Origin of the sequence: Mesoflavibacter zeaxanthinifaciens subsp. sabulilitoris, from assembly GCF_014191595.1 — a bacterium.
GTDB lineage: Bacteria > Bacteroidota > Bacteroidia > Flavobacteriales > Flavobacteriaceae > Mesoflavibacter > Mesoflavibacter zeaxanthinifaciens.
On sequence record NZ_JACHWV010000001.1, the window covers coordinates 1 to 230,686 of the forward strand.

Annotated in this window: 215 protein-coding genes, 2 tRNA genes and 1 riboswitch (1 of these 218 cut by a window edge); of the genes, 94 read left to right on the forward strand and 123 right to left on the reverse strand. The window is 31.1% G+C overall.

The window, feature by feature from the left end:
• Positions 1-351: 351 nt before the first annotated feature.
• Positions 352-1,125 (reverse strand): hypothetical protein, encoded by a 774-nt coding sequence (locus tag FHS04_RS00005; RefSeq protein WP_028284042.1) that lies wholly within the window; start codon positions 1,123-1,125, stop codon positions 352-354.
• A 395-nt stretch (positions 1,126-1,520) separates the two neighbouring features.
• Entirely contained in the window at positions 1,521-1,901 is a 381-nt protein-coding gene (locus FHS04_RS00010) for a hypothetical protein (protein ID WP_106677027.1), read from the reverse strand.
• Positions 1,902-2,100: 199 nt separating this feature from the next.
• Here FHS04_RS00010 and FHS04_RS00015 point away from each other — a divergent pair, with 199 nt between their 5' ends.
• Positions 2,101-3,168 carry a tyrosine-type recombinase/integrase gene (locus tag FHS04_RS00015; RefSeq protein WP_106677025.1) on the forward strand — a complete coding sequence of 356 codons (1,068 nt, stop codon included), beginning with the start codon at positions 2,101-2,103 and terminating at the stop codon, positions 3,166-3,168.
• 388 nt (positions 3,169-3,556) lie between these two features.
• Here the strand turns inward: FHS04_RS00015 and FHS04_RS00020 are convergent, their stop codons facing one another.
• Both FHS04_RS00020 and FHS04_RS00025 read right to left on the reverse strand, forming a co-directional pair.
• Positions 3,557-4,240 carry a DUF2490 domain-containing protein gene (locus FHS04_RS00020; protein WP_106677023.1) on the reverse strand — a complete coding sequence of 228 codons (684 nt, stop codon included), beginning with the start codon at positions 4,238-4,240 and terminating at the stop codon, positions 3,557-3,559.
• Positions 4,240-4,809: a hypothetical protein gene (locus tag FHS04_RS00025; protein WP_106677021.1), complete on the reverse strand. Its 570-nt coding sequence runs from the start codon at positions 4,807-4,809 to the stop codon at positions 4,240-4,242. The genes FHS04_RS00020 and FHS04_RS00025 overlap by 1 nt, the downstream gene beginning before the upstream one ends.
• A 45-nt stretch (positions 4,810-4,854) precedes the next feature.
• Between FHS04_RS00025 and FHS04_RS00030 the strand changes: the two genes are divergently transcribed.
• Entirely contained in the window at positions 4,855-5,190 is a 336-nt protein-coding gene (locus FHS04_RS00030) for a tRNA-binding protein (protein WP_106677020.1), read from the forward strand.
• A gap of 401 nt (positions 5,191-5,591) precedes the next feature.
• Positions 5,592-5,900: a GIY-YIG nuclease family protein gene (locus tag FHS04_RS00035; protein WP_181256105.1), complete on the forward strand. Its 309-nt coding sequence runs from the start codon at positions 5,592-5,594 to the stop codon at positions 5,898-5,900.
• A 505-nt stretch (positions 5,901-6,405) separates the two neighbouring features.
• Here FHS04_RS00035 and FHS04_RS00040 read toward each other — a convergent pair.
• Positions 6,406-6,777: a PUR family DNA/RNA-binding protein gene (locus tag FHS04_RS00040; protein ID WP_036226860.1), complete on the reverse strand. Its 372-nt coding sequence runs from the start codon at positions 6,775-6,777 to the stop codon at positions 6,406-6,408.
• Between the two features lie 83 nt (positions 6,778-6,860).
• Positions 6,861-8,603, reverse strand: coding sequence for an ABC transporter ATP-binding protein (locus tag FHS04_RS00045; RefSeq protein ID WP_106677016.1), 1,743 nt, complete (start codon positions 8,601-8,603; stop codon positions 6,861-6,863).
• 149 nt (positions 8,604-8,752) lie between these two features.
• On the opposite strand from FHS04_RS00045, the gene FHS04_RS00050 reads away from it, so the two are divergent.
• From FHS04_RS00050 to yajC, 4 genes are all read left to right on the forward strand, one after another.
• Positions 8,753-9,856 carry a Glu/Leu/Phe/Val family dehydrogenase gene (locus FHS04_RS00050; protein ID WP_027878574.1) on the forward strand — a complete coding sequence of 368 codons (1,104 nt, stop codon included), beginning with the start codon at positions 8,753-8,755 and terminating at the stop codon, positions 9,854-9,856.
• A gap of 122 nt (positions 9,857-9,978) precedes the next feature.
• A complete protein-coding gene (gene nusB, locus FHS04_RS00055) occupies positions 9,979-10,923 on the forward strand; it encodes a transcription antitermination factor NusB (protein ID WP_244906265.1) in 945 nt (314 codons plus the stop codon).
• Between the two features lie 83 nt (positions 10,924-11,006).
• Positions 11,007-11,492 (forward strand): DUF1573 domain-containing protein, encoded by a 486-nt coding sequence (locus FHS04_RS00060; protein ID WP_106677014.1) that lies wholly within the window; start codon positions 11,007-11,009, stop codon positions 11,490-11,492.
• Between the two features lie 2 nt (positions 11,493-11,494).
• The gene (yajC, locus tag FHS04_RS00065) at positions 11,495-11,788 is read left to right on the forward strand and encodes a preprotein translocase subunit YajC (protein WP_027878577.1); all 294 of its coding nucleotides are present in this window, start codon (positions 11,495-11,497) and stop codon (positions 11,786-11,788) included.
• 105 nt (positions 11,789-11,893) lie between these two features.
• Here yajC and FHS04_RS00070 read toward each other — a convergent pair whose 3' ends face one another.
• A complete protein-coding gene (locus FHS04_RS00070; RefSeq protein ID WP_106677012.1) occupies positions 11,894-12,496 on the reverse strand; it encodes a YdeI/OmpD-associated family protein in 603 nt (200 codons plus the stop codon).
• A 174-nt stretch (positions 12,497-12,670) separates the two neighbouring features.
• On the opposite strand from FHS04_RS00070, the gene FHS04_RS00075 reads away from it, so the two are divergent.
• Both FHS04_RS00075 and FHS04_RS00080 read left to right on the forward strand, forming a co-directional pair.
• Complete coding sequence (locus FHS04_RS00075) at positions 12,671-15,049, forward strand: TonB-dependent siderophore receptor (RefSeq protein WP_106677010.1); 2,379 nt, start codon at positions 12,671-12,673, stop codon at positions 15,047-15,049.
• Between the two features lie 151 nt (positions 15,050-15,200).
• Positions 15,201-15,282 (forward strand) — tRNA-Tyr (locus FHS04_RS00080).
• Between the two features lie 68 nt (positions 15,283-15,350).
• Here the strand turns inward: FHS04_RS00080 and FHS04_RS00085 are convergent.
• The 8 genes from FHS04_RS00085 to FHS04_RS00120 all read right to left on the reverse strand — a co-directional run bounded on the left by FHS04_RS00085 (position 15,351) and on the right by FHS04_RS00120 (position 23,600).
• A complete protein-coding gene (locus FHS04_RS00085; RefSeq protein ID WP_027878580.1) occupies positions 15,351-15,782 on the reverse strand; it encodes a DUF2141 domain-containing protein in 432 nt (143 codons plus the stop codon).
• A gap of 102 nt (positions 15,783-15,884) precedes the next feature.
• Positions 15,885-17,129 carry an OmpA family protein gene (locus FHS04_RS00090; protein ID WP_106677008.1) on the reverse strand — a complete coding sequence of 415 codons (1,245 nt, stop codon included), beginning with the start codon at positions 17,127-17,129 and terminating at the stop codon, positions 15,885-15,887.
• A 94-nt stretch (positions 17,130-17,223) separates the two neighbouring features.
• Positions 17,224-18,555 carry a DUF58 domain-containing protein gene (locus FHS04_RS00095; protein ID WP_027878582.1) on the reverse strand — a complete coding sequence of 444 codons (1,332 nt, stop codon included), beginning with the start codon at positions 18,553-18,555 and terminating at the stop codon, positions 17,224-17,226.
• 85 nt (positions 18,556-18,640) lie between these two features.
• Positions 18,641-19,735, reverse strand: a complete 1,095-nt coding sequence (locus FHS04_RS00100; RefSeq protein ID WP_106677003.1) for an AAA family ATPase — start codon at positions 19,733-19,735, stop codon at positions 18,641-18,643.
• Between the two features lie 3 nt (positions 19,736-19,738).
• Positions 19,739-20,935 (reverse strand): DUF4350 domain-containing protein, encoded by a 1,197-nt coding sequence (locus FHS04_RS00105; protein ID WP_106677001.1) that lies wholly within the window; start codon positions 20,933-20,935, stop codon positions 19,739-19,741.
• Positions 20,932-21,702 carry a DUF4129 domain-containing protein gene (locus tag FHS04_RS00110; protein WP_106676999.1) on the reverse strand — a complete coding sequence of 257 codons (771 nt, stop codon included), beginning with the start codon at positions 21,700-21,702 and terminating at the stop codon, positions 20,932-20,934. Before FHS04_RS00110 ends, FHS04_RS00105 begins: the two co-directional genes overlap by 4 nt.
• A complete protein-coding gene (locus tag FHS04_RS00115) occupies positions 21,695-22,636 on the reverse strand; it encodes a hypothetical protein (protein WP_106676997.1) in 942 nt (313 codons plus the stop codon). The genes FHS04_RS00110 and FHS04_RS00115 overlap by 8 nt, the downstream gene beginning before the upstream one ends.
• Positions 22,617-23,600, reverse strand: a complete 984-nt coding sequence (locus FHS04_RS00120) for a stage II sporulation protein M (protein WP_106676995.1) — start codon at positions 23,598-23,600, stop codon at positions 22,617-22,619. Before FHS04_RS00120 ends, FHS04_RS00115 begins: the two co-directional genes overlap by 20 nt.
• Positions 23,601-23,679: 79 nt before the next feature.
• Between FHS04_RS00120 and FHS04_RS00125 the strand changes: the two genes are divergently transcribed.
• On the forward strand, positions 23,680-24,426 hold the full coding sequence (locus FHS04_RS00125; RefSeq protein WP_106676993.1) for an RDD family protein: 747 nt from the start codon (positions 23,680-23,682) through the stop codon (positions 24,424-24,426).
• Between the two features lie 183 nt (positions 24,427-24,609).
• On the forward strand, positions 24,610-25,212 hold the full coding sequence (locus FHS04_RS00130; protein WP_027878589.1) for a trimeric intracellular cation channel family protein: 603 nt from the start codon (positions 24,610-24,612) through the stop codon (positions 25,210-25,212).
• A gap of 9 nt (positions 25,213-25,221) precedes the next feature.
• On the opposite strand, the gene FHS04_RS00135 is transcribed toward FHS04_RS00130, so the two are convergent.
• Positions 25,222-25,929, reverse strand: coding sequence for a peptidylprolyl isomerase (locus FHS04_RS00135; RefSeq protein ID WP_106677041.1), 708 nt, complete (start codon positions 25,927-25,929; stop codon positions 25,222-25,224).
• 7 nt (positions 25,930-25,936) lie between these two features.
• On the opposite strand from FHS04_RS00135, the gene FHS04_RS00140 reads away from it, so the two are divergent.
• Positions 25,937-26,578, forward strand: coding sequence for an NUDIX hydrolase (locus FHS04_RS00140; RefSeq protein ID WP_106676990.1), 642 nt, complete (start codon positions 25,937-25,939; stop codon positions 26,576-26,578).
• Positions 26,579-26,625: 47 nt separating this feature from the next.
• Positions 26,626-27,429 carry a lysophospholipid acyltransferase family protein gene (locus FHS04_RS00145; protein ID WP_106676988.1) on the forward strand — a complete coding sequence of 268 codons (804 nt, stop codon included), beginning with the start codon at positions 26,626-26,628 and terminating at the stop codon, positions 27,427-27,429.
• Positions 27,430-27,472: 43 nt separating this feature from the next.
• On the opposite strand, the gene FHS04_RS00150 is transcribed toward FHS04_RS00145, so the two are convergent.
• Both FHS04_RS00150 and FHS04_RS00155 read right to left on the reverse strand, forming a co-directional pair.
• Positions 27,473-28,105, reverse strand: a complete 633-nt coding sequence (locus FHS04_RS00150; protein ID WP_106676986.1) for a hypothetical protein — start codon at positions 28,103-28,105, stop codon at positions 27,473-27,475.
• 3 nt (positions 28,106-28,108) lie between these two features.
• Positions 28,109-28,603 carry an RNA polymerase sigma factor gene (locus tag FHS04_RS00155; RefSeq protein WP_027878594.1) on the reverse strand — a complete coding sequence of 165 codons (495 nt, stop codon included), beginning with the start codon at positions 28,601-28,603 and terminating at the stop codon, positions 28,109-28,111.
• A 173-nt stretch (positions 28,604-28,776) separates the two neighbouring features.
• Between FHS04_RS00155 and FHS04_RS00160 the strand changes: the two genes are divergently transcribed.
• The 4 genes from FHS04_RS00160 to FHS04_RS00175 all read left to right on the forward strand — a co-directional run bounded on the left by FHS04_RS00160 (position 28,777) and on the right by FHS04_RS00175 (position 31,516).
• Complete coding sequence (locus FHS04_RS00160; RefSeq protein WP_106676980.1) at positions 28,777-28,956, forward strand: hypothetical protein; 180 nt, start codon at positions 28,777-28,779, stop codon at positions 28,954-28,956.
• A 1-nt stretch (position 28,957) separates the two neighbouring features.
• Positions 28,958-30,316 carry a histidine kinase gene (locus tag FHS04_RS00165; RefSeq protein ID WP_106676978.1) on the forward strand — a complete coding sequence of 453 codons (1,359 nt, stop codon included), beginning with the start codon at positions 28,958-28,960 and terminating at the stop codon, positions 30,314-30,316.
• 22 nt (positions 30,317-30,338) lie between these two features.
• Positions 30,339-30,680 (forward strand): 2TM domain-containing protein, encoded by a 342-nt coding sequence (locus tag FHS04_RS00170; RefSeq protein ID WP_027878597.1) that lies wholly within the window; start codon positions 30,339-30,341, stop codon positions 30,678-30,680.
• A gap of 80 nt (positions 30,681-30,760) precedes the next feature.
• Positions 30,761-31,516, forward strand: a complete 756-nt coding sequence (locus FHS04_RS00175; protein WP_106676976.1) for a LytR/AlgR family response regulator transcription factor — start codon at positions 30,761-30,763, stop codon at positions 31,514-31,516.
• Here the strand turns inward: FHS04_RS00175 and FHS04_RS00180 are convergent, their stop codons facing one another.
• A complete protein-coding gene (locus FHS04_RS00180) occupies positions 31,517-32,701 on the reverse strand; it encodes an LETM1-related biofilm-associated protein (RefSeq protein WP_106676974.1) in 1,185 nt (394 codons plus the stop codon).
• A gap of 152 nt (positions 32,702-32,853) precedes the next feature.
• Here FHS04_RS00180 and FHS04_RS00185 point away from each other — a divergent pair, with 152 nt between their 5' ends.
• From FHS04_RS00185 to FHS04_RS00200, 4 genes are all read left to right on the forward strand, one after another.
• Complete coding sequence (locus FHS04_RS00185; protein ID WP_106676972.1) at positions 32,854-33,504, forward strand: DUF4331 family protein; 651 nt, start codon at positions 32,854-32,856, stop codon at positions 33,502-33,504.
• A 22-nt stretch (positions 33,505-33,526) separates the two neighbouring features.
• Complete coding sequence (locus tag FHS04_RS00190) at positions 33,527-34,087, forward strand: DUF4331 family protein (protein WP_027878601.1); 561 nt, start codon at positions 33,527-33,529, stop codon at positions 34,085-34,087.
• Between the two features lie 85 nt (positions 34,088-34,172).
• Positions 34,173-35,456, forward strand: a complete 1,284-nt coding sequence (locus FHS04_RS00195; RefSeq protein WP_106676971.1) for a tetratricopeptide repeat protein — start codon at positions 34,173-34,175, stop codon at positions 35,454-35,456.
• Positions 35,457-35,475: 19 nt separating this feature from the next.
• On the forward strand, positions 35,476-37,698 hold the full coding sequence (locus FHS04_RS00200) for a TonB-dependent receptor (protein ID WP_106676969.1): 2,223 nt from the start codon (positions 35,476-35,478) through the stop codon (positions 37,696-37,698).
• A gap of 377 nt (positions 37,699-38,075) precedes the next feature.
• Here FHS04_RS00200 and FHS04_RS00205 read toward each other — a convergent pair whose 3' ends face one another.
• The 5 genes from FHS04_RS00205 to FHS04_RS00225 form a co-directional block, all read right to left on the reverse strand.
• On the reverse strand, positions 38,076-38,873 hold the full coding sequence (locus FHS04_RS00205; RefSeq protein WP_106676967.1) for an anti-sigma factor: 798 nt from the start codon (positions 38,871-38,873) through the stop codon (positions 38,076-38,078).
• Between the two features lies 1 nt (position 38,874).
• Positions 38,875-39,402, reverse strand: coding sequence for an RNA polymerase sigma factor (locus FHS04_RS00210; protein WP_027878605.1), 528 nt, complete (start codon positions 39,400-39,402; stop codon positions 38,875-38,877).
• 101 nt (positions 39,403-39,503) lie between these two features.
• A complete protein-coding gene (locus FHS04_RS00215) occupies positions 39,504-40,130 on the reverse strand; it encodes a YceI family protein (RefSeq protein WP_027878606.1) in 627 nt (208 codons plus the stop codon).
• Positions 40,131-40,151: 21 nt separating this feature from the next.
• Positions 40,152-40,709 carry a superoxide dismutase family protein gene (locus FHS04_RS00220; protein ID WP_106676965.1) on the reverse strand — a complete coding sequence of 186 codons (558 nt, stop codon included), beginning with the start codon at positions 40,707-40,709 and terminating at the stop codon, positions 40,152-40,154.
• 90 nt (positions 40,710-40,799) lie between these two features.
• Positions 40,800-44,018, reverse strand: a complete 3,219-nt coding sequence (locus FHS04_RS00225) for a VPS10 domain-containing protein (protein ID WP_106676963.1) — start codon at positions 44,016-44,018, stop codon at positions 40,800-40,802.
• Between the two features lie 98 nt (positions 44,019-44,116).
• Here FHS04_RS00225 and FHS04_RS00230 point away from each other — a divergent pair, with 98 nt between their 5' ends.
• Together FHS04_RS00230 and FHS04_RS00235 are read left to right on the forward strand one after the other, a co-directional pair.
• Positions 44,117-45,244, forward strand: a complete 1,128-nt coding sequence (locus FHS04_RS00230; protein ID WP_106676961.1) for a vWA domain-containing protein — start codon at positions 44,117-44,119, stop codon at positions 45,242-45,244.
• A gap of 8 nt (positions 45,245-45,252) precedes the next feature.
• Positions 45,253-46,719 (forward strand): MoxR family ATPase, encoded by a 1,467-nt coding sequence (locus FHS04_RS00235; protein WP_106676959.1) that lies wholly within the window; start codon positions 45,253-45,255, stop codon positions 46,717-46,719.
• 36 nt (positions 46,720-46,755) lie between these two features.
• Here the strand turns inward: FHS04_RS00235 and FHS04_RS00240 are convergent, their stop codons facing one another.
• On the reverse strand, positions 46,756-48,402 hold the full coding sequence (locus tag FHS04_RS00240; protein ID WP_106676957.1) for a M1 family metallopeptidase: 1,647 nt from the start codon (positions 48,400-48,402) through the stop codon (positions 46,756-46,758).
• An 8-nt stretch (positions 48,403-48,410) separates the two neighbouring features.
• Positions 48,411-50,621: a bifunctional alpha,alpha-trehalose-phosphate synthase (UDP-forming)/trehalose-phosphatase gene (locus FHS04_RS00245; protein ID WP_106676954.1), complete on the reverse strand. Its 2,211-nt coding sequence runs from the start codon at positions 50,619-50,621 to the stop codon at positions 48,411-48,413.
• 79 nt (positions 50,622-50,700) lie between these two features.
• Here FHS04_RS00245 and FHS04_RS00250 point away from each other — a divergent pair, with 79 nt between their 5' ends.
• Complete coding sequence (locus FHS04_RS00250) at positions 50,701-52,506, forward strand: glycoside hydrolase family 15 protein (protein WP_106676952.1); 1,806 nt, start codon at positions 50,701-50,703, stop codon at positions 52,504-52,506.
• 39 nt (positions 52,507-52,545) lie between these two features.
• Here the strand turns inward: FHS04_RS00250 and FHS04_RS00255 are convergent, their stop codons facing one another.
• The 10 genes from FHS04_RS00255 to FHS04_RS00300 form a co-directional block, all read right to left on the reverse strand.
• Entirely contained in the window at positions 52,546-53,877 is a 1,332-nt protein-coding gene (locus tag FHS04_RS00255) for a M28 family peptidase (RefSeq protein WP_106677039.1), read from the reverse strand.
• Between the two features lie 94 nt (positions 53,878-53,971).
• The gene (locus FHS04_RS00260) at positions 53,972-55,780 is read right to left on the reverse strand and encodes an acyl-CoA dehydrogenase family protein (RefSeq protein WP_106676950.1); all 1,809 of its coding nucleotides are present in this window, start codon (positions 55,778-55,780) and stop codon (positions 53,972-53,974) included.
• An 82-nt stretch (positions 55,781-55,862) separates the two neighbouring features.
• Positions 55,863-57,053, reverse strand: coding sequence for an acetyl-CoA C-acyltransferase (locus FHS04_RS00265; RefSeq protein WP_106676948.1), 1,191 nt, complete (start codon positions 57,051-57,053; stop codon positions 55,863-55,865).
• Between the two features lie 72 nt (positions 57,054-57,125).
• Positions 57,126-59,534, reverse strand: coding sequence for a 3-hydroxyacyl-CoA dehydrogenase/enoyl-CoA hydratase family protein (locus FHS04_RS00270; protein WP_106676946.1), 2,409 nt, complete (start codon positions 59,532-59,534; stop codon positions 57,126-57,128).
• 5 nt (positions 59,535-59,539) lie between these two features.
• On the reverse strand, positions 59,540-59,995 hold the full coding sequence (locus tag FHS04_RS00275; RefSeq protein WP_027878619.1) for a MarR family winged helix-turn-helix transcriptional regulator: 456 nt from the start codon (positions 59,993-59,995) through the stop codon (positions 59,540-59,542).
• A gap of 135 nt (positions 59,996-60,130) precedes the next feature.
• Positions 60,131-61,900: an AMP-dependent synthetase/ligase gene (locus FHS04_RS00280; RefSeq protein WP_106676944.1), complete on the reverse strand. Its 1,770-nt coding sequence runs from the start codon at positions 61,898-61,900 to the stop codon at positions 60,131-60,133.
• A 290-nt stretch (positions 61,901-62,190) separates the two neighbouring features.
• Positions 62,191-62,997 carry a helix-turn-helix domain-containing protein gene (locus tag FHS04_RS00285; protein ID WP_106676942.1) on the reverse strand — a complete coding sequence of 269 codons (807 nt, stop codon included), beginning with the start codon at positions 62,995-62,997 and terminating at the stop codon, positions 62,191-62,193.
• A 67-nt stretch (positions 62,998-63,064) separates the two neighbouring features.
• The gene (gene purL, locus FHS04_RS00290) at positions 63,065-66,739 is read right to left on the reverse strand and encodes a phosphoribosylformylglycinamidine synthase (RefSeq protein WP_106676940.1); all 3,675 of its coding nucleotides are present in this window, start codon (positions 66,737-66,739) and stop codon (positions 63,065-63,067) included.
• 162 nt (positions 66,740-66,901) lie between these two features.
• Complete coding sequence (locus FHS04_RS00295; protein WP_106676938.1) at positions 66,902-68,725, reverse strand: endonuclease; 1,824 nt, start codon at positions 68,723-68,725, stop codon at positions 66,902-66,904.
• Between the two features lie 25 nt (positions 68,726-68,750).
• The gene (locus tag FHS04_RS00300) at positions 68,751-69,962 is read right to left on the reverse strand and encodes an RsmB/NOP family class I SAM-dependent RNA methyltransferase (RefSeq protein WP_106676936.1); all 1,212 of its coding nucleotides are present in this window, start codon (positions 69,960-69,962) and stop codon (positions 68,751-68,753) included.
• A gap of 106 nt (positions 69,963-70,068) precedes the next feature.
• Here FHS04_RS00300 and FHS04_RS00305 point away from each other — a divergent pair, with 106 nt between their 5' ends.
• The gene (locus tag FHS04_RS00305; protein ID WP_106676934.1) at positions 70,069-71,172 is read left to right on the forward strand and encodes a WD40/YVTN/BNR-like repeat-containing protein; all 1,104 of its coding nucleotides are present in this window, start codon (positions 70,069-70,071) and stop codon (positions 71,170-71,172) included.
• Positions 71,173-71,204: 32 nt separating this feature from the next.
• Here FHS04_RS00305 and FHS04_RS00310 read toward each other — a convergent pair whose 3' ends face one another.
• The 7 genes from FHS04_RS00310 to FHS04_RS00340 all read right to left on the reverse strand — a co-directional run bounded on the left by FHS04_RS00310 (position 71,205) and on the right by FHS04_RS00340 (position 78,097).
• Positions 71,205-71,669 (reverse strand): HSP90 family protein, encoded by a 465-nt coding sequence (locus FHS04_RS00310; RefSeq protein ID WP_106676932.1) that lies wholly within the window; start codon positions 71,667-71,669, stop codon positions 71,205-71,207.
• Positions 71,670-71,680: 11 nt separating this feature from the next.
• A complete protein-coding gene (locus FHS04_RS00315; RefSeq protein WP_106676930.1) occupies positions 71,681-72,157 on the reverse strand; it encodes a hypothetical protein in 477 nt (158 codons plus the stop codon).
• A gap of 33 nt (positions 72,158-72,190) precedes the next feature.
• Positions 72,191-72,736, reverse strand: a complete 546-nt coding sequence (locus FHS04_RS00320; RefSeq protein WP_221184940.1) for an RNA polymerase sigma factor — start codon at positions 72,734-72,736, stop codon at positions 72,191-72,193.
• 208 nt (positions 72,737-72,944) lie between these two features.
• Positions 72,945-74,795, reverse strand: coding sequence for an ABC transporter ATP-binding protein (locus FHS04_RS00325; RefSeq protein WP_106676928.1), 1,851 nt, complete (start codon positions 74,793-74,795; stop codon positions 72,945-72,947).
• The gene (locus tag FHS04_RS00330) at positions 74,796-76,526 is read right to left on the reverse strand and encodes a phospho-sugar mutase (protein ID WP_106676926.1); all 1,731 of its coding nucleotides are present in this window, start codon (positions 76,524-76,526) and stop codon (positions 74,796-74,798) included.
• Between the two features lie 51 nt (positions 76,527-76,577).
• Positions 76,578-77,531, reverse strand: coding sequence for a glycosyltransferase family 2 protein (locus FHS04_RS00335; protein ID WP_106676924.1), 954 nt, complete (start codon positions 77,529-77,531; stop codon positions 76,578-76,580).
• 35 nt (positions 77,532-77,566) lie between these two features.
• Positions 77,567-78,097, reverse strand: a complete 531-nt coding sequence (locus FHS04_RS00340) for a DUF4199 domain-containing protein (RefSeq protein ID WP_106676922.1) — start codon at positions 78,095-78,097, stop codon at positions 77,567-77,569.
• Between the two features lie 159 nt (positions 78,098-78,256).
• Between FHS04_RS00340 and FHS04_RS00345 the strand changes: the two genes are divergently transcribed.
• The 5 genes from FHS04_RS00345 (at position 78,257) to FHS04_RS00365 (ending at position 81,694) form a co-directional block, all read left to right on the forward strand.
• Complete coding sequence (locus tag FHS04_RS00345; protein WP_027878633.1) at positions 78,257-78,508, forward strand: type B 50S ribosomal protein L31; 252 nt, start codon at positions 78,257-78,259, stop codon at positions 78,506-78,508.
• A 101-nt stretch (positions 78,509-78,609) separates the two neighbouring features.
• A complete protein-coding gene (locus FHS04_RS00350) occupies positions 78,610-79,785 on the forward strand; it encodes a GlmU family protein (RefSeq protein WP_106676920.1) in 1,176 nt (391 codons plus the stop codon).
• Between the two features lie 72 nt (positions 79,786-79,857).
• Complete coding sequence (locus FHS04_RS00355) at positions 79,858-80,553, forward strand: lysoplasmalogenase (protein WP_106676918.1); 696 nt, start codon at positions 79,858-79,860, stop codon at positions 80,551-80,553.
• Positions 80,554-80,632: 79 nt separating this feature from the next.
• Entirely contained in the window at positions 80,633-81,322 is a 690-nt protein-coding gene (locus FHS04_RS00360) for a lysoplasmalogenase family protein (protein WP_106676916.1), read from the forward strand.
• Between the two features lie 9 nt (positions 81,323-81,331).
• Positions 81,332-81,694 (forward strand): hypothetical protein, encoded by a 363-nt coding sequence (locus tag FHS04_RS00365; protein WP_106676914.1) that lies wholly within the window; start codon positions 81,332-81,334, stop codon positions 81,692-81,694.
• Here the strand turns inward: FHS04_RS00365 and FHS04_RS00370 are convergent.
• Genes FHS04_RS00370 through FHS04_RS00380 form a run of 3 tightly spaced genes read right to left on the reverse strand, consistent with a single transcriptional unit; the run spans position 81,691 to position 86,211 of the window.
• Positions 81,691-83,289 (reverse strand): ABC transporter substrate-binding protein, encoded by a 1,599-nt coding sequence (locus FHS04_RS00370; protein WP_106676912.1) that lies wholly within the window; start codon positions 83,287-83,289, stop codon positions 81,691-81,693. The genes FHS04_RS00365 and FHS04_RS00370 overlap by 4 nt on opposite strands.
• Before the next feature lie 3 nt (positions 83,290-83,292).
• Complete coding sequence (locus FHS04_RS00375) at positions 83,293-85,035, reverse strand: hypothetical protein (protein ID WP_106676911.1); 1,743 nt, start codon at positions 85,033-85,035, stop codon at positions 83,293-83,295.
• 15 nt (positions 85,036-85,050) lie between these two features.
• The gene (locus FHS04_RS00380) at positions 85,051-86,211 is read right to left on the reverse strand and encodes an ABC transporter ATP-binding protein (RefSeq protein WP_106676909.1); all 1,161 of its coding nucleotides are present in this window, start codon (positions 86,209-86,211) and stop codon (positions 85,051-85,053) included.
• A gap of 120 nt (positions 86,212-86,331) precedes the next feature.
• Here FHS04_RS00380 and mtaB point away from each other — a divergent pair, with 120 nt between their 5' ends.
• A complete protein-coding gene (gene mtaB / locus FHS04_RS00385) occupies positions 86,332-87,663 on the forward strand; it encodes a tRNA (N(6)-L-threonylcarbamoyladenosine(37)-C(2))-methylthiotransferase MtaB (protein WP_106676907.1) in 1,332 nt (443 codons plus the stop codon).
• Positions 87,664-87,723: 60 nt separating this feature from the next.
• On the opposite strand, the gene FHS04_RS00390 is transcribed toward mtaB, so the two are convergent.
• Positions 87,724-88,020 (reverse strand): GNAT family N-acetyltransferase, encoded by a 297-nt coding sequence (locus tag FHS04_RS00390; protein ID WP_181256104.1) that lies wholly within the window; start codon positions 88,018-88,020, stop codon positions 87,724-87,726.
• A gap of 123 nt (positions 88,021-88,143) precedes the next feature.
• Here FHS04_RS00390 and FHS04_RS00395 point away from each other — a divergent pair, with 123 nt between their 5' ends.
• The 4 genes from FHS04_RS00395 to FHS04_RS00410 all read left to right on the forward strand — a co-directional run bounded on the left by FHS04_RS00395 (position 88,144) and on the right by FHS04_RS00410 (position 94,588).
• Complete coding sequence (locus FHS04_RS00395) at positions 88,144-88,809, forward strand: alpha/beta hydrolase family protein (protein WP_106676905.1); 666 nt, start codon at positions 88,144-88,146, stop codon at positions 88,807-88,809.
• A 47-nt stretch (positions 88,810-88,856) separates the two neighbouring features.
• On the forward strand, positions 88,857-89,786 hold the full coding sequence (locus FHS04_RS00400) for a lytic transglycosylase domain-containing protein (protein ID WP_106676904.1): 930 nt from the start codon (positions 88,857-88,859) through the stop codon (positions 89,784-89,786).
• Entirely contained in the window at positions 89,787-91,244 is a 1,458-nt protein-coding gene (gene cls / locus FHS04_RS00405) for a cardiolipin synthase (protein ID WP_106676902.1), read from the forward strand.
• Positions 91,245-91,462: 218 nt separating this feature from the next.
• Positions 91,463-94,588, forward strand: a complete 3,126-nt coding sequence (locus FHS04_RS00410; RefSeq protein ID WP_106676900.1) for a T9SS type B sorting domain-containing protein — start codon at positions 91,463-91,465, stop codon at positions 94,586-94,588.
• A gap of 6 nt (positions 94,589-94,594) precedes the next feature.
• On the opposite strand, the gene FHS04_RS00415 is transcribed toward FHS04_RS00410, so the two are convergent.
• Entirely contained in the window at positions 94,595-95,173 is a 579-nt protein-coding gene (locus FHS04_RS00415) for a tetratricopeptide repeat protein (RefSeq protein ID WP_027878646.1), read from the reverse strand.
• A gap of 3 nt (positions 95,174-95,176) precedes the next feature.
• A complete protein-coding gene (locus tag FHS04_RS00420; RefSeq protein WP_106676898.1) occupies positions 95,177-96,061 on the reverse strand; it encodes a DUF6263 family protein in 885 nt (294 codons plus the stop codon).
• 171 nt (positions 96,062-96,232) lie between these two features.
• Between FHS04_RS00420 and rpmH the strand changes: the two genes are divergently transcribed.
• From rpmH to FHS04_RS00435, 3 genes are all read left to right on the forward strand, one after another.
• Positions 96,233-96,394 carry a 50S ribosomal protein L34 gene (rpmH, locus tag FHS04_RS00425; protein ID WP_027878648.1) on the forward strand — a complete coding sequence of 54 codons (162 nt, stop codon included), beginning with the start codon at positions 96,233-96,235 and terminating at the stop codon, positions 96,392-96,394.
• Positions 96,395-96,497: 103 nt separating this feature from the next.
• Positions 96,498-99,350, forward strand: coding sequence for a carbamoyl-phosphate synthase large subunit (gene carB / locus FHS04_RS00430; RefSeq protein ID WP_106676896.1), 2,853 nt, complete (start codon positions 96,498-96,500; stop codon positions 99,348-99,350).
• An 88-nt stretch (positions 99,351-99,438) separates the two neighbouring features.
• Entirely contained in the window at positions 99,439-100,071 is a 633-nt protein-coding gene (locus tag FHS04_RS00435; RefSeq protein ID WP_181256103.1) for a T9SS type A sorting domain-containing protein, read from the forward strand.
• 29 nt (positions 100,072-100,100) lie between these two features.
• Here FHS04_RS00435 and FHS04_RS00440 read toward each other — a convergent pair whose 3' ends face one another.
• From FHS04_RS00440 to FHS04_RS00470, 7 genes are all read right to left on the reverse strand, one after another.
• Positions 100,101-100,664 carry an acyl-CoA thioesterase gene (locus FHS04_RS00440; RefSeq protein WP_106676892.1) on the reverse strand — a complete coding sequence of 188 codons (564 nt, stop codon included), beginning with the start codon at positions 100,662-100,664 and terminating at the stop codon, positions 100,101-100,103.
• Positions 100,661-100,912 carry a hypothetical protein gene (locus tag FHS04_RS00445; RefSeq protein ID WP_106676890.1) on the reverse strand — a complete coding sequence of 84 codons (252 nt, stop codon included), beginning with the start codon at positions 100,910-100,912 and terminating at the stop codon, positions 100,661-100,663. The genes FHS04_RS00440 and FHS04_RS00445 overlap by 4 nt, the downstream gene beginning before the upstream one ends.
• A gap of 2 nt (positions 100,913-100,914) precedes the next feature.
• Positions 100,915-101,265 (reverse strand): 6-phosphogluconate dehydrogenase, encoded by a 351-nt coding sequence (locus FHS04_RS00450; protein WP_106676888.1) that lies wholly within the window; start codon positions 101,263-101,265, stop codon positions 100,915-100,917.
• An 11-nt stretch (positions 101,266-101,276) separates the two neighbouring features.
• Entirely contained in the window at positions 101,277-102,662 is a 1,386-nt protein-coding gene (gene rmuC / locus FHS04_RS00455; protein ID WP_106676886.1) for a DNA recombination protein RmuC, read from the reverse strand.
• 72 nt (positions 102,663-102,734) lie between these two features.
• Positions 102,735-103,529: an ABC transporter ATP-binding protein gene (locus FHS04_RS00460; protein WP_106676884.1), complete on the reverse strand. Its 795-nt coding sequence runs from the start codon at positions 103,527-103,529 to the stop codon at positions 102,735-102,737.
• A gap of 1 nt (position 103,530) precedes the next feature.
• The gene (locus FHS04_RS00465; protein WP_221184946.1) at positions 103,531-104,502 is read right to left on the reverse strand and encodes a FecCD family ABC transporter permease; all 972 of its coding nucleotides are present in this window, start codon (positions 104,500-104,502) and stop codon (positions 103,531-103,533) included.
• Positions 104,503-104,558: 56 nt separating this feature from the next.
• Positions 104,559-105,716, reverse strand: coding sequence for an ABC transporter substrate-binding protein (locus FHS04_RS00470; protein WP_106677034.1), 1,158 nt, complete (start codon positions 105,714-105,716; stop codon positions 104,559-104,561).
• Between the two features lie 181 nt (positions 105,717-105,897).
• Positions 105,898-106,093, forward strand: a riboswitch (cobalamin riboswitch).
• Positions 106,094-106,126: 33 nt separating this feature from the next.
• Here FHS04_RS00470 and FHS04_RS00475 point away from each other — a divergent pair.
• Both FHS04_RS00475 and FHS04_RS00480 read left to right on the forward strand, forming a co-directional pair.
• Complete coding sequence (locus FHS04_RS00475; protein WP_106676880.1) at positions 106,127-107,977, forward strand: TonB-dependent receptor plug domain-containing protein; 1,851 nt, start codon at positions 106,127-106,129, stop codon at positions 107,975-107,977.
• A 9-nt stretch (positions 107,978-107,986) separates the two neighbouring features.
• Complete coding sequence (locus FHS04_RS00480; protein ID WP_106676878.1) at positions 107,987-109,030, forward strand: YncE family protein; 1,044 nt, start codon at positions 107,987-107,989, stop codon at positions 109,028-109,030.
• Between the two features lie 61 nt (positions 109,031-109,091).
• On the opposite strand, the gene FHS04_RS00485 is transcribed toward FHS04_RS00480, so the two are convergent.
• Positions 109,092-110,540 carry a S41 family peptidase gene (locus tag FHS04_RS00485; protein WP_106676876.1) on the reverse strand — a complete coding sequence of 483 codons (1,449 nt, stop codon included), beginning with the start codon at positions 110,538-110,540 and terminating at the stop codon, positions 109,092-109,094.
• A gap of 110 nt (positions 110,541-110,650) precedes the next feature.
• Here FHS04_RS00485 and FHS04_RS00490 point away from each other — a divergent pair, with 110 nt between their 5' ends.
• The 4 genes from FHS04_RS00490 to FHS04_RS00505 are packed head-to-tail and all read left to right on the forward strand — an operon-like array spanning position 110,651 to position 112,748.
• Positions 110,651-111,160, forward strand: a complete 510-nt coding sequence (locus FHS04_RS00490; protein WP_106676874.1) for an RNA polymerase sigma factor — start codon at positions 110,651-110,653, stop codon at positions 111,158-111,160.
• Positions 111,147-111,602 (forward strand): hypothetical protein, encoded by a 456-nt coding sequence (locus tag FHS04_RS00495; protein WP_106676872.1) that lies wholly within the window; start codon positions 111,147-111,149, stop codon positions 111,600-111,602. The genes FHS04_RS00490 and FHS04_RS00495 overlap by 14 nt, the downstream gene beginning before the upstream one ends.
• Before the next feature lie 31 nt (positions 111,603-111,633).
• Positions 111,634-112,200, forward strand: coding sequence for a DUF4252 domain-containing protein (locus FHS04_RS00500; protein WP_106677031.1), 567 nt, complete (start codon positions 111,634-111,636; stop codon positions 112,198-112,200).
• 5 nt (positions 112,201-112,205) lie between these two features.
• On the forward strand, positions 112,206-112,748 hold the full coding sequence (locus FHS04_RS00505) for a DUF4252 domain-containing protein (RefSeq protein WP_106676870.1): 543 nt from the start codon (positions 112,206-112,208) through the stop codon (positions 112,746-112,748).
• Between the two features lie 248 nt (positions 112,749-112,996).
• On the opposite strand, the gene purB is transcribed toward FHS04_RS00505, so the two are convergent.
• Complete coding sequence (purB, locus tag FHS04_RS00510) at positions 112,997-114,340, reverse strand: adenylosuccinate lyase (protein WP_106676868.1); 1,344 nt, start codon at positions 114,338-114,340, stop codon at positions 112,997-112,999.
• 85 nt (positions 114,341-114,425) lie between these two features.
• Entirely contained in the window at positions 114,426-114,989 is a 564-nt protein-coding gene (locus FHS04_RS00515) for an adenylosuccinate lyase (RefSeq protein WP_106676866.1), read from the reverse strand.
• Between the two features lie 34 nt (positions 114,990-115,023).
• On the opposite strand from FHS04_RS00515, the gene FHS04_RS00520 reads away from it, so the two are divergent.
• The 3 genes from FHS04_RS00520 to FHS04_RS00530 all read left to right on the forward strand — a co-directional run bounded on the left by FHS04_RS00520 (position 115,024) and on the right by FHS04_RS00530 (position 118,439).
• Positions 115,024-115,500, forward strand: coding sequence for a heme-binding domain-containing protein (locus tag FHS04_RS00520; protein WP_106676864.1), 477 nt, complete (start codon positions 115,024-115,026; stop codon positions 115,498-115,500).
• A gap of 3 nt (positions 115,501-115,503) precedes the next feature.
• The gene (locus tag FHS04_RS00525; RefSeq protein WP_106676862.1) at positions 115,504-116,739 is read left to right on the forward strand and encodes a glycosyltransferase; all 1,236 of its coding nucleotides are present in this window, start codon (positions 115,504-115,506) and stop codon (positions 116,737-116,739) included.
• 62 nt (positions 116,740-116,801) lie between these two features.
• Positions 116,802-118,439, forward strand: a complete 1,638-nt coding sequence (locus tag FHS04_RS00530) for an ABC-F family ATP-binding cassette domain-containing protein (RefSeq protein ID WP_027878670.1) — start codon at positions 116,802-116,804, stop codon at positions 118,437-118,439.
• 141 nt (positions 118,440-118,580) lie between these two features.
• Here FHS04_RS00530 and FHS04_RS00535 read toward each other — a convergent pair whose 3' ends face one another.
• The gene (locus FHS04_RS00535; RefSeq protein ID WP_106676860.1) at positions 118,581-119,255 is read right to left on the reverse strand and encodes an SIR2 family NAD-dependent protein deacylase; all 675 of its coding nucleotides are present in this window, start codon (positions 119,253-119,255) and stop codon (positions 118,581-118,583) included.
• Between the two features lie 94 nt (positions 119,256-119,349).
• Here FHS04_RS00535 and FHS04_RS00540 point away from each other — a divergent pair, with 94 nt between their 5' ends.
• Both FHS04_RS00540 and FHS04_RS00545 read left to right on the forward strand, forming a co-directional pair.
• Positions 119,350-120,171, forward strand: a complete 822-nt coding sequence (locus tag FHS04_RS00540) for a hypothetical protein (protein ID WP_106676858.1) — start codon at positions 119,350-119,352, stop codon at positions 120,169-120,171.
• A 67-nt stretch (positions 120,172-120,238) separates the two neighbouring features.
• On the forward strand, positions 120,239-120,898 hold the full coding sequence (locus FHS04_RS00545) for a TrmH family RNA methyltransferase (protein WP_106676856.1): 660 nt from the start codon (positions 120,239-120,241) through the stop codon (positions 120,896-120,898).
• Here the strand turns inward: FHS04_RS00545 and FHS04_RS00550 are convergent.
• The 4 genes from FHS04_RS00550 to FHS04_RS00565 all read right to left on the reverse strand — a co-directional run bounded on the left by FHS04_RS00550 (position 120,895) and on the right by FHS04_RS00565 (position 125,462).
• A complete protein-coding gene (locus FHS04_RS00550) occupies positions 120,895-121,740 on the reverse strand; it encodes a carboxypeptidase-like regulatory domain-containing protein (protein WP_027878675.1) in 846 nt (281 codons plus the stop codon). The two genes, FHS04_RS00545 and FHS04_RS00550, sit on opposite strands and share 4 nt — an antisense overlap.
• Positions 121,741-121,827: 87 nt before the next feature.
• A complete protein-coding gene (locus FHS04_RS00555) occupies positions 121,828-123,627 on the reverse strand; it encodes a DEAD/DEAH box helicase (protein WP_106676855.1) in 1,800 nt (599 codons plus the stop codon).
• A gap of 184 nt (positions 123,628-123,811) precedes the next feature.
• Positions 123,812-124,885, reverse strand: a complete 1,074-nt coding sequence (locus FHS04_RS00560) for a glycoside hydrolase family 53 protein (RefSeq protein WP_244906264.1) — start codon at positions 124,883-124,885, stop codon at positions 123,812-123,814.
• Position 124,886: 1 nt separating this feature from the next.
• The gene (locus FHS04_RS00565) at positions 124,887-125,462 is read right to left on the reverse strand and encodes a non-canonical purine NTP diphosphatase (protein ID WP_106676851.1); all 576 of its coding nucleotides are present in this window, start codon (positions 125,460-125,462) and stop codon (positions 124,887-124,889) included.
• Between the two features lie 128 nt (positions 125,463-125,590).
• Between FHS04_RS00565 and hpf the strand changes: the two genes are divergently transcribed.
• A complete protein-coding gene (hpf, locus tag FHS04_RS00570) occupies positions 125,591-125,890 on the forward strand; it encodes a ribosome hibernation-promoting factor, HPF/YfiA family (protein WP_106676849.1) in 300 nt (99 codons plus the stop codon).
• Positions 125,891-125,992: 102 nt separating this feature from the next.
• On the forward strand, positions 125,993-126,175 hold the full coding sequence (locus tag FHS04_RS00575) for a hypothetical protein (RefSeq protein ID WP_106676847.1): 183 nt from the start codon (positions 125,993-125,995) through the stop codon (positions 126,173-126,175).
• Here FHS04_RS00575 and rlmH read toward each other — a convergent pair whose 3' ends face one another.
• A complete protein-coding gene (gene rlmH / locus FHS04_RS00580; protein ID WP_027878680.1) occupies positions 126,176-126,649 on the reverse strand; it encodes a 23S rRNA (pseudouridine(1915)-N(3))-methyltransferase RlmH in 474 nt (157 codons plus the stop codon). It lies immediately after the preceding gene.
• Between the two features lie 113 nt (positions 126,650-126,762).
• On the opposite strand from rlmH, the gene nadC reads away from it, so the two are divergent.
• The 4 genes from nadC to priA are packed head-to-tail and all read left to right on the forward strand — an operon-like array spanning position 126,763 to position 131,459.
• The gene (nadC, locus tag FHS04_RS00585; protein ID WP_106676845.1) at positions 126,763-127,623 is read left to right on the forward strand and encodes a carboxylating nicotinate-nucleotide diphosphorylase; all 861 of its coding nucleotides are present in this window, start codon (positions 126,763-126,765) and stop codon (positions 127,621-127,623) included.
• Between the two features lie 29 nt (positions 127,624-127,652).
• Entirely contained in the window at positions 127,653-128,576 is a 924-nt protein-coding gene (locus FHS04_RS00590) for a YihY/virulence factor BrkB family protein (RefSeq protein ID WP_106676843.1), read from the forward strand.
• Positions 128,573-128,986 (forward strand): DUF2147 domain-containing protein, encoded by a 414-nt coding sequence (locus FHS04_RS00595; protein ID WP_036226872.1) that lies wholly within the window; start codon positions 128,573-128,575, stop codon positions 128,984-128,986. Before FHS04_RS00590 ends, FHS04_RS00595 begins: the two co-directional genes overlap by 4 nt.
• Positions 128,987-129,005: 19 nt before the next feature.
• Positions 129,006-131,459, forward strand: coding sequence for a replication restart helicase PriA (gene priA, locus FHS04_RS00600; RefSeq protein WP_106676841.1), 2,454 nt, complete (start codon positions 129,006-129,008; stop codon positions 131,457-131,459).
• A gap of 68 nt (positions 131,460-131,527) precedes the next feature.
• Here priA and FHS04_RS00605 read toward each other — a convergent pair whose 3' ends face one another.
• Entirely contained in the window at positions 131,528-132,223 is a 696-nt protein-coding gene (locus tag FHS04_RS00605) for a LytR/AlgR family response regulator transcription factor (protein ID WP_027878685.1), read from the reverse strand.
• Positions 132,224-132,437: 214 nt separating this feature from the next.
• On the opposite strand from FHS04_RS00605, the gene rpsF reads away from it, so the two are divergent.
• The 7 genes from rpsF to FHS04_RS00640 all read left to right on the forward strand — a co-directional run bounded on the left by rpsF (position 132,438) and on the right by FHS04_RS00640 (position 138,926).
• Positions 132,438-132,776: a 30S ribosomal protein S6 gene (gene rpsF / locus FHS04_RS00610; protein ID WP_027878686.1), complete on the forward strand. Its 339-nt coding sequence runs from the start codon at positions 132,438-132,440 to the stop codon at positions 132,774-132,776.
• Between the two features lie 5 nt (positions 132,777-132,781).
• Positions 132,782-133,078, forward strand: a complete 297-nt coding sequence (rpsR, locus tag FHS04_RS00615) for a 30S ribosomal protein S18 (protein WP_027878687.1) — start codon at positions 132,782-132,784, stop codon at positions 133,076-133,078.
• A 15-nt stretch (positions 133,079-133,093) separates the two neighbouring features.
• Positions 133,094-133,555, forward strand: a complete 462-nt coding sequence (gene rplI, locus FHS04_RS00620) for a 50S ribosomal protein L9 (RefSeq protein WP_027878688.1) — start codon at positions 133,094-133,096, stop codon at positions 133,553-133,555.
• A gap of 122 nt (positions 133,556-133,677) precedes the next feature.
• Positions 133,678-134,589: a glycerophosphodiester phosphodiesterase family protein gene (locus tag FHS04_RS00625; RefSeq protein WP_106676839.1), complete on the forward strand. Its 912-nt coding sequence runs from the start codon at positions 133,678-133,680 to the stop codon at positions 134,587-134,589.
• A 6-nt stretch (positions 134,590-134,595) separates the two neighbouring features.
• Complete coding sequence (locus tag FHS04_RS00630; RefSeq protein ID WP_106676837.1) at positions 134,596-135,066, forward strand: DUF6495 family protein; 471 nt, start codon at positions 134,596-134,598, stop codon at positions 135,064-135,066.
• A 143-nt stretch (positions 135,067-135,209) separates the two neighbouring features.
• Positions 135,210-136,577, forward strand: coding sequence for a histidine--tRNA ligase (hisS, locus tag FHS04_RS00635; protein ID WP_106676834.1), 1,368 nt, complete (start codon positions 135,210-135,212; stop codon positions 136,575-136,577).
• 30 nt (positions 136,578-136,607) lie between these two features.
• A complete protein-coding gene (locus FHS04_RS00640) occupies positions 136,608-138,926 on the forward strand; it encodes a T9SS type B sorting domain-containing protein (RefSeq protein ID WP_106676832.1) in 2,319 nt (772 codons plus the stop codon).
• Between the two features lie 53 nt (positions 138,927-138,979).
• On the opposite strand, the gene FHS04_RS00645 is transcribed toward FHS04_RS00640, so the two are convergent.
• The 4 genes from FHS04_RS00645 to FHS04_RS00660 form a co-directional block, all read right to left on the reverse strand.
• A complete protein-coding gene (locus FHS04_RS00645) occupies positions 138,980-144,364 on the reverse strand; it encodes a LamG-like jellyroll fold domain-containing protein (protein WP_183408357.1) in 5,385 nt (1,794 codons plus the stop codon).
• 225 nt (positions 144,365-144,589) lie between these two features.
• Positions 144,590-150,028 carry a LamG-like jellyroll fold domain-containing protein gene (locus tag FHS04_RS00650; RefSeq protein ID WP_183408358.1) on the reverse strand — a complete coding sequence of 1,813 codons (5,439 nt, stop codon included), beginning with the start codon at positions 150,026-150,028 and terminating at the stop codon, positions 144,590-144,592.
• 81 nt (positions 150,029-150,109) lie between these two features.
• Positions 150,110-153,502: a M14 family zinc carboxypeptidase gene (locus FHS04_RS00655; protein ID WP_106678291.1), complete on the reverse strand. Its 3,393-nt coding sequence runs from the start codon at positions 153,500-153,502 to the stop codon at positions 150,110-150,112.
• A gap of 449 nt (positions 153,503-153,951) precedes the next feature.
• Positions 153,952-154,025: transfer RNA gene (locus tag FHS04_RS00660), tRNA-Met, on the reverse strand.
• A 137-nt stretch (positions 154,026-154,162) separates the two neighbouring features.
• Here FHS04_RS00660 and FHS04_RS00665 point away from each other — a divergent pair.
• Entirely contained in the window at positions 154,163-154,549 is a 387-nt protein-coding gene (locus FHS04_RS00665; protein WP_027878695.1) for an START-like domain-containing protein, read from the forward strand.
• A gap of 52 nt (positions 154,550-154,601) precedes the next feature.
• Entirely contained in the window at positions 154,602-155,444 is an 843-nt protein-coding gene (locus FHS04_RS00670) for an aminotransferase class IV (RefSeq protein WP_106678289.1), read from the forward strand.
• Here FHS04_RS00670 and FHS04_RS00675 read toward each other — a convergent pair.
• The 5 genes from FHS04_RS00675 to FHS04_RS00695 all read right to left on the reverse strand — a co-directional run bounded on the left by FHS04_RS00675 (position 155,441) and on the right by FHS04_RS00695 (position 159,987).
• Entirely contained in the window at positions 155,441-156,001 is a 561-nt protein-coding gene (locus tag FHS04_RS00675; RefSeq protein WP_106678287.1) for a YqgE/AlgH family protein, read from the reverse strand. The two genes, FHS04_RS00670 and FHS04_RS00675, sit on opposite strands and share 4 nt — an antisense overlap.
• 123 nt (positions 156,002-156,124) lie before the next feature.
• Positions 156,125-156,397: an HU family DNA-binding protein gene (locus tag FHS04_RS00680; protein ID WP_027878698.1), complete on the reverse strand. Its 273-nt coding sequence runs from the start codon at positions 156,395-156,397 to the stop codon at positions 156,125-156,127.
• A 194-nt stretch (positions 156,398-156,591) separates the two neighbouring features.
• Positions 156,592-157,539 carry a methionyl-tRNA formyltransferase gene (gene fmt / locus FHS04_RS00685; RefSeq protein WP_106678285.1) on the reverse strand — a complete coding sequence of 316 codons (948 nt, stop codon included), beginning with the start codon at positions 157,537-157,539 and terminating at the stop codon, positions 156,592-156,594.
• Between the two features lies 1 nt (position 157,540).
• A complete protein-coding gene (locus tag FHS04_RS00690; RefSeq protein WP_106678283.1) occupies positions 157,541-159,445 on the reverse strand; it encodes a RecQ family ATP-dependent DNA helicase in 1,905 nt (634 codons plus the stop codon).
• A complete protein-coding gene (locus tag FHS04_RS00695; RefSeq protein WP_106678282.1) occupies positions 159,445-159,987 on the reverse strand; it encodes an AAA family ATPase in 543 nt (180 codons plus the stop codon). The genes FHS04_RS00690 and FHS04_RS00695 overlap by 1 nt, the downstream gene beginning before the upstream one ends.
• Before the next feature lie 89 nt (positions 159,988-160,076).
• Between FHS04_RS00695 and FHS04_RS00700 the strand changes: the two genes are divergently transcribed.
• The 3 genes from FHS04_RS00700 (at position 160,077) to murA (ending at position 162,411) form a co-directional block, all read left to right on the forward strand.
• Positions 160,077-160,370, forward strand: coding sequence for a DUF493 family protein (locus FHS04_RS00700; protein ID WP_027878702.1), 294 nt, complete (start codon positions 160,077-160,079; stop codon positions 160,368-160,370).
• A gap of 74 nt (positions 160,371-160,444) precedes the next feature.
• Entirely contained in the window at positions 160,445-161,086 is a 642-nt protein-coding gene (locus tag FHS04_RS00705) for a DUF4290 domain-containing protein (protein ID WP_106678322.1), read from the forward strand.
• 8 nt (positions 161,087-161,094) lie between these two features.
• Entirely contained in the window at positions 161,095-162,411 is a 1,317-nt protein-coding gene (murA, locus tag FHS04_RS00710; RefSeq protein ID WP_106678279.1) for a UDP-N-acetylglucosamine 1-carboxyvinyltransferase, read from the forward strand.
• A gap of 71 nt (positions 162,412-162,482) precedes the next feature.
• Here the strand turns inward: murA and FHS04_RS00715 are convergent, their stop codons facing one another.
• From FHS04_RS00715 to FHS04_RS00820, 22 genes are all read right to left on the reverse strand, one after another.
• Positions 162,483-163,787: a cryptochrome/photolyase family protein gene (locus tag FHS04_RS00715; protein WP_106678277.1), complete on the reverse strand. Its 1,305-nt coding sequence runs from the start codon at positions 163,785-163,787 to the stop codon at positions 162,483-162,485.
• A 72-nt stretch (positions 163,788-163,859) separates the two neighbouring features.
• Entirely contained in the window at positions 163,860-164,321 is a 462-nt protein-coding gene (locus tag FHS04_RS00720; protein ID WP_027878706.1) for an SRPBCC family protein, read from the reverse strand.
• A 31-nt stretch (positions 164,322-164,352) separates the two neighbouring features.
• Positions 164,353-164,814 (reverse strand): TspO/MBR family protein, encoded by a 462-nt coding sequence (locus FHS04_RS00725; RefSeq protein WP_106678275.1) that lies wholly within the window; start codon positions 164,812-164,814, stop codon positions 164,353-164,355.
• Positions 164,807-164,977, reverse strand: a complete 171-nt coding sequence (locus FHS04_RS00730; protein ID WP_036226876.1) for a Lacal_2735 family protein — start codon at positions 164,975-164,977, stop codon at positions 164,807-164,809. The genes FHS04_RS00725 and FHS04_RS00730 overlap by 8 nt, the downstream gene beginning before the upstream one ends.
• Before the next feature lie 4 nt (positions 164,978-164,981).
• A complete protein-coding gene (locus FHS04_RS00735; RefSeq protein WP_106678273.1) occupies positions 164,982-165,521 on the reverse strand; it encodes a glutathione peroxidase in 540 nt (179 codons plus the stop codon).
• Between the two features lie 5 nt (positions 165,522-165,526).
• Positions 165,527-166,210, reverse strand: a complete 684-nt coding sequence (locus FHS04_RS00740) for an SDR family NAD(P)-dependent oxidoreductase (protein WP_106678271.1) — start codon at positions 166,208-166,210, stop codon at positions 165,527-165,529.
• A gap of 2 nt (positions 166,211-166,212) precedes the next feature.
• The gene (locus FHS04_RS00745) at positions 166,213-166,434 is read right to left on the reverse strand and encodes a hypothetical protein (protein ID WP_027878710.1); all 222 of its coding nucleotides are present in this window, start codon (positions 166,432-166,434) and stop codon (positions 166,213-166,215) included.
• Positions 166,435-166,437: 3 nt separating this feature from the next.
• Positions 166,438-167,133 (reverse strand): GTP cyclohydrolase I FolE, encoded by a 696-nt coding sequence (gene folE / locus FHS04_RS00750; RefSeq protein ID WP_106678320.1) that lies wholly within the window; start codon positions 167,131-167,133, stop codon positions 166,438-166,440.
• A 58-nt stretch (positions 167,134-167,191) separates the two neighbouring features.
• The gene (locus tag FHS04_RS00755; RefSeq protein ID WP_106678269.1) at positions 167,192-167,470 is read right to left on the reverse strand and encodes a TIGR03643 family protein; all 279 of its coding nucleotides are present in this window, start codon (positions 167,468-167,470) and stop codon (positions 167,192-167,194) included.
• Entirely contained in the window at positions 167,463-167,897 is a 435-nt protein-coding gene (locus FHS04_RS00760; protein WP_027878713.1) for a hypothetical protein, read from the reverse strand. Before FHS04_RS00760 ends, FHS04_RS00755 begins: the two co-directional genes overlap by 8 nt.
• 106 nt (positions 167,898-168,003) lie before the next feature.
• Positions 168,004-169,488, reverse strand: coding sequence for a cryptochrome/deoxyribodipyrimidine photo-lyase family protein (locus tag FHS04_RS00765; protein ID WP_106678267.1), 1,485 nt, complete (start codon positions 169,486-169,488; stop codon positions 168,004-168,006).
• On the reverse strand, positions 169,488-171,020 hold the full coding sequence (locus FHS04_RS00770) for a cryptochrome/photolyase family protein (RefSeq protein WP_106678265.1): 1,533 nt from the start codon (positions 171,018-171,020) through the stop codon (positions 169,488-169,490). Before FHS04_RS00770 ends, FHS04_RS00765 begins: the two co-directional genes overlap by 1 nt.
• A 3-nt stretch (positions 171,021-171,023) precedes the next feature.
• Positions 171,024-172,334, reverse strand: a complete 1,311-nt coding sequence (locus tag FHS04_RS00775) for a DASH family cryptochrome (protein ID WP_106678263.1) — start codon at positions 172,332-172,334, stop codon at positions 171,024-171,026.
• The gene (locus tag FHS04_RS00780) at positions 172,307-172,444 is read right to left on the reverse strand and encodes a DUF2256 domain-containing protein (RefSeq protein WP_205619335.1); all 138 of its coding nucleotides are present in this window, start codon (positions 172,442-172,444) and stop codon (positions 172,307-172,309) included. Before FHS04_RS00780 ends, FHS04_RS00775 begins: the two co-directional genes overlap by 28 nt.
• 4 nt (positions 172,445-172,448) lie before the next feature.
• Positions 172,449-173,873 carry an SDR family oxidoreductase gene (locus tag FHS04_RS00785; protein ID WP_106678259.1) on the reverse strand — a complete coding sequence of 475 codons (1,425 nt, stop codon included), beginning with the start codon at positions 173,871-173,873 and terminating at the stop codon, positions 172,449-172,451.
• Between the two features lie 34 nt (positions 173,874-173,907).
• Positions 173,908-174,543, reverse strand: a complete 636-nt coding sequence (locus tag FHS04_RS00790; protein ID WP_106678257.1) for a flavin reductase family protein — start codon at positions 174,541-174,543, stop codon at positions 173,908-173,910.
• A complete protein-coding gene (locus FHS04_RS00795) occupies positions 174,543-175,856 on the reverse strand; it encodes an ABC1 kinase family protein (RefSeq protein ID WP_106678255.1) in 1,314 nt (437 codons plus the stop codon). The genes FHS04_RS00790 and FHS04_RS00795 overlap by 1 nt, the downstream gene beginning before the upstream one ends.
• 11 nt (positions 175,857-175,867) lie before the next feature.
• Positions 175,868-176,527, reverse strand: a complete 660-nt coding sequence (locus FHS04_RS00800; protein ID WP_106678253.1) for a TetR family transcriptional regulator C-terminal domain-containing protein — start codon at positions 176,525-176,527, stop codon at positions 175,868-175,870.
• Positions 176,528-176,623: 96 nt separating this feature from the next.
• A complete protein-coding gene (gene arsB / locus FHS04_RS00805; RefSeq protein WP_106678251.1) occupies positions 176,624-177,670 on the reverse strand; it encodes an ACR3 family arsenite efflux transporter in 1,047 nt (348 codons plus the stop codon).
• A 6-nt stretch (positions 177,671-177,676) separates the two neighbouring features.
• The gene (locus FHS04_RS00810) at positions 177,677-178,285 is read right to left on the reverse strand and encodes an arsenate-mycothiol transferase ArsC (protein ID WP_106678249.1); all 609 of its coding nucleotides are present in this window, start codon (positions 178,283-178,285) and stop codon (positions 177,677-177,679) included.
• A gap of 18 nt (positions 178,286-178,303) precedes the next feature.
• Positions 178,304-178,783, reverse strand: coding sequence for a DUF6428 family protein (locus tag FHS04_RS00815; protein ID WP_106678318.1), 480 nt, complete (start codon positions 178,781-178,783; stop codon positions 178,304-178,306).
• An 11-nt stretch (positions 178,784-178,794) separates the two neighbouring features.
• Positions 178,795-179,124 (reverse strand): ArsR/SmtB family transcription factor, encoded by a 330-nt coding sequence (locus FHS04_RS00820; RefSeq protein ID WP_106678247.1) that lies wholly within the window; start codon positions 179,122-179,124, stop codon positions 178,795-178,797.
• Between the two features lie 145 nt (positions 179,125-179,269).
• On the opposite strand from FHS04_RS00820, the gene FHS04_RS00825 reads away from it, so the two are divergent.
• Positions 179,270-180,118: a DUF2911 domain-containing protein gene (locus FHS04_RS00825; protein ID WP_106678316.1), complete on the forward strand. Its 849-nt coding sequence runs from the start codon at positions 179,270-179,272 to the stop codon at positions 180,116-180,118.
• 80 nt (positions 180,119-180,198) lie between these two features.
• Here FHS04_RS00825 and FHS04_RS00830 read toward each other — a convergent pair whose 3' ends face one another.
• The 3 genes from FHS04_RS00830 to FHS04_RS00840 form a co-directional block, all read right to left on the reverse strand.
• Positions 180,199-180,825, reverse strand: coding sequence for a tRNA (guanine-N1)-methyltransferase (locus FHS04_RS00830; RefSeq protein ID WP_106678245.1), 627 nt, complete (start codon positions 180,823-180,825; stop codon positions 180,199-180,201).
• Between the two features lie 129 nt (positions 180,826-180,954).
• Positions 180,955-182,403: a glyceraldehyde-3-phosphate dehydrogenase gene (locus FHS04_RS00835; protein ID WP_027878727.1), complete on the reverse strand. Its 1,449-nt coding sequence runs from the start codon at positions 182,401-182,403 to the stop codon at positions 180,955-180,957.
• 182 nt (positions 182,404-182,585) lie between these two features.
• The gene (locus FHS04_RS00840; protein WP_106678243.1) at positions 182,586-183,998 is read right to left on the reverse strand and encodes a trypsin-like peptidase domain-containing protein; all 1,413 of its coding nucleotides are present in this window, start codon (positions 183,996-183,998) and stop codon (positions 182,586-182,588) included.
• Between the two features lie 125 nt (positions 183,999-184,123).
• On the opposite strand from FHS04_RS00840, the gene dapF reads away from it, so the two are divergent.
• The 5 genes from dapF to FHS04_RS00865 all read left to right on the forward strand — a co-directional run bounded on the left by dapF (position 184,124) and on the right by FHS04_RS00865 (position 188,125).
• The gene (dapF, locus tag FHS04_RS00845) at positions 184,124-184,903 is read left to right on the forward strand and encodes a diaminopimelate epimerase (RefSeq protein WP_027878729.1); all 780 of its coding nucleotides are present in this window, start codon (positions 184,124-184,126) and stop codon (positions 184,901-184,903) included.
• Positions 184,897-185,430 carry a GNAT family N-acetyltransferase gene (locus FHS04_RS00850; RefSeq protein WP_027878730.1) on the forward strand — a complete coding sequence of 178 codons (534 nt, stop codon included), beginning with the start codon at positions 184,897-184,899 and terminating at the stop codon, positions 185,428-185,430. The genes dapF and FHS04_RS00850 overlap by 7 nt, the downstream gene beginning before the upstream one ends.
• Positions 185,420-186,463 (forward strand): endolytic transglycosylase MltG, encoded by a 1,044-nt coding sequence (mltG, locus tag FHS04_RS00855; RefSeq protein ID WP_106678242.1) that lies wholly within the window; start codon positions 185,420-185,422, stop codon positions 186,461-186,463. The genes FHS04_RS00850 and mltG overlap by 11 nt, the downstream gene beginning before the upstream one ends.
• Positions 186,460-187,368, forward strand: coding sequence for a DUF2279 domain-containing protein (locus FHS04_RS00860; RefSeq protein WP_106678240.1), 909 nt, complete (start codon positions 186,460-186,462; stop codon positions 187,366-187,368). The genes mltG and FHS04_RS00860 overlap by 4 nt, the downstream gene beginning before the upstream one ends.
• A gap of 106 nt (positions 187,369-187,474) precedes the next feature.
• Positions 187,475-188,125, forward strand: coding sequence for a hypothetical protein (locus FHS04_RS00865; protein WP_027878733.1), 651 nt, complete (start codon positions 187,475-187,477; stop codon positions 188,123-188,125).
• A 5-nt stretch (positions 188,126-188,130) separates the two neighbouring features.
• Here FHS04_RS00865 and FHS04_RS00870 read toward each other — a convergent pair whose 3' ends face one another.
• From FHS04_RS00870 to dnaA, 3 genes are read right to left on the reverse strand one after another with little or no spacing between them, the layout of a single operon-like run.
• Positions 188,131-188,841: an SAM-dependent methyltransferase gene (locus tag FHS04_RS00870; protein WP_027878734.1), complete on the reverse strand. Its 711-nt coding sequence runs from the start codon at positions 188,839-188,841 to the stop codon at positions 188,131-188,133.
• Between the two features lie 18 nt (positions 188,842-188,859).
• Positions 188,860-189,318 carry a low molecular weight protein-tyrosine-phosphatase gene (locus FHS04_RS00875; RefSeq protein ID WP_027878735.1) on the reverse strand — a complete coding sequence of 153 codons (459 nt, stop codon included), beginning with the start codon at positions 189,316-189,318 and terminating at the stop codon, positions 188,860-188,862.
• A 12-nt stretch (positions 189,319-189,330) separates the two neighbouring features.
• Positions 189,331-190,758, reverse strand: a complete 1,428-nt coding sequence (dnaA, locus tag FHS04_RS00880) for a chromosomal replication initiator protein DnaA (protein WP_027878736.1) — start codon at positions 190,756-190,758, stop codon at positions 189,331-189,333.
• A gap of 186 nt (positions 190,759-190,944) precedes the next feature.
• Between dnaA and FHS04_RS00885 the strand changes: the two genes are divergently transcribed.
• Positions 190,945-191,349 carry an acyl-CoA thioesterase gene (locus FHS04_RS00885; protein ID WP_221184942.1) on the forward strand — a complete coding sequence of 135 codons (405 nt, stop codon included), beginning with the start codon at positions 190,945-190,947 and terminating at the stop codon, positions 191,347-191,349.
• On the opposite strand, the gene FHS04_RS00890 is transcribed toward FHS04_RS00885, so the two are convergent.
• From FHS04_RS00890 to FHS04_RS00910, 5 genes are read right to left on the reverse strand one after another with little or no spacing between them, the layout of a single operon-like run.
• Positions 191,346-191,963 carry an IMPACT family protein gene (locus FHS04_RS00890; RefSeq protein ID WP_106678238.1) on the reverse strand — a complete coding sequence of 206 codons (618 nt, stop codon included), beginning with the start codon at positions 191,961-191,963 and terminating at the stop codon, positions 191,346-191,348. The genes FHS04_RS00885 and FHS04_RS00890 overlap by 4 nt on opposite strands.
• Positions 191,964-191,966: 3 nt before the next feature.
• Positions 191,967-192,830, reverse strand: coding sequence for an EamA family transporter (locus FHS04_RS00895; RefSeq protein WP_106678236.1), 864 nt, complete (start codon positions 192,828-192,830; stop codon positions 191,967-191,969).
• Positions 192,830-193,441, reverse strand: coding sequence for an HAD family hydrolase (locus FHS04_RS00900; RefSeq protein WP_106678234.1), 612 nt, complete (start codon positions 193,439-193,441; stop codon positions 192,830-192,832). Before FHS04_RS00900 ends, FHS04_RS00895 begins: the two co-directional genes overlap by 1 nt.
• A gap of 3 nt (positions 193,442-193,444) precedes the next feature.
• The gene (gene ribD, locus FHS04_RS00905) at positions 193,445-194,431 is read right to left on the reverse strand and encodes a bifunctional diaminohydroxyphosphoribosylaminopyrimidine deaminase/5-amino-6-(5-phosphoribosylamino)uracil reductase RibD (RefSeq protein ID WP_221184943.1); all 987 of its coding nucleotides are present in this window, start codon (positions 194,429-194,431) and stop codon (positions 193,445-193,447) included.
• 1 nt (position 194,432) lies between these two features.
• The gene (locus FHS04_RS00910) at positions 194,433-194,888 is read right to left on the reverse strand and encodes an LEA type 2 family protein (RefSeq protein ID WP_106678232.1); all 456 of its coding nucleotides are present in this window, start codon (positions 194,886-194,888) and stop codon (positions 194,433-194,435) included.
• 65 nt (positions 194,889-194,953) lie between these two features.
• Between FHS04_RS00910 and FHS04_RS00915 the strand changes: the two genes are divergently transcribed.
• From FHS04_RS00915 to FHS04_RS00930, 4 genes are all read left to right on the forward strand, one after another.
• Entirely contained in the window at positions 194,954-195,445 is a 492-nt protein-coding gene (locus FHS04_RS00915; RefSeq protein WP_106678230.1) for a GNAT family N-acetyltransferase, read from the forward strand.
• Positions 195,446-195,452: 7 nt separating this feature from the next.
• Positions 195,453-196,340: a peptide chain release factor N(5)-glutamine methyltransferase gene (gene prmC / locus FHS04_RS00920; protein ID WP_106678228.1), complete on the forward strand. Its 888-nt coding sequence runs from the start codon at positions 195,453-195,455 to the stop codon at positions 196,338-196,340.
• An 18-nt stretch (positions 196,341-196,358) separates the two neighbouring features.
• The gene (ligA, locus tag FHS04_RS00925) at positions 196,359-198,353 is read left to right on the forward strand and encodes an NAD-dependent DNA ligase LigA (protein WP_106678226.1); all 1,995 of its coding nucleotides are present in this window, start codon (positions 196,359-196,361) and stop codon (positions 198,351-198,353) included.
• A 253-nt stretch (positions 198,354-198,606) separates the two neighbouring features.
• Entirely contained in the window at positions 198,607-199,323 is a 717-nt protein-coding gene (locus FHS04_RS00930) for a hypothetical protein (protein ID WP_027878746.1), read from the forward strand.
• Here FHS04_RS00930 and FHS04_RS00935 read toward each other — a convergent pair.
• Positions 199,313-200,230: a bifunctional metallophosphatase/5'-nucleotidase gene (locus FHS04_RS00935; RefSeq protein ID WP_106678224.1), complete on the reverse strand. Its 918-nt coding sequence runs from the start codon at positions 200,228-200,230 to the stop codon at positions 199,313-199,315. The genes FHS04_RS00930 and FHS04_RS00935 overlap by 11 nt on opposite strands.
• Before the next feature lie 2 nt (positions 200,231-200,232).
• Positions 200,233-200,988 (reverse strand): 5'-nucleotidase C-terminal domain-containing protein, encoded by a 756-nt coding sequence (locus FHS04_RS00940; protein ID WP_027878748.1) that lies wholly within the window; start codon positions 200,986-200,988, stop codon positions 200,233-200,235.
• 71 nt (positions 200,989-201,059) lie between these two features.
• Here FHS04_RS00940 and FHS04_RS00945 point away from each other — a divergent pair, with 71 nt between their 5' ends.
• From FHS04_RS00945 to FHS04_RS01010, 14 genes are all read left to right on the forward strand, one after another.
• Positions 201,060-201,575, forward strand: a complete 516-nt coding sequence (locus FHS04_RS00945; protein WP_106678222.1) for a DUF6913 domain-containing protein — start codon at positions 201,060-201,062, stop codon at positions 201,573-201,575.
• A gap of 2 nt (positions 201,576-201,577) precedes the next feature.
• Entirely contained in the window at positions 201,578-202,465 is an 888-nt protein-coding gene (gene dapA, locus FHS04_RS00950; protein WP_027878750.1) for a 4-hydroxy-tetrahydrodipicolinate synthase, read from the forward strand.
• A 108-nt stretch (positions 202,466-202,573) separates the two neighbouring features.
• Complete coding sequence (locus FHS04_RS00955) at positions 202,574-203,374, forward strand: outer membrane protein assembly factor BamD (RefSeq protein WP_106678220.1); 801 nt, start codon at positions 202,574-202,576, stop codon at positions 203,372-203,374.
• Positions 203,375-203,378: 4 nt separating this feature from the next.
• Complete coding sequence (locus tag FHS04_RS00960; protein ID WP_027878752.1) at positions 203,379-203,705, forward strand: DNA-directed RNA polymerase subunit omega; 327 nt, start codon at positions 203,379-203,381, stop codon at positions 203,703-203,705.
• A 7-nt stretch (positions 203,706-203,712) separates the two neighbouring features.
• Entirely contained in the window at positions 203,713-204,924 is a 1,212-nt protein-coding gene (gene coaBC / locus FHS04_RS00965; protein ID WP_106678218.1) for a bifunctional phosphopantothenoylcysteine decarboxylase/phosphopantothenate--cysteine ligase CoaBC, read from the forward strand.
• Positions 204,917-205,807 carry a type IX secretion system protein PorD gene (gene porD, locus FHS04_RS00970; protein ID WP_106678216.1) on the forward strand — a complete coding sequence of 297 codons (891 nt, stop codon included), beginning with the start codon at positions 204,917-204,919 and terminating at the stop codon, positions 205,805-205,807. Before coaBC ends, porD begins: the two co-directional genes overlap by 8 nt.
• Before the next feature lie 50 nt (positions 205,808-205,857).
• On the forward strand, positions 205,858-207,510 hold the full coding sequence (recN, locus tag FHS04_RS00975) for a DNA repair protein RecN (RefSeq protein WP_106678214.1): 1,653 nt from the start codon (positions 205,858-205,860) through the stop codon (positions 207,508-207,510).
• Between the two features lie 81 nt (positions 207,511-207,591).
• Positions 207,592-208,413, forward strand: a complete 822-nt coding sequence (locus FHS04_RS00980; protein WP_027878756.1) for an enoyl-ACP reductase FabI — start codon at positions 207,592-207,594, stop codon at positions 208,411-208,413.
• A gap of 203 nt (positions 208,414-208,616) precedes the next feature.
• Positions 208,617-211,199: a T9SS type A sorting domain-containing protein gene (locus FHS04_RS00985; protein WP_106678211.1), complete on the forward strand. Its 2,583-nt coding sequence runs from the start codon at positions 208,617-208,619 to the stop codon at positions 211,197-211,199.
• A gap of 72 nt (positions 211,200-211,271) precedes the next feature.
• Positions 211,272-212,276 (forward strand): glycosyltransferase, encoded by a 1,005-nt coding sequence (locus FHS04_RS00990; protein WP_106678209.1) that lies wholly within the window; start codon positions 211,272-211,274, stop codon positions 212,274-212,276.
• Positions 212,277-213,239 (forward strand): CdaR family protein, encoded by a 963-nt coding sequence (locus FHS04_RS00995; RefSeq protein ID WP_051169802.1) that lies wholly within the window; start codon positions 212,277-212,279, stop codon positions 213,237-213,239.
• On the forward strand, positions 213,236-213,832 hold the full coding sequence (gene coaE / locus FHS04_RS01000; protein ID WP_106678207.1) for a dephospho-CoA kinase: 597 nt from the start codon (positions 213,236-213,238) through the stop codon (positions 213,830-213,832). Before FHS04_RS00995 ends, coaE begins: the two co-directional genes overlap by 4 nt.
• Positions 213,833-213,902: 70 nt before the next feature.
• Entirely contained in the window at positions 213,903-215,468 is a 1,566-nt protein-coding gene (locus FHS04_RS01005) for a sensor histidine kinase (protein WP_027878761.1), read from the forward strand.
• A gap of 5 nt (positions 215,469-215,473) precedes the next feature.
• The gene (locus FHS04_RS01010; protein WP_027878762.1) at positions 215,474-216,181 is read left to right on the forward strand and encodes a response regulator transcription factor; all 708 of its coding nucleotides are present in this window, start codon (positions 215,474-215,476) and stop codon (positions 216,179-216,181) included.
• Positions 216,182-216,242: 61 nt separating this feature from the next.
• Here the strand turns inward: FHS04_RS01010 and miaA are convergent, their stop codons facing one another.
• The 7 genes from miaA to FHS04_RS01045 form a co-directional block, all read right to left on the reverse strand.
• Positions 216,243-217,151: a tRNA (adenosine(37)-N6)-dimethylallyltransferase MiaA gene (gene miaA / locus FHS04_RS01015; protein ID WP_221184944.1), complete on the reverse strand. Its 909-nt coding sequence runs from the start codon at positions 217,149-217,151 to the stop codon at positions 216,243-216,245.
• Between the two features lie 2 nt (positions 217,152-217,153).
• Positions 217,154-218,014 carry an ion transporter gene (locus FHS04_RS01020; RefSeq protein WP_106678203.1) on the reverse strand — a complete coding sequence of 287 codons (861 nt, stop codon included), beginning with the start codon at positions 218,012-218,014 and terminating at the stop codon, positions 217,154-217,156.
• A gap of 22 nt (positions 218,015-218,036) precedes the next feature.
• Positions 218,037-219,398, reverse strand: coding sequence for an exonuclease domain-containing protein (locus FHS04_RS01025; RefSeq protein WP_106678202.1), 1,362 nt, complete (start codon positions 219,396-219,398; stop codon positions 218,037-218,039).
• A 14-nt stretch (positions 219,399-219,412) separates the two neighbouring features.
• Entirely contained in the window at positions 219,413-220,084 is a 672-nt protein-coding gene (locus FHS04_RS01030; RefSeq protein ID WP_106678200.1) for a YggS family pyridoxal phosphate-dependent enzyme, read from the reverse strand.
• A gap of 13 nt (positions 220,085-220,097) precedes the next feature.
• A complete protein-coding gene (locus tag FHS04_RS01035) occupies positions 220,098-221,336 on the reverse strand; it encodes a DUF1015 domain-containing protein (protein ID WP_106678198.1) in 1,239 nt (412 codons plus the stop codon).
• A gap of 68 nt (positions 221,337-221,404) precedes the next feature.
• Complete coding sequence (locus FHS04_RS01040; RefSeq protein ID WP_106678195.1) at positions 221,405-222,292, reverse strand: 3-hydroxybutyryl-CoA dehydrogenase; 888 nt, start codon at positions 222,290-222,292, stop codon at positions 221,405-221,407.
• Positions 222,293-222,348: 56 nt separating this feature from the next.
• Positions 222,349-223,308, reverse strand: coding sequence for a Gfo/Idh/MocA family protein (locus tag FHS04_RS01045; RefSeq protein ID WP_106678192.1), 960 nt, complete (start codon positions 223,306-223,308; stop codon positions 222,349-222,351).
• Positions 223,309-223,466: 158 nt separating this feature from the next.
• Here FHS04_RS01045 and FHS04_RS01050 point away from each other — a divergent pair, with 158 nt between their 5' ends.
• A complete protein-coding gene (locus FHS04_RS01050; protein WP_106678189.1) occupies positions 223,467-224,108 on the forward strand; it encodes a protein-L-isoaspartate(D-aspartate) O-methyltransferase in 642 nt (213 codons plus the stop codon).
• A 134-nt stretch (positions 224,109-224,242) separates the two neighbouring features.
• On the opposite strand, the gene FHS04_RS01055 is transcribed toward FHS04_RS01050, so the two are convergent.
• From FHS04_RS01055 to deoC, 5 genes are all read right to left on the reverse strand, one after another.
• Positions 224,243-226,708 (reverse strand): DUF5686 and carboxypeptidase regulatory-like domain-containing protein, encoded by a 2,466-nt coding sequence (locus FHS04_RS01055; protein WP_106678186.1) that lies wholly within the window; start codon positions 226,706-226,708, stop codon positions 224,243-224,245.
• 105 nt (positions 226,709-226,813) lie between these two features.
• The gene (gene smpB, locus FHS04_RS01060) at positions 226,814-227,272 is read right to left on the reverse strand and encodes an SsrA-binding protein SmpB (RefSeq protein WP_027878774.1); all 459 of its coding nucleotides are present in this window, start codon (positions 227,270-227,272) and stop codon (positions 226,814-226,816) included.
• Between the two features lie 22 nt (positions 227,273-227,294).
• Complete coding sequence (locus FHS04_RS01065) at positions 227,295-227,813, reverse strand: SixA phosphatase family protein (protein WP_106678182.1); 519 nt, start codon at positions 227,811-227,813, stop codon at positions 227,295-227,297.
• Between the two features lie 7 nt (positions 227,814-227,820).
• Complete coding sequence (gene deoD / locus FHS04_RS01070) at positions 227,821-228,519, reverse strand: purine-nucleoside phosphorylase (protein ID WP_106678180.1); 699 nt, start codon at positions 228,517-228,519, stop codon at positions 227,821-227,823.
• Positions 228,520-228,584: 65 nt separating this feature from the next.
• Entirely contained in the window at positions 228,585-229,256 is a 672-nt protein-coding gene (deoC, locus tag FHS04_RS01075; RefSeq protein ID WP_027878777.1) for a deoxyribose-phosphate aldolase, read from the reverse strand.
• A gap of 170 nt (positions 229,257-229,426) precedes the next feature.
• Between deoC and FHS04_RS01080 the strand changes: the two genes are divergently transcribed.
• Positions 229,427-229,966, forward strand: coding sequence for a hypothetical protein (locus FHS04_RS01080; RefSeq protein ID WP_051169803.1), 540 nt, complete (start codon positions 229,427-229,429; stop codon positions 229,964-229,966).
• A 207-nt stretch (positions 229,967-230,173) separates the two neighbouring features.
• Here FHS04_RS01080 and clpB read toward each other — a convergent pair whose 3' ends face one another.
• Positions 230,174-230,686, reverse strand: the 3' portion of a protein-coding gene (gene clpB / locus FHS04_RS01085) for an ATP-dependent chaperone ClpB (protein WP_106678178.1). 2,094 nt of this gene lie beyond the right edge of the window; the window shows 513 of its 2,607 coding nt (coding positions 2,095-2,607); its start codon lies off the right edge, out of view; it ends in the stop codon at positions 230,174-230,176.

Genomic DNA, 230,686 nt, shown 5'->3' on the forward strand with positions numbered 1-230,686 from the left:
TAAAACTTTTTTACGCAAAGTTCTGCTGTTTTCAAAGTTCGGAATTCGCACGATTTTTACGTTTAGTTTTTAATTCCGCTATTGCAACCAACGGTTTTGTGTATGGTTAGTTGCGTGTTTCAGCAACTAATTTAGTAAACAAAAACGAACGCGAGAAAATTCCGAAGGAATTTTCCAAATAATCAACGACCAAAGCAATTAATTATACACGGTGTTACAAGCTGGCTTTTCTTTCACGTTGATAGTATTCTTTTTTTGACTTCTTCTGCTTGTAGTAGGCAACAAAAATTAATGATAACGGAAAAAATAATATTATCAAAATCCATTTAAAAATGCTGAAAATTATATTCATTATCCGATAATTGCGTAAATTAAAATTAAGGTTATAACTGTTGTTAGTACGATTGTTAGAAACATTGTCTGTTTAGATATTTTATAAATGTGTCGTAAATCTTCTTTACAAATTAGCCAAAGTGTTCCGCCAAAAAACAATAAATTCATTAAATAAACAATTGGCGAAACTGATGGGAATAATGATTCGAGAGCAGGAATACCTGATGGTTGTCTACCTAAATTCTTAAAAAAAAATATGAGTGAATTTACTGCTGAATAACTCAAAAAGATTGATAATAAAATCCAACCAATTTTTTTTCGTTTCCAAAATAGAATAATGGATAATGGCAAAAGGATTAAAGGAAAGAAATATTCTAACATACCTAAATCCCATTTGTCAAGACCATCAGTAAACATATATTTAAGCATACTAAATTGTTTAAATATACTGAAGATTGCTAATCCTCCGATAATAAGAGTAGTTAACCTTATTATTTTTTCGGGCGTTTGAATTTCGTTTTGAATTGGATTTATCGTGTCGAAAAACTTGAAAGCTGTCTCTTTTACTTTAACTTCAGTTTGCCTTCTTTTTTCAATTATATTTAGTTTTTCTTCCTGCTTCGATTTTATTTCTGATTTAGCCTTATTTATTTCTATTTTAGATAAATTCCTGTTTTCGAATTCTTTTTCCGCCGTTTCAACTGCAATTGGTTGGTAATTTTTTGAGTTTGCTAAAATTTCTAATAATTCTGCGTTCGACAATTTTTTATATCGTTCGGTAAATTCTGTCATATTTTAGTGTTTAGCTTGCTTGTAACGGTTTTGTGTAAGCGTCAGTAACGGGAAAGTGCGCGAGTACTTTCCGCTGACGCACCTAATTTAGCAAAACGAGTTGAATTTCCGATTAGGAAATTCAGCCGTTATTGCGCTTACACGTTGTTAGGTGCAGTTTTTATTATTTCAGTCGTGTTGCAATTCGAACACCACCAATATTCTTTTTTGTTATCCATTAGTTTTGATTCCGTTTTCTTTCCGCATTTTGAGCAATTCCGTTCGTCAGATTCATTCTCGAAAGCTCGATAATTGCAATTCCCACAATCCCAAATAGTCAGATGAGATTCATCTTCGTCTATTTTCCAACTGAAATTATCAGTTTTACAATTCGGACAGATTTGTGTTGCCATAATTCAGTCGACTAATGTTCCTTTTAATGTTTTGAGCAACTTCGTTAATCTATTGTCATTTAAATCACTTATTCGGTATTTTCTATATTTTTTAAATCCGTCTTTGAATATTATTTCATAATCGTTTTTGTCCAGCGTGTCGATAATCAATTGTTTTTGGTCGTCACGCAATCCGTATTCTACGGAACGAGAAAAAATCAGTGGATAAAGCGAGGTTCCAATTCTAAAATGTTGATTTTCTCCTTTTTTCTTTAATTCCGAAATAAATTCACGAACTGGAATTAATCTCTCAAATCCATTTTCCAAAAACATATCGAAAATCTTTTCCGTGTCATTCCAAGATTTTTCAAATCGAGATGTTATTTCTATAGTTCGATTGTTCATTTTTGGTCAAATTGCACCTAACACTTATATATACGCAATAATACTAAATATAAAATAAATATTCAATCTATATATATAAATATTTTAAAAGCTTATTGTTTACAGTAGATGAGAAGATTTTGAATTAATTGCGCAATTTATATATCTAATTAAAATTATTTTTTATTTTTGGTAAATAGATATACAAATTACGCAGGTTTTGATTTTAAGTAATTATTCGTTTCAATTTGGTAAACACAATGACAAAGATGTTATTTGGATTAAGTTTCCATACTCCTCAACGCTCATAAATCAACTCAAAAAACGTTTTCCTTCTGCAAAATGGAGTAAGACTCAAAAATGCTGGTACATGATAGATGGTACTTCGGTTAGAGAAGCGTTACAGCTACCAAATAAAGACAAATCTGTTGGTTATCTGCAAAAAATTCATCCAAATAATCAAGAAGCATTTATAAATTTTCATCAGTTACTTAAACTTAAAGCATATAGCCCAAACACCATAAAAACCTATCTTTATGAGTTTGCACATTTACTTAAATTGATAAAAAATTATGATGTAAATATGCTTACTCCAGAAAAACTAAAATCCTACTTTTTATTTTGTTTAGAGCATGATAAAATGAAAGAACGAAAACTTAATGGAAAGATTAATGCTATTAAATTTTATTACGAGCAAGTATTACATAAACCAAAAATGTTTTTTGATATACCTAGACCTAAAAAGCCAATTACATTACCTAAACATTTATCTAAAAACGAAATAAAACGACTATTTAAACAAGTTAAAAATGAAAAACATCTGCTTATTTTAAAACTGGTTTATGGTATGGGTTTACGCCTAAGCGAAGTGACTAATCTTAAAATAACCGATATTGATAGCGAAAATATGATGGTTAGAGTAGAAGGAGCAAAAGGAAAAAAAGACCGCGTAGTAAATTTACCCGAAAGTATTTTGGAAGAAATGCGTGATTACTACCAAAAATACAAACCAGAATATTATTTATTTAACGGTCAATATGGTGGAAAATATTCGACCAGAAGCGTGCAAAGTATTTTTAAAACTGCAATGAAAAAAGCCAGAATTAACAAACGTATTGGTATACATGGTTTACGACACAGCTACGCTACACATCTTTTAGAAAGTGGCGCAGATATTAGGTTTATTCAAGAATTATTGGGGCATTATAGCATTAAAACTACTCAGGTTTACACCAATGTAACTAATCTTTCTAAGCATAAAATTAAAAGTCCTTTGGATTATTTGTAAATAAAATTTCTGCGAAAAGAGGAATCTAAATAACATGTTTTGTCCTTATTCAAACTGTTCACTAAGCGTAGTTGAAGTGATGCATGACTAAAAAATCTATTTTTAGAATATGTCAATTAAAGATTCTTCGCTTTGCTCTGAATGACATTCTTAATCTTAACAAAACTCACTTTTCATTCAGAAGCTTTTGCGCTAAGCATAGTCTAAGTGATGTATGACTGATGAATCTAAAATAAATTGATTTTTTAAGTAGAGATTATTTGCTTTCGGTCTTAATGACAGTCTCATTCTAAAAACATTACTTTGTCATTCAGAAGGAGGAACGACTGATGAATCTATTTCATTCAAAACGCTTATTATAGATTCTTCGCTTTGCTCTGAATGACAATTATAAACTTAAATACCAACCAATAGTTAGCCAATATCTGTTTCTGGTATTATTATTAACAAAGTCGTTAGTACGGTATTCTAAACCAAGTTCTAGTTTATTATTATCTGTAAAAACATAGCCAAGGGTAGGCGATAATCTTAATTCTAAATCGTAATCCTTACTTTCAAAAATATTTAAGTATTCATTACTTATTTTAAAATACCATTCTTGCGCATCTACGGTTTGACCGTTTAAAGGCAAGTCAAAAGTTAAACGATATCTAAGTCTTAATTGCATATCTTGATCACTTTCAAAAGTTTGATCGGATGCAAATCTATGTCCTAAACGGTAATTGCTTAAAGTATTTATAATAGTAAATTGTTGTATACTACGTTTAATAACGTCTTTATTGGTAAATCTAAGTAAAAATCCACCAGCCAATTTATTGTTTAATCCCACTTTTTTAGAGACTACAAAAGCTGCGTCTGTATGTACGTAATCGTAACCAGAATTTTGGGTGCTGTTGGTAATGCCTTCTTTAAATAATTGTCTAAATTCTGATTTAAAATTTAACTGCCAATTATTATTTAAAGATTTACTAATGTTTAATGTAGGTAACGTACCAACTTGGTATCTGTTTTGACCAAAACTAACCGAAATAGCAAGTAGACATATAACTAAAAAAGCGTAACGTTTTTTCATTAAAACTCGATATTATCAGTGTTTCTAAACACAATTTTAGACGTAGCTTCTAATTGTCCTTTGTGGTTAAATAAAAGCTCAAAAAGATGTTTGCCAGAATCAGATTTTCCTTTTACAACTATTTCATATTTAACCGTAATATTATTGTTAACATTATCCTTAAAATAGTTGATTAGGTCTTTTTCTTCAGCAGAAAACTGAATTTGTATCTTTCTAATCTTATGCTTTATAAAAGTGTTTTGTAAAGAGTTTATAATGTTTTGTTGAATGGTTTTTGGTAGATCATTCCATTTTTTTTCAATTTCAATATCTTCAATTGTTCCGTTAGTATCAAATTCGATACTGTATTTTTTACCTTTAAATTTAGATTTTGCTTCAAAGCTAATCCCGTTATTGCTTTGCTCTTTATACCATTTTACTTTTTTAGATTGAATGATTTTTGATACAAATAACCTGGCTTTTTCAGGTACGTTTGTAAACGAAATTTTAGACTCTTGCTCATATTTATTTTGAGCTGAAAGTTGAAGCACTGTGAAAAAAATTAGAGGAAGAAAAATTAATTTTTTCATGAGTAAACAATTATCTTGCAAAGATAAACATTGAAATAGATATTTATGAGTAATACTATTCAATTTGAAGATTTTACAAAAGTAGATTTAAGAATAGGAACCATTATAGAGGTTAAAGATTTTCCTGAAGCACGTAACCCTGCATTTCAATTAACAATTGATTTTGGAGGTTTAGGTGTTAAAAAAACGTCTGCTCAAATAACCACAATTTATAATAAAGAAGATTTACTTAATAAACAGATTGTAGCTGTTGTAAATTTTCCTAAAAAACAGATTGCTAATTTTATGAGCGAGTGTTTAGTTGTTGGTGCAGTAAAAGAAAAAGATGTGTTTTTACTTAATCCAGAACAGAAAGTACCAAATGGGACTAGTGTAAATTAAAAATACTTAAAGTAGTTTTAATAAGATATGCAACTGTCATTCAGAGCGAAAGCGAAGAATCTATTATAGTGATTGCTATATTTGCAGATTCATCAGTCATACTTCCTTCTGAATGACAAAGGAATCTTTTTTAGGAAGTGACTGTCATTCAAAGCGAAAGCGAAGAATCTATTATAGTGATTGCTTTATTTGCAGATTCATCAGTCATACTTCCTTCTGAATGACAAAGGAATCTTTTTCAGGAAGTGACTGTCATTCAGAGCGAAAGCGAAGAATCTATTATAGTGATTGCTTTATTTGTAGATTTATCAGTCGTTCCTCCTTCTGAATGACAAAGGTGTTTTTTAATAAAGTATCTTTAAATTAATAAAAGTAAATTCAGATTCAAAAAATCTTAAATATTGAAACCTTTAGGAACACATAATTATTATGTTTATATACTAACAAATAAGAATAGAACAGTATTGTATACAGGTGTTACTAGCAATTTAGTTGAAAGATTACATTACCATAATAACCCATTACCTTTTTCAAAGTCATTTACAGCTAAGTATAAGTGTTTCTTTTTAATTTATTTTGAACATTTTACTGAAATAGAAGCCGCAATTAAAAGAGAGAAAGAAATAAAAGGAAAGAGTAGAGTTAAGAAAGAAAATTTGATAAGCAGTTTTAATCCAAATTGGAATTTTTTAAATCAAAAAATACAATGAAAAGATATTAGTCGTGTTTCACTTCGACTAAGTTTAGCATACAGCCTTCTGGATAACAGATTTAAGTATTAAGATTAAGATTGTCATACAGAGCAAAGCGAAGAATCTATTATAGTGATTGCTATATTTGCAGATTCATCAGTCATACTTCCTTCTGAATGACAAAGGAATCTTTTTCAGGAAGTGACTGTCATTCAGAGCGAAAGTGAAGAATCTATAATAAGCGTTTTGACTTACAAAGATTCATCAGTCATACTTCCTTCTGAATGACAAAAGAATCTTTTTTAGAATGTGAATGTCATTCAGAGTGAAAGCGAAGAATCTATTATAGTGATTGCTTTATTTGCAGACTCATCAGTCATACTTCCTTCTGAATGACAAAAGAATCTTTTTTAGAATGTGATTGTCATTCAGAGCAAAGCGAAAAATCTTAAAAAGTAAGATATAAAAAAAGCGCTTTTTAAAATTAAAAAAGCGCCTTTTAAGTTAGAGTAGTTAAGTTATCTTAAATATCGTCAAAGTCTACGTCTGTAAATCTGCTTTCTGCACTTTCAGAAGTAACTTGTTCTGTATTGTATTCTTTTTTAAAGTCTTTTTGATGACGTTCGCTAATTACTTCTTCACCTTTTTCATTCACGATATAATCGGTCATTTCTTTTAAGATGGTGTTAAACTCGCTAAAATCTTCTTTGTATAAGTAGATTTTATGTTTTTTGTAATGAAATGATCCATCGTCGTTAGTAAACTTTTTACTTTCTGTAATGGTTAAATAATAATCGTCTGCTTTAGTAGCTCTTACATCAAAAAAATAAGTACGTCTTCCTGCTCTAAGTACTTTAGAAAAAATTTCCTCTTTCTCCATCATTTCGTTATTCATAATATGAGTTGTGTTTGTTAAAAATTTCTAAATCAAAAATCAAAAAAAAAGTTGAATGTCACAACAATTTCATGCAAATCTTTTTATTTGGTTGTCTTTAAGTATAGCTCTTTGTAGTAACCATCTGTGTTTATAAGCTGATCGTGTGTGCTAGATTGTACAATTTTACCGTTGTCTAATACTATAATTTTATGTGCATTTTTGGCTGCAGATATACGGTGACTAACAATAATAGAGGTTTTTCCTTCGGTTATTTTTTTAAGATTATTTAATATTTTTTCTTCTGTTTCTGTATCAACAGCAGATAAACAGTCATCAAATAACATTATTTGTGGCTGTTTTATTAATGCTCTGGCAATAGACACACGTTGTTTTTGTCCGCCAGATAATGTAATACCACGTTCGCCTAAAACAGTATTATATTGTTTATTAAACTTGATAATATTTTTATGGACTTGTGCTTGTTTTGCAGCTTCAATAACCTCTTCATTAGTAGCATTTTCTTTACCAAATTTGATGTTATTATTAATAGTGTCACTAAATAAAAAGGCATCTTGTGGTACGTAGCCAATTGCGTTTCTTAAACTGTTTAGATTAAGTTGCTCTATTGGGTTTTGGTCTATACTAATTTCTCCTTTTTCTACATCATACAACCTTCCAACCAGATCCAAAACTGTAGATTTACCAGATCCTGTTTTACCAATTATTGCTAGTGTTTCGCCAGAATTTACTTTAAAACTTACATCTTTTAAGGCTTGTATATTAGTGTCATCATAGGTAAAAGAAACATTTTTAAACTCGATATCACCTTTTATAGTAGAAGGTTTAGGATTGTTATTTTTAATTTCAGGTTCGGTCTTTAAAAACTCGTTTATTCTTTTTTGAGAGGCTTCTGCTTCTTGTACAATAGAAGTAACCCAACCAACAGTAGCAACTGGCCAAGTTAGCATATTGACGTACATAATAAATTCAGAAATGGTTCCTAAAGTAATCTCTCCAGCCATATATTGTTTACCGCCAAAGTAGATTACTACGATGTTGCTTAATCCAATTAGTAAAATCATCATCGGGAAGAAAAACGCTTGAATGCGTACCAAACTTAGTTGTTTTTGTTTACTAGTTTCGGCTAAATCTTCAAAATTGGTATAGGTTTGTGGCTCTATTCCGTAGGCTTTAATTACTGAAATTCCGCTAAAAGTTTCTTGAGAAAACGTTGATAGTTTTGATAAAAACTGTTGTACAACGGTACTTCTTTTATGTATTTCGGAACTTATTTTATAGATAATAACCGATAAAATTGGTAATGGTATTAAGGTGTACATTGTTAATGTTGGCGATTGTCGGTACATAAAAATAATAACGACCACAAAAAGCGTTAAGGTGTTAATACTGTACATTAAGGCAGGACCAACATACATACGTACTTTACCAACATCTTCGCTAATACGATTCATTAAATCTCCAGTTCTATTTTTCTTGTAAAAATTAAGCGATAGTCTTTGGTACTGTTGGTAGACTTCATTTTTTAAATCGGCTTCTATAAATCTAGAAACGTTAATTAAAGTTTGACGCATTAAAAAGGTCATAATACCCGAAAATGCAGCAGCACCAACAATAATTAAAATGTATTTAAGAAGTGTACTTTTAAAAAGTGCTTCATTTATATTTTCATTTTGAAGCTGTTGGTTAACCACATCGATTATAGATCCAATGTATTTTGGAACAAAAACCGAAAAGACTTTAGAAGCTATAGTTATAAAAACACCAATAATAATACGGCTTCTGTACTTGTAAAAATATTTATTAAGATGTTGTAGTTCTTTCATTAAGAAATTAATAATTGAAATAAATGATATTGTCAAATTCGTATTTTAACACTAAAAAAATTGTTCATATATTAATTATAGTCTAATTTTGCACCGTCATTTTATAAAATCTATATTTTGACTAGGTTTAAAATTAATATCAATAAAAAATGATTTCAGAATTAATCAATACAAATCAATTACAAAAAGCAGATCCTGTTTTTGGGCAATTATCTTTTGACAATCACGAACAAGTTGTTTTTTGCAACGACAAAGATACGGGATTAAAAGCAATAATCGGGATACATAATACAGTATTAGGACCTGCATTAGGAGGAACCAGAATGTGGCAGTATGCTAACGAGTGGGAAGCACTTAATGACGTACTACGTTTATCACGCGGTATGACTTTTAAATCTGCAATTACAGGATTAAACTTAGGTGGAGGAAAAGCAGTAATTATTGGTGATGCAAAAACGCAAAAAACACCAGAATTAATGAAACGTTTTGGAGAGTTTGTACATAGCCTAAGCGGAAAATATATTACAGCAGAAGATGTTGGTATGGAAACATCAGATATGGATTTAGTAAGAGAAGTAACACCATACGTAACAGGTATTTCTGAAGAAAAAGGAGGCGCAGGTAACCCATCACCAATTACCGCATACGGTGTGTTTATGGGGATGAAAGCTGCAGCTAAATTTAAATTTGGCACGGATGTATTAGAAGGTAAAAAAGTAATAGTACAAGGAATTGGTCATGTTGGCGAAACTTTAGTAGAACACTTAGTACAAGAAGGAGCAAAAGTAATTATAGACGATATTAACCAAGAGCGTCTTGAAGCTATTAGTAAAAAGTACGGTGCAACAATTTATAAAGGTGAAAATATTTATGCAGAAGAAGTAGATATTTACGCACCATGTGCATTAGGAGCAACAATTAACGATGCTACTATCCAAACATTAAAAGCAAAAGTTGTAGCAGGAGCAGCAAACAACCAATTAGCAGACGAGATTAAACACGGTCGTCTACTACAAGAAAAAGGTATTGTTTACGCACCAGACTTTTTAATTAACGCTGGAGGAATAATTAATGTTTACGCAGAATTAGAAAATTATGACAAAACAGAAATTATGCGCAAAACAGAAAACATATACAATACAACTATTGAGATTTTAAACAATGCAGATGTTAATAATATCACGACACATCAAGCTGCTTTAAATATTGCACAAAGTAGAATAGAAGCAAGAAAAAAAGAAAATCAACAATAGGTTATCCTATAAATTATATTATTTTTGTAAGGCGAAAGAAACTATTTCTTTCGCCTTTTTTAATTTAATAAGAAAAGCATTTTAAACTAAATAGTGCACAACCCAAAAAGTTCTTTGTAATGATGTTAACAAGAAGACATATTCGTGTAAAAGTAATGCAAACCCTATTTGCATTTGATGGTACAGAAAGTGATGATTTTACAAAAGATCAAAAGTTTTTATTGTACAGTATAGACAATATGTATAACCTGTATTTACTATTAATGTCTTTATTAATAGAGATCAATAAAAAAGCGACAAATCATCTAGAAACCGCACAAAAAAAACATCTAGCTACAGAAGAAGAAAAAAATCCAAACAAAAAGTTTATTAACAACCAATTACTACAATTAATCGTTAATAACGAAAGACTAAAAGTTCAATTAGAAGACAGAAAAATAACAAATTGGCAACTAGATAACGAGTACGTAGATTTACTTTACAAAGAAATTAAAAACAGTGACTTGTACAAAGATTACATGTCAACAAAGACCTCTACTTTTAAAGAAGATAAAAACTTTGTAATAGATATCTTTAAAGAAATTATAGCACCAAACGATAAACTTTACGATTATCTAGAAGATAAAAATCTAACATGGTTAGACGATTTACCAACAGTAAATACATTTATCCTTAAATTATTAAGAAAACTTAAAGAAACTAGTGATCCTGTAACTTTAACACCAAAGCTATACAAAGATATAGAAGATAAAGAGTACGCTATAAAACTATTTAAAAAGACATTACTAAATCAAAGTAAGTTAGGAGAAGAAATTTCTGGAAAAACAAGTAATTGGGACAGAGATCGTATTGCATCACTAGATATGGTATTACTAAAAATGGCAATATGCGAGTTATTGCACTTTTCTTCAATACCAACCAAAGTAACAATTAATGAGTACTTAGAAATATCTAAAGAATATTCTACACCAAAAAGTAGCATATTTATAAATGGTATTTTAGATAAACTATTAAAAGAATACCAAAACGAAGGAAAACTAAATAAAGTAGGTAGAGGATTGATGTAGTAAAAAAATATTCTTACTTTTACCATTCTAAAATTTTAACCCTTTAGCCAATTTGGCAATAAATAACTATTAAAAATTATATTATGAAAAAAGTACTAGTTGTATTAAGTGCAATTTGCTTAGTAGGATTTACATCATGTAAGGAAGATGCAACAAAAAAAATTGATGCAGAAAATGTTGCAGCTGCAGCAGAAAGAGATGCAAAAGCAAACGTTTTTCCTGTAATGGAATTTGATAAAACAGAGCATGACTTTGGCGAAATAGCTTCTGGTACACCTGTAGAAACTGTGTTTACTTACAAAAACGTAGGAGAAGCACCATTAGTAATTACAGATGTAAAAAGTTCTTGTGGATGTACAATTCCTAAAGATTGGTCAAGAGAGCCATTAGCACCAGGAGAATCAGGAAAGTTTACAGTTAAATTTAACGGTAAAGGAACAAACAAAGTAACTAAAGTAGTAACAGTTACTGCAAATACTAAAACAGGAAGAGAAACTGTAAAAATCTCTGCTTTTGTGAAGCCAGATCCAAATGCTGCTCAAAAAGCTAACTTACCTATGGCACAATAATTATGGGAGAAATAGGAAGTTTTTTACCAATAATTTTAATGTTTGCTGTAGTATACTTTTTTATGATAGCACCACAAATGAAACGTGCTAAACAAGAAAAAAAGTTTGCTGCAGAATTAAAACGCGGTGATAAAGTAATTACAAAAAGTGGTTTACATGGTAAAGTTGTAGATCTTAACGAAAAAGATAACAGCTGTATTATAGAAACTATGTCTGGTAAATTAAAGTTTGATCGTTCTGCTATTTCTATGGAAATGAGTAAAACATTAAACAATCCATCAGTAGAAAAAAAGTAATTATTACGACATATTTAAAAAAAGGCAACCAACTTGGTTGCCTTTTTTTATTATATATCATTTCTAAAGATTATGAGGTATCACATAACTAAAGCATGATGTAAGTTAACAATTTTTATATTTATCATGTAAGCCCTTTAACTCCATAATCATAGGCGTTATTTTTTCTAACCGACTCACTTTTGTTGATTCTCGTTTAGCTTCACCTATATAATTACAAAACTCCTTTTGTTTAGAAGGACTTAGTTTTTCAAAAGCATCTTTAAGATTATTATCTTCTTTAAAAGCAAGCTTTAATTCCGTAGGAATCGTAATATCTGCTTTTCTAGTTCTTGTAGCTTTAATCTCTTTACCTAATTTTTGATTTTGTATAGCCTCTTTTACATAAGATAAAACTATATTAGAGTTTACTGTATCATCCGCTTCAAACCGCATTTGTCTCAATGCTTTAGTTTTTCCTTCTTGTGCATTAACTAACACATTAGCTTCATCTTTTAAAAACACACCATTAAAAAACCATAAACAATAATGGTTTTTAAAAGCACCTAAACCAACTACATTCTTCCCGTTTATAGAGTAGGTTGGTGCATTCCATTTTATTTGTTCTTCTAATTCTGTTGAAATTAAAAGCTGTCTTAAAGCAATTAATTGATTAGAAAATTTTGGATAATTCTCAATATACTCATCAACTGAGCTTACTTTTTTCATGTTATTATTATTTAGGACCAAGTTACATAAATTATTGCTTAAACTTTAACATAAATTAGATTGTTGACTTTCAAATCATTATAAATATTATTTATATTTAGTCTAAATAAAGTTTGTTTTGTTTGTTTTCAGACATATATTTGCGGCATTATTTAAAATCAATCTAAATAAATTATGTTAAAAAAAATTAGTCTATTATTAATTTTGTTTACGCAATTTGCTATTGCTCAATCAAAAATTGAAGGTCAAGTTATTAGTCAAACTAATGAGATAATCCCTTTTGCAAATGTGATCATAGAAGCTACATCTAAAGGAACATCTGCAAATCAAGAAGGTTATTATTCATTAGAAAATCTACAAAAGGGAACGTACATTGTCAAAGTGTCTTATGTAGGTTTTTTATCACAAACAAAGACAGTAAACTTAGAAGCAAATCAAACTTTAACAGTTAATTTTCAACTAAAAGGAGATACAGACCTAGAAGAAGTTGAAGTTTTTGGAAGTCGTTTTAAACATCCAGATAAAATTGAAGCATTAACTAGATTACCATTAGCACCTTATGAGCAAATACAGAGTATTTCTATTATTTCTGATAAGTTAATAATGCAACAAGGTAATTTAACCATTTCTGAAGCGACTAAAAATGTACCAGGTGTATATACTTTTGCCACTTATGGTAATAAGAGAGAAAGTATGTCTTCACGTGGGTTTAGAGGTATTCCTATCTTAAAAAATGGGGTTAGAGTACATTCAGATTTTAGAGGTGTAGGAATATTAACAGATATGCAAGGAGTGGACAACATACAAGTATTAAAAGGTGCAGCATCAATCACTCAAGGTGTAGCAACAGATTTAGGAAGTCCTGGTGGAGTTATCAATTTAGTTACAAAAACACCTAAGTATACTTTTGGAGGTAATGCATCATTGCGTGCAGGTAGTTTTGGTCAAGCACGTACTACTTTTGATGTGTACGGTCCATTAACTAAATCTCAAAACACAGCATTTAGAATTAACGGTGCTTTAGAACGTGCAGATAGTTTTAGAGATAATGTATTTAGCGACCGTTTTTATATCAATCCTTCTTTTGAATGGAAAGCAGATGATAAAACAACATTCACTTTTGAAATGGATTATTTTGAAGATAGCCGTACGCCAGATGTAGGGACAGTTAATCTTGCTGAAAATGATGTAAATGCTATTTATGACCTTCCTGATAGTCAGTTTTTAGGATATGAAAATGATAAGTCATTAACAACAAATGCTACTTACGCCATTCGTTTAGACAGAAAATTAACCGATAAATTAAGCTTAAAAGGAGCTTTTTATAAATCTAGTTTAGATTTAGATGATAAAGGAACTAGTTTAGGAAATGTAGTAGAAGACACTAACGGAAATCCTATTTATAATCAAAGAGTAAGAGGTTATTCAGTGTCAACAAGAAGTGATGATAATAGCGTATTACAGTTTGATTTAATAGGTGATGAAATTGAAACAGGTAAATTAAAGCACAGTTTTCAAGTAGGATTTGATTATCGTACCTCTAATTTTAGCACAACATCTCAACGTGTTTCAGCAATTGATACCATAGATGTTTTTACAGCAAACACGCATACTTTACCAGATAATTTAAGTTTTTCGGCAGTAAATATTGGTGGTGCAAAATCAAAAGCAATCGGTTTTGTTGCACAAGACGTTATTACATTTAACAAATGGTTTAAAACCTTTTTAGGTGTTCGTTACAGTAAAACTCAAACAATTACAGAAACAGAAACTACTCAAAGTGATGCTTTTAATCCATTAGGAGGAATTATAGTGTCTCCATTTAAAAATATTAACCTATTTGCTTCGTACACAAACAGCTCGTACCCAAGAACAGCAACTCGTTTAGATGCTAACGGAAACGAACTTGGTAACGAAAGATTTGATCAATTTGAAACAGGTATTAAAACCAACTGGTTAAACAATAGACTACGTTTTAATTTAACATATTTCAAAATTAATAACAGAGATATTAACCTTCCTGTGTATGATGAAAACTGGGTTGCAACTGGTTACTATCAAAAAGGAGGAAACGACCAAAGACAAGGTATAGAGGTTGAATTAAGCGGACGTATTTTAGAAAATTTAGAAGTGATTACAGGTTACTCTTACATAGATGCGCAGTACAAAGAACATACGTCTTTTGTTTACGGTTCTTCACCGTTAAACACACCAAAGCACACATTTAATGCTTATGCTAACTACAGCTTTAAACAACAATTAGAAGGATTATCTGTTGGAGCAGGAGTATATTATACAGGAGAAAGACCAATTAACGATTGGAGTGCTGGTGCTGTAACGCATGAAGGTATTGTGCCAAATCAAGAACCGTTTAATGTAGATGCCTATACACTTGTAAACGCTCAAGTAGCATACAAGTTTGATCAACACTGGAACTTTAGAGTACTAATAAATAATATGTTCAATGAAATAGGTTATAACGCATATAGAACACGTTTTATTAACCAAACCGATCCAAGAAATTTTGCAGGTGTATTGACTTACTCATTTTAATTTTATGAAATCGTCATTATTTAAAAATAAATTCTTTAAAAGATTTTTGCCTTAAAATGTTAAAAATCAATTTATTCTAAAATAATTTGTAAAAAGGTTAAAATTTTACTTTGTTTAGAATAATAACTTAAATATATTTGCCGACGGTTTTGGGGAGATACTCAAGCGGCCAACGAGGGCAGACTGTAAATCTGCTGACTATGTCTTCGCAGGTTCGAATCCTGCTCTCCCCACAAAAAAAAGCGCTCTACTTAGAGCGCTTTTTTAGTTTTTTGATTGATTGAGTTGGTTGGTTTATTGATTAAAATCTAATATTAAAGCTTAAATCTTTATCGTTTACTTCAAATTTTGCATCTTGGTATTGAGGCGGACCATAAGACATTGGATTGTTAGACATACCGTAACTTTCTAATGGCATACCATTTTCAAAATCCATACGATTATTATCATTTTCGTCATGCATAACCATAATGGCGTATGTGCCAACTTCAACATTTTTAAAAGTAACGGTTATTTGTCCGTTTTCTATTTTAGACTTTAAGTTTTTTATACCAGGACCTTTCATAAAAGTGTCTTCGGTATGTAGACCCAAAATAACACTACCTTTATCATTTTTAATGTTTTGTATGGTAACAGTAATATTTTGACCATTAGAAGTTACTTTTGTTTCTGTTTGAGCATTTACATTTAAAGTAAATATTAAAGCTATTAAAAGTGTGTAAATAGTTTTCATAATTAATCGGTTTTGTTGTTTTTTGATAGTTCAAATGTCTAACAAAACATGAGGCTTTCACAAACTAAGTCACCGAACTGTAGATTTTTTATGATGAATTGTTTATTCTACAGGAATTACCTCTACACGTCTGTTTTTTACTCTACCTTCTTCTGTATTACTTGTGTCTACAGGATATTGTTCTCCAAAACCTTTAACTATTAAACTTTCTGCGTTAATACCTTTATTTAATAAGTAATTTTTTACTGTATTAGCTCTTTCAAAAGATAGTTTAAGATTGGTTTCTTCTGTTGCCGTATTATCTGTATGTCCAGAAATTAAATATTTTTTAAATTTTCCTTTTGATATAAGTTGAGCAATATTCTCAAGTTTTTTAATTTCTGAAGGTCTAATTTCTGCTTTACTTAATTCAAAATAAATTACAATAGGTTTTAGGTTTTTAAGTTCTTCTTTACTGTAAGCATTTTTTATCTCTTTTTTAGGACAACCGTTTTCTGTTCCTTGTAATTTAGGACATTTATCATATTTATCTGGTACACCATCTTTATCATAATCTGGTAATGGACAACCTTTGTTGCTAATATCTCCTGCTATTGTAGGACACCTATCATAAAGGTCTGCAACACCATCGTTATCTTGGTCAGGACAACCGTTATTGGTTCCTGGTGTTTCTGGACAGTTGTCTTCTTTATCAGGTATTCCATCTTTATCGGTGTCGGGACATCCATTAAATTTTGCTAATCCAAATGTGTCAGGACATTCGTCCTCTTGATTAAAAATACCATCATTATCATTGTCTGCACCTCCAAATTTGAAAATTATTCCTGCAGAATGTTGATAATGGCTTAAACCATAATCTTCAAAAGAATGCTTGTAGGCACTTTGTGCTGTAAAGCCAAAATTGTATGTCAACCAAAAATCTATACCTACAGCTCCGTTTACTGTTCCTGCGCCAATTTCGTCTAACCAAGTATATCCGCCACCAAGACTTACGTATGGATTAAAAGTAATATTATTGATTAGTTTGTATTTAAACATACCGTCAATAGAGATGTACGGAAATTTTTCGTCTCTGTTGGTATGTTCTTGTTTTATGCTATTAAGGGATACAAGTGCTTCAAAAGATATTTTATTCTTTAAATGTCTAGCTAAAGCTAATTTAAAACCTGCAGGATCCATATTCCATGTTTGAAATTTTCCTTCTTCGCCAGGTAATTTTCTTACAGGATTATTTACTGCGTTTGTACTTAAGCTTGCTGTCCAAGGAGAATAATGATCTTGAGCAAAAGTTGTTAATGTAAAGGATAGGGAAAGAATTACAGTTAGTAATAAAACTAAGTGTTTCATGTTTTTAGTAAATTGATTAATAGCAAAGCCAATATAAACTAAAAAAACAGAATATTAAAAATAAATAGATAACAGGTAAAGTTTGGCGATTAGCTTACAATAAACCACGTGCTTTAATTTCTAAGTATTTATTAATTGTATCTAATGTAAGGTTTTCTGGAGTAGTTAAAATAGAGTAAATACCATACTTTTTAAGTTCGTTAACGATTAGACGTTTTTCAAAAGCAAATTTTTCTGCAATTACCTTATCATAAGTTTGCTGTATCGTTTCGGCAGGTGCTTTGATAAATTTATCTAGCTCTGTATTTTCAAAGAAAATAACAACTAGTAAATGGTTTTTTGCAATACCTTTTAAATAGGGTAATTGTCTATGTAAACTGTCTAATGTTTCGAAGTTTGTGTAAAGTAGTATTAGACTTCTATGTGTAATGTTTCTTTTTATATCTGCATATAATCTGCCAAAGTCACTTTCAAAAAAATCGGTGTTAACATTGTATAAGCCTTCAAGAATTAAATTCATTTGAGATGTTCTTCTTTCAGCAACTACACGATTTTCAACACGTTTAGAAAAGGTGAAAATACCTGCTTTGTCTTGCTTTTTTAATGCTACATTGCTAATCACTAAAGATGCATTTATAGCATAATCCAAAAGGGTCAATTGGTTAAAAGGCATTTTCATAACACGACCTTTATCTATAACAGAATATACTGGTTGCGATTTTTCATCTTGAAATTGATTAACCATTAACGCATTTCGTTTTGCAGTAGCTTTCCAGTTAATGGTACGCAAATCGTCACCTAAAACGTAGTCTTTAATTTGTTCAAACTCCATTGTGTGACCAAGTCTACGCACTTTTTTGATACCGTATTGTAGCAAATTATTACTGAAAGCCATCAAGTCGTATTTTTTTAATTGAATAAAACTTGGGTAGTTAGGTACCATTGCATTATCGTTAAAAGTAAAACGTCTTGCGACTAAACCAAACACCGATTTTGCGTATATATTTAGTTTTCCAAAGTGATATTCGCCACGTTCTACGGGACGTAATTGATATTCTAATTTAGATGAAGATGTTGCGTTTAGCTTTCTTTCAATATTAAAATCTCTTACTTGAAATTGTTCAGGAATTTCGTCAATGATATTTGTATATATAGGAAATGTATAAAAGTTTTCAATCTCAAGTTGAATTGGATTTTGATCTCCGTTTGAAAGTTTTTCGGGTAAAATTCTTGAGGCTAAAATTCCTTTTTTAGCTGAAAATAATAGCAACGTATCTAATAATGTTAATGCGATTAAGCCTAAAAGCAAAAAAGAAACAATATTGAGTAATCTTGGAAACAAAAAGCTAACCACATACAATATCATTATGGCAATGCATGCATAGAAAAAACGGTTTTGTATGTAAAATGGTTTTATGAGTTTCACTTGATTAGTTCTAAGTTTAAAGTTCTAAGTTCTAAGTTTAAAGTTGAAAGACTGTTTACTGTTTACTGCTAACTGCAAACTGAAATTACCTCGGTATTTCTACAGCTTCTATAATCTGCTTTATAATTTGTTTGCTTGTTACACCTTCCATTTCGCGTTCTGGCGTCACAATAACACGATGTTGTAACACTGGTATTGCTGCTTGTTTAATGTCTTCTGGAGTTACAAAATCGCGTCCATTCATTGCTGCAAAAGCTTTACTAGATTTTAGAATAGCTATAGATGCTCTTGGTGATGCGCCTAAATATAAAAATGGATTGTTACGTGTGTTTACTATAATATCTGCGATGTATTTTATTAAATGACTTTCGATAATAATCTGATTGACTAAACCTTGAAATTCTTTAATTTTTTCTTGACTTAAATAAGTCGTGATTTGATTAATTTTTTTATTTCCTTTTAAGTCGTGTTCACGATTTAAGATTTCTATTTCTTCTTCTAAATTAGGGTAATCAATATCTATTTTGAAAAGAAAACGGTCTAATTGTGCTTCTGGTAAACGATACGTCCCTTCTTGCTCTACAGGGTTTTGAGTAGCTAAAACAATAAAAGGTAAACTCATTTGATATTTATTACCGTCTATAGTTATTTGGCGCTCTTCCATTACTTCAAACAACGCAGCTTGTGTTTTTGCTGGTGCACGGTTAATCTCGTCAATTAAAACCATGTTAGAAAAAATAGGACCTTTTTTAAACTCAAATTCAGATTTTTTCATGTCAAAAACCGAAGTTCCTAAAATATCACTCGGCATTAAATCTGGTGTAAATTGAATACGACTAAAATCTATTGCTAAAGATTTGGCTAATAAACGTGCCGATATTGTTTTTGCAACACCAGGAACACCTTCTATCAAGGCATGACCGTTGGCTAAAATAGCTGCAATTAGCATATCAATCATTCCTTTTTGACCAACAATTACTTTACTAATTTCTGACTTTATTTGTGCAACACCTTGTTGCAGTTCGGTTAAGTCAATACGGTTTGTAAAGTTTACATTATCGTCTGTTGTGTCTGTCTTAACATTATCTGAAATAACATCATTTGTTGGTGCCGAATTTTCTGTGTTTTCAGCATCTGACGGAATGTGATTTTTTTTGTCTTCGTTATTAAATTCTTCCATAATTTATGCGGTGTAAAAATCTTCTATTTGCTTATTTAAATGGATTAAATCTGCTTCTGTACATTGTGGTTTTGCTTTTAAATGTACTATAGATTTAACTAACTGTTGTATTTGTTCTTTGTCTTTTCCTGATTTCTGGATCAGTAGCTTAGTAAAACGTTCGTCTAAAACTTGAGTGTCTAAAAAGTAAACACGTCTTAAATATTCTAAAAAGTAAGTTATTTTCTTTTCAACTAAATTATTATGATCTTTAGTTTCGTAATATAAATTACCAATGGTTTTTGTAAATGCTACGGTAGTATTTTCGTGAGGTTTAATTTCTTTAACAATGCGTTGTCTTCGTTTTGCGTTAAAAATTAAGAACAAAAGCAAACTAATTAATCCTAAATACCAAGCATAACGTAGTGCATCTTGACTTAATATAAACCTAAGTTTAGAACCGCTTACGTTGGTGTTAGCCTTATTTAATGAGTTGTAATAAATATTGTCTTCTGGCAGATATCCTAAAACAGCTTCGGTATATTTTTTATTATTTTTCTTTAATAAACTATAATTTGTGAAGGCTATAGGTTGTAGATGAAGTAAAAACTGACCATCATAATGTTTTACTTTTATAAAGTTAGGAAACGCAATACTGTCAAACGTTTGATGTCCTAAAACAGTTGTAAGATCTTTATCAAGTTTTGAAAAATGAAAGTTGTTAATACCTCTATCTATAGTGATACTATCTGTTTTAAACCTTGGATTGGTTAATGTAAAATAGCTATTACCTTTTAAATCATATTCATTAGTTGTATTAAATCCTAAAGAGTCTTTTAATCGATTAGGAAAGTAATTGCTAGACATTAAAACTGTATTACCGTAGGATACAAAATCTAGAAGTTCTTGTGCAGAAATATCGTCCATTTCTGAATATTGAGCAACGTGTATAAAATTACCTGTTGTGGTGTATTCATCTTCTTCCCAATTGTAATACTCGTCAAAAAACTCGTAAGGTGTTTTTCTTACGTCTGTAAATTCTTTATCAGAAAAAACGTTTTCTAATTCTTCATGAAAAATATAAGTTCCAAAAGGTATTTTATGTCTTTCATTATAAGTTGGTTTCCAATTTATAGGTCTTTCTTTAGTAAGCTCAATAAAAGCAATTAAGCCTAAGAAAAGGATTAGTAATCCTACATAAATTTTTATTGTTCTGTTCATGCTTTTACTGAGTTTAAAAAGTTAGTAAAAGCACGTTTTGCTTTGTCAAACTGAGTTTGATCTACATTAAACTCGCCATACCAAATGTAATTATATAGGTAAGATGTATAGGCAAATTGTTCTGAGATTTCTGGTGTTTTTATTTCGTATTGATAGTCGCTGTTTGTTTTTTCCGGATCGTAGTCTATAATTTCTTTTTCTGATAAGCCTTTTAAAAGCCACAAATAGTAATATCTAATGGCAAGTCTGTAATTGTTATTACTTTCGGCTTCGCTTATTAAAGCTTTAAAATTTGTTTGATGAATGTTGTTTTCTAGATCTGTTACAGGAATAATTTTTTTGTCAGAAGATTTACCAAAAACCCATGTTCCTTCTTTGTTAACGATAGCTTTAAAGATAAAATAGATAACTAACAAGAAAATAATTACGCCTGCAATTTTTAAAGCTATGTCTGTTGCTCTAGAAGCTTGACCAGCGTTTTGAATGTTAAATAGACTTTTTAGAAAATCTGAAACCGCTTTTTTAAATCGTGTCCACCAACCAGAACTAGCTTTGCTGCGTTGGTAAATAAAATCGTCTCCGGTATATTTTTCTGATAAGTTATCAAATTGTTTTGGTAGGACGTTTGCATTATCTGTTGCAACAGAATCTATTGCTTCTAAATACTCATAGTCTTCATAGACTTCTTGCGAGTGTTTTTGAAGCGCATTAGCAGTACCAAAAGCTAATAAAAAAAGGATAATATGTAGTTTAAGTAATTTACTCACCAGATCCTATTTCGTCAATAACACTTTTAGTGTTTACATTTTCGCTAGTTTCTTTTAAACCGTAATACACAATACTTTGGTTAACTTGTATAATGGTTTGTAAAGTTGTACTAATAATAAATGCAATTACAGAAATAACTATAGCTAAAATTAAACTACCAACAGGCATCTCATCTATAGTTACAGGTTCTTGTATAACAGTTATACTTTGTACACCTTGTACAATACCCTGAATTAGACCAACACCCATCTGTACAACGTAAGCCATTAAGTAAAAAATACCAATGCAACCTACAGCATGCCAAAATTTACTTCTAATTAATTGCCATGCATAACCAAAGCTATCCCAAAAATTACGTTTATTGTCTAATTGCTCTAAAAGCGTCATATGGTAAAGACTACTAAAAATACCTATTAAAAACGGTAGCGCAAGTATACCAACAATAGTTATTGCTAGTATAAAACCAACGATACCAAAGATAATAGCCAAAGGTATAGCTAAAATAAAACCTAAAATTACAAACATGATAAGTTTACCAGCATTGGCTTTGTAGCTATCTTTAATTTCTTTCATACCAAAATTGGGACCATTATGTTTTTCAAAAAGTTTAAAGTAAATAGGAGTGAAGGCATACACAATTATCCAAAATAATATAGATAAAATCACAATACCTATAATGGTAAGCACAAAAACACCAAAGTTTTCATTAGCAAATTGATCTATTGACGCAGTTGGGTTACCAGAAGTAGAAAAACTATACATAAAAGACTCTGTATAAGTTTTAGTTACATAATAACTTACAATAGCTAATAGAATAATAAGTGCACCACTAACAGTAAAAAAGAAAGTAAAGAAGTGTTTACCGTGTTCTTTTAAAAAAGTAAATGTGTCTTGAAAAAACGAGTTAAAGTCTCTATTTTGATAAAGCTTCATAGTTTAGTTTTGTTTTTCGGTTAACAATAAACGGATATATTAAATAGTAAAATGAAATTATGCTTAGCGTAGTAAGTATGATACCAATAGATAACCAATTTGGCATTATGTTAGAATATCTAGTAACATAACCTTCTAAAAATCCAGCAGCAATAGTAAAAGGAAATGTGCTTATTAAAATTTTAACTCCAACTTTTACACCTCTTTTAAAAGATGTCATCCTAGAGAAAGTTTTAGGAAATAAAATACTAGCGCCTAAAATAAAACCAGCAGCACCTTCTATAACAATTGCAAAAATCTCCATAGCGCCATGTATCCAGATACCTCTAACGCTTTCCCAAAACACATCTTCTTTTACAAACATATATTGAAAAGAACCTAGCATAATGCCATTTTCCATTAAAATATAACCTGTGCCTAAACCTCCAAAAATACCAAAGACAAAAGAGGTTATACCAACATAAAGGTTGTTTAATGTTATACCAAAAGCGCTTCCCCAATTACTACCACTTTTGTAAATAGCAACAGGATCTCCTTTTTCAATATTTTCTAGGGTTAGATTAACATAATGATCACCAAGAACTAATCTGATAAAAGCATCATCAAACTCTGCAGATAGAGCACCAATAGCCACAAAACTTAAAAAAACTAAAAAAGCGTAAGCCACGTAACGTCTGTATTCATACATTATTAATGGGACTTCAGTCTTCCAAAAGTATACAAATCTATTAGTGTCTTGTCGCTTAGTTTTATAGATTTTTTGAAACGCTTTTGCTGCTAAATTATTAAGATATAAAACTGTTTTACTTTTTGGGTAATACGTTTGTGCATAGGACAAGTCATTAACCAATTGTGTATAAAGTGAGGCTAATTCGTCAGGGTTTTTTAGTTGTTTTCCAAAAATAGCTTGTTCAAATTCTAGCCATTTTTCTTTGTTGGTTTTGATAAAAGCGACTTCTCTCATAAAGCAACCAAATCTACATATTTTTTATATTAAAACCACTTTTATGCGTTAAAAAAATGCTTACATTTGACCTTAGCTTATGGTCAATATATCAATAAATACCACACAAAACGTAAATATAAATTTTGTCGCAGCTAGTGTTGGCGAACGTTTGCTCGCATATCTTATAGATTGGATTATAAAAATAGCTTATGTTATTGTTGTTTATCAATTAATGTTTAAAGCTTTTAATTTTGAAGATTGGGCTAAAGATATGGACCAATGGTCTGTAGGTGCAGTTGTTGTGTTTTTTTATTTGCCAGCTATATTTTATTCTCTGATTTTTGAATCGCTTTTAGATGGACAAACACCAGGAAAACGAATAATAAAAATTAAAGTAGTTAAAATAGATGGCTATCAAGCTTCTTTTCCAGACTTTATTGTAAGATGGTTTTTTAGAATAGTAGATTTGAATTTGTTTTCTGGTATTATAGGGTTAATTGCAGTAGTTACTAGTAATAAAAACCAAAGAATAGGAGATATGACAGCAGGAACAGGTGTTATAGCTTTAAAAAATAAAGTCAATATTAGTCATACCATTTTAGAAGAACTTAAAGACGATTACACACCAACTTATCCATCTGTAATAAAGTTGTCAGATAATGATGTACGTATTATTAAAGAAACATATTTGGCTGCTAAAAAATCTAAAGACTACGCTACATTAATTAAGTTAAGAGCTAAAGTAATTGAGGTAATGGAAATTAGACACCAAGTTGAAAGTAATGATATGGAATTTATTTCCACAGTTATAAAAGATTATAATTACTACACACAAAACATGTAAGCAGAGAACCACTTTTTTTATAAAAAAAAAGTGTGTGAATCGCTTATGCTGAGCGTAGTCGAAGTATCTTTGAGAACCACTTTTTTTATAAAAAAAAGTGTGTGAATCGCTTATGCTGAGCGCAGTCGAAGTGCAAAGTCGAAGTATCCCTTACTATTAAATTTTAAAAACAATTTCAATCCAATGTTTTACATCATAGATATTTTAGGAACAATTGCTTTTGCAATTTCTGGTGTACTTGTAGCACTTAACAAACGTATGGACGCATTTGGTATTTTAATTATTGCGTTTGTAACAGCAGTTGGTGGCGGAACATTAAGAGATGTTTTGATTGGCGAAACACCAGTAAGTTGGATGAAAGATATGAGTTATGCCTACTTTATTTTTGGCTCTACAGTATTTGCCGTACTTTTTAGACATAAGATTGATTACTTGCGTAAATCATTGTTTTTATTTGATACAATTGGTATTGGTTTGTATACTGTAATTGGAATTGAAAAAGGAATTTCGGCAGATTTGCATCCAATAATTTGTGTTTTTTTGGGTACGATGAGTGCTTGTTTTGGTGGAGTAATTAGAGATATTCTATGTAACGAAATACCAGTGATTTTTAGAAAAGAAATCTACGCAACCGCATGTATATTAGGCGGTATTACTTATTTTGCTATAAGCCAGTTACCCGTAGTTACAAACTTTGTTTTTGTTATCTCTGGTCTAGTAGTAATTATAGTAAGGTTAATAGCTGTAAGGTTTAAGGTAAGTTTACCAAGTCTTTATAAAGATTAGTAGCATTGTTTATTCTAAAACTTCAACAGTTTTAATATATACATTAACAAAAGGCCAATCAGACTCGTCTGTTTTTACAGCGTTTATTTTATCAACAACATCCATTCCTTTAACAACTTTTCCAAAAATAGTGTAATCACCATCTAGATGAAAGGCGTCTTGCTGTGTAATAAAAAACTCATAAGGCGATGCTAATTTATGAGGGTTTTCAATATCACTACTTGGCATAGAAATTACACCTCGATGATGTGTAAAACCACGTTTAGTATCTGTAGGTAATAAGTAATGACCTATTTTATGTCGTTTTCTGGCTACTCTAATATCATCTGTGTTTCCTCCTTGGATGATAAAGTTTTTAACTACACGATGAAACTGAGTATTATCAAAAGCTCCAATTTTTGCTAAATAAATAAAGTTAGCACGATGAAACTTGGTTTCGTCAAACAATAAAATATCAATATCTCCCATGCTTGTTTTAATGCGTACTTTATTCTCTAAGTTTTCTTTTTCATATTCTAAGAAAAAGTCCATAACATTTTCTTCAGTTAAATAAGGATATTCCTTTTTCTTAATCGAATCTTTTTTAACCGTTTTAGTATCTGTTTTTACAGTGTCTGCAGCTTGTTTGGAGTTGTTATAGTTAGTTTTAGTCTTAGATTGCTTATCTTCACAATTAAATAAAATAAGACAAAGACTAAAAAAAAGAAATAGGCGCATTTTTAAAATGAATTTTAAGGATTTTACCATAGCATTGTCAAAAATAAAAAATATACCACTACCAGCCGAAACATCTCAGTTTAAAATGGCTCCACCTTATCGTGAAGCTCTTTTGCAACAGCAAAAAGATAAGATGAAACATGCTAGGCAAAGTGCGGTAATGGCGTTGTTTTATCCAGATTTAGAGTTACAAACTAAACTTATTTTAATTTTAAGAAAAACTTACAAAGGTGTACACTCGGCACAAGTTGGTTTTCCTGGTGGAAAAGTAGAACATTCTGACCAAAATTTAATGCAAACAGCTTTAAGAGAAACCCATGAAGAGGTTGGCATAAAACCAGAAATAATAACGGTTTACAAAGAAATGACGCAAGTTTATATTCCGCCAAGTAACTTTGTAGTTCAGCCTTATTTAGGTATTGCAGAGCAAACTCCAAAATTTGTCAAACAAGAAACAGAAGTAGAAGATTTAATAGAAGTTTACTTAAAAGATTTGTTAAGTGATAGTAACTTAACCCAAAAAACAGTAAAAACCAGTTATGGTGTTGATGTTGAGGTGCCTGCCTTTAATTTAAGTAATTATTTGGTTTGGGGCGCAACAGCAATGATGCTTAGCGAAGTTAAAGACTTATTAAAACAGGTTTTATAAGTGTTTTGATTTGTTATATTTGTAGCTCCTTAAAACTTAAACACACTATGGGATTACTTAAAAAAAATCCTTTCGGACATATACTTTTTGTAAAAAAATGGTTAATCAGAATCTTAGGTCTTTTAACACACAGACGCTATAGAGGCTTTAATGAGTTACAAATTGAAGGTTCTGAAATTATAAGACAATTACCAGATACAAACGTTTTATTTATATCTAATCACCAAACGTATTTTGCAGATGTTATTGCCATGTTTCATGTATTTAATGCTGCTTTATCAAACAGACAAGATAATATTAAGAATGTAGGATATTTATGGAATCCTAAACTAAACATGTATTATGTTGCAGCAAAAGAGACCATGAAATCTGGTTTATTACCAAAGATTTTTGCTTATACAGGATCTATAAGTATAGAGCGTACTTGGCGTAGTCAAGGAAAAGACGTTAATCGTCAAGTAAAAATGAGTGATATTTCTGCAATAAAACGCGCTTTAGATGATGGTTGGGTTGTTACATTTCCGCAAGGAACTACAACACCTTTTAAGCCTATTAGAAAAGGAACAGCTCATATTATAAAACACTACAAACCTGTGGTTGTACCTATTGTAATTGATGGTTTTAGAAGAAGTTTTGACAAAAAAGGACTAAGAATTAAAAAGAAAAACGTTTATCAAACTTTTGAAATTAAAGAACCTTTAAAAATTGATTACGAGAATGAAAGTATCCAAGATATTGTTGAAAAAATAGAATACGCTATAGAGCAACATCCTTCATTTTTAAAAGTAATCCCAGAGAAAGAATTACTTGCTCAAGAAGAACTAAATAAGCAACGAGAGTTTTTATCATAAGTAAGAAGTCCGAAGCTAGAAGTAAGAAGAATGTGTTTTCTCTCTAAACTTCCATTTTCTTAAGTTCGTTGTAATTCTTGTTAAGACGTTTTAATAAAATACCATAAAGTAACTTGTAAAATAACCAAATAACTATACCAAATATTAATGTTGCAATAACAAACATAGCAATCATTACAATGTATTGTTGCGTGTTAAAATGTTCTATTTGTGCAGCTAATTCAGGATCGTGTCCAGAAGAATATATAAATCCAAATACCATAGAAACAAATACCATTGCTAGATTATAGATTACATAATATCTAATAACCTTTCTAGTTTTAAGGATGTTTTTCATTAGTTTTCTTGCACTGTCTGTAACCGAGATATTTTTGTAGGACTTGTATAATAAGAAAACAAATAACAAAATTATTGCGTAAGTAAATATAGTGATGCCTATAAAAGCAGCGTCACTATACATTGCATCTAATTTTTGTTTATATCCATCTGATGTAAACATTGGTATAGTATTTATACAAATCCAAAATAACAATTCTGCAATACTTATGTAAAACAATGTTTTTACAATGTTAGACGACTTTTTATGTAACATGGCATATAAATCACTACTTGATTTTTTTTCAAAAGTGTTATTGTTTTTTTGCCAATCTTTCTTTAATAATTCTAATTCATCCATGTTTTACGGATTTAAAATGGTTTTTAGCTTTTTTTTCACTCTATTCATTTTCACTCTGGCATTAACTTCGCTAATTCCCAAGGTCTCACTAATTTCTCGGTAATCTTTATCCTCTAGATATAAAAATACTAGAGCTTTTTCAATGTCATTTAATTGGTGTACAGCTTGATACATTAATTTTAATTGTTCTTCTTCTGTGCTGTCATATTCTTCTGCACTAATTTTAAATTGTATAGCATCAAATTCTTGCGTTTTTATACGACGTTTAGATTTACGATACAATGTAATTGCTGTATTTAAACCAACTCTATACATCCAAGTTGTAAATTTACTATCACCTCTAAACTTCGGGAAGGCTTTCCATAGTTGTATGGTAATCTCCTGAAATAAGTCGTTGTGTGCATCATAATTATTGGTGTAAAGTCTACAAACTTTGTGCACAATATTTTGATGCTTTTCTAGTAATTCTACAAAATTATGTTCTGATGGTTTATCCAATATCTTTTAGTTAGTTGTACTTATTTGTAGCTTAAATAAAGAAGATGTTACACAAAATTAGAATTATTTTTTGCGTAGCTACAATTCGTCATAAAAAAATAACAGTTCGGTATTTCAATTTTTAAAAACCTAAATTCTTAATAGATATTTGCCTTGTAATTAAAACACAAACCATGTTTAAACTCGTATTAATAATTGTAATGGCTGTTACAGGACAAGTAAAAGGTCTAGACAAACCTTTAGTAGCAAAAGCAGATAAAACACCTATTTTTACTACCTTTAATCCATATCAAAACACTAATTTGTATAGCAAAAATAAGTGCTTTTTAACTTTAGAAACTAACATAAAATAAGATGATTAAATTTTTAAAAGAAACCGCTAAAGCCTTTTCAATTGGTGTTCTAGTCTTTTTAATTAGAGGCATATTTATATTGGCTAATGGTAACACATTAGATTTTAACCAAGATTTAGCTTTAGATTTTTTTTATAATCAATTATTTGCAGTGTCATTATACTTAGCCAACGCCTATTTTGTAACGTACATGATGAATAAGTATAAGCAAGACTTATTTAAACTTAATCGTCTTTTAGTTGCTTTATTGTCTTCAGTATTTATATCATTAGCAACCATTTTTATACTTAGATTTTTAATAATAGTTTATGGGTATAACCAAGATGCTACATCGTTTTTACAAAATGAGAAAGTTGTTTTTTATTGGATGTCTTTAACTATATCTGTAGTCATTACGGCTATATTTTATACGGTTTACTATATAAAATCTAAACAAGAAACTAAGGTAAAAGAGCAAAAAGTAATTGCAGGAACAGCTAGTGCTAAGTTTGATGCTTTAAAAAATCAATTAGATCCACATTTTTTATTTAATAGCTTAAATGTATTAACCAGTTTAATTGAAGAGAATCCAGACAAAGCACAGCAATTTACAACCAGTTTATCAAAAGTATATAGATATGTATTAGAGCAGAAAAATAAAGAATTAGTGACAGTTGACGAAGAGCTAAAGTTTGCAAAAACCTACATGTCTTTATTAAAAAACAGATTTGAAGATAGTATAATTTTTGAAATACCAGAACAAGCACAAAACCCAGAAAGTAAAGTTGTACCACTATCACTACAGTTATTATTAGAAAATGCTGTAAAACATAACGTAGTAACAAGTAGTAAACCGTTACACATTAAAATATTTGAAAGCAACGGAAATTTAGTTGTAAAAAATAATCTACAACCCAAAAAAATATTGAAAAAGAGTAGTGGTGTTGGATTAGCAAACATTAGACAACGCTACCAATTATTAACAAATAAAAAAGTAATCATCAATCAAGAAGCAAACAGTTTTGCAGTTGCATTACCAATGCTTACAAAACAAGTATCAGTTATGAGACAACAACAATTATCACAATCAAAAATGCTTGACAGTTATGCACGAGCAAGACAACACGTAGAAGAATTAAAAGGGTTTTATTTTAGTCTAGTAGCTTACTGTATCGTTATACCAAGTTTATATTTTATTTGGTACAAATTTACACCATTTACAATTCAATGGTTTTGGTTTCCTATGATAGGTTGGGGATTTGGACTAACAGCACAAGCCTTTAGAGTATTTGTAAATAATGGCAAATTTGGACGCAGCTGGGAACAAAGAAAAATAGACCAATTTATGAGAGAAGAAGAACAAGAAAAACGTTGGAATTAATAACAAAAAATCATTAAAAATCATGAGAAATACAGATATACAACCTTACGAAGATAATTTTTCTAGAAAAGAATTTTTAAAAGAAGAAGCCTACCAAAGAGCTAAAGAAAAAGTAAAGAAAATAGTAGGATTTTATTGGCATTTAGCGGTATACATCGTAGTAAACATATTTATTATTTTAGCAATTGTATTAAATGGCGGATCCTTATGGCATTTTGGTACGTTATCAACACCATTATTTTGGGGAATAGGTTTATTTTTTCATTTCCTAGGAGTTTTTGGACCTAGAGTATTTTTTGGAAAAGATTGGGAACAAAGAAAAATTAAAGAGTTTATGGATAAAGAAGAGTCTATGTGGGAATAGTTCTTTTTCAGTAAGCAGTAAGCAGTAAGCAGTTTATTACTTCTGTTGCCAATAATCAACCACTCATAAAAAAAATAAAAATGAAAGTTATAATTATAGAAGACGAAAAACCATCAGCAAGACGATTGCAACGTATGCTAACCAACCTAAATGTAGAAGCTACAACGCTTTTACATTCTGTAGAAGAGTCTATTAACTGGTTTAATAACAATACACATCCAGATTTAATATTCTTAGACATACAATTAAGTGATGGTTTATCGTTTGAAATTTTTGAAACCATAGAGATTAATTCTGCTATAATATTTACAACTGCTTATGATGAGTACGCATTACAAGCCTTCAAGCTTAACAGTATTGACTATTTACTTAAACCAATTGACGCAGAAGATTTAGAACAAGCAGTACAAAAATATAAGTCAAGATTACCACAAAAAACTAATATGTCTTTAGATTTTGAAGACATAAAAAAACTATTAGTCAATCCAATTGACAGAGTATATAAAAAACGTTTTTCTATAAAAGTAGGACAACACATAAAGCTTGTAAATACAGATGAAATAGAATGTTTTTACAGCGAAAATAAAGGCACATACTTACATACTACAGATAATAGAAACTATTTGTTAGAAAACACTTTAGAAGCTTTAGAAGAAGAGATTGATCCAACACAGTTTTTTAGAGTAAATCGTAAGTTTTATGTAAACATAGAAGCTATTAAAGACATTATAAGTTATACCAATTCCAGGTTACAAATTAAGTTAAATTCTTACAATGAAAATGATGTCATTGTAGCTAGAGAACGTGTTAAAGATTTTAAGGAATGGTTAGATTAACTATTCCTTTTTTTCTTCTTCAATACGGTTATCATCAAAAGCACTTGGTAATAATTTAGGTATAAACTTAACCACAATTGGTAGTAATAACGCGCCGCCAGGCAATAAAAAGATAGCAAGACTTGGTATAGATTTAAAAATATCTAATAACTGGTCTTGTACTTTTTTTTGTTCTTCTTTAGAAAGGTCTCTTATAGTAGATTGAGATAATAATAGCAGTAACTCTTTACTCTCTTTAAGTTCTTTAGTTAGACGTTTCCCGTTTCTTTTAATTAACTTTAAAACAAAACTTGTAGAGTTATCGTAAAATGTTTTTACTATGTTTTTTGATCCTAAAAGCGGTACTTCTTCTTTAAATTTTTTATAAAAACTTGCTATGCTACTAGATGCTTGGTGTACATGCAGATTGCTTAAATTTAACTGTTTACCTAGATCAGATAAAAAAAGTTCTTCATTACTATCAATTTTTGCATCTGTCCAAGTTGCCATAGCAGCCATATCTAAACAATATTTTGCAAAAATTTCGGTTTCTACTTTAGCTATTGCTAGATTGTAGTCTAATACTTTTTCATGTTCGTATCTTGCAGATTGCTCAAAAAGATCAATTAAATTTTCATCATAATTTGACTTATGTTTTTTTGCGTTTAGTGTATTAATAACAATACTTTCTATAATAATTTCATGATCTCTTAAAAAATCATCACTAATACTTTTGTCTTGTAAGTAAACTCTAAAAGCAATAATATCAATAAAAAGTAAGGCGTTGGTTACAAAGTAGTTAAAGCTTTTGTCTATTAGATTGTCATCAATTTGTATACGCTTATTAATAATCCTTTCAACACTATCCTCTTTATCTTTATTTCCAATAAATATATTTAAAAACGAAGATCTTTTTTTGTTTAAAGCATTGTAAAATGCATCAACATCTGTGTAAAAATCATTTTCACTTTCACTATTAATATGAATGATAAGTAATGCAATTACTAAGTTAATTTTGCAAAGTTCTTCACTTTCGTAATCGTTATTTTTGATAAGGTTAGCAACAATATCTACGTTGCTTCCATAGATAAATCCGCAATGTCTAAACGCTTCGTAATAGTTTTCAAGACTCGTATTTTTTAAGACTATATTAGGGTTTAAGTCTTTTATTAATTTTTTTATCCAACCTGTAGCCGATGGGTTCATGCCTTAAAATAAATAGATGGTAAAGATATATTTTTAATCTGATTTTATCACTTCAAATTTTCTTTAACAAAATTTTAATAAAACCTTAAGTTAAATAATTGCGTAGGTAGTGTTGAGAACCAAAAATAATAATTAACAAAATCTCAGACATTATGAAAAATTTAAAACTAGTATTAGGAGTTAGCATTTTTGCAATTGCAGGCTACTTCTTTTTATCTGCAGACCATATTGATGCGCCTGCAGTATCAGGTGGTACAAGTGATATCACAGATTTTTATGCCTTTCAGGGCGAAGACACGGACAACTTAGTATTTGCTGCAAATGTGCAAGGGTTACTTAGTCCATCAGCATCAGCAAGCGCTGCTTTCGATGAAAACGTTATGATAGAATTTAATATTGACAACACAGGAGACAATGTTGAAGACTTAGTAATACAAGCAGTACCAAGAGACGGAAAAATGTACTTTTTTGGACCATTTGCACCGTCTGCAACTGGGTTAAACAGTATGATTAATACTTCTGCAGATGTAACAGTTGTAGATATTACTTCTTACGGAAGCAATGCAATTATTGAAACTAACGGAAACATTAAAGCTTTTGCAGGACCAAGAGACGATCCTTTCTTTATGGATTTTGCGCAATACGGAGAGATTATTGCAGGAAATGCTTCAGGTTTTAACGATCCAGGTACAGATACTTTTGCAGGAACAAACGTAATGTCTGTTGTTATTGAAGTACCAAAATCTTCTATTGGCGGTACAGGAACTATCAATACTTGGGTAGAAACTAAAACTAAACAATAATTAAACTTTTAAATTAAAAATTATGAAATCTATATATAAAATATTTAGCATCGCAGTATTTGCATTAGCTGCTGTTAGTTGTTCTAACGACGATGACTTTACTCAAATACCAACGCAACAAGAACCAGATTTTTCAGGGACGTATGCTCAAAATGATCAAATGGGTAGACCAGCAGTAAATACCGTATTTGTATCATCATCTTCAAAAGATATGTTTAATACAACTATTCCTACAGATCAAAATGCAGCGTTTCAATCTATGTTCGAAACTAACTTAACAGGTTTAAGTCCTGCATATGCAAATCCAGGAGACCAAAATGCATTAGGTTTAGATGCGCCAACATTTACTGGGTTATTAGCTACAGATGTACTTAATGTGTCACTAGATGGTACAACTACTTTCTTTGACGGGACTAACGTATTAACAGGTCGTGCATTAGCAGACGATGTTATTTCAGTAGAACTACTACTTATCTTTGGTGGTGAAGATGGTACAGAAAACCCTTCGCTTTCAGATGATCATGTAGATGCAAATGATAAGCCGTTTTTGACGTCTTTTCCTTACTTAGCATCTCCTTGGTAGACTATTTTAATTAAGGAGTATTTCCCCAAAGTACTCCTTAATTTACCTACTTATTACAACAAACAAACTACAAAAAACAAAAACAATGAAAACCAATATTATATTATTACTATTTGCATTTGTCTTGGCAAGTAGTTGTAAAGAAAAACCCAGTAAGATTACTAAAACATCAGATTACGAAATCTACATTACTAATCCAGACAATACGATATTAAGTAAAATAGAAGAAGATTATAGTTTCTGGAAAAACAAATATAAAGAGACTCCAAACCAATACCCATATCTAGCTAAGTTAGCAGCTGCAGAAAGTAAGTTGTTTACAGCTACAGGAAATATAGATTATTTAAAAAAAGCTGAAGAAAATCTTTTAGAGGTAAATAAAATTACCAAATACAACAATGCAGGCTATTTACGAAGCTTAGCAAGAAATTACATTTCTCAACACAAATTTAAAGAAGCTTTAAACGTATTAGAAAAAGCTAAAATTAATGGAGAAAACCTTGAAGGGACACAAAAAATGCTTTTTGATGTGCACATGGAACTTGGTAATTATGAACAAGCAAAAGACTATTTAACTAAAGTTAAAGACTTAAGTGATTTTGGGTATTTAATTAGATTGTCAAAATGGAGTGACTATAAAGGAGACTTAGCTTCTGCAATTAAATATCTAGAAAAAGCACAGACTATAGCAGAATCTTCTCAATTAAACGAAATTAAACAATGGACATATACTAATCTAGCCGATTTTTATGGTCATGATGGTCAAATAGAAAACTCTTATAATAATTATTTAAAAGCATTACAATTAAACCCAGATAATGCTTACGCAAAAAAAGGAATAGCTTGGATTGTTTACGCACATGAAAATAATCCTGAAGAGGCTAAAAGAATCTTAGAAAAGATTGAAAAACAGCATCAATCTCCAGATTACTATTTGTTTAAAGCAGAGTTAGCTGAATTTGAAGGTGATACAGTACAAAAAAATAAGTATTTCAAAATTTATTTAGATAGTGTAAACAATCCTAAATACGGAGATATGTATAACGTGCATACATCTAAATTGTTAGCGGATGTTAATAGCGAAAAAGCTGTAGAGTTAGCTAAAATAGAAGTACAAAATAGACCAACACCAATGTCTTACGATTTATTAGCTTGGAGCTATTTTAACACAGGTAAAAAAGAAAAAGCTTTAGAAATTATTGATACTTTTGTAGCTAATAAAACCTTTGAACCAGAAGCACAATACCACATGGCAAAAATCTACAAAGCTAACGGAAAAACAGACAAAGTAACAGCTTTAAAAAACGAACTACTAGCTAGTAGTTACGAGCTTGGACCTGTAACCACAAAACAGGTGTTAAAACTATAATCAACTAACAACAAACCTTATGAAAAAATTATTATTACTATTTGTAATGATAGGAACAACTATGTCCTTATCTGCACAAATTAAAGGAACAGTTGTAAGCAACAATCAACCTATTGAAGACGCTTACATTTACAACCAAACTTCAAAAAGTCATTCACATTCAAATCAGTTAGGTCAATTTGAAATTAGTAATACCAACGTTGGTGACGTATTACTAATAGGACTTTTAGGTTACGAAAAACAAGAAGTAACCTTAACAGATAATTTAATTGCTAATCTAGTTATAGATTTAAAACCAAAAGCGTTTATGTTAGACGAGTTGGTGTTATCACAACCAACAGATGTTTTAAGTAGCATTGTTCAAATAGATTTAGAAACCAATCCGATTAATTCTTCTCAAGAAATTTTAAGAAAAGTGCCAGGATTAATCATAGGTCAACATGCTGGTGGCGGAAAAGCAGAACAATTATTTTTACGTGGTTTTGATATTGATCATGGTACAGATGTAGCTTTAAGTGTAGATGGTATGCCAGTAAATATGGTATCTCATGCACACGGACAAGGTTATAGTGATTTACACTTCTTAATACCAGAAACTATTGAGAAAATTAACTTTGGTAAAGGTCCGTATTACTCAGATCACGGAGATTTTAATACTGCAGGTTTTGTAGATTTTAGAACAAAAAGCAGCTTAGATAACAGTACAATTAGCTTTACAACAGGACAGTTTAACACTTTACGTACTTTAGGTATGTTTAATCTTTTAGAAAACAAAGCATCTCAAAATGCATATGTAGCATTAGAATATATTGAAACAGATGGACCTTTTGAGTCACCTCAAAATTTTGACAGATTAAACCTTATGGGTAAGTATAATGCGTATTTAAACGATAATTCAAAATTAGGATTAACGGTTAGTCATTTTACAAGTAAATGGGACGCATCAGGTCAAATTCCTGTTAGAGAAGTTAACAATGGTAACATTTCTAACTTTGGTGCTATAGATGATACAGAAGGAGGATATACAAGTAGAAGCAATGTCAATGTACAGTTTAGCACCATTTTAGATAATGATATTGCTATGCAAAGTAATGTGTTTTACTCTAAATATAATTTCGAATTATACTCAAACTTTACCTTCTTTTTAGAAGATCCTGTTAACGGTGATCAAATTAAACAAAAAGAAAATCGTGATATTTTTGGATTAAACACGCAGTTTAATAAAGAAGTTAATTATAATTCTTTTGATATAAATTATACAGCTGGTTTAGGATTACGTTTTGACGATATTAAAGACATAGAGTTATCACACACATTAAATAGAAAGACAACTTTAGATTATATCCAATTAGGAGATGTGTATCAACGTAATATGAATGCTTTTGTTAATGCCGAAATTGACTTAGGAAAATTTAGCATCACTCCAGGATTAAGGTTAGAGTATTTCAACTTTCAATATAATAACAAGTTAAGTGAAACTTACGATTTACAAACAAATACAGAAGTAGCTGTATTGCCTAAACTTAATTTTCAATTTAATCAAAACGAAAATTTACAATGGTTTTTAAAATCAGGAATAGGATTCCATTCTAACGACGCCAGAATTGTATTAAATAACGAAGTAGATAAAGCGTTACCAAAAGCGTATGGTGTAGATTTTGGAAATATCTGGAAACCAACACAAAAAATTGTACTTAATACAACATTATGGTACTTGTTTTCTGAAGAAGAATTTGTTTATGTAGGTGACGCCGGAATTGTAGAACCAAGTGGAGAATCTGAACGTTACGGATTAGATTTAGGTGTAAGATTTCAGTTAAACGATTATTTCTATTTTAATACAGATGCAACGTTTACAAAAGCGAGAAGTCTAGAAGCTGAAGATGGAGAAGATTATATACCATTAGCGCCAGATTTTACTTTAGTTGGTGGATTATCGGTTAAAGATTTTCATAAGTTTTCTGGAGCAATTAACTACAGATATATTGATGATAGACCTGCAAACGAAGATAACAGTATAGCAGCAGAAGGATATTTTGTAACCGATTTTAACTTAAACTATAGCTTTAATAAACACTGGAAATTAGGTGTTATTATTGAAAATTTATTTGATACAGAATGGAAAGAAACTCAGTTTTTAACCGAGTCTAGATTAGAAAATGAAGTTGCGCCTGTTGAAGAAATTCACTTTACACCAGGTACGCCATTCAACTTTAGAACAACATTAAGTTATTCTTTTTAAAAAAAGAATAAAAAAATAAAACCTTGCTATTCATAATTACGTAAATATGTTAGCTATCGATTTAAGGGAATTGATATAAAGAACTAACAAATAGGTTAATGCTATGAAAAAGTAAGGTTTGTTTTTTGTTAGTTTGTAGGAAATGTCTAATTAGTTTATACTTTTTAGGCATTTCTTTTTTTTAACTATGTTGTTTAAGTAGCTATAAATAATTACGTTAACTATGTGTATTTAATATTAGCTTAAAACAATTAAATTTTGAAATAAGGAATGATGAGGTTTTTTATTCTATTCAAGAATATAAATTGGTAGTAAAAAATAGAAAATAAAAAAGCACTTCATTTAAGAAGTGCTTTCTTTTTACATGTATTTAAATATTAGTTAGAGGCTAAGGCACCTAACGTATATAATTGCTCTAATGTAGGCGATTGGCTACCACCAGCAGGCTCTAAGGTAATACCAAATGCTTGAGATTTGTTGGCATTATCTAGCTTAAATATCTTATTATCATCCTGCATAAAATCGTCTATTGTACCTAAACTTGTTGGTGTAAGCGGATTTAATAATAAAGACCAAACTTGGTATACTTTTCCTTCTGGAGGTTCAGGTAGACCTTGTAAGTCTAAATAAATTTGATCATTATTTTCATCCCAATAAACTGTTGCATAGGCATCAGGATAAGCTGCTTGACCTTCTAAAGGTACCTTAATAATGTTTCTATCTCTTATTACGTTAAGCAGATTTTTAGTTTCGGCTAACTTAGATTTTGAGTCTTCTATTTGAATTTCTAAAAATTCTTTTTCTGTGTTTATTGTAGTTACCTCGGTTTCTAATTGCTGTTTTTGGTTTAAGGTCCACAATAAGCCAGCACCAACTATTACTGCAGCTGCCCAACCTGTGTAAGTAAACCAATTTCTGTTTTTCTCTTTTGGTAACTGTACAACTTTATCGTTTCTGTTACTTAAGTGCGCTTTAATAGTGCTATAAGCAACAGGTTGCTCTGGAGCTATGCTATTAGATAATTTTATAAATGCAGCTTCTATTTGTAATACTTCCTGTAAAACTTCCGGATGTTTAAGCATTAAGTCATAAACCTCCTTGTTTTCTTTTTCAGAAAGTTGTCCTGCAACATAAAGTTCTAATATTCCAGATTGTATGTATTCGTTAATATTCATTTTATAATACTGAATCTCTTAGTTCTTGGATACAATTTCTATTTCTTGTTTTTATTGTGCCTATTGGCATATCTAGCTCTTCTGAAGCTTCTTTTTGGGTATAACCTTTAAAGTAAAGTAGCTCTATAATCTTAACACATTTTTCTGCTAGTTTATCTACAAACTTTTTTATACCAATAGCATCAGTCTTACTTCCTAAGTTATCTGATGAGTGTATTATATCTACGAAATAATCGGAGTTAAGGTTTTTGCTAGATTTTTTAAAAGCTTTAGATCTAGTTTTGTCTATTGCAGCGTTGCGAGATATATTTAAAAGCCAAGTAAAAAATCTACCTTTACTAGAGTTGTAACTATCTGCTTTTTCCCACGCTTTTATAAAGACGTCTTGCATGACTTCTTCAGCTATTTCATTGTCTCTAACAATGTTATAAATAACTCCATGCATGCTTTGACTGTACATATTATAGAGTTTTTCAAAAGCTTTTTCGTCTTTCTTTTGAAATTGAGATACTAAGTATTCTAATTGCATATAAGGGTTTGAAGTTATTTTTTAAATATAAGGATAAATGATAAAATAAAAAATCGCCCGAGAGCGATTTTTTATAATTAAGTTTCTATTTGTATTTAAGTTTATTTTTCTCTTAAATAAGTTTCAATTTGAATAGCAACATCTTCCCATGTTTTACTTACACCATCAGCACCTTTATGTAGGTCAAAACAAACTTTATTAAGTGCGTTTAAGGCTTCTATAGCATTCCAGTTATTTAAGTCCATAGTTCCTTTTAACGTTACTCGTCTTTCATCTTCTATACCAACTTCTAAAGGTAAATCATGGGTTACACCATTCATTGTTAAGCTTGCTACATATTTAGAATCTTTGTACTTTAATGTTCCAGATATTAAATCTGTATCTATCATTGATCCAAAAAATGAATTTTTAATTTTGGCATCTCTTGTATTTGTAGCATCATTAGTAAAAAGGCTACTTACAGGGATAGAGAAGCTTAAGTTATTTAATGCTTCTTCTGGAGTTGCTCCAGATTTATTATCAAATTTTACTGTAGTAAACTCTCCATTAACTCCAACTTTGTCTGTTGTTTTATAAGCAGTCCATTTAACAGAAGTAGCTTCTGGTTTTACAACAAACTGTTTAGTTGTTTTAACGTCTTCGGTTGTTGTGGTTTCTTTTTTTTCTTCTTTACAACTAACAAAAACACTTAATGTAATAGCTAATAGTAAAATTGAAATTTTTCTCATTTGTTTTTATATTTATTTTGGTTATCTAATTATTCCTCCGCAACTAATTCTTCCTCCAGCTGCTCCTGTTGGTTGTGTTGTAAAATCATCTTCTCCAGAATGAACGATAATAGCTTTTCCTACTACATTTTTGGTGTCATCTTGGCATCCTATACACCACAAATCTGTTTTTAACGTAACAGTTGCTTTTCCGTTTTCATCAGCAGTTAAATTACCAATATCACCTTTATGAAAGCCGTCTGGGCTACCCCATTTTCCGTGAGAACTTCCTGTAGGATTCCAATGTCCACCGGTACTTTTTCCGTCGTCAGAAGAGCAATCCGCTTTTTCGTGTATGTGAATGGCATGCGTACCAGGCTCTAAACCACTTAACATGGCTGTAAACTCTACAACACCATTAGTCTCTGTGAAAACAGCAGATCCTGAAACGTCACTACCGCTTTTAGGTTCTAAATTCAGTTTTACTTTTTTAGACGTTTCAGCAACTGTTTTTTCTGTGTCCATTTTCTTTTTATCTTCTTTACATCCAACAAAAACAGCTAAGGTTAATATTAGTGTAATAAGGCTTATCTTTTTCATATTATATTAAATTTTATGGTTAGACATAGAAATTTAACTACTAATAAGCCTTTTTGCAAATATCTATAGTTAATAATTCTTTAAAATAGTTTAATCTAAATTAAAGTTTTTAATGTTATCTAATGTTTTTGTCATGTTAATAGTTTGCATTTTTTGATAATATGGTTTAAAAGTATCTTCAAAAAACAAATTAGTTGTTTTTAAAGCGGCTTCTAAGTCTTTTTTAGCATGATTGATTAATTTTTTTTCTGTTTCTGTAATTCCAGTTTTTCTTGATCCAACATACCATCTAGCTTTACTTAGCCTGTCTGTTACACTAACATCTAGCGTCATAGTAATACCTTGTCTTTTATCCTGCTTACCAAGATAAATATCTAAAACTTCATCTATCTTCTTTATAATGTCTTTAGATGTTTTGATGTCTTCTTTGTATTTATCTTTGTCTAAATCGGTAAGTTCTTTTTTATACTTTTCTGCTAATGCTTTGGTTTCTGCAAGCTGTTTTGTAGCGTCTGCAGCGACTTGTTGCATTTGTTCTAATTGCTTTAAAGTGTTGTAAACTTCATTTATAGCTTCTTGAGAAACGTCTAATCTAGGGTCCGATTTTACGGTGATAGTTGTTTCTGAAATTTGATCACCATATTCTAATACAGCTTTGTAAGTTCCTGGTTTTACATCAACTCCGCTAGGTTCTCTCTTTCTTTTTCTTGTTGAACGTGAAGGTCTATCTACACCTTTTTCATCCATATACCACGTCCATTTGTGTAATCCTTTGTCTTTAGGCGCTTTTTGTTTTAAAGTCCTAATTAATTTGTTATTATCATAGATTTTAAGTGAAATGGAATCCCATTTAATGACTTCTTTATTTTCCGTTTCTTGACTGTTTTTTTCAGAATCTTCTTTGTTTTCATCCTCTTTAAGGCTTTCTTCTTTTTTATCTTTTGGATTAATAAAGTAGCTAAAACGTGCTCCGCTACCACGATTTTCGCCATTAAACATAGCGTTTGCGCCAAAACGACTTCCTGTAGGTTGTTGGTATGCCGCTTGATAAGCGGTTGGAGGATTAAATAAAGTTATGGTTTCTGTAAGTGTGTTTTTATTTTTTGCAATTGCTCTTAACGGTCTAATATCATCCAATACCCATGCAGCACGACCAAAAGTACCAATAATTAAATCATGCTCACGTGGATGAATTACTAAGTCTTTAACAGACGTAGTAGGGAAGTTGTTAGTCCATTTGGTCCATTGGTTTCCTGCGTCTATCGAGATGTATAAACCGTCATCTGTACCTAAAAACATAAGGTTTGGTTCTTCTAAATCTTCAATTATAGCTAGTGCATAACTTTTTACATCGTTTTGATCTACAATACGTTGCCAAGTTTTTCCGTAGTTTTTTGTTCTGTAAACATAAGGTGAATAGTTAAAACGTCTGTAGTCGTTTGCTACTAGCAATGCTTCACCTTTATTTTTATTACTAGCTTTTATTTGAGCAATCCAACTTCCTTTTGGTAATCCTGGTAAATTACTAGACACGTCGTTGTATGTTTGTCCTCCGTTTTGAGTGATATGAATTTTTCCATCATCAGTACCAACCCAAAACACATCTTTTTCTACTGGAGATGGTTCTATAACTAGTATCGTACAATGGTTTTCTGCACCTGTTGCATCCATCGTTAACCCACCACTTTCGTGTTGTTTTAACTTTTCAGGATCATTAGTGGTTAGGTCTGGCGAAATTACTTCCCATGTTAAACCTTTGTCAGTAGATTTATGTACAAACTGACTACCAAAATAAATCGTGCTATTATCAAAGGGATCGATATTTATGGCAGCATTCCAATTAAAACGAAGTCTTACATCTTTATCTGGATGTGTAGGTTGCACGGTGTAATTATTACCTGTTTTCCAGTCGTATCGACTTACATACCCTTGTTGACTCATGGTCCATCCATATTGTGAGTTATCTCTATCAGGAATAACATCAAAACCATCTCCAAAGCTTATTTCTTGCCAATAACTGTTACGAATACCTTGTGCTTTCCATACATAAGCTGGTCCGCGCCATGATCCATTATCTTGCATTCCGCCATAAACATTGTAAGGATACTCGTTATCTACATTAATATGATAAAATTGCGCCACAGGTAAGTTGCCAATAAAGCGCCAATTTTTTCCGCCATCTTTAGTAATATTCAATCCTCCATCATTACCATCGATCATAAAATTACCATTATCTGGATGTATCCACCATGCATGATGATCTGGATGTACACCGTTACTAGAACCGTATGCTGGCATTAATTGATCAAAGTTTTTACCACCATCTTCACTTACATTTACATAGGTGAAAACAGAGTAAACACGGTTTTCATTTTCTGGATCAACATAAATTTCAGAATAGTAAAAAGGTCTGTTACCAATATCAGATTTATCGTTTATTTTTTTCCATTTAAAACCACCATCTTCACTTTTATAAAGTGCATTTTTTTTAGCTTCGACTAAAGCATAAATAACATTAGGTTTATTTTTAGCAATCACAACACCAATACGACCTAATTCGCCTTTAGGGAAACCGTCTTCATCGGTTATTTTTTTCCAAGTTTCTCCACCATCATGGGTAATGTGTAAACCAGAACCTTCTCCACCAGATTTAAAGAACCAAGGATCGCGTTTATGTTCCCAAAGTGCAGCAATTAATTTGTTAGGGTTTGATGGATCCATTACTAAATCTGCAGCACCAGTTTTATTATTAGCAAATAAGATTTTGTTCCATGTTTTTCCGCCATCAATAGTTTTAAAAACACCACGTTCTGGATGTTCTCCCCAAGGACTACCAATAGCAGCTACGTAAATAATATTAGGATTTGTAGGGTCTACAATGACGCGATGGATATGTCTTGTTTTTTCCAATCCCATAAGTTGCCATGTTTTTCCGGCGTCTAAAGATTTATAAATACCATAACCGCCATTTAAACTGTTTCTAGGATTTCCTTCACCAGTTCCAACCCAAATCACGCTAGGATTTGATTGTTGGATAGCCACAGCACCAATAGATGCAGTCGCTTCTTTTTCAAAAATAGGTTCCCAATTTATGCCACCAGAAGTAGATTTCCAAAGTCCACCAGACGCAGTTCCAACATACATTACATCTGGGTTTTTATGTACAACATCTATAGCAGTTACACGACCAGACATGCCACCAGGACCAATATTTCTAGGTTTCATGTTTTTAAGTAAATCCAAGTTTATTTCTTGTGAAAAACTTGAAAACGAAATCATTAAAAATAGTAAAAGGGAAAGTTTTTTCATTATTAGTTAATTTAGTTTGCCTAAAGTTAAGCAACAAATTATTAAAAAGGTGTTAATGGATAAATTTTGACTTTAAAAAGTCGTATTTTTATACTGCAATGAAAAACGAAAAAACACATAGAAAAGGCTTTGTATTTAAACCTTACGAAGCACCTTCGCAAACTCCATTTGAAAAACTTTTTGAAATTTTTAAAGAGTTAATTACACATACTTCTGGCGATTTTGATGAAGCTATAGATTGGTTAAAGCAACTTGACGACGAGTATAACTTAACTACCGCAGAGTATACTATAGACGACTTTATTGAAGACCTTAAAAAGAAAGGTTACATAAGAGAAGAAATTAAACCTGACGGAAAAAAGGGTAACGCCATTACCGCTAAAACCGAAAGAGCTATAAGGCAATCTGCTTTAGAGCAAATTTTTGGGAATATTAAAAAGAGCGGTAGCGGTAATCACAAAAGCAAAAGTATTGGAGTAGGAGACGAGCATACTGGCGATTTTAGAGCATACCAATTTGGAGACAATTTGGATAAAGTTTCTGTTACTGAAAGTTTGAAAAATGCACAAATCAATCATGGTATTGGTAATTTTAATCTTACTGAAAATGATTTGGTTGTAGAAGAAACTAACCATAAATCACAAATGAGTACCGTACTAATGATAGACATTAGTCACAGTATGATTTTGTATGGTGAAGACCGAATCACACCAGCAAAAAAAGTTGCTATGGCGTTAGCCGAATTAATAACGACCAGATACCCAAAAGACACTTTAGATATTTTGGTTTTTGGTAACGATGCTTGGCCAATAAAAATTAAAGATTTACCGTATTTAAACGTTGGTCCGTATCACACAAATACAGTTGCTGGTTTGCAATTAGCAATGGATTTATTAAGACGAAAACGAAACACAAACAAGCAAATTTTTATGATTACAGATGGTAAACCAAGTTGCTTGCGTTTACCAGATGGTACTTATTATAAAGATAGTAACGGACTAAATCCATACATAACCAACAAGTGTTATGCTATGGCGCAACAAGCCAGAAAATTACATATCCCAATTACTACATTTATGATTGCTCAAGACCGTTATTTAATGCAATTTGTAAGAGAATTTACACAAGCCAATCAAGGAAAAGCATTTTATACAGGCTTAAAAGGTTTGGGCGAAATGATTTTTGAAGATTACGAAACCAACAGAAAAAAAAGAATTAGAAGATAAAAGCTAAAATGAAAATAGAAAACATAACAACTTTAGGAGAATTAAAAAAATCTGGTTATCAACCAAAATCTATAAAAGATGAATTGAGAGATAATCTAATAGAAAAAATAAAAAATAAGGAAACCATTTTTAAAGGTGTTCATGGTTACGAAAACACAGTAATTCCAGAATTACAACGTGCCATTTTATCAAGACATAACATTAATTTGTTAGGATTACGTGGTCAAGCAAAAACACGATTAGCACGATTAATGTTGACTTTGTTAGATGAATACATTCCTGTTGTAGAAGGTAGCGAGATTAATGACGATCCGTTACAACCCATTTCAAGATACGCTATTCAATTAGTTGAAGAAAAAGGTGATGATACGCCAATTAGTTGGTTACATAGAAGCGAGCGTTTTGCTGAAAAATTAGCAACGCCAGATGTTACCGTAGCAGATATTATTGGTGATGTAGATCCTATTAAAGCTGCCAATTTAAAATTGAGTTATGCAGATGATCGTGTTATTCACTACGGAATGATTCCACGTGCTAACCGTTGTATTTTCGTGATTAACGAGTTGCCAGATTTACAAGCCAGAATACAAGTAGCGTTATTTAATATTTTACAAGAAGGCGATATTCAAATACGTGGTTTTAAACTAAGATTGCCATTAGATATGCAATTTATCTTTACCGCAAATCCAGAAGATTATACAAATAGAGGTAGTATTGTAACGCCTTTAAAGGATAGAATTGGTTCGCAAATATTAACGCATTATCCAAATGATATAGAAACCGCAAAAACGATAACACAACAAGAAGCAAAATCGGATATAAGACAACAAGATTCTATTTACGTACCAGAATTAGCAAAAGATGTTTTAGAACAAGTAGTTTTTGAAGCACGACATAGCGATTTTATAGACGAAAAAAGTGGTGTGAGCGCACGTTTAAGTATTACAGCTTATGAAAACTTATTAAGTGCTGCCGAACTAAGAGCATTAAAAAATAATGATGAAAAAACTGCTGTACGGTTATCTGATTTTCTAGGAATTATTCCTGCAATAACTGGTAAAGTAGAATTGGTTTATGAAGGCGAACAAGAAGGTGCAGCTAATGTGGCTTATAATTTAATTGGTGAAGCGGTAAAAACATTGTTTATTCAATATTTTCCTGAAATTGAAAAACTTAAAAAACAAGATGATGTAGGTCCATATGATGATATTGTATCTTGGTTTTTTAACCAATCTGATGGTTTTGAATTACTTGATGATTTAAGAGATAAAGAATATAAATCATTACTAGAAGCTGTTACACCATTAGATGATTTAATTGCAAAACACCAATCTAATTTAAGTAAAGAAGATAGCTACTTTATGAAAGAGTTTGTGCTTTGGGCTTTAGTAGAATATAAGCAATTAAGTAAATACAGATTTACAAAAGGAATTCAGTTTAAAGATCCTTACGGAAGCTTTATTAAAGGTTTGTAAATAAAAAAAGCATCGTTATTACGATGCTTTTTTTATCTAAGACTTTATTTGTAATGATTTTATATAAAAATTGTTGTTAACACTAATTGAAGAATTTGCTGAAGGAATTTTAATAGATTCCCATTCATTAGTTGGGTTTATCCAATGTTCTTCTCCGCCAATATTAATTAGTAAAGGCATTTTAAAATCTTCTACGGTATTAGAAAATCTGAATTTCAGAGTTTTATTTTCAATTTTATACTCAAACACAGGAATTTTAGTCGTGCGTAAATATTGATTAAAGAAACCTGTTAGGTCTAAACCAGTTTCTTCAGCTAAACAATGTTCAATTTGTTGTGTTGTGACAGTTTGGTGATAGAATTTTTTATTTAAAGTCCTCAAAATCTGACGCCATTTTTCGTCATCATTTACAATAGTTCTTAAGGTATGAAGCATGTTAGCACCTTTATAATACATGTCTCCAGAACCTTCATTATTTACATTGTATTGTCCAATTAATGGTCTGTCGTTTTGTATGCTTCTTCTGGTTCCAATCACATATTCTGATGCTGCTTGTTTACCATAGTAATAATCTAAAAATAAACTTTCGGAATATGCTGTAAAGCTCTCATGAATCCACATGTCTGCAATATCTACATTTGTAATATTGTTGGCAAACCATTCATGTCCAGCTTCATGAATAATGATAAAATCAAATTTTAATCCCCAACCTGTACCAGACAGATCGTTACCTAAATATCCTTTTAAATATTGATTTCCGTAGGTAACAGAGCTTTGATGCTCCATGCCTAAATATGGTACTTCAACTAGCTTAAAACTATCTTCGTAAAATGGATACGGACCAAACCAATGCTCAAAAGCTTTCATCATTTTTGGAGCATCTGTAAAGTGTGTTTTGGCTTTGTCTAGATTGTAATTTAGTACATAATAATTCATGTCTAAATCGCCTTTTTCACCTTCATAAACTTCTGAAAAATTAGCGTAATCACCTATGTTAATATTTACTCCGTAATTATTAATTGGGTTATTTACAAACCAGTGATACGTTTTTGTTTGATCATCTTTTTGTTCAATTTTTCTAAGTCTTCCGTTGGAAATATCCATTAATTTTTCAGGCACATTTACACTAATAAGCATACTGTCTACCTCGTCATACATGTGATCTTTATTTGGCCACCAAACACTTGCGCCAAGTCCTTGACAAGACGATGCTATAAAATGATTACCATTTTTATCTTTTTTCCAAGAAATACCGCCATCCCAAGGCGCACGAACAGCTTCACGTGGTTGACCTTCATAATAGGCAACGACGCTATTTACTTCTCCTATTTTTTGAGTGTTTTTAAGTGTGATAAAATGAGCATTTCCATCATGTTTAATATCAAGTTCTTCGCCATTTTGAGTGACTTTAGTCAGCTCTAAAGGCGGTTGCAAATCTATTTGCATAACTTGATATGGTTGCAATACTTTGTATTGAATGGTGTTTTTACCCGAAATTGTTTTGGTTTCTGGCTCTACTTTTATATCTAGGTGATAATAAGATAAATCCCACCATTCACGTTCTGGTGTAATGCTTCCGCGAAGTGTATCTTGTCGAGTAAAATTTTTCTTTTTATGAAGTAATTGTGCGTGAGATATTGTAAATGCCAAACAGCAAATAGCAAAGGTGAAAATTGATTTCATTTAATAAATTATTGTTGCGTAAAATTAGCTAATAAATCTCTGACTTTGTCTGTATCTTTTACGTAATATTTTGCTTTTGTTTTTTTAAAGCCAACTTTTACAGAATAGGTGTTTTCTGGTAAATCTTCAAACATAAATTCGTCTGTCCAATCATCACCAATTGCAAAAATAAAATCGTAATTAGCTTTTGTTAACCAGCGTGAAGTTGCACGACCTTTATTAACGCTGCTACTTTTAATTTCGATGACTTTATTTCCTTTTAAAACAGATAGATCGTTGTTAGATATTAAATGTGTTAAAACTGTATTTAATTCTATAGTTCTTATTTGAGCTAATTCTGGATCGGCTTTGCGGTAATGCCAAGCTAATGAGTATTTTTTTTGTTCGATAAATGTTCCTGGAGTACGATCTACAAAGGTTTGAAGTATTGGTTGTATGTTGTCCATCCAGTTAGTTTTTAAGATTTCTAACATTTGCCAATCGTCGTTTTTAGCCTTTAACCATACTCCGTGGTCTGTGATTAGGTTATAAGATTTGTCTGCAAACCAGTCTTCAAAAGTTTCGCGATCGCGACCACTAACTATAACCACATCTGTATGTTCTGTTTGATTTAATTGGTCTAAAAGTTGTATTAATTTATCGTCTGGTTTTGCATCTTGTGGATTATCTTTAAATCCAACCAAAGTACCATCATAATCTAAAAATAACAGCTTTCTTTTAGCCTGTTTAAAATCTGAAATCATAGTTGCTTGATGGTTTTCATCCATTTTTTTAGCAACAATTGTCTTGCCTATTTTTTTGGTGTCGTTTAAGGATTTCATAAACTCTTCTGCCCATTTTTCTACGCTGTAACGTTGAAGACGTTTTTGAAGAATTTTTATTCTTTTAGATTGCTCTTCAGCAGGCATTTCAATAGCATGTTTTAAAGTATCAGCTAGTTGTTCGAAGTTATTAGGATTAATAAGTAATGCTTCGTTCATTTCTTTAGATGCGCCAGCCATTTCACTTAAAATCAAAACACCATCTTGGTTAACGCGTGTTGCAACGTATTCTTTAGCAACAAGATTCATTCCATCTCTTACTGGCGTAATTAATGCAATTTGTGATGAGGTATACAAGTCTATTAAATTATCAAAAGGCATAGATCTATAAAAATACCAGATTGGCGTCCAACTAACGGTAGAAAATTCTCCGTTAACACGACCAACAAGTTCGTCTGTTTCTCGTTTCAATTTTTGATATTGAGGCACATCAGAACGTGACGGAACCGCCAACATCACCAACCTTACCTTTTCTTTAAACTGCGGATATTTGTTAAGGAAATATTCAAAAGCGCGAATACGATTTGGTATACCTTTGGTATAATCCATACGGTCTATAGACAAGATTAATTTGGTATCTGGACCAGCCTGAATATGATCGTCTAATCGTTTTTGAAGCTCAGATTTTTCAGTATTTGATTGATTTAAATGAGAAAGCGCTGCGTTATGAAATTTTTTGTAATCTATTCCCATTGGGAATGAATCTACCTTAACAACACGATCTAAATATGAAATTTCGTTAAACTGAACATCTAATCTTAAAATTCGTTTTACAGAACTTAAAAAGTGACGCTCATAATCATACGTATGAAATCCTAAAAGATCGGCACCAAGCATACCGTGCAGCAATTCTTCACGCCAAGGAAACGTTCTAAAAATTTCATAAGACGGATAAGGAATATGTAAAAAGAAACCAATGGTCGTATTTGGTTTTTTGTCTTTGATAAGCTTTGGCAGTAACAGCAATTGATAATCATGTACCCAAACTGTGTCACCATCTTCGATATTGTCTAAAACAACATCTGCAAATTTTTGATTAACAGTTTTATAAGCTTCCCATTGATCGTTATCAAACTCGGTGTATTCCATAAAATAATGAAATAAAGGCCAAAGGGTTTTATTGCTAAATCCGAAGTAAAAATTGTCTACATCATCTTGTGTTAACGGTACAGTAGCGCATTTTGCTTTAGTAACTTCTTTATTAACTTGATTAGACAAGTCTTTATTTAACTCTTCTTCGGTCAATCCTGACCAACCAATCCAAATACCATTCCCTTCTTCATGAACCGATTTTAAACCGGTAGCTAATCCGCCAACACTAGGTTTTATGTTTAAAGTATTATTTTCAATTTTGACTTGTAAAGGAAGACGATTAGAAACAATAATTGTTTTATTCATAAGGGTTTGCTTTGGTTTAAAGTTAAGATTTTCGTTAATTTAATGAAAAATTGATTGAAAACATTATAAAACAAAAGATTTGGGAAATAATTTAGATTACGGAATTGTAGGAAATTGTAGAAGTGCAGCATTAATATCAAAAACAGGATCTGTAGATTGGTGTTGCTTGCCAGAATTTGATTCGTCATCTGTTTTTGCTAAACTTTTAGATGAAAAAATTGGTGGACATTTTTCTATTAATGTAGATGAAAGTTATACTACTAAACAATTTTACATTGATAAAACAAATATCTTGGTTACTAGATTTAGTAACGGAATTGATGTTTTTGAAGTGCATGATTTTATGCCAAGATTTCATAAGCAAGACGGAACTTATTATTATCCACCAGAATTAGTAAGATATTTTAAACACATTTCAGGTAAACCTACATTTACAGTAGATTATAATCCAAAATTAGAATATGCTAAAGGTAAAACAGAAATTTACGTAAAAGAAGATTTTATAGCTAGCCTAACTCATGGTGAAAAGTTTGATACGCTTTTTTTATACACGTCATTTGATAAAAATGCAATTGTAGATAAAAAAGAAATTACACTTAAAGAAGACGGTTACTTTTTAATAGGTTACAACGAAAAGATTTTTAACCCAACAGTAGAAAGTATTTACTTAGATCACCAACGTACCAAAGTATATTGGTTAAATTGGATAGATAAAACACCAAAATACAATATGTATAATGCACAAATTTTGCGCAGTGCATTAACGTTAAAATTACTATCCTACGATAAATCTGGTGCTGTACTAGCAGCAGCAACTACTTCTTTACCAGAAACAATAGGCGAGGTAAGAAACTGGGATTACCGTTTTTGCTGGATTAGAGATGCTTCTATGGTGATAAAAGTAGTATCACAATTAGGTCATAAAAATATGGCTAAACGCTACTTAAATTTTATTATCGATTTGATTCCTGATAAAGATGAAAAACTGCAAATCATGTATGGAATCAATAAGGAGAAAAAGTTAACCGAGTATAGTTTAGATCATTTAAGTGGTTATAAAGATTCTAAACCTGTGCGTGTTGGTAATGCTGCTTATAAGCAAAAACAAAATGATATTTATGGTATTTTAATGGATGTAATCCATCAGCAATTTGTGTCTTTTTCTTTAGACATAGAAAATACCGAAGAGCTTTGGACCATTACTAAAGGAATTGTTTGGGTAGTAAACAAACACTGGAAAGAACCAGATAAAGGAATTTGGGAATTTAGAGGCGAGGACAGGCATTTTACGTTTTCTAAAGTGTTATGTTGGGTAGCAATAGATCGTGCTATTAAAGTTGCTGAAATATTGAATAAATACCATAAAGCAAATAAGTGGAAAATTATTAAAGATGAAATTAAAAATGACATTATGAGTAATGCTTGGAGTGATACTGCTAATGCATTTACACAAGCTTATGGTGTAGAAGATTTAGATGCGTCTGTATTATTAATGGAACCTTATGGATTTATAGATGCTAAAGACCCAAAATATGTTAGCACAGTTAACGCAATAGAAAGAGAGTTAAGTAACGACGGATTACTTTATAGATATAAAAATAAAGACGATTTTGGTTTACCATCATCATCATTTACAATTTGTACGTTCTGGTTTATAAACAGTTTGTATAAAATAGGCGAGGAGGAAAAAGCTAAAGCTATGTTTGATAAACTATTATCTTACAGTAATCATTTAGGATTGTTTAGTGAGGATATAGACTTTAAAACAAAACGATTGTTAGGTAATTTCCCGCAAGCATATTCTCATTTAGCTTTAATTGAAACAGCGATTAACTTGTCTAATGTAACAACAGATGAAAAAGTAAAAAGTAGTATAGCTAATTAAAAAACAAAAAAAGGACTTCAAATTTGAAGTCCTTTTTTATTATCTAAATACTTTATTAGGAAAAACAACGGGACTTTCAAAACCATCTTTTCCTACCGCAGCAATACCAAAAAAGTAGTTGTCAATAACAATACCTTCTAAAGTAAATTCTGAAACATCACCTACATATCTGCTGTAATCCCAAGTAGGAGATGTTGTGTCTCTCCAATATATTTTATAACCAACAGCGCCATCAACTTTATCCCATTTAAATTTTGCTGAAGGTTCTACAATACCACCAATAGCAACGTTTTTTGGAGTTGGAGGCGCAGAAGCTAAACTAGCCATGTTTATAGCGTTAACGGCAGTTAGTTTTTTAGCATATTCAAAATTAACGTGCTCAATAACATCTCCATATTTAATTCCGTTTTCCTCACGTATATCTTGATGTTGCTGATTGTAGTTTTCATGAGCTTCCATAATTCTAATTCCTGCAAAACCTAAATCGTTAAAGGGTCTGTGATGTCCACCACGACCAAAACGATCTAATCTATAAACCATCATAGGATTCATTTCTGGCATATATGTTTTTACTGTTTTATGTACATATCTTGCTAATTGTCTTGATATACCATCAACTTCACCACCATAAAAGCGTCTAAGCTGTCTTTCTCTTTCAGTTTCGTTTGCAGGAACAGGTTCAGAAAAAATTCTGAAAGTACGATTGTCTATTACTCCATCAACTCCTTTGATATTTCCAATCATATCATTATTTAAGACTCCGATAATCTCCCAATTATTATCCTTGGCATAATTAGCTAAACCACTGCCACCAAAAAGACCTTGTTCTTCACCAGAAAGACCAACGTAAACAATACTACTTTCAAATTGGTAATTTGATAGAACTCTTGCAGCTTCAATGGTTCCAGCCATACCAGACGCATTATCATTTGCTCCTGGAGCGTCTGTGGTAAAGTCCATAGTATCACTAGCTCTAGAGTCTATGTCTCCACTCATTATAATATATCTATTAGGATATTTTGTTCCTTTTTGGATAGCTACAACATTTACAACCCAAGCATCATGTGGTACACGTCGATTCCCTTCTTTAGTCACAAAGTCTTTTTGATAAAATACATCAAGACAGTTATTACAGTTTTTAGAAATTGATTCAAATTCAGACGTTATCCAACGTCTTGCAGCACCAATTCCTCTTGTGTTAGAAATGGTATCACTAAAGGTGTTTCTTGTTCCAAAATTTACTAATGTTTGTATATCTTTTTCTATTCGTTTTGCTGAAACAGAATCGATAATATCATATATTTTTTGACTGGTTTGTCCTAATGAAATGTAAGTAAAGAGAAGTAGAGGTATAATAATTAGTTTTTTCATTTTTCTATTTTTTTCTAAAATACTAAAATAAAAAAGCTGATTCAAATACTTGAACCAGCTTTTTCGAAATTAAAACTAAAACTCACTTAAATTCTTAGAAACAATATTTGTTTTCTTCTTTTATTTTTTCAGCAATTTCATTGCGTAAGTCTACAATGTCTGGGTAGTTTTGGTACTTAGTAAAGCGCTTAAGTCCCATTAACATCATACGTTGCTCATCACCTTCAGCAAAAGAAATAATACTTTCTTTTCCTTTTTTCTCTATAGTTTCTACAGCGTGATATAAGTATAATTTAGACATTGCGATTTGAGCAGATTGAGACTCTTCTCCAAATCGTTTTGCGTTTTTCTCTGTACGTAAAATAGCAGATTCTGCCATGTAGATTTCAATTAAAATATCTGCAGCAGCAACTAGTAATTGTTGGTGTTGCTCTAAATCTGGTCCAAATTTTTGCACCGCAGCACCAGCAACCATTAAGAAGGTTTTCTTAAGTTTTGCAATCATTTCTTTTTCTTCGGAAAAAAGCTCAGTATAATCTTGTGTATCAAAAGAAGGAATACCCATTAATTCTTCTTGAACTTTCATTGCAGGACCTAATAAGTCTACGTGACCTTTCATTGCTTTTTTAACTAACATACCTACAGAAAGCATACGGTTAATTTCGTTTGTTCCTTCGTAGATACGAGCAATACGAGCATCTCTCCAAGCAGCTTCCATTGGTGTTTCTTCAGAGAATCCCATACCTCCAAAAATTTGGATACCTTCATCTGCACAATTTTGTACGTCTTCTGATACTGCTACTTTTAAGATAGAACACTCGATAGCGTATTCTTCTACACCTTTAAGTTCTGCTTCTTGGTGTGAGTTTCCTGCTTCAACACGTAAAGCAATACGATCTTCGATATTTTTTGAAGCTCTGTAAGTTGCAGATTCACCAACATAAGTGTTAGTTGCCATTTCGGCTAACTTAATTTTTATAGCACCAAAGTCTGCAATTGGTGTTTTAAATTGTTTACGCTCGTTAGCATATTGAACAGCTGTAGTTGTGATACGTCTTTGCGAATCTAAACAAGCAGCAGCTAATTTGATACGACCAACGTTTAAGGCATTCATTGCAATTTTAAAACCTTCTCCACGACCAGCTAACATATTTTCTACAGGAACTTCAGTATCATTAAAGAATACTTGACGTGTAGAACTTGCACGGATTCCTAATTTATGTTCTTCTTCACCTAAAGTGATTCCGTTAGGATTGTTTTTATCATATTCTACAATAAAACCTGTGATATTCTTATCGTCTTCAATTCTAGCAAAAACAATCATTAAGTTACAGAAACCAGCGTTAGAAATCCACATTTTCTGTCCGTTGATTTTGTATGTTTTACCATCTGCAGAAAGCTCTGCAGTAGTTTTACCAGAATTTGCATCAGATCCAGCACCAGGTTCTGTTAAACAATACGCTCCAAACCATTCACCAGAAGCTAATTTTGGTACATACTTTTGTTTTTGTTCTTCTGTACCATAAAGTGTAATTGGCATAGTACCAATACCTGTATGCGCACCAAAAGCAGTACTAAAAGATCCAGTACCAGAAGAAATATAGTCACAAGTTAACACTGTAGATACGAAGCCCATTCCCATTCCGCCATAAGCTTCAGGAACAGCAACGCTTAAAAAGCCCATATCTCCAGCTTTACGCATTACTTCTTCTGTTAAAGCATAATCTTTAGCTTCAAAACGAGGTTTGTTAGGTATAATTTCACGGTCATTAAATTCGATAACCGAGTCTTTCATCATTTGTTGTTCTTCTGAAAAATCTTCAGGTGTGAAAATATCTTCACAATTTGTTTCTTTTACTAAGAATTGACCGCCACGTAGGATGTCTTTTTCTGTTTCTGCCATATTTTTATAGATTTTAGTTTTTAGTAATGAGTATTGAGGTTTATAGATGTCTCATTACTCAAATCTCATGTCTTAATTCTAATTAGTTTAAAAATTCAAAAATTCCACAAGCACCTTGACCTGTACCAACGCACATGGTTACAGCACCATATTTACCTTTCATGTCACGTTTACGCATTTCGTCAAATAACTGTACTGAAAGTTTTGCACCTGTACATCCTAATGGATGCCCTAATGCTATTGCACCGCCATTAACATTAATAATGTCTGGATTTAAATCTAACTCTCTAATTACAGCTAATGATTGAGATGCAAAAGCTTCGTTAAGTTCTATTAACTCTAAATCGGATTGTTTTAATCCTGCTTGTTCTAATGCTTTTGGAATAGCTTTAACTGGTCCAATTCCCATAATTCTTGGTTCAACACCAGCAGCAGCGTAATTTACTAATCTTGCAACAGGCTCTAGATTTAATTCTTTAACCATATCTTCACTCATAACCATAACAAATGCAGCACCATCACTCATTTGAGACGAGTTACCAGCGGTTACACTTCCGTTTGCAGCAAATACTGGTCGTAATTTTGCTAAAGCTTCTACATTAGTTCCTTTTCTAGGACCTTCATCTTTTGTTACAGTGTATGTTTTAGTTGCTTTTTTACCGTTTTCATCTAAATAAATTTGCTCTACATCTATAGGAACAATTTGATCTTGAAAACGATCTTCTGCTAAAGCTCTTAAAGCTTTCATATGTGAATTGTAAGCAAATTCATCTTGATCTTGACGAGACACTTTAAATTGGTTAGCAACCGCTTCTGCAGTATTACCCATTCCCCAATAATAATCTTCATGACCATCTTTTACAGTATCGTAATTTAGTTCTGGTTTAAAACCTGTCATTGGTACGCTACTCATACTTTCTGATCCACCAGCTATAATACAATCTGCCATTCCTGCTTGGATTTTTGCAGTTGCAATACCGATAGTTTCTATTCCTGAAGAACAAAAACGGTTAACCGTTACACCAGGAACATCAACACTATTTAACCCAATTAATGAGATAAAACGTGCCATATTTAAACCTTGTGATCCTTCTGGCATTGCGTTACCAACTATAACGTCGTCAATACGTTTTACGTCTAGATTTGGTAATTCTTTCATCATGTGCTGAATCACTTCTGCACCTAACTCGTCTGCTCTTTTAAAACGGAACACGCCTCGTGGTGCTTTACCAACTGCTGTTCTGTATGCTTTTACTATATATGCTTGTTTCATTTTTTCTTTTGATTTTTAGAGCCAAGAATCAAGAATCAAGATGTCTTGTTTCTTGCATCTTGTTTCTTTTTTCTAATTTCTAAGTGGTTTTCCAGTCTTCAACATATGCTGAATTCTTTCTAATGTTTTTCTTTCAGTACAAAGCGATAAAAATGCTTCGCGTTCTAGATCTAATAAATATTGCTCACTTACTTTAGTTGGTTCTGATAAATCACCACCAGCCATTACGTAAGCTAATTTGTTAGCTATTTTTTGATCGTGTTCACTAATGTAGTGGCTTGCTTCCATTGAGTCTGTTCCTACTAAGAACATACCTAATGCTTGTTTCCCAAGTACTTTTATGTCTTTGCGTTTTACAGGTTGCGTGTAGCCTTGATCTGCCATTAATTTAGCTTGTGCTTTAGCTGTAGCAATTTGTCTGTCTTTATTAACAACAACAATATCTTTTCCTTTTTGTAATACACCTAAATCAAATGCTTCGTAAGCTGAAGTTGATACTTTTGCCATACCAATAGTTAAGAAATACTCTTGAAGAGTATTTAACTCGACGTCACCTTTTTTGAAAGTGTCTTGCGCTCTTAAAGCCATTTCTTTAGATCCGCCACCACCTGGAATTACACCAACTCCAAACTCAACTAATCCCATATAAGTTTCTGCAGCAGCAACAACTTTATCTGCATGAAGTGATAACTCACATCCGCCACCAAGCGTCATGCCATGTGGTGCAGAAATAGTAGGAATAGACGAGTAGCGCATGCGCATCATCGTGTCTTGGAAGTATTTGATCGCCATGTTAAGCTCGTCATACTCTTGTTCTGCAGCCATCATAAAAATCATTCCGATGTTTGCACCAACAGAGAAGTTTGCTCCTTGGTTACCAACAACTAAACCAGCAAAATCTTTTTCAGCAATGTCTATTGCTTTGTTTAATCCAGCTAGTACGTCGCCACCAATAGTGTTCATTTTAGATTGGAATTCAACATTTAAAATTCCGTCACCTAAATCTTCAACAACTACACCAGAGTTTTTAAATACCTCGTTAGATTTTCTGATGTTATCTAATATGATAAAGCTATCTTGACCTGGTACTTTTTCTTGAGCTTTCTTATCAATATCGTAGTAATACGTTGCACCATCTTTTACTGTGTAAAACGATGTGTTACCAGATGCAACCATATCATTTACCCAAGCTGCTGGTGTTTTCCCTTCAGCTTTCATAATTTCAAGACCTTTTTCTACACCAATTGCATCCCAAATTTGGAAAGGACCATGTTCCCAACCAAATCCAGCTTTCATAGCATCATCTATCTTATATAATTCGTCTGAAATTTCAGGAATACGATGTGATACGTAAGCAAACATTGCTGCAAAGTTTTTGCGATAAAATTCGCCAGCTTTATCTTTTCCTTTTACTAAAATTGGAAAACGCTCGATGACTTTATCTACAGTTTTTGTTAATTCTAGGGTAGGGAAAGAGGCTCTTTTCTTAGAGCGATAATCTAATGTTTCTAGATCTAACGATAAAATTTCACTTTTACCATTATCTCCTTTTACTTTTTTATAAAATCCTTGTCCTGTCTTGCTTCCTAACCACTTGTTTTCCATCATAGTGTTGATGAAATCTGGTAGTTTGAAAAGTTCATGTGCTTCGTCATCAGGACAGTTGTCGTAAATTCCGTTAGCTACATGTACTAAAGTGTCTAATCCAACAACATCTACCGTACGGAAAGTTGCCGATTTTGGACGACCAATAACAGGACCAGTTAATTTATCAACTTCTTCAATAGTCAAACCTAATTCTTTTACTTGATGAAATAAGGATTGAATACCAAAAATACCAATACGGTTACCAATAAATGCTGGTGTATCTTTAGCTATTACAGATGTTTTTCCTAAAAACTGTTCACCGTAACCGTTTAAGAAATCTAAAACGTCTTGAGATGTTTTAGGTCCAGGAATTACTTCGAATAACTTTAAGTAACGCGCTGGATTAAAGAAGTGCGTTCCGCAAAAATGCTTTTGGAAATCTTCGCTACGTCCTTCGCTCATAAACTTAATAGGAATACCAGATGTATTTGATGTAATTAAAGTACCTGGTGTACGGTGTTGTTCTAGTTTTTCAAATACTTGCTTTTTAATGTCAAGTCTTTCTACAACTACTTCCATAATCCAATCTACATCTGCAACTTTTGCTATATCATCTTCAAGATTACCAGTAGTAATTCTGTTAGCAAAATCTTTGTGATAGATTGGTGATGGTTTAGATTTTAATGATGCAGCTAATGCATTGTTTACAATGCGGTTTCTTACAACCTTGTCTTCTAAAGTTAATCCTTTAGCTTTTTCGGCATCGTTTAATTCTCTTGGTACAATGTCTAATAATAAGACTTCTACACCAATATTGGCAAAATGACAAGCGATACCGCTTCCCATAATTCCTGATCCAATAATGGCTACTTTTTTGATTCTACGTTTACTCATTTTTATTAAATGGTTTCTTTAGTATATATTTTTTTATTAGAAATTAACTCGTTTATAGTGTCTGACACTTCATAGAAATGTTTTAGTTTTTCTTCTGAAACGTGTGCTCTTACAGTTTCATTAAAAACTAAAACACGTTCTTTGGCGTCTTTTCTTTTTTCTTTTCCAAACTCAGTAAGATGAATTAAAACACCACGACCGTCGTTTGGGTTAGGTTTACGTTCTATCAAACCTAATTCTTCCATACGTTTTAATATTCTTGAAAGACTAGTTGCTTCCATGCCCATTATTGGTCCTAAAGAGGTAGAAGGTGTACCGTTTTCTTTATCGATACTTAATAATGTAAACCCTGTAGCCATAGTTGTGTCAAACTTTGCAGCTTCTTCGTTATACATTTTATTTACCGCTAACCAAGTGGTTCTTAGCATGTAATCTATCGTTCTTTCTTTTTTGTTTTGCATTAAAATTCTTTTGAAGGTTTTCAAAGATAGTAAAATTTATTATGCGTGCATAATAAATTTTTAAAAAAGATTATGATATTAACAAAAAAAGCCATCTAAATTTTAGATGGCTTCTTATTTTGTATTAAAAAATGATTAATTATAAATTTTATCGTAGAGATCTTTATAGATATTTTTAATGACGTCTCGTTTCATTTTCATGGTTGGTGTTAATTGTCCACCATCTACAGACCAAACATCTTGTGTAAGTTCAAATCGTTTAATTTGTTCCCATTTTCCGAAACTTTTATTGCAGTTGTCTATTTCTTTTTGGATACGATCTATAACTACTTGTGACGTTGCAATTTCTTTATCTGATTTACCTATATGATTATGTTTTCTATCAATCCAATCTCTTAAAAATTCAAAATTAGGTTGAATAATAGCTGCTGGCATTTTTTCGCCTTCCCCAACGACCATTGCTTGTTCTATAAATCTAGACTGTTTTAGGTCGTTTTCTAAAAGGGTAGGAATGACATATTTTCCTCCAGAGGTTTTAAACATTTCTTTTTTTCGTCCCGTAATTTTTAAGAAACCATCAGGGTCAATTTCACCTTTATCTCCTGTATGAAAATAGTCTCCAGTCATCACGCTAGCTGTTTTTTCTGGATCTTTGTAGTAGCCTTTCATTACGTTTGGTCCTTTAATTAGGATTTCGCCATCTTCTGCTATTTTTACATCTACATTTCTTATCGGTTTACCAACGGTACCAACCTTAAAATGATTTTCTCTGTACATGCCTACAGAAATAACAGGAGATGTTTCTGTTAATCCATATCCTTCCATTACCTTCATGCCTGCAGCACAAAATATACGTGTTAATCTTGGTGATAATGCTGCGCTACCAGATACCATAGTAGTTAACTCGCCACCTAAAGCAGCTCGCCATTTACTAAAGATTAATTTATTAGCTATTTTTAGTTTAAACTCGTACCAAGCACCATTTTTACCGTAAGGTTCCCATTGTTCTCCTAATTCTATAGCCCAATGAAAAAGTCTGCTTTTTATACCGCTTAATTCTGTACCTTTTGCATAGATTTTGTCGTAAACTTTTTCTAGCAATCTAGGTACAACACTCATTAAATTTGGTTTAATATCCTGAGCGTTTTCTGCAATTTTATCTATAGCTTCTGCAAAATAAATACTTGTTCCTGCATATTGATAAATGTAAATTAATACACGTTCAAATACATGACAAATTGGTAAAAAACTTAAAACTTTTGTTTGACCAGTAGAAATTGGTAATCGTGGTATACTATCTAATACGTTACTAGTAATGTTATTATGACTTAACATAACACCTTTTGGCTTACCTGTTGTACCAGAAGTGTATATTATTGTAGCTAAATCATCAGGTGTTACTGCATCTTTTCTAGCTTCAACTTCTGCTTGATTACTATTATCTTTTCCTAAATCAAAAAGTTCTGAATAGTGTTTACAGCCTTCAATATGATCAAAAGAGTAAACGTCTTTAAGTTTAGTTTTGTCTTTAACTTTGTTTATTTTTTCTAAAACTTCTTTATCTGAAACAAAGCAGTATATAGATTCGCTATGATTTAAAACATACTCGTAATCTTCTGCAGATATAGTTGGATATATAGGAATATTTTGCGCACCAAGTTGTAATACGCCTATATCTACAATATTCCATTCTGTTCTGTTTGTAGAAGAAATTACTGCAATTTTATCGTTTTTATTTACACCTAATCTTAATAAAGCTCTACTTAAAGCATTAGCTTTATCTATATATTCTTTGGTTGAAGTTGCTTCCCATGTACCATTTTTTTTGGTAACTAAAGCAGCTTCTAGGTTGTGTTTTTCAAGTTGATAATAAGGAAAATCGAAAAGTCGGGTTACTTCAATCATTATATTTAAATGAATTAAGGGGAATGCAAATTATGAAAAAATGATTTAAGGTTAACAAAAATTATTAAAATTTAAATAAAGCTTTCATTTTTTTGCCAAAAAAGGAGCTGTAATTAAACAGCTCCTTGCTAACTGATTGATAGCTTAAAATGATACTTTTAATATATTTATTTAATAACTAACTATTTTTAAATGAATCCCTTAACTTTCATTTAAATTAAACAAATAGTACCATTTGATAGCTAAAGTATTGAATTTATAATGAAACAGGATGTAAATTATCGTAAAAATTAAATTGTTAAATATTTTCTTATTAAAAAATTATCTCTTTTAACGTATTCTGAAGGTTTTATTTTCATAAAAAGCTTAAAGTCACGATTAAAATGAGATAAATCATAATAATTATAAAATTCTAAAGCTTGATTAAAATCAATTTTATTACTCTCGTAAGCTTTCATTAAATGCCAAAACCTATAGAGTTTAATGTATTTTAAAGGTGTTAAGCCAACTATTTTTTTAAATTGAATCTCTAGATTTTTTTGTGATATAGTAAGAAATTCTAAAAGTTCATCTACAGTAATTCTACCTTTTTTTTGATGAATCAAATCTACTGCAATATCAACATAATTAACATTCTTATTATCAATTTTGGGCAAGTCATACATTAAACTTTCAAAGTCTAAAGCAATTTCTTTAGCTGTTTTATCAGGATTAAACAACGGATTTATTTGTTCATAAAATTCATTACAAAACTCTGATAATGGAATGTGAGAATCTGTTATAGAAGACATTTGTTTCCCTAATACCTTATGTAGCGTGGTAGCGCTAAAATTAGCAACAAAAACTCTAACAGGTTTTTTAGGTATAAACTGATAGGATCGGTAAGATTGACCTGATATAACAAGTCCTTTGTTAAAAAAGGACTTATTATTAATTTTAATTTCATGTTTTACATCAGAGAAGAAATAGATAATATGACTTTGAGCTGTAGGCAATAAATCTACTACGTAAGGAAAGTCATTTTCTTCAATTTGTACCTCAATAAAAGAGCCAATAAGCTTGTTAGGCCTATGGCAATAAATTCTTTCAAACTTCATTTATAATACTTTACACACTATTAAGTGAGTGAAATGTAATAAAAATGTACGAAATTTTATACGGTTTTTAATTTTTTTTGTTTTCTATCCATTTTCTAGCTTTTACAAAAGCTTCTATCCAAGGGGAAACTTCATCTTTTCTGTTTTCTGGATAATTAGCCCAATTCCAAGGGAAAATAGAACGCTCTATATGTGGCATTGTTACTAAATGTCTTCCTGTTTTATCGCATAACATTGCTGTATTGTAATCAGACCCGTTAGGATTTGATGGGTAATCGTTATAAGCATATTTAGCAACAATATCATAATTGTTCTCATCTTTTGGAAGGTTAAATTTACCTTCACCATGACTTATCCAAACACCTAAAGTGCTTCCTGCTAGTGTTGATAGCATTACCGAATTGTTTTTTTGTACAACTACAGAAGTGAAAGAACTTTCGTGTTTACGAGAGTTATTATGTACCATTTTTCCGTGATTTTCATGCTCTGGATTTATCAGTTCTAACTCCATAAATAATTGACAACCATTACATATGCCTACAGAAAGTGTGTCTTCTCTTTCAAAGAAGGTTTTAATCGCTTTGTTAGCTTTATCGTTATATTTAATTGCTCCAGCCCAACCTTTTGCAGAACCTAAAACATCACTATTAGAGAAACCTCCAACTGCACCTAAAAACTGAATGTCTTCAAGTGTTTCGCGACCAGAAATTAAATCGGTCATATGTACATCTTTTACATCAAAACCAGCTAAATACATAGCGTTAGCCATTTCGCGTTCAGAGTTACTTCCTTTTTCTCTTAAAATAGCAGCTTTTGGTCTATTTGAAGATTGGTTTTTGTTGTAAAAACTTAACTCGCCAGTAAAATGTTTTGGAAAAAAATAGTTTAGCGGTTGTTTTGCGTAGTTTTCAAAACGTGTTTTTGCTAATCCGTTAGCTGTTTGCTTTTGATCTAATAAATATGAAGTTTTGTACCACATGTCTCTTAATCTAGAAACTGTCATTGTATAGACTTCATCATTATTTATAATACTTAATACATCGCTTGTGGTTGGTCTTCCAATGTTGAAAAACTCAATATTAGCATCATTTAAAACTGTTTCAATTGAATTATCGGAAGCTTGGAAAACTATTCCTGAATTTTCAGCAAATAATAACTTTACCGTGTCTTTTTCATTTAAAGCAGAAAGATCAAGTTCAGCTCCTAAATTAATATCAGCAAAGCACATTTCTAATAAGGTGGTGATTAAACCACCAGAAGCAACATCGTGACCAGCAACAATTTTTTGGTCTTTTATTAATAGCTGAATCGTGTTAAATACCGTTTTTACATAACCAGCATCTTTAACGTTTGGTGCTTCATTACCAACTTTGTTTAAGATTTGAGCAAAACTACTTCCGCCTAATTTAAATTGATCTTGTGATAAGTTGATATAGTATATATCTCCGCCATTTCTTCTTAAAACAGGCTCAATAACATTAGTGATATTATTACAATTTGCTGCAGCAGAAATAATAACTGTACCAGGAGAAATAACCTCTTGGTCAGGATATTTTTGCTTCATAGATAAAGAATCTTTTCCTGTTGGAACATTTATGCCTAAGTCTATAGCAAAATCTGAAATTGCTTGAACAGCCTCATATAATCTTGCGTCTTCACCTTCATTTTTACAAGGCCACATCCAGTTTGCAGATAATGAAACCGATTGTAAACCATCTTTTAATGGTGCCCAAACAATGTTAGTTAAAGCTTCGGTAATACTATTGCGGCTTCCAGCAATAGGATTAATTAATCCTGAAATAGGCGAGTGACCTATTGATGTTGCAATACCTTCTTTTCCTTTAAAGTCTAATGCCATTACACCAACATTATTTAATGGTAATTGTAATGGTCCTGCACATTGTTGTTTGGCAACTTTACCACCAACACAACGGTCTACTTTATTGGTAAGCCAATCTTTACAAGCCACAGCTTCTAACTGTAATACTTGATCTAAATAATCGTAGATTTTGTCTTTATCGTAAGCGATTTCACTGTAATTAGAAGCTACAGTGTTATCAGTCATTATTGTTTTTGGAGAGCTTCCAAACATATCTTCTAAAGCTAAATCCATTGGTTTATCACCATTAGTTTTAGACTCAAAAGTAAAACGGTTATCGTTTGTTACATCACCAACAGTGTACATTGGCGAGCGTTCACGTTCTGCAATTTTGTTTAAGTTTTCGATGTGTTTTTCGGCAATAACTAATCCCATTCGTTCTTGAGATTCGTTACCGATAATTTCTTTAGCAGAAAGTGTTGGATCACCAACAGGTAAGGCATCTAAGTCAATTTTTCCACCGGTGTCTTCAACTAATTCGCTTAAACAATTTAAATGTCCACCAGCACCATGATCGTGAATAGAAACAATGAAATTTTCATCACTTTCAACCATTCCGCGTACAGCGTTAGCCGCACGTTTTTGCATTTCTGGGTTAGAACGTTGTACAGCGTTAAGCTCTATTCCTGAAGAAAACTCGCCTGTATCTGCAGAAGAAACTGCAGCTCCACCCATACCGATACGATAATTTTCTCCACCAAGAATTACAATTTTATCACCATTTTTAGGTGTGTCTTTTAAAGCTTGATCTGCTTTACCGTAACCAATTCCGCCAGCTTGCATTATTACTTTATCAAAACCTAAAGCTTTTGCATCTTCTTGATGTTCAAAAGTTAATACAGATCCGCAGATTAAAGGTTGTCCAAATTTGTTACCAAAATCTGATGCACCATTACTAGCTTTTATTAAAATATCCATTGGTGTTTGGTATAACCATTTGCGTTCTGGAAATGCCTTTTCCCACGGACGATTGTCTTCTAATCTAGAATATGAAGTCATATATACTGCTGTTCCGGCTAAAGGTAAAGAACCTTTTCCTCCAGCAAGTCTGTCTCTAATTTCTCCACCAGATCCTGTTGCAGCACCATTAAAAGGCTCGACAGTAGTAGGGAAGTTGTGTGTTTCTGCTTTAAGCGAAATAACAGATTCATAATCTTTAGTTTGATAAAAATCCGGAACATCTGCACGTTTTGGAGCAAATTGTTCAACTACTGGACCTTTTATAAAAGCCACGTTATCTTTGTAAGCAGAAACGATATCGTTTGGATTAGTTTCTGAAGTCTTTTTAATTAATTTGAAAAGAGATGTAGGCTTTTCTTCGCCATCAATAACGAATGTACCATTGAAGATTTTATGACGACAATGCTCGCTATTTACTTGAGAAAAACCAAACACTTCAGAGTCTGTTAATGGTCTTCCTATTTTTTTAGATACGCTTTCTAAATACTCAACTTCTTCATCACTTAAGGCTAAACCTTCTTGAGCGTTGTAAGCAGTTATGTCTTCTATGTTTTTAATGGCTTCTGGTTGAATGTTTATTGTGAAACTATCTTGATTTAAACCATTAAATTTCTCTGAAATCATAGGATCGTAATCCTTAAAATCTTGTGTGCAAGATTCAAATTCTTCAATTCTAATAATGCCATCAATACCCATGTTTTGCGTAATTTCTACAGCATTGGTACTCCATGGAGTAATCATTGCTGCACGCGGTCCAACAAAAAAAGCATCTAAGGATGCTTGTTCTATTTTAGGCTGGTTGCCAAATAACCACGTTAATTTATTGATAGTTTCAGTAGATAATTCTTTTGTTGCTTGAACAGCAAATACTTTACTGTTTTGGTTTCCGAAGAAATGAATCATTATTTCAGGAGTTTTGTGTTGTTTTTAAAACATCAAATTTACATCTTTTAGTTAGATTATTTTATTAAAAAGTGGTCATTTTTTTTTAGTTATTCACGTGGTTATTAACCATAAAAAAAGCGACATCTTGGTGTCGCTTTTTTTATTAACAAGTTAGATAACTTATTCTCTAATTAATTTTTTTGTAACATTACCATTACTAGTTTCTAGTTTAAGGATGTAAATTCCTTTTTTAAGATTGGATACATTAATTTTTTTGTTGGTTGTTGTTACCGTTCCGCTTAAAATTTTCTTACCTAAAATATCATAGATTTGATAGCTAGTTGTTGATTTTACGTCTGCGTTTAAAGTGTTTCCTTTAATTGGGTTAGGGTAGATTTTTAAATTATTAGTTTCAAAATTATCAACATTTAATGCTGAATAACATGTCCATGATAAATCATCTAAACCAATTCTTGCGCTTCCAGAATCGTTATCTTGAATTACAACAGTAGTGTTTCCTGAAACATTAATTTCAGTAATGGTTGTTGTTTGCGGTGTTGCGCTATAAGGAATAGTACCAACAACACTTCCATTAACTAATACATCTAAAGTTCCATCAGTACCAGAATAGATTTTTTGAGTAGTTATAGTAAGGTTTCCAATACCTCCTAAAAGCGTAGGAGAAGTTAAAGAGCCTGGAGATGAAGTTCTGCAATCAATTAAAATTGCTCTTCCATTGATGGTTTGATCTGTTCTTGCTTCTGTAGCATTCCATTGTCCATCAGTTCCTGTCCAAGTTCTATCTGTATATTGAGAATCATTAGCTGGTATGTTTTCAAAATCTTCTGAAGCACAATCTGTAGATCCAGATCCAACTAATGTTGTTTCGCAATCTTGATTACTTACAGCAGAAGTATTTCCTGCTGCATCTAAAGCATAAATTGTAAAACAATAATTAGTTTCTGAAGCTAATCCAGTAACTGTAAAGCTAGTTACAGCTGTTGACGTGTTTGTATAGAAAGAGCCATCTACAAAAATATCATAGCTGGTAACAGCTACATCATCTGTAGAAGCTGTCCAAGTTAAATCTATTGAAGATACAGTAGCATTAGATGCTACTAAATTTGTTGGAGCAGTAGGTGCTGTGGTATCTGTTGAAGGATTCCAAATCATTGCTACATACTCTGGATGATCGACAAAAGGATTACGATTACTTTGGTGGTTGTAATAGATGTTGTTGTTTCTATCTATTTCTTTTTGAGAAACAGGATCATTTTGATGCCAAGTCATTAAAATATTTAAAAATGGATCGTCAAGTACTTTGTCTGAGCTTCCGTCAAACATAGCATAAGCAGACCAATTAGAAACTTGATCTTCATATCTTGTCACAAAGTAAAAATAGATTCTTGCTATATCTCCTTTGAATTCATCAATTGGCTCAAATACAATTCCTGTATATCCAGCTGAATAACCACTGTTTAAGTTTCCTCCTAATTTAGAACCATTTTGCGTTGGGTTAGTAATTCCGCTTTGCGATACTAAATTACTATTGTTAACAACTCCAAAAGGGTAGTTGCTTCTAAAACCATTAACACGACCATCTGTTGGTAGTAAATGATGTGCATCGCTATACATAGGAGTGTTGCTACCAAATGCTGATTGAGGTATGACGTGTTCTTTATTATAGCAATCACCTTCACCACCATAGTTTCCGCATTCGTCACTAACAGGAGTAAAATTATAAGGGTCAGTTCCAGTTGGGTTTTCAGAATAAGGGTCTAAAATAGTGTTGCTTCCAGTTTCATAATAATTGTCTAAATCGTAATTAGCAATAAAACCATCCATTGCATTATAACCTTGGTCATTATGCCCGTTAATAATGTTATGTAATTGGGTTTTTAAGGTGTAACCAGTACCTGTTGCTGTACTATAATATCCTGCAGGAACTTGAGCAAAGCCAGCAGTTGTTATAAGTAAGGCTATTAAAATGTAAATTTGTTTCATTTAGTTTTAATTTTGGGAGAATAATTTATTTTCTTTTTAATAAAGCCATGTAAAATCCGTCAAATCCAGACTCATGAGCCAATATTTTTTTATCTTTTACAAATGTAAAATTCTTTCCTTCTTCTGAAGCTAAGAATTTATCTACCTGCTCTTGATTTTCTGATGGTAAAATAGAACATGTAGCATAAACTAATTGTCCGCCAGATTTTACCATTTTAGAATACGAACTTAAAATTTCGGCTTGCGTGTTTTTAATTCGGTCTAAAAATTCTGGTTCTAATTTCCATTTAGCATCAGGATTTCTTCTTAAAACGCCTAAACCAGAACAAGGCGCGTCAATTAAAACACGGTCTGCTTGGTCATGTAATTTTTTAATGACTTTGGTAGAGTCTATATGTCTAGGTTCAATATTATGCGCGCCATTACGCTTTGCACGACGCTTTAATTCTTTCAACTTATTTGCATAAATATCTAAAGCAATTATTTGTCCTTTATTTTGCATAATAGAAGCTAGGTGTAATGTTTTACCGCCAGCACCAGCACAAGTATCTACTACACGCATACCTGGTTCTACCTGCAAAAAGTTTGCTACTAATTGAGATGACGCATCTTGAACTTCAAACAATCCATCTTTAAAAGCTTCGGTTGAAAACACATTAGCACGTTCTTTTAAACGTAATGCATCAGGATAATCTTTTAAAGTTTCGGTCTCTATATCTAAGTCAAAAAGAATATTTTGGAGCTTTTCTTTAGTCGTTTTTAAGGTGTTTACTCTTAAAATAACATCTGCTTGCTCGTTAAGTGCTTGGATTTCTTTAGTCCATTTGACTTCTCCAAGTTCTTTTACAGCAATGTTGTCGATCCAATCTGGAATAGATTCTTTAATTTTTCTAATTTTAGAAAGCTCATCAAAACGTCCTTTAATTTTTCGAGTTGGCGTGTTTTCAAAATACTTCCAATCTGGTAATTTAATTCCTTTTAAAGTTGCCCAAACTGCAAACATACGCCAGATATCATCTCTACTAAAAGGTTCTTTTACGTTAGCAATTTCTGCATATAAACGCTTCCAACGTACGATGTCGTAAGTGGTTTCGGCTACAAAAGCACGATCACGACTTCCCCAACGTTTGTCTCTTTTTAAAAGTTGTTGTACTACTTTGTCTGCGTATTGACCTTCGTTAAATATTTGAAGTAAACCATCTACGGTTGCAAAACATAAGTTTCTGTGTAAGCGCATATTTTAAAATTTAAAAGCAGACAAAGTTAAGGTTTATATGTGGATTTTGAATGACTTTGTTAAATATTTCAATTTGCTTTTCTATTTTTATTGAAAATTATTAACGATGAAATTATTCCTTCAGTTTATTATAGCCTTCATGTCTCTACTAATTGTCTTTAGTTGTAAATCTTTAAAAGATGAAAGTCGTACTGAAAAGGAAGTTAAAAATTTTACTTCAGTTGAAATTGAAACTTTAATTGAAGATTCTACTTTGAATGTTAGAGCTTTTGAATATTTCGATACTAATAAATCCTTTGGTTTTTTGACTTCAACAGGTAATCTTGGAGCAATACTAACAAGAGATAATGAATATGATAATAATGAAATTAATAAAGTAGTGTATCCAACTTTTGTAGATAGTACTAATTCAAAATTAAATTTTAGATCTTTAGCTTTAGTAAATAATTTAGGTTTTGCATTAAGTATTGGTAATCCAGCATTGCTATATCGAATAGATTCTGAAGGAGTAATAGATTTGGTCTACCAAGAAAATCACCCAAAAGCGTTTTATGATTCTATGGAATTTTGGAATGACCAAGAAGGCATTGCAATTGGTGATCCTACTGATGACTGTATGAGTATAATTATTACCAGAGATGGAGGAGACACTTGGACTAAATTGTCTTGTGCAGATTTACCAAAAGCTAATGAAGGTGAAGCAGCATTTGCAGCAAGTGATACCAACATTGCTATAGTAGGCGATAAGACTTGGGTAGCAACAGGAGGAAAATCTAGCCGAATATTGTTTTCGGCAGATAAAGGAAAAACTTGGGATGTTTTTGATACGCCAATTATACAAGGAAAAGAAACTACCGGAATGTATAGTATAGATTTTTATGATGAAAACCATGGTTTTGCTATTGGTGGCGATTATACAGATGCAGATGCTAACCAAAAGAATAAAATAGTGACTAATGATGGCGGAAAAACATGGCAAGTTGTTGCAGATGGAAGTGGACCAGGTTACCGTAGTTGTGTGCAATATGTACCAAATAGCAAAGCACAACAATTAGTCGCGATAGGTTTTAAAGGTATAGATTACAGTGCAGATGCAGGACAAACCTGGAAACATCTAAGCGATGAAGGTTTTTATACATTAAGATTTTTAAACGATAGTACTGCTTACGCAGCAGGAAACGGTCGTATAAGTAAATTAAGTTTTAAATAAAAAAAAGCAGCCATTTGGCTGCTTTTTTGTGTTTAGTCTTTTCGTGCTTCTCGATGTCTACCTCTATATTCTTCAATCATTTTGCGCTTAAACGAGTGTTCTGCTCTATAAAGAGTTATAATTTTTTTAGCAGGTAAAAACTTTAATAAATCATTAATATACTTGTTTTCAAGATCATTTCTTTTCTTTTCATTTTCAATCATATCAAAAAGCAGTTTTTTAGCCTCATTTTCTGATAGATTTTCGGCTTTTTTTTCTTTTCTTCTTTCAACAGAAAATTTTCTTAAAGCATCTTTCTCTTCTTCATGTGCATTGTAAATAGGCCAAAATACTTCGGCTTCTTTTTTTGTTAAGTCAAGTTGCTCTGTAATATGGGCAACTTTTAGTGCTTTTAATTTCTCACTTATTTTTTTTGTGTAACCTTTTTCTTTTTCTAATTGAGCAAAGGTGCTTATAGAAACAAATAATAAGATTATAGTAAATATTTTATTTTTCATGTGTTAAGTTTTTATTCGTCTAAAAAATCTTCTAAATCAATATCGTCTAAATAGTTATCTATAGAAATGCCGTTATAGTCAATAAAATCTGTTTGTGATAATTGATCGGTTTCAATTAGGTTGCTAATATCATTAAGTTCAACTTCATTTAAAATGTAAGCTTCAACAGTATCTGTGTCTAAGTTGTCAAAAGTGACTTGTGTTTTAAAAGGATTTAAATTAAAAAATAAAACAAACATTGCTGCAATACTGGCTACTGTAACTATAGTTTTTTTGTTGAATAATTTAAATATTTTAATCTCTTTAGTTTTGCTTAAAATATTATCCTCAATAGTATCAAAATAATTATCGGGTACTTTAAAACCGGAGTTTTTATCTATTTTTTCTAAACTAATTTGAGACATAATTTGGTCTTCAATAGTATTAAAATAGTTATCTGGTGTTTTAAAACCTGATTGTTTGATGTTATGTAAGTTTTCTTTTTTCATTTCAATATTTAGACGCTTTTTTTTAATAAAGGTTTAATCTTGAGTTAAGTAGGTTTCAATTTTTTTTACGGCAATGTGGTATGATGCTTTTAAAGCACCTTCGCTGGTTTCTAAAATTTCAGATATTTCGCTGTATTTTAAATCTTGAAAGTATTTCATATTGAATACTAGTTGTTGTTTTTCTGGTAGCGTGGCTATTGCTTTTTGTAATTGTAATTGAATTTCTTCTCCTTCAAAATATACGTCACTTTCCAGATTGTTAATTGCTAAGCTATTAGCTTCTTCATTATTTAAATTTAGTCTTTTTGCGTTTTTTTTAAGATGTGTTAAGGCTTCATTTGTTGCAATTCTGTATAGCCAAGAATATAATTTACTTTCTCCTTTAAAGTTATCTATGTTTTTAAAAACTTTGATAAACGTGTTTTGTAAGACATCGTCTGCATCGTCATGGGATTTTACTATATGTCTAATATGCCAATATAAACGCTCTTTATAAAGCGAAATAAGCTTTTTAAACGCATGATTTTTTTGATCTTGCGATTGTAATTGTGCTATTAATTGGTTTTCGTCTATTATCATATAATTTGTTAGACTATATTTTATTTACATGGTTTAATTGCTTGACAGAATTTAGATTTTTTTAACTAAAGATTAGTTGTTTTTAGTATGGACTAATCGATATAGCATTTTTTTTAATATTTTAAATGCAATTAGTCGTCTCCAAATTTAACAATGAATAAAAAAAGGATAAACATTTGTTTATCCTTTTTGTTTATTTAGAGTTTTGTTAGTCAAAGCTTTGCATTTCTACTAACCTTTTGTACATACCATTTTTAGCTAACAACTCTTGATGTGTACCTTGTTCTACAATTTCGCCTCTTTGCATAACTACAATGTTATCTGCATTTTGTATAGTAGATAATCTATGTGCTATGACTATAGATGTTCTGTTTTTCATCATGTTTTCTAAAGCTTCTTGTACTAGCTTTTCGCTTTCTGTGTCTAGTGCAGAAGTAGCTTCGTCAAGAATCATAATAGGTGGGTTTTTAAGTACAGCTCTTGCAATACTTAAACGTTGTTTTTGTCCGCCAGAAAGCTTGTTGCCAGCATCACCAACATTAGTTTCTATTCCTTCTGGTAGGTCGTTTACAAATTCCCAAGCATTTGCAACTTTTAATGCATCAATTACTTCTGCATCGGTTGCATCTGCTTTACCTAATAATATATTATTTTTTATAGAGTCATTAAATAATACAGAATCTTGTGTAACTAATCCAATTAGGTGTCTTAAAGCGTCTAATTTGACTTCTTTAATATTGGTATTATCTATTAAAATTTCTCCTTTATTTATATCATAAAAACGAGTAAGTAAATTTGCTATAGTACTTTTACCGCTTCCAGATTGACCAACTAACGCTACTGTTTTTCCTTTTTCTACTTTTAAATTAAAGTTTTTAAGAACAAGATCTTTATTGTTATAAGAAAAGTCAATATTATTAACTTCTATAGCATTATTTAAATCATTTAAATCTACAGGATTTTTAGATTTGTAAAAATTATCTTCTTGGTCGATAAGTTCAAAAACTCGATCTGCTGCTGCTAATCCATTTTTTACAGCGTAAGAGGCTTTAGATATTGCTTTTGCAGGAGTTAAAATATTATAGGCTAATCCCATGTAAGCTAAAAACTCTGATGCTAAAAGTACTGGTTGACCATTAGGTAGTTTTTCTATTAAAACCATTCTACCTCCATACCAAAGTAGTGCGCCAATAGTTAATATACCTAAAAACTCACTTAAAGGTGAAGCTAAATTGTTTTTATTACCTATAGAAACTCTTAGTTTAAAAATTCTATTAATAGAATCGAAAAAAGTGGATTTAACCTTTGATTGAGCGTTGTAGCTTTGTATTACTTTAAGTCCACTTAAACTTTCTTCAACTAAAGAAATAAAAAATCCAGATTCCTTCTGAGCTCTTGTGGATTTTGATTTTAAACTTTTGCCTATTTTGGATATAATAAATCCAGATATAGGAATAAAAATAAAAACAAATAGTGTTAGCTTAACACTTATTTTAAGCATTATAGCAATTGTAAATATGATGGTTAAAGGTTCTCTTACTATAAGTTCGAAAATGAGGAAAAATGAGTTTTGTAACTCTCCTATATCACCAAGCATTCTAGCCATTACGTCTCCTTTTCTTTTTTCTGAATAATAAGAAATAGGTAATGATAGAATTTTATCAAACATTTTTATTCTTAAGTCTTTTAAAACTCCATTTTTAAAATATGTAAGGTTATATGCAGCTAAATAGTTAAATAAGTTTTTTAATAAAAAAGTAATAATAACTATAGATATAACTAGTAGTAATGCAAATTGAGGACCTTTTTGTTCTGTTAATTCAGAAATGTAATAGTACAGCAATTCCTTACCGTAACTTGTAATTTCTAAAAACGAAGTATATACAGGTTTTTTGATGTTTGTTTTAGTCTCGTCAAATAAAACTTGCATCATTGGTATTAATGCTACAAATGATAACGAACTAAAGAGAGCAAAAAGAACATTAAATATTACGTTAGATACTATGTTTTTTTTATAAGCTTTTGCGTAGGGAATTATTTTTTTTAGGCTTTTATCCATTTAATTAAGTTGCATATCATTTATGATAGCGTCTATTTTTGCTTCCAATTTTTGTTCCGTTGTAGTGAAGTCTGACACATTGTCTAAAGTAGTATTTACACTAATGTAAAATTTAATTTTAGGCTCGGTACCACTTGGTCTTAATGCTATTTTACTACCATCTTCTGTGTAATAAATTAGTACGTTAGATTTTGGAATTTCTATTGTTTCTGTAGAGTTGTTAGTTAGGTTTTTAGCTTCTGATAATTGATAGTCTTCAATACTTATAACTTTAGACCCGTTAACTTCTGTTAAAGGATTTTCTCTAGCGTCAATCATCATTTGTTTAATTTGTTGAGCTCCTTCAATCCCTTTTTTGGTCATTGATATAAGTCGTTCTTTATAAAACCCGTGTTCTAGATACAGATTTATAAGTTCTTTGTAAAAACTACTGTTTTTTGCTTTGGCTTGTGCTGCAATTTCAATCGCTAGAAGGGAAGAGGTAACAGCATCTTTATCTCTTACAAAGTCGCCAACCATAAATCCAAAACTTTCTTCGCCACCACCAATAAAGTCTAAGTCCTGAAAGTCTTTAATCATCTTAGCAATCCATTTAAAACCAGTTAGTCCGACTTTGCATTCTACATTATAAGCTTGACCTAAAACAGACATCATTGGTGTAGATACTATTGTACTACCAATAAATTGGTTGTTGTTAATTTTGTTATTGTTTTTCCATTGTTTTAAAAGAAAATCTGTCATTAAGACCATGGTTTGATTTCCGTTTAAAAGCGTCATTTTATTATCAAGATTCCTTACTGCAATACCTAATCTATCACTATCTGGATCTGTACCAATAACAATGTCTGCATCAACTTTTTCTGCTAATTCTAAAGCCATTTTTAAAGCTTCAGGCTCTTCTGGGTTAGGCGAAACTACCGTAGGAAAGTCTCCGTTAGGTTCACGTTGTTCTTCTACAATATGTACATTTTTATAACCAGCACGTTTTAATGTCTCTGGAATGGTTGTTATTGATGTACCGTGTAAAGATGTAAATACAATATTTAAGTTATCTTTTGCGTCTTGACTTGTGTTAAAACTTCCGTTTTTAACAGATGCGTTTATAAATACATCATCTACGTCTTGACCTATGTATTGAATGTTTTCCTCTTTTGCTTCAAAGTTAATTTCTGAATATTCAAGGTTATTTATTTCTTGAATAATTTCGGCATCTTGTGGCGGAACTAATTGTCCTCCATCTTGCCAATATACTTTGTAACCGTTATATTCTGGAGGGTTGTGTGATGCGGTAAGTACAATTCCGCAATGACAATTTAGATGTTTTAAAGTGAAAGAAAGCTCTGGTGTAGGACGCAAATCTTCAAATAAAAACACTTTAATATTATTTGCCGAAAACACATCTGCAACTACTTTTGCTAGTGTTTTACTATTATGTCTACAATCAAAAGCAATAGCTACTTTTAAGTCTTGATTAGGAAAACTTTTATGTAAATAATTGCTTAAGCCTTGTGTGTTTTTTCCGAGTGTATATTTGTTGATACGATTTGTACCAATACCCATAACGCCGCGCATACCACCTGTACCAAATTCTAAATCTTTATAAAAACTTTCCTTTAATTCTTCTGGTTTTAAAGCGATTAAATCTTTTATGTAATCTTGTGTTTTTTTATCGAAAGTTGGTGTTAACCAAGTGTTGACACGTTCTAAAAGTTCTGGGTCAATATATCTCATAACGTAAATAAATTATATACAAAAGTAAGCATTTACAAAATGCTAAAGTTTTTACTCTTTTAAATTTAAAGATTCTTTAATTAAATAGCGTTTTTTGTTTGCGTTTTGACGTAAAATAATTTCTCCTAAAAAACCAGCTATAAAAAACTGAGATCCTAAAATCATTGTTGTAAGTGAAATGTAAAATTGAGGTCGTTGTGTAATTAATCTTCCTGTTGGATTAAAAAATAGCTTATCAATACCTAGATATGCAGCAAAACCAAAACCAACAATAAACATGATAACACCTAAAGCACCAAATAAGTGCATAGGTCTTTTACCAAACCTAGATATAAACCAAATGGTTATTAAGTCTAAAAAACCGTTAATAAAACGGTCCATACCAAATTTTGTTTCTCCATATTTTCTGGCTTGATGTTGTACGACTTTTTCACCAATTTTGGTAAAGCCAGCATTTTTAGCAAGTACAGGTATGTAACGGTGCATCTCGCCATTAACGTCTATATTTTTTACTACGTTTTTATTGTATGCTTTTAGTCCGCAATTAAAGTCATTTAATTTAACACCAGATGTTTTTCTTGCAGCCCAATTAAAAAGCTTAGAAGGTAGGTTTTTGGTAAATTTATTATCAAAACGTTTCTTTTTCCAACCAGAAACAAGGTCAAATTTTTGTTTAGTAATTAAGTTGTAAAGTTCTGGTATTTCTTCTGGATTGTCTTGTAAATCTGCATCCATAGTGATTATTACATCACCTTTAGCTTGGGCAAAGCCTGCATGTAATGCTTGAGATTTACCAAAGTTTTTTAAAAATCTAATTCCTTTTACATTTTTATCTTGCTCTTTTAAAGAGCAAATGGTTTGCCAGGATTGGTCTGTACTACCATCGTCTATAAAAAGAATTTCATAAGAAAAACCATTGGATTTCATGACTGATGAAATCCAATGGTGTAACTCTGTTAAAGATTCTTGTTCGTTAAGTAGTGGTATGACTACTGATATATCCATAATTCAACTTGAAAATTATTTCAAATATAGAATTATTATGCGTTATCATCAGATTTTTTCATGATTAATGCAGCTATTAAACCAATTATACTAAATATAACAAGTTGGATAACTAAAGACTGTAATACGCTACCAATACTAAATTGGTTTGGTTGCTCACGCATTTTTTCAACGGTTTCAACAATTGATTCTTCTGGTGCATTCCAGTTTCTCATCATTTCTGCTGTTCCTTCAATAGTTTTTTCCTTTAAAGTTATAGCAGCATCAGGATCAATAACATTGAAAAGAACTATTGCTACCACACTAGCTACAATTAATCCAATTAATACCGTTATGAAGTAAGATGTAAAAGCTTCTTTAAATGATATAAAACCATTTTGAGACTTTTTAGATTTTACTATAGATATAATACCAAAAATAATAATAGCTAAAAGCATTGCTATTCCTACAAATGGATTTGTTAGTAATTCAAGATTAACAGCATACGATACAACGTATACAACAGCGATAAAAAGCCCTAAATACAATCCATAATTAGATGCAATAGATTTAATAGTTTTTTCCATAATATTTTGATTTAAGTTAGTATTTGTAAGTTAGTATAATTTTACAACAAATTGTTACATAAAAAATGAAATAAAAAATTTTAATAAATTTGTTGTTGATTTGTAAAAAATGCTTAAATTTGCACCTCGAATTTAGTAAAGACACAAAAGCATTAAGCGATGAAAAAAGGTATACATCCAGAAAATTATAGATTAGTAGCATTTAAAGACATGTCTAATGAAGATGTTTTTATAACAAAATCTACTGCAAATACTAATGAAACTTTAGAAGTTGATGGTGTTGAGTATCCATTAATTAAAATGGAAATTTCTAGAACATCTCACCCTTTTTACACTGGTAAGACTAAATTAATTGATACAGCTGGACGTATCGATAAATTCAAGAACAAATACGCTAAATTTAAAAAATAAGTTTAGACGCAATCATATATTAAAAGCCTTTCAATATTTTTTGAAAGGCTTTTTTGTTACCGCTAATTAATCTATTTTTATATTTTAATCTAAAAGTTACAATGAATTATATCCTATTTGACGGACCAGTAAGAAACCAATTACTACCATTTACATATACAAGACCAGTTGCAGATATACGCGTAGGTATTTTGACCATTAGAGAAAAATGGGAACAGTATCTTAAAACAACCACAACAACGGTAACCGAAGATTATTTGTCGGACAAATATCCCATGGTAGAAATGGAAGAAAACATTATGCTTAATGCGTCATATTTACCAAACCCCGAATTAATAGAATTAATAATTGGTCTAGAAAAAAATCAAGCAATTTTTAAAGATGAAGACGTTATTGCTTTTTTTACTACAGAAGCCGAAGAGGATATTGATTTTGATAAGTTTGAAGCGATAGAATTTGATAACGATATACTACAAATAGAGCATACTTGGGATATTTTTTCTAAAAACGGAGAAGCGATACAACAAGATTTTGATTTATTGACTAATGACCGTACATCGCAACCAATACCATCAAGTAATAACGTAATTGCACCAGAAAATATATTTATAGAAGAAGGCGCTAAGCTAGAATTTACTACACTAAACGCTAGTTCTGGACCAATTTATATTGGTAAAAATGCCGAAATTATGGAAGGCTCTATCATTAGAGGTCCGTTAGCTTTGTGTGATAATGCTACTATTAAACTAGGAGCTAAAATTTATGGTCCTACTACTATTGGTCCATTTTCTAAAGTAGGAGGAGAAGTTAATAACAGTGTACTATTTGGGTATTCTAATAAAGGACATGATGGGTTTTTAGGTAATTCTGTTTTAGGCGAATGGTGTAATCTTGGAGCAGATACTAATAATTCTAATTTAAAAAATAATTACGCAGAAGTAAGACTTTGGGATTATGATACCGAGCGTTTTGCTAGAACTGGACTTCAGTTTTGTGGTTTAATGATGGGTGATCATAGTAAATGTGGGATAAATACAATGTTTAACACAGGAACAGTTGTAGGTGTTAATGCTAATATTTTTGGGAGTGGCTTCCCAAGAAATTTTGTACCAAGCTATAGTTGGGGCGGAGCATCTGGGTTTTCTACATATTTAACTAAGAAAGCTTTTGAAGTAGCAGAAGTAGTAATGTCTAGAAGAAATATAGAGTTTACATTACAAGATAAAGCTATTTTAGAACATGTTTTTGAAATCACAAAAAAATATAGAAAAGATTAAGATTATCTAAAAATTTTGCATTTAATAAAAAAGTATTTTAATATTGGATATACTTAAAACTGCCCCAAGTTTATGAAACTAATATTTAAGGATGTAAAGCTATTCACTTTGCTATACTTTTTGGTGTTTATAATAGATACTTTTATTAAAAATTCTCAGTTTCGTTTCCCTTTTAGATATATTTCTAAGACACTTTTAATTTTAATTTTACTACTATTTTACATAGTTAATCAAAAAGAAAAAAGTGTATTTAATTACAGATTAGTAATATTAGCTTTATTTAGTTTTATTATTGGAGATTTAGTTTTAGTAGGAGAAAATACTACAAAATCTTTTGCTATTGGAGGTGTTTTTTTTGGGATAGCAAAAGCATTTTATATTGTTAGATTTAGAAATAAAAAAGACTTTTATATAAAAAATCTACTCCCTTTTTTACTGTTTTGCTTTATTTACATGAGCTTGATGATGAATTTTATTTACAGTAAATTAGGCTTATATTTTATACCTACTTTAATATACTTATTTGTAGTACTATTGCTAGGTCAAATAGCTTATTTAAGAAAAAATGAAGTGAATAATTTAAGCTATTATTTGGTCTTAATAGGTGTTTTATTCTCTATGGTATCCGATAGTATAGCTTTTTTAAAATCTTTTTATGATTCAAGCTTTTTTTATCATAAGTATACAATTATGCTCTTCTATAGTTTATCACAATATCTAATAGTTTTAGGCATACTAAAAGAAAATAACACTCTAGTAACTAGTTGATTATTGTTTGTTTTTAGTTTTAAATTATTGTGATAGCCGTATAATTATTCTATATTGCAAACGCTATTTGTAATAATTTATGACAGCTTTTGTAAATATTAAATATTTTACTTTCGTTTATTTCTTTATATTATTCTTAGATATAATTTTTAAAAATATATCTGATTTTTTTTATGTAAGAATCTTTACAAAATTATCTTTAGTTACACTACTTATTGTTTTTTTCTTTCAATATAATAAACCAATTAAGCTATTGAAAGATAAAATTTTTTTAGCAGGTTTGTTTGCTTTTCTTTTGGGAGATTTTTTTCTAATTTTCTATGAATATGAGACAATATACCTTACGGGTTTATTCTGTTTTATGTTAGGTAAAATAGCTTACACAGTAAGGTTTTCTAATCAAAAGGATTTTAAAATTAAAAGGTTATTTCCTTTTCTAACTATCCTTTTTATATATATTGTCTTTATTGCTACTTTAGTTTTTGACAATTTAGGAGACTTCTTTATACCTGTTTTACTTTACTTTTTTGTGTCTATGTTAATCTTCTTATTTGCTTATCTAAGATATGATGTGGTAAATAGTTTAAGTTTTTATTTAGTTTTTGCAGGCGTTGTATGTAGTGTGTTTTCAGATTCTATATCGGTATTACAATCGTTTTACAATCAAAACTTTGGTCTTAATCAGTATTCTGTAATGTTATTTTACGGATTATTTCAATATCTTGTAGTGCTTGGTATAATAAAAGAGACGGTTTTAATTAATGAATAAAGTAAAATAATGTTAGGAATAATTTTAATTATATTTATAGGAAAACATTTTATCAAATTAGCTGAAGCTTATAATAAAAACAAGTGGTTGTATGCTGTTTTAGGAGTAATAAGCTATTATGCAGGATCAATAATAGGAGGTGTTATTATTGGTGTTTTAAGCGAGGTTTTTGGTTGGTATATAGATTGGGAAAATACTTTGTTAATGACCTTGATCGCGATACCTTTTGGTCTTGGTACCGTAGCGTTGTTTCATTACTTATTAAAGAAAAATTTTGAACAAAATAAACCAGAACCAATTCAAAGTATAGAAGATATTGGCAAATCAATAGAGGAAGAAAAAGAAGAAGAAAAGCCTAAATTCAGAATTTAAAGTTCTTTTTTAACCCTTTTCAACTGCAATAGATTTATAGGGTTATTACCTATACCTGAAACTTTTTTTTGTGTAAATCTTACCACTTCATCATAATATAAAGGTATAATAGGTGCTTCTTTTAAAACTAAACTATCCATTTTAGAATATAGCTTAGCACGTTCATCTACATTAGATTCTAAAAAAGATTGTGTGTACCAAGTGTCAAAAGTTTCATCTTTAAAGTGTGTGTAATTTGGTCCGTTTGGGGCAAAGTTTTTACTATAAAATAAAGATAAGTAATTTTGTGCATCAGGATAATCTGCAACCCAACTTGCTCTAAATAAGTCTAATTTACCATTTGCTTTACCTTCTTTTAAAGTTGAAGCTGGTATTACATCTACATTGACAATAAGTCCTATTTTTGTTAATTCTCTTTGTATATACTCGCAAAAATTAAGGTAATTACTTGTCGTAGTAATGGTTATTTCTGGGTTTAAATTGCCAGATTGAGTTTTGTAGTCTTCAATAAGTTGCTTTGCTTTTTCTGGGTTATATTCAAAACCAGTATTTTTATTATAACCTGGTAAACCTTTTGGGATAAATCCACCATTTGCGGGTATGCCTATTCCGTTACGTAAATAGGTTATCATTTTTTTTCTGTCAAAACCGTAATTAATTGCTAATCTTAATTTTTTTGAGTTAATTTCATCTTTTTCACTATCCATAAAAAAGGCTAAATATTCCGTATTTAAATAAGGACCTTTTATGATATTTACGGTTTTGGTGTATTTTTCTCTTAGTTCACCTTTGGTTGTTAAAATTTCATCTTGATAAGAAGCATCTAAGCTATTTAAAAAATCAAGATTACCTTGTGCAAATTGCATAAATTCACTTTGCTTATCTGGTAAAAAGGTAACAGCTATAGCTTCTAGATATGGTAATTGATTGCCTTTAGCATCAGTTTCAAAATAGTTGTTATTTTTTCTAAAAACTAACTTTATATTTTCTTCCCAACGTTTAAATTTAAATGGACCAGTACCAATTGGGTTGGATCTAAAGTTGGTGCCGTAATGTTCTACAATTTCTTTAGGGACTACGCTGCAGTACTTCATGGTTAGTAAGCCTAAAAACGCAGGAAAAGGTTGCTTTAGTTTTATAGTAAAAATACTATCGTTTTCAGCTTTAAAATGTTCAACTTTATTAAAAACCCAACGACCGGAAGAGGCTACTTTTGGATCTAAAATTCGGTTAAAACTATATTCAAAATCTTGTGCTTTAACAGTTCTTGTACTGTCTTTTTTAAACAACTTATGTTTATGAAAATAAACATCATTTCTTAATATAAATCTGTAAGTTAAACCATCTGGAGAAACCGTCCATTTTTTTGCAATACTTGGTATGACTTTTAGACTGTCATTCATTTCAACCAACCCATTAAATAGTTGATTAATAGCCCAAATATCTGCATTGTCTTTTGCGAATGCGGGATCTAAAGACCCTATATTTTTATGTTCATTATATCTAAAAACTAAATGGTCTTTATTATCATTTTTAGTTGAATTACAAGACCAAAACAGTAGTAAACTAAAGCTAAAATATAATAAGTGTTTCATTGATTAGTTTTCTGGTGTAGCTCTCCATTTTAAGATAGTATTGCAATATAAGTAAGTAAAAACAATACCAACAACAAATAAAATTAAACTTGACCACAAACCTAAGTCACTTAATAGAATAAAACAATTTTCAGTTCTTTCAGAATAATCAGGAAATTTCAAGCGACACGCATCGCTTTGGTGTGATGTAATAATAGCCATAATTAATAATACGTAAGCGACAAATCCAGATAATGTTAGATTGATAAAAATACTGCCTACTAGCTTTTTTAATTTAGTGACTCCAAATAGACCAATAATTATTATAATGGATGCGATAAATAATACAAAATACATCATAAAGTATTCAAAATCAATACCGCCACTTCTTGAGGTGAAGCCTATAGCAGCTGCTACTAATGATATAAAAATAGTAAGTAATATACCACTAACAATAGTAAATAAAACTGATTTTAAACTGGTTACTCTAAAACAGAATATAAGTAATGCAATTGCAAAAGCAATCCAAATAAAAGCATGTATGCTAGCATCTATAATAGTTTTGTTTTTTATATCGTCTAAGTTTTCAAACACAATTTTAAGATGATCTGAGTCAAAAAATTTGTTAGTCATTATTTTATCTTGATAGATTTCAAAATCAGATCGATCTAAGTTGGATCTGTAACTTTTTTTGTAAGGATAATCTCTGTTGTTTATAAGGTGTTTTACTTCAAAACCTGTTGGATTGTAAACCATGTTAAACCAGCTGTCTGTATCTAAATTGGTTTTTATTCTATACTTTTTAGATACTTGTAAAAAGCTGTTTAACAACTGTTTTATTTCATCAGGATTATTTCTGTTTAATAAATCAAAATTTCCTTTTTGTACTAATTGTTTTTTAGACACATTTCCATATCTATCGTCTAAAGGATTGTATTCATATCTAGAGTATAAATAGTCTACATCGTCTTTATCATAACTGTAAAATATTTTGGAATAGTTGTAATAATTTGGATTAGCAGATTTTAAATATGCAGAAACATCTACAACAGAATCTTTATAAGCATATATTGAGGTAGTGTCTTTATGCTTATAATACACGTAGCCTTTTACATTGTAATGAATAGGTTTGTCACTATCATAATAAGAGACAAATCTTAAGTTATAAAACTGATATTTTTTTCCTAAAAAATCAAGATAAGGTTTATCTAAATCAATTTTAGAGTATTCAGTTTCACAATGTAAAGAATCAAAAGGTTTAGGATAAACTAGTCGGTCTACAGTATAATTTTTTAAAGAGTGCGATAAAAATACACTAGCCTTATTAGCAGTTAAAATTTCATTTTTAGTAATGTTGTCAGGATATTTATTGACGATATATGTCTTTAAACCAAAGTTATAAGAAAAGTAAAAGGTTATCGAAAAAAATATGATAATTAAGTATAATACAAACTGCTTAAATAGCTTAAAAGCAGTTGTTGGATAGTAGTTTTTAAACGCGTTGTTTTTAAACATAAATACTAGCCAAAGTACTAGCATAACTACAGAAATCATCATGCTAAAGAAAATTGCGCCATTATCAAAAAAGATATTTTCTGCGCCTCTATTTTGTAAGCTTTCTGGGTTAGTTAATGTAATTAAACCAAATAAAAAGAATAGAATATGAATAATTAAAGAAGCACCTAACATCCAAACTACTTTGGTATTCCATAAAGTTGGATGATGTTCAATTAAATACTTATTTATTTTAGAAATGAACTGTTTCATTTTGAATAATAGAGATTAGGATACAAAAAAACGTCTGGTAGATTTAGTTATGTTTCTGGTATAGGTTACATCAATTTGATGATTACCTAGCGCTTCTAAAACTTGATAAAATTGAGTGTTAGTATCAAAATATGCTACATAAATTCCGCCATTAAAAACCAATTTTTCAAGTTGCAATGGATTAAAAATTTGCTGAAGTTTTTCACGTTCGCAATGACAATCAATTTCTATAATTAGTTGATTTTTTTCTGCTGTTTCTTCAGTTTCAGAATTGTTGTTATCTGTGTATTTTCCGTTTTTTAAATAAATAACCTTATCCGAAACTTTTTCAACTTCATATAATTGTTGAGAGCTTAAAATTAATGCAATAGGATGATTTAAGGAGTTGCAAATAGATTTTAAGTCTTCAAGGATAACTTGTTGTGCTAAAACATCAAGGTTTGCTAACGGTTCGTCAAGTAATAGTAATTCTGGTTGACGCAATAAAGTTCTTGCAAGTTCAAAACGCATTTTGTAACCAGAAGATAATTCGCTCCATTTTAAATGTTTGTAATCCCAAAGACCAAGTCTACAAATCATCATTAAAACTCTGGTTTCATTTTCTTCGGGACTAATTCCATAATTAGACAACACAAATTTTAAGTTGTCTTTTAAACTACCGTACCATTTTTGGGTACGTTGCGGTATGTAAACTAATTTAGATCTTAGTTCAAAATCGGTATTTACTTTACTATCAAAATCATAGTTTAAATTACCAGAAGTGTGTTTTAACTCTTTAGCAAGTACACGTAAAAGTGTTGTTTTTCCGTTTCCATTTTCACCAACTAAACCATACACGTTTCCTTTTTTTATAGAAAGATTAATAGGTCCCAAACTAAAACTATTAGAACCATAACTTTTAGTGATGTTTGTTGCTGTGACAATAGGTTTAAAATTGTTGTAAACCTCAATAGGAATTTTAGAAATGTCCTCTAAAACCTTCAAGCATTTAGTTATAAATTCGCTTTCGTTATCAGGATGTTTAGATTTCCAATCGGTAACTTCAATAATTTGATTATAAATCTCTAAGTTTTGTGTGTCTAAAGCACAATCCATAAGTTTTCTGTAGCCTAAAACAGTATCTTTATTTTCAAAAAAACGATAGACTTCTTGTAGTCTTTTTTCTAATGTAGACATATTGATTTTAAAGGTTTAAACGCTTTTTATAGCAGGAAAAATTACGTATTTTTGCAGCCACAAATTTTAATAGCACTAGGTAAATATAACAAAACTTACTTAGCATAAACACGAATTGCATTGAATAACAAAAAGAAAGTTGGCTTTTATACTTTAGGTTGTAAACTTAATTTTTCTGAAACATCAACCATTGCGCGCTCCTTTAAAGACGAAGGTTTTGAGCGTGTAGATTTTAATGATGAAGCAGATATTTATGTTATAAACACATGCTCTGTAACCGAAAATGCAGATAAACGTTTTAAAACCATAGTAAAGCAAGCGCAAAAATCAAATCCAGAAGCTTTTATTGCTGCTGTAGGTTGTTACGCGCAATTAAAGCCACAAGAGTTAGCAGACGTAAATGGAGTAGATTTAGTGCTTGGTGCTACCGAAAAATTTAAGATTACAGATTACCTAAACGATTTGTCAAAAAATGATTTTGGCGAAGTACACTCGTGCGAAATAGAAGAAGCTGATTTTTATGTTGGAAGTTACTCAATAGGTGACAGAACACGTGCTTTTTTAAAAGTACAAGATGGTTGTGATTATAAATGTACATATTGTACAATTCCTTTAGCACGTGGTATTTCACGAAGTGATACTTTAGAAAATGTACTAAAAAATGCTAAAGAGATTTCAGAAAGAAATATCAAAGAAATTGTCTTAACAGGAGTAAACATTGGAGATTACGGTAAAGGCGAATTTGGTAATAAAAAACACGAGCATACATTTTACGAATTAGTACAAGCTTTAGACGAAGTTGAAGGTATAGAGCGTTTACGTATCTCTTCTATCGAACCTAATTTGCTTAAAAATGAAACTATAGATTTTGTAGCCCAAAGTAAAACGTTTGTACCTCATTTTCATATTCCATTACAAAGCGGAAGTAACGATATGCTTAAAAAAATGAGACGTCGTTATTTAAGAGAGTTGTATGTAGATCGTGTAGAACAAATAAAAAAAGTGATGCCTCATGCGTGTATAGGAGTAGATGTTATTGTTGGTTTTCCTGGTGAAACGGATGAGCACTTTTTAGAAACCTACAATTTTTTAAATGAATTAGATATTTCATACCTACACGTATTTACATATTCTGAAAGAGAAAATACAGTAGCAGCTAAAATGGATGGCGTTGTGCCTAAAAAAGTAAGATCAAAACGAAGTAAAATGTTACGAGGATTAAGCGTTAAAAAGCGTCGTGCATTTTACGAGTCACAAATAGGTACAAAAAGAACCGTACTTTTTGAATCAGAAAATAAAGAAGGTTACATACACGGCTTTACAGAAAATTATGTCAAGGTTAAAGCACCATGGAACCCAGAATTAGTCAATACGCTTCATCAAGTCCAGCTTACTAAAATAGACACAGACGGTTTAGTAAGATTCGATTTTGTAAACGCAGAAGTGATATAAAACAAAACATCCGAAGTGATTAACTTCGGATGTTTTGCTTTTAAGTTAAATTAAACCTAATTAGATTCTTACACCAACAGGTAATAACCTTTTAAATTGGCGGTTTTTTCTAATAAATTTAGCAATGTAAGGACTTGTTGGGACAACACTTAAGTTGCGCTCTTCGATATTATCAAAAACTATTTTAATAAAATCTGTTTTAAACTCGTCATTATCAAGTGCATCAGGAACAATTAACTTGGTTAAAAAAATCTTTTTTTCTTGAAGAGAATACTCAATTTTAGCAAAATGATCATCTATTTTCAGTTCAAATTGACGTAAAAAATCGTTGTCAATCAGCTCAGCTGCATCAATCATATTTATAAAGTTTTATTAATTATCAAGGAAGTTTCAAAAATAGTACCAAACTATTTTTTAGTTTTATACTACAAATTTACAAAAAATAATAACAACAATAGTTGTTTAAGTTGTTAAAAGCTTATGAATCAGCAGTTAATACCAGTTTACTTAATGCCAGGTATGGCGGCAAATCCTACAATTTTTGAATATATAAAATTACCCGAAGATCAGTTTGAAATTTTTTGGTTATCGTGGAAAATGCCATTAAAAAAAGAAACTTTACAAGATTATGCCAAACGTATGTGCGAAGAAGTAAAACATGAAAACCCTGTACTTTTAGGTGTGTCTTTTGGAGGTATTTTAGTGCAAGAAATGAGTAAACATATTAGTGTAAGAAAATTATTTGTTGTTTCTAGCGTTAAGACTAAACATGAGTTGCCAAAACGTATGAAGTTGCTTAAAGTAACTAAAGCTTATAAATTGCTTCCTACGCAATTAATGGGTAATATAGATTTATTAGCAAAATATGCTTTTGGAGAAACTATTACAAAACGTGTAGAGTTGTATAAAAAATACCTATCTGTTAGTGATAAAGCATATTTAGATTGGGCAATAGAGCAAGTAATATGTTGGGAACAAGATCAAGCAATACCAGAAGCCATACACATACATGGCGATAATGATATGGTGTTTCCGTGTTCTTACATATCAAATTGTACAAAAATTAAAGGCGGAACACACATTATGATTATAAATAAGTATAAATGGTTTAACGAAAATTTACCAAAACTAATCCTAGGTAATTAATAAAAAATCAAATAAAATTTTTAAATTTAGAAAAAGAAATAATGAAGATGAAGTTAGTTAAAAACATATTAGCAGCAGTTGGTTTAGTCGCTATTGGAGCATTATCTATCAATGCTATGCAAGAAGCTCCAACAGACGAAAATTTCACAAAAAAACTTATAAACGACTATAACGTATACGCATTACAAGTTCCAGATTATATGGATTTTGCAGGCGAAGAAGTACCATTATCAAATCCTGATATTTTAGAACGAATGGATAGAGAGCTTTTAGTAAATACCTATTGGCAATCTAACGGTTTATTAATGTTTAAAAGAGCTAAAAAATACTTTCCTATAATAGAACCTATTTTAGCAAAACATGGCGTGCCTGATGATTTTAAATATCTAGCAGTTATAGAAAGTGGTTTAACCAATGCAAAATCACCAGCTGGAGCAAGTGGATTTTGGCAGATTATGAGAGCCACAGGTCGTGAACATGGGTTAGAAGTTAATAGTAACGTAGATGAAAGATACCACTTAGAAAAAGCAACAGAAGTAGCTTGCGATTATCTAAAAAAAGCAAAAGAAAATTTAGGTAGTTGGACACTTGCAGCTGCAGCTTATAACGCTGGTAATGCAGGTATAAAAAGAAGGTTAGATGCACAACAAGTTAAAGGTTATTACGATTTGTTGTTAGGTGAAGAAACTGGTCGTTATGTATTTAGGATTTTAGCTTTAAAAGAAATTTTATCAAACCCTTCAAAATATGGTTTTAATTTTAGAGATAAAGACTTATACTCTAAAGTACCAACATATTTAGTAGAAGTAGATACAGCGGTTACAGATTTTGCTGGTTTTGCAAAGCAGTTTGGTATAAACTATAAAATTTTAAAACTACACAATCCTTGGTTAAGAGAGCCGCATTTAAATAATAAATCAAGAAAGCAATATTTTATAGAATTGCCTAAAGAAGGTTATTATAACATACAACCTTAAATGATAGAGTTTTTACAATCACATTGGTGGACAATAGCAATAACGCTAAACTATATATTGGCACTAATTGCAGTTGTTACCATTCTATTTAAATCTATAAATCCTACAAAAACACTAACATACATTATTGTATTGTTAGTGTTTCCTTTTTTTGGTTTAATCGTTTATTATCTGTTTGGTCAAGAGTATAGAAAAAATAAAATCTTCAATAAAAAAGACATTTTAAATAATGAATTAATACAATCTATTGAAGATAAATTAGAGATAAAACCCGAAGCTTTAACTTTTTATGAAGCAGAAGCAGAAGAAGATCAAATACGTTTAGTTCAACTACTTCAAAAAAATGATAAATCACCGTTAACACAGTATAATGATGTTGAAATTATAATTAATGGTGAAAATAAATTTGAAAAGCTCTTTAAAGATATAGAGTCCGCAAAACAACACATTCACGTGGAGTATTATATTTTAAAAGATGATAAAATTGGTACAAGATTTTTAGAATTACTACTTAAAAAAGCAGATCAAGGTGTACAAGTAAAGTTAAGTTATGATGATGTAGGAAGCAAAATTTCATCTAAAATGAAAAGAAGGCTTACGCAATCTTCAATAGAGCATCATCCGTTTATGCCAGTGTTATTTCCAAAATTTACTGGTAAAATGAATTACCGAGATCACCGAAAAATAGTGATTATTGATGGCGAAATTGGTTATGTTGGAGGAATAAATGTTTCGGACACTTATGTGAATTATCCAGAAAACAAAAAGTATTGGAGAGATACACATCTTAGAATTACAGGTGAAGCAGTATTTACACTTCAAGTTCAATTTTTAACCAACTGGAATTTTGTTTCAGATAAAAAAATAGAGCTAAATCAAACCTATTTTCCAAAAAATAAAACAGAAACCATTACTCCAATTCAAATTGCTGCAAGTGGTCCTGATACCGATTGGGCAAACATTATGGAAGCTATCTTCTTCTCAATAGTAACTGCAGAAAAATACGTGTATATAGCGACACCTTATTTTATTCCTAATGATCAAATTATAACCGCAATGCAAGTTGCTTCAAAAAGTGGAGTAGATGTTAGGATTTTAATACCAGATAAATCAGACTCTTGGATAGCACAACATGCAACAAACTCTTATTTAGAACAATTGTTTGATGCTAACGTTAAGGTTTACAGATACAAAAAAGGATTTACCCATGCTAAAACAATGGTTATTGATGATGTCTTTACAACCATTGGTACTTGTAATATGGATTATAGAAGTTTCAATATTAACTTCGAAATTAATGCTTTAATCTACAGTAAAGAACAAGCTTTAAAAGCAAAACAGATGTATTTAAACGATTTGGATAATTCTTTGTGTATGGACTACGACCAATGGAAAAACAGAGGTAAATTAGAACGTTTAAAAGAAGCTTATTGCAGGCTTTGGGCTCCGTTGTTATAATTATTTAATTCAAAAATTTTTTAGTCGTATATTTAAAGGGCTAAATTGATAATGAAATTAAAACATCAACCAACATAAGTTTTTTTAGATTAAAAAGGATATTTTGTTTTTTTACATTCTTTTTTCTTACACATTGGTCTGTATTTGCTCAATTACCAGACTTTAATCTAGTAGTAACTGCAACAGGCGAAACGTGTTCTGGTAACGGTGCTTTGACAATGAGTGTAAATAATACAGCAGTTGGAGCAACAATTACTTATTCATTATTTTTACTACCAGACAGTACAAATCCAATTGCAGAAACTACAGCGTCTTCTTTTAGTAGTTTGCCATCTGGAGATTACATTGTCGTTGCGACACAAACTCTTGGAAGTGAAGAAAATGAGCAACAGCAAGACATTACAATTAACAATTTAACTACAACTTTAGATTACGATATTTCGCATTCAACCACGTCAAATTGTGACGAGTTTGGTAAAATCACAGTAAATATATCATCAGGTAATCCAGTGTCTTACGAGGTAATTTCTGGACCAGAAACGGTTGCTCCTCAAACTTCAAATGTTTTTACAGATTTGCCTCAAGGTACTTACATTATTAGAGTTTATGACGATTGTGATAATGCGCTCTCAAAAACCTACACCATGTTACTAGACATTAATGACTTAATTATAGGCGAGGTAGGTTTGCCAATTGTATACGATAATTGTGATGAAGCAGATGTCGAAATTTCTATTGATGCAGCAGAAGATACAACAATAATTTATCCGCTTTCAGTAACGTTAACACTATATCCACCAGATGGTTCTCCAGAGGTTGCTTTTAGTCAAAGTATTACTAGTGGAGACGATTTAAATTTTACAATCAATCAATTAATTCCATTATTTGGATCAGATAGTTTTGATGTAAATGTTTTGATTGTAGATTCTTGCGGATTGATTTTTGAATCTGACCAAATTGTAAACCCAAACCCAAAAGTTAATTTAACGACTACAGAAGAATTTTGTGGCGAATTTTTAAACGTCGCAATCAATAATTACTTACCGCCTTTCACTTTAAGTTTTACATCTGCGCCTTCAGGTTTTGATCCATCAGATTATAACGAAAATTATCCAGGACCATTTACGCAAGATGACGGAACTATAATTTTTGGTTTTGACGATAATCCAGTACCAACAGGTATGTACACTGTAGAAGTAGTAGATTCTTGCAATCGTGTAGGAACGGGTACTATTTTTGTAGACGAAGTTGTTGTAGATCCGTTAGTAATAACAAGCAATAATGGATGTTCTCCAAATTCTGGTATTTTAGAAGTTAGAATTCCTGAACGTGAGGTCATTACAGCAACCATTATTAGCGCACCATCATCATTTCCAGAAACATTACCATTTAATGCAGACGAGTTTATTGTTGGAGATATTTTAACCATTCAAGATAATAATCTTCCTGCAGGAGATTATGTTGTTACTGTAGTTGATAATTGTGGTGTAGAATATACTTTAGATGCTAATATTCCGGTATTTCAGTTTCAAGGATTAAGTGTGTTAACGCTTCCAAATTGCGAAACAGAAACAGGTTCTTTAAATCTAAGTAGTAATCATGGACAATTATCAGAAATCATTATTGTTGCTGCACCTTCCGCTTTCGCGGAAACAATTCCTTTTGATGCGACCAGTTTATTAGATGGAAATGGTAACCTTTTTATAAATAATTTACCCGTTGGTGATTATCAATTTGAATCTACTGATACCTGTAATTTTGATTACACAACAGATGTTACCATAAATAGCTATACCAGTAATCCTTTTGCATACACATTAACTAGAAACTGTGGTTCTTTTGATGTTACTATTAATGATTTAGATCAAACCGTAACTAATCAAACATATTGGTTGCAATATTACTTTGAAGAAGATGAAGTTTGGGGACATCCAAATACCGGTGTAGCATACACAGAAGGCGATATACCAAATAGCACAACTGCTATTGAAATAGAAAATATGGAGACACTTTACAATATCTTTTTAACAGGAGATTTTAGATTAATAAAAGTGTTTCAATCTATAAATTCAGAAAATCCAGACGTGTATTGTTTAGATCAATTTGCCAATTTCACTGTATATTCAGATTTAGTCATTTCAGGAGTTTATAATCTAAATTGTTCTAGTGGTGGTAATCCGTCAGACGTCGTAGTAGAAGCTATTGGTGTAGCGCCTTTCAATTATAGTATTATTTCCCCAATAACAATAAATAACGGAACTAATAACGTGTTTTCAGACTTACCCAATAATATTTACGAAATTAGAGTAGAAGATGCCTGCGGAAGCATTGAAAATATAACCATTAATCTCGAAAATTTATTACCATTAGCTAGAGCAAACCAACCAGACGACTTTACAATTTGCAAAGCAGATGGTATAGACCAAGAAGTGTTTCAATTAGACACTCAAAACGAACAAATTTTAGGAAATCAAAATCCAAATAACTACACAATAACCTATCATTTATCCCAGTCTGATGCAGATACAGGTAATAATCCGTTGCCAAATCAATTTACAAATAATACCAATCCTCAAACGGTTTACGCAAGGGTTATACATAATAATTTAGCATTGTGTCATGCAACAACGTCATTTCAAATATATGTTGGTCAAGTACCTGTTTTAAGTGAAGAAGAAACAGTTTACATCTGTCCTAATGGTACAGCAACATTAATAGCAGATTCTGGTTTTGATGCGTATTTATGGTCAACAGAAGAAACAACACAAAGTATAACTGTAGATCAAGCTGGTACCTATACAGTAACTATTATTGATGAAATAGGTGATTTTTATTGTGAAAGCACAAAGAATTATCAAGTAATAAATTCAGAACCAGCAACTATCGAAAATATAGAAATTTCAGATTGGACTGCTAATGAAAATTCAATAGCAGTAATGACTTCTGGAGCAGGGAATTACCTATATTCTTTAAATGGAATTGATTATCAAACTCAAAACACTTTTTCTAATTTAGAACCAGGAGAATATAGAGTTTACATTAAGGATAGTAATGGATGTGGTATTGTAGATAAAGACGTTTATCTATTACATTACCCTAAATATTTCACTCCAAATGGAGATGATATAAATGAATTTTGGCAGATAAAATTTTCTAATCTAGAACCAGATTTAAAAGTCTTTATCTTTGATAGGTATGGTAAATTGTTAAAACAATTGGGAAGTCAAGACGCTGGTTGGGATGGTACTTATAATGGTAATACTATGCCAACCAACGACTATTGGTTTGTTGTAACCAGAGCAAATGGTTTAACTTACAAAGGACATTTTACGTTAAAACGGTAAATATGCTTATCTGCTTCTTCTTTTTTGAGACCTTAAAGATCCACCTTGACCATAATGTTGCTTAGGCATTTGCGCTTGCTTCATATTTTGCTTCATCATTTTTATTTGGTCAGTAAGCATACCTTGTTTGTCTAGTTTTTGTGCTTCGGCAAGTAGTTTTGTAGCTTCTTGTTTTCTTCGTTTAGAAAAAGCAATACCAGCTAAGTTTAATTTTGCCATAGCCATATCGTGATCCATCGACAACCCTAAGCTTACTGCTTTTTTAAAATAACGTTCTGCTTCATTTACATTGTCTTGAGATACCATTATCCCGTGTAAAAAGTTGTAATACCCTTGTTGTTTTTTTACTAATGCAGCTTCAGGATTTTTAATTTTATTAAGCCATTTTTTGGCGCCGTCAAAATCTTGTTTTCTTAGGCGTAAAAAGGCAAGAAGAATAAATTCATTTTTAAAATATAAAAACAGAAATACTAAAGAAAGTAAAAGGTACATGATACCATTACCTATCTCACCGTCAATAAATTGCCAGATTGCAACTCCAAATATTCCTACCGCTAGTATTAGTTTAAAAATTTTATTGTACATGTTTTATTTAAATGGTTTATATGTTGTTGTTGAAATTATTGTTGTAGGGATTTCTACACTTTCCATACCTTTCATAATAGAAATTCCTTTTGCTGTAGAAGTAATTTTGGCTTCTATTGGCCAACCAGAATTTTTGTTAGAAGTAATTACAGATTGTTGCGTACCTTCTAAGTTCATGGTAAGTGTATCTTCTTTAGATGTTAAAGTTATGGTACTATTGCAAGAGATATGTAAATTGTTATCAACCTTATCTAGTTGCCAAGTATTCTTAGCTTTCATGTCTCCTTTAAACTCATTATTCCATGATTCACCAATAGTTACCGTTTTATCTGGGTACATAAAAGTAAACTGACCAAGACTTTCAATAAGGCTTTCGCCTCCAAATTCATTTCGTATAGATTCTTTCATGATTTCTTTAGTAAAATTATCAAAATCAAGATCGTCAATCATATTGTTAATTAAGTCCTCGGTACCAACTAAACTTACAATTTTTCCTGTTTTTAGCATGTTTATCTCTAAAGCAGTTTCGGTTAACCCTTTAAAGATTTTTCCTTCTACATCGTCTTCACTAATATCTTTTTTAGTATCAACATTAAATATTGTTCCTGCTAAATTGGAAGTGGTTTTCATGAAAAATGAATCATACTTAAAGTTGATAATATAAGAGCTATCTGTCTCTTTTTTGATGTGAAACAGATAATCTCCACCAAGATTATTAATAATTTTATGTTCTTGATCATTCATTTTTTGAATAATTTCTTGTTCAGAAACCTGAGTGATCTTTAAGGTGTCACCAACATTTAAGTTATAGCCAAGATAGTGTTGTGCTTGTATAACACTAGTAAAACCTATTAAAAGGACTAATAAAAATAATTTTTTAAAGGACATAAAAGCATTGTTTTATTTGCTTTTGCAAAGAAACTAAAATTTTATTGAAAAATATTTTTAATTTTAGGTTTGTCAAATTAAAAACCCTTTGTATATTTGCGCTCAGTTTTGGAGATTTCAAAACCAGAATTATATTAAAAATTACATTTTCAGATTTAAAGATAATATACAATGAGTAAAAGAACGTTTCAACCATCGAAAAGAAAAAGAAGAAACAAGCATGGTTTTAGAGAAAGAATGGCTTCTGCTAATGGTAGAAAAGTATTAGCGCGTCGTCGTGCTAAAGGAAGAAAGAAATTATCTGTTTCATCTGAAACTAGACATAAAAAATAATGATTAACAATTGTTAATATATAAAGGCGTTGCTTAGGTGTAACGCCTTTTTTTATATCTAATTATCACTATTTTTGAAAAACCAAAAACAACACATAATACAATGCCTAAAAATCCTAAATTAAAATCTATCCTTATTATTGGTTCTGGTCCAATTATTATTGGTCAAGCGTGCGAATTTGATTATTCTGGTTCACAAGCATTAAGATCTTTAAGAGAGGAAGGAATCGAAACTATTTTAATTAACTCTAACCCAGCAACTATCATGACTGATCCAAAAATGGCAGATCATGTGTACTTGCTTCCTCTTAATACAAAGTCTATTGTTAAAATATTAAAAGAGCATCCTCAAATCGATGCTGTTTTACCAACAATGGGAGGACAAACAGCGCTTAACCTTTGTATTGAAGCAGACGAAAAAGGTATTTGGGAAGATTTTGGAGTAGAAATTATCGGTGTTAATATTGATGCCATTAACATTACTGAAGACAGAGAAAAGTTTAGAGAGTTAATGTTAAAAATAGGTGTTGGTATGGCACCTCAAGCAACAGCAACTTCATTTTTAAAAGGTAAAGAAATAGCTCAAGAATTTGGTTTTCCATTATGTATTAGAGCATCGTTTACCTTAGGAGGAGCAGGAGCAGCGATTGTTTATGACGAAAAAGAATTTGACGACGCTCTTACCCGTGGTTTAGAAGTATCACCAATACATGAGGTGATGATTGATAAGGCTATGATGGGTTGGAAAGAGTATGAGCTTGAGCTTTTAAGAGATAAAAATGATAATGTTGTAATTATCTGTACGATTGAAAATATGGATCCAATGGGAATCCATACCGGAGACTCGATTACTGTTGCGCCAGCTATGACACTTTCTGATAAAACATTTCAGAAAATGCGTGATATGGCAATAAAAATGATGCGTAGTATTGGTGATTTTGCTGGTGGATGTAACGTACAATTTGCTGTAAGTCCGGATGAACATGAAGAAATTATCGCAATTGAAATTAATCCACGTGTATCTCGTTCGTCTGCATTAGCAAGTAAAGCAACAGGATATCCAATTGCAAAAATAGCAGCTAAATTAGCCATAGGTTATCATTTAGACGAACTTCAAAATCAAATTACAAAATCTACTTCTGCTTTATTCGAGCCAACATTAGATTATGTTATTGTAAAAATACCACGTTGGAACTTTGATAAATTTGAAGGATCAGATCGTACTTTAGGTCTTCAAATGAAAGCGGTAGGAGAAGTAATGGGTATTGGTAGATCTTTTCAAGAAGCCTTACATAAAGCTACCCAATCTCTAGAAATTAAAAGAAATGGTTTAGGAGCAGATGGTAAAGGATATAAAAACTATGACCAGATTATAGATAAACTAACTAACGCAAGTTGGGATAGAGTATTTGTAATTTATGATGCAATCCAAATGGGTATTCCTCTAAGTCGTATTCACGAAATCACAAAAATAGACATGTGGTATTTACGTCAATATGAAGAGTTGTATCAATTAGAAAAAGAAATTTCGACATATACAATAGACACGATAGAAAAAGACCTATTATTAGAAGCTAAACAAAAAGGATATGGTGATAGACAAATAGCACACATGCTTAATTGTTTAGAAAGTCAAGTGTATAATAAACGTGATGAATTAGGCGTAAATCGTGTGTACAAGTTAGTAGATACTTGTGCTGCCGAGTTTGAGGCAAAAACACCTTATTACTATTCTACATTTGAAAATGATATAGAAACCGTAGACGGAACACGTTTACCAGATAATGAAAGTGTAGTTTCTGACAAGAAAAAAATTATTGTTTTAGGATCTGGACCTAACCGAATTGGTCAAGGAATAGAGTTTGATTATTGTTGCGTTCATGGTGTGTTAGCTGCTGCAGAATGTGGCTACGAAACTATAATGATAAACTGTAACCCAGAAACTGTATCTACAGATTTTGATACCGCAGATAAACTATATTTTGAACCAGTATTTTGGGAGCATATCTACGATATTATTCGTCATGAAAAACCAGAAGGTGTTATCGTTCAATTAGGTGGTCAAACGGCATTAAAACTTGCAGAAAAACTTTCTAAATATGGCATCAAAATTTTAGGTACTAGTTATGAAGCTTTAGATTTAGCTGAAGACAGAGGAAGTTTTTCTAAACTTTTAAAAGAAAACAATATTCCTTACCCTAAGTTTGATACAGCCGAAACAGCAGAAGAAGCTTTAGCTGTAGCAGATAAATTAGATTTTCCAATTTTAGTACGTCCATCTTATGTACTAGGAGGACAAGGAATGAAAATAGTAATTAATAAGAAAGAATTAGAAAAGCACGTTGTAGATTTACTACGTAGTATTCCTAATAATAAATTATTACTAGATCATTATTTAGATGGTGCAATAGAAGCAGAAGCAGATGCTATTTGTGATGGCGAAAATGTATACATCATTGGTATAATGGAGCATATTGAGCCATGTGGTATTCACTCTGGAGATAGTAATGCAACGTTACCACCTTTTAATTTAGGTGACTTAGTAATGCAACAAATAAAAGATCATACTAAAAAGATAGCATTAGCATTAAACACAGTAGGTTTAATCAATATACAGTTTGCGGTAAAAGACGATACTGTTTATATAATAGAAGCTAATCCAAGAGCTTCTAGAACAGTACCATTTATAGCAAAAGCATACGGGGAACCTTACGTAAATTATGCTACAAAAGTAATGTTAGGAGAGAAGAAGGTAACCGACTTTGATTTTAATCCGAAGCTTGATGGATACGCTATAAAACAACCCGTATTTTCATTTAATAAATTCCCTAATGTTAATAAAAAACTAGGACCAGAAATGAAAAGTACAGGCGAAAGTATCTTATTTATAGATAGCTTAAAAGATGACGAGTTTTATGATCTTTATGCAAGACGTAAAATGTATTTAAGTAAATAATTATATTGCTAAACAAGTTTTAGTTAGCTGGTAGTCAGTATGTTTTGGTTTGTTTTTTGTATATTTAATAACAAAAAAACAAACTATGATGAAAAAACTACTCTTAATTTTAACTTGTTTAGCAACTTTTAGTGTTGCTGCACAAACACAAACAGTAACTATAGATTGGTCTTTTGGATCAAACTCTGATGTTACACCAACTACAGATCCTACAAACGCAGATAGAACTATAGAAGTAGGAGATACTGTAATTTGGAATTATTACGCAACAGGAACACATACCGTAACAAGTAGTGCAGGAAGTACTGAGACTTGGGATAGCGGTTTTATATCTTCTGGAGCAGGAGTGACCTTTCAAAGAACATTTACATCTGTTGGAACAAATCCTTACGTATGCACACCGCATAGTGGTAACATGTATGGCGTAATTACTGTAGTACCAGAAGGTACTTTAAGTGTTCCTAACTTTGAAGAAGCTTCTAAAAGAATAGATGTCTATCCAAATCCAGTTTCAACGCAGTTAAATATTAATTTTCCTGCTTTTGATGATGAATATTATATTGAAATCTTTAATGTTTTAGGAAAAAAAATCTACAGCAATACTGTTTTAACACAGAAAAACAAAATATCTGTCGCAGATTGGAATAACGGAGTGTACTTGATTAAAATAAACTTTAAAAATGAAAAGCAATCAATTACAAAAAAGTTTGTAAAGATTTAAAAAAAAAGCCTCATTTATTGAGGCTTTTTTTAATTAAACTGTTCTGGTAATTCAATTTTAACTTTGTATTTTTCTAATAAGGGTAAGTAATCAATATGAGAAAAATCTTCGCTATCAAACTCGCTTTGACGTTGTTTTTTAGTTTCCATACGTTTGATGGCTTTTAAAAAACGTTTAACTTCATTCATGTCGTTTAAAATTAAACCTGGTACTTTTTTAGAGTCACCATTTTCATCTTTTGCAACCATGGTAAAATAAGACGAGTTACAATGTTTTACAGCTCCTGTTTGTATGTTTTCAGATTCTACTCTAATACCAACTACCATAGATGTATTGCCAACAAAATTCACAGATGCTTTCATGGTAACAAGCTCGCCAATTTCTATTGGATTTAAAAAATCTACAGTATCTACACTTGCTGTTACGCAGTAAGTTTCTGAGTGTTTTGAGGCACAAGCAAACGCAATTTGATCCATTAAATTTAAAATGTAACCACCATGAATTTTTCCTCCAAAATTAGAGTGTGAAGGTTGCATTAATTGCGAAATACTTACACGTGACGCATCTACTTTTTTATAGGATTTATTGCTCATAATTGTTGTTGTCTAATATAAATTTCAATGTCTTTTTTGTAGTAAAACCCAAATACAATAAAAATTAAACCAAATATAATTGCACCAACAGTAATAATTTTTTGTAACTCTTTATTATTTGTTTCGATAATAGGTTGTACAATTGATTCTAGACCTATTGAAAGTAAACCTGCTCCCAATATAAAAACAAAGATATACCTAGCTCTTAATGTCCATTTGTAAATTATATTTTGGGTATGCTCTGTCAAATTTAATTACGCTCTTTTTCTTCAACTTTAGTTATAAAATATTTGGTATCACCAAGCCAGAAAAAACTTTGATAACGCTCTATATAAGATAGTTTTACAAACTGACCTTGATATTTATTTAAATCTTCAATAACTTGAGATTTTCCTTTTTCTACAGAAAACTGAAATATTTGTGCTTCACTAACACCTTGACTTATTTCGCCTTCCCAAGTTTTAAACATCACACCTTTTTTACTAAACTTTACAAGTTCTCCAGCTCTTACACCTTCGCTGTAAGGCACAAAATAGATAAAGGCAAAGTAGCCAGCAACTAAGATTAGAATGATTACTAATGATTTGATTAAAAATTTCATATAATAATAGTTTAGTCGTCGATATTAGCTCGTTTTACAATATTTTCTGGTAACGATTTTTTAGCTTTAGCACCTAATTTTTTAATTTTTTCTACACTAGTAATTAAGTTTCCTCGTCCTTCTACTAACTTATTCATTGCAGAAGAATAATCCTTTTTAGCATCGTCAATTTTTTTACCAACACCAGTTAAATCTTTAACTAAGCCTTCAAATTTATCATATAATGCACCAGCTTGACGTGCAATTTCAATAGCGTTTTGTTGTTGTTTTTCGTTGTTCCACATACTGTCTACTGTTCTTAAAGTAGCAAGTAGGGTAGAAGGTGTTACAATTACAATATTTTTCTCAAAAGCTTTGTTGTAAAGCGTGTTATCTTCGTTTATTGCTATTGCAAATGCTGGTTCTATTGGGATAAATAGAAGCACAAAATCTGGCGATTCTATATCGTATAAATCTTGATAATTTTTTTCAGATAGTTGTTCGATATGTTTTTTTATCGAGTTTAAATGCGCTTTTAAAAATATTGCACGTTCGTCTTCATCTGCATTTACGTAGCGTTCGTAATCGGTTAAAGACACTTTACTGTCAATAATCATTTTTTTGTTGTCTGGTAAGTGTAAAACCACATCGGGTAATACGCGTGTACCATCTTCGCGAGTAAAATTTTGCTGTACAAAATACTCGCGGTCTTTTTCTAAACCAGATTTTTCAAGAACACGTTCTAACACTAATTCGCCCCAATTTCCTTGCATTTTACTATCGCCTTTTAATGCTCTAGTAAGATTTGTGGCTTCTTTAGTCATTTGTTGATTTAGGTCTTTTAAGCCCAATAATTGTTCTTTTAAAGCACTATGCATGCTTATGCTTTCCTTTTGTGTGTCTTCTACTTTTTTCTCGAAGGTTAGAATTTTTTCCTGTAATGGATTTAAAATATTCTTGATATTTTCTTTATTCTGCTCGGTGAATTTATTTGACTTTTCTTCAAGAATTTTGTTAGCCAATAACTCAAAATCTTTACGTAATTGCTCTTGTTGTTGGGCTAATTCTTCATCTCGTTTTAAATTTTGTTGTTGAAGATTGTCATATTCTGTATTACGTCTGGTTAGTTCTGCGTTTAAAAATTCTTTTTCGCGCCTAATGTCTTCACGCTCGTTTTCGGTTTTTGTAATTTGTTGACGTAATTCATTTAATTGATGATTAAATGTTTCATTTTGTTTTTGGTTTTCACTGTCGTGAAAGGCTTTAAACTCGTTAAATTGTTGTTGTAAATTGGCATTACGTTCTTCTAAAGTACTTTTTTCACTTTTACTTTTTAGTTTGGTAAAAAGCATACCTAAATAACCGCCAATTGCAGCCGAAATTAGTATTGCTATAATAAGAATGATGTTGTCGCTCATTTAAAATTTTGATTTTTTCAAAGATAAAATAAAGTTATAAGTTGAAATCTACAAGTTAAAAAGTTTTCTCAACTATTTCTTCACTCTAAAACTTCCTGTTTTTTCATCAAAAACAATTAAATCTTTAGGGAAAAGACTTTCAAAAATACCTTTTGAAATAAGGTTACATGGTTGATCAGAAACCACTTGGTCTTTTGTCATTACAATCATACTGTCACAAAGTTGAATGGCTAAATCAATTTCATGTGAAGAAAACAATATGGTTTTGCCAGTATCTATCGTTAATTGCTTTAGCAGTTTTAAAAGATATGCTTTATGATACATATCTAAATGCGTTGTAGGCTCGTCTAAAATAATAATTGGTGTATCTTGGGCTAAAGCACGTGTAATCATTACTTTTTGAAGTTGTCCATCGCTTAGTTCAAAACATTTTTTGTGCTGTAAATCTTCAATGTTTGTAAGTTGAATGGCTTTTTTTACAGCCTCTAAATCTGTTGTTGTTAAGTTGCCTATCCAGTTTGTATAAGGTTGTCTTCCTAGAGCGACAAGCTCAAAAACGCTTAGGTTTTTAGATGAAATAGACTCTGTCAACACCAAACTCATCACTTTTGCTAATTCTAAATTATTGTAATTTTTTAGTGATTTCTCCTTAATAAAAATATCACCGTTTAAAGCAGGTTGTACTTTGGTTAGTGTTCTTAATAATGTTGATTTTCCTATTCCATTACCACCGACAAGCGCTATTAATTCACCTTTATTTAGACTAATATTTATGTTTTTAGCAATAGGTGTTTCTTTCTTTTTAGAAATATAACCTATGTCTAAATTTTTAGTTTTTAGGATGATATTTTGGTTTTTCGCATTCATTTTAAAATATCATTTTACGTTGTCTAACTAGTAACCAAATCACTATTGGTGCACCAAATAAAGAGGTGATTGCATTAATTGGTAACGAATAATCGCTGTTTGGTAGTTGTGCAATACTATCGCAAATAAGCATAATAATGGCTCCTATTAAAAATACAGCTGGTAATAATATTTTATGATTTGAAGTTTTAAATAATTGTCGTGTTAAATGCGGAATTGCTAAACCAATAAAAGCAATTGGTCCAGCAAAAGCGGTAATTGTTCCTGCTAATAAACTAGTTGCAATGATGATGATAAATCTGCTTTTCTTTAAATCTAAACCTAAACTTTTAGCATAATTATCACCTAACAATAAAGAGTTTAATCCTTTGATTGAAAGTATACTAAACAACACTCCAAAGCTGTAAATAATGATAAATATGATAAGCTCTTGCCAGTCTAAATCGCCTAAACTACCAAATCCCCAAAAAATATATTGTTGTAATTGCTCTGCAGAACTAAAATAAGATAACACACTAACTATTGCAGCAGTAATGCTACCAAACATTAACCCTATAATTAAAATTGCCATAGTATCTCTAACTTTACTTGAAACGATAAGAACAAGTAATAATACTAAAAAACTACCTAAACTTGCAGCGATTACTAAACTCCATTTGCTAATTAAAAACGTAGCTAAAAATCCACCAAAGACCGAGCTGCCTAAAATAACTAAAGCAACGCCAAGACTTGCACCAGAAGTAATCCCTAAAACAAATGGACCAGCTAAAGGATTTTTAAATAAGGTTTGCATTAATAAACCAGAAATACCTAAACCAGAACCTACTAAAATGGCTGTAATCGCCTTAGGTAAACGGTAATTTTGAATGATATATTCTTGATTAGAAAAATCTGATGATTTAACTAAAAAACTATCAATAATTGTAGAAAATGAAATCTGTACAGATCCTAAACTGATGTTTAAAAGAAACATAGCAATAAGCCCTAAACTAAGTGCTAAAAACGTCCATTTATATGACTGGTTTTGATTCACTTTAAAACTTTAAAAAAATAAGGTTTGTAATCTTTTAAAAGTTCTGGATGTCCAATTTTAATTATGTCTTTTAAAACTAAATCAGGTCTCGCAAAACCTGTTTCGTAATACAAAACGCCACCAGTTGCGCCAGTTGCATTAGTAAAAGAGTATACTTGATTGTTTTTAAAAGCGTCAAATTGTGTGTAATGAGGATTAGCTTCTTTTAGCTCATCCATAGAAGAATAATACGACGGACTTAACCATAAATTAGCTTGTTTTGCTTTTGCAAAGACACTTTCAAAATTTAAAGCTAAACTACCAGCAGCTTCAGTGTCTGCATATAAATAATTAAGGTTAGCATCTTTTAAAAGCTGTGCTTCGGTACTAGTTCCGCTTGGTAAATACCATACATCTTTGTGTAATGCGCCACTAATTACAGTTGGTTGATTGGTAACTGTTTTTGCTAATTGTTTTGCGTCTTTATAACTTGTTTCAATAGATTTAAAAATAGAATCTGCTTGTTGCTCTTTATCATACAATGCTCCAAAAAACTTAATCCATTCTGCTTTGGCAAGTGGCGATTTTTCTACCCAATCTCCGTTATAAATTACAGGTATGTTTGCTTTTTTTATGGTGTTTAAAGACTTACTTTTTCCGTCTACACCAAAACCAACGACAACATCAGGATTTATGCTTAAAAGGACTTCGGTATTTAGACCTTCGTTTTTACCAAGTTCTCTTACTAAACCATCGTCAATACGTTGTCTTGTTTTAATTGAAGATACATAATCTGTACCAGGAAAACCTACTAAGGTTTCAACTTCATTTAACAATTCTAAAGCAGGAATATGAGTTGTAGATGTTACTACAATGTTCTGAATAGGAATGGTAATAATGCCATTAAATTCATCTTTATTTAACGTTGTTTTTGCAGCATTTTCTTTAGTAATTAAAGCGTAACGGTAATTTTTATCTGCTTTTGGCCAAGGGTTTGTAATAGTTAATACTTTAAAATTCCCATTATCTTTTATACTAAAACCTTTTGCGTAATTTAAGTTTAAATTAGTTTCAATAACGTTTGGTAAAGGTTTTGTTTTGGCTCCATCCTCTTTACAATTTGTAAAAAGCAATACAAAAATAGAAATGTAAATTAGTAAGTGTTTCTGTAACATTTGTAACTGGTATTGACTAAAAAAGCATGTAAATTTATCAAAAATATTTAGCATGCGAGACGGTTCAAATTTAACAATATATATAGTAGCAGGTATTATTATTCTTCATTTTTTATTAGGCTTTGTGTATTTGATTTATAAAATGAATAAGAAAAAATAGTCTTTATTTATTTTATCTGTTACATTTGCAGCAGATTTTGGTTTTGATATAATATTATTTGTATCAAATTAAAAGGGAATCTGGTTAAAATCCAGAACTGTTCCCGCAACTGTAAGCTATAAAGCTTGTTATTATACTTCATGTCACTGTCTTTATTAGATGGGAAGACCAATAACAAGACGCAAGTCAGGAGACCTGCCAAATTCTATAATTATAATTAATAACCTTCGGGAAAAAGGTTTTAAGGTTTATGAAATTATTTTATAGTCTTGTTTTTTTGTGCTTTAGCACAATTGCTTTAAAAGGGCAAACCAAAGTAGATTCTGTACAAACGTTAGAAACTGTTGTTTTAAGCGATGTTAAATTACAGCAGAATAATTATGGGTTTAAAACAACAACATTAAAAGATTCAGTGTTACAAAACGACTCTAAATCTTTTACAGATATTTTGCGTTTTAATAGTAATGTTTACTTTAAAGAAAATGGTTATGGTATGGTGTCTTCCCCATCATTTAGAGGTACAAATGCCTCTCAAACTGCTGTAATCTGGAACGGAATTTCTATAAACTCTCAACTTAATGGTCAAACAGATTTTAATTTAATTAATGTTAATAATTTTGATAACGTCGTTATAAAAAATGGAGGCGGAAGCGTACAGTATGGAAGTGGCGCAATAGGAGGTAGTATACATTTAAATAATAAGTTGAATTTTAGTTCGCATTTTGACAATCAACTAAGGTTAAACTATGGAAGTTTTAACACGCAAAAAGCAAGTTTTAATACTAATTATGGCAGCTCTAAATTTGCAGCAAATTTTTGGTTTCAATATGTGACTTCAGATAATGATTACAAGTATTTAGGTACAAATGAAGTTAATGAAAACGGAGCTTTTAATAATTTAAATTTTAATGTCAATTTAGGGTATTTTATTTCAGAAAATAATATCTTAAAACTGTATCATCAATCGTTTTTAGGTGAACGAGAGCTGTCTGGTACCTTAAATACAATTTCTAGAAATAAATATTTAGATGAAAACTTTAGAACATTATTAGAATGGGCAAATATTGGTAATCATTACACCTCAAAAGTAAAAGTAGCTCATTTACAAGAGCTGTTTAAATTTTACCAAAATAAAGACTTAGATGGTTATAGTTATGGCAAAGTAAATACCTATCTAATTAAACATATTTTAGATTACAATCTTTCCAAAAAAATAGCTTTAAAAAGTATCCTTGATTATAATTATTTTGAAGCAGATGGTAGTAGTTTTGGATCACCAAATCGTAGTGCATTTTCTGCAACAGCAATAGCTACTTACAAGCCAAATAGCAAATCTACTTTTGCCTTTAATATTAGACAAGATGTTACTTCAGATTTTGAAAGTCCGTTATTATTTTCTTTAGACGGAAGTTATCAGTTTAAAAATTTTTACAAAATAATGTTAAATGCCTCTAAGAATTTTAGAGTACCAACATTTAACGACTTGTTTTGGCAACCTGGTGGCAATCTAAATCTTAAACCAGAAACGTCTTATCAAGTAGATTTAGGTCATCAATTACAATACAAATGGGTAACATTAGACCTTAATACATATTATATTAAAAATGAAAATTTAATACAATGGAAACCTAGTAACTCTGGTTTTTGGTCACCAATAAATATAAATCAAACACATAGTTATGGAGCAGAATTAGGTTTGAAATTAAACAAAACATTTGGAAGTCATACTATTACTTTAAACGGTAACTATTCTTATACTACTTCGGAAGATTTAGAGACCAATAAACAGTTAATTTATGTGCCTAAACATAAAGCTAATGTTAGTATAGCTTACAATGTTAAAAGATTTTCTTTTTACTATCAGCATATGTTTAATGACATGGTTTTTACTACCGAAGATAATATTACAAGTCCACTTTACAGCTTACCTAAATATGATTTAGGAAATATCGGCATTTCTTATCAATTAATTCAAAACAAAAATCATAATCTTAGATTAGGTTTAGACATTAATAATTTATACGATACACCATATCAAAATGTAATTTTTAGACCTATGCCTAATCGAAATTATAACATTCAATTACACTATAAATTTTAATAACAACTTATGAAAAAACTATTGTATTCAGTATTAGGATTATCCCTTTTATTTTCTTGTTCTAACGATGATGATGGGACAATACCTCAAGAACCATTAGGCGATTACGAAAACGGATTTATTATTAGTGCAGAAGGAGGACCATCTTCTGTGTCTTATATCTCTAACGATTTTTCTACTTCAGAAAATGACATTTATTTTAACGTTAATGGAGAAACACTAGGCGTATATTTACAGTCTATTGGTTTTAATGGTGATAAAGCCTATATCATCCAAGATTCTGGTACAATTACAGTAGTAAACCGTTATACTTTTGAGTTAATTACAACAATAACAACAGGATTAACAACACCAAGATATATAGGATTTAATGGCTCTAATGCTTACGTATCAGATTGGGCAGATCCATTTACTACTACAGACGATTATATTGCTGTGGTAGATTTAAACTCTTATACAGTAACATCTACTATACCAGTAAGTGAAGGACCAGAACAAGTATTAGCTAATAATGATAAAGTATTTGTATCTCATAAAGGTGGATATGGTGCAAATAATGAGGTTTCTGTAATAACAACATCAAACTCAACAGTAGCAACTATTTCTGTAAACGATGTTCCAGACGAAATGGTTTTAGACTCTCAAGGAAACTTATTAGTTTTAAGTGAAGGCGGACAGTCTTGGCAAGCTACGGGAGAAACTTTAGCATCTCTTACAAGAATAAATACTAATGATAATTCAGTAATATCTACAATCGAATTTGCTACCGGTAATCACCCAAGTTTAATGTCGTATTCTAACGGAATGGCTTATTATATATTAAACAATGAAGTTTATGGATTAGCAGATGCGGCTACAAACTTACCAAGTTCTTCTTTATTTAGTGTGGAAGCAGGATATGCTTATGGTATGTTTGTAAAAGATGGTAATTTGTTTTTAACAGATGCAAGTTTTTCTGCACAAAGTACATTAAAAGTTTATGATATTTCTAGTGGAACCTTATCTGAAAGCTTTAGTGTTGGTGTTGGAGCTTCTAAAATATATTTTAACTAAAAGATAAGTTTAAATTATAATAAAAAAGCCTCAAAATAATCTATTTTGAGGCTTTTATTGTTTAAAGCATTGGTACATCATCTGGTTCTAAATACATGTTTGTACCAGTTGGTGTGTGTTTATTTGAGTAATCAAATATTTTAATTTTGTGTTCAGTAAAGGTTTCTCCTGTTCTTCCGTTACCTGTTAGGTGTTGTATGGCTCTTGCTAAAAGCGGTTCGTCTTGTTGTCCTAAAACGCCTAAATTAGATAAACTTTCATCTAAAGATATATCTGGTGTTAAACCATTAGTATAGTCTGAAAAACCATCTGCATTTTCATTTCTTCCAACTAAAGGTTGCATTGCCCAAGTGTGATTTGGATTTATACTTCCGTTACAGTCTGTATTTGGTGGTAAAAAAGCACAGTCAGGATTGTCGTAAAGTGTTATTGAAAATTCATTTTTTCCTCTAGTTACATCTCCAATATGAATCACATCAATGTAAGGTTCTAGTGCATTTATAACTAATTCGCTAGCAGAAGCAGAAGAGTTTTGAGCTAATATGTATACTTTATTAAGATTTAAACTATTTATAGAATTTCCGTTAGAAAGCGTTTGAGCAAAGTATCGCGTAACATCTTCATCTGTAAATGTAGATTGAATTTTGTTATTCCAAATTTGTTTTAAGTATACATCGTTAGTAGTGTTTCCTGTAATCATACTACCTAAGTTAATAGCACTATTTACACTACCACCAGGATTATATCTTAAGTCAAGAACTAACTGTTCAACACCTTCAGCAACAAAATTTGCAAACACTTGGTTAAGTTGTTGGTCGTAGTCACTTAAAAAACGGTTGTACATTAAATAACCTACTTTTATACCGTTTACTTCAAAAGTGTTAGAAATATAAATTGGATTTTCTTGATAGATTTGTTTTGTAAGCGTAATTTCTTCACCTGTCAAAATCAAGTTGTCATTATTATCTAGCTCTGCCAAGCCAATAGTATAAACATCGCTAGATATAAGACTTAAGTAATTATCTGCAGTAAGTTGTGAGCTATTTACTGTTAAAAAAATATCGCCACGTATAACGTTATTTTCAGAAGCACTAGAGTTTGGTAAAACGTATTGTACATAACCAAAAACATTTGGACCATTATCTATTAGCCCTAATCCAAAAGCCATACCGTTATTTTTGGATACGCCACTTAAAGAGCCACTTAAAGCAAAATAATCGTCAACAATCCAGCTAAAACGATCTTCATCACTTAAAAGTGAATAAAATAATTGGTTAGGCGAATCAAAGCTATTTAAAAAATTAATGTAGTCTGTATCGTTAGAAAATCTGTTGTCAGCCAAATCTGGAGCGCTATCGGTACCTTGCCAAAAGTACCATAAATTAAGACCTTTCCATATAAAATCTTTAATCTCGGTATCAGAAATAGGGTCATCATCAATATCACTAAAACAACTTGTTAGGGCAAGAAAAAGTAGCCCGATAACGGAAAATTTGTAATTCAATTTCATAGTTTTCTTTTCAATTTTTCTACTTAAAAGTACTTAATTTACAATCAAATAAAAAAACTTTGTAACAAAATTAATAGTTACTCGTCGTAATAGAAACCACCAAAACCAAAATGACACAGACTGAGTTTTTAAATACAGTAATGCCTTTTAAGGATAAAGTATTTCGTTTAGCAAAGCGATTACTTGTATCTAAAGAAGAAGCAGAAGATGCAACTCAAGAAGTGTTATTAAAGTTATGGAGAAACAAAGGTAAAATAAGCGATTATAAAAACGTAGAAGCGTTTTCTATGACCATGACAAAAAACTTTTGCTTGGATAAATTAAAATCTAAACAAGCACAAAATTTAAAGATTGTTCATAGTAACTATCAAGATCATAAAGTAGCCTTGCAAAAGCAAGTAGAGCTTAACGACAGTATGAGTTGGATAGCAAAAATAATTGAAGATTTACCAGAGCAACAAAAAATGGTCATACAACTTAGAGATATTGAACAATATGACTTTGACGAAATAGCAAAAATGCTAGATATGAAACCTACAGCAATACGAGTAGCCTTATCTAGAGCAAGAAAAACAATAAGAGAACAACTAAAAAAAACACATAGTTATGGTGTTAAATAAGATAGAAAAATTAATTGAAAAGTACGAAAACGGAGAAACTACGCTTAAAGAAGAAGCAAAGTTAAAAGACTATTTTTCGCAAGAAACTGTAGCGCCTCATTTACAGCATTACAAAGCCATGTTTAATTACTTTTCTTTTAACCAGCAAGAAACCTTTACTAAACAACTTCCATTAAAAACTAAAACGAAATTTAATTATAAGTGGTTAAGTGTTGCAGCAGTAATTGCGTTGATGGTTGGGTTTTATTTTAATCAAAATGAAACTATTACAGAACAAGACAAACAAGATTATGAAAAAGCAAAATCATATTTACAGTTAGTATCTCAAACCCTTAATAAAGGGACTAAACAAGTAGAGTATTTAACCGCAATAAACCAAGCAGGTAAACAGGTTAACTATTTAAAAGAAATGAACAACCCAATAGAAAGAATTTACAAATAAAAACAAGATGAAAACAACTAAAACAAATACAATGAAAAAATCAATATTAATAGCAGTAATAGCATTATTAATGCTTCCATTATCAGGAATGGCTCAAAATGTTTTTGAAAAATATAGTGATAACGAAAACGTAACTTATGTTTCAATAAAGCCAAAAATGTTTCAGATGTTAGCAAAAATGGATATAAATACAGACGATCCAGAAGCGCAAGAATACATTAATATGGTAAATAGTATTACCAGTTTTAAAACTATGGCAACAGACGATAAAGATATTTCTTCAGATATCGTAAAATGGGTAAAATCAAGAAGCGCATCTTTAGAAGAGCTTATGATGATTAAAGACGATGGTGTAAATATGACGTTTTATATCAAAGAAGGTAAAGACGAAGATCATGTAAGCGAATTATTAATGTTTGTTAATGGTTTAGAAGCTGTTACAAAAAACGGTAATATTGAAATTAACGGGAAAAAGCGAAGTATAGAAACCGTAGTAATTAGTATAACTGGAGATATAGATTTAAATCAAATATCTAAACTTGCTAACAAAATGAATTTACCTGGTGGCGATGAATTAGAGAAAAAAAATAAAAAATAAACATCATGAAAAGCCAACTAAGATCAATAATAACCATACTTACTTTAGCACTGTTTTTTGTAAGTTGTAAAGATGAAAACTCTATACAAACCTATTTTGTAGATCATAAAGAGCAACCAGAGTTTTTATCGTTAGATTTATCTGCAAAGATGATAGATCTGTCTAAAGCAGATTTGTCACCAGAACAGAAAGAAGCCTATAACTCAGTTAAAAAATTAGATGTGTTAGCTTACCGTGTTAATGATGGAGATATCGTAGCTTATGAACAAGAACTTCAAAAAGCAAAAAAAGTACTAAATAATGATAAGTACGAAGAGTTGATGGAGTTTAAAGATAATGGTATAAGTTTTAAAATAAGTACGATTGGTAATGAAAACACAGTAGACGAGTTTTTAGTACTTGCAAACTCAAAAGAAATGGGTTTTACATTTGTCAGAGTAATAGGCGATGAGATGAAACCAGAACAATTAGTAAAATTAATTACCGAACTTCAACACGCAGATGTTGATAATAACCAACTAAATCAATTATTTAATTATTTTAAATAATTAAGGTTTAAATGTTAATTAAAAAGGCTTATCTAAACAGATAAGCCTTTTTTTATTTTTTTATTCTTTATCAAACGTCATCGTCTGGTTCTTTTTTAATTAAAATTAAATTAACAATAACAAGACAAAAAGAAATAAGTAAAGCACCAATAACAATGGGATTATATAACACGTCTAATAAACCTCCTAAAAAAAATACTAGAAGGGTTATGGTTGCAAATAATATAGAAGTCTTGTCTTTAAACATTTTAAATTCCTGTATAATTACTAGGAGTTATAGCTTTTAATTCATTCTTTATCGAATCATTTACGTCTAATGTATCAATAAAATTTGAAATAGAATTTTGGTTTATAGTTTCATTAGTTCTTGTTAAACCTTTTAAAGCTTCGTAAGGGTTAGGATAACCTTCACGTCTTAAAATGGTTTGAATGGCTTCTGCAACTACAGCCCAATTGTTTTCTAAGTCATCAGCAAACTTTACTTCGTTTAAAAGTAATTTACCTAAACCTTTTAAAGTTGAAGCAAAGCCAATTAAAGTATGTCCAAATGGTACACCAACATTACGTAAAACAGTACTATCTGTAAGGTCTCGTTGCAATCTAGATATCGGTAATTTTGCAGAAAGATGCTCGAAAATAGCATTTGCAATACCTAAGTTTCCTTCAGAGTTTTCAAAATCTATAGGATTTACTTTATGTGGCATTGCGCTACTACCAACTTCTCCTTTTTTAATTTTTTGCTTAAAATAGTCCATAGACACATACGTCCAAATATCTCTGTCAAGGTCAATTATAATAGTATTGATTCGTTTTAAGCAGTCAAATAAAGCAGCCATGTGGTCATAATGCTCTATTTGTGTTGTTGGGAAAGAATGTTGTAAACCTAATTTTTCTTGAACAAAACTAGTCCCAAAAGCTTTCCAATCTATATTTGGATATGCAACTTTGTGTGCATTGTAATTACCTGTTGCACCACCAAATTTTGCAGCGCTTGGTATATCGTTAAGTAAGTTAAATTGCTCTTCAAGTCTCACAACAAAAACCATAATCTCTTTTCCTAATCGTGTAGGAGATGCTGGTTGACCGTGTGTTCTGGCAAGCATTGGTACATCTTTCCACTCTTCAGCAAGACGTTTTAATTCTTTTAAAACATTAAGGTATTCTGGTACGTAAGCATCATTCATTGCTTCTTTAATACTTAATGGTATTGCTGTATTATTGATATCTTGAGAGGTTAAACCAAAGTGAATAAATTCTTTATGATCACCTAATCCAAGAGTATCAAACTTTTCTTTAATAAAGTATTCAACTGCTTTTACATCGTGGTTGGTTACTTTTTCTATGTCTTTGATGGCTTGCGCGTCTTCAGAAGAAAATTCTTTGTAAATTTTTCTAAGGTCTTCAAATACAGATGTATTAACATCTTCTAGTTGAGGTAATGGCACTTCACAAAGCGCAATAAAATATTCAATTTCAACTAAAACACGATATTTGATTAATGCTTCTTCAGAGAAAAAATCTTGTAACTTTTCTACTTTATTTCTGTATCTACCATCAATAGGAGAGATGGCATTTAATTGGCTTAAAGACATATTTTGCTTGTTTTTTTGAAAGGCATAAAGATAGTTTTTTAAGAGGAAGACAAAAATTAATCAGTCTATAATTTTTTCAAAAAAGTTAAGCTTTGATTTTTTTTAAAATGTGTCTTGCTCTAGCTTTAAACGCGGCACTTTCTTTATAAAAATCACGCTCTAATATAATAGCTAATTCTGGATGGATCCAATTAAATTCTTTTCCAAAAAGGTATAAAGTTGTCATAGAATACGCTTTTGGTGCTACTTTATAATCGCAAATCATATATTCAAAAGCGACTTCAACAATACGTTCTTTATGCGTTTGTGTTAAAGCGTCTTTAATTTTATTTTCTGTTTTAGAAAAGTAGGCGTTAGCTAAGTATTCGCAAATTTTAGCAACAGGTCTAACAGCTTGTTCTTTTTTAACCCGATGCATGTTTGTGGTAAATAGATCTAAATACGGAATGATAACATTTAAATTATCCTTGCAAACAAACTCTAAAACCCATGCTGCTCTTGGAGAAACTTTATCATCAACTTGCATTAAAATCTCGATAAGTTTTGGTATTAAACTACTGTTGTTAATAACCATTTGTGCGTAATACATTCTTTTTTCTCTAGAATGGTTAACGTAATTTAATTCTTTATAAAGCGTTTCTGTAGTCAAGATTTACTATTTTTAGCGTTTAAATTTAATTAAAATGAAAATAGTAAAGAAAATTCTAATAGCATTGCTTGTGGTTTTTGTTATTGCTCAATTTTTTTCACCAGATAAAAATACAGGAGACACTAAAGATCTTACTGCTTTTTTAGAAGAGACAAAGCCAAATGAAGAGGTTAAAGCTATTTTAAAAAATACTTGTTTTGATTGTCATAGTAGTAATACAGTTTACCCATGGTATAGTAAAATTACACCAGTAAATTATTGGATGGCAGAACATGTAGAAGACGGAAAAAAACACCTAAACTTTTCTAAATGGTCAGAATATTCTGTAAAAAGAAAAGATCATAAATTTGAAGAATTAATAGAAGAAGTTGAAGAAAAAGAAATGCCTTTACCTAGCTATACTTGGTCCCATACAGAAGCAGATTTAAGTCCAGAACAAATTGAAGCTGTTGTTGCTTGGGCAAAAAAAGTACGCATGGGTTATGCATTGCAATCTATTCCTCAAAAATAATTAATGAGTAAAAAGGTATTAATCATAGGGTTTGTTTGGCCAGAACCTAAAAGTTCGGCTGCAGGAAGTAGGATGTTACAGCTTATTGAAATGTTTCAGCAAGCTGATTACAATATTACTTTTGCTACAACTTGCAGTAAAACAGATAACGCTTTTGATCTTGAATCTATTAATATAAAAGTTGAAAGCATTAAGTTGAACGACTCTAGTTTTGATACTTTTATAAAAAAACTAAACCCAAATATTGTCCTTTTTGATCGTTTTATGACCGAAGAACAATTTGGTTGGCGTGTTGCAGAGCAATGTCCTGATGCTTTAAGGATTTTAGATACAGAAGATTTACATTTTTTAAGAAAAGGAAGACAACAAGCTTTAAAAGATCAAGCACTTTTTAATATTTCTTATTTACAAAATGATTTTGCAAAACGCGAAATTGCAAGCATTTTAAGATCAGATTTAAGTTTGATCATCTCTCAAGTAGAACAAGATATCTTAATAACACAGTTTAATATAAGCCCAAACTTACTGTATTATTTACCTTTTATGTTGGATCCAGTGTCTATTGAGGATCAAAAACAAGTTCCTAATTTTAAGCAACGTCAACACTTTGTAACCATTGGTAATTTTTTACATCAGCCTAACGAAGATGCGGTAAATTACCTTAAAACCGATATTTGGCCATTAATAAGGAAAGAATTGCCAAAAGCCGAAATGCATGTATATGGTGCATATGCCTCTCAAAAACATTTGCAATTAAATGATCCTAAAAATGGATTTTTAATTAAAGGATTTGCCGAAGATGTTTCAGAAGTTGTAAAACAAGCCAAAGTACTTTTAGCGCCATTACGTTTTGGTGCTGGTTTAAAAGGAAAAATTATTGATGCCATGAAAACAGGTACACCTTGTGTAACAACAACTATTGGAGCAGAAGGTATGTATGGCACATTAAAAGACACTAATGCTTTTATAGAAGATGATGCCAAAAATTTTGCTAAACAAGCAGTAGAACTTTATACCAACAAAATTTATTGGCGTGGTAAACAAAAAAATGGGTTTAGAATACTTAATACATTTTTTGACAAAAATATCTACTTAAAAGACACTATTGAAACTATAAAGCATATTGAAGCCGAATTACCGCTTCGTCGTCAAAAAAACTTCATAGGACAAATACTACAACATCATACACTACAAAGTAATAAGTATATGAGTAAGTGGATAGAAGAGAAGAATAAATAAAATAGGACATTACATTACTCTTTTTATTACTTTCGCAACCCTAAACTTATAGGATTATTTTTATGATTTCAGTAGATAATTTAGCAGTAGAATTTAGCGGAACAACGCTATTTAAAGACGTGTCTTTTGTTATAAACCCAACCGATAAAATTGCCCTTATGGGAAAAAACGGTGCAGGAAAATCTACAATGATGAAGATTGTTGCAGGTGTACAAAATGCAACTAGAGGACACGTGCGTACACCAAAAGATGCTGTAATTGCCTACTTACCACAGCATTTATTGACAGAAGATAATTGTACCGTTTTTGAAGAAGCAGCAAAAGCATTTAAACATGTTTTTGAAATGCGTGATGAAATGGACAAGCTTAACAAAGCATTAGAAACACGTACAGATTACGAAAGTGACGAGTATATGTCTATCATAGAAAAAGTTTCCGATTTAGGTGAAAAATATTATGCATTAGAAGATGTTAATTATGATGCCGAAGTAGAAAAAGCACTTAAAGGTTTAGGTTTTAAACAAGAAGATTTTACCCGTCAAACCAACGAGTTTTCTGGAGGTTGGCGTATGCGAATCGAGTTAGCAAAAATATTATTACAAAAACCAGATTTAATCCTGTTAGATGAGCCTACAAACCATATTGATATAGAGTCTGTAATTTGGTTAGAAGACTTTTTAGTTAACAAAGCCAATGCGGTTATGGTAATCTCTCACGATAGAGCATTTATTGACAATATCACCAATCGTACTATAGAAGTAACCATGGGACGTATTTACGACTATAAAGCCAATTACAGTCACTATTTACAATTACGCGCAGATAGACGTAGCCATCAATTAAAAGCGTACCAAGAGCAACAAAAATTTATAGCCGATAATATGGCGTTTATAGAACGTTTTAAAGGCACCTATTCTAAAACTAACCAAGTTGCTTCGCGCGAGCGTATGCTTGAAAAGTTAGAAATTATTGAAATTGACGAAATAGATAACTCTTCATTAAAATTACGTTTTCCGCCAGCACCAAGATCTGGAGATTATCCTGTTACAGTTAAAGACGTTTCAAAAGCATACGATAATAAAGTCGTTTTTAAAGATGCAAATATGTCTATAGCAAGAGGCGAAAAAGTCTGTTTTGTTGGAAGAAATGGTGAAGGAAAATCTACAATGATAAAAGCCATTTTAAATGAAATTGAAGTTGATGGTACTTGCCAATTAGGACACAATGTTAAAGTTGGTTATTTTGCTCAAAACCAAGCTTCTTTATTAGATGAAGAATTAACTATTTTTCAAACTGTAGATGAAGTTGCACAAGGCGATATTAGAACACAAATAAAAAATATTTTAGGTCGTTTTATGTTTGCTGGTGATGATATTGATAAAAAAGTTGGTGTATTGTCTGGAGGAGAAAAAACCAGATTAGCAATGGTTAAATTGCTTTTAGAACCAGTTAACTTGTTGATTTTAGATGAGCCTACAAACCATCTAGATTTAAAATCTAAAGACGTTTTAAAAGAAGCACTTTTAGAGTTTGATGGTACATTGATTTTAGTGTCTCATGATCGTGATTTCTTGCAAGGGTTATCTCAAAAAGTATTCGAATTTAAAGATCAACGCGTTATAGAACATTTTGAAACTATAGATGCGTTCTTAGAGCGTAATCGTATAGAGCGAATAGCAGATATTAATCTTAATAAATAATCACTAAGTTCATCATTTGTTTTTCTGATAAAATTCGTCAATTCGAGTGAATTTTTCGATTAAAAAAGAAAAATTTATATCGAGAATTAGAATTTTAGTAGTAAAATTTTATATTTCTACGACTGTCGGTAACCAATCAAATTAACGTATTTCATTTATAAAATCTTTGATGCCTTCTGTAGCAGTTTTACCTATCACAGTTAAATTCTCTTTTGATGCTATTGAAGGTTTTGGATCTATATAAAACTTAGATATATTCTGCGCAGTGTAATGCATCAAACTAGCAGCAGGATAAACTTGTAATGAGGTACCAATAATTAATAAAATATCGGCAGTTTGACAGATGCTAATAGCTTTTTCAAACAACGGAACATCTTCTCCAAACCAAACAATGTGTGGCCTTAATTGTATCCCGTTTTTATCTGTTGTACCTAAAATAATATCATCTTCCCAATGCACAACAGAAGTTTCATCAGCAATATTTCTTGCTTTAAATAGTTCACCATGTAAGTGAGTTACATTACTGCTGCCTGCACGTTCATGTAAATCGTCTACGTTTTGAGTGATTATAGAAACTTTAAAGTTATTTTCAAGTTTGGCTAAAGTCTTGTGTGCAGCATTTGGTTGTACAGTTTTTAATTGTCTTCTACGTTGGTTGTAAAATTCTAAAACTAAATTGGGATTACTAGCGAAGCCTTGTGGAGAAGCTACTTTCATTACATCATGTCCTTCCCACAAACCATTTTCGTCTCTAAAAGTTTTTAATCCGCTTTCTGCACTCATGCCAGCGCCAGTTAAAACTACGAGGTGTTTCATTTTTTTGTGTTATTTTAGCCAAGTAAATGCAGTTTAAGATAATGTCGCTTAAAATCTTAAACAATTAATTAAAACTAATCAATAATTTCAATCCATGGAAATCTTAAAAAAAATTTCAATACTATTTTCAATTTTTATTATTTTCTCAAGTTGTACAAAAGATGATGTTGAAGAGAATGTAGAAATAGCTTCAAAAACCTATCAATTACAATCTGCAAATGGTTATAGTGTTTCTGGGACTGCACGTTTTATAAATAACTCTAACGGAACTATAAGTGTAGAGTTAAATCTAACAGGAACACCATCTAACGCAATGTTACCAGCGTATATTCACTCTAATACAGCTGCCGAAACTGGTCCAATAAGCATTAGTCTAGTTACTGCTAGCGGCGAGACTGGAGAAAGCTTTACAACTTTTAATACTAAGGATGATGGCACACAAATTTCATATCAACAATTGCTAAATATGGATGGTTATTTGACTGTACGTGTAGATAGTAATAACTCTCAAATAGTAGCATATGTAGATATAGGTCAAAATGAGTTAACCCAAAATACTACAAGTTATACATTGCAAGAAGTAGATTTAGATGGCGTATTAGGAAACATAACTTTTACAGAACGTATTAATGGTGAAGCATTAGCTGTTTTTAACCTTTCTAATTTGCCATCTGGAGGATCTCATCCTGCTTATATATATTCTGGAGATTTAGCAAATGCACCAGGTAGTCTTATTTATGCTTTTAATAATGTAGATGGAACAACAGGAAAAAGCTTTTCTAACATAGCAGAAGATGAAAACGGAAACCCATTACTTTATCAAGATTTACTAACTATTGACGCCTATGTAGATGTTGTTTTAAGTGAAACAACTACTAACTATCATTTAGCACAAGGAAATATAGGATCTAATTAGGCTTAAAATTTAAATATTAAAGCAAACCTGATAGCAAATAACTGTCAGGTTTTTTTATTTTTAACCCATGATAGATATTAAACTTTTAGAACATTTAGAAGGTTATTTAACAGAAAATCGTTTAGAGCGTTTTCATAAAGTATTAGACCAACGTACCAAGCATTTTACTGTAGCAACAGAAGATGTGTATCAATTACATAACACTAGTGCAGTAATACGTAGTTGTGATGTTTTTGGTATACAAGAAGTAAATATTGTAGAAGAGCAAAATACAAAGCGCATAGATAGAGAAATTGCAATGGGCGCACAAAAATGGGTTGATTTAAACCGTTATCATACAGTAAAAGATAGTATTAAAGACTTAAAAGCTAAAGGATATCAAATTGTAGCAACAACGCCACACACAAACGATTGTGATTTATCAGACTTTGATGTGACAAAAAAGTCGTGTTTTTTCTTTGGAAGAGAAACCGAAGGATTATCTGATGAGGTCTTACAACAAGCTGATGCTTATTTAAAAATACCAATGGTTGGCTTTACAGAAAGTTTAAATATATCTGTAAGTGCAGCAATAATCTTACAGCACGTAACTAGTAAACTTAAAAAAACAGATATAAATTGGCAATTAACTGAAACAGAGAAAATAGAAAAACGTTTAGATTGGTGTAAAAAGACAATTAAAAGTTATGACGAAATTGTAGAACGATTTTATAGCACCAAAAACTAAAGTCGTTTTTTGCGTGTTCTACTTAATACTTTGTATTCTTCGTAGCATTCACTAATAGCATCCAATATTTGAAGGTCGTTTGCGGTGTTAATAAACTCTGCAGAATAGTTACATTGACTTACAATTTCATCTAAATCTACTTTTGTAACGCCAAGTAAAGCTGTAAGCATATCACGGTCAAAACGCTTAACTAAAGTATTACGGATGTTATCGTCCTCTTTCATCTTTTTAAGCTTATGTAACTCTCTTCCTTTTTTACTAAAGGTATTGTATAAAAAGTCAAGAGGATTAAAAATAGATCCTAACACTTTATTTATGGCATTAGGTTGTTTTTTTCCTGCTTCGTAACCTGTACTTAACCCACTAATACTATATCTGTAGTTGTTGTTTACATTTACTTGTTTGATATCTACTTCTAAATAACCTGTTAATTTAAGTTCGCTTACAACAACTTCTTCTAAAGCTAACGCCAGCTCGGTTAATGTAATGGTAGATTTTTCAATTTTATTAACCCAGTCGTTAGTTACTTTTACTTTTACAGATTTAAAACCAAGGTAAGATAAGTGTAGTGTATCGTTAGCTACTGCGCGTAATTCAAATTCTCCTTTATTATTAGTTGCCGTACCAATAACTTGATTAAGGTTAACGATGTTTACGTTTTCTAATGGTTTTTTTGTAGTAGCATCAATAATTATCCCTTTAACGGTAGAATCTTTTTTTATTTGAGTAGAATCTACTGTTCTTGTTTGGGTAGTATTTTTATTATCTTTTTGTTTGTTGTCTTGAGCAAGACCAATCTGAATGCTAAATACTAAAATTAAAAGGGTAAAAAATGACTTCATGTAATTATTTAATGCTCTAAAAATAATAAAGAAAACGCTAATTGATAGCGTCTTCTTATATATTTGACTAAATATTAACAAAAAGGTTTAACGTCTAGAGCGTCTTGGTCTACCGTGTGTAGATTTAAATTCAGATTTATCTCTGTTACTACGTTTACTTTTTTTGTTAGAGCTGTTAGAATCTTCACTTCTTCTGCTACGTCTTTCTCCTTTTGGTTTGTCGCTTCTTCGTCTACGGTCGTTTCCGCCATCACGACGTCTTCCTCCGCCACGTTTTCTATCACGTCCACCACGATCTTCTGTGATTTCTACGTTTATAAAACGTCCGTTTTCTTTAAAATCTGTAAAGAAAGCTAATACTTTTTCTTGGTGTTCTTTTTCTGTGTTAAAGAAAGAGAAACTGTCTTTTACATCTACTTTAAAAACATCATCGCGACCAAGTTGTAAAGTGTCTCTTAAATAGTCTTTAAGTTTCATCCAATCATAACCGTCTTTTCTCCCAACGTTTATGAAGAATCTTGTGCTATCTCCGCTAGAAGATCTACTACTGTCTTGAGAAGAAGCTTCTACATTTAAGTTTTTAGAGTTTTTATAATAATTGAAGAAACGAGAAAACTCTACAGAAAAGAATTTTTTAATTAATTCTTCTTTAGATGTATCTTCAAAAATTTCGTTAATGCTTGGTAAGTAAGCATCAATTTCGTGATTCATTTCTGTGTTATGAACCTTATTTGCTAAAGACATTAATTGTACTTCGCAAATTTCCATACCATCAGGTAATTCTTTTTTATCAAATTCACGTTTTATAATACGTTCAATGCTCTTAATTTTTCTTACCTCACTTTTAGAAACTATGACCATAGAAACACCAGTTTTACCAGCACGTCCTGTACGACCAGAACGGTGTGTATAGGTTTCAATTTCGTCAGGTAATTGGTAATTGATTACGTGTGTTACATCATCTACATCAATACCACGAGCAGCAACATCTGTTGCAACAAGCATTTGTATTTGATTGTTTCTAAATGCTTTCATAACCAAATCACGTTGATTTTGACTTAAATCGCCGTGTAAAGCGCCAGCATTGTAACCATCTTCAATAAGTTTTTCTGCAACTTTTTGTGTATCTCTTTTGGTACGACAAAATATTACAGAAAATATATCTGGATTAGCATCTGCTAATCGTTTTAAAGCTAAATAACGGTCACGAGAGTTTACTAAATAATACTCGTGTGATACGTTAGATGTACTTTCATTTTTATTACCAACAGTAACCTCTAAAGGATTACTCATAAAGTCTTTAGCAATTCTTGCTACTTCTTTAGGCATTGTTGCACTAAATAACCATGTGCTTTTGTCTACTGGTGTATCTTTTAAGATGTCATTAATGTCATCATAAAATCCCATGTTTAACATTTCATCAGCTTCATCTAAAACAGCATATTGAATTTTAGTGATGTCGACCAAGTTACGGCTAATCATATCTTTCATACGACCAGGTGTAGCTACAATAATTTGTGCGCCACGTTTAACTTGTCTTGCTTGTTCTGTAATACTAGATCCACCGTATATTGCAGTTACGTTAAGACCATTAAGGTACTTACCGTAAAGTTTCATTTCGTTGGTGATTTGTAAACAAAGCTCGCGTGTTGGAGATAGTATTAACCCTTGTGTTGTACGACTGTTAACGTCAATTTTTTGTAACATAGGGAAACCAAAAGCTGCTGTTTTACCAGTACCTGTTTGTGCAAGTGCTACAAGATCGCGCTCGCTTTCTAAAAGTGTTGGGATTGCTTTTTGTTGGACTTCACTAGGTGTTTCAAAACCTAAGTCAGTAATGGCTTGAAGCAAATTAGCGTCAAGACCAAGTTGTTGGAATGTGCTCATTCTAAAATATAAGTATTCAATTGCATTATGTTGGTGTTACATATAGAAGCGAATTGAACAAACTTAAACCTAAAACTTCTAGTAACACATCCTCTCTCTGAGGAATTTATTAAGAAACCGCCTTTTGGGTTTCAGCGTGCAAAGATAGTCTTTTATTTGAGATTTAAATGTTTTGCTGTTAAGATTATTTAAACTCAGATAAAACAGGAAGCGCTTTATTGTTAAAATTAAATAAAGCTTGATTTTCCCATGGTGAAGCTGTAGAGGATTGACTCCCTTTCCAAGCTATTAATTCTGAGCCCCAATAACAAAAACCTAATCCCTTATCTGTTGATTTAATTATGGTTTTTATTTCGCTTATAAATTCTTTTTGACCTTGAGGAGAAGCAGGAAATTCAGGTAAAATTAATTGATCAGTCGTGCCAACAATATTGTTAGTTTGGTCATTCCAATCTAAAGTGAAAGGATAGGCTGTTTCTGCAATAACAATTTGTTTGTTATAAGTAGAACTTAAGCTTTGAAGCGTGTTTTGTAAATTTTCTAAAGAGTGACCATGCCAAATAGGATAGTAGGATAATCCAATAATATCGTAGTCTATGGTGTTGGTTTGATTAAAAAACCAATCGGAATTTTCTAATCCTGCAAAATGAAGAATAATTTTACAATTATTAGAATGTTCTCTTACTGCTAAAGAGCCAGACGATAAAAGCGCTTTGAAATTTGAATTATTTAAAGAAATATCACCCTGAGGATGAAGAAATCCTGAATTAATCTCGTTGCCAATTTGTATATAATCAGGTTGTATTTGTGTAACTACTTTTTTTGTGTAATTATAAACACTGTCTTTTAAAGTTTCAAAATTTAAACCTTGCCATACAGCTGGAGTTTCTTGTTGTCCAGGATCTGCCCAAGTATCTGAATAATGAAGTGTTAACCAAGTTTTAAAACCATATGTTTTTAAAGTTTCAGAAAATTGTTTTACTTCATTAAAGCCAGAATGTTGGCTAGTAGGGTTTACCCAAAGTCTTAGTCTTACTGTATTGACTCCATTTTCTTTTAAGATGTCTAAAATATCTTTTGGTGAATTTTGTTGATCATAAAAAATAGGATTGGTGCTTTCAATTTCTGGTAATCTTGATAAATCTACAGCAGAAATATAGTTTTCTATTTCAGAATTAAAATTGATATTAGTTTGTTCGTCTTTACTACAAGAGCAAATAAATAGAATAATGGAGATATAAATCAATTCGTTTTTCATCTTATAAAGCATTTAAAAAATCAACTAACATTCTTACAGCCTTACCACGATGCCCAATTTTGTTTTTTAATTCTAAATCCATTTCTGCAAAAGTATCTTGATAACCTTTTGGTTTAAAAATAGGATCGTAGCCAAAACCTTTTTCTCCATGCCTTTCAGTTGTAATTTCACCTTTACAAACACCTGTAAACGTTTGTAGGTTATTGTTTAAATGTAGTGCAATAACTGTTTTAAACTGCGCATTTCTGTTTTGTTTATCTTTTAGATTGGTAAGTAACAAATCCATATTGTCATTTGCATCACGTTGTGGTCCTGCGTAACGTGCGCTAAACACTCCAGGTTCGTTATTTAAGGCTTCAACTTCTAGTCCGGTATCGTCAGCAAAGCAATCGTATCCATAATTATTTTTGATGTATTCTGCTTTTTGAATGGCATTACCTTCAATAGTGTCTTGGGTTTCTGGGATATCTTCAAAACACTGTATGTCTTTTAAACTTAATAAAGTAATATGTTTTGGTATTAAACTTTGTACTTCTTTTAGCTTGTTTAGATTGTTGGTAGCGAAGACTAATTTCATCTTAATAAGGTTTGTTGCAAATGTAATTTAAATATGTGTTTTTTGGTTTCTATTATATGATTTATATCATTTTTATCGCAGTTTATCTATAGTATATTTGAGTATAATTTAATATAAAACCAAAAGCAATGACAATTAATATTCAATACGTTCATATGTCTACCAGCGAAGCTATGAACACTTACGTAACTGAAAAACTAAATAATTTAACTGAAAAATTTGATTGGATTATTAAAGCTGAAGTTCACTTTGAAAAAGAGCAACATGATCCAATAAAAGGTAAAATTTGTAAAATAGAATTAAGCGTACCTGGTCCAAGAATCTTTGCTACTTCTAATGAGGATAATTACGAAAAAGCTGTAAAACACACCATTAAAGATTTAGAAAAACAGCTTAAAAAACGTAAGCACACATTTGTTAACCACTAATTTCTAAATATATATTTTAAAGGCTGATAATAAGTAAAATCTTTTATCTGCCTTTTTTTATTCGTTTTTGTAACTTTTTTAAAATTGGTGCGTCAAACTAGTATGAAAAAATTAATTATAATCAATGCTATTATTTGGGCAACAGTAATTTTAGTATCTGCAATTTTGTTTAAGGATAATGATAATTGGGACATCTTTTTTATTTTAATCATATCGTTATCAACCATTACAAATGGTTTGTTAAATAGACAGTTTTGTAAACAAAAACAGTGTAAGATTAAGTAATTATCTATGGTGGTAAGGCTCATTTTTTAAAATGGTAAAACCTCTATACAGCTGTTCTATCATAAATAGGCGTACCATTTGATGAGAAAATGTCATTTTAGACAAAGAAACTTTTCCTCTTGCTTTACTATATACTTCTGGACTAAAACCATATGGTCCGCCAATGACAAAAACCAGTTGCTTGATTCCAGAATTCATGTGCTTTTGTAAGTAATTAGCAAATTGTACGCTATCGTATTGTTTACCGTTTTCATCTAACAAAATTAAAATGTCTGTAGGTGTTATTTTTGATAAAATAAGATCGCCTTCTTTTTGCTTTTGTTGGTCTTCACTTAGGTTTTTTACCTTTTTTAAATCAGGAATTATTTCTAATTCAAATTTTATGTAAAATCCTAAACGTTTTGTATAATCGTCAATAAGCTGTTGCAGCTGCTTATTGTCTGTTTTTCCTATAGCAAGTAGTTTTATAGTCATACGCAAATTTACACTTTATGATTTATGATGTTTTAATTTCATCTAAAAAAATCATAAATCTATAATCGTAAAACGTCATTCAATTTACTATTTTTACACAAAACATTACAAACATGATCAGTCAAACACAATTTGATAAAGAAATAGAGTTAATTATAGCTAATGCGATTAGAGAAGATGTAGGAGATGGCGACCATAGTAGTTTAGCATGTATACCTGCTTCAGTAGAAGGAAAAGCTAAACTTTTAGTAAAAGATGAAGGTATAATTGCAGGTGTAGAGTTTGCTAAAAAAGTTTATCATTATGTTGATCCAAACATGAAAATAGAAACCTTGATTGAAGACGGAAGTCATGTTAAATATGGGGATATAGTGTTTTACGTAACAGGCGCATCGCAATCTATTTTAAAAGCAGAACGTTTAGTGTTAAACGCAATGCAGCGTATGAGTGCTATTGCTACAAAAACAAGAGAATTTGTAGACCTTTTAGAAGGTACAGGAACTAAAGTTTTAGACACACGTAAAACTACGCCAGGTATTAGAGCTTTAGAAAAATGGGCTGTAAAAATTGGAGGAGGAGAGAACCATCGTTTTGCGTTATACGATATGATTATGCTTAAAGATAATCATATAGATTTTGCTGGAGGAATTACAAAAGCAATAGATAAAACCAAGCAGTATTTAAAAGAGACTAACCGTGATTTAAAAATTATTGTTGAAGCTAGAGATTTAAATGAAATTAAAGAAATTTTAAAATCTGATGGTGTGTATCGTATTTTAATTGATAACTTTAATTACGAAGACACTAGAGAAGCTGTAAAGCTTATAGGTGATAAATGCTTAACCGAAAGTTCTGGAGGAATTAACGAAAATACGATTAGAGAATATGCACTTTGCGGTGTAGATTACATCTCTTCTGGAGCATTAACGCATTCAGTTTATAATAAAGATTTAAGTTTAAAAGCAGTTGAGTAGTAAATTAAAAATAAAGACTAAATTATTTTATGTCAAAAGCGATAGAGGATAAGCTAAATAAAATTCCTGTAGTTAACATAATTGTTAGATTATTAGGTAAAATTAAACTACCAGGATTAGAAGGTTTATCGCTTTATGATTTATTAGAATTGTACGTTATTGGTATAGCAAAAGGCGCATTAACAGCAAGAGCAAGTGCTATAGCTTATAGCTTTTTTATGGCGTTGTTTCCTTTTTTATTATTTATTTTAATAGTAATTCCTTTTATTCCAATAGACGATTTTCAAACCGATTTTTTAGTTTTCTTAGAGTCCTTTTTACCAGCAACAACTACAGATTTTTTTTATGAAAATATCTTTAATAACATAGAAGGAAATAAAGAAGGATTAATTTCATCTGTGTTTGTATTATCTATTTTTTTAATGGCAAATGGCGTTAATGCCTTATTTTCAGGTTTTGAAAATTCTTATCATGAACAATTATCTAGAAACGTTTTTAAACAATATTTATATGCGCTAGGAATAGCTTTAATATTAAGTTTTTTACTAATTGTAACTGTAGTAGTATTAGGGTATTTTCAAATATACGTCATGTCTACTTTTGAGGGATATATAGGTTCTAGAAATACAGATTTTTGGGCTAATTTTGCACAGTATATTTTCTTTGTTTTAATGGTGTATTTGGCAACTGCAGTATTATATTACTTTGGTACTGCAGAAGGTAAAACCTCCAAGTTTTTTTCGGTAGGTGCATTATTTACTACCATTTTAATTATGTTAACCTCATATTTATTTGGTATTTATATAGAAAATTTTGCAAAGTATAATGAACTTTATGGCTCAATCGGTGCATTACTAATATTGCTTTTTTATCTTTGGTTAAATGCCAATATTTTATTGTTAGGTTTTGAGTTAAATATTTCACTTAAACAATTAAGAAAAAGTTTTAAATGATAAAACACATCACATTATTACTATTGTTTTTCAGTCTATCAATGTCTGCTCAAGATATTTTTGGTAATTGGCAAACAATAAATGATAAAGGTGAAAAAAAGTCTACAGTAAAGATTTACGAAGAAAATGGAGTTGTTTACGGAAAAATAATACAAATTAATGACCAATCTAAAGTAAACGCTTTATGTACAAAATGTGAAGGTGATGATAATAACAAACCTATTTTAGGTTTAATCATCATAAAAGATGCAGTTAAAGACGGTAAATATTATAAAGGCGGAACTATTTTAGATCCTCAAAACGGAAATACCTATAAACTAAGATTAGCAATAAACGATAAAGGTCAACTTCAAGTAAGAGGTTATTTAGGATTTATATACTCTACACAATATTGGGAAAAAGTAAAATAACTTTTAAAACTAAATCAAATTGCATTTTATAGACGTCATTTTACCAATTCCGTTAGAAAAACGCTTTACTTATAATATAACACAAGCAGAAAGTGAGTTTTTGCAAGTAGGAATGCGTGTGTCAATTCCTTTTGGTAAAACTAAAATCTACACAGGTATTGTTGCAAATATCCATCAAACTGCACCTTTAGTTTATGATGCTAAAGAGATTCATCAAATTTTAGATGAAGCTCCAATAGTTACCCAACAACAACTTAGGTTATGGCAATGGATAGCTAAATATTATATGTGTACAGAAGGCGAAGTCATGCGTGCAGCCTTACCAAACGCTTTTTTGTTAGAAAGTGAAACTATAATAAGCCTAAATAAAACATCTGTAATTAATGAAGAAGATTTAAAAGATGATGAGTTTTTAATTTACGAAGCTTTGCAACATCAATCGTCGTTAAAAATTCAAGATATATCTAACATTTTAGATAAAAAAAATGTGCTTCCTGTAGTTAAACGTTTGGTCGAAAAAGAAGCAGTAATCCTCAATGAAGAAATTTACGAAAAGTATAAGCCAAAATACGTTAGATACGTAAAGTTAAGTAGCAAGTATGCTTCTGAAGCTGAGCTAAATTCGCTTTTAGGCAATTTAAACAAAAATGCAACCAAACAAAAAGAGGTTATTTTAAATCTCTTTACTATATCTGCAAGAACAAAAAAACCGGTTAAAGTTTCAGAGTTGATAGAAGTTAGTAAGACAACATCTTCAACCATTAAAGCGTTGGTAGATAAAAATATTTTAGAAGAATATCATATTCAAACCGATCGTGTACAATATAATGGTGAAGAAAACTCAGAAAGTAAGCAGTTAAATCAATATCAAACTGAAGCTTTACAGCAAATAAAAAATCAGTTTGAAAACCAAAACGTTGTGTTGTTACATGGTGTAACATCTTCGGGTAAAACAGAAGTTTATGTAAAGCTAATTGAAGATGTAATAGCTGAAGGAAAACAAGCCTTGTATTTACTTCCTGAAATTGCACTAACTACACAATTGGTTAGTCGTTTACAGGATTATTTTGGAGAGCAAGTAGCAGTATTTCACAGTAAATATTCTGCACACGAGCGTGTAGAGGTTTATAATAATGTACTACATAATTCCGCGAAAGCGAAAATAATTTTAGGCGCACGATCATCCATATTTTTACCATTTGATAATTTAGGATTAATCATAGTAGATGAAGAGCATGAGCAATCTTTTAAACAATTTGATCCAGCACCACGTTATCACGCACGTGATTCTGCGGTTGTGTTAGCATCGTTTTTTAAGGCAAAAATTTTATTAGGAAGCGCAACACCAAGCTTAGAAAGTTATCATAATGCACAAGAAAAAAAATATGGATTAGTAGAAATAACTAGGCGCTATAATAATGTACAAATGCCAGATATAGAACTGGTAGATTTAAAAGATAAGTACAAGAAAAAGCGTATGAAAGGTCATTTTTCTGATCGATTAATTGAAGAAATAACAGAAACTTTAAAAGAAGGATATCAAGTTATTTTGTTTCAAAATAGACGAGGTTATTCTCCAATTGTAGAGTGTACAACTTGTGGTCACTCGCCACAATGTCCAAATTGCGATGTTAGTTTAACTTACCATCAATATCGTAAACAATTACGTTGTCATTATTGTGGTTATGTTATTGCTATGCAGCAAAAATGTATGGCTTGTGGCACACCAGATTTAGATACTGTAGGATTTGGTACAGAGCAAATAGAAGCTGAGGTAAAAGAACTATTTCCAGATTTTAAGGTAGCAAGAATGGATTTAGATACTACACGAGGAAAATTTGGTTACGAGAAGATTATTACCGCTTTAGAACAACAAGAAATTGACATTTTAGTTGGTACACAAATGCTAACTAAAGGTTTAGATTTTAGAAATGTAAAATTAGTTGGTATAATGAATGCCGATAACATGTTAAATTTTCCTGACTTTAGAGCACATGAGAGAAGTTTTCAATTAATGCTACAAGTATCAGGTCGTGCAGGACGTACCGAAAAAAGAGGTAAGGTTTTGATACAAACATACAATCCGTATCATAAAATTTTACAACAAGTGTCTACAAATGATTATGTAGGTATGTTTAAAGAGCAGCTAGAAGAACGATATAATTATAAATATCCACCATTTTATCGATTAATAAAAATCACCCTAAAACATCGTGATTATAATAAAGTTAATTTGGCTGCAGATTGGTTAGCTAAAGCATTGGTACAATTGTTTAAAAATAATGTTTTGGGACCAGAGTTTCCGCCAGTATCAAGAATTCGTAATCAGTATCATAAAAACATTTTGATTAAAATACCTCAAGGTCAACATCTAGGTAAAACAAAAGAAGCTATAAAACGTGTAGAAACTACTTTTAATGCAATAGGAGATTTTAAAGCAGTACGTTTAATAATGAATGTGGATAATTATTAAGTGTAATCCAAAAAAAATCCCATTTCAAAAAGAAACAGGATTTTAATTTTTTATAGTAGAGTAGTAGTTTAGATGCTATTTAAAGCTTCAACTAATTGTGTTTTCTTGTTTCTACTTAACGGTATTTCGTAAGCGCCAACTTCAACATTTTTACTATTAAATCTATCTATTTTATCAAGGTTAACAATATAAGATTTGTGTATTCTTAAAAACTTTCCTTCTGGTAATTCTTTTTCAAAAGCTTTCATTGTAGATAGGACAACAAGGCTAGTATCTTCTGTAACAAGTTTTACATAATCACCAAGTGCTTCGATCCATTTAATGTCCTTAATATAAACCTTACGTTTTTTTAGATTACTTTTTACAAAAATATGTTCGCCTTCTTCTTGACTAAAGTCTTGTTTAAGTTTGTGTTGCTCTACAGCTTTTTCTACAGCTTGATTAAAACGATCTCTAGAGATTGGCTTTTGTAAGTAATCTGTAGCATCGTAATTAAAAGCTTTAAAAGCATACTCGGTTTTTCCTGTAACAAAAATAATTTGAGGCTTATTATTTAAAACGTCCAGAAGCTCAAAACCATTAAGAACAGGCATTTCTATATCTAAAAAGATAAGATCTACCTTATGGGTGTTTAGACCATTTTTGGTTTCTAAAGCACTGCTGTATTCAGCAATTAGATTAAGGTTGTTGTTGCCTTCAATAAGTTTTACAATAGACAATCTTTGTATTGCCGAGTCATCTACAACTACACAATTTAGTATCATAGCGTAAGTGTTAAGGTTAAGTTATCGACAATAGTACAAAAAATACGGATTAAAACCAAAAAACATCGGTAAAATGATTTTTTTAACATAAAAATAAAATCATTCGAATATACATTTAAAAAGTCGTTTAACAGAAATATTTACAAGGGTATTGTGTTATTAAATAAAAAGAATTACTTTTGCACTCATTTTTAACACAATAAAATAGATTTTTATGAATCATTATGAAACTGTTTTCATCTTAAATCCCGTTTTATCTGAAACACAGATAAAGGAGACAGTAAAGAAATACGAAGATTTTCTTGTTTCTAGAGGAGCTAAGATGGTATCAAAAGAAGATTGGGGACTAAAAAAATTAGCTTACCCTATTCAAAACAAAAAAAGTGGTTTTTATCACTTATTTGAGTACCAAGTAGAAGGAGAAGTAATAGAGCCTTTAGAGTTAGAATTTAGACGTGACGAGCGTTTTATGCGTTATTTAACTGTAGCAATGGACAAGCACGCTGTTGCATGGGCAGAACGTAGAAGAGAAAAACTTAAACAAAAAGCGTAATCATCATGGCAAGTATCGAACAACAAGCAAAAGGAAAAAAAGAAGGAGAAATTAGATATTTAACTCCTTTAAATATAGAAACTAACAAGACTAAAAAGTATTGTCGTTTTAAAAAGTCTGGTATTAAGTATGTAGATTACAAAGATGCAGACTGGTTATTAAACTTTGTAAACGAGCAAGGTAAAATTTTACCAAGACGTTTAACAGGTACTTCTTTAAAATATCAAAGAAAAGTATCTGTAGCTGTAAAAAGAGCTCGTCACTTAGCTTTGTTACCATACGTAACAGATTTATTAAAATAAAATTATCATAACACAATGGAACTTATATTAAAACAAGACGTTGAAAACGTAGGATTTAAAGACGATGTTGTAACGGTAAAGAACGGTTATGGTAGAAACTTCTTAATCCCAACAGGACAAGCAATTTTAGCAACAAAATCTGCTAAAAAGGCATTAGAGGAAACTTTAAAGCAACGTGCATTTAAAGATAAAAAAGTAATTGAAGAAGCTAACAAAACGTTAGAAGCTTTAAAACAATTAGACATAAAAATAGCTGCAAAAGCTACAGAAGGAGCATCTGCAGGAGATAAATTATTTGGTTCTGTAACTAAATTAGATTTAGTAGAAGCATTTGAAAAAGAAGGACATACTGTAGATAAGAAGTATGTTTCTATCGTTGGAGGTAACATTAAGCGTTTAGGTCTATATACGGCTACTGTACGTTTACACCGTGAAGCATCTACAGATATCGAATTTGAAGTTGTAGCGCAATCTTAAAATAAGTTAACAAACAAGTTAGCAAATTTTAAATAAAAATTAAAGCCACCTAAAAGGTGGCTTTTTTTATGTTAATTTTACAATATATTTATTGTGTATCCATAATAAAAAATATCAGCTTAATGAATAATGTTAAATCAACTTACACCTTTATTTTACCAATAATACTATTTTTGGTTGTATTGTCTTGTAATAATAAAAACAAACAAGATGTAAAACCACAATTAAAACCAAATCAAACCACATCTATTTTACTTAAAAAGTTTAAGTATCGTAGTGATGATAAACCAATAATTAGCGTACATCGAGGCGGAAAAGGATTAAGTAATTATCCAGAAAACTGCCTAGAAACCTTAAAGTATATTAATGATAGTATATCTGCTATTTATGAGATTGATGTAGCACAAACTAAAGATAGTGTATTAGTTTTAATGCACGATAATAGTTTGGATCGCACAACAACGGGTACTGGCAAATTAACTAACTATACTTATAAGCAACTTCAACAGTTTAATTTGGTGGATGATTTTGGCACAGAAACAAACTTTAAGATACCTACACTTAAAGATGTACTTCTATTTGCAAAACAGAACAATATTGTATTAACACTAGATAAAAAACGAAGTGTAGATTATAAATCTATTGTAAATTTAGTTAATCAATTACAAGCACAAGATCAAGTTGTTTTAATCACTTACGATATACAACAAGCTACAGAAGCTTATGCAATTGCACCTCATTTATTACTTTCTGTTTCAGCAAGAAATACAAAAGAATTAGATTGGCTTTTACACTCAAAAATACCAACCCAAAATATGTTAGCATTTACGGGTACAAGATTATCGTCAGATAGTTTGTATAAAGCCATACATAAATTAGGTGTCAAAACCATTTTAGGTACTTTAGGAAACTTAGACAAACAAGCAAAAACAAAATCTGACACATTATATAGACATTGGATGCAAAAAGGTATAGATGTTTTTGCAACAGATAGACCATTTGAAGCCGCTAATGCTTTACAAATTTCAAAATAAAAACACATGAAATACGCAAGACTTACAAAAGAACAATTTGAAGAACTGCACCAAGAATTTATCAACTTTTTAGCCACACAATCTATCACAGCAGAAGAGTGGCAAACCATTAAAACAGAAAAACCAGAAGTAGCCGAACAAGAGCTAGATGTATTTAGTGATTTGGTTTGGGAAGGCGTATTAACAGCAGCCAAATACTTAGAACATATTTCGCCTAAAAACATACATCTTTTTGCATTAAACGACGATCATATGCATTTAATAGGGATAAAAATTGAAAAAGAAGATGTAGATGTAACTACACAAGAAGGCTTTAATTGGTTACGTAATAATTTAATGGACGAAAGTGTAGAGTTTGCTCAAGCAAAAAAAGAATATTCTGATGACAAAAACCTAGATAAATTTGCACTTATTCAACAAGGAAGCAATATTACAAAAGGTGAGTTGTATGAGTATATGAACAATTTAATCAATTAAAATAGTCACTTCTGCATAGATAGTAATCTCAATAATTAACTTTCGTTATTTGTAACTAAACTACTATTTTTGCTACTAAGCTTTTTAAAGTGAAATAAAAGAATAATCATTTAAATAAATTTCTGCATTCGCAGGAAGTTAATATGGCACAAAAACCAAGCATACCAAAAGGAACCAGAGATTTTAATCCAGAAGAAGTCGCAAAACGAAACTATATTTTTAATACTATAAAATCAAAATTTGAACGTTTTGGATTTATGCCAATAGAAACACCAAGTTTTGAAAACTCAGACACTTTAATGGGTAAATATGGAGAAGAAGGTGATCGCTTGATTTTTAAAATATTAAATAGTGGAGATTACCTTTCTAAAGCAGATCAAAAAGCTTACGACGATAAGGATTCTAATAAATTAACGTCAAGTATATCAGAAAAAGCCCTTCGTTACGACTTAACCGTTCCATTTGCAAGATACGTGGTACAACACCAAAACGAGATAGAATTTCCGTTTAAACGTTACCAAATGCAACCAGTTTGGCGTGCAGATAGACCGCAAAAAGGACGTTTTAGAGAGTTTTATCAGTGCGATGCAGATGTGGTAGGTAGTAATAGTTTGTGGCAAGAAGTTGAGTTAGTACAATTATATGACGAAGTGTTTACAGCACTTAAACTAGAAGGCGCAACTATAAAAATTAATAATCGAAAAATCTTATCAGGTATTGCAGAAGTTATAGGTGCAAGTGATAAATTAATAGATTTTACAATAGCTTTAGATAAACTTGATAAAATAGGCGAGGAGAAGGTAAAAGAAGAAATGCTTAGTAAAGGTATAAGTCCTGAAGGTATAGAAAAACTTCAACCTTTATTTACATTATCAGGAGATTTTGGAACACAAGTTGAAAGTTTAAACTCTATTTTAAGTACTTCTGAAGAAGGAAAAAAAGGTATTGAAGAACTTCAGTTTATAAATACAGCAATATCAGAACTTGGTTTAAAATCTGCTATCCTTCAACTTGATGTTACCTTAGCAAGAGGCTTAAACTATTATACAGGAGCAATTTTTGAAGTTTCAGCTCCAAACGTAGCAATGGGATCTATTGGCGGAGGCGGAAGATACGATGATTTAACAGGTATCTTCGGGATGAAAAATATGAGTGGTGTTGGTATTAGTTTTGGGCTAGATCGTATTTATTTAGTATTAGAAGAGCTAGAATTGTTTCCTGAAACTATAACAAAATCTACAGAAGTATTGTTTATTAATTTTGGAGAAAAAGAAGCATTATATTCTCTAAAAGCAATAAAAACCTTACGCGAAAACGGTATAAATGCAGAGCTTTATCCTGATAATGCAAAAATGAAAAAGCAAATGAATTATGCTAACAAAAGAAATATTCCTTTTGTAATAATTGTAGGAGAACAAGAAATAGAAAACAACCTTTTTGCTTTAAAAAACATGATTACCGGAGAGCAACAAAATGTTAATTTAGAGCAAGTTGTTAAAAAATTTAGCTAAAAACCTTATCTTTAGGTTTTTGCTATTTAAATGAAAAATCTGCTTTTTCTACTAAATTTACTATTTACACTAGTATTATTTGGTCAAAATCAAGCAAACAATTGGTATTTTGGTCAAAATGCTGGTATTAATTTTAGTAACGGTATACCTGTAGCTCTTGATGATGGAGTCTTGAATACACCCGAAGGTTGTTCTACAATTTCGGACAGTAATGGAAATTTATTGTTTTATACTGACGGTATTGATGTATGGAATAAAAATCACCAACTAATGCCAAACGGAACAGGTTTGTTAGGTTCAATTTCTAGTACTCAATCAGGTATTATCATACCTCATCCAGGAAATATTAATCTATACTATGTGTTTTCCTTGCCAGAAACAGGAGGAGAAAATGGGTTAAGATATAGTTTGGTAGATATGTCATTAGATTCTGGGTTAGGAGATGTTGTCACTTCAGAAAAAAATGTACTTTTATATGAATCAACTTCAGAGAAGATTTCTGCAATAAAACATACAAATGAAAATGATATTTGGGTTGTTTCTCATGCAAGTGATTCAAACAAATTTGTTAGTTATTTAGTAACTAATAATGGTATTCAAATGAGTCCTGTAGAGACGCAAATTGGTCATACGCCAATAGATATTTACGATAATGTTGGAGCAATGAAGATATCTCCAGATGGTACAAAATTAGCTGTAGCTTACTCTTCTGAAGTATTAGATTTATTTGAGTTTAATGCTACAACAGGTAAACCAAGTAATAATATTCAAATAACAGATTTTGATCAAGGTCTGCCTCTTAGCTATATTTATGGTGTAGAGTTTTCTTCTAACAGTAAATATCTTTATGTATCAGAAACTCAAGACGGAATTATACAATTTGATACATCAAATTTTAATTATAATGATATCATAAATTCAAGATACGATTTAACAACAAACGGAGAGTCTTTTGGAGATTTTCCTCATAGTGCTTTACAATTAGGTCCAGATAAGAAAATTTATGTAGCACATTTTGAGTATGATTATTTAGGCGTTATTAATAATCCTAATGCATATGGTGATCAAGCAGATTATCAGTATGATGGCGTTTACTTGACAACTGGTGTATCTAAAGCAGGATTACCACCATTTATTCAATCTTTTTTTGATTCTTATATAAAATTTGAAGGAAATTGTTTTGGAGAATTTACTGAATTTGAGGTTAGTGGTAACGAAATTTTTGACTCAGTCTTATGGGATTTTGGAGACGGTACGTTTTCTAATCAAGAAACTGTAAATCATTTATACGATGCACCAGGAGAATATCAAGTAGCAATTACTTTGGTAGATGGCTTTAATGTAATTGAGCAAAACCAAACTATTACTATTTATGATGTACCAGTTATTACTTCGTCGTCAGATATTATTTTATGTTCAGATAGCTTTGATGATCCTTTAGATTTTAACTTTCAAAACCAATCCATATTAAATATTGAGTCAAATGGGCAATTTATGACGTCTTATCATAATAGTTTTGTAGAAGCAGAACTAAATTTAAACCCTATAGAGTTACCTTTTCAAAGTGAAAATATAGAAACAACAATTTATGTGCGAGTTTTTAATAAAAATAATCCGGATTGTTTTACTGTTTCACAATTTCAAATTATTTATCTAGAAACTCCTGATTTTGAATTTAATGAAAACTGGTATTTGTGTAAAAACGAAGAGGTAACAGTTTCTGTTCCCTATGGTTTTGATAGTATATTGTGGTCTACGGGAGAAGTGTCTAACACGATAACTCTAAATGAAACTGGTGAATATTGGGTAGAAGTATCTAATTACTATAATGATATAACTTGTACAGAGATTAAGTATTTTAATGTTTCAAATTCTGATGTTGCTGAAATCACGAATATTACTGTAGACGACTGGACAAGCAACAGTAATTCAATAATAGTTGAAGCAGAAGGAATTGGTAATTATGAATATTCTATAGATGGAATATTTTTTCAGGACAGTAACGTATTTAACGATGTTAAGTATGGAGACTATACCGTATATGTTAGAGATAAAAACAATTGTGGAGTAGTAAGTGAAGATGTTTTTTTAATTTATTATCCTAGTTTTTTTACACCTAATAATGATGGAATAAATGATGCTTGGAAGATTAAAAGTATAGCTTCTGAAAGTAGTTATACTATAGACATTTTTGATAGGTACGGTAAATTTATTAAACAATTAAACCCAGATGATAATTCTTGGGATGGTACTTTTAATGGCTTAAATCTTAGATCTGATGATTATTGGTTTATACTAACACGGTATGACGGAAGGACTTATGCTGGTCATTTTGCATTAAAAAGATAAAAAAAAGCCGAAACATACGTTTCGGCTTTTTAATTGTAAGGCTTTGGTTTTATTTATTCAATCAGGACTTTTTTAGAAATTTCACCAACATCAGTTTTCATTTTAATAATGTAAGTGCCTGTACTTAATTTACCTGTTTTTAAAGCAGTATAATCTAAAGTATCAATATCTGTTTCGCTAAATATTTCTTGAGATAAAATGTTATATAACTTAACAGATGTTATGTTGTGTAACTTAGGGTTATTAATAATAATACTAGTTTGACTATTGTTGTAGTATGTATTAATATCTTGAACAATTACATTATCTTCAATACTAAGAGTAGAAGAAGTACTAAATACCATAGAGAAACGATCTAGATATTCGCCAGCAGGCAGATTAATAGTAAAATCGTTAGCTTTAATATCATGATATGTACTTGTTGCATTATCAAAGATATAAATCTCTAAATTATCAGGAACATTTTCTAAAGCATCAATAGTAAAAGTATTGTTACCACTATCATCAGTATGTATACCAATAGGTAATACGGTATTAACATCGATAACATCAGTCCCTTGAATAATAAATTTCTTACCTTCAATCATCCAATACATATCATCTACTTGGTGTTGTTTGATTTCTCCATCATATCCCCAATCATGAGAAGGAGTAGCATGAGAATCTTGAGTAACTAAAAGTTGTCTATGTATACCGTTTACAGTATTGATACCAAGTCTAATTTTTAAACGGTTATCAATATTGTATGCAGATGCGCTTTCGTTAATATTAGCAGTTCTAACAAAAGTAGAAGAAGAGCTACCTTCTTTTTCAAAAAGACGTTGCGCATTAGTAAATCTGATAGTACCAGTAGCTTCACTTTTAACAAAGAATCCTTGTCCAACCGGAATATAACGACCAGGTAATTTAGAAGGTGTACCACCAGTAGCAACCATAGGATCATTTGTCCCGTATGTTGCAGCAGGAGTAACACCAGATAAATTATAGGTAGCGTAACCACCTTGGTATTCTGCTAGTATATGAGATCCTCCGCCCCAATGTTCCCAGAAGTATAACGTACCGGTAGTCGCACCAGCCGCATCAATAGTAGGAGCGTTGTCCATTATAAATTGATGAGCATCAATAGCAGAAGCATAAGGGTTACCAACTAAATATTCATTATTAGCAGTAATAGGTAAAGTAATATCGCCATTATTAGGTTTACCTTGATAGGTATAATTTTGTTCTAAAGTAACATTACCAGAAGTGTTAGCCACACCTTTCATAGTAAATCCTTCCCCAGGAAGTAAAGAACCTGTACTACGTACGTGTTGCCAATCTGCATAAGCACCAGATTGATTAGCGTATTTCCAAATCCAATAATCTGCAATACCAATAGGCGAACCAGAAGATCCATTATACCCATTAGTAATAAAGTTAATATTAGTAGGTGCAGCCGGATTAGTACCATCTCTAAAGACATTAGGTAAAGTGTAACTATTGTTATTAGTCGTAGAGTTAATCATACCAACAGGAGATGCCCAATAATTATAAGTATATAAATCGCGTGTGCCTTGTTGATCACGTTCTAAACTACCAGAACTAGTAGGATCTAAATCACTATCTGTTGTTTGTATTAACTGTGATTCTCCTTCTAAATCAATTTTACCATCAATTTTAAGGTAGTGAGTTACAGTTAATCCATTACCCGCATTTGTAGCAGTATCACCAGAAAGTTCAAGTTCGTTGGCAGTAACAAATAAACCAAGAACAGAACGGTTTAGATTATTAGCAGTAGGTAAACTGGCATTGTCCATAGTAATATTATGAGACGTTTCTACAATATTCCAATCTACAGTAATTGTAGGATCAACAATAGAAGCAGAGCCAGGAATATATTGCTCAGCACCATTAGTCCAAGAAGCGTTGTTAGTCCAAAGACCATTACTTGTTGTTGTATATGGTAATGGAGATGTTTGATATTCTAAATTAAATTCTGAAGGTTCAGCTAAACTACCTCTGTTTCCGTTACCTGATACGTCATTTAAATGAGTACCTATGTAAGAATTCATATTATAGTAAGCCAATAAATTATTCCAGTTAACAACAGAAATATCATTTTTTGTTACAGTAGCTGGTAGTACATCACCATTAACCATTGATGCATTTTCGATTAATTCTTGGTTCATTACAAATCTTAATTGATCTAAAGTTAAAGCTCTATCCCAAATTCTAATTTCATCTAAATCACCTTTAAAAAAGTCAATAATATTAGATTTGTCAATGTAAACAGCTCCAATAGCTAAAGAAGATCCGTTTGGTGTAGATGATGTGATTACTTTGGTGTTATCTAAAACACCATCAATATAAATATTTGCTGTTGTACCATCATATGTCACTGCTACATGATGCCACACGTTGTCAGGAAGTTGTGTGTTTGCATCAATCCTATCTGTAGTTGTATTTGTGCCTACTGAGAAAGCAGGATAATTATTATTTGTTAAAAATAATTTATAACCAACAGTACCATTATTTTTAGCTAATATTGTTTTATCTGTACCTAAAGCATTTGCTCCATCTGGTTTTACCCAAGCAGAAGCTGTAAAGCTACCGGCTAGATCTACTTTATCACCAATATTAGTATAGTTATCAATGCCGTCAAAACCAAGTTGTCTTTCTCTAACTTCTTCATGAGCAATACCAATCGTAAAATATTTTGTGCCATCAAAGTCAAATGTACCTTCTCTTGTAGGTATACCATTAAATGTAGATGGATCTAAAAATACTGTTCTTAAATTTGTAGAGAAAGTAGGGTCATCTGCGACAAGCATTACATAAGCATCATTACCTGTTAAAGGCGGTAGGCCAGCTAGGTCAGAGTCAAAAACAGATAGCTCTACAGTACCAACATCGTCACCTGCTGTTTCGACTATTTTCCAAATTCTATTCATTACATCAGTAACAGTTGTAACAGTAGCTGGTCCTAAGCTAACAACAATTGATGTGGCTGATGAGTTTGTATTTTGTCCATTATTTCCCCAAAGAAGATATTCGTTACTTGTGTTAAAAGTTTGAGAATTTAGGTTATTAGTTAACTCAGTGTTATTTAAAGAGAATGAAACAATAGCACTGTTATTTACACTTTTTGATTGTTTTTGATATAAATCAGAATTATCGTCACGACCAATACCGGCAATATCATAATTATAACCTGCATTAGCAGACGTATCCCAAATTATAGTTCCGTCTGAAGCTACGTAATCTTTAGAAGTACCGTTTACGCCTAAAGTAATACCGTATTTAATTGCTAGATAAGATTCTATTCTATTTCTTTCATCTGTAACAGAAGCATTATTTTTTCTAGAAGAGAAAGTAATAATTTCCGCTATTGTACCGTAGTAACTAGCTCTGTAGGCTTGACTTCTACCAATCCAATAATTTGAATTGTTAATGTTTGTAAATTGAGGTGAACCTACTTCATAATTATCTACTTTAACTCCATTATATAATACTTCTTGAGCAGTAGGAGATATGCTGCTATTATTTCTAGCATTAATTATACCTACATTATTATATGAAGGTGCAGCACCAGTTTGAGCAACACCATATCCTCTTAAATTAATATCAGATGGATTAGGTTCTGGAGTAGAGGATATAGCATAAGTTAAAACTTCGTTATTCATTCTAACGGTATATCCGCCCCAACCAATTCCTGTAACATCTTTATCTGTATTATCTCCAGGGTTAGCGTCACCACAAAACATATCCATAGCACCATAAGAACTGTTTACAGTTTCTTCAGGAAAAGCAACTATAAATATATCTTGAGTATGAAAGCCTGTAGAGCCTTCAAGATATTGTTGTGGCGTGTAATTAAAATTAGTCTCGTAAGGTGCATTAGGAGTATTATTAAAGTCTACTACAGCATTATAATTAACATTTTTACCATAAATATCTCGGTAAGAAGGTTCTTGTCCTGTTGTATGAACCGTTGCATTGTTAGTGTTAGCTTGGTCAAACCATGTGCTTAATGGTTGGTTGTCAGATAAACCTGCACCATCATTAGCTTTAAGCCATAATTCTAAATCTGTAGTTACTCCACCTGGTCCTTCACTTAAAGGTGTTAATCCATAACCTTGAATATTAAAAGTGAAAGGGTTTTCGTTAGAATCATTGTTGGCTATAGAAACAGTAGCGCCTCTTAAACCATTACCAGAAGGATCAAAGGTTATATCAAAAGTTGTAAAGTTTCCTGCTGTAATAGAGTTAGAAGGTGTTGATGTAAGTGTGAAATCCCCTGAATTAGGTCCTGATATAGTAATGTAAGGAGATGGATCTGTAAGGTTTAACGTTAATAAACCTGTATTATTAATAGTGAAAGTGTGTGTAGTTGATCCAGCAGCAACATTAATACTTCCAAAATCAGTATCATCTGCAGTAGAAGGTGTAATGTCATTATTTAAAATATCCGTAGAGTTACCTTCTACCGCTATTTCTGGTAAAGGTGTAGTTACAGCTGATAATGAAATATCATCAATAGCCATATCGCTTCTATAATTAGAACCAGTTGTTCCAGAAATTTTTATAGTAACTGTTTGTCCTAAATAAGCTGATAAATCTATAGAGGCTAGGCTCCAAATAGAACCATTACTTGTGTGTTGTTGACCTGTAACCGAAAATATATTGTGATCAAATGTTACACCATTATTAGTACTTAAGTCTACACTTAAAGTTCCCATATTGCTACCATACATATGATAGTAAAATGAAAAATTAGCAGAACTTGCAGAAGACAAATCAAAACAAGGACTTATTAAATCACTTGTATTGTTAAAATTGCTCGAGGCTTCTGTATATAAATACCAATTACCTCCATTAGCACTATTTGGACCAGTACTATTAGAAGGCGTTCCGTTTTGGTTTCTTGTCCAATCAAAGTTATCTGTTGTGCTTTGCGTCCATTGCCCTATACCAGATTCAAAATTTTCATTGTAAGGGAAACTACTAACTATAGAAGAACAAGAACCAGAACAGCCACCACTAACATTAAAGTTTAAAGTTGTGCCGGAAGCGTTAGCACTTGCTCCAGAATTTGTTAAAACTGTACTACCAGAAGAAGTTATAGTTATATTTGAAGCGCCACCATTCCAACCATCTCCATAAGTATCGTACATTATTATATAATAATTATTACCGTCAGGAATACAACCTAATAATACTGTTGTAGAATAAGAATCGTCACAGCACCCATTGTAACCATTATCTATAGTGGCTATGAGCGTATTAGAAGGATCGTAAATTTCTACTCTATTTTCTGAAGACCAACTAGGCCAATTTACACTTACTTCAACAATTGATGTTTGTGCGAAAGAAAATGTTACAAACATTAAAAACAATACTAATGTGTATACTTGTTTTAATGTTAGCTTTTTCAAACTCTTTGGGGTAGAATTTTTCATAAGCAGGTTTGTTTTGGGTTGGGATTAACATTAATATGTGTTAAAACTATGTAAATCAATGATTAAGTGCAAAAATATTCGATGAAATACATTGTTAAGCAGAAATTACTTACAAAAATCACGATAAAAAGAAGTTTATTTCGTTTAAGTGTTAAATTGAATAATTATTTAATAAAAAAGCCGAAACATACGTTTCGGCTTTTTATTGTAAGGCTATGGTTTTATTTATTCAATCAGGACTTTTTTAGAAATTTCAACAACATCAGTTTTCATTTTAATAATGTAAGTACCTGTACTTAATTTACCTGTTTTTAAAGCAGTATAATCTGAAGTATCAATATCTGTTTCGCTAAATATTTCTTGAGATAAAATATTGTATAACTTAACAGATGTTATGTTGTGTAACTTAGGGTTATTAATAATAATACTAGTTTGACTATTATTGTAGTATGTATTAATATCTTGAGCAATTACATTATCTTCAATACTAAGAGTAGAAGAAGTACTAAATACCATAGAGAAACGATCTAGATATTCACCTGCTGGTAGATTAATAGTAAAATCGTTGGCTCTAATATCATGATATGTACTTGTTGCATTATCAAAGATATAAATCTCTAAATTATCAGGAACATTTTCTAAAGCATCAATAGTAAAAGTATTGTTACCACTATCATCAGTATGTATACCAATAGGTAGTACGGTATTAACATCGATAACATCGGTTCCTTGAATAATGTATTTATTACCTTCAATCATCCAATACATATCATCTACTTGGTCTTCATTATTAACACCATCATATCCCCAATCTTCTCCTACAGTAGCGTGAGAATCTTTAGTAACTAAAAGTTGTCTATGTATACCGTTTACAGTATTGATACCAAGTCTAATTTTTAAACGGTTATCAATATTGTATGCAGAAGTAGTCTCGTTAGTATTAGCAGTTCTAACAAAAGTAGAAGAAGAGCTGCCTTCTTTTTCAAAAACACGTTGCGCATTAGTAAATCTGATAGTACCAGTAGCTTCACTTTTAACGAAGAATCCTTGTCCAACTGGAATATAACGCCCAGGTAATTTAGAAGGCGTACCACCAGTAGCAACCATAGGGTCATTTGTTCCATAAGAAGCAGCAGGAGTAGCACCAGATAAATTATAGGTAGCGTAACCACCTTGGTATTCTGCTAGAAGATGAGATCCTCCGCCCCAATGTTCCCAGAAGTATAATGTACCGGTAGTCGCACCAGCTGCATCAATAGTAGGTGCGTTGTCCATTATAAACTGATGAGCATCAATAGCAGAAGCATAAGGGTTACCAACTAAATATTCATTATTAACAGTAATAGGTAAAGTAATGTCACCATTATTAGGTTTACCTTGATAGGTATAATTTTGTTCTAAAGTAACATTACCAGAAGTGTTAGCCACACCTTTCATAGTAAATCCTTCCCCAGGAAGTAAAGAACCGGTACTACGTACATGTTGCCAATCTGCATAAGCGCCAGATTGATTAGCGTATTTCCAAATCCAATAATCTGCAATACCAATAGGCGAACCAGAAGATCCATTATACCCATTAGTAATAAAGTTAATATTAGTAGGTGCAGCCGGATTAGTACCATCTCTAAAGACATTAGGTAAAGTGTAACTATTGTTATTAGTAGTAGAGTTAATCATACCAACAGGAGATGCCCAATAATTATAAGTATATAAATCGCGTGTACCTTGTTGATCACGTTCTAAACTACCAGAGCTAGTAGGATCTAAATCACTGTCTGTTGTTTGTATTAACTGTGATTCTCCTTCTAAATCAATTTTACCATCAATTTTAAGGTAGTGAGTTACAGTTAATCCATTACCCGCATTTGTAGCAGTATCACCAGAAAGTTCAAGTTCATTAGCAGTAACAAATAAACCAAGAACAGAACGGTTTTGATTGTTAGCAGTAGGTAAACTGGCATTGTCCATAGTAATATTATGAGACGTTTCTACAATATTCCAATCTACAGTAATGTTAGGATCAACAATAGAAGCAGAGCCAGGAATGTATTGCTCAGTACCATTAGTCCAAGAAGAGTTGTTAGTCCAAAGACCATTACTTGTTGTTGTATATGGTAATGGAGCAGCTTGATTATCCATAATATTTTTACCAGTTACTAGATACTTTATTCTAACCCAGTTTTTGTGTCCAGAACCATCAACAACTGTTGTTCCATAAAATTCATTTATGTTATGGTAAGCTTGCATCTCATTCCACGGTAAACCTGTAGCTTCATTAAGCGTGATAGTTTGTGGAAGGTAAGCACCATTAACATTACCGCTAAGGTTTTCTAGTTCTTGATTCATTAGAAATTTGATTTGGTTTTGAGTTAATACTCTATCCCAAATTCTTACTTCATCTATATCTCCATTAAAAGAATTACTAATAGTGTTTTTATCTATATAGTTTACACCAATAGCAAAATAATCTGTAGTGGCAACAGGAATTGCTACTCCACCAATAGGACTATTACCGTCTTCTACACCATCTATATATAGCCTTAAATTACCACCAGAATAGGTATATGCAATATGATGCCAATTAGTATCGGTTATTGAAGTAGCAGATTGTGCATAATTTGTACCATTAATATTGGCTCTAACTCTTCCGTTACTCATAATTTCGAAATTATAAGCATTTCCTTTAGAGACATAATCACCTCCGTTTCCTAGATTTCTAACCCATGCAGATACTGTAAAAGAATTATTAAGGTTTACAAAGTTTTCACCTACTAAAAAATCACCAGCAGAAAATTCTACATTATATTTTCCTTCAACTCTTGAAGCAATACCAAAAGTGAAGTATTTAGTGTTTTCAAAATCGTACCAAGTTTCAAAAGTTGATCCATTAACATTCATAGGAATAACGTCAACAATATCATTAGATCCAAAAGATGAAGAGTTAGAAACGACTAAGGCATATTCTTGATCAGCAGCTTTAGTAGGTAGCACAGATGAAGGAATTGATATTTTAACATCTCTAACATCATTTCCATTTTCAACAATTTTCCAACGTCTATCAAATAAAGTTGTTACAGAAGTTGAAGATGCGCCTAAGTTTACAGATAGAACAGTAGATCCTGATAATGCACCATTGTTGTGTCCCCAAACTAAAAAGTCTCTATCATTATCAAAGTTATTGGTATTGTTTGAGTTTGTTGTTGATATGTCCCCATGTCCAATTGTAATAACGCTAGATGTATTAATACTTTTAGATTGTTTTTGTTGGTGGTTAGAAGCATCGTCTCTAAATATTCCTGCAATATCATGGTTAAATCCAGAATTAGCAGATGCATCCCAAACGATATTTCCGTTAGAATCTATATAATCCATAGCAGTACCATTAACACCAAGTGTAATACCGTATTTTAAGGCTAAATAGCTTTCAATTCTTCTTCTTTCTGAAGCACCGTCTAGTTTTCTTGAATTAAAAGTAATTACTTCAGCTATTTTACCATCAAAACTTCCTTCGTAATACTGACTTCTACCTAACCAATACTTTCTATTGTTAATTGGTGCGTAAAGAGAAATATCGTTTAATGTAGTAGAAACAGAATTAGAGTTTAGGTAAATTTCCATATCTGTGTTTGCAGAATTTTGTCTTACGTTTATAATGTTGAATTTATTATAGTTGTTAGTACCAGATGTGTCACCACGACCATATCCAGTATACGGACCGTTACCACTACTAGTACCAATGCAGTAGGTAAAACGCTCACCAGATAATCTTTGTGTATATCCACCAAATCCAACACCTGTTACGTCTTCGGCATAACTTTCTGCTAGCGGGTCAGTACTTGTAAAGGTGTCTAATGGATTCATAGATCCTGTTACTGTAGGATCTGCTACAACCACTAAAAACATATCATTACTATTAAATCCTGAAGAGCCACTTAACTCATCTCTACCGTTAATGTAAGTCATGTCAGGACTTGCAGTATTATGATTGTTTTCAAAATCAATTACAGGGTTGAAGTTTATGTTATCTGTTTCATTATTTCTATAAACAGGCTCTTGCCCAGATACAGTTGTTGTTGCGTCATTACCCTTACCGTTATCAACCCAAGTAGTTACGTTAGTACCATCAGTAGTAACACCATAACCATCAATTTTATCACCTCTTAACCATAAATCTAAATCAGCACTAACTCCGCCAGGACCATCTGTTGGTGTACAAAAAGAAGTACCAGAAATTGTTACTAAATCAATAAATACTTGATCATCATTATCACTAGCATCACATCTAACTCTAAATCTAGATGTAGCTGAAAATGTATAATCTGTAGCTAATATAGAAACGGTTCTTGCATAGAAAATAGGAGAGTTTGTTGATTCAAAATCTGCAGTTTTTTGTGCTACTTGTCCACTTTCAAAAGTTTTTACAGTAGTCCACGATAGACCGCCATTATTACTATATTCTATTAAGAAGTTTTCTGAGTATGTTTTATTGCTACCACTGTATGAAGAATCCATACTGTTAGGTGCAAAGAAAAATTTAAAGTCTACTTTGTCATAAGCTGTAAAATTAAATATAGGAGAGTCAAAAGAAGAATTAGTTCCTGAGTTATCTCTTACTACTAAAGAACTATTCCCAGAGTATGACCAAGTTGCATTAGTTGTTCTATATGCGTCATTTGAAAGTATATTACCTTTAACCCATCCATTAGTTCCAGATTCGAAATCTGCAGTATGCAATACGGTTGTACCACAAGGCGGAGGAACTATACCTGTACCTTGTATATTAAAGTTGAAAGGGTTTTCATCTGTATCATCATTAGCAAACGATACGCTTGCTGTTCTTACTCCCGTAGCACTTGGATCAAATTGGATCGTAAAAGAAGTGTTTCCTCCTGGAGCTATAGGAGTAGTTGGATTGGTTATTAACGTAAAGTCTGCAGCATTAGCACCAGTTATTGTTACATAAGGAGAAGCGCCTGTTAAATTTAAATTAATATTTCCAGAATTTATGATAGAGAAGGTTTGGTTAACAGTTCCTCCTGCGATATCTGCATTTCCAAAATCTGTACCATCAACAGTTGAAGGTGTTGTGTCACCATCATCTATATTTGTAGCATTTCCTGTAACACTAACTTCATTATATGGAGTAGCTGAAACAATGTTTACTGTATAATCTTCAACTTCTCCGTAAGAAAAAACTTCACAAGAGGTTGGTATATCGTTATACTTCATACTAACTCTCATTGTGGTATTACCAGTTAATGCTGTAGCAGGTACAGTAAAACTTCCAGATACAGGAGAATCGGTGCTTGCACCGTTAGAAAAAACTAACTCATCTGGATCTGTAAAATCGTTATTTTGATTATAGTCAATCCAAACAGCATATCCTTCACTATAAATAGGACCTGTCCATATTGGTGTTACCGTTATCGTATAGTTAGAGTTTTGAGTAAGATCTGTACTTATTGCTGTAAAATCTGAGTACCCTGTACTTGTTGTACCTACACCAGAGGTGTTATCAATTGCTTGTAATTGAACACGACCTATGTATTCATCATTTGTATTATTACCATTTGATGCACATTGTGAAAAGGCATAATTGCTTAAAAATAAATTAAACAAAATGACAATAGCAAGACATGACTTGTTTAAGTTTTTTGATTTCATAATAGTTTGGTTTAGATTAGTTTGGGGCTAATCTTGTTGTTGAATATTTACTTTTTACACTTAAAAAAGGGTGTTTCCTTTTTATTGTTTTATAAGTTTTTTAGTTATTAATTGTTGGTTTTCTAAGTCTTTTATTTTGATAAAATAAGTACCGTTAGAGATTGATTTTAACTTATCAACACTTATTGCTTTTTGATCAAAAACAGAATTTTCTTGTATTATTAATCTACCTCTCATATCATAGACAGACACTTCTATTTTATGACCTATAAAATTTGAGGATAAGCTTATATTAAAACTGTTATTAAATGGATTTGGATAGATTTTTACATCATTGATTGTAAATTGATTATTGCTTAAGCTTGGTTCAGTAATATTTACAGTGTAGTCTTCAACTTCTCCGTAAGAAAAACTTTCGCAAGATGCTGGACTAGCATTATACTTCATAGAAACTCTCATTCTAGTGCTACCTATTATAGCATTTCCAGGTATTGAAAAGTTACCAGTAACAGGTGTTGTTTGAGAAGCAGGACTATTAAAAACAGTTTCACCTGCATCTTCAAAGTCGCCATCTTTATTAAAGTCAATCCAAACAGTTACAGCTTCATCCCACATAGTTCCTGTCCATATTTTAGAAACACTGATATTATGTGTTAAGGTTTTGTCTAAGTCTGTTGTTATGTATGTATAATCAGAATAACCAGTATCTGTAATACCTATTCCAGAATCATTGTTAATAGTGTTTAAAGTTACATTCCCAATATATTCATCAGAAGTACTTTGACCATTTGAGTCACAATAGTTAACTTCTGTTGTAGTAAAATTAATTGTAGATGAATAAGAAGAAGTAGCTGTATCACATTTAGATCTAACCTCTACTTCATAAGTAGTTGTTGCTAGTAAATTTGTAATTGTATAACTACTAGTAGTTACATTTAGTATATCTGTCCATGTAGATGAACCTAAAACACGGTAGCGTAAATCATAAGTTGCAGATGGTATTGCATCCCAAGTTACTGTAGCTTCAGTAGCTGTAATTGAAGATGTAGACACGTTTACAGGAACATCAGTTTGACAAGGTATTTGAATACTAATAATTTTAAAATCATCAATAAAAAAACCATCAGAAGTAGTTGTGTAATTTTCTGATACATTACTACCATCTGTTCTAAATCTAAATCTGAATTTAACATTATTAGCACCTAATAAGTAAGAGTTGTTTGCTGCATCTATAGCAATTTCTTCCATCACCCAATTATCTCTTCTGTCACCATCATAAACTTGTCCCATACTATTAGCTTGGAAGTTGGATGTACCACCTTTATTATCATGAGAAGTAGTGTTACTTGTAGCATTTGGTTTTGTATACTTTCCGCAAAGAGATTGCCAGTTATTACCACCATCAGTTGAACCTAAGATTTCAACAAAATCATAATTTCTTTCAATATCCCATTTAGAATAGTATTGTACAACAACAGATGTAGAACTAGAAAAGTCATAACTATTAGTAGTAGTTAATGTTCTTGTTGTATTATTAGAGTACGGAGCAACACCATTTGTTCTTAAAGTGTTTGTTCCTGTATAGGTGTCTGCACTAGATAAGGTCCATCCACCAGATTGTGTCCAACCAGTAATGCCATCTACATCAGGATCATGATCAAAAAGTACTGTTGGTTGGTAATATTTTTCGTAGTTAACATCATATATAACACCATTGTCGTTAGATAATTTTACATTATATTCTATTTTTTCGTTAGCAACAATACTTGGGTCTAGTTGTATTTGAGCAGATACATTTCTTTGCTCTAAGACATTCATACCAGTTTGTGTGTCAGGAGCATTAATACTAATTATATTAGATGAAATAGGAGTGATAGTTAAGGTGAAATTACTTGCAGTTTGACCAATTCTTTCAATTCCAAAATCTAAGTTAGCAGTTGTATTATCTATGTTGCTTTGCGTTAGATCATGAAGTTTTGCGTATTTACCACCATAATAGGCAGTACCAAAAGAAATTCTCATCGATCTTTTTGCAATAGGAATAATAGACGTTTGTGGAGGCCAAAAACCTTCACTTCCGTGCTCTGGTGTAGTACCTAAAATAGCTTGACCAGAACCAGTAGATCCATTATTATCAGGTGCTCCTCCTAACATCCAATCGTCAGGAATACCATTAGACTCATAAAAAATCGTAGCTCCATAAAGGTATCTGTTGTAGCGAGTCATTTCTTCGTGCCAACTGTAAAATTCATCTTCTCTTCCTGAGTTTAAAGAAGGTACACCACCATAAGGATGAGGTACAGAATTAGCGTACGAGTGATTCCAAACAGCAGTTTGAAAGTTTCTACTTAAAATAAAATCTTCCATAATCTGAGTTTCAGGCTCAGAAGAAGGAGATGGACCTCTGTAAGTATTACTTGTTTGACTACCAGAAGAACCAACATTATTGTAACCCCAATAATAATCAAAGTTTCTGTTTAAGTCTACGCCTCTAATAGAAGTCGAGCTAGAATTACTACCAGTGTTAGGTCTTGTGTTTTTACGTTGCAATCCTCCTCCATTTGGACTTAAATGCTCATTCCATCTTAGTCCATCAGGATTAACTATGGGTACAAAGTATAATTCATTATTATCTACTAATTCTTTAACAGCATCATTGGTATTGTAATTTTCAATTAAATACCACATAAAATATATGTTGTTCATTAAGGCGCTTACTTCTCTTGAGTGAATCATTGAAGTAAAAAGAATTTGTGGTTTTGTGTTTTCTGGAGTCGAAGACTCATTACCAGTAATTCTTACATAATATATAGTTTCTGGGTTCCATCTACTGCTACTTATTCCACTATAGGTTAATCCATTATTAAAAATTGTATTAGAAGGATTTCCCCAAGTGGTTTGTCCTGTAGGTGAAGCATCTAATTTTTGAGAAACTATATCTAAACCATTAGTAACAGAAAAGTTTCTCATTTCGTCAAGTTCAGTTTTCATTTCATCTACAGTTAAACATCCACCCATAGAACCAAGATGAAAGTTTTGAGGTGTTACCCAATCAATCTCATCACAGTTTATATATTGTATAATATTGTCTTGTAATGTATTAGAAATAGATGCGCGTTGTGTTGTATTAGTGTTAGTAGCTGATAAAGATTTTTCTGCATTTAACTGCGCTATTGCTTTAGCTTTAGTTTTTACTGCTCTTTTTCTGTAAAATTCTTCTAAATCATCAATAATTACATTAAAAGAAACATTTTTATTAACTAATGCATTAACCTCTTCTTTTGATAAATCTAAAACAAGATTATCATGAGAGTGGCTAGCTCCGCAATTTAAATCTATACCAGAAGTAGCAATTTTTAGTAATGTTGATTTAGAAGGGTTAGTTATACTAATTCTTTTATGAGAATCCTGAGCTATAATTAATTGTGATAGCAATAATAAAATAAGAGTAACTAGTAGGTTAGTTTTTTTCATGATTTTTTAATTCAAATAAGGGTTTAATTAATTAATAATTTGGGTTAAGCAATATTAAAATATCCTAATCCGTAAATACTATTTCAATTATTAGAATCATCAGTTTTCTTTTAAACGCAAATTTATCCGACAAAAGGTATAAGTATTCGCCTACAAATGTAACAGACTTTAGTTAAACCATCTGTAAAACGCATAATTTTTCGATGAAATACACTTTTTTCTTTCTGAAGTAGCGAAAATACGTACACTTAAAAGATCTGTTATTTTATAAATTGACTATTCATTTTATGAAAAAATACACGTTTTTATGTTAATTATCTGTTTTTTAATAGGTTAAATCTTAATAAAAAAGTAATCTTAATTAATAATAAGTACGGGAATAGTAGAAGAAAAAACGATTATATTACAAATTAAAAAAGCTAAGACATACATCTTAGCTTTTTTTCTTGTAGCGAGATCGAGATTTGAACTCGAGACCTCCGGGTTATGAATCCGACGCTCTAACCAACTGAGCTACCTCGCCATATTTTGGAGGTGCAAATATAAGAACATTATTAAATCAAGCAAACATTATTTTTAAAATTAAATATTTTTTAAAATGATTTCTAAACTTGTTAATTAATGTATATATTGGCAGTAATAATTTTCAAGTAAAAATAAATGGAAGAAAAAATTAAGTATGAGTTAGAGTTTCCTATCCATGCATCACCGTCATTAATATACCAGTATATATCAACACCTTCTGGATTGTCAGAATGGTTTGCAGATAATGTTAACTCTAGAGGAGAATTATTTAAGTTTATCTGGGATGGAGCAGAAGAACAAGCAAAGTTGCTAACTAAAAAGTCTGGAGAACGTGTAAAATTTAGATGGTTAGATGATGAAGATGATCCATATTACTTTGAAATTAGAATTCAAGTAGACGAAATTACCAAAGATGTATCTTTAATGATTACAGACTATGCTGAAGAAGACGAGGTAGAAGAAGCAAAAATGTTATGGACTAATCAAATCTCTGACTTAAAACAAGTCTTAGGTTCTGCTTAAAAATCACAACAATTAGAGTATATTTGTCCCAAAGAAATTTGGGACTTTTTTTATGATGAATTTTAACGGAAATCTACAAGATAATAATACAGTTATCACAAACAATAATCGTGCATATGCCTATGGTGATGGACTTTTTGAAACGATAAAAGCAGTACACGGTAAACTTCTTTTTTTTGAAGATCATTACTTTAGATTAATGGCATCTATGCGTATTATGCGTATGGAGATACCTATGAGTTTTACTTTAGAGTTTCTTCAAGATGAAATTTTAAAAACCATAAAAGTTAATCAATTAGATACTGCTACTTGTAGAGTAAAGTTGCAAGTGCATAGAGTAGAAGGTGGATTATATGAACCAGAAAGTAATAATGTAGAGTTTATTGTTTCTGTAAAAGCTTTAGATCAAGACTTCTATTTATTAAATGAAGGCGATTATGAAGTTGATTTATTTAAAGACTTTTATGTGTCTCCTAGTTTAATTTCAACATTAAAATCCAATAATAAAGCCTTAAATGTTGTTGGTAGTATTTATGCAAAAGAAAATAAGCTTGACAACTGTTTGTTAATTAATACAAATAAAACTGTAGTTGAGGCTTTAAACGGAAATGTATTTTTAGTTAAAGGAAATACTATTAAAACACCTCCATTATCAGATGGATGTTTAAAAGGAATAATTAGAAAACAATTAATAGAAATTATTAATTTAATGGAAGAATATACTTTAGAAGAAGCTTCTATTTCTCCTTTTGAAATACAAAAAGCTGACGAAATGTTTATTACTAACGTTATAACAGGTATACAACCAGTATCAAAATATAGAAAAAAGCAGTTTGCGACAGATGTAGCAAAAACATTATTGCAAAAGTTAAATGTAAAAGTTAGACTAAGCTAGTTATAACTTGGATTTTCTGGAGCATTAGACCAAATAGAATAATCACCACCTAATTCTAACATCTTTTCTTTCCAGAAGGTTTCATAATCTTTTTCTATGATATTTTTTTCATAAGTGTTTTTTGTAACAACCCATGCATTAGATTTTAATTCGTCTTCTAGTTGATTTATTTCCCAACCAGAATATCCTAAAAAGAATTTGATATCTTTCTGATCAATTTTCTTTTCGGCAATAAGATTAGCAACTACATTAAAATCTCCTCCCCAAAAAATTCCTAAAGAAATTTCTATGCTATCGGGGATCAAATCAGGTCTTTTATGTATAAAATATAGATTGTCTTGCTCTACAGGTCCACCATTGTAAACTCTAAAAGAGGCATCAAGTTCTGGTATTAAATCTTTAATAGTGTAGTTTAAGGGCTTGTTAAGTATAAATCCAATAGAACCTTCTTTATTATGGTCTGTAAGCAATACTATAGATCTGTTAAAAGAAACATCTCCTATAATAGAAGGTTCTGCAATTAATAAATCACCCTTTTTTGGTTTGGTTGTAGTCATAATTTAAAAGGATTATTACATTAAATGTAACATTAATTTGTTTAAATACCAATTATAATACTCTATTAACAAAAAAAAGCCTTCTAAAATAGAAGGCTTTTTGGTAATTATTTTAAGCAAATACTAGTTTACAGCGTTTGCTAAATCAGATCCAGCTTTAAACTTAACAACGTTTTTAGCTTTGATTTTGATAGTCTTTCCTGTTTGAGGGTTTCTTCCTTCTCTAGCAGCTCTTCTAGTAACTGACCAAGATCCAAAACCAACTAAAGAAACTCTGTTTCCTTTTTGTAAAGCTCCTTCAATTTCGATTAATGCACACTCTAAAGCTTTTTTTGCTGCTGCTTTAGTAATTCCTGCGTGCTCCGCCATAGCGTCGATTAAATCTGTTTTGTTCATAATTTTAATTTTAATTATTAATAAATAGTTGATTAAACATATTTTTGTTAAATCCTCTTACAAATTTATACGGATTATGCTACTATGCAAGTAATAGTAAGGGAAATAGAGTGTTTTGTTAATAAGTTGCCTCTTTTGTTAATAAAGAAGCTTATTTTTTTTGCTTTTTTAATGAAATCAGTGATAATAAGGCTTTACAGCATTTTTGCATTTTCACTTAAAGAAAATCCGTTTAAAAGTGATTTTACATCCATATTTCTCTTTCCTGGAAGCTTAATTTCTAGTATTGATATAAAACCACCTTTTACTGCTACCTTAATTGAGGATTTATTAAAAATAATAGTTCCTGTTATTAAATTATGATTTTCGGATTCTTTTTCAGCTTTATAGATTTTTACGTCTAATTCTTCATCTTCATTTTTTAAAATAGACCATGCAGCAGGATATGGACTAAGTCCCCTAATTTGGTTAAATATTTGATCTAAATCTGCTTCCCAATTAATTTTACAATTATCTCTATTTAATTTATAAGCTGTTTTACTAATAGCATCTTCTGGTTGAGGCGTAGTGTTTACATTCCCTTTTTCTATAAGTTTTATGGTATCTATAACCAGATCGCTACCAATATGCATTAATTTGTCATGTAAACTACCGGCATTTTCTGTTGGATCAATTTCTATTTCTTTTTGAAGGATCATTTCTCCTGTATCAATTTTTTCATCTATAAAAAATGTAGATACGCCTGTTTTAGTTTCGCCATTTATTATTGCCCAATTTATTGGTGCTGCACCGCGATAGTTTGGTAATAATGAAGCATGAAGGTTAAATGTACCGTGTTTTGGCATATCCCAAACTACTTTTGGTAACATCCTAAATGCTACTATAATTTGTAGATTGGCGTTTAGCGCTTTTAATTCGTCTAAAAAATCTTCGTTTTTAAGGTTTGTTGGTTGTAAAATGTGTAATCCTTTTTCTTTTGCAAAGGTTTTTACAGCGCTTTCGTTTAATTTCCTTCCACGACCGGCTGGTCTATCTGGTGCTGTAATAACACCAACTACATTATAATTATGCTCTAATATGGTTTTTAAGGTTTGCACAGCAAAATCTGGCGTTCCCATAAATACTATTCGTAAATCTTTCATTTTATAAATGTTTTAATTTATAAGTGTTTGTTGCTGTAACTTCTATTATGTTACGCTCTAACATTTGTTTTAATGTATTGTTTATTTGTTCTTCAGAAAAAGGTAATGCTTTAAATAAGTCTTTAGAGCTTAAATGACCAAATTCTAATTGTTTTATAATTTCTTTATTGACATCTGCTGAAGTTGTTTTAACAGGAGCATTTTTCTTTTTAATACAGACTGAGCAAATTCCACATTCCTCTAATTCTTTTTCTCCAAAGTAGGATAGTAGCTGAATGCTTTTACAAACGTCATTATTATTTACATAATCTAAAACAGCTTTAACTTGCTTTTGCTTTAAGTCGTTTTGTTGTTTTATTGTTTTAGCAATACGGTTAATTGTTTTATCATCTTCTCTTGGTTCTATAAAGGTGATTTGAGCATCTGTTTTATGAATGTTAAGTGTAATAACTTCATCTTTTTCTAAATGCTTTAACGTCATAAAAAGTTGCTGTTCACTTACATTTGCTTTATTAGCAACTAAATTGTTATTTATTTTCGTTTGATGTTCAAAAATACCACCATAGGTTCTTAAAATAGATTTGACGATGGTAGCAAGTTGTTTATTGGTTTCTAAATAAGAAAACAATGCTTTGTTAGGTATAATAAATTGTACTTCCGTACGGTTATTAAATTGCTTGCTTAAAGTTATTACGCTATTTCTATCTAAAATTTGTAATGTATTGTAAGCGCTTGTTGAGTTAAAGCTATAGGTTTTACAAAAGTGATTAAAATTAAATTCAAAAGTTTGATAAGCGCCTTCGCCATAAGACACTTGAAAATAGTTACTTAATTTTCTATATACAGTTTTAACAAAATCTACTGTAGGTAAAACACTTATAAATTGTTTGTGCAAAAGTGCATCGTCATTTTTATTTTTTAAGATAACTGCGTATGCTTTAGTATTATCTCTTCCTGCACGACCTGCTTCTTGAAAGTAGTTTTCTATACTATCTGGTAAGTTTAAATGTATAACTGTTTTTACATCTGGTTTGTCTATGCCCATTCCAAATGCATTAGTCGCCACCATAACTTGTTTTTGATTAGTTATCCATTGGTTAAGATGTTGGTCTTTTTCTGTATTATTTAAACCGCCATGATAAAAAGTACTACTGATGTTTTTTTGTTCTAAAAAGTTAGAAATTTCAATGGTCAGTCTTCTGTTTCTAACGTAAATAATTGAGGATTGTTTATTTTTATTTAAAATAGCTTCTAAACGAAAAAATTTATCTTCTTCTTCAAAAACCATATAAGCGATATTTTTTCTGTAAAAAGATTGCTTAAAGATTTTTGGATCTAAAAAATCAAGCTCGGTTACAATATCGTCAATAACATTAGGTGTTGCACTAGCTGTTAGCGCAATAACGTTAACGCTTGGTTGTAATTCTCTTAATAAGGTTATGTTTTTATAGGCAGGTCTAAAATCGTTTCCCCATTGGCTTATACAATGTGCTTCGTCTACAGCAATTAAATTAACATTCATTTGTCTAATACGATCTTGTACTAGTTCTTGTTGTAAACGCTCTGGAGATAGGTATAAGAATTTGTAATTTCCGTAGATACAATTGTCTAAAAGGGTATCAATTTCAGAAGGTTTAATTCCGCTAGTTAATGCAATTGCTTTGATACCTTTATTTTGTAAAGCTCTAACTTGGTCTTTCATTAAAGCCACTAAAGGCGAAATAACTATACAAATACCTTCTTTAGCCAAAGCCGGAACTTGAAAACATATACTTTTTCCGCCACCAGTTGGTAGTAACGCAAAAGTGTCTTCGCCATTTAAAACAGCGTTTATAATATCTTCTTGTAAAGGTCTAAACGATGTAAATTTCCAATAACGTTCTAATATATTTATTGGATGTTGCATTACAAGGCTTTTACAACGTTTAAAATATGGTTAGCTCTTTCTTCGATACTTCCAAAAGGTACGTCTTGCAAGTGATAATCGTACTTTTTGTAGGTTTCTAAAAGGCTTTCGTGTATTTGTTTTGCTTGTTCAAAGTTTTCATAACGTTCGTTATCACTTCTAAAAATTTCTTGCCAAGGTGCTAAAATAAAGACATAATCATAAGTGTTTTCTTGACATGATGTAATGAAGTTTTCAGGATAACTTTCGTTAGCATAATCCATATATGCAACAACATCAGGTATACCTCGATCTAAGAATACAAACTCATTATTACTGTTTTCTGCTTCTACATATTGTTGTTCTCTTCCTTTTAATAATAACTCGCTAAACAATAAAGGTTTGGTTAAAAACAACTGTTCAATACCATCTTTTCTTGCGTTTAATATAACTTGTCTAGAGATTTCTTCGTAGCAGGTATAACCACGTTTTGTAAGCTCGTTAATAATTGAAGATTTTCCTGTTCCTGGTCCGCCAGTAATAACTATTTTTTTTGTAATCAAAGTCTGTAAATTAAAGTGTAAAAATCGGAATTAAATTCTTTAAAAAAAAATGTAAACAAATTGGTATATTTGCGACTTATAATAACGCTATGGATAATATACCAAATAAAGACGAATTTTACGCTAAGTTAAAAAGCCAATTGCAAGATACTGCAATGTGGCCTACAGAGTATTTATATAAATTTATTGTGCAAACCGAAAAATCAAAAATAGAACACGTAGAGGTTATTTTTGATAATATGGGCGCAGTAATTAATACAAAAGAATCTAGCAATGGTAAATATACCAGCGTTTCGGTTAGTGTAAAAATGAAAAATCCAGACCATGTTATAGAAAAGTATAAAGAGGTCGGAGAAAAAATTGAAGGCGTAATAAGCCTTTAATTTTTTTTTGTATTTTGCAACTGCATTTAGAAACTTCAAAATGCAAAATATATAAATACTACACTTATTTAATTTTGATAGACAATTTAGAGTATAACACAGAGCGTGAACACTTGATTATTCCAGAGTATGGTAGACATATTCAAAAAATGATTAACTATGCAAAATCACGCGAAACAAAAGAAGAACGTAATAAAGTAGCCAAATCTATAATTGCAGTAATGGGTAATTTGCAACCGCATTTGCGTGATGTTCCAGATTTTCAGCATAAACTTTGGGATCAACTTTTTATCATGTCTAATTTTGAATTAGATGCAGATTCACCATTTGACAAACCTTCTAAAGAAGAATTGTCAGGTCGACCAGTACCATTAAGATATCCTCAAAATTTTCCTAAGTACCGTTTCTATGGTAATAACATCAAAACAATGATAGATGTTGCAAACACTTGGGAAGAAGGAGAAATGAAAGAAGCATTAGTATATACAATTGCTAATCACATGAAAAAATGCTTCTTAAATTGGAATAAAGACACAGTTGAAGATCAAGTAATTTTTGATCATTTATTTGAATTATCTAATGGAAAAATTAATATCAAAAACTCTGAAGAAGATTTAACAGACGCCAACAGTCTAATGAAAGCTTCTAGCGGAAAAAAATATTCCAACAACAAAAAAGGACACAAAAAGAATAACCGTAACCGAAAAAGATACTAAACACATTTATGGGAACATTTAAAATTGAAGGTGGACACCAATTAAAAGGAAGCATTCAGCCTCAAGGAGCAAAAAACGAAGCATTACAAATTTTATGCGCAGTACTTTTAACTCCAGAAAAAGTCACCATAAATAACATTCCGGATATAATTGACGTAAACAAACTAATTACGTTATTAGGAAATTTAGGTGTTAAAGTAGAAAAACTTTCTGAAGGCACTTACAGTTTTCAAGCCGATCAAGTAGATTTAAATTATTTAGAATCTGCAGCATTTAAAGAAGAAGGTCGTGGTTTACGTGGCTCAATAATGATTGTTGGACCATTATTAGCACGTTTTGGTAAAGGATATATCCCAAAACCAGGTGGCGATAAAATTGGTCGTCGTCGTTTAGATACGCATTTTGAAGGGTTTATAAATCTTGGTGCTAAATTTAGATACAACCGTGAAGATTATTTTTACGGTGTAGAAGCAGATCAATTAATAGGAACAGATATGCTTTTAGATGAAGCATCTGTAACTGGTACAGCAAATATTGTGATGGCTGCTGTATTAGCACAAGGTACTACAACAATATACAACGCAGCTTGCGAGCCTTATTTACAGCAATTATGTAAAATGCTTAATAGAATGGGCGCAAAAATCTCTGGCGTTGGTTCTAACTTATTAACTATTGAAGGTGTTGATAGTCTTGGCGGAACAGAGCATACCATGTTACCAGATATGATCGAAATTGGTAGCTGGATTGGTTTGGCAGCAATGACAAAGTCTGAGCTTACTATAAAAAATGTAAGTTGGGATGATTTAGGACAAATACCAAATGTTTTTAGAAAACTAGGAATTACTGTTGAAAAACAAGGAGACGATATACATATTCCTGCACATACAGATGGTTACGAAATACAAAACTATATAGATGGTTCTATTCTAACTATAGCAGATGCCCCTTGGCCAGGTTTTACTCCAGATTTATTAAGTATTGTTTTGGTTGTAGCTACACAGGCTAGAGGAGAAGTTCTAGTACACCAAAAGATGTTTGAAAGTCGTTTATTCTTCGTAGATAAATTAATAGATATGGGTGCAAAAATTATCCTTTGCGATCCGCATCGTGCTACAGTTATTGGTCATGATTTTAAATCACAATTAAAAGCAACAACCATGGTGTCTCCAGATATTAGAGCTGGAATTAGTTTGTTAATTGCTGCACTTTCTGCAAAAGGAACAAGTACAATTCATAATATCGAACAAATTGATAGAGGTTATCAAAAAATAGTAGAACGTCTTAAAGCTATTGGAGCTAAAATAGAACGTTTAGAAGGAAATTAATTTTAATTAATTCCTAAAAAAATAAAAAGCATCTAATTTTAATTTAGATGCTTTTTTATTTAATGATTTTTCTAGGATACCGCTTCTTTGTAAACTTTTAAACAGCGTTCTCTAGCTTCTTTATGATCTACAATTGGCTTAGTATATTTTTGGTCTTGATATTCTGGAACCCATTTTTTTATATACTTATGTTCTTTATCAAACTTATCAATTTGTGTGGTAGGATTAAAGATTCTAAAGTAAGGCGCTGCATCTACACCAGATCCTGCAACCCATTGCCAGTTACCAACGTTGCTTGCCATTTCGTAATCGTGTAATTTTTCAGCAAAATAAGCTTCGCCCCAACGCCAATCTATTAATAAATGTTTGCATAAAAAACTACCAACTAACATGCGTACACGGTTGTGCATAAAACCAGTTGCGTTTAGCTCGCGCATACCAGCATCAACCAAAGGGTAACCTGTGTTTCCTGTTTTCCAAGCTTCAAACTCTTCTTTATTATTTCGCCATTTTATGTTATCGTATTTAGATTTAAACGCATTGGTTTGCGTTTTTGGATAATGCCATAAAATTTGCATAAAAAACTCTCGCCAAATTAACTCTTGCCAAAAGATTTCGTTTTTTTCTGCAATTGCCTTTTTAACCATTTTACGCACACTTACGGTGCCAAATCGTAGATGCGGACCAAGTTTTGAAGTCGCGTCTTTGGCAGGAAAATTTCTTTTGTCTTCGTATTCTTGGATTAAAGTTGGTGTTACTGTGTAATCTGCAATTTTTTGTGAAGACGTTTTAAATCCCATGTCAGAAAGCGTTACGTTTGGTAATCTTGTGTTTTTTACCAAATTGTCTAAATACTCGTTAGTGTAATAGATGTTGAGGTCGTAGTTTTTAAAGTTTTCTTTCCAAGTACGCATGTATGGTGTGTAGACAACGTATGGATCGCCATCTTGCTTAACAACTTCGTCTTTTTCAAAGATAACTTGGTCTTTAAAGGTTTTAAAATTGATGTCATTTTCAGATAAGATGGTTTCAATTTCTGTATCACGTGTTTTGGCATAAGGCTCGTAATCGTGATTGGTGTAAACCGTATCTATTTCGTAATCTTCAACTAACTGTTTAAAGACTTCTTTTGGTGTACTATAATATATTGCAATACTACTGTCACGTTCATCTTGAAGTGTATTTCGCATGCTTTGCAACGTATTAAAAATGAAAGTTACTCTTGCGTCATCTTCTGGTAATTCGTTTAAAATTTCTTTATCAAAAATAAAGATTGGTAACACAGGTTTATCTACTTTTAGAGCATTGTAAAAGCCTACGTTATCATCTAATCTTAGGTCACGTCTAAACCAGAATATATTTAAAGGTTGTTTCATTTATAAGTAGTTGAAGTATTTAAAGTGTCTAAATTTAGAATTGTTTAAAGTTAATGTTTTTTGACTTTTTGATTAAAATTTACCAAATAGTTCTTCTAGTTTTTTGGTACGATAATCAAAGATTTCTTTAAGCTTTGGTTTAACTAAAATAGGATGCACTAATTGTCCTAAAATGCCCATTGGGATTTTGTAATCTATAATGTCTTCCATTTCTACGCCGCCATCAATTTCTTTAATAAAATGCTTGTGATGCCACAGTGAATATGGTCCAAAACGTTGTTCGTCTACAAAATATTCACCATCAATAACATGAGTAATTTCCGTTACCCATTTTGTTTTAATCCCTAAAACTGGTGTGACAATATATTGAATGATTTGACCTGCAAACATTGGTCTATCTGCTCCAGAAAGTATATGAAATCCCATATAATCTGGCGTGATGACTTTTAAGTTTTTAGGGTCTGACAAAAAATCCCAAGCTTCTTGTTTTGTGATTGGTAAATTTTGTTTTTGATGTAATCTGTATATTTTCATAGCTTAAGTTTTTCCACGAAAGTGAAATCTTTTAATTATTTATTAGAATGTAAGCATTTAAAGATGTAGCAATTAGTAACCAAATCATATAAGGTAATAGGAGTAAACTTTTGGTTTTCATTATATTTTTAAAGCTGAAAAAGATGTAAAAAACAACAATAGTTAGTAGTATTATCGTAATTAACCCTAATAAAATTAAATGTTGGTTGAAGAAAATGAAATTCCAAATAATGTTTAAAAAGACTTGAATACTAAAGGCTATTTTAATGTTTTTAGAGCTTAATTTAGAAAATAAGTATGTTAAATAGATAGAAAAACACACCATAATAGTCGTCCAAGCTACACCAAATAGCCAGCCTGGTGGCGTCCATGGTGCTTTATTTAAATTAAGATACCATTCTGATGTTGGTCCGTTATTCATCAATAAACTACCTAAGCCTAAACTACCAATATTTATAAAAAGGAAGAATAAAAATCTTTTAAGATTATTCATTTTTTAAGGATTCAATTTTATTCATAATAGCTTCTGCTTCTGCGTACACTTCATCACTTTTAGATCTATTGGTAGTTGAAAGTTTATGCCACTTTTGCATTAGTTTTTCGTATTTTACTTGTAGTTTTTCTACTTCAGATTTTGATTTAAAAAGTCCAAACATTTTTTTACTTTAAATATTTTAAAATTTTATTGCTTTTTGGGGATGTTACCGAAAGAAAATAATCTATTAACTGTCCGTCTGGACCCACTAAATATTTTTGGAAATTCCATTTTACTTTAGAATTTTTTATTCCATTTTTTTCTTTCTGGGTTAACCAAGCATACAAAGGATGTTTGTTTGTGCCTTTTACTTCAATTTTTTCTGTCATTAAAAACGAAACTCCGTAATTAGCTTGGCAAAAAGACATAATTTGGTCTTTATTTCCAGGTTCTTGGTTCCCAAATTGGTTACAAGGGACGCCTATTATTATAATTTTATCACCATGGGTATCATGAAGGTTTTGTAAGTCTTCATATTGAGGAGTAAATCCACATTTAGATGCAACATTTACAAACAAAATGTGTTTGCCTTTAAATGCTTTAAAGTCTATTGGTTGTCCTTGTAAGCTATTAATGTTTATATCGTAAATAGAAGTTTGCTTTTGCAAATCTGATTTACTTGAAACAGTACATAATGTTAACAAAAAGGCTTTTAAAACATTCATATACTCTAAATTTTAAAGCTTACAATACCACAATCTAAATCAAACACTTGTCCAGAGATAGAAGATGCTTTATCAGAACATAAAAATGTAGCCATATTTGCGACATCTTCTGGTTGTAAATATTTTTTTAGAGGATGACGCTCTCGCATATTTTCTTCTTGCTTCTCGTTACGCAAAAGTTTTGATGCTAAATCTGTGTTAGTCACAGTTGGTGCAACTGCGTTTATTCTAACAGTTGGTGCCAATTCGGCACCAACAGATTTTACTAAACCTTCAACAGCACTTTTTGATGCAGCAACGCTTGCGTGAAAAGGCATACCTAACTTTGTAGCAACAGTACTAAATAATACAACAGAAGGGTTATTCCCTTTCTTTAAAGAATCTGTGTATTTATGTAACGCTTTTACGGCACCAATGACGTTGATCTCAAAATCGGCTCTAAAATCGTCTAATTTTAAGCGTCCAATAGGTTTTAAATTGATACTTCCGGGACAATAAATTAGATGATCTAAATGGTCTATTTCTGGTAAATCGTCAGTTAAAATATCACAAGAATGATGGGTTAGATTTTCGTGAGAAAAATCAGGTTCATTTCTGCTAATATTTGTGACTTTATGTGTGTCTAAAAAGCTTTTAGTAATGGCTTTGCCGATGCCTTTACTTCCGCCAATAATAACTAAATGATTCATGTTTATATAGTTACAGTTGTTGGTAAACGTTTTTCTACTTTACGTTTTATAGCGGTTAAGCGTTTCATTAAATCCATGATTTTTTCGTCTTTCTTTTTCTTATAAATTTGATTTAATTCTAAGATTAAAGACTTTGCCTGTCTTGATAATTTTACACGATCGCTAGTAGATAAAGATCTTAAACTAGTTTGCTCAAACTCTAATGCTTTTTCAATTGTACTCATAGCTTATTGTTTTAAATAGTTTTGTAATTCTGAGATTTTTTGTGGATTGGTAAATTGTCCACTATAAAAAGTTGTAACCGTAGCAGAAGTATCATCCTTTACGCCTCTTGATGATACACAAAGATGTTTAGCATCTATGATAACAGCTACGTCTTCTGTATTTAAAATTTGTTTTAAATCTTCGCCAATTTGATTAGTTAAACGTTCTTGTACTTGAGGTCTTTTTGCATAATATTGTACAATTCTGTTAAGTTTAGAAAGACCAATTACTTTTCCTGAAGATATGTAAGCTACGTGGGCTTTACCTATAATTGGAACAAAGTGATGCTCGCAGTTAGAATAAAAGGTTATATCTTTTTCTACTAGCATTTGGTTGTACTGATATTTATTATCAAACAAAGCTATTTTGGGCTTATTGGCAGGGTTAAGTCCAGAAAAGATTTCTTCAACATACATTTTTGCTACACGTTTTGGTGTACCTTTTAATGAATCGTCGGTTAGGTCTAAACCAAGCACATCCATAATTTCTTCAAAAAGAATAGAAATACGTTCTTTTTTTTCTTCATCAGAAATTTTAAACGCATCTTTTTTCATTGGTGTTTCTAAACTGGTAAATAAATGATCATCACCAATGTCTTCAATAGAAAATCCATTTAATTTGTGTCCGTTGGTTGGAGTTACTAATTTTTCTTTATTCATAGCATCTTTTTTAATTGCTGTTTTCAATAATTGAAACAAAGCAGATTGGTTGTTTTATCTAACGTTTAGATATTTTATTGTGTGTAATTTGTTTTTGTCTACTGCATTTAAATCTTCCATTTTCAAAAGATCTAAGTTTTTGATGTTTAGTAGCTCTTCCTTGTACACGTTTGCGCCAAAGTCTAAAACTACTAGGTTTCATCTCTCTACGCATAAGATTTATGACTTCTTGTTCTTTTAATCCAAACTGAAAGGCAATAGCATCAAAGGTAGTTCGATCTTCCCAAGCCATTTCAATAATTCTATCAATTTCTCTTATCGTAAAATTCTTATTCATTATATGGTATTGTTGAAAATTGACTATCAAAATTTATTTTTTGATCTAATAGCTTTTTAAAAAATTGCTTATTTTCTTTAAAGGTTTTATTTTTTCTAAAATGAATAAATTTTCCATCTGCATGTATACTTGCGCCATTTGTTTTATAAATTACTAGTTTATAATATGGAATAACCCAAGCAAAGCGTTGTAATCCTTTACCAATATGAATTAAAATTCCTTTTGGTCTTAATTCAATACTACCGTAATTTATATCGTTAACTAAATTAACTATGGTATGTAGGTTAGGACTAACCTCGTCAATTATCATACGTTTAGAACCGATACCTTTTAATTTTATAGCTTTAATAAAAGAAAAAGGCTTACCCACCAAATTATTAATTTGTTTAGTAATTTCTTTATCGGTATATGAAGTGTTAAAAAGCAATAGTTAAACTTTAAGATTTTAATCAAATTTACAAAATGTTTAACCTTTTAAAAAATAAGTTAAACAATATTTAACATATTATTTTTTGATGCATAATAATTAAAATCTATCGTTTATTAAGCATTTTTGTACGGTCGTTTAAAGTATGTCGTTTTAAAATGCGATAGCTTTCTTGTTTTACTATAAAATCATCTTTAAGTCCCCATAATATATCACTAGCTTTTTTACGTGTTTCTTTTTCATTTACAATAGGGTAAGGATAGTGTTTACCTAAAATGAAGCCTGTAAGTTGTTGATCAAAATAAGTTATTTCACTCGGGTTATGTAATAATGGCGCTTCTAAATTAGCTAATTCAGGAACCCATTGTTTTATAAATTTACCTTCAGGATCGTGCTCCAGACTATTTTTTAATGGATTGTAAATGCGTAACATATTAATTCCCGTTTCGCCCGCTTGCATTTGTATTTGCGGGTAGTGTATACCAGGTTCGAAATCCAAAAATAAACTCGCTAAGTGTTCGCTTAAATCTTGCCAAGGTTGCCAAAGATTATGAGTGAAAAATGAAACCACTAAAGCGCGCATTCTAAAATTTAAATAGCCCGTAGTATTCAAGCAACGCATGCAAGCATCTACTAACGGAAAGCCTGTTTTGCCTTCTTTCCAAGCATTTTGAAATTCAACGTTTACAGGTTTTTCAAGTTGATGAAAGCCTTTATTCACACTTTTAAATTCCATAGTATGTTCCATTTCAAACTTCTGAATAAAGTGTGCTTGCCAGCGTAAACGTGATACAAATGCGTTTAAATAACGCCTGTTTTTACCTTTTTCTCTTTCTATTGAAGCAGTATTAATAACTTGTTTTATGGATAAATTACCCCAAGCAATGTAAGGCGATAATCGGCTACAACCTGTTCTGGCTTCTAAAGGTTTCGAAATATGAAACATGTAGTTTTTATAGCGATTATTGAAAAAAGACTGCATGTATTTTATTCCTGTTGTTGTGCCACCTTTCTGAAAATTTTTGTTGTGAATAGTTTCTGTTGAAATGGTTTTAAACTGAAGTTCTAATGCTTCAACTGAAGCAATACTTAATAACTGATTTTGTTTTGGCTGAAACTGAAACTCTGGTTGCATCATAAAATGATCCCAATCTTCAAACCAAGTGTTGCGGTTTCTAAGTCCGCGTTGTACGCCATTATTACTATTTTCAATCCAATTTATATGTTGAGTTCGGCAAAATTCAGCGAAAGCGATATCTCTTTTAAACGTTGAAAGAATACCTGTTTCCATGTGAGAAAATACGTGTGTTATATTGAATTGTTTTTGAAGTTGTCCAATCGTATTTTCTATTGAATTATTAACTACTAAAACTTTGGAATTATAAGGTTTTAATTGAAAGTTTAAATCTTCTAAAGACTGTTTTATAAAATCCCAATGACGTTGGCTGTAATGTTTATCTTGAAGTAAAAAATCCTCGAAAGTGTAGAGGAGAAGCAGGTTTTGGTTGGTGTTTATGGCGTTGGTAATGGCTTCGTTATCTTGTAAACGAAGGTCGCGTTTTAACCAAACGATGCTAAGGTTGTTTTTCATTAAAAATTGTCAGGATTTTCAATTATACTTTGTGCACGTTTTTTGATGTTTACAAGTTGGTCTTTATCCATTTTATCAAGTAAACTGTACATCATTCCCATACGACGATTATTGCCTAAAATACTGCGTTTGTCATCTAAAAAATTCCAGTATAAGCTGTTAAACGGACACGCTTTTTCGCCTAATTTTTCCTTTTTATCATAATAGCAATCGTCACAATAATTACTCATTTTATTAATGTAGCTTCCGCTAGAAACGTAGGGTTTTGTAGCAATTTTTCCACCATCAGCAAATTGGCTCATGCCACGTGTGTTGGGTAATTGTACCCATTCTAAAGCATCAACATAAATACCTAAATACCAAGCATCAACATCGTCTGGATTTATTTGTGTAAGCAACGCAAAATTACCAGTCACCATTAAACGCTGTATGTGATGCGCGTAACCATTGTCAAGACTGTTGATTATGGCATTTTTCAGGCAGTTCATTTTGGTTTTTCCTGTCCAATAAAATTCAGGAAGTTTGTTGGTGTTTTCCAAGTGGTTTTCGGTTTTGTAAACTGGCATTAAAGCCCAATACATACCACGCATATACTCTCGCCAACCAATAATTTGACGAATAAAACCTTCAACTTGAGAAATGTCAATATTGTCACCATGTTTTCGCCAATAATTTAAAACGGTATCCACAATATTTTTAGCTGAAATAAGCTTGATATTCATCGCAAAAGACAGTCGCGAATGGAATAAATACACTTCGTCCGTATGCATGGCATCTTGATAATCCCCAAAATGAATGAGCAGTTCTTCACAGAAATATTTAAGTTGATCAAGCGCTTGTGCTCTGGTAATTGGATAACTAAACGTTTTAGTATCAAACTTGCCAATGGTTTTGATATCGCTGTTTTTGATTAACTCAACAATGTCTGAAACGTCATTTTTAAAATATTTGTAAGTCGGAATTTGATGTTCGCCTTTCCATTTGTTGCGATTGCTTTTGTCGTAGTTCCATTTACCGCCTTCAGGTTGTTTTCCAGCCATTAAAATGTCGTGTTTTTTACGCATATCGCGGTAAAAATTCTCCATTAAATATTGCTTTTTTCCTTTAAAAAAAGCTTTTAAATCCTCGCGTTCTGTGTAAAAATGTTCTGTTGAAAACGCTTCAGATTCAATATCTAAAGACTTGCAAAACTCTGACAATTGTTGGTCTAAACGATACTCGTCTGGTAATTGGTATTCAAACTTTTTAATGTCGTGTTTTTTGATGAGTTGTTTTAAATTTTCTACTAAATCTTGCGTGTTGTTTTTATCGTCTAGTTTGTAATAGTCTACGTTAAAATTGTTGTCTTTTAAGTGATTTGAAAACGCACGCATTGCAGCAAAAAAGCCAATTATTTTTTGAATATGATGCGTTACATAATCGGTTTCTTGGCGCATTTCAAATAGACAATACACTACATTTTTATCGTTGGTTTTATACCAACTGTGTTTGCTGTTTAATTGATCGCCAAGTATAAGTCTAAGTGTTTTCATATTCTAAAATAAAGTGTCTTGCAACCACAAGCGTTGGTATTTACCGTTACTATCGTAGCGATCGGCTTGAAGTTTGACGTTAAATTTTCGGTCCCTTGGATCATTACCAACTCCAGCAACATACATCCAGTTACCGTAATTGCTATGCACATCATAATCGAGAAGTAAACTCTCAAAATACGCTGCACCAATGCGCCAATCTAATTCCATGGATTTTGCAAAATAACTCGCTACATTTTGTCTACCACGATTACTCATCCAACCTGTTTTTTTAAGCTCGATCATGTTAGCGTTTACAAAAGGTTCAGACGTTTTACCGTTTATCCAATCGTTAATTTTTTGCTGATTTTTAGACCAGTCGTAATCTTTGTTTAAAATTCCGCCGATTTTAAAAATCTGATAACCAAATTTTAGTGACACATATTTAAAATAGTCGCGCCAAATAAGCTCAAAAATTAGCCAATAAGTAGAATCGTTTTTAAAATGTGCTTTCTCAAACTGCTTGACTTTGTAATAAATATGTTTTGCAGAAAGACTTCCGTTAGCTAACCAAGGTGAAAATTTGGAACTAAAATCTTTACCAATCAATCCGTTACGAGTCTTTTTATAAACGCCTAATTTTTTAGTGTTGAAAAAATAATCTTCCAAACGTTGCAAAGCTTCAGTTTCTCCTCCTTTAAAAGGAAACGCTGAATTTGGATGCACTTCAAAATCTATAAAACCTAAATCAGAAAGTGATGGAATTGAAGTTAGGTTTTCTATACTTTCTTTATTTACTTTTTCTGTTGATGAAGAAGTTTCTTGTCTAATTTCACTTCTTTTTTCACAAGCTTTTCTAAATTCGGTGAAGACTTTAGGTAGTTGTTTTATATTGAAAGGAATATCCTCTGGATGGTATAAAAACTGACTGTAACTTGTTGAAATTTTTATATTTTCAGGCAACTTTTCTTTCACATTATTAAACACATCAACTTCTTCTTGCGTCCATTCTACTTGTAAAAAAATATGGTTGATTTGATAGTTTTCTACCAATTCTGGAATACAATTTTCAGGTTTTATGGTATAAACGAATAATGGAATATTAAGTAGAGCTAGATTATTCTTTAAATCGGTAACGGTTTCTATTAAAAATTTAGCTCTGTATTTTTCGGTTTTTTTAAAGCCAAATTGATCTACTTCAAATTGTCTTGGATCAAAGCAATATAAAGCGATAACACGATTATTATTGCCAATAGCATTTGCTAATGACGCGTTATCGTGAATTCTTAAATCGTTTCTAAACCAAACTAGGCTTGTGTCTTGTTCTTTCTGCATTTTTCGCTACAATATTTTACGTTATCCCAATTTTTCTCCCATTTTTTTCGCCATGTAAATGGTAGTTGGCAAACGGGACAAATTTTTGTTGGCAAATGTTGTTTAGCTATTCCTCTAGGCATTGGCTAGTTTATTTATCATTCCGTTAAAAATAAATCCATGAAACGGTAAAACACTATACCAATAGAGTCTTCCCCATAGACCGCGTGGTCTAAAGGTAGCGCGTTGGTAAACTTTACCTTTTGCGACTTGAAACTCTAACCAAGCTTCGCCAGGTAATTTCATTTCGGCAAAAAGGATAAGGCGTTTTTGTTCTTTATCGGCTAATAATACGCGCCAAAAATCTAAGGCATCACCAGTTTTGATGTCGGTTTTATTGGTACGACCACGACGTAAACCAATTCCACCTACTAGTTTGTCTAAATAACCTCTAATTTTCCAAAGTGTAGTACCGTAATACCAACCATTTTCACCACCAATAGCCCAAATTTTTTCAAGTGTTCGGTTTTCATCTTTTACTCGTCGTTCTTTGATATCTTTAAAGCATCCAAATTTTGGAACTTTAAGGTATTTGGTTGATACTCTTTTTTTGTTTCGGCTACTTATAAAAGCGTCTTTCCAGCTGGAGATAATTTCATTTCCTTCAATTTTTACAAAAGCGACTTCTACCGCTTGTTTGTATGTCATTGGTTTTATTTCTAGAAATTGATTGATATTACTTTTTTCTCCTATAATTTCAATACCCATGCTATTTACTAAAGAAGAGGCTAATTTGTAAGATGTTGATGTTACAAAATATAGCCAGTAGCTTGACAGTTTTGGCGTCATTACCGGAACTGTAATAATGTATCTTTTTAGTTTTCTTATGCTGGCAAACTGCAATAGCATTTGCTTGTAGGTCATAATTTCTGGACCAAAAATATCATGAGATGTGTTGTACAATTCTTGTTTATCAAGTCCTTTGGTTAAAAACGCTAAAACGTCTCTAATACCAATAGGTTGCGTTTTGGTATTTAGCCATTTTGGCGCAATCATTACGGGAAGTTTTTCGACTAAATCTCTAATAATTTCGAAACTTGCGCTACCAGAACCAACAATAATTCCTGCTTTAAAAACGGTTAATGCGTAGTCATTAGATTTTAAAGTGTCTTCTACGTTTTTTCTGGATAATAAATGTTTTGAGAGTTTGGTGTCGTTGGTAATTCCGCTAAGGTAGATAACTTGTTTGACGTTAGTAGTTTCGATATAATTTTTGAAGTTTAACGCACATTCTTCTTCTAACTTATGAAACTTGTCTACAGAATTTGACATAGAATGTATCAAATAATACGCAGCATCTATGTCTTTAGGAATGTTTTGTAAGGTATCTGGTTTTAAAAAATCGGCTTCTACAACATGAAGATTTTCTTCATCTGAATATGCTTTTTCCGTACGTAATTTTCCGCGTACAGCGCAAACTACCGTATGACCTTGATCTAAAAGTAACGGAATAATACGCTTACCAATGTAACCTGTTGCTCCTGTTACTAATATTCTCATAGGTTTTGGTTTTTTTGTCTATAGATAATTACATTTATTGATTGTTAGCTAAAGATGTTTTAGGTCTTTGGTATTCTAAGCGTTTTTCTAGAGTAGGTATGGAGTAAGTGTCTAATCCGTTAATAGTTGCAATTTCTGCTTTAGATAGGTTAACAAAGCCATCACTTTCTAATAAATTATCATTGATGAAAAGATTTTCAATTTCACCTAAAACAAGAATAGTATCGTTTTCTTTGATGAAATACTCTTGAACAAATTTCATTTGAAGCTGAACTGGCGCATCTTTTACAAAAGGAGCAAAACATTCATTTTTATATTCTGAATTGAGATTAGTCACTTCAAATTCTGAAATATTAGCATCGTATTTAGCAGATGTGTGATGCGCATCTTCAATTATTGATTTATGAATATGATTAATCGTGTAAACACCAGTCGTTTTGATGTTCTCGTAAGTGTTGCGTAAAACGGTTGTTGGTCTGCAAAAAAAGCCTAAAAGCGGCGGATTGCTACCAACGTGCGTTACCGAACTAAATACTGCAACATTCTCGATATTATCCTTAGATTTTGTGCCAATTAGATTAGCGCTTTTAAATCCAGAGACACTATTTATAAGATTAATGCGGTATAAATGATGCATTTCTTCGATATGTTTTTTACTGAAATGCTTCATTATTTTAAATTTTGAAAGTTATTGATTTTGATGTCTTTAGCTTTTAAATCGAACATTAAATTGTACAATCCAAAAAACGTACGGTTAATGTAAATAAAATGCTTAGATCCGCGATTACCGTTCATTTTTCTTAATTCAGTGCTTTTACTGTAGCGTTGTCCCATTTCTGAAATAGCATTGAAAAATTCAGGATCAGAAAAATCAAAAGTATCCACATGAAAAGGTTTGGTGAATAGGCTTAACAATTCATGAAACATTGCAGAGAAGAAGTCTAATTCTTCTTTACTATCATCTTCTCTTAATATTTCTAATTCGAACATTTTTTTAGTAAAAATATCTTTGTTTTCAAGACTTTCTTTTTTTGCCAATTCAAAATATGGTGTGTAAAAATCTTCAGGCACTATTTTCATACAACCAAAGTCTAATGCGATAAGTTCGCCATTTTTAGACACTAAAAAGTTTCCGGGATGCGGATCTGCGTGTACTTTTTTAAGCACATGCATTTGGTACATATAAAAATCCCATAGTGCTTGACCAATTTTATTTGCTACTTCTTGATTGGTATTGTGTGCAGTAAATTCAGAAAGATGTTCGCCTTCCATCCAATCCATAGTAATGATACGTTCTGAAGACAAATCTTCGTAATACTCAGGAAATTTAAGGTTAGGAATGTGTTTACATGCATTTACAATTTCTTTACTTTGCTTAACTTCTAGTATGTAGTTTGTTTCTTCTACTAATTTATTTTCGACTTCTTTAAAGTATTTATCACTATCTTTTCCTTTAATATTGAACATTTTGATAGCGATAGGTTTAACCAAAGCCAAATCGCTAGAAATGCTTTCTGCGACACCAGGATATTGAATTTTCACAGCAAGTTTTTTCCCATCCTTTTCTGCTAAATGCACTTGTCCAATACTAGCTGCATTAACCGAATTAAGATTGAAGGTGTCAAAGATTTGACTTGGTAATTGACCGAAATATTTTTTAAAAGTCTTCTTAACTAAAGGCGCGGATAATGGCGGCACAGAAAATTGTGCTAACGAAAATTTTTCTACATAGGCTTGTGGTAAAATGCTTTTTTCCATACTAAGCATTTGAGCTACTTTTAAAGCACTTCCTTTAAGTTGTTTTAAACTGTCGTAAATATCGTCTGCGTTGTTTTTATTTAAACGTTCTTTAGCTTCAAGCTCTGATTTTGTAAGCTTATCACCATAATATTTTAGGTAATTAACACCAACTTTAGCACCTGTAGATACTAATTTGGTTGCACGAGATATTTTTGAAACAGGTATTTTGTCTATAGTTTTCAATAGAATGAGAATTAAGAGTTCATTTGAAATTTTTCTTTATAAATAAACTTTCCGAAATCTATTAGGCTTTTTATTGGAGCAACGTCTAATACATCAAAACTTGTATTAACAGATTTTTCTATGAAAATATCTGTTTTTTCGAAAGATGGAGACGTGTCATCCATCCAAAATTTAATGGTTAATAATAATTGCATCCAAGCAGATTCTTTTAAACTTTTTTGTTGAAGTTTATCAATTTGCTCCTGTTTAGTTTCGATAAGCTCTATACCTAATTCTGAAATGTAGTGCGTAAAGTGCGATTTTAAATCTTTTAAAACCACATAGTTTTTTAGCTTGTTTTTATGCTGATTAAGTGCATAAACCACATAGCTTCTGTTAGCTGTTAGGTTTTCGAAAAAAGTAAAGTAAAAACTTAATAGTTTATTTCGAGGTTCGAAATTTTGGTAATCTTCGCTAGCATGTAATGCAGTAATTGTATTATCATAAAAGGCTTTAAAAATACCTTTTTCTATAGCTTCAAAATTACCAAAATGCTCGTAGAATTTAGCTTCTTCAAAATTGTTTTCTTTCGAAAAAGCATAAACAGATTTAGGTTGTTGGTTATGTTCTAGTACATAATCCATGTAAAATGAAATGATGTTACTAGCTGTTATATTTTTCTTTTTTGCCATTACTGTGAAATTTAATAGCGTAAAGATACAAAATGTTTAACTTATTTTTTAAATAGTTAAACAAAATTTAACAACCTAAATCTGTTTAGTTTAACTTTATTTAGACAGATAATATTTTTTTCTTAGCCAAAATGCCACTTTAACTAATAAAATAAGCGCAGGAACTTCTACTAAAGGTCCTATAACACCAGTAAATGCTTGTCCAGAGTTTAATCCAAATACCGCAATAGCGACCGCTATAGCGAGTTCAAAATTATTACCAGCAGCTGTAAATGCAATAGCAGCATTTTTATCGTATGTTGCGCCCATAGCTTTACTTACAAAGAAACCTATGATAAACATTACAATAAAATAGATAAGTAAAGGAAGTGCTATAATTAAAACATCTTTTGGAATTTGTACAATTAATTCGCCTTTTAAAGAGAACATTACAATTATAGTAAACAGTAATGCTATTAATGTAATAGGAGAAATGTTAGGGATAAACTTGGTCTTATACCAATCTTCTCCTTTTAATTTGACTAAAATAGTTCTACTTAATATACCAAGTAAAAAAGGAATCCCTAAATATATAGCAACGCTTTCTGCAATTGTTGAAATGGAAATATCTACAATTGCACCTTCAAAGCCAAAATAAGGCGGTAAAACAGTAATAAATAAGTAGGCATAAAAACTATATCCTAATACTTGAAATACACTGTTTAAGGCTACTAATCCTGCTCCGTATTCGCTGCTACCTTCTGCTAAGTCATTCCAAACTAAAACCATAGCAATACATCTAGCAAGACCAATTAAAATTAGTCCAACCATGTACTCTGGATAGTCTTGTAAGAATATGAGAGCCAAAATAAACATTAAAACAGGACCGATAATCCAGTTTAACACTAAAGAAATAGATAAAATTTTTACATCTTTAAAAACCTTAGGTAATAAAGCATAATTAACTTTTGCTAAAGGTGGATACATCATTAAAATTAACCCAATTGCAATAGGAATATTAGTTGTACCACTACTGTAATTATCTATTTGTTTAGGAAAAGATGGAAAAAAGTATCCAATACTTACGCCTAATAACATTGCAATAAAAATCCACAAGGTTAGATAACGGTCTAAAAAGTTAAGTCTTTTTTTTGAGGTTGACATTTTAACTTATTTAATAGTTGAGAAAATATATTTCATTTCGGTTGCAATTTGAGCAGAACGTTCTAGGTACTTAATATCTTGAAGATCTGTATTGTCAAACGCTTTTGGGTCATCATAAGTGATAGGTATGCGTTTTTCTGCACCAGCAATAAAAGGGCAGCCATCATCTGCTTGAGAGCAAGTCATGATAGCAGCAAAATTAGATTTTGGATTAAAATTGTCTCCGTAAGTTTTAGAAAACCCTATTATAGGATGTGAATTTTGATCGTATTTTATGGTGTAAATAGGATTTTTTCCTTCTGAAATTTTCTCGATATCAAATCCAGTATTTTGCAAAGTCTCTGCAACTTTTGGATACATTGCTGTAGCTTCAGTACCACCAGAAAAACAAGTTACATTTTCAATATTATAAAAGTTTGCAATTGTTTGTGCCCAAATTTGGGATAGATGGCTACGTCTAGAGTTGTGTGTGCAAATAAAATTAATTGTAATTGGTAATTTTTTAGATGCTTTATCTTGTATATAAGTTACAAGTGGTTGTAAAGTCTCTTTTCTGTCATTAGATATTGTATCAATATCTAATGCGTTAATATAATCTTCGATTTGAGTATTCATAATTATAATAGAAAATTATTAGCAGCAGTTTCCGTCTGGAGAGCAACAAGGCTCGTTATTTAAATCTGCAAGTTTAACTTTTGGTTTTGGTAATTGTTTTTCAGGAATACCACATTTATCCTTAGCAAGACAATTTGTTTGTGTAGAGGTTAACAAAAATTGACCGTCTTTAAAGTCTAAACCAAATTTCTGAATGCTTTGCTCACCTTGATATTCGACTTCAATCTCAAGATCTTTTAGATTAAAAATATCTTCTGATAATTCGATAATATGAATTAATTTTTCAGGATGTAGTCTGTGATCGTAATCATTGGCATTCCATAGTTGAAAATTTACCTTTTTTTCTTGTCTTATAGTTCCGCCACAATCAATAAAATGTTTTGTGGTTTTACCAACTTCTGTTACATGAAAATGGTTAGGTACTAAACTACCATCGGGTAATATAAACGCAATAGTGTCTAGATTTTTTAAATGTTTTTTAATTTCTGATAATGTCATAAAGTTAAGTTTTAACAACAAGTATTAGTATTGTTTTCTGTATCTAAAAAAGCGGTTAAAGTGTTTTTCATTTTTGTCCAATTATCTTGATTTATACAGTAACAAACACTTGTTCCTTCAATAGTTCCTTGAATTAATCCTAATTTTTTTAATTCTTTTAAGTGCTGAGAAATTGTAGGTTGAGCTAGTCCAATAACATCTACCAAATCACCACAAACACAAGTGTTAATTTTAAACAAATGCTGAATAATTGCTACACGTGCAGGATGACCAAAAGCTTTAAAGTATAAGGATAATTGGTTTTGTTCTTCTGTAAACATTTCTGCTTTAATTAATCCCATAATTATATTTGTATATTTGTTTATAGCAATATTACGATTAATAAAATTTTGAGACAAGAATTTTTATCTTTTTAAGTTTTTGTTAACAATTATAGGGTAATCAATATGTAATTTTATGCATCTAAAATTTAAAACTAAAACCAAAATGAAAAAGTTAATTACACTTTTAATGGTGTTTGCAGTAACTTTTACTGTAAATGCACAAATCGAAACACCACAACCAAGCCCATTACAAAAAATAGAGCAGAAGGTAGGTTTAACAGATGTCTCTGTACAATATTCTAGACCATCTATGAAAGGTCGTACTATTTTTGGAGATTTAGTTCCTTACGGTAAACTTTGGCGTACAGGAGCAAACCAAAATACGATGGTTACATTTAGTACAGATGTTATGGTAGGAGAGTCTACTTTAAAAGCAGGATCTTATGCTATCTTTTCTAAGCCTAATAAGGATAACTGGGAAGTAATTTTTTATAGTGATACAAATAATTGGGGAACACCACAAAAGTGGGATGATAGCAAAGTAGCGGCAAAAGTAAATGCAAAAGTTTATGATATACCAATGGATATTGAAACTTTTACTGTGTCTTTTGATGATTTAACAAATGATTCTGCTGTATTAGGAATTATGTGGGAAAAAACTTACGTAGCTGTAAAGTTTGAAGTACCTACAGATAAAGCAGTAACAGCTGCTATTAATAATGTAATGAATGGACCATCTGCAGATGATTATTATGCAGCTGCACGTTACTATTTAGAATCAGGTAAAGACATTAACAAAGCTGTTGTTTGGATGGATAAAGCTATTGAAATGACTAAAGAGAACCCAAGATTTTGGTGGTTACGTCAACAATCATTAATTAAAGCAAAAGCTGGTGATAAAAAAGGAGCAATTAAAGCTGCAAAAGCAAGTTTAGAAGGTGCTGAAAAAGCTGGTAACGCAGATTATATCAAAATGAATAAAGACTCTTTAAAAGAATGGGGAGCAATGTAAATTAGATCTTTAGATATCTAGATTTTGAGATAAAAAGCGCAATCGTTATGATTGCGCTTTTTTTATTTTATGTAGTAGAATTAACTATTTCTATTTTTATTTAACTCGTCTTGTAATTGACGTCTCACTTTTTGTTCACGTTCTAAAGCGTTACGTCTATGTTCTTCAAACTCTTCTTCAACTTCTGTTAATTTAGATTTTGCTTCTCGGGTTACGCTATTACTATTTTTAAATTTAAAAATAAAGAAAAGTAAAAAGGCTAAAAGAACAGCTATAATACTCCACATTAATCCATTGTATCCGCTTTTGCTCATTTGTATGCCAAATAAAGACATACTATCTTTTTCTTCTTTAGTAGATTTTAAGTTTGTTTTAGTAGAGGATAAGCTACTTTTTAAACGTTCTATTTCTTCATTTTGATTTTTAACTGTGTTTTGCGTAGTTACTAACTCGTTTTTTACAGCTTTTAACGAGTCTAATGTATGAGATTTAAGCTTTAATAACCAGTTGCTTTTAATGACTTCATAGTTTTGACCTCTTTCATCTCTCCAACTATTAGATTTTTGAATAACGTATTCAAATTGACTATCTAAGGTACCAGAATCTAATGATAACTCATCTTCGTTATTTTCTGTTTGAGAAAATGAAGAAAAAGTGACTAAAAAAAGTAATAAGAATAAAATAGGGAAACTTTTGATTTTTAACATCTTAAGATTTGTTTTTTAAGTTTTATGTTTTTTTAAAAATATAAAATGCACTCTTTGCGGTTTAAAGATAGCAAAAAGCCCCACAATTGTGAGGCTTTATATATACGTTTTTAAAAAGTGTTTTGGATTTTAATAGTAAGTAAAACGTCTTACTTTAGCTATATATTTAGCTAATCTTATTACTTGATGGCTATATCCATATTCGTTATCATACCATACGTATAGTACAGCATTTTTCCCATCTTTTCTTACTATTGTTGCTTTACTGTCGTAAATTGAAGGCGCAGAGCTACCTACAATATCGCTAGAAACAAGTTCGTCACTCATTTCATATTTAATTTGCTCTACCAAATCTCCTTCTAAAGCATATTTTTTAAGTGTTGCATTAATACCTTCTACTGATGTTTCAGTTTCTAGTTCTAAGTTTAGTATAGCTAAAGATCCGTTTGGTACAGGTACACGAATGGCATTAGATGTTAATTTACCATCAAAGCTTGGTAAAGCTTTAGATACAGCTTGTCCTGCACCAGTTTCTGTAATTACCATATTTAAAGCTGCAGCACGACCACGACGATATTTTTTATGGAAATTATCTACTAAGTTTTGATCGTTAGTGTAAGCGTGAATAGTTTCTAAATGTCCGCTTTTTACACCATAAGTATCTTCCATTGCTTTTAAAACTGGTGTAATAGCATTTGTTGTACAAGAAGCAGCAGAGAAAATATCAAGTTTATCAGGGTTGTTTTCTAAATGGTTAACACCATAAACAATATTTGGTATTCCTTTACCAGGAGCTGTTAGTAAGACTTTTTCGGCTCCTTTAGAGTTTTTTAATCTGGTTAAAGCTTCTTTATCTCTAAAAGCACCAGTATTGTCAATAATTAATGCGTTATCAATACCATATTTAGTGTAATCTATATCTTCTGGTTGGTTAGCAGTAATAATTTTTACAGTTGTACCATTAATAATTAATGCTTCATTTTTAAGATCTGTATTTACAGTTCCAGGAAAATCACCATGAACAGAGTCGTTACGTAATAAAGAAGCACGTTTTTCTAAAACAGTTTGGTCTAATTTACCACGTGTTACAATAGCTCTAAGACGTAGTTGACTTCCTTTACCTGTTCTAGTCATTAACTCTCTGGCTAATAAACGACCGATACGACCAAAACCATATAATACAACGTCTTTAGGAGTTACATTTTCTTTCTTTTTGGCATCTTTTAATTTTTCTGCCACAAAAGACATAGCGTTGCTGTATTTTTTTTCTTCTAAGTGATACTCGTAAGTTAATTTACCAATATCTAATTTAGATGCTGGTATGTCAAGAGTTTTAATAGCTTGAACTATTTCTACAGAATCAAAAATTGAAATTGGTTTTTGAACAAATTCTCCTGCATATTCATGAAGGTTTAAAATTTCAGAAACATTTCTGTCGATTAATTGGTTTCTAAACAATACCAATTCTATCGATTTATCATACCATAAATCGCTTACAATTTTAATAAATTCTACAGTTGCTCTTCGCCTGTCTGCCTGAAACGCTAATTCGTTTTCGTAAGTTTCGTTAATAGACATTTTGTGTTTTAGTTTGTTGTGTTGTTAATTTTTAAATTGGCTACTTTATAGTGTAGCCTTCTATAATTTTTGGCAAAAGTATAGATTTCAAACGTTTTCGTAAAACAAAAAATGATAAAAAAATAAAAGCACTTCATTTTTATGTTGAAGTGCTTTTAAAACAGGATAAAATCGAATTTAATTTACCTTAATCCATAACGTGTTTTTTCTCCTTTAGAGTTTATAATCTCAATACTTAATGGTTTGTAAGGATCTCTGTTTTCTATTACAGATTTTACATCGTCTACAGAGTTAACATTTCGATTATTTATTGCTGTTATAATGTTTCCTTCTTTAATACCTTCACTTGTTAAATAATCTTTGTAACTACCATAAACTTTTGTGATTTTTACACCATTTTTAACTTTAAATTTCTTTAAGTCGTTAGGTTTTGCATCTTTAATCTCGCCAATAAAAGGTAAAATGTATCTGTTGTTTTTAAGAAGTTTTACTTTTTTTTCAATTAAGTTATTTCCTCTTAAAGCTTTAACATGTATTATATCGTTAGGTCGTTTTGAATTAAGGTAACCTCTTAAATCAGATTCTTTAGAAATTTTTAATCCATCAATTTCCTTTATGATATCACCAACTTTTAAACCAGCGTTTTCTGCTCCTGAGTCTTCTTCAACTTCTTCAATGTAAACACCTTCAGTTTCATTAATACCTAATTTTTCTGAGGTGAAAGTACCTAAATTTCTTGGTACAATACCGATTAAACCTCTTTGTACATTACCAAATTCCATAATATCTTGTACTACTTTTTTAGCAATATTACTTGGTACTGCAAAAGAATAACCTATGTAAGAGCCTGTTTGAGAGCTAATAGCGGTGTTTATACCTATTAAATCTCCATTAGTATTTACTAAAGCGCCTCCAGAATTCCCAGGGTTAACAGCAGCATCGGTTTGTATAAAAGATTGCGTACTTTTGCCGCTTAAATCTCTAGATTTTGCACTAATTATTCCAGCAGTTACTGTGGATGTTAAGTTAAATGGATTACCAATTGCTAAAACCCATTCGCCAATTTTAGCAGTATCACTATCTCCAAAAGTGACGTAAGGTAAATCTTCTTCTGTTTCAACTTTTAATAGAGCAATATCTGTATTTGGATCGCTACCAACAATGGTAGCTTCTAGTGTTTGATTATCGTTTAAAGTAACGCTTAATTGTTCAGAATCTTCAATAACATGGTTGTTGGTAATGATGTACCCGTCTGGAGATATGATTACACCACTACCAGTACCTAACTGTCTACGTTGTGGGACACGACCATAAAATAAGTCTTGTAACGTTGGTTGTGCAGTTGTAATAGCTACATTTTTAACGTGTACAACAGCATGCACAGTTTTTTCTGCAGCAGTTGTAAAATCAATATTTTCGGCAGCTGCAAGAGCTGTCTTTGTGGTGTTTAAATTGGTTGGTAAAAAACTTGGCTGTTCTATAGTAGCCTGTTGTGCAATTTGTGGTTTTTCTTTTTCAAGAAAGGTTTTATAAGTTCCTAGAGTAATTGCGCCTCCTAATACAGAAACAAAAACCAAAGTAATCAACTTCTTCATGTTCTTTTAGTTTAGGTTTATTAGAATAACGATTAAAATTAATTAAATATTGAGCGCCTATTTCAACTTTAACGAGTATTTAACAGCACAATTGTGCTATATTTGTGTCTCAATTTTTTACGTTAATGACTTTAACATTTTACAAATATCAAGGCACAGGTAACGACTTTGTTATCATTGATAATAGACAAGAATTATTTAACAAAAATGATACCAAATATGTCAAATTTTTATGTGACAGACGTTTTGGCATTGGTGCAGATGGATTGATTTTATTAGAAAATCATCCAGATGCAGATTTTAAAATGGTGTATTATAATGCAGATGGTAATGAAAGCACCATGTGCGGTAATGGAGGACGCTGTATTGTCGCTTTCGCTGAATTTTTAGGCATTTTTAAAAACACAACAACGTTTTATGCAATAGATGGATTGCATCATGCAAAGATTGAAGAAAATTTAATTCATCTTCAAATGAAAAATGTCGAGACGATTGACACTTTTACTACCCATCATTTTTTAGATACAGGATCTCCACATCATGTTCAGTTTGTTGATAATTTAAAGACGTTTAATGTGAAAGCAGAAGGTGAAAAGATTCGTTATGGCGCACCATACAATCAAGCTGGAAGTAATGTTAATTTTGTAGAAAAAATTAACCCAAACACTTTTGCAGTTCGTACTTACGAAAGAGGAGTAGAGGACGAAACTTTATCTTGTGGTACTGGTGTAACAGCAGTTGCAATAGCAATGTATGATTCAGGAGAAAGTGCATCAAATATCATTAATCTTAATGTAGAAGGCGGACAATTAAAAGTGTCTTTTGATAAAGTAGAAGATACTTATAAAAATGTGATGTTAATCGGTCCAGCAACTCAGGTTTTTAAAGGCGAAATAGAATGTTAACATTAAAAGGAGAACATATTTATTTACGTGCTTTAGAGCCAGAAGATTTAGAGTTTATTCATCAAATTGAAAATGATGAAACCATTTGGGAAATAAGCAACACCATTACACCTTATTCTAAATATTTAATCAAGCAATATCTAGAAAATGCTCATAAAGATATTTATGAAGTTAAGCAATTACGACTAGTAATTTGTAATGATGCAGACACAGCTATCGGAATGATAGACTTATTTGATTTTGATATAAAAAACAAACGCGCAGGAATTGGTATATTGGTAAAATCTGAAACCGATAGACAAAAAGGATATGGTAAAGAAGCTTTAAAACTATTGATAAAATATAGTTTTAAACACTTAGATTTGCATCAATTATATTGTAATATTTCTGAAGATAATGAAGCAAGTTTAAACCTATTTAAAAATCAAGGTTTTAAAGAAGTAGGTTTAAAAAAAGACTGGAATTATCTTAACGGAAGCTATAAAAACGAATATTTACTTCAACTAATAAATACTAATGTACATTAAAAAAATACTCTTAGCAATAGCCTTAATTGGATTAGTTATAGCTGGCTACTTTGCCTATTTTGTATATAATGCAATGCTAAAACCTAATACAGCATTTAATAATGAAACAGCATATATTTACGTATCTACCAATGCAACCTATGATGAAGTTAGAGAACAATTAGAGCCATTATTAAAAGACATTGATAGTTTTGATGCATTAGCGGTTCAAAAAAAATATACAACTAATATTAAAGCTGGACGATTTCCTATAAAAAAAGGAATGAGTAATAATGATATTATTAATTCCATAAGAAGTAATAATTTACCGATAAAACTAAGTTTTAATAATCAAGAACGAATAGAAGATTTAGCAGGTCGTATAGCACAACAAATAGAACCTGATAGTTTGTCATTACTTAAAGCAATAACAGATTCTACATTTTTAAAAGAGAAAAATTTTACAAAACAAACAGTTTTAAACATGTATGTGCCAAACACATATGAGTTTTTCTGGAATACATCACCAGAGTTATTTAGAGATAAAATGTTAGGCGAATATTATCGTTTTTGGAATGATGAGCGACAAGCAAAACGAAAAGCATTAAAATTATCTGTTAACGAAGTAATGACTATTGCTTCTATCGTTCAAAAAGAAACAGCTAAAATAGACGAAAGACCACGCGTTGCTGGTGTATATCTAAATAGAATAAGAAAAGGTTGGCCTTTAGAAGCAGATCCAACAGTAATTTATGCTAAAAAGCTTAAAGAAAACAATTTTAATCAAGTAATAAAACGTGTGCTTTACAAAGATTTAGAAATAGACTCTAAATACAATACGTATAAATATCCTGGTATACCACCAGGACCAATCACAATGCCAGACGTTTCCGCAATAGATGCTGTTTTAAATCCAGAAAAACACAATTATATGTTTTTTGTAGCAGACGTTAAAAATTTTGGATACCATAAATTTGCTAAGACATTAGCGCAACATAATGCCAATAAGAGATTATACACACAATGGATTAGCAGTCAAGGTATAAATAGATAGGCTTGTTTAGATATTTAATTTTTATAATTTTTTGTGTTAGTTCTGTTTTTAGTCAAACAGAACAAAACTCTTTTTTTTCACCTAGCGATACATTAAATATTAAAAGACGGAATGCTGTTGTTCTTACGGAAACTACTTTAGGAGGCATCACTCTTCTTGGGTTAAATCAATTATGGTACGCAGATTATGAGCGTTCTAAATTTCATACCATAAATGATAATTCAGAATGGTATCAAATGGATAAGTTAGGGCATACATTTACAGCTTATCATTTAGGAAGATTTGGTGCTCAAACATTAAATTGGGCAGGAGTAAGCAAGAAAAACCAATTAATTTATGGCGGCTCACTAGGTTTTATGTTTTTAACTGGTGTTGAAGTTTTAGATGGATTTTCTGAAGAATGGGGATTTTCTTGGGGAGATTTTGCTGCAAATGCAGCAGGTTCTGGATTGTTTATTGGACAAGAATTACTTTGGGAAGAACAACGCATTAGTTTAAAATACTCTTTTAACAGAACACGTTTTGCATCTAAAAACCCAAATAAGTTGGGTAATGGTATTTTAGAAGAAATATTGAAAGATTATAACGGACAAACGTATTGGTTAAGTGCTAATTTACATTCGTTTTTTAAAGAAAGTAAATTACCTAAATGGTTAAATGTTGCTGTTGGTTACGGTGTTGATGGATTGTTATATGGCGAATCTAATTTACAACAGGTCAATTTTCCTAATCAAAAAAGAAGTAGACAATTTTATTTAAGTCTTGATGTAGATTTAACTAAAATTGAAACTAAATCAGAATTTTTAAAGCAAGTTTTTAATGTCTTTAATGTAGTTAAGATACCATTTCCTACTTTAGAAATTAATGGTAACGGTAAGCTAGTTGGGCACTTTGTTTACTTTTAACAATTCTTAACATGTTGATTTTCAGTATTAAATAATTTGTTGTATATTTGCACGCTGAAATTTTAACCATATCTATATTTTAAGATTTGGTTATAAATCAAAAACAATGAAAAAAAATATTGGAAAGTTATTATCGCTAGTACTTACAATATCAATTTTATTAGCAGTTGTATTTTACAACAATAATAAAGAAGCTATCGTCATAAAAGATGAAGAGCAAACAACAAAAAGCACAGAAATATCTAATGATATTGCTTTTTATGATGTAAAAGAGCAATATACTCCGCACTTAGGAAAATCTTTTGCTGGATTTAAAGAGGCATTAGGTTTTAAAGAATCTCAAAACAACTACTTTAGAGTCAATAAGTTTGGGTATTTAGGGAAATACCAATTTGGAAAAAGTACTTTAAAATTAATTGGTATTTATGATTCTAACATGTTTCTAAAAACACCAGAGTTACAAGAAAAAGCATTTATAGCAAATGCACAACGTAACAAATGGGTTTTGCGTAGAGACATTAAAAGATTTGTAGGTAAAAAAATTAATGGCGTAGAAATTACAGAGTCTGGTATATTAGCTGCAGCACATTTAGCAGGACCAGGAAGTGTAAAAAAATACCTAAGAAGCTATGGTAAAAATGGATTTTCTGATGCGTTTGGAACTTCTGTAAGATATTACATGAAAAAGTTTTCTGGATATGATACTTCTTCTATCAAACCGTTAAAAAAAGTTAAAGTTAAGCATAGTAGAGCTTAACAATATTATTCCTTATGAATTATAAATAGTGTTGGTCTTTTATGTAAGTCAACACTATTTTTTTTCCATTGATTAGCAGTTTGTGTTTTGATAAATTCTGTATCCAAAGTAATATCACAAGCAACACAGATCAAACAATCGTTACTTAACGTGTTGCAAAGATCTTCTAACATTTTATTGTTCCTGTAAGGCGTTTCTATAAAAGATTGAGATTGATTGTAATCTTTGCTAATTCGTTCTAATCTTTTTATTTCAGATTTTCTTTCATTTTTATCTATAGGCAGATAACCATTAAAAGCGAAAGATTGTCCATTCATACCAGAAGCCATCATGGCGAGTAGAATGGAAGAAGGACCAACCAACGGAACAACTTTTATATTATTTTGATGTGCTAATTTTACAATATCTGCACCAGGATCTGCAATACCTGGGCAACCAGCATCAGATAGTAAACCAATAGTTTTACCTTCTAAACAAGGTTTTATAAAATTAGGTAAATCTTCTGGTTGTGTATGTTTATTTAATTCAAAAAGCGTTAAACTAGGTTGTGATTTTTCTGGAGAAATACTTTTTATAAACTTTCTAGCTGCTTTAGAGTTTTCTACAATAAAAGTATCTAAACTATCAATTATTGTTTTTACTTGTGCTGGTAATACATCAAAAGGATTGTTTTCTCCTAATGTATTCGGAATTAAATAGAGTTGTCCTTTATTCATAACCCTAAAAGTAACAAATTATGATGATGTATTTATTCGTTTTGCAATAATTTCACAAGCATTATCTAGCATATTGTAAACATTTTCAAAACCTTTTTCGCCACCATAATAAGGATCTGGTACATCTAAGTTTTTATCAGGAAAACTTTCATTTAAAATAAGTTTTACTTTTTCTTTTTGTTGATCATTTTCTGCTAGTGCAATTATATTTTGATAATTTGAGTTATCCATTGCATAAATGATATCAAAGTCTTCAAAATCTTGCTTGTTAAATTTTCTTGCGCGTTGGTTAGTGATATTTAATCCATTTTGTCTTGCAACAGCAATCGATCTTGGATCTGGTTTATTACCAACATGATAAGCTGCTGTACCAGCAGATTCTACAATAAAATTAGAATCTAATTTTGATTTTAGGATACCTTCAGCTAGAGGAGAACGGCATATGTTTCCTAAGCAAACCATTAAAATTTTAGTCATGGTAATTGTAAATTATACCGAAAGCTTTTTAGTTAAATCTTCTACGTATTTTCTAAATTGTTTGTCTGTAGATGATAAGTTGTCTACTGTTTTACATGCGTGTAATACTGTAGCATGATCGCGCTTTCCTATTTGAGATCCAATACTTGCTAAAGAAGCTTTAGTAAACTTTTTTGCAAAGAACATAGCCAATTGTCTAGCTTGTACAATATGGCGTTTTCTTGTTTTAGATTGTAAAGTGTCTACATCCATTTGGAAGTAATCTGATACTATTTTTTGTATATAATCTATTGATACTTCGCGTTTTGTGTTCTTTACAAACTTTTCTACAACTTGTTTAGCTAAATCGATATTTACTTCTTTTTTATTGAAAGAAGATTGAGCAATTAAAGAGATTATAGCTCCTTCAAGTTCTCTAATATTGGTTTTTATATTTTTTGCAATATATTCTACAATATCATCAGGCATTTCAACACCATCTCTATAAAGCTTGTTTTTTAATATTGAAACTCTAGTTTCAAAATCAGGTGTTTGTAACTCAGCAGATAATCCCCATTTAAAACGAGATAATAAACGTTGTTCAATATCTTGCATATCAACAGGCGCTTTGTCGCTTGTTAAAATAACTTGTTTTCCGTTTTGATGTAAATGATTAAATATATGGAAGAATACATCTTGCGTACCCGATTTACCAGATAAGAATTGTACATCATCAATAATTAACACATCTACCAATTGGTAAAAATGTATAAAATCATTTCTATTATTTTTCTTTACTGAATCTATATATTGTTGTGTAAATTTTTCAGCTGAAATATATAAAACAGTTTTTTCTGGATACTTATCTTTAATATCAACACCAATAGCGTGAGCAAGGTGAGTTTTACCTAATCCAACACCTCCAAAAATTAAAAGAGGATTAAAAGATGTACCTCCTGGTTTTGCAGATACAGCCAATCCTGCACTTCTAGCTAAACGGTTAGAGTCACCTTCTAAAAAGTTATCAAAATTGTAATTAGGATTAAGTTGAGATTCTATCTTAACGTTTCTAATACCAGGAATTACAAATGGGTTTTTTAACTCTGGATTTTTATTGTTTAACGGTACATCAACATCTTGAGATTTTACAGCACTTCTATTTGTACTAGGTATTTTTTCTGTAAAAGGTTGTTTGTTACCGTAGGTGTTTTCCATTTTTATAATGTAAACCAACTTTGCTGTTTCTCCTAGTTCTTTGGTAAGTGCTACTTTTAGTAACTTAACATAATGTTCTTCAAGCCACTCGTAGAAAAATTTACTAGGTACTTGAATACTTAAAGCATTATCAGTTAGTTTAACTGCGACTATAGGTTCAAACCAAGTTTTGTATGCTTGAGGTTGGATATTATCTTTTATAAATTGTAGACAGTTATTCCATACCGATTGCGCAGTTACACTCATAATACTATTAAACGTTGTTTTTGTTAGTTAAAAAAAGACCTTAAGAGTTAGAGAAAAGCCTTTAGATTTACAGCTGGACAAATATGTGAACAAAATTCTAAAAAAAAAAATGAAACAGTATTGAATTTCTAGTTTTTTTTTCTCATGTTAAACCAGATTTCTAAACTACAAAAAAATATTGATTAAATGGCTATAAAACCAGATGAAATTGAAATAAGAGTAAGATATGCAGAAACCGATCAAATGGGTGTTGTGCATCACGGTAACTACGCATTATATCTAGAGATGGCAAGGATTGAATGGTTGCGTAAATTAGGGATTTCTTACAAAAGCATGGAAGAAAATGGTATAGGTTTACCTGTTGTTTCTTTATCCATAAATTTTAAAAAATCAGCATTTTATGATGATGTAATTAAAGTCAAAACTCAGCTTAAAAAACAACCAACAGCTTTAGTTAATTTTGACTATATATTAACCAATCAAAATGACGAATTATTATGTACAGCAGAAGTTGTTTTGGCATTTATGGATATGAAAACTAAAAGACCTACGCGTCCGCCAAAATATTTTTTAGAAGCCTTAAAAAATTAGTTGTCTAATTCTTTAATTTCTACTTCATAAATATTTTCAAAAATAGATGCTATCGTACTAGCATCTTTTTTTCTTACTGAAATAGTAATTTGGCAATCTAATTCTAATTTCTGGTTGGTAATATTTAGATTTTTCTCTTTAATAACACGCATCACCTTATTCATGTTTTTATAATCAAATGTGATTACAAAATCTACATTTATGGTTTTAGTCACTATTTTACAAGCTTCTAATGCCATTTGTGCTGTGGTTTTATAAGCGTTTATTAACCCGCCAACACCTAATTTTACACCACCAAAATATCTAACAACTACAATTAGTACATTGGTAACTTCAAAAGATTGGATTTGACCATAAATTGGCATTCCTGCACTATTATTAGGTTCTCCATCATCATTAGCGCGATATATTAAATTAGGCTCTTCAAATCCAATTTGGTAGGCATAGCACCAATGTCTTGCATTGTGATGTTGCTTTTTTAGATTTTCGATGTGTGCTTTAACTTCATCTTCATTTTTTACAGGAAATGCATACCCAAAAAATTTAGAGTTTTTGTCTTTAAAAAGTACTTCGTCATTTGGTTTTACAATGGTTTTGTAAGTATCGTTTTCCATAAATTAAGCTAAAGTCACTAATATAATAGATATAATTGCAATAGCAATTCCTGACCAGTTTTTTGTAGATAATTTCTCTTTAAAAAATAGCAATCCAACTAAGGTAGAAAGCATTACAATAGCTACATTATTAACAGTGAAAATGGTCGAACTTTCAAAATTTTCGGCATCTAAAGCCTTTAATAACATGTAAATAGAGTAGTAGTTTACTATACCTAAAATAAATCCAGAAAGGATTGCTTTTTTGTCAAAAGTGAATTGTTTTTGTATCGCTTTCGCGGAAATAAAGCCAACACCAATTAATCCAGCCATCATAAATATACATGCCGAAAATATTGGGATATCGCCATCTGGAATAAAACTAGTTTCGATATATTTTATGGATGTATCGATAACGCCTGATCCAAAAAATAACAATAACGGAAGCCAAAGTCCTTTTAATGCAAAACCAGTTTCGGTACGTTTTTTAACCGACGCTAAATACACAGCAACTAAAGCTAATAAGATACCAATAGCTTTTTGTAAACCTAAACTTTCGTTATAAGCAAAAAGTCCAAATATTATGGGAATGATCACACTCATTTTACTAGCAACAGACGCAACCGAAATCCCGTTACGCTGCGCAGTTAAAGCCATAACGTTAAAAATTGAAATAAATAAAACACCTAAACCAATTGCGCCATAAAACCATTTAGATTGGATAATGTCTTGAGTATGTATTGGCTGACTATAACTAATTACACCTAAGCTAAACGCTGTAAAGTAATTAAATACAATAGTTTGCAGTGTATTTATTTTATACTTACCAACTAAAGTAAAAATGATAAATATTAATGTAGAAGCTAGTATGCTAAGTAGTAAATACATTAAAACAACTCATTTTTAATTGTAAAAATATCAACAATATCTTCGGCAGCTGGATTGTTATTCCAAACATTAATTCCTAATTGTTGTGCAGTTTGTGTGTTTTCTAAAGTGTCGTCAATAAAAAGACATTCTTCTGCATTCAGTTTATTTTCAGTTAATACAAAATTGAAAATATCTGCATTGGGTTTTCTTAAATTAATTTCGTGAGACAGATAAAATTGGTCAAAGCAATTTTTAAAGTCTTCATAAAAAGACACATTCTTTTTAATGTAATCTATATGAAGCTCGTTAGTATTACTTAACAATATTAATTGATGATTGTTGTCTTTTGCTAATTGTTTGATAAACTGCAATCTATGTTCTGGGAAATCTTTAATAATGTAATTCCAAATAGATTTTAATTCGTCTTTAGGCAATCTAGGGAAGTTATCTGCATAAAACTCTAAAAACTCGTCTGTAGATATTAAACCTTGCTCATACAAAGCGTTTATAGATTGAAGTTCTTCGTCTAATTCAGTAATTTCAAATTTTTCTAAAGCTAATTTTAAAGCGCCTTCTTTATCTAAATTGATAAATACGTCTCCAAAATCAAATATGATGGTTTTAATCATTTATTAATTGTTTTCGTTTTTGTAAATAGACAACGTGTCTTCTAAAATATGAGACTTTTCAATGAGTTGTCCATTAAATTTTGGTGCTTTTACACCAGATTTAAATGTTGTTTTTCCTTTAAAAACTCGTGCTTCGTCCCAAAGGTTTTCATCAATAAACAGTTGTAATGTTTTTGCGCCACCTTCAATAATTACCGAATTTATTTCAGCTTTAAATAATTGGTCGCAAATAGCTTTTGCAGTTCTGTCTTTAAAGATTAATTTTTCAGCTTCAGCATTAAAAACTGAAAAAGTTTTATCCAAACTTTCGTTTTTATCTAATACAATTCGTGTTGGATTATTTCCAGTCCAATCTCTTACCGTTAATGTAGGATTGTCTTGTAAAACTGTGTTTGTGCCAACCAAAATAGCTTGTTCTTCGGCGCGCCATTTGTGCACTAATTGCCTAGAAAATGTATTGGTAATCCAAACTGGTGCTTGTTTGTCTCTTTGGTTTGGTGCGATAAAACCATCTTCGGTTTCTGCCCATTTTAAAATAATATAAGGTCGTTTTTTATTATGAAATGTAAAAAAACGTTTGTGATGCGCTTTGCAATCTTCTTCACAAATACCAACTTTAACTTTGCAACCAGCTTCCATTAATTTTTTAATGCCTTTTCCTGCAACCTCTGGATTATCATCTACGCAGCCAATAACAACATTTGGGATTTTATGATGAATAATTAAATCGCTACAAGGTGGCGTTTTTCCGTAATGACTGCAAGGTTCTAAGGTTACATAAAGTGTTGCTTTTTGTAGTAAATTTTTATCGGCTACTTTATTAACAGCATTTACTTCGGCGTGATTACCGCCATAAGCGCTAGTAAAACCTTCGGCAATTATTTTATTATCAACCACAATAACACAACCAACTATTGGGTTTGGACGCGTTGTTCCTAATCCGTTTTTAGCAATTTGTAAAGCGCGTTGTATGTAAAATTGATCGTTCAAATTATAGTTTGATTTTTACGTTATCAATAACATCTACGTGGTATTTGTGCGAAAATCCCATGATTTTATAATCAATATCACCAACGTACTGTACTTTCATGTTTTTGGTTAGTAAGCTACCTAAAAGACTACTTAAGTTTTTATCACTAAATAAACTATCTGTTGGAATTTTTGCGCGTAACGGAATGGTAAATTTATCTTTTGCAGGCACGTCAAAACTTTCGGTAGTAACAGACGAGATTTCGTTGTTATTAATAATTACTTTAAGATCATCGGTTTTTAAATTACCGCCAATATCGTTAGGATTTAAAAACTCTGCTTCCGCTTTAAGCGTAATAAACTTAGAGTTAGAATCTTCAACTTCAATAGTATTTACATCAATAAACTCTGGTGTTTCGTTAACTGTACAGTTAAAAAAACAAGCCAATATTGTTAATAAGAATAACGCTTTCTTCATTGCTCTGTGATTAGGTTTGTTGTATCTTCAACCTCTAAAAATTTGTGTAAAAATAGCATTTTAAAGTGAGTAATTCGACTATTGAAATAAGAGAAATCCAACCAGAAGATAATAAGCAAATGGAAGCTGTAATTCGCGAAGTTTTTATAGAGTACAACTTGCCTTTAGTTGGTACAGCTTACGCAGATGCAGAAACGCCAAAAATGTTTGAATCTTACGCAGGCGATAAAGAAGTGTATTTTGTGGTTACTGTAGATGGAAAAGTTGAAGGTGGCGGCGGATTAAAACCACTTAATAATGCCCAAAACGAGGTTTGCGAAATCCAAAAAATGTATTTTTCTAATCGCTTACGCGGAAAAGGTTACGGCAAAAAACTATTTTTAAAATGCCTAGAAACTGCTAAATCTTATGGTTTTAAAAACGCCTATTTAGAAACTATTCCAGAGCTTAAAGAAGCAATACATATTTACGAAACGAATGGTTTTAAGTTTTTAGATGGACCTTTAGGTGATACCGGACATTTTAATTGTGGCATTTGGATGTTGAAAGATCTATAATAGTTTGATGAAATTAAAAGATTTAAAACATAAATTTCACGAGCATTTAGATGCTATTTACGGTAAAGAAGAAGCGCAAACCTTTTTCTTTATACTAACTGAATACTACAATGCTATTAAGCGACTTGATTTAGCTTTAAATACAGAGTTGACTATTGAAGATGACTTTGTTTTAAAGTACGAAAGTGCTTTAGAAGCCTTAAAAAATCATGAGCCAATACAATATATTATTGGACAAACTGAATTTTATGGATTGCCATTTTATGTAAATGAAAACACATTAATTCCAAGACCGGAAACTGAAGAATTGGTTGAATTAATTTTGTCAAATACAACTACTAACGGTCAACTTGAGAATGTTGAAGGTAATAACCAATTTAATATTTTAGATATAGGTACAGGTACAGGTTGTATTGCTATTAGCCTAGCAAAACAATTACCAAATGCTAATGTGTCTGCGATAGATGTTTCTGCGAAAGCGTTAGAAATAGCAAACAAAAACGCAGAATTGAACCAAGTAGACATTAATTTTATTGAAAACGATATATTAAAAATCTGTGATTCTGAACTTGGTTCAGCAACCAAATTTGATATCATCGTTTCCAATCCGCCATACGTTAGACAATTAGAAAAACAGCAAATGCAAGATAATGTGCTTAACCACGAGCCACATTTAGCATTGTTTGTCGAAGATGAAAATCCGCTAATATTTTATAGAGCCATTACACAGTTTGCGACTAAAAATTTAAAACCAAATGGCGAATTGTATTTTGAAATAAATGAATATCTTGGAAAAGATATGATTGCGCTTTTAGAAGAATTTGGCTTTAAAAACATTCAGTTAAAGCAAGATCTTTTTGGAAAGGATAGAATGATTTGCGGTGTAATAAAATAAAGAACAAGTGACAAACCAATGAATATAGAACAGCAAATAACCCAACTACGTGACGAGCTTCGTCAGCATAACTATAATTACTACGTGCTTGATAATCCAACGATTAGCGATTACGATTTTGATATAAAACTTAAAGAATTACAAGCTTTAGAAGAAGCGCATCCAGAGTTTTATGACGCAAACTCACCAACCTTACGTGTTGGTGGCGAAGTGACTAAAAACTTTAAAACTGTTGTACATGCACACAGAATGTATAGTTTGGATAATTCGTATTCTTTAGAAGATTTAAAAGATTGGGAAACTAGAATTAAAAAGTTGGTAGATGGTGATGTGCAATACACTTGCGAGCTTAAATACGATGGTGCTTCTATAAACTTAACTTATAAAAATGGTGCGTTAGTACAAGCTGTTACACGTGGCGATGGTGTGCAAGGTGATGATGTGACAGCAAATGTAAAAACCATAAATTCAGTACCATTACAATTAAAACCACCATTTCCTGAGCAATTTGAAATTAGAGGTGAAATCGTGCTTCCGTTTGATGGATTTAACAAAATGAATGAAGAACGCATTGCAAATGGAGAAGAACCATATAGAAATCCGCGAAACACAGCATCTGGAAGTTTAAAACTACAAGATAGCGCCGAAGTTGCAAAGCGACCGTTAGATTGTTTATTATATGGTTTGGTTGGTAGTAATTTCAATTTTACAACGCAATTTGAAAGTTTAGAACGCGCTAGACAAATGGGTTTTAAAGCGCCAAAAGAATCTAAATTATGCAATACAATAGATGAAGTTTTTGAATTTATAAACCATTGGGATCATGCCAGACATGAGTTGCCTTACGAGACTGATGGAGTTGTTGTAAAAGTCAATAGCTTGTACCAGCAAGAAGAGTTAGGTTTTACCGCAAAAGCGCCACGTTGGGCAATAGCATACAAATTTAAAGCAGAGCAGGTAAGTACTGTTTTAAACGAAATTACCTATCAAGTTGGTCGTACTGGCGCCATTACGCCTGTAGCAAATTTAGAGCCTGTAGAATTAGCAGGAACCATTGTAAAACGGGCGTCTTTACATAACGCAGATCAAATTGAAAAACTAGATATTAGAGTAGGAGATACGGTTTATGTAGAAAAAGGTGGCGAAATTATACCTAAAATTATAGCGGTTAATTTAGAAGAACGACCAGTAGATTCTAAACCAACAGAATACATTACCAATTGTCCAGAGTGTAATACACCATTAGAACGTATTGAAGGCGAAGCAAAGCATTATTGTCCAAATTATAATGGTTGTAATCCTCAGATTATTGGAAGGATTCAGCATTATATTTCAAGAAAAGCAATGGATATTGAAGGTTTAGGTGGCGAAACCGTTGCGCTTTTAGTTAATGCTGGATTGATTAGTAACTTTGCAGATTTGTATGAATTAACTAAAGAAGATATCCTTCCGTTAGATCGAATGGCAGAAAAAAGTGCCGATAATTTAATTGCAGGTATTGAGGCTTCAAAGCAAATTCCATTTGAGCGCGTTTTGTTTGCAATCGGTATTAGATTTGTTGGCGAAACTGTTGCTAAAAAACTAGCCCAACATTACAAATCTATTGATGCTTTACAAAATGCGAGTATTGAAGAGTTGGTTAATGTAGATGAAATTGGAACCAAAATAGCAGAAAGTGTAGTCGACTTCTTTTCAAATGAAGAAAATCAAAAAATCATTAGTCGATTAAAATCTTATGGTGTTCAGTTAGAAATTTCAGCAGAAAAATTAGCCAATCAAACAAATAAGTTAGAAGGTAATATTTTTGTGGTTTCAGGAGTGTTTTATCAAGTGTCAAGAACAGACCTTAAAAAGCTTATTGAAGATAATGGTGGTAAAGTGTCTTCATCAATTTCATCTAAAACAAATTATGTAGTTGCTGGCGATAAAATGGGACCAAGTAAAAAGGAAAAAGCCGAAAAAATAGGTGTAGAGATTATTAGCGAGGAAGACTTTTTATTAATGATTAAATAGTAGGAATTTTCTTCAGATTAACACTATTGCGGTAAAAACCGTAAAATTATCATATCATTATTATAATAGTTAATTTTTTAATTTATATTCATTTTTGCAGCTTTAAAAATGTGTTTATTGATTTAAAATCGGCTTTTGTTGCTTTTTATTGAATATTAATTAATGTTTTTTCGTTCAAAATAATCGATAAAATGCAATTTTATTTGGTTTAAATGTGTTTTAATGATACATTTGTAAACCAAAGCTACAATTAATGAAGTTAAGCAAATACAAAACCATAACTTTAACACTAGTTATTTTGGTTGTAATATCATTACTTGGTAATTTATTTCAGAATAATGTTCTGTCAGAAATTGCTTGGGTATTAATATTGCCAACGCTTATCTTTTTTTATACTTCATTTAAAAGTAAAAAAAGCATTTTATTTATTGTTTTTTTATCAGGTTTTGCAATTTCAGAAATATTAAAACTTTGGTTTATAACTTCAGAAGTAATTTATTATTATACATCTTATGCTTTTATTATGTTAGCTTACTCCAGCTTAATAATTTTATTTATTAAAGGCATTAAATTTAAAAAACTAATAAAGTATTTTAAGTTTCATTTAATTATTCTTGTAGCATTTAATTTGTATATTTTATATACATTAAATGAAATGATTCTTCAAGATGAAACATTAGAGGTTAATACAATTATTTTCTATGTAGAAGTCATATACAATATCCTTATTTTATTGATGTTGTCAACATCTTTAATGTATTACCTTCATAATTTAAATAAACAATCTTTATTACTGTTTTTAGCTTGTGTTTGTATTGTATTTTCAGAAATGATTCAAGTAGCTTATGTATTTATTACAGCAGAAATTTTCCTAAAAATGATATATTCAATACTTATGGCTATTGGTTTTGGGCTTATTTATTATTATACATTAATTGACGTAAAAAGAAGACAGCTAATTACACAATAATAGAAGTGCCGTTAGCAGATTTACTCTTGTCTGAATCAAAGTAAAAGTCTATTTTACCTAAGTTTATACCGTAACAACCAACTTGATTTACAAGTACATTTTTTCCTTCTATATTTTGAGCTACAGTAGGTTTAGGTAAAAACGTGTGTGTATGACCACCAATAATTAAATCTATATCTTTAGTAGATTTAGCCAAGTTTAAATCACTAATTTTTTCTGGGGATTTGCTATAATGATAACCTAAATGTGACAAGCAAATAACAAGATCGCATTGTTCTTGGTCTTTAAGGATTCTTGTCATTTCTTGAGACGTTTCAATTGGATCTAAGTACACTGTTTCTTTGTACATCTTTTTATCAACCAAGCCATCAAGTTTTATGCCTATACCAAAAACAGCAATTTTAATTCCGTCTTTAATAAATATTTGATACGGTTTTACATGTGTATCCATCACGGTGTTTTTAAAGTCGTAATTGGCGCTAATAAACTGAAAATTTGCATGTGGTAATTGTGCGTAGAGTCCGTCAATACCATTGTCAAAATCATGATTTCCTATAGTAGCAGCATCATATTTAAGTTTGCTCATAAGTTTAAACTCTAATTCGCCTCCATAATAATTAAAGTAAGGTGTTCCTTGAAATATGTCTCCTGCATCAAGAAGTAAGGTATTTGGGTTTTCTTTCCTAATACTTTCAATTAGAGTAGCACGCCTAGCTACACCACCTTGGTTTGCGTTACGACTATCATCAGGACCAAAAGGATCTATATGGCTATGTACATCGTTAGTATGTAAAACAGTAATTTTTTTAGTAGAAGTACCTGCTGCAAACGAAGAAAATCCATATCCTCCAATAGTTGCAAGTGCTGTCGCTGCTGTTGCTTGTTGTATAAAATCTCTACGTTTCATGCTTATTGTATTTGGGTAAATCTATCGTCTAATTTTGGATTAATAGTGTCTACTTTTTTAAAGTAGTCAATCATTGCGTTTCTTATTTTATAGTCTAAAGTGTAGACAGTGTCATTGGTTTTAAAAAACTTCATATTATCACCACCATTGTATAAATAATCATTAGTGGCTACATAATAAGTCTTATTACTATCTATTTTTTCTTTGTTAATTAAAGCTTCAACTATATTATAATTTTTATCTAGGGTTAATTTTAAACCTTCAATAGGATGCGCTTTTTTTGCTTTACTTAGATAATAAACCAAGCTGTCTATTTGTTGTCCTTTTAAAGCTACGACAACTATACTGTTTTCAAAAGGCATGACTTGATAAGCTGTTTCTGTAGTAATATTTCCTTTGTTAATAGCAGCTCTAATTCCGCCATGATTTAGTAAAACCATGTCTATGTTTTTTCCTGTTCTTTTATTAAAAATAGGATTGCCTTCTTCTAAAACAATATGCGCCATCAAATTACCAATTGCAGTATTTAAATTTCCGTCTTTTTTGTGGTAAGTTTTTGGTGCGTAAGACAACACTTTGCTCATGTCTTTTTCAAGGTTGTCTCTAAAAGGTTTTATAAAATCATCAATTTCTGTATCTAAAGCAATACTGTCTGACACAGGGATTTGTTTACCTTCAATTTTACTTAAATGATGCTCTTGTTTACAAGAAAACAAAAGACATATAATAGCTATTATTAGAAAGGAATTTTTTTGCATAATAATGTTGGAAAATTTCAAGTTAAATTCATGATACAATTACTACATTTGCATCAAAGCAATAAAGATAAATGATTTTAAAAGGTTTAAAAGAAAAATCTAATAAAAACTACATTGATAAATGTGTTAAAAATCGAGTAATGGTTTCTAACAGTAATATTATCAAAACAGTAGGATTTATAGTAGACGATTCTGAATTTTTAGACCTTGATTGGATTAATAAATTATCAGAAGTTTTAAAAGTAAAAAAAGAAAACTTCGAAATATTAGCTTTAACAAACCCAAAATCTAAAACAGAAAGTGTTTATCTAAATACATTTTCAAGAAAAGATTTAGGTTGGAAAGGAAATGTAAAAACCGAAACCTTAAAATCATTTCTTAATAAAAAAAATGACTTGTTAATTAGTTATTATACTTTAGATAAGCTTCCTTTAGTATTTACAACAGCGTTAAGTGAAGCCAAATTTAAAGTAGGTCTTATAGAGGAAACAAATGTTAATGATTTAGTCATTAAAACAGATATAAACGACACGTCAACTTTTGAAAACGAGTTGGTAAAATATTTACGCATTTTAAATAAATTATAGTTATGAATAACCCTTTTTTAGGAACAGGAATTGCAATTGTGACACCATACAACCAAGATGGATCGGTAGATCATGAAGCATTAAAAAAGATTGTAAATTTTAACGTAGAAAACGGTACAAATTACATAGTAATTAGTGGTACAACAGGAGAAAGTGTTACAATTACCAAACAAGAAAAAAAGGAGATTATAAAAACTGTAAAAGAAGCTAATGCTAACAGATTACCACTAGTTTTAGGTATTGGAGGTAACAACACAGCAGCAGTTATTGAAGAGATAAACGCAACAGATTTGTCAGATTTTGCTGGTATTTTATCAGTCTCTCCATACTACTCAAAGCCAACACAAGAAGGCATGTATCAGCATTTTAAAGCAATTGCAGAAGCTTGTCCAATACCAATTATATTATACAATGTACCTGGTCGTACCGCAAAAAATATGGATCCAGCAACAGTTTTAAGATTAGCTAATGATTTTGAAAATATAGTAGCAGTAAAAGAAGCTGGTAATAACCTACAGCAGTATTATGAATTATTAAGAGATAAACCAGAAGATTTCTCTATAATTTCAGGCGATGACGATTTAGCTTTAGGTGTTGTTTTAGCAGGTGGAGCAGGAGTTATTTCTGTTATTGGTCAGGCGTTTCCAAAGGAATTTTCAAAAATGATACAATTAGGATTAGAAGGTAAAGCAAAAGAAGCTTACAATATTCATTATAAATTAATGGAAATTGTTGGTTTAATTTTCTCTGAAAACAACCCAGCTGGTATCAAAGCAGTTTTAAAAACTTTAGATTTATGCTCTGATAAAGTAAGGTTACCTTTAGTAGAAGCATCATCAGAATTAAAAAACAAGATAGAAAGTTTTGTTTCAGCATTTTATAAAAGTTAAATAATGCTTAAACCTATTTTAAACTATAATCTAACGATTAATTTAGCGTTTAAATTATATTTTTAAAATCCATTTAAATAGCGTATTTTTGCGCTTCGTTAAAATTTTATGAAGCATTTATTTTACATTTTAGTCGCATCTGTTTTATTAAGTTCTTGTGGTGAATTTCAAAAGGTTTTAAAATCTGAAGATACAGCTGCAAAGTTTCAGTTAGGAGAACAATTGTATAACGAAGGTAAATACAACAAAGCCAATCGTTTATTTACTCAAATTGTACCTTCTTACAGAGGTAAACCACAAGCAGAAAAGTTAATGTATCTATATGCAAATACTTTTTATGAAACAGGAGAGCATTATTTAGCAGGTTATCAATTTGAAAGATTTGTAACCGCATATCCAAGAAGCGAAAAGTTAGAAGAAGCCTATTATAAGAGTGCAATTAGTTATGCAGCACTTTCACCAGTGTATTCTAAAGACCAACACGAAACAAAAAACGCTTTAGAAAAATTACAATTATTTGCTAACTTGTATCCAAACTCTAGCTATATGCCAGAGATTAATCAAACCGTAAAAGATTTACAATACAAATTAGAGTTAAAAGCATACAGTACAGCTAAGCAATATAATCATATAACAGATTACAAAGCTTCAATAAAATCTTTTGATAACTTTATAGTAGATTTTCCTGGATCAAGCTTACGCGAAAAAGCTTTGTTTTACAGGTTTGATTCTGCTTATCAATTAGCGATAAAAAGTATTGAAGATAAAAAACAAGAACGTTTAGAAAAAGCATTAACTTACTATAATGCTTTCAAAAAATTATACGCACAGTCCGAGTTTATTGAAGATGCAGATAAAATGAACGAAGACATTAATAAACAATTAGAACAATATAGTACAAATAGCTAATATTATGGATTTAAAAAAAATCGATGCTCCAGCATCTACAGTAACGTATAATAGAAATGAAGTAGATGCACAAACAAATAACATCTACGAAGCAATTTCTATTATATCAAGAAGAGCTGAGCAAATTAATTCTGAAATCAAAAAAGAATTAATAGAGAAGTTAGAAGAGTTTGCTACTTACAATGATAGCTTAGAAGAAATCTTTGAAAACAAAGAGCAAATTGAAGTTTCTAAATTCTACGAAAAATTACCAAAGCCACATGCTTTAGCGGTAAAAGAGTGGTTAGACGAAAAAATTTACTACCGTAATACAGAAGAAGATAACAAATAATAAACTAATGTCAATTTTAAGCGGCAAAAATATACTGTTAGGCGTAAGCGCTGGTATTGCTGCATATAAAACAGCTACATTAGTTAGACAATTTATAAAAGCAGGTGCCAATGTACAAGTAGTCATGACACCTGCTTCTAAGGATTTTGTAACACCATTAACATTATCCACACTTTCTAAAAATCCAGTTTACTCTACATTTACAGACGAAGAAGACGAAAACGCCACATGGAATAACCACGTAGAGCTTGGTCTTTGGGCAGATTACTTTGTAATCGCACCAGCAACAGCAAATACATTGTCAAAAATGGCAAATGGTACTTGCGATAATTTGTTATTAGCAACCTATTTATCGGCTAAATGTAAAGTCTATTTTGCTCCAGCAATGGATTTGGATATGTACAAACATCCATCTACTTTAAATTCTTTTGAAAAATTACAATCTTTCGGAAATGTTATGATTCCTGCAACTTCAGGCGAATTAGCTAGCGGATTGGTAGGACAAGGTAGAATGGCAGAACCAGAAGATATTGTTTCATTTATTGAGAAAGATATTTTAAATGGACTTCCGTTAAACGGAAAAAAAGTAATGATTACAGCAGGTCCAACCTACGAAGCTATAGATCCTGTTCGGTTTATAGGTAATCATTCCTCAGGAAAAATGGGTTTCGAGATTGCTAAAGCAGCAGCAAATTTAGGAGCAGAAGTAATTTTAATTTCTGGTCCAACACATCAAACAGTAGCTAACAATTTAATAACTGTTATACCTGTTGTGAGTGCTCAAGACATGTACGACACTGCTCATAAGTATTTTAAATCTGTTGATATTGCTATTGCAGCAGCAGCAGTTGCAGACTATAAACCAAAACATGTAGCAACTCAAAAAATAAAAAAGGCAGAATCTACGTTATCCTTAGAATTAGAAAAAACAAAAGATGTCTTGGCGTCTTTAGGGCAAATTAAAGAACAACAATTTTTAGTTGGTTTTGCTTTAGAAACCAACAATGAACTGGAGAATGCAAAAAGCAAGCTTAAAAGAAAGAATTTAGATTTAATTGTTTTAAATTCGTTACAAGACAAAGGTGCAGGTTTTAAATCAGATACTAATAAAGTAACATTAATTGATAAAAACGAAACAATTAATACTTTTGAATTAAAATCTAAAACCGAAGTTGCTAAAGACATTTTAAACACTATAATATCAGCTTTAGATGCGTAATATTTTTATTCTTTTATTCTTAATTACTTGCAATGTTTCATTGTTTGCACAAGAGTTTAATGCCAATGTTGTTGTAAATGCACAACTAACAGGTAATGAAAATTTACAGCAATTTAAAACTCTAGAAAATCAGTTAAAAGAGTTTATCTCTAACACAAAGTGGACTAATAAAACATTTTTACCACAAGAGAGAATTAACTGTAATTTGGTTATAAATATTAACGAATATTCTGGTAATAATTACAGTGCAACATTACAAATACAATCGTCTAGACCAGTTTTTGGATCTACGTATACAACACCTACATATAACATAAACGACAAAGATTTTTCTTTTGAGTATGTCGAGTTTCAAAACCTGATCTACAACCCAAATCAATACGTGTCTAATTTAATTTCTGTGCTATCATTTCATGTATACATGATTTTGGGGATGGATGCAGATTCTTTTCAGAAAAATGGAGGCGACATCTATTTTAAACAAGCACAAAATATTAGTAACTTTTCACAACAAACAGGTTATTCTGGTTGGAAGTTAGAAGATGGATTACAAAGTAGATTTGCGTTAATAGATAATTTAATGTCTCCAACTTATAAGGAGTTTAGAGACGTAATGTACAATTACCATAGAAGAGGATTAGACCAAATGAGTACTAATTTAAAGGATGCAAAAAACGAAATAGTTTTAGCGCTTTTAAATTTTAAAGAGATGAATAGAAGACGACCAAACTCTTATTTATCAAGAATATTTTTTGATGCAAAAGCAGAAGAAATTGAGCAAATATTTTCAAGTGGTCCAAGTGTAGATATCGTAGATTTGGTAGATACACTAAATAAAGTAGCGCCAATACATTCGTCTAAATGGCGAAACATTAAGTTTTAAAGCTTACGGCTTAGATTTAGTTTTCAACTTTATTATTTTCAAATTAAAATATGCTAACTGGATTATCCATAAAAAACTACGCATTAATAGATCAATTGCAGGTCAATTTTAATGACGGATTTACTATTATTACTGGTGAAACTGGTGCAGGTAAATCTATTCTTTTAGGCGGTTTATCTCTAATTTTGGGAAAACGTGCCGATCTATCTAGTTTAAGAGATACCGAAAAAAAATGCATCATAGAAGCAACTTTTGATATTTCAAACTATAATTTGAAATCTCTTTTTATAGCTGAAGATTTAGATTACGAAGCGCAAACTATAATACGTAGAGAAATTTTACCATCAGGAAAATCTAGAGCGTTTGTTAACGATTCTCCAGTAAAATTAAATAGTCTTCAACTGTTAGGCGAAAAGTTGATAGATATACATTCTCAACACGAAACATTACAATTAACAGATGATAATTTTCAGTTTCAAGTAATTGATGCTTTAGCAGAAACTTCAGAAAACTTAGTGACTTATAAGGAGTATTTAAAAACCTATAAATCACTTCAAAAGGAGTTGAAGCAACTACAACAATTTCAAGCAGAAGCTATAAAAGAACACGACTATAATTCATTTTTATTAAACGAATTAGTGTCGGCAAACCTAAAACCAGATGAGTTAGCAGAACTTGAAGAAGAATTTGAAGTGTTAAGTAACGTAGAGTCAATTCAAGAAAAATTAGAATCGGTAAACCAATTATTAAGTGAAGAGCAAATAGGCGTATTGACTAATTTAAGAGAAGTAAAAAACACGATGCAAAAATTGGCATTAATCTCTGCTAATTACAAAGATTTATCAGAACGTGTTAATAGTGCTTTAATAGAATTAGATGATGTAGCAACAGAAGTTGAAGGCTTTCAAACGGAATTAGACGTTAACCCAAAACGACTTGAAGAAGTCGAAGGTAAACTATCTGCTATTAACAATCTAATGCAAAAGCATATTGTGCAGACCATACCAGAGTTAATAGAAATTAGAGAACAATTAGCACAAAAGGTAGAAGCTACAGAAAATGTTGATAAAGACATTTTAAATAAAGAAAAAGAGATAAAAGCAGTGGTCAAGCAATTAGATAGTGAAGCTGCAATAATCACTAAAAAACGTAATGAAGCTATACCAAAATTAATTACTCAATTAGAAGATATTTTATCACAATTAGGTATGCCAAATGCCCAGTTTAAAATTACTTTAAACAAAAGCGAAATCTTTTTATTTAATGGTAAAGACGAATTAGATTTCTTATTTTCAGCAAATAAAGGCGGACAATTTAATATGCTTAAAAAAGCAGCTTCCGGTGGTGAATTGTCACGAATCATGTTAGCGATTAAATCAATACTTTCAAAATATATAAAACTACCAAGTATAATTTTTGATGAAATTGATACAGGTGTATCTGGAGAAATTTCTAATAAAATGGCAGAGATTATGTCACAAATGAGTCAAAAAATGCAGGTATTTAGTATAACTCATTTACCGCAAATCGCTGCAAAAGGTAACACACATTTTAAAGTTTATAAGCAAGATATAGATAATGTAACTACATCTAATCTAGTTAAATTAGAGTATGATGAAAGAGTAGTAGAGTTGGCGCAAATGCTTGGCGGAGCTGCTTTATCAGAATCTGCAATAGCTCATGCCAAACAATTATTAAATTAAAGTAACTTAAGTAATAGTTATTTTATAAATTTGAAATCTTAAAGAACAAGGTTAATAAAATTAAAAGAAACAACTAAAAATATGTCATTCAATTTATTAAAAGGAAAAAAAGGAATCATATTTGGAGCATTGGATCCAAATTCAATAGCTTGGAAAACAGCAGAAAGAGTACATGAAGAAGGCGGAGAGTTTGTACTAACTAACGCGCCAATAGCAATGCGTATGGGACAAATAGATGAGTTAGCAAGTAAAACAGGTTCTCATATTATACCTGCAGACGCAACATCTTTAGAAGATTTAGAAAACTTAGTAGAAAAATCTATGGAACTTTTAGGAGGAAAAATAGATTTTGTACTTCACTCTATAGGAATGTCTGTTAACGTACGTAAAGGACGTGCTTACACAGATCAAAATTATGATTGGACACAAAAAGGAACAGATGTATCTGCAATGTCTTTTCATAAAACGATGCAAACATTATATAAGAAGGATGCAATGAACGAATGGGGAAGTATTGTAGCTTTAACTTATATGGCAGCTCAACGTGTTTTTCCTGACTATAATGATATGGCAGATAATAAAGCTTATTTAGAGAGTATAGCACGTAGCTTTGGTTATTTCTTTGGAAGAGATAAAAAAGTAAGAGTAAATACAATTTCTCAATCACCAACACCAACAACAGCAGGTCAAGGTGTAAAAGGATTTGATGGATTTATTTCTTATGCAGAAAAAATGTCGCCTTTAGGTAATGCAACAGCAATAGATTGTGCTAACTATACAATTACGTTGTTTAGTGACTTAACAAAAAGAGTTACCTTACAAAACCTATATAACGATGGAGGATTTAGTAATATGGGAGTAAGTGATGCGGTAATGGAAGCTTTTGTAGATAAAGAGCAATAAAAACCTTAAAAAAATATAAATACTTTAAACGTCTTACTTCGGTAAGACGTTTTTTTTGAATGAATATGCTGAAAATTTAAACAATTATCATTTCACCCTTTTTATATGTTTTTTAACGATTTGTTTACGTAGTGGTAAAATCATTAACAATAAATTAATACTTTTAGAAAGTAAATTAAAATTTAACTAAACTTATAATTAATATGAAAAAAATTACTTTATTGCTTTTTGCGTTTTTAGCTTCCTTTACTTGGCAAGCAAATGCGCAAGTCACGACATCAGAAAATTTTGAGACTAATGGTACTGATTCTACACCAACAGTTTTAACAATCAACTCTGGTGATATTACTGTAAATAATGGTAATCCAATAGATGCTATATCTTTGGGAACTTTTACAAGTCACTACAATTCAGCAACAGGAGGTACTGGTTGGTGTGGCGATTGGTACGCGTTTGATTTGGCTGTAACCGGAGGAGTAGCAGATGGTACTTCAATAGTAGGTGGTTGTGATGCTGATTTTAACGGTTTAGATGTTACAGGTTTTACTACAATAACAATAACAAGTAATGATATTGACGATGTTAGTGATACTGTTTATTTTGATATAGACTTAGATGTTACTTACACAACTGTAACACCACCAAATTGTGATTCTTTATTAGATCAAACAGTAGATGTACCGTTATCAGGTGATATTTCTTGGTCGATAGCTACTGGAGGTGCTACTGGTTATATGTTAGTGGTTGGTACAGGTTCAGGTCTTGATGATGTAGTTAATACAGATGTAGGTAATGTAACTTCTTACAGCTTAGGTACATTAACAGCAGGTACAACCTATTATGTTACAATAACACCATATAATGGTAATGGAAATGCTAATGGATGTACTGAGCAAACATTTGTTGCTTTTGATCCAGTGCAAGGAGATACATTTGGAGACCCTTTACCTATTACACCTTCTGCAGAGGGAAGTACTTGTGATACTTCTGCTTATACCTTTTCTTATGATTTTTCAACAGGAGTTTCTGATAGTGGTACAAGTAGTACTTGTGGATCTACTTCAACTTTTGATATGTTCTTTTCATGGACAGCTACAAGTGATGCTTTAATTTGGAATGATGGTGGTTCTAATCCAGGTGTGGCTGTTTACGATACTTCTGGAAATCAAATTGATTGTTTAGGAACTTATGCTGCAACAAATGCTCAACTAAGTGGATGGAGTATAGGTGATGATTTAATAATCCAGGTATATGATTTTGGAACGACAGGTGCAAACCCAGTATCTTTTTGTTTAGCAGAGTTTACTTTACCAGATCCTCCTGCAAATGATGAATGTGGAGATGCAATAGCGCTGACAGTTAATGAAGATTTATCTTGTGGAGAAATAACTAGTGCTACTGTTTTAGGAGCTACTGACTCTGGATTAACAAACAGTACTTGTTCAGGGACAGAAAATGATGATGTATGGTTTACATTTGTTGCGACAGCTGAATCTCATCAAGTTTCTATTTCTAATGTTGTGGGATCATATAGTGATATGTACCATGTTGTATATGATGGAAGTGCAGGATGCGGAAGTTTAGGAGCTGCTCTAACTTGCTCAGATTCTAATACAAGTACAACTAGCGGTCTTACACCAGGTAATACTTACTATGTACAAGTTTACACATATGCTAGTAATTCTTATGATACAACTTTTGATATTTGTATAGGTACACCACCACCACCACCAGCAAATGATGACTGTTCAGGAGCTATTGTAATTACAGAATCAGCAGATGACTCATGTTCTAATGCAGTTTCAGGTACCACATCTTCAGCAACAAATACAGCTGACTATTCTTCTTGCTCTACATTTTATAATGATGTATGGTATGAGTTTACTCCTGCAACTACAGGTATTTATTATATAGAAAGAACTTTAACTTCTGGTACTTCATCAACTTACATCTCTTTATGGAGTGGTACATGTGGTGCTTTAACCCAAGTTAATTCAGGTTGTTATTCAACAGCTCTTTCAGAAAGTTTAACAGCTGGTACTACTTACTTAATTTCTGTATCTACTTATTATACAGGAGAAGTTGATTTTGATTTATGTGTGTATCCAGCACCAGCACCACCAGCAAATGATGAATGCCCAGATGCGGTTGAATTAACAGTTGAAGGAGAAATAGCAGATTTACCTTCTGCAACTCAAATTCCGGGTACTATTTTGGGAGCAACCGATTCAGGTATTACAGCACCTGCTGGTACAGCTAATGATGATGTGTGGTACAGTTTTGTTGCTACAGCATCACAGATAAATATAGATGTAACTGATGATTTTGATGGTGTTATTCAATTATTCTCAGGTGCTTGTGGATCTTTAACTTCTATTGAACACGATGATTATGATTCAACTTACGCAAATCCTAGAATAAGTCGTTCAGATTTTGTAGAAGGAGAAACTTATTATGTAAGAGTTTATAATTACTCAGCAAATCTTACTTCAACTCCTGATTTTACTATAGCTTTATGGACACCTGCAGCTTTATCAACTCAAGATTTTGATAAAGAAGCAGTATTTACTTACTATCCTAACCCAGTAAACAATAACTTAACATTATCTGCTCAAAAAGAGATTAATAATGTGTCTGTTTACAATATGGTTGGTCAAGAGGTATTTAGAAATGTACCAAATGCTATGACAGAAGTTGTAGATATGTCTAGCTTACAAGCTGGTGCTTACTTTGTTAAAGTAACTATCGGTAATGCAACCAAGACAGTAAAAGTTATTAAAAACTAACTTTTAATATATATAATAAAAGAGCCACCTATTTAGGTGGCTTTTTTTATGGGTTTAACTTACTTTTGTTTTATGAAGTTAGATTTTTCATTTATAATTCCAGTTTATAATCGTCCAAATGAAATAGAAGAACTGCTACAAAGTTTTTCTAAATTAAAAGGAGATATCCCTTTTGAGGTTGTTATTATTGAAGATGGTTCTACTTTAACCTCTAAAGCGGTAATTAGTAAGTATCAGTCAGTTTTGGATATTTCATATTTTTTTAAACCAAATTCTGGTCCTGGAGATTCTAGAAATTACGGGATGAAAAAAGCAAAAGGTAATTACTTTATCATATTAGATAGCGATTGTCTTTTACCATCAAATTACTTAATTGAAGTAAAAAAAAGTTTAGTAAAAGAATATGTAGATTGTTTTGGTGGTCCTGACGCTGCACATAAAAGTTTTACATCACTTCAAAAAGCAATAGATTTTAGTATGACTTCTGTAATTACTACAGGAGGAATTAGAGGAAATAAAAAATCTATAGACAAATTTCAACCAAGAAGTTTTAATATGGGATTATCTAAAAAAGGGTTTTTAGATACTAACGGTTTTGGAAATATCCATCCTGGTGAAGATCCTGATTTATCCATTAGATTATGGAACTTGGGTTATAAAACCAAACTTATACCAGAAGCATTTGTCTATCATAAACGTCGTATATCTTGGTCTAAATTTTATAAACAAGTATATAAGTTTGGGTCGGTAAGACCAATTTTAAATTTATGGCATCCTTCAACAAAAAAAATCACCTATTGGTTTCCAAGTGTGTTTATTATAGGTTTATTATTTTCAATAGTGTTAGCTATATCAAACGTTTATTTACCAATATTAGCTTATGTTTTATATTTTAGTGTTGCTTTTATTTTAGCTATTTTAAAGACAAAAAATTTAATGGTTGCTATTAAAAGTGTATTAGCAATTATAATTCAGTTTTTTGGTTATGGATATGGTTTTTTAAAGTCAACTATAATATTATCTTTAAGTAGTAAAAAGCCAGAAAATCTATTTCCTAGTTTATTTTTTAAACGATAAATGAGTCCAATTAAAAATAAAATATCACAATTATTTAAAAGTAAAAAACTTAATGTTTTTGTGCTTTTTTTTATTATTTCTTTGACCATTTTAATATTATCTAAATTATCACAAAATTATCAAGGTACTTTAGTTTTTAAAGTAAAGCCTACAAATGCTAAAGAAACTCAGGTTATTTTAAACGACACATCTAATCAATTAAAAATTACTTTAGACACTTATGGTTTTAAATGGTTAAGGTATGCAATTAATAAACCAACAGTTGAAGTCGATTTAGAATCTGATGTAATTTTAAAAGATTCAACTTTAATTTGGACAGAAAAAAAAGGATTTTCAAATATTAGCAAGCAATTTGGTAAAAATGTCAAGGTTGTAAACGTAAATCCAGATAGTCTAATATTTAGATACGATGTTAACCAAATAAAAAAGATTCCTGTAAAAACAGATTTTAATATAACTTATGCACAAGGTTTTAATACTTTAGATAACGTTAAAGTTAACCCAGATTCTATTAAAATAATTGGTCCAGCTAGTTTATTAAAAGATATAAATTATGTAAAAACTAAACATAAAGATTTTAAAGATTTAAAATCAAATGTCAATACACTAGTAGATTTGGTTGTAGATAGTATTAGTAATGATGTTAAAATAGAAGCTAATAAAGTTCAATTTAAAATAGAAGTTTCAAAGTTTACCGAAGGTATTGTAACACTACCTATAACAATTGTTAATGTGCCAGATCATATAAAAATCAATTACTTTCCTAAACAATTAACAGTTAAATATGCTACAACAATCGATAATTTTAATTCAATTTCTGAAGAAGATTTTAAAATAGAATGTGATTACAAAAACTCAAAAAATAAATCATATTTAATACCCAAAATTGTTACTAAACCAAATAACATAAAAAATGTTAGGCTACAAGAGCAACAAATAGAATTTATCATAACCCAACAATGAAAACTTTAGTAGGATTAACTGGCGGAATAGGAAGTGGTAAAACCACAATAGCTAACTTTTTTAAAGAGTTAGGTGTGCCAATCTATATTGCAGATACAGAAGCAAAAGCGCTTATGAATCGGTCTAAAGTAATTAAAAGAAAATTAATAGCTCTGTTTGGTGATAATGCTTATCAAAACGAAAAATTAAATCGTGATTTTTTATCAAAACAAATCTTTAACAATAAAGATTTATTACAAAAAATGAATGCTATTGTCCATCCAAAAGTAGCTAGTCACTTTAAAAGATGGGTAAAAAAACAAGAAGCGCCTTACGTAATTAGTGAAGCAGCAATCCTTTTTGAAAACGGTAGCTATAAAAAATATGACTACATAATAACGGTTACAGCACCAGAAGAAGTTAGACTAAAAAGAGTCATGTCTAGAGATAATTCATCAAAAGAAAAAGTAAAATCAGTGATGAATAACCAATGGAAAGATGAAGAAAAAATTAAGCTTTCAGATTATGTAATTCAAAATATAAATCTAGAAGAAGCTAAAGCCCAAGTACTACAAATACATCAAAATCTGTTACAAAAACTACAAAAAGACTAAATTTTAACATTTTTGTTAATGTAAGGTTAAAAGCAAGGAAGGGTAAATGTTAAAATCTTAATTTTGGGTGATGAACAAAAGAGTTTTTCTTGCTTTAGTTGTCTTAATGAGCCTGTCCTTGATAGGGATAATATTAGTGCAGGCTTACTATATCAACAATTCTCTTAGAAACACAGAAGAGCAATTTAATTTTAATGTAAAAAAAGCATTAAGTTATGTTTCTAAAACAATAGAAGATCAAGAGTATAATAAACATCTTTTTTGGGTTACAAAATCTATACAAGAAAGCGGAACAAAAGCAGATACAACTGCAATTTTAAACTTTTATGTAGAGCAAAAAAATAGAGATAATAACGAAACCCTAATTTACAGAAACGGTATTTTAGAAGAAAATTTTAAACTATCGTCTGCGCTCTTTGACATAGGTTTAGATAGTATAAACGTAAAAAGAATACTAAGCGAAAAAGAAACTAAAGTAGTAGATAATAATTTAGTTGAAGGTGGTACAAGCCTAACAGCACTTTTATCAGAAATTAGTACAAAAGAATATGCAGAAGTCTTCTCTAAAAACTCTTACGAAGAGTTTGCATATAGAAGACCAATACACAAGCGTGTTACAGTAGACGAAATTAATAGACTTCTTAGTTTAAAACTATTAGAAGACGATATAGATATAGATTACGAATTTGCCATTTACAGTAACGAATTAGCAACAAAAGTAAAAACAGAAGATTTTGAAAAAAATGAAGGCGCTACCTTTAGTGTACCAATTTTTTTAAACAAAAATGATAAAAACAACTATAGACTACTAGTTAATTTCCCTGATCGTAAAGAGTTTATTCTTTCTTCAATTATGACTATGCTAATATTATCAATAGTATTTACATCGGTAATTATCTTAGCATACTCAAGTGCACTTTATCAATTAATTAAACAACGTCAAATCTCACAAATAAAAACAGACTTTATTAATAACATGACGCACGAATTTAAAACGCCAATAGCAACAATTAATTTGGCATTAGATTCTATAAAAAACCCTAAAATATTAGAAGATAAAGATAAAGTGTTACGTTATTTAGGAATGATACGTGAAGAAAACAAACGTATGCACGCACAAGTAGAAAACGTTTTAAGAATATCTAAACTTGAAAAAAATGAACTAAACATAAGTAAAGAGCGAGTAGATCTGCATGAATTAGTCGAAGAAGCAATAATGCACGTAGAGCTAATAATTGAAGATAGAGGCGGAGAGATAACCGTTAATCTAAACGCAGACAAAACCTCTGTTTTAGCAAACGACTCTCACTTTACAAATGTATTAGTAAATATTCTGGATAATGCCATTAAGTATTCTCCAGAAGCACCAAAAATAATAGTAACAACAGAAGTTGTAGGTAATAATATTTTAGTGCACGTAAAAGACCACGGAAGTGGTATGAGCAAATCAGCACAAAAACGTGTGTTCGAAAAATTTTATAGAGAACATACAGGAGATATACATAATGTAAAAGGACATGGGTTAGGATTAGCCTATGTAAAAAGAATAATAGAAGACCATCAAGGTCACATATCGGTAGAAAGTGAAAAAGACAAAGGAAGTACGTTTACAATCAAACTTCCGTTAATATCATAAAAACTATGGAAGAAGTACAAAAAAGAATACTATTAGTAGAAGACGATCCAAATTTTGGAACTGTCCTTAAAGATTATTTAACTATGAATGATTACGAAGTAACACATGCCAAAAACGGTATGGAAGGCTTCGAAAAATTTAAAAGAGGTGATTTTGATTTATGTATCTTAGATGTCATGATGCCTTATAAGGATGGTTTTACTTTAGCTAAAGAAATTAGAGAAAAAAACGAAGATATTCCTATTGTTTTCCTTACAGCAAAAGCTATGAAAGAAGACGTGCTTAAAGGATATAAAGTAGGAGCAGACGATTACTTAAATAAACCTTTTGATAGCGAAGTACTTTTAATGAAAATTAAAGCTATCATGCAACGTAAAGCAACAGACTCTTTAGCAGATAGTAAACAATTTGAATTTACTATAGGAGATTTTCATTTAAACTCTAAATTAAGATTTCTTACGTTTAAAGAAGACGAGCCAATTAAGCTATCGCCAAAAGAAAACGAATTACTACGTTTATTAGCATTACATGAGAATGATTTAATGCCTCGTGAACTTGCTTTAACAAAAATTTGGAGAGATGATAACTATTTTACATCTAGAAGTATGGATGTTTATATAGCAAAACTTAGAAAATATTTAAAAGTAGATCCTAATGTTGAAATTTTAAATATTCACGGAGAAGGATTTAGATTAGTAGTTAATAAAGACTAGTTTTAGTTTAATTTACAACAAAAAGGTCAGCTAATGATTAGCTGACCTTTTTTATTTGTTCTTACATATTACTTTTTATCGACGCTATAATTTTTTCTAAAGGAGCTAAATAGTCAAACCAAAGTGTGTCGTTGTTTCTTTTAAACCAAGTTAATTGTCGTTTAGCAAATCTTCGGCTATTTTTTTTAATTTCAGAAATAGCAAAGTCTAATGACCAAGTATTGTCTAAAGCGTTAAAGATTTCTTTGTAACCAACCGTATTTAATGCGTTTAAATGTTTATGTTCAATTAAAGATTTAACTTCATCAATTAAACCATTTTCAACCATAATATCAACACGTTTGTTAATACGATTATAAATAATCTCTCTATCTGCTGTTAGACCAATTGTAATTGTTTTAAATGGTCTTTTATTTTTTTCTTTATTTAAAAACGAAGAATATGGTTTGTTTGTTCCTATACAAATTTCTAAAGCACGAATAACACGATGTGGATTATCAATAGCAATTGTATTATAAGCAACTATATCTAAATTTTTAAGCTGAAGCTGAAGCGCTTCCAAACCTTCCTTTTCAAGTGTATAATTAAGTTGTTCTCTAATTTTTGGATCTACATCAGGAAAATAATCTAATCCTTTTGTCACAGCATCTACATACAAACCTGAGCCGCCAACCATAATTACTATATCATGCTTTTGATGTAGCTCTTCAATTTTTTTTAGCGCTTCTTTTTCAAAAGCACCAACATTGTAATCTTCTGTAATGGATTTATGATGAATAAAATGATGTGGTGCAGCAGTTAATTCTTCTTCTGTTGGAGCAGCAGTACCAATACTCATTTCTTTAAAAAACTGTCTAGAATCTGCCGAAATTATTTCAGTCTTAAAATAATTTGCCAATTTTATGCTAAGCGCTGTTTTGCCAATTGCTGTAGGACCAACAACAGAAATTAAAAATTTTTTATTGTTCAAAATTAATGAAGGTTATTACCGCAGGTTTTACAAAAATTAGCATCGTTATCATGGTCTGTTTCAAGACAATTACTGCAAGTTTGTGTGTTTGTTCTTATTTGTTTTACTGTTGGTTTTTTTATGGTTTGTGTGTTCTCTTTATAATTTTTAGAATATTCTACAGATACAATTCCTGTAGGAATAGCAATAACACCATAACCAATAATCATTATTATTGAAGAAATTAATTGTCCTAATGCAGTAGCTGGAGCAATATCGCCATAACCTACAGTTGTAAGTGTAACTATTGCCCAGTACACGCTTCTTGGTATGCTTGTAAAGCCGCTATCTTGACCACTTTCTACTATATACATTACAGCGCCTAGAATAACACAAACTATAAGCACAAAAAATACAAATACAGCTATTTTTGCACGACTTGCTCTAAGCGCTTTAATTAGGTTATTAGACTCACCAACATATCGTGCTAGTTTTAAAATTCTAAATACACGCATTAATCGTAATGCTCTAAAGGCTATTAAAGAGTGCGACCCGAGTATAAAAAAGGATAAATATTTAGGAATTGTAGATAATAAATCTACGACTCCGTAAAAACTAAAAATGTATTTTTTAGGCTGAGTTACTACAGTTATACGTGCAATATATTCTATAGTAAAAAGTACGGTTATGACCCATTCTGCAGCATTTAAAAAATCGATATATTTTGCAGCAAACTCTTCTACACTTTCAAGCATAACTAAAATTATACTTGTAATTATTAGAAGTAGTAAAATAATGTCAAACAATTTTCCGGCAGGTGTATCTGCTTCATAAATAATTTCATGAAGTTTCTCTTTCCAGTTATTTTGTTTGTTGGCTTTCATATAATTAAAAGTACAATTAAAATTATAATTGAATGATTTTTAGACGCTTATTACGTCTTAAATAGCTTTGTATGATATGTTGTTGATCTCTATTATTTTCCATTGGTGTGATAATAGATTCTAAAATATCTAAATTATTAATTTGATAGTTTAAGCTGTAAAAGCCAAATCCTTTAAAAATGCCATTTTTTATTAAAATAGCACTACGTTCGTCAACATCACGACCTCGATCTATAATCACCATATTTTGTTGGTCGTAACTATGTTTTTTTAATAATTGATTAACGCGATTATTGTAGTCTTCTGCAGATTCTTGTTGTATACAAGCACCTTCACATTTTTTTAATTCGTAGTTAAAACAGCTTGTGTTGGTTTTATAAATACCTGTAAGTTTTTGGCAAAGATTATAGTCTTCTATAGCTTTTTCTAAAAAGTGTTTACCACTTTGTCTATTACTAAACGTTGTAATATTAGCTTTGTCTTTATAGGCTTTATCAATGGTTAGATTTATATAACCTTTATGGTCTGTAAAGCTGTAAAGTGCATGCGTAAAAATATTACGTCTTAACGCTCTATTAAAAGCAGGTTTTGTTTTTTTAATTTCTTCACTTTCTTTTAAAAGCGCAACTAATTCACTACCTGTTTTTTCAAAAGTAACTGCAGCGACTAAACTTTGTATTTTTTTTGACTTTGGATTTGTGCAAGTAAAATGTTGATTAACGCGATTTTTTATGTTTTTACTTTTACCTATGTAAATAATTTCTCCGTCCGATTTATGAATGTAATACACGCCAGTCTCACTAGGTAAATCTTGTACTATATCTATTAACCTTGGTTCCATTTGAAATTTAGGCTCTTTTCTAACGGACTCTTGTATAATGTTTTTGTTAGTGTCTTTATCTAATAATAACTGAAATAATTTAACCGTCGCTTTTGCATCTCCTGCTGCACGATGCCTATCGCTTACTGGTATTCCTAAAGCGCGCACAAGTTTACCTAAACTATAGCTTTTTTGGTCTGGAATTAAATCTTTAGAAAGCTCTACAGTACATAAGGTTTCACGTTCGTAATCAAAACCTAATCGCTTAAATTCTGTACGAAGTATGCGATAATCAAATTTTGCATTGTGAGCTACTAATATGGTGTTTTCGGTAATTTCTACGATACGTTTAGCAACTTCATAAAACTTAGGTGCATTTTTAAGCATATTACTATTAATCCCTGTAAGATTAACCACAAAAGGTTGAATCTCTCTTTCGGGATTGACTAAACTTATAAATTGATCAACAACTTTATGTCCATCAAATTTATAAATAGCAATTTCGGTAATACCTTCTTCATTGTATTTACCGCCTGTAGTTTCTATGTCGACTATCGTATAAATAGAAATATATGTTTTTAATTATTATAATTTCTTTCGCCAAAAATACTACTTCCAACGCGAACCATTGTACTACCGCATTCTATAGCTAATTTGTAATCGCCACTCATTCCCATACTAATGGTTTGTAAGTTGCAATTTGAAGTTTGTATTGTTTTTAAATCTTCAAAAGCAGATTTTAAGCGTAAAAACTCTTCTTTAATTTGGTCTTTGTTATCTGTAAATGTTGCCATTCCCATAAGACCAACGATGTTTATGTTTTTTAATTCTGAAACGGTTTCAGAAAGCAATAATTCTTCAGCATCTTTAATGCGCATCCCAAACTTACTATCTTCTTCAGCAATTTTAATTTGAAGTAAACAATTAATTATTCTATCGTGTTTTAAGGCTTGTTTGTTTATTTCTTTTAGTAGTTTAAGACTGTCTACACCATGAATTAAATCTACAAACTCAGCCATATATTTTACCTTATTACGCTGTACATGACCAATCATATGCCACTTGATATCCTTTGGCATTTCTTGATACTTATCTGCCATTTCTTGGATTTTGTTTTCTCCAAAAATGCGTTGTCCAGCGTTGTAAGCTTCCATTAGATCGCTTACAGGTTTTGTTTTGGATACAGCTACAAGTGTAACATAATCTGGTAATGTTTGTTTTATAGTATCTAAGTTTTGTTTTATGCTCATAGGTTAAATTGAATTAAAACTCATAAATAGTAACGCCACTTCTTAATTTAGGTTCTATGTATGTGCTTTTTGGTGGCATGGTTAGATTTTGGTCTGCGATAAGTTTCATTTGCTCAATAGTTGCAGGAATCATACCAAAACCAACTTTAAAAGTGTTACTATCTACCATACTTTTTAAATTTACAATATCTTTTTTACCGCTTAAATACATAATGCGATTATCGTTTCTTAAATCTGTAATGCCTAAAATTGGTTCTAAGATAGTTTTGTATAGTATTTGCGCATCTAGTTGATCTAAAGCGGTATTAAAAATATAATTAGATTTTCTTAAATACAACGAATAAAACTCGCCATCTAAATACATACTAAAATGATGTTGTTTAGAAGGTTGATAAGGCATAATACTTCTGTTTTCTATTCTAAACATCGTATCTAGTTGAATTAAAAACTCTTCTTTGGATAATCCGTTTAAATCTTTAACCAAACGATTAAATTGATTAATTTTTAATTCTTCTTCACAGATTAAATAACTCATAAAATAATTATAAGTTTCATTTCCTGTATGTTTTAGATTGTTAGATTTTAAATCTTCACAAAGTAATTTTGAAGACGAAGATCTATGATGTCCATCTGCAATATATAATGTTTTTATGTTGCTAAACGCATCGCTAATAGCGTTGATATCTTCGGGATTATCAATTAACCAAAGGTAATGCGTATCACGGTAAGTTGTAGTAAACTCAAACTCTGCACGTTCCTTTTGTTTTTCCTTAATAATCGCGCTAATGGTATTATTTTTAGGATAGGTAAGTAGTACAGGCTCTGCATTAAACCCAACTGTTTTTAAATAATCTTTAAAAACAACTTCTCTAGACGCAATGGTATCTTCGTGTTTTTTAATAATGTTATTGTTGTAATCTTCAACACTTGCAGCTGCAACAATACCATTAAATTCTTGATCATCTCTGTCTACAATTTTGTAAATGTAATAACATGGTGATTGATCTTGAATAAAAATACCATCTTCCTTAAACTCTAAATACCTATTTTTTACAAGATTGTATCTAGCTTCTCCAGAAATTTCTTTATCATATTTATAACCAGGATTAACAATATGTAAAAAAGAAAACGGATTATAATCTAATCTTGCTTCACGTTCGGCTTGCGTATAGCTTTGATACGATCTTGAAGCAACTAGACTTACTTTGTCTCTTGTTGGTCTTACAGCTTTAAATGGTAAAATTTTACTCATAAACAAAAACAAAATAAGGTAAATATCAACTTTAGTTGATTTTACCTTATTGTCTGATTATTATTTAATTAACTAAATTGTTTTGAAACGTTTTCAGCTTTTCTATTTTCTGAATAATCGTAAAAACCTTCACCAGATTTTACACCTAATTTTCCTGCACGAACCATATTTACTAATAATGGGCAAGGTGCATATTTAGGGTTTTTAAATCCGTTGTACATCACTTCTAAGATAGATAAACATACATCAAGACCAATAAAATCTGCTAATTGTAATGGTCCCATTGGATGCGCCATACCTAACTTCATTACAGTATCAATTTCATTAACACCAGCAACACCATTGTATAACGTTTCGATAGACTCGTTAATCATTGGCATTAAAATACGATTGGCAACAAAACCTGGATAATCATTAACTTCTACAGGAACTTTACCTAAGGTTTTAGATAATTCCATAATCGTATTTGTAACCTCATCTGTCGTGTTGTAACCTCTAATAATTTCTACTAATTTCATGATTGGTACAGGATTCATAAAATGCATACCAATGACTTTGTCTGGTCTGTTGGTTACTGCAGCAATCTGTGTGATAGAAATAGAAGATGTGTTTGTAGCTAAGATGGTTTCTTCTGGACAAACATCACTTAATTGCTTAAAGATTTTAAGTTTTAAGTCTACATTTTCGGTAGCTGCTTCTACAACTAAACCTACATTTTTAACGCCATCTTCTGTAGTTGTAAATGTGGTAATGTTTGCTAAAGTTTCAGCTTTATCAGCTTCTGTAATTTTTTCTTTAGCGACCATGCGATCTAAATTTTTTGCAATGGTATCCATACCTCTTTTTAAAGAAGCATCGCTAATGTCTATTAAATTAACTTTAAATCCTGATTGGGCAAAGGTATGGGCAATACCGTTACCCATTGTTCCTGCGCCAATAACTGCTACATGTTTCATGTTTGTATGTTGAATTTTATTTCCGCGAAAGCGAAATTTTTAAATTATAAATTAGTTTAAAATTGATCGATAATCATTGTGGCTACACGTAAAGCTTCTGTACCATCGTGTAACGTTACAACTGGTGTCGTATTGGTGTTTATGGCGTTGGCAAAACTTTCCAGCTCGTCTAAAATGGCGTTGTTAGCCGAAATTTCTGGATTGTCAAAATAGATTTGCTTTTTAATACCTTCGGCATTTTGTAAAATCATATCAAAATCTCCAGGTTGTTCTGGTGCGTCTTTCATTTTTACGACTTCACATTTCTTTTCTAAAAAGTCTACAGAAATGTATGCATCACGCTGGAAAAAACGTGTTTTACGCATGTTTTTAAGTGAAATTCGGCTTGCTGTAATATTGGCTACGCAACCGTTAACAAACTCGATACGCGCGTTTGCAATATCTGGCGTGTCACTAATTACCGAAACACCACTTGCAGATACGTTTTTAACTTTAGATTTTACTACGCTTAAAATAACGTCTATATCGTGAATCATCAAGTCTAAAACTACAGGTACGTCTGTACCACGCGGATTAAATTCGGCTAATCGATGTGCCTCAATAAACATTGGGCTATCTAATTGGTCTTTTACTGCTGTAAATGCAGGATTAAAACGCTCTACATGACCAACTTGACCTTTTACACCATGTTCTGCAACCAAAGTTCTAATAGCTTCGGCTTCTTGCACAGTGTTAGTAATTGGTTTTTCAATAAAGATATGTTTGCCTTTTTTAATGGCTTGTCTAGCGCAGTCAAAGTGCGATAATGTTGGTGTAACAATATCTACAACATCTACTGCGTCTATTAATTGTTCTATAGTATCAAAATATTTGTAGCCAAATTCAGCTTCTACTTTTTTACCATTTTCTTGGTCTGCATCGTAAAAACCTACTAATTCAAATTTTTCTGATTGTTTAAGTAGTCTTAAATGAATTTTTCCAAGGTGACCAGCACCTAATACACCAGCTTTAAGCATAGATTATTCTGTTTTTAACAAAAATAAGTTTTTTAAACAGTTTTTTAAATGAATTTGATAATTAAATCTTTGATTTAAGAAGAATTTATAAATTGAAAATTTTTATTTTGAGCTTTAAAATTTTAAAGTAATTTTAGCCTTCTAAACTAGCCCATATTTTGAAAGATACGTTTAAACATAAAGGATTAAGACAGAAACTAGTAGCAGTTTTAAAAGCAAAAGGAATTACTAATAACGATGTTTTAGATGCTATTGGTAAGATACCAAGACACTTATTTATGGATTCTAGTTTTTTGGATCATGCGTATCAAGATAAGGCGTTTCCTATTGCGGCAGATCAAACCATATCGCAGCCTTATACGGTAGCATTTCAAACCGAATTAATGCAAGTAAAACGTGGCGATAAAGTCTTAGAAATTGGTACAGGTAGCGGTTATCAAACTGCTGTTTTATGCGAGCTTGGCGCCAAAGTGTATAGTATAGAAAGACAACACGAATTATTTAAACTAACCAGTCGTTTTTTACCAAAAATAGGCTATCGTGCTAAAAAGTTAATTTTTGGTGATGGCTACAAAGGATTGGTAGAAGAAGCACCTTTTGATAGTATTATTGTAACTGCTGGCGCGCCATTTGTGCCAAAACCATTGTTAGCGCAACTTAAAATTGATGGTCGTTTAGTAATCCCTGTTGGAGATAACGTACAAACCATGACGCTTTTTGTTAGAAAAGGTCAAACCGATTTTGAAAAAACTGAGTTTGGCGAGTTTAGATTTGTACCGCTATTGGAGGATAAGAATTAGGGTTTTAATAGTTTATTGGAAGGTTCGTTTAATGAAAAGATAAAGCGAGTTTCCAATTCGCGCTATCGATTGTTAAACGAAGTTAATTGATTTTTTATTTAAAATCAAATCTAGATTTACAGCGTAAGTTTTACTTAAAAACTAAACCCAAACAAAAAGGTATCATTAACCAATCCGCTTCCTGAATAAGCGCGCACATAATCTACACGTAAAAATCTAACTTTTCCCCAACCTAAGTTACTTAAACCTATTGAGAACTCGTTGTAAGGCTTGTTTTCTTTAGTTAATGCAGCGTTGTAGCCTAATACTAAATTGTAGTTAAGTTTATTTATTAAAGGGATTTTGTTTAAAATATAGCCTTTAAAATTATGCTCTGTATGGATTTCGGCATAGTTATTATTGGTGCTTAAATCGTAATACGGTAAGATTTTAAAGCTGTTAATATAATTGCCATCCATAACAATATTGGTTTGGTTACCGTTAAAGTGATGGTAATCTATAAACGCAATATTATCTGCGTTATTAAATACACCAGCTTTTAAAAAGTAAGTTAAATCTCCTTTGTTACTTAAGTTAACGTTTTGGTATAATTGCGCTTTAAACAAATCAAAATTGTAGTTGCTAATGCTACTGCCAAACCCTTTTTCGTAACCTAAAAATAGCGTTGGAATTTTACTATTTGGGATGTTATATTTTCCGTTAGGGTAACTTAAATAGTTTTGACCAAAATTAATACGCGTGTTTAAATTTAACTTATAAATATGATGGTTTGCAAAAGAAGAAATACCATAAGCAGTAGGATTTACTGGATTGTTACTAGTGTATTCTCTGTCTGCTTTTGGGTACCAAGCTTGATCTGTAGTATTGAAAATCGATTTTCGGTTATTGTAACTTAAATTAGAGTAGAAGTGAAGCCCATTGACTAATTCTTGACTATAATTTGCTTGTACAAAACTACGGTCGTAAAGCTTTAAATAGTTTTTTTCAAACCATAAAGAATACGATGTATTTAATAAAGGTAAACTAGTTAAACTAGGATTAAATTGCTCTACTTTACTACCACCAGAAAGTGATACAAATGCACGATTTTTATTGTTGAATCTATAGTTTATAGTACCGGTACCTCGTAATCTATCGTCTGCAAAACCATAATTAACATCAGATTTTATGTTGAAATATTTTTCGCTGTCTTTATAGCGTTTAGTATAATTTGCGATTACTGTTCCGTTCCAACCTTGAACAGTATTAAATTGAATTGCTGAAATTGGAGATGAAATTGAAAAACGTTTCTTTTTAAACGAATTTTTATACGTGTAACCGCCTAAAATATCACCAAGTTTAAATTTGTTTTCTGCTTGATCTACCGAATCTAAGTAAGGCTGAGATTCTCTAACCAATTGTATGCTATCTTTTTTAATGTAGTCTTTAACCTCTGCATCTGTAAGTGGTACAGGTCGTTTTTCTTGCCAATATAAGCTGTCTTTTTTGTTGGCGTTGTCTTTAAATGAAAGAATCTCGCGCGAGAAATTGTTCTTATCTAAGTTAGGATTAAAATCATAGTCGCTGTATACTGCGGTAAAGCGTCCGCTACCGTTAAAGCCCATAAAACCGAAGGTGAAATCGAAAATTTGAGAAATTTTTCCCCAAACGTTTTCGTCTTCAAAATATGAAAAGGACTGATTTATTGTGAACAAATCTACAGGTGCAATTTGCGCTTGTTGTCCAGTAATATTAAGTTCTAAACCAAATAAACTCCATTGATCTTCTACAATGTAAATGAAACCATCAAAGGTTTTGTCGTTTTTACGCTTTGGCAAAACTTCAATTTTATTAACTAAATGTCCTGAATCGTCATAAAACGTACCAACTAACTTGAAATTGTAATAATTAAAGGCAAAGTCTGCAATTGGAGAGACGATTTCTGTTTCAAGACTTATCGTGTTTTCGTAAAAATTAAAGTCGACATCTGTTGCATTATTAAAGCTAAAACCATTGCTATTACCACTAACTTTAGAAGCTGTAATGGTTTCTTTTAAAGGTTTTGGCGATAATTTTTCTAGTTTAGAAATGGTTTCAGAAAGATAAATAATACCACTTCTGGTCGAGTCTAAGCTACCTTCAAGATCGCCAATTTCTTGACCAAAAATCTTTTCTGGTGCATCTTTAAGTTGTAATAAACCTCTGGAGTAAAAATCTGCGGTATAGGTATTATATTTTTCTAGGTTTTCTTTTCTTTTGGCGATTGTGTTTCTAATAATTTGTATTGCAGGATCTTCTTTTGCATCAAGCAAAACTTCATCTAAACTAATATCTTCTTCTTCTAAAACAGCATCTAACGTAAAAGGAAAACTGTTTATAGTCACAGTTTTTTTTAGTGTTTTAAATCCTAAATATTGAAACACTATAGTATAATTTCCTGTGTTTTTAATATCTAATTGGTAATAACCGTCGTTGTTTGTAGTTGTGCCTTTACGTGTGTTTTCAACAAAAATATTGACTACCGCAAGTGGTTTGTTTTCTTTAGACGTTACAGTTCCTACAACTTGTGCAGAAAGTTTAATACAAAATAATAGAAGTAATAGAAGTAAAGATTTTTTCATTATGTTGGTTTTATAGTATAGACGCAATTTTTACCTTAATGGTTGCCTATATAAAAACCAAACTTAATTTTTTTTGAGAAACAATTTAAAAATCAGTGTCTTAAATTAATTATAAATTTTCTTGATACGATCTAGATTACGCTTGTTATCACGGTCTTTTATAGTTTCTCTTTTATCGTAAAGCTTTTTACCTTTAGCTAAGGCTATGTCTAGCTTAGCAAGACCTCTTTCATTAATAAATAAGCGTAGCGGTATAATGGTTAAACCAGACGTATTGACCTCTTTTTCTAATTTTTTAAGCTCACGTCTGTTAAGTAATAATTTACGCTCTGCTTTAGGTTTGTGGTTGTAGTAATTACCAAAAACATACTCTTGTATAGTCATATTGATTACAAATAATTCGCCTCGGTCATTAAACTCGCAAAAACTTTCGGCAATAGAGGCTTTACTGTCTCTAATGGATTTAATTTCGGTACCAGTTAGGACAATTCCAGCAGTGTATTTGTCTAAAATTTCATATTGAAATTTAGCCTTTTTATTAAGTATGTTTATTTTCTTTTGCATTAAGGCAAAGTTACTAATTATATTATTGAATGCTTAACAAATAATCTGTTTTAGATTGATTTTTTATGGTAACTATATAAAGGTTTCCGTTAACAGAGTCGTTTATATTCTGATATTTTTCTTCATTTAAAACTTTATTGACAAACGAAGGAGTTGTATTACTGTGTCCAACCACTAAAACGGTTTTTCCTTTAGTATTATTAATAAACTCTTTACTGTACAAGTCATTAGGCTTATAAAACTGAATAGGAATATTTTGTTTATTGGCAGTTGGTTGAGCTGTTTGTATAGTTCTATTATAATCTGTTGAATATATTTTGTCAAATGTAACGTGCTTAAAAACGTCACTCCATTTTTTAGCTCTTTTGTGACCATCAATAGTTAAATTAGGATTTTTATTTGATGGATCAGAACGATCTTTTTCTGCGTGTCTTATAAAATAATAAGTAGTGTTTTTAACAGCATTTTTTTCTTTTGATTCTGATGTTTGTTGACAAGAAAAAAAAGTTAATGTTATTAATAAGAATAAAAAATGTTTCATGGTTTATTTAGGCTAGTTCTAAAGCAATTTCAATCATTTCAGAAAAGGTAGTTTCGCGTTCTTCGCTAGTTGTTCTTTCACCTGTAACTAAAGAATCTGAAATGGTTAAGATTGTAAGCGCATTAACCTTGTGTTTTGCAGCAACAGTATATAAGCCTGCAGTTTCCATTTCAACACAAAGTAACCCGAATTTTGACCATTTTTTGTACGATTCAAAATCGTCTGCATAAAACTCGTCACTAGTAAAAATGTTTCCTGCTTTAATAGGAATATTTTTGGCTCTAGCTACATTAACAGCTTTTTCAAATAATTCAAAATTAGCTGTAGGTGCATAATCTGCGCCACCAAAACGCAATTCGTTTAATCCAGAGTTAGAAGATGCCGCCATAGCAATAACAATGTCTCTAATTTTTACATGTTCTTGATAGGATCCAGCGCTACCAACTCTTATTAGATTTTTAACGCCGTATTCTGTAATAAGCTCGTGTGCGTAAATAGAAATACTAGGTACGCCCATACCTGTTCCCATCACAGATATTTTATTGCCTTTATATGTACCTGTGTAACCAAACATGTTTCTTACACGGTTAAAGCAAACTGGGTTTTCAAGAAAAGTTTCTGCAATCCATTTGGCACGTAAAGGATCACCTGGAAGTAATATGGTTTCTGCTATTTCGCCTTTTTTGGCTTCAATATGTACGCTCATTTTTTAGTTAAAAGTATTTAAAGTGACTAAAGTGACTAAAGTGTCTAAAGTATTTAGAGTTGTGATTAATAATTACCTTCTTCGGCTTTTTGCCCAGTTACAATTGCAATTCCGTTAGAAGTGCCAATACGTTCTGCGCCAGCGTCTATATAGGCTTTTGCGGTTTCGGTATCCCTAATTCCACCTGAAGCTTTAATTTTTACATTGCATTTTTGGGCAACACTTTTCATTATTTCGACGTCATGTATTGTTGCGCCACCAGTACCAAAACCGGTAGATGTTTTAATAAAATCTGCTCCAGAGTTAATGGCTAACTCACTAGCTTTTATAATTTCAATTTCTTCTAAATAACAAGTTTCTAAAATGACTTTTAGTATGTTATTTGGCATAACTTGTTTTACAGCTTCTATGTCTTGCCAAACGGCATCAAAATTTTTACTTTTTAAAAAACCAATGTTAATTACCATATCAATTTCATCTGCGCCATCTTTTAGGGCTTGTTTGGTTTCTTCAACTTTTGCTTTTGTACTCATAGCGCCTAACGGAAAACCTATAACGCTACATACTTTAACATCTGAGTTGTTTAATTGGCTTTTAGCTAAACTAACATAGCAACTATTAACACAAACGGAGAAAAATTTGTGCTTTTTTGCTTCGTCGCATAGGTTAATAATATCTTGCTCTGTTGCTGTTGCTTTAAGAAGTGTGTGGTCTATATATGTGTTTAAAGAATTCATGTAAATAAATATTATGATATAAAGTTATAGAAATTTTACACAGAATAATAATCTAATGGATGTTCATTTTTAAGATGAAGTAAAAACTTTTGAAAAGCATGATAAAAGTCAGTTTTTAAGCTCTAAGACTGCTATAAATTTGTGTCAGTAACTAAAATAAATATTACGACATGAAAAAATTATTATTACCATTAGCATTAATTTTATTAATATCATTTAAAGTATCTGCTCAAGAAGATAACCAAGGATTAAAAGGTGCTTGGTGGGCATTAGGACAACTAGAGTTTAATGATGATGAAGCATCAGATACAAGTACTTTTGGAATTATGCCTGTAGTAGGAACATTTGTTTCTCCTTCTGTTACAGTTGGTTTAGGTGTAGGTTATAGTTCTGTAAAAGTAGCAGATGCAGATGCTGTAGATGCAGTAACAGTAATGCCTTTAGCAAGAAAATACTGGAATATTAATGAGAAATTTTACATTTTTGGTCAAGCAGATGTACCATTAACTTTTTATGATGGAGCAACTGGTTATGGTTTTAATTTAAGACCAGGTGTTGACTTTTTTGTATCTAACGTATTAACTTTAGAAGCAACTTTTGGACAGTTTGGTTATAATGCAATTTCTCCAGATGAAGGAGATGCAGTAGGCACAACGTCTTTAGGTTTCAATTCTATGGATGTAAATTTTGGTATCAAATTATTATTTTAAGAGTTAGTTAGTTTAACCAAAATTTTCGAAAAGCCACTTTGAAAAAAGTGGCTTTTTTAATTTTAAATAGAATAAAAAAAAAGCAACACTACACTTTTTCTGTAAGAAAAGTCTTGTGCTGCTTTTTCAACTAACCAACCAATTATGAAAACGGTCTAAACTTTATAATATTATATGTCTTTTTAGTATTAACAGAACTTTATGAAATTATAATTCGCCTTCAACTAAATCGCCTTGATTTCTAAAGACAAGTTCACCGTCAAACGCATCTAGTAAAATGATACTATCTGTATTTATTTTTCCAGCTAAAATCTCTTTACTTAATTGATTTAATACTTCTTTTTGTATTACTCGTTTTACTGGTCTTGCTCCATATTCTGGGTTATAACCTTTTTCTGCTAAGTATGCTATCGCTTCTGGTGTAGCGTCAAAAGTTATTCCTTGCTTAGCAATCATTTTAGTTACACTTTTTAATTGTAATCCTACAATTTGTGTAATGTTGTCTTGTGTTAAAGGTGTAAACATTATTGTATCGTCAATACGGTTTAAAAACTCTGGACGTACCGTTTGTTTTAGTAACCCTAACACATCTACTTTTGCAGCTTCCATAGCAGATTCTACATCTTTTGTAGCCTCAAAACGCTCTTGTATAATGTGACTTCCCATGTTAGAAGTCATGATTATAATGGTGTTTTTAAAGTCAGCCATCCTACCTTTATT

Excerpts from the sequence above, each read along its gene's own strand:
- FHS04_RS00005 (WP_028284042.1), bottom strand. The coding sequence starts at position 1,125 with ATGACAGAATTTACCGAACGATATAAAAAATTGTCGAACGCAGAATTA.
- FHS04_RS00010 (WP_106677027.1), bottom strand. The coding sequence starts at position 1,901 with ATGAACAATCGAACTATAGAAATAACATCTCGATTTGAAAAATCTTGG.
- FHS04_RS00020 (WP_106677023.1), bottom strand. The coding sequence starts at position 4,240 with ATGAAAAAACGTTACGCTTTTTTAGTTATATGTCTACTTGCTATTTCG.
- FHS04_RS00025 (WP_106677021.1), bottom strand. The coding sequence starts at position 4,809 with ATGAAAAAATTAATTTTTCTTCCTCTAATTTTTTTCACAGTGCTTCAA.
- FHS04_RS00030 (WP_106677020.1), top strand. The coding sequence starts at position 4,855 with ATGAGTAATACTATTCAATTTGAAGATTTTACAAAAGTAGATTTAAGA.
- FHS04_RS00040 (WP_036226860.1), bottom strand. The coding sequence starts at position 6,777 with ATGAATAACGAAATGATGGAGAAAGAGGAAATTTTTTCTAAAGTACTT.
- FHS04_RS00045 (WP_106677016.1), bottom strand. The coding sequence starts at position 8,603 with ATGAAAGAACTACAACATCTTAATAAATATTTTTACAAGTACAGAAGC.
- FHS04_RS00050 (WP_027878574.1), top strand. The coding sequence starts at position 8,753 with ATGATTTCAGAATTAATCAATACAAATCAATTACAAAAAGCAGATCCT.
- nusB (WP_244906265.1), top strand. The coding sequence starts at position 9,979 with ATGTTAACAAGAAGACATATTCGTGTAAAAGTAATGCAAACCCTATTT.
- FHS04_RS00060 (WP_106677014.1), top strand. The coding sequence starts at position 11,007 with ATGAAAAAAGTACTAGTTGTATTAAGTGCAATTTGCTTAGTAGGATTT.
- yajC (WP_027878577.1), top strand. The coding sequence starts at position 11,495 with ATGGGAGAAATAGGAAGTTTTTTACCAATAATTTTAATGTTTGCTGTA.
- FHS04_RS00070 (WP_106677012.1), bottom strand. The coding sequence starts at position 12,496 with ATGAAAAAAGTAAGCTCAGTTGATGAGTATATTGAGAATTATCCAAAA.
- FHS04_RS00075 (WP_106677010.1), top strand. The coding sequence starts at position 12,671 with ATGTTAAAAAAAATTAGTCTATTATTAATTTTGTTTACGCAATTTGCT.
- FHS04_RS00085 (WP_027878580.1), bottom strand. The coding sequence starts at position 15,782 with ATGAAAACTATTTACACACTTTTAATAGCTTTAATATTTACTTTAAAT.
- FHS04_RS00090 (WP_106677008.1), bottom strand. The coding sequence starts at position 17,129 with ATGAAACACTTAGTTTTATTACTAACTGTAATTCTTTCCCTATCCTTT.
- FHS04_RS00100 (WP_106677003.1), bottom strand. The coding sequence starts at position 19,735 with ATGGAAGAATTTAATAACGAAGACAAAAAAAATCACATTCCGTCAGAT.
- FHS04_RS00105 (WP_106677001.1), bottom strand. The coding sequence starts at position 20,935 with ATGAACAGAACAATAAAAATTTATGTAGGATTACTAATCCTTTTCTTA.
- FHS04_RS00115 (WP_106676997.1), bottom strand. The coding sequence starts at position 22,636 with ATGAAGCTTTATCAAAATAGAGACTTTAACTCGTTTTTTCAAGACACA.
- FHS04_RS00120 (WP_106676995.1), bottom strand. The coding sequence starts at position 23,600 with ATGAGAGAAGTCGCTTTTATCAAAACCAACAAAGAAAAATGGCTAGAA.
- FHS04_RS00125 (WP_106676993.1), top strand. The coding sequence starts at position 23,680 with ATGGTCAATATATCAATAAATACCACACAAAACGTAAATATAAATTTT.
- FHS04_RS00130 (WP_027878589.1), top strand. The coding sequence starts at position 24,610 with ATGTTTTACATCATAGATATTTTAGGAACAATTGCTTTTGCAATTTCT.
- FHS04_RS00135 (WP_106677041.1), bottom strand. The coding sequence starts at position 25,929 with ATGCGCCTATTTCTTTTTTTTAGTCTTTGTCTTATTTTATTTAATTGT.
- FHS04_RS00140 (WP_106676990.1), top strand. The coding sequence starts at position 25,937 with ATGAATTTTAAGGATTTTACCATAGCATTGTCAAAAATAAAAAATATA.
- FHS04_RS00145 (WP_106676988.1), top strand. The coding sequence starts at position 26,626 with ATGGGATTACTTAAAAAAAATCCTTTCGGACATATACTTTTTGTAAAA.
- FHS04_RS00150 (WP_106676986.1), bottom strand. The coding sequence starts at position 28,105 with ATGGATGAATTAGAATTATTAAAGAAAGATTGGCAAAAAAACAATAAC.
- FHS04_RS00160 (WP_106676980.1), top strand. The coding sequence starts at position 28,777 with ATGTTTAAACTCGTATTAATAATTGTAATGGCTGTTACAGGACAAGTA.
- FHS04_RS00165 (WP_106676978.1), top strand. The coding sequence starts at position 28,958 with ATGATTAAATTTTTAAAAGAAACCGCTAAAGCCTTTTCAATTGGTGTT.
- FHS04_RS00170 (WP_027878597.1), top strand. The coding sequence starts at position 30,339 with ATGAGAAATACAGATATACAACCTTACGAAGATAATTTTTCTAGAAAA.
- FHS04_RS00175 (WP_106676976.1), top strand. The coding sequence starts at position 30,761 with ATGAAAGTTATAATTATAGAAGACGAAAAACCATCAGCAAGACGATTG.
- FHS04_RS00180 (WP_106676974.1), bottom strand. The coding sequence starts at position 32,701 with ATGAACCCATCGGCTACAGGTTGGATAAAAAAATTAATAAAAGACTTA.
- FHS04_RS00185 (WP_106676972.1), top strand. The coding sequence starts at position 32,854 with ATGAAAAATTTAAAACTAGTATTAGGAGTTAGCATTTTTGCAATTGCA.
- FHS04_RS00190 (WP_027878601.1), top strand. The coding sequence starts at position 33,527 with ATGAAATCTATATATAAAATATTTAGCATCGCAGTATTTGCATTAGCT.
- FHS04_RS00195 (WP_106676971.1), top strand. The coding sequence starts at position 34,173 with ATGAAAACCAATATTATATTATTACTATTTGCATTTGTCTTGGCAAGT.
- FHS04_RS00200 (WP_106676969.1), top strand. The coding sequence starts at position 35,476 with ATGAAAAAATTATTATTACTATTTGTAATGATAGGAACAACTATGTCC.
- FHS04_RS00205 (WP_106676967.1), bottom strand. The coding sequence starts at position 38,873 with ATGAATATTAACGAATACATACAATCTGGAATATTAGAACTTTATGTT.
- FHS04_RS00210 (WP_027878605.1), bottom strand. The coding sequence starts at position 39,402 with ATGCAATTAGAATACTTAGTATCTCAATTTCAAAAGAAAGACGAAAAA.
- FHS04_RS00215 (WP_027878606.1), bottom strand. The coding sequence starts at position 40,130 with ATGAGAAAAATTTCAATTTTACTATTAGCTATTACATTAAGTGTTTTT.
- FHS04_RS00220 (WP_106676965.1), bottom strand. The coding sequence starts at position 40,709 with ATGAAAAAGATAAGCCTTATTACACTAATATTAACCTTAGCTGTTTTT.
- FHS04_RS00225 (WP_106676963.1), bottom strand. The coding sequence starts at position 44,018 with ATGAAAAAACTTTCCCTTTTACTATTTTTAATGATTTCGTTTTCAAGT.
- FHS04_RS00230 (WP_106676961.1), top strand. The coding sequence starts at position 44,117 with ATGAAAAACGAAAAAACACATAGAAAAGGCTTTGTATTTAAACCTTAC.
- FHS04_RS00235 (WP_106676959.1), top strand. The coding sequence starts at position 45,253 with ATGAAAATAGAAAACATAACAACTTTAGGAGAATTAAAAAAATCTGGT.
- FHS04_RS00240 (WP_106676957.1), bottom strand. The coding sequence starts at position 48,402 with ATGAAATCAATTTTCACCTTTGCTATTTGCTGTTTGGCATTTACAATA.
- FHS04_RS00245 (WP_106676954.1), bottom strand. The coding sequence starts at position 50,621 with ATGAATAAAACAATTATTGTTTCTAATCGTCTTCCTTTACAAGTCAAA.
- FHS04_RS00255 (WP_106677039.1), bottom strand. The coding sequence starts at position 53,877 with ATGAAAAAACTAATTATTATACCTCTACTTCTCTTTACTTACATTTCA.
- FHS04_RS00260 (WP_106676950.1), bottom strand. The coding sequence starts at position 55,780 with ATGGCAGAAACAGAAAAAGACATCCTACGTGGCGGTCAATTCTTAGTA.
- FHS04_RS00265 (WP_106676948.1), bottom strand. The coding sequence starts at position 57,053 with ATGAAACAAGCATATATAGTAAAAGCATACAGAACAGCAGTTGGTAAA.
- FHS04_RS00270 (WP_106676946.1), bottom strand. The coding sequence starts at position 59,534 with ATGAGTAAACGTAGAATCAAAAAAGTAGCCATTATTGGATCAGGAATT.
- FHS04_RS00275 (WP_027878619.1), bottom strand. The coding sequence starts at position 59,995 with ATGCAAAACAAAAAAGAAAGAACGATAGATTACATGCTAAGAACCACT.
- FHS04_RS00280 (WP_106676944.1), bottom strand. The coding sequence starts at position 61,900 with ATGATTGAAGTAACCCGACTTTTCGATTTTCCTTATTATCAACTTGAA.
- FHS04_RS00285 (WP_106676942.1), bottom strand. The coding sequence starts at position 62,997 with ATGAAGTTTGAAAGAATTTATTGCCATAGGCCTAACAAGCTTATTGGC.
- purL (WP_106676940.1), bottom strand. The coding sequence starts at position 66,739 with ATGATTCATTTCTTCGGAAACCAAAACAGTAAAGTATTTGCTGTTCAA.
- FHS04_RS00295 (WP_106676938.1), bottom strand. The coding sequence starts at position 68,725 with ATGAAACAAATTTACATTTTAATAGCCTTACTTATAACAACTGCTGGC.
- FHS04_RS00300 (WP_106676936.1), bottom strand. The coding sequence starts at position 69,962 with ATGCGCTTACACAGAAACTTATGTTTTGCAACCGTAGATGGTTTACTT.
- FHS04_RS00305 (WP_106676934.1), top strand. The coding sequence starts at position 70,069 with ATGAAATTATTCCTTCAGTTTATTATAGCCTTCATGTCTCTACTAATT.
- FHS04_RS00310 (WP_106676932.1), bottom strand. The coding sequence starts at position 71,669 with ATGAAAAATAAAATATTTACTATAATCTTATTATTTGTTTCTATAAGC.
- FHS04_RS00315 (WP_106676930.1), bottom strand. The coding sequence starts at position 72,157 with ATGAAAAAAGAAAACTTACATAACATCAAACAATCAGGTTTTAAAACA.
- FHS04_RS00320 (WP_221184940.1), bottom strand. The coding sequence starts at position 72,736 with ATGATAATAGACGAAAACCAATTAATAGCACAATTACAATCGCAAGAT.
- FHS04_RS00325 (WP_106676928.1), bottom strand. The coding sequence starts at position 74,795 with ATGGATAAAAGCCTAAAAAAAATAATTCCCTACGCAAAAGCTTATAAA.
- FHS04_RS00330 (WP_106676926.1), bottom strand. The coding sequence starts at position 76,526 with ATGAGATATATTGACCCAGAACTTTTAGAACGTGTCAACACTTGGTTA.
- FHS04_RS00335 (WP_106676924.1), bottom strand. The coding sequence starts at position 77,531 with ATGGATATATCAGTAGTCATACCACTACTTAACGAACAAGAATCTTTA.
- FHS04_RS00340 (WP_106676922.1), bottom strand. The coding sequence starts at position 78,097 with ATGGAAAAAACTATTAAATCTATTGCATCTAATTATGGATTGTATTTA.
- FHS04_RS00345 (WP_027878633.1), top strand. The coding sequence starts at position 78,257 with ATGAAAAAAGGTATACATCCAGAAAATTATAGATTAGTAGCATTTAAA.
- FHS04_RS00350 (WP_106676920.1), top strand. The coding sequence starts at position 78,610 with ATGAATTATATCCTATTTGACGGACCAGTAAGAAACCAATTACTACCA.
- FHS04_RS00355 (WP_106676918.1), top strand. The coding sequence starts at position 79,858 with ATGAAACTAATATTTAAGGATGTAAAGCTATTCACTTTGCTATACTTT.
- FHS04_RS00360 (WP_106676916.1), top strand. The coding sequence starts at position 80,633 with ATGACAGCTTTTGTAAATATTAAATATTTTACTTTCGTTTATTTCTTT.
- FHS04_RS00365 (WP_106676914.1), top strand. The coding sequence starts at position 81,332 with ATGTTAGGAATAATTTTAATTATATTTATAGGAAAACATTTTATCAAA.
- FHS04_RS00370 (WP_106676912.1), bottom strand. The coding sequence starts at position 83,289 with ATGAAACACTTATTATATTTTAGCTTTAGTTTACTACTGTTTTGGTCT.
- FHS04_RS00375 (WP_106676911.1), bottom strand. The coding sequence starts at position 85,035 with ATGAAACAGTTCATTTCTAAAATAAATAAGTATTTAATTGAACATCAT.
- FHS04_RS00380 (WP_106676909.1), bottom strand. The coding sequence starts at position 86,211 with ATGTCTACATTAGAAAAAAGACTACAAGAAGTCTATCGTTTTTTTGAA.
- FHS04_RS00390 (WP_181256104.1), bottom strand. The coding sequence starts at position 88,020 with ATGATTGATGCAGCTGAGCTGATTGACAACGATTTTTTACGTCAATTT.
- FHS04_RS00395 (WP_106676905.1), top strand. The coding sequence starts at position 88,144 with ATGAATCAGCAGTTAATACCAGTTTACTTAATGCCAGGTATGGCGGCA.
- FHS04_RS00400 (WP_106676904.1), top strand. The coding sequence starts at position 88,857 with ATGAAGTTAGTTAAAAACATATTAGCAGCAGTTGGTTTAGTCGCTATT.
- cls (WP_106676902.1), top strand. The coding sequence starts at position 89,787 with ATGATAGAGTTTTTACAATCACATTGGTGGACAATAGCAATAACGCTA.
- FHS04_RS00410 (WP_106676900.1), top strand. The coding sequence starts at position 91,463 with ATGAGTGTAAATAATACAGCAGTTGGAGCAACAATTACTTATTCATTA.
- FHS04_RS00415 (WP_027878646.1), bottom strand. The coding sequence starts at position 95,173 with ATGTACAATAAAATTTTTAAACTAATACTAGCGGTAGGAATATTTGGA.
- FHS04_RS00420 (WP_106676898.1), bottom strand. The coding sequence starts at position 96,061 with ATGTCCTTTAAAAAATTATTTTTATTAGTCCTTTTAATAGGTTTTACT.
- rpmH (WP_027878648.1), top strand. The coding sequence starts at position 96,233 with ATGAGTAAAAGAACGTTTCAACCATCGAAAAGAAAAAGAAGAAACAAG.
- carB (WP_106676896.1), top strand. The coding sequence starts at position 96,498 with ATGCCTAAAAATCCTAAATTAAAATCTATCCTTATTATTGGTTCTGGT.
- FHS04_RS00435 (WP_181256103.1), top strand. The coding sequence starts at position 99,439 with ATGAAAAAACTACTCTTAATTTTAACTTGTTTAGCAACTTTTAGTGTT.
- FHS04_RS00440 (WP_106676892.1), bottom strand. The coding sequence starts at position 100,664 with ATGAGCAATAAATCCTATAAAAAAGTAGATGCGTCACGTGTAAGTATT.
- FHS04_RS00450 (WP_106676888.1), bottom strand. The coding sequence starts at position 101,265 with ATGAAATTTTTAATCAAATCATTAGTAATCATTCTAATCTTAGTTGCT.
- rmuC (WP_106676886.1), bottom strand. The coding sequence starts at position 102,662 with ATGAGCGACAACATCATTCTTATTATAGCAATACTAATTTCGGCTGCA.
- FHS04_RS00460 (WP_106676884.1), bottom strand. The coding sequence starts at position 103,529 with ATGAATGCGAAAAACCAAAATATCATCCTAAAAACTAAAAATTTAGAC.
- FHS04_RS00465 (WP_221184946.1), bottom strand. The coding sequence starts at position 104,502 with ATGTTTCTTTTAAACATCAGTTTAGGATCTGTACAGATTTCATTTTCT.
- FHS04_RS00470 (WP_106677034.1), bottom strand. The coding sequence starts at position 105,716 with ATGTTACAGAAACACTTACTAATTTACATTTCTATTTTTGTATTGCTT.
- FHS04_RS00475 (WP_106676880.1), top strand. The coding sequence starts at position 106,127 with ATGAAATTATTTTATAGTCTTGTTTTTTTGTGCTTTAGCACAATTGCT.
- FHS04_RS00480 (WP_106676878.1), top strand. The coding sequence starts at position 107,987 with ATGAAAAAACTATTGTATTCAGTATTAGGATTATCCCTTTTATTTTCT.
- FHS04_RS00485 (WP_106676876.1), bottom strand. The coding sequence starts at position 110,540 with ATGAAATTGAATTACAAATTTTCCGTTATCGGGCTACTTTTTCTTGCC.
- FHS04_RS00490 (WP_106676874.1), top strand. The coding sequence starts at position 110,651 with ATGACACAGACTGAGTTTTTAAATACAGTAATGCCTTTTAAGGATAAA.
- FHS04_RS00495 (WP_106676872.1), top strand. The coding sequence starts at position 111,147 with ATGGTGTTAAATAAGATAGAAAAATTAATTGAAAAGTACGAAAACGGA.
- FHS04_RS00500 (WP_106677031.1), top strand. The coding sequence starts at position 111,634 with ATGAAAAAATCAATATTAATAGCAGTAATAGCATTATTAATGCTTCCA.
- FHS04_RS00505 (WP_106676870.1), top strand. The coding sequence starts at position 112,206 with ATGAAAAGCCAACTAAGATCAATAATAACCATACTTACTTTAGCACTG.
- purB (WP_106676868.1), bottom strand. The coding sequence starts at position 114,340 with ATGTCTTTAAGCCAATTAAATGCCATCTCTCCTATTGATGGTAGATAC.
- FHS04_RS00520 (WP_106676864.1), top strand. The coding sequence starts at position 115,024 with ATGAAAATAGTAAAGAAAATTCTAATAGCATTGCTTGTGGTTTTTGTT.
- FHS04_RS00525 (WP_106676862.1), top strand. The coding sequence starts at position 115,504 with ATGAGTAAAAAGGTATTAATCATAGGGTTTGTTTGGCCAGAACCTAAA.
- FHS04_RS00530 (WP_027878670.1), top strand. The coding sequence starts at position 116,802 with ATGATTTCAGTAGATAATTTAGCAGTAGAATTTAGCGGAACAACGCTA.
- FHS04_RS00535 (WP_106676860.1), bottom strand. The coding sequence starts at position 119,255 with ATGAAACACCTCGTAGTTTTAACTGGCGCTGGCATGAGTGCAGAAAGC.
- FHS04_RS00540 (WP_106676858.1), top strand. The coding sequence starts at position 119,350 with ATGGAAATCTTAAAAAAAATTTCAATACTATTTTCAATTTTTATTATT.
- FHS04_RS00545 (WP_106676856.1), top strand. The coding sequence starts at position 120,239 with ATGATAGATATTAAACTTTTAGAACATTTAGAAGGTTATTTAACAGAA.
- FHS04_RS00550 (WP_027878675.1), bottom strand. The coding sequence starts at position 121,740 with ATGAAGTCATTTTTTACCCTTTTAATTTTAGTATTTAGCATTCAGATT.
- FHS04_RS00555 (WP_106676855.1), bottom strand. The coding sequence starts at position 123,627 with ATGAGCACATTCCAACAACTTGGTCTTGACGCTAATTTGCTTCAAGCC.
- FHS04_RS00560 (WP_244906264.1), bottom strand. The coding sequence starts at position 124,885 with ATGAAAAACGAATTGATTTATATCTCCATTATTCTATTTATTTGCTCT.
- FHS04_RS00565 (WP_106676851.1), bottom strand. The coding sequence starts at position 125,462 with ATGAAATTAGTCTTCGCTACCAACAATCTAAACAAGCTAAAAGAAGTA.
- hpf (WP_106676849.1), top strand. The coding sequence starts at position 125,591 with ATGACAATTAATATTCAATACGTTCATATGTCTACCAGCGAAGCTATG.
- FHS04_RS00575 (WP_106676847.1), top strand. The coding sequence starts at position 125,993 with ATGAAAAAATTAATTATAATCAATGCTATTATTTGGGCAACAGTAATT.
- rlmH (WP_027878680.1), bottom strand. The coding sequence starts at position 126,649 with ATGACTATAAAACTACTTGCTATAGGAAAAACAGACAATAAGCAGCTG.
- nadC (WP_106676845.1), top strand. The coding sequence starts at position 126,763 with ATGATCAGTCAAACACAATTTGATAAAGAAATAGAGTTAATTATAGCT.
- FHS04_RS00590 (WP_106676843.1), top strand. The coding sequence starts at position 127,653 with ATGTCAAAAGCGATAGAGGATAAGCTAAATAAAATTCCTGTAGTTAAC.
- FHS04_RS00595 (WP_036226872.1), top strand. The coding sequence starts at position 128,573 with ATGATAAAACACATCACATTATTACTATTGTTTTTCAGTCTATCAATG.
- FHS04_RS00605 (WP_027878685.1), bottom strand. The coding sequence starts at position 132,223 with ATGATACTAAATTGTGTAGTTGTAGATGACTCGGCAATACAAAGATTG.
- rpsF (WP_027878686.1), top strand. The coding sequence starts at position 132,438 with ATGAATCATTATGAAACTGTTTTCATCTTAAATCCCGTTTTATCTGAA.
- rpsR (WP_027878687.1), top strand. The coding sequence starts at position 132,782 with ATGGCAAGTATCGAACAACAAGCAAAAGGAAAAAAAGAAGGAGAAATT.
- rplI (WP_027878688.1), top strand. The coding sequence starts at position 133,094 with ATGGAACTTATATTAAAACAAGACGTTGAAAACGTAGGATTTAAAGAC.
- FHS04_RS00625 (WP_106676839.1), top strand. The coding sequence starts at position 133,678 with ATGAATAATGTTAAATCAACTTACACCTTTATTTTACCAATAATACTA.
- FHS04_RS00630 (WP_106676837.1), top strand. The coding sequence starts at position 134,596 with ATGAAATACGCAAGACTTACAAAAGAACAATTTGAAGAACTGCACCAA.
- hisS (WP_106676834.1), top strand. The coding sequence starts at position 135,210 with ATGGCACAAAAACCAAGCATACCAAAAGGAACCAGAGATTTTAATCCA.
- FHS04_RS00640 (WP_106676832.1), top strand. The coding sequence starts at position 136,608 with ATGAAAAATCTGCTTTTTCTACTAAATTTACTATTTACACTAGTATTA.
- FHS04_RS00645 (WP_183408357.1), bottom strand. The coding sequence starts at position 144,364 with ATGAAAAATTCTACCCCAAAGAGTTTGAAAAAGCTAACATTAAAACAA.
- FHS04_RS00650 (WP_183408358.1), bottom strand. The coding sequence starts at position 150,028 with ATGAAATCAAAAAACTTAAACAAGTCATGTCTTGCTATTGTCATTTTG.
- FHS04_RS00655 (WP_106678291.1), bottom strand. The coding sequence starts at position 153,502 with ATGAAAAAAACTAACCTACTAGTTACTCTTATTTTATTATTGCTATCA.
- FHS04_RS00665 (WP_027878695.1), top strand. The coding sequence starts at position 154,163 with ATGGAAGAAAAAATTAAGTATGAGTTAGAGTTTCCTATCCATGCATCA.
- FHS04_RS00670 (WP_106678289.1), top strand. The coding sequence starts at position 154,602 with ATGATGAATTTTAACGGAAATCTACAAGATAATAATACAGTTATCACA.
- FHS04_RS00675 (WP_106678287.1), bottom strand. The coding sequence starts at position 156,001 with ATGACTACAACCAAACCAAAAAAGGGTGATTTATTAATTGCAGAACCT.
- FHS04_RS00680 (WP_027878698.1), bottom strand. The coding sequence starts at position 156,397 with ATGAACAAAACAGATTTAATCGACGCTATGGCGGAGCACGCAGGAATT.
- fmt (WP_106678285.1), bottom strand. The coding sequence starts at position 157,539 with ATGAAAGATTTACGAATAGTATTTATGGGAACGCCAGATTTTGCTGTG.
- FHS04_RS00690 (WP_106678283.1), bottom strand. The coding sequence starts at position 159,445 with ATGCAACATCCAATAAATATATTAGAACGTTATTGGAAATTTACATCG.
- FHS04_RS00700 (WP_027878702.1), top strand. The coding sequence starts at position 160,077 with ATGGATAATATACCAAATAAAGACGAATTTTACGCTAAGTTAAAAAGC.
- murA (WP_106678279.1), top strand. The coding sequence starts at position 161,095 with ATGGGAACATTTAAAATTGAAGGTGGACACCAATTAAAAGGAAGCATT.
- FHS04_RS00715 (WP_106678277.1), bottom strand. The coding sequence starts at position 163,787 with ATGAAACAACCTTTAAATATATTCTGGTTTAGACGTGACCTAAGATTA.
- FHS04_RS00720 (WP_027878706.1), bottom strand. The coding sequence starts at position 164,321 with ATGAAAATATACAGATTACATCAAAAACAAAATTTACCAATCACAAAA.
- FHS04_RS00725 (WP_106678275.1), bottom strand. The coding sequence starts at position 164,814 with ATGAATAATCTTAAAAGATTTTTATTCTTCCTTTTTATAAATATTGGT.
- FHS04_RS00730 (WP_036226876.1), bottom strand. The coding sequence starts at position 164,977 with ATGTTTGGACTTTTTAAATCAAAATCTGAAGTAGAAAAACTACAAGTA.
- FHS04_RS00735 (WP_106678273.1), bottom strand. The coding sequence starts at position 165,521 with ATGAATGTTTTAAAAGCCTTTTTGTTAACATTATGTACTGTTTCAAGT.
- FHS04_RS00740 (WP_106678271.1), bottom strand. The coding sequence starts at position 166,210 with ATGAATCATTTAGTTATTATTGGCGGAAGTAAAGGCATCGGCAAAGCC.
- FHS04_RS00745 (WP_027878710.1), bottom strand. The coding sequence starts at position 166,434 with ATGAGTACAATTGAAAAAGCATTAGAGTTTGAGCAAACTAGTTTAAGA.
- folE (WP_106678320.1), bottom strand. The coding sequence starts at position 167,133 with ATGAATAAAGAAAAATTAGTAACTCCAACCAACGGACACAAATTAAAT.
- FHS04_RS00755 (WP_106678269.1), bottom strand. The coding sequence starts at position 167,470 with ATGAATAAGAATTTTACGATAAGAGAAATTGATAGAATTATTGAAATG.
- FHS04_RS00765 (WP_106678267.1), bottom strand. The coding sequence starts at position 169,488 with ATGAAAAACAACCTTAGCATCGTTTGGTTAAAACGCGACCTTCGTTTA.
- FHS04_RS00770 (WP_106678265.1), bottom strand. The coding sequence starts at position 171,020 with ATGAAAACACTTAGACTTATACTTGGCGATCAATTAAACAGCAAACAC.
- FHS04_RS00775 (WP_106678263.1), bottom strand. The coding sequence starts at position 172,334 with ATGCAGAAAGAACAAGACACAAGCCTAGTTTGGTTTAGAAACGATTTA.
- FHS04_RS00785 (WP_106678259.1), bottom strand. The coding sequence starts at position 173,873 with ATGAGAATATTAGTAACAGGAGCAACAGGTTACATTGGTAAGCGTATT.
- FHS04_RS00790 (WP_106678257.1), bottom strand. The coding sequence starts at position 174,543 with ATGAAGCATTTCAGTAAAAAACATATCGAAGAAATGCATCATTTATAC.
- FHS04_RS00800 (WP_106678253.1), bottom strand. The coding sequence starts at position 176,527 with ATGGCAAAAAAGAAAAATATAACAGCTAGTAACATCATTTCATTTTAC.
- arsB (WP_106678251.1), bottom strand. The coding sequence starts at position 177,670 with ATGTCAACCTCAAAAAAAAGACTTAACTTTTTAGACCGTTATCTAACC.
- FHS04_RS00810 (WP_106678249.1), bottom strand. The coding sequence starts at position 178,285 with ATGAATACTCAAATCGAAGATTATATTAACGCATTAGATATTGATACA.
- FHS04_RS00815 (WP_106678318.1), bottom strand. The coding sequence starts at position 178,783 with ATGACATTATCAGAAATTAAAAAACATTTAAAAAATCTAGACACTATT.
- FHS04_RS00820 (WP_106678247.1), bottom strand. The coding sequence starts at position 179,124 with ATGGGATTAATTAAAGCAGAAATGTTTACAGAAGAACAAAACCAATTA.
- FHS04_RS00825 (WP_106678316.1), top strand. The coding sequence starts at position 179,270 with ATGAAAAAGTTAATTACACTTTTAATGGTGTTTGCAGTAACTTTTACT.
- FHS04_RS00830 (WP_106678245.1), bottom strand. The coding sequence starts at position 180,825 with ATGTTAAAAATCAAAAGTTTCCCTATTTTATTCTTATTACTTTTTTTA.
- FHS04_RS00835 (WP_027878727.1), bottom strand. The coding sequence starts at position 182,403 with ATGTCTATTAACGAAACTTACGAAAACGAATTAGCGTTTCAGGCAGAC.
- FHS04_RS00840 (WP_106678243.1), bottom strand. The coding sequence starts at position 183,998 with ATGAAGAAGTTGATTACTTTGGTTTTTGTTTCTGTATTAGGAGGCGCA.
- dapF (WP_027878729.1), top strand. The coding sequence starts at position 184,124 with ATGACTTTAACATTTTACAAATATCAAGGCACAGGTAACGACTTTGTT.
- FHS04_RS00850 (WP_027878730.1), top strand. The coding sequence starts at position 184,897 with ATGTTAACATTAAAAGGAGAACATATTTATTTACGTGCTTTAGAGCCA.
- mltG (WP_106678242.1), top strand. The coding sequence starts at position 185,420 with ATGTACATTAAAAAAATACTCTTAGCAATAGCCTTAATTGGATTAGTT.
- FHS04_RS00865 (WP_027878733.1), top strand. The coding sequence starts at position 187,475 with ATGAAAAAAAATATTGGAAAGTTATTATCGCTAGTACTTACAATATCA.
- FHS04_RS00870 (WP_027878734.1), bottom strand. The coding sequence starts at position 188,841 with ATGAATAAAGGACAACTCTATTTAATTCCGAATACATTAGGAGAAAAC.
- FHS04_RS00875 (WP_027878735.1), bottom strand. The coding sequence starts at position 189,318 with ATGACTAAAATTTTAATGGTTTGCTTAGGAAACATATGCCGTTCTCCT.
- dnaA (WP_027878736.1), bottom strand. The coding sequence starts at position 190,758 with ATGAGTGTAACTGCGCAATCGGTATGGAATAACTGTCTACAATTTATA.
- FHS04_RS00885 (WP_221184942.1), top strand. The coding sequence starts at position 190,945 with ATGGCTATAAAACCAGATGAAATTGAAATAAGAGTAAGATATGCAGAA.
- FHS04_RS00890 (WP_106678238.1), bottom strand. The coding sequence starts at position 191,963 with ATGGAAAACGATACTTACAAAACCATTGTAAAACCAAATGACGAAGTA.
- FHS04_RS00895 (WP_106678236.1), bottom strand. The coding sequence starts at position 192,830 with ATGTATTTACTACTTAGCATACTAGCTTCTACATTAATATTTATCATT.
- FHS04_RS00900 (WP_106678234.1), bottom strand. The coding sequence starts at position 193,441 with ATGATTAAAACCATCATATTTGATTTTGGAGACGTATTTATCAATTTA.
- FHS04_RS00910 (WP_106678232.1), bottom strand. The coding sequence starts at position 194,888 with ATGAAGAAAGCGTTATTCTTATTAACAATATTGGCTTGTTTTTTTAAC.
- prmC (WP_106678228.1), top strand. The coding sequence starts at position 195,453 with ATGAAATTAAAAGATTTAAAACATAAATTTCACGAGCATTTAGATGCT.
- ligA (WP_106678226.1), top strand. The coding sequence starts at position 196,359 with ATGAATATAGAACAGCAAATAACCCAACTACGTGACGAGCTTCGTCAG.
- FHS04_RS00930 (WP_027878746.1), top strand. The coding sequence starts at position 198,607 with ATGAAGTTAAGCAAATACAAAACCATAACTTTAACACTAGTTATTTTG.
- FHS04_RS00935 (WP_106678224.1), bottom strand. The coding sequence starts at position 200,230 with ATGAAACGTAGAGATTTTATACAACAAGCAACAGCAGCGACAGCACTT.
- FHS04_RS00940 (WP_027878748.1), bottom strand. The coding sequence starts at position 200,988 with ATGCAAAAAAATTCCTTTCTAATAATAGCTATTATATGTCTTTTGTTT.
- FHS04_RS00945 (WP_106678222.1), top strand. The coding sequence starts at position 201,060 with ATGATTTTAAAAGGTTTAAAAGAAAAATCTAATAAAAACTACATTGAT.
- dapA (WP_027878750.1), top strand. The coding sequence starts at position 201,578 with ATGAATAACCCTTTTTTAGGAACAGGAATTGCAATTGTGACACCATAC.
- FHS04_RS00955 (WP_106678220.1), top strand. The coding sequence starts at position 202,574 with ATGAAGCATTTATTTTACATTTTAGTCGCATCTGTTTTATTAAGTTCT.
- FHS04_RS00960 (WP_027878752.1), top strand. The coding sequence starts at position 203,379 with ATGGATTTAAAAAAAATCGATGCTCCAGCATCTACAGTAACGTATAAT.
- coaBC (WP_106678218.1), top strand. The coding sequence starts at position 203,713 with ATGTCAATTTTAAGCGGCAAAAATATACTGTTAGGCGTAAGCGCTGGT.
- porD (WP_106678216.1), top strand. The coding sequence starts at position 204,917 with ATGCGTAATATTTTTATTCTTTTATTCTTAATTACTTGCAATGTTTCA.
- recN (WP_106678214.1), top strand. The coding sequence starts at position 205,858 with ATGCTAACTGGATTATCCATAAAAAACTACGCATTAATAGATCAATTG.
- FHS04_RS00980 (WP_027878756.1), top strand. The coding sequence starts at position 207,592 with ATGTCATTCAATTTATTAAAAGGAAAAAAAGGAATCATATTTGGAGCA.
- FHS04_RS00985 (WP_106678211.1), top strand. The coding sequence starts at position 208,617 with ATGAAAAAAATTACTTTATTGCTTTTTGCGTTTTTAGCTTCCTTTACT.
- FHS04_RS00990 (WP_106678209.1), top strand. The coding sequence starts at position 211,272 with ATGAAGTTAGATTTTTCATTTATAATTCCAGTTTATAATCGTCCAAAT.
- FHS04_RS00995 (WP_051169802.1), top strand. The coding sequence starts at position 212,277 with ATGAGTCCAATTAAAAATAAAATATCACAATTATTTAAAAGTAAAAAA.
- coaE (WP_106678207.1), top strand. The coding sequence starts at position 213,236 with ATGAAAACTTTAGTAGGATTAACTGGCGGAATAGGAAGTGGTAAAACC.
- FHS04_RS01005 (WP_027878761.1), top strand. The coding sequence starts at position 213,903 with ATGAACAAAAGAGTTTTTCTTGCTTTAGTTGTCTTAATGAGCCTGTCC.
- FHS04_RS01010 (WP_027878762.1), top strand. The coding sequence starts at position 215,474 with ATGGAAGAAGTACAAAAAAGAATACTATTAGTAGAAGACGATCCAAAT.
- FHS04_RS01020 (WP_106678203.1), bottom strand. The coding sequence starts at position 218,014 with ATGAAAGCCAACAAACAAAATAACTGGAAAGAGAAACTTCATGAAATT.
- FHS04_RS01030 (WP_106678200.1), bottom strand. The coding sequence starts at position 220,084 with ATGAGCATAAAACAAAACTTAGATACTATAAAACAAACATTACCAGAT.
- FHS04_RS01035 (WP_106678198.1), bottom strand. The coding sequence starts at position 221,336 with ATGAGTAAAATTTTACCATTTAAAGCTGTAAGACCAACAAGAGACAAA.
- FHS04_RS01040 (WP_106678195.1), bottom strand. The coding sequence starts at position 222,292 with ATGAAACATGTAGCAGTTATTGGCGCAGGAACAATGGGTAACGGTATT.
- FHS04_RS01045 (WP_106678192.1), bottom strand. The coding sequence starts at position 223,308 with ATGCTTAAAGCTGGTGTATTAGGTGCTGGTCACCTTGGAAAAATTCAT.
- FHS04_RS01055 (WP_106678186.1), bottom strand. The coding sequence starts at position 226,708 with ATGAAAAAATCTTTACTTCTATTACTTCTATTATTTTGTATTAAACTT.
- smpB (WP_027878774.1), bottom strand. The coding sequence starts at position 227,272 with ATGCAAAAGAAAATAAACATACTTAATAAAAAGGCTAAATTTCAATAT.
- FHS04_RS01065 (WP_106678182.1), bottom strand. The coding sequence starts at position 227,813 with ATGAAACATTTTTTATTCTTATTAATAACATTAACTTTTTTTTCTTGT.
- deoD (WP_106678180.1), bottom strand. The coding sequence starts at position 228,519 with ATGAGCGTACATATTGAAGCCAAAAAAGGCGAAATAGCAGAAACCATA.
- deoC (WP_027878777.1), bottom strand. The coding sequence starts at position 229,256 with ATGAATTCTTTAAACACATATATAGACCACACACTTCTTAAAGCAACA.
- FHS04_RS01080 (WP_051169803.1), top strand. The coding sequence starts at position 229,427 with ATGAAAAAATTATTATTACCATTAGCATTAATTTTATTAATATCATTT.